This is a genomic window from Telluria sp. AC161, from assembly GCF_979258535.1.
Genome location: NZ_OZ409861.1, coordinates 2,793,951 through 3,021,286 on the forward strand (window position 1 = coordinate 2,793,951; position 227,336 = coordinate 3,021,286).

Consider the following 227,336-nt stretch of genomic DNA (forward strand, 5'->3'; position numbering starts at 1 on the left):
GCGCTGAACGTGACCGAAGGCGCCTTCCTTGGCACGGCGGGCAGCACGGTCAGCGGTGTTCTCGGCATGGACACAGGGCTCATCGACTTCGTGTACGGCAGCCTGCTCGGCCCGACCCCGGGCGCCTCGGGCAGCGGCCTCTTGGCCAGCATCACCTTCGAAGCGATCGGTGCGGGCACGTCCGCGCTGTCGTTCGCTGACGTGATCTTCCTCGATTCGGTTGGCGATGACATTGCCGGCTTGACTGCGCTGTCGGGTCAGGGCGTCGTGCTCGCGGACCCGGGTGGACCGGTTGACGTGCCGGAACCGGCCAGCGTCCTGCTGTTTGGCGCCGGCCTGGCGGGCGCTGCCGCACTGCGTCGCCGCCGCACAGGCGCCCGCGCATAATCAGCAACGAGCAACGAGCAACGAGCAACGGCCACAAGCAAACAGGCCTGCACCGCGGTTACGCGGTGCAGGCCTGTTTTCAATGATGCGACTGTTATTACGCCAGTGCTTCCTTGGCCGCCTCTTCAGGCGTGAGCGAATCGTAGAACTGGTCGGTGAACCATTCGATTTCTTCCTCGATATGGTCTTGCGCCTGCCGTACGGTCGCGCCGCCCGCGACTAAAAACCCCTCGACCTCGATACACCAGTTGACGAACGCCAGCGTTTCTTCATCGAGTTCTTCTTCCTTCTTGGCCATGGCAAATCCCCGTATCACGTTACCGCCGGTCGGCGCGACCGGCGTTGGCGTGATTCTACCGTAGCCGGTCAGCGCTCGGTGGCCACTTCCGGCATCAGGCGATTCATGACGCTGTAGTTAATCGCCGTCCACCACTCCGAGCCTTCGCCGGTCAGCGCCGCTTCGGATTGCGCGATCGCCTCATGGTCGCTGCTGACCAGGTAATCCTCGACATCGTTCAGTGACGCGAACGACAGGATCGAGACCGCATCGATCTTGCTGCCTTCGGGGTCCTTCTGGGTCGAGCCGATATTGAGCAGCACCGCGTAGCGCTTCACGAACTCGGTCGTTGCCGACTGGCCCATGACCAGCGGCGCGTGCTCGTCCAACAGGCGGCGCTGGAATTCTTCGCGCGACAGGTCCGGGTTGCGCATGTGGATCTTGACCAGGCTGATCGGATCGCGGTGACGCGCGCTCGGGATCAGGATGTATTCGCGCGTGATTTCACGCGTGACCATGCGAAACGCCACTTGCTCATCGGCGATGATCCGCTCGGCAAATTTCTCCTGGCCCAGCACGCGCTCGATATCGTCCTGTTCGGCATACGTGATGTAGGCCAGGCCATCCCAGCGCGGGCGGCCATACGGCGGCACGCATTTTTCTGGCTCGGCCGGCAGCTTGCCATCGTCGCCGATCATCGCGCGGTACGGTGGCGGGAAGAACGACGACGGGCCCGAGGCAATACGGTGTACCTGATCGTAGCGCAGCACGCGCTCGGACGAACTGCCCGGCTCATCCCACGCGAATTTCGGGCCGTGGACCTTGCGCCAGTATTCGTCCCAGTGCTCGAACGCCAGGTTTTCATTGCCTTCCAGCGCCAGCGCGCCGGGACGCCAGTTCGGCAGATGCACCTCATTGCCGTGCTTGCTTTTGGCTGAGCCGGCATCTTGCGGACGCTCACTGCGCGGCGTGCTGTCAACGCGGCTGACGAAGGTCGCCGTGACGATCAGTGGATGCGTAATCGGATCGCGGGTCTGGCCCATCGGTGGGCGTTGCAGGTTGTCGCTACGGTCGAAATCAATGGTCATGACATTCCTTTTTCTTGATCGTGCGTTAAAAGACAATGGTAAAAAATCAGTCGGCGTTAAACAGTGGCAGCACGTGCTCTGCCAGTTCGGCCAGCGCATCGTGCGCCGGCCGGCGCAGCGGCTTCAGGTTCAGCGCCACGTGGCTCACGCCTTGTTCCTGCTGATGGTAAAACAGCTCGACCAATGCATGGCGGCCGCTACGAATGCCATTGCGCACGAAGCGCATCGGCTCATCCGGGTCTTCCGCCAGATCGAACATCGTGCCGTAGCCGTACGGGCGCACCCACTGCCCCGGCTCGTGGCTGGCGCGCCATGCCTCGATCAGTTGCGGCAGGCGGGTAAAGTCGCTCAGATGCCAGATCCAGCCATCGCTGTGCCGGGCAATCCACGCCATGTCCTGGCGCGCCCGGCCAACAACGATCATCGGCAGGCGCGGCGCCGCCGGCTTGGGCACCAGGTCGATGCCGCCATCGAGGTTGCCGTAGTGCGCCGTGCGCGCATGTGGAAAGTCCTGTTCGGTGACCGTTTTGATCAGGCCGAACGCTTCGCGAAAACGCTCGCCGCGGTTATCGAAGTCCAGGCCAAACGCCGGATACTCGACGGGCCGGTCGCCGGTCGACAAGCCCAGCACCAGGCGCCCGCCCAGCAACTGGTCGACCGACACGGCCTGCTTGGCCACGATCAATGGCTCGCGCAGCGTCGCCACGATGCCGGCCGTACCCAGCGCGATGCGGCTCGTGTGCGCTGCCAGAAAGCCCATGTACACCATCGGGTCGAGCACCTGGCCGGTATCGCCGAAGTTGGGATCGTAGAACGGCACGTCGCGTAGCCACAGGGTCGAGAAACCGGCCTCATCGGCCATGCGCGCCATCGTCTGGTGATTGGCCAGTGTCGGAAACGGCGAATCCGGATAGCCTTCGAGCGGCATGATGAAGCCGAAGGTCAGCTTGCCCGGCTTGAAGATACGCTGGTAGCCGGCATGGCTTGCCAGTTCGGCCGGCAACGGTCCAATGGGTGCGAGTGCCATGATGTTATGCCTTGGTAGGTGGATTCATGCGTGCCACCAGGCTGGTCGCGAGCGCAGCCAGCACGGCGATGCCCGCAGCCACGTAACCGACATTGCCCGCACCCCAGTTGGCCACTGCAAGGCCGCCGATCACGGCGCCCAGCGCGATGCCGCCGTTGGCCGCCGAGACATTGATTGTGCCGGCCAGCGCCTGGGCGCCGGTTGCCGCCTTCATCACGCGGATCTGGCAAATCGGATACAGCGCGGTATTGGCAATACCCCACACACCCAGCGCGATGGCAAAGCCAATGCTCAGACCGGCGAACAGCATCGACGCAGCCATGCCGGCTGCCAGCACGAGGCTGAAGATGGCGGTGGTGGCCAGCGGTTTCTGGTCAACCCAGAGGCCACCCAGCCAGTTACCGATCAGGCCCACTGCACCAAAGCCCATCAGCCACCAGCCAACCTGCGCCGGCGCCACGCCGGCCGATTTCTCCAGCATCTCGGCCAGGTAGGTGTAACCCGTAAACATGGCGGTGAACACCAAGATCGACAGCGCCACGTTGGCCATGAAGAACGGGCTTTTCAGGATCTTTGCCTGTTCGCGCATGGCAACCGGCTGCGATGCGCGCACCGTCGGCATGCTGAAGAACATCAGCACGGCCACCAGCAGCGACAGCGCGGCCAGCAGGCCGAACGCGCCACGCCAGCCGATGGCGTCTGCCGCCAGCGTGCCGAGCGGAATACCAAACAGCATCGCGGCCGAAATGCCGAGATACACGGTCGACACGGCGCGACCGGCTTTTTCAGGACCGGCAATCTGGGCTGCGGTGTCGCTGGCGGTGCCCCAGAACACGGGCAGCGCCAGTGCCGGCAGCAGGCGCGCCAGCGCCAGCACCCAGATGTTTTGCGCGACGGCGGCCAGCGCATTGGTTGCTGCAAACAGCACCAGCACGGCGACGAACAGCTTCTTGCGGTCGACGTTGGCTAGCCACGCCGTCAGGAATGGGCCGCACACCATGACGACCACGGCAAACAGCGTCACGAGCTGGCCCGCCGTGGCCACCGTGATGGACAGGTCACGCGCCAGTGCCGGCAGCAAGCCGACGATCAGGAATTCGGTGGTGACGATGACAAACGCGGCGATGGCCAGAATCGTGATGGAGAGTGTGCCGCCAGTCGCCTGAGGCTTGTCCGCCATCGTATCGACGGTGGTGGTAGATGAATTGGGCATTGCGAAAACTCCTGTAATTATCTGACTGTCATGATATAAGAGATAAAAATTCCGGTGTTGGATAAGAATTCCCGCATCATGTGGAATAAATTTCTAGGAGCAAGCCAATGACACCCGCAGAACGCCTGAAAGGCCTTGAGACCTTCGTTGCCGTGGCCGATGCCGGCAGTTTCACAGCGGCTGCCGACCGGCTGAATCTGACCAACTCTGCCGTCGGCAAGGCCATTGCCCGGCTCGAAGGGCGATTGAAACGGCCGCTGTTCGACCGCACCACGCGCAAGCTCGAGATGACGGATGCCGGCAACGTCTTCTACAAGGTCTGCGTGCGCGTGCTGGACGAACTTGAAGCGGCCGAGCGGCTGCTGGCGCACGACCATATCGCCCCGTCGGGCCGGCTGCGCGTGGACATGCCGGCCACCTTCGGGCGCATGCACGCCGTGCGGTCGCTGCTGGCGTTTGCCGAGCAGTATCCGCAGGTCCAACCGCACGTGTCGTTCACCGATCGCTTCGTCGATCCGGTCGAGGATGGCCTGGACGTGGTGGTGCGCATCGGCGGCTCGGACACCTGGCCGGCGGCGCTGTGCTATCAGCATCTTGGTGACGAAGAGCTCGTCTTCTGCGCCTCGCCCGCCTACGTGGCGCGGCACGGCGCGCCAAAGACGCTGGAAGCGTTACTGGGCCACGACGCGATTCTGTACGGCCGCGCCGACGGCAGCACGAGTCCGTGGCTGATCAAGGATGGCGCCCTGCCGCTGGCGCGCCAGCACGTGAACGGGCGCATCATATTGGGACAGGCCGAGGCCGAGGTCACGGCCGTGGAGATGGGACTGGGCATCGCGCAGCTGGCAACCTGGCTCGTCGAGCAGCAGCTGCGCGATGGCAGCCTGGTGAGAATCCTGCCCGAGCTGGCCACGTCCGGCCTGCCGCTGTATCTGGTGTGGCAGCGCAGCCGCCAGCACGCGCCCAAGGTAACGGCGCTGATCGCGCACTTTGCGCAGACGCTGACGATCCGGCCTGCGGCGACCGACGTAGCTGATAACGCAGCAGGCGCGCTAGCGCCGCAGCCTGTCGCGCCAGCCTGACGGGGTGACGCCGACACAGCCCTTGAAGCGCCGCGTCAGGTGGCTCTGGTCCGCAAAGCCGCATTCGGGCGCCACCGCCGCGAGCGGCATGCCGCCCCGGATCAGCGTGCAGGCATGGGCGACGCGCACCGAATTGAGGTACACGTGCGGCGGCGTGTGATACGCGGCGCTGAACGCGCGCGTGAGATGTGCGCGCGACACGCTGGCCACGGCGGCCAGGTCGGCCACCGTGATATCGCGCTGGAAGTACATGCGGATATAGTCCCTGACCTGCGCCATGCGCGCATCGGCGGCGAATGCGCCGGCCCGGACAACCGGTGCGCCGGGACGCTCGCCATGGCGCGCCAGCATCGTGCCAAGGAACGCACGCAGCAGCGTTTCCGCCCGCAGCGACTCGGCAGGCGTTGCCAGCAAATTGCTGGACAGCTGCGCAAACGTCGCCGCCATCTGGTGGTCAGTTACGCATGGCCGCGTGAAATACCGTCCATCGGCGCGCTCGCCCTCGGGCGCGATGCAGCTTGCCACGAACGCATCCGGCACATACCAGATCGCATAGCGGAACCCGTCGGCGGTGCCGGCGCTGCCATCATGGTCTTCATCCGGATTGAACAGGACCAGGTCGCCCACCTGGCTGTCGTACTGCGCGCCCTTGCAGCGAAACCGCTGCACCCCGGCGGTGGTCACGCCAATCGCAAAACCATCGTGGCTGTGGCGCTCGAATGCGTGATCGGTGAAGCTTGCCTGCATGAGCGTAATGCCGCTGGCCAGTGCCGAAAAGGTGGTGTCGTTCACTGGCCGGGCGGGTGCGGGGTGCATGCGACAATTGTACAAGACCCCTGCCCGCCCGCAGGCGCACCATGGCGTTTTCACTTTTTCACTGAAGGAGAACGCATGAGCGCTGCAATCGACCTGGCCGGCAAACTGACCACATTCACCGAAGCCTGGCAACCGCGCACGGTCAGCCTGTTCAACGGTCACGACGTCATGGTCGCCAAATTGCGTGGCGACTACCACTGGCATGTGCACGACGATTCGGACGATTTTTTCCTGGTGCTCGCCGGTAGTCTGGAGATCGATCTCGACGACGGCACGACCGTGACGCTGGGGCCGGGCCAGCTGTACGTCGTCCCGCAAGGCGTGCGGCACCGGCCCCGCGCGCCCCATGAAGCGCAGATCATGCTGATCGAGCGCACTGGTACACCCAACAGCGGCGACCTGGCTACAGCGGCCCCGCGCCGGATGATCTAGCGTCATTACAGAACAGGCTGTTTTTCGATTTTGTGTTAAAAACAAGGCAACTGAATCAATTTTGCATTCAGTTGAACAATGTATCGAACAACACAACTTGCCTAGGAATTACCATGAAATCTACCAGCCTGCTTTCTTCCGCCCTGATTGGCGCCGTCGCCAGCGCCCGCTCGATGACCCCGATGGCCACGCTTGCCGCCGCACGCCTTGCCGGCCGCAACACGTCGGGTAACCTCATGCTGCTGGATCGCCCGCTGTTCAAGTACGGCGCACTGGCCATGGGCGCCGGCGAACTGTACGGCGACAAGATGAAGTCGGCGCCGGACCGCACCGTGTTCCTTGGCCTGCTGGCACGCATTGCCAGCGCCGGCATCGCCGGTGCGGCGCTGGCGCCAGAAGGTCGTGAAAAGGCAGGCGCTGCGGTTGCCGTCGCAACTGCCGTGCCACTCGCGTATGCCACGCTGGCCGCCCGCAAGCAGGCGATTGCCAAGATCGGTCAGACCCGCAGCGGCCTGATCGAAGATGCGCTGATCGTCACGGCAGGCATTGCCGTGGTGGCGCTGGCAACGCGCGCCACACGCGACTACTGATGTACCTGGGCCGGCGTCAGCCGCCGGCCCGCTTTGCCCGATGCCCGAGTTTGGCGAGTGCCTGCAGAACGGTGTCGCAATGGTCACCCTGCACTTCGATCACGCCGTCCTTGACGGTCCCGCCGGCGCCGCAGGCAGTACGTAACTGCTTGCCAAGCATAGCCAGGGCCATCGGATCGAGCGCCACGCCCTTGACGAGAGTGACGCTCTTGCCGCCCCGCCCCTTACTTTGCAACGACACACGCACATTGCCGTCGCCGACTGGCGCAGCACTTGCAGCTGTCTTGCACGTGCACTGCGCCACAGGCTGGCGACAGGCCGGGCACATGCGGCCCGTTTCCGTGGAATAGACGAGACCGCCGTTCGAACTGCGCATGGCGATTAGTCCAGCCGCTTGAGGCGCTGCCCCATGATGCCCCAACGGCAATCGACGCCGTCGACCCGCCCCACCAGCGCCCAGCCGGTACCGATCTTTTCGACGGTGACGCGGCTCTCGATTTCCTTCGCAAGCTTCTCGGCCCAGCCAGTGGCGGCGCCCTGCCCCTTGAAGAGTTCCTTGCCGTCGTAAATCACGGTTGCATCGAAGACGGACATGGCGAATATGGTCATTGCTTCCTCTGGACTTCTGAACGAAAGCAGCATCCTACCACCAGCGCCAGGTCGGCCGACACCGGTGCTACGTGCGGCGGCGGGCGGCCATGAGCCCGGCCATGCCAAGACCAAGGAGGAGCATCGTGGCCGGTTCCGGCACATCGGTTACGTTGGCAAGTGTTGCAGTCCCGCCGTTCAGGCCCGTGATGACCGTACTGTAGCTGCCAGCGCTGGCGTTGCTGAATCCTGTTTCGACCAGAAAGTAATCGATCCCGGCGGACAAGGCAATCGTGAATCCAGCCTGGCCGAAGCTGCCGGTGGTGAGATCGTCATTCAGCGCGATCAGGTTCGCCAAGGGTGAGGAAGCAGCGAATGCATTGGCGTACAGCACGAGATAGTTGTCCCAGCCGGCTGGCACCAGGCTTTGACTGAAGAACGTGTAGTTGCCGGTCTGGTCGACCCGGATGCGGTTGACATCGTAGGCGACATTGGTGCCTACCCCACTGAGCGTGGTGGTACTCAGCGGACGGTTCCATGTCGGGCCACCGACCGTCGTGTCGGTGAAGGTGAGCGGGCCGGCTTGCGCCAGCGTCGCGCCGAAAAGGCCGATCGCCAGCATGGCGGCGTTGGTTGCCTGGCGCACCAGAGTAGAACGGTAAGACATAGTCATGGCAGGTCCTGTAAAAAGCTTGCGTTGTGTCAAAGGGAAACTTGATCGAGCACACGCTACAGAGCAATTACCGTGCCGTTATTCCAGGCGCTTGATTTCTATCGTATTTACATTTTCATAAATACTGACTGTAAAGAATCCCGATGGATTCCCGGTTGCTGCAAGTCTGGAACAGGCTGGTTCCGGTTGATCGCTGCACGTCAGCGCAGCACGGCCAGCCTGACTTTCTTGCCCTTGCGGAAGGTATAGATCGTCATCGCGGCGTCACGCAAATCGCCCTTCCGATCGAAGGCGATGCTGCCGGTAACGCCCTCGTGCCTGACGGCGGCCAGCGCCGGCAGGAACTTGGCTGGATCGCTCGAATTTGCGCTCTGCATCGCTTTCGCGAAGACCATCACCGCATCGTAGGCATACGGCGCATATGACTGTACCGGGAGCTTGTAGCGCTGCTGGTAACGCTGTGTGAACGCATTCAGGCCCGCTTCCTGTGCGGCACCAACCCCGCCCGCCACGACGCAGTAGACCTTGTCGTCGACCAGCGCGTCGCCGGCCAGCAGCGGCATTTTTTCCGAGCAGACGCCATCGCCCGAAATAAGCTTGGCGCGCAGTCCGAGCGCCTTCATCTGTTTGAGCATCGGCCCGGCCACCGCGTCCATGCCGCCATAAAAAATCACGTCCGGATCGCGCGCGCGGATCTGGGTCAGGATGGCGCTGAAATCGGTGGCCTTGTCGCTGGTGAACTGGCGGCTGACCACGCTTGTGCCCGCCCCCGCCTTCTTGACGCCCTTGACGAATTCGTCCGCCAGTCCCTGGCCGAAGGCCGTGCGGTCATCGATCACGGCAATCTTTTTTGCTTTCAGCGTGCTGAGCGTATACGTGGCCAGCGTGCGGCCGATCAGGTTGTCATTGGCAACAACGCGAAACGCCGTCCTGAACCCCTGGCTGGTGTAGACGGGCGTCGTGGCCGCCGGTGAAATCTGCGGGATGCCGGCATTGGCGTAGATTTTCGAGGCCGGCACGGTCGTGCCTGAATTAAGGTGCCCCACGACGGCCGCCACCTTCGCATCGACCAGCTTTTGCGCGACCGTTGTGCCAGTGCGGGGATCGGCGCCGTCGTCCTCGGGCTGCAAGACCCATTGGACCTTGCTGCCACCAAGCACAATACCTTTCGCGTTGAGGTCATCGATCGCCATGCGGGCGCCGTTTTCGATGTCCTTGCCCGCATGGGCGCTGGGGCCGGACAGGGGCGACACCGTACCGATTTTGACTTGCACAACCTTGCCTGCAGGCTGGGCCTGGGCAAGCGGTACAACGGCAAGGACAAGCGAGGATGCAGCGGCGAAGACAGGGAAATGCATGACGGGCCTTATGAAGATGCGCTTAGCGCTGTGGCGCCATCAGGTCGAGCAGGATCGCCGTCTCGGCCTTGATGGTATTGGTGAGCGTTGGCTTCAGATCCGGCGCCCATTGCGGCGAGTGGGTGCCCGGCAAGGGCTTGCCAGCCTTTTTCGCTGCCTCGAGACGGCCGGCATCGACCGCGCCCACGTGCAGCAGCAGCGCCTTGACACCGGGCTGCTGGCCATACATGGCGAAGTCTTCGGACGTCATCTTGGCCGGCATTTCTTTCACAAAGTCCGGGCCAACGGCCTGCTCGACCGCCTTGACGGCGCGCGCCACCAGTTGCGGATCGTTGACCACCGAATCGGTGCCGGTCTTGACTTCCACCAGCGGCTCCTTCGGCGCGCCGGCGGCGAGCGCTTCGCCCTTGGCTTCGCGGGCGATGCTGGCCAGCACGCGCTGGCGCACTTCGGGCCGGAAGGTGCGCACCGTCAGCGCCAGCTTGACCTGGTCCGGCACGATATTGGCCTGCGTGCCGCCCTGGATGCTGCCGACCGTGATCACGACCGGGTCGAGCGGATTGTTTTCGCGCGAGATCAGGGTCTGCAGCGCCATCACCAGCCGCGCTGCCATCACCACCGGGTCGCGCGTCTCGTGCGGCACGGCGCCATGGCCACCCTGCCCGAACATCGTGATGGTGACGGTATCGGCCGACGCGCGGAATGGCCCGGCGTGCCACATGACCGTACCCGATGCCATCGACGCGTCGTCATGCATCGACAGCGCGTAATCCGGTTTCGGGAAGCGCGTGAAGAGACCGTCCTTGAGCATGGCGGCGGCGCCGGTCAACGCTTCTTCGGACGGCTGGCCGATCAGCATCAGCGTGCCGCTCCACGCCTTGCGGTTCTCCGCCATCAATTTTGCCGTGCCATACCAGGCAGCCATGTGCAGGTCATGGCCGCAGGCGTGCGCCACCGGCACGGTGTCGCCGGCGGCATTTTTCGTCGTGACCTTGCTGGCAAACGGCAGGCCGGTCTTTTCCAGCACCGGCAGCGCATCCATCTCGGTGCGCAGCATCACGGTCGGCCCCGGACCATTCTTGAGGATTGCCACGACGCCGGTGCCACCGACGCCTGTAGTTACCTCGAAGCCGAGCGCCTTGGCCCGTTCGGCCAGCTTGGCCGCGGTCTTGTGTTCCGCAAAGCCGAGTTCGGGATTGGCGTGCAGGTCACGGTAGAAGGCTTCGAGCTTGGGAAAGTCGGCCGCCAGCTGGGTGTCGAACGGCGCCGGAAGCGACGCGGCGTGCGCGCCAACCTGGGACAGGCCAGCGAGCAGGCTGGCGGCGAGGATAGTGCGGCGGAAGGTGCGTGAAAATGACATCGTGACTCGCTTCGAAAGTTGGGAAGAGGCAGTTCCGATTCATTCTACCTGCATGCTGCCGCGCACGATTACCTGGCAAATCGGGGGTGATTCGACACCGAGCGGTGTGAAAACTTATGCCTGCTCCTGCTGGAACTGGTCGCGCTGCATCGCGATTTCCTGCATATAGCCCTCGAACTCGGCTGACGTTTCCACGCGCCGCACGACCTGGTCATTGCTGTCTTCGACCGTGAAGGTGCCGCCGCTTTCCAGCACGCCGAGAATGGCGGCCCGCACGTTCTCCAGCGATGCATCACTGCCTGTCGTCGCCAATGCGGTCCAGGTGTCCTGGTCGATCGCGACGTTATTCTCAAGAAATTTAAGATTGAACATCATGGTGTTTGTACTCCGGAAGGAAATGGGAACCCAACATAGCATGGACATGGCAACCGCACGCTTGCAGACGGCCGTACCGAATCGGGAGCGCATCGACAAGCTTGGAGCGGCTGCTGGCTGGCTCAATCAAACGATTTGGTGGTACCGACGTCGTTATCTGCCCGGACCACAAAACGCAAGCTGTAATTGTCCAGCGTCCCCGGCAAGCGCGCCGGGTCCAGCCGCCCTTGCTGCGACGGCGTCAGCCCGTGGATCCCGTCATCCTCGCCAATCAGCGCGCCCAGCATCACGCTGGTCAGCATCAGCACCAGATTGCGCGCCGGGCACATCACCGGCCCGCTACTGAACGGCACCAGTGGCCAGTCGCGGTCCTGCACATCGCGTACCTTGTCATCCTTCAGCCACAACGCCGGCGCAAACCGGTCGGCGCAGTCCATGCGCCCGTCGTCGCGGTGGAAGAACGGCGTAAACAGCAGGATGCCGGTGCCCTCGGGCATCGTGCCCCCTTCCCACTGCGTCGCGCGCGTGCTCTGGCGCAGGATCGCCGGCGTCGTCGGCCACAGGCGCAGCGATTCGAGAACAGTCGAGCGCAGAAATGGCAGGTACTGGCGTTCGATGCCCGGATGGCTACGCAACTCGGCGCGGGCGCGCGCCGCTTGTTCCGGATGCGCCGCCAGCAGCGCCAGCGCGCGGAAGGTGGCCATGCCGGCAGCGTCGAACGCGAACAGCCACTGCGGCACCTGATGGTTGGCCATCGTGTCGCCGCTCTGGGGCACGCTGGCCGCGACGGCCGCCAGGCTGCCCGGCTCGGCACGGTCGAGATAACCCTGGATGCGCGCCAGGAAGCGTGATCGCAGACCGGTCTTCTTTGGATGCATGAAGGCCCAGTTGGCCGCCTTGCGCAACTCGATGATCATGTCGCTGATGGTCTGGTCGCCGGCAGCAGCGTCGCCGAACACAACGCGCCGCACCATGCGCGTCCAGCCGGCGTTGAACGTGTCCCAGTCGAGCTCGCCCTGGGTACGGGCCTTGGCCAGCAAGCGCCCTGCTTCGTCGTCGACCACCGGCAGGAATTTATCGACCATGTGGTGCACCGCGCGTTCATGCTCGAGCACGTCTTCGTTGAAGCGGCGCCGTGCAGTCCGCTCGGGACATTGCGAGATCAGCGAACCGTGCGGTTCAAAGTGCGACAACGCCGCACGCTTCTCGCTGCTGGCGGCAGAAAACGGTTCGGGCGACTCGTCCAGCACACGCCGCGCATGTTCGGGCGTCAGGATGACCGCCTGCTTGCGGATCGGCAGCGGCAGCATCAGCGGGCCGCTGCCATATTTGTTGCGCAGCTTTTGCATGCGCCCGATCGCGCGCCGGTCGAGCTCCAGCCGTTCGGCCAGCGCCAACACGGCCGGGCGGCGGATGATCACGCCCTTGGCAAACGTCGGGGCCAGCACGTCCACGGCCAGGGCCAGCGTGTCGAGCACACCGGCGGTCGGCAGCTCGCCCTCGCGGGTGCCTGGGGCGCCGCGCGCGCGCGTCATCAATCTGGTGGCGACCAGGCCGCCAGCCAGGCCAAGGGCACCTGCGAGCAGCAAGTTGCGATGGTGTTTGTTCATCTCAGCATCTCTTTCAAAACAGCGTGTTAAGCGGCGCTCTCCGGCTCCGGTCCGCGCGTCTTGCCCGCCGGCGGCTTGAGCTTGACCACCCGGCCGCTACGCGCCGATTCGTAGATCGCATCCATGATGCGCTGGTCCTGCAGCCCCTCCTCACCCGGCGTGTGCACGTCCTTGTTTTGCTGGATGCAGCTGGCGAAGTGGTCGATCATCAGCGTGAACTGGTTGGTTTTGCCGGCCGGGATCTCGGTGGTCTGGTCCTTGCCATCGACCACGCGCGTGATCCGCAGCTTGTTGCCGTGATAGGCGTAAGCAGGATCCATGTCGGCCCACGCCTCAAACCCGTTCAGGCGGAACATCTGCGACTTGTGCGCCGAATAGTTGGTGCTGCAGGTGGCCGAAAAGCCGCTTGGAAAGCGCAGGACGAACTGGCACGATTCCTCGACTTCGCGAAAGCGCGCATCGCCTGGCGTCGACCAGATGCTGCCGAATACCTCGGTCGGTTCTTCGCCGCTGAGAAAGCGCGCGGCATTGATGCAATAGATGCCGATGTCCGGCAGCGCGCCACCGCCCGCCATCGCCTTCTTGAGACGCCAGTGCTGCGGGTCGCCCATATTCTGCGAGTTGACCGAGTTGAATTCCTTCAGCGCGCCCAGCTTTTTGTCGCGGACCATTTTGATCAGCGTGCGATCGAGCGCTTCGTACTGGCTGCGGTAGGCAATCATCAACTGGCGCCCGGCCTTGCGGCAAGCATCGATCATCTGGCGGCACTCGGCGCCGCTGTTGGCCATCGGCTTTTCGCACAGCACGTGTTTGCCGGCACGCGCCGCGCGCACGGTGTACTCCAGATGCAGATGATTGGGCAGCGCGATGTAGACGCTTTTCACGTCCGGCATCTGGGCCAGCTTGTCGTAGTCCTTGTAATCGAGCACTGCGCTCTCGGGAATGTTGTACTGGCGGGCGACCTTCAGCCCCTTGTCACGGTCCCCTGTGACCAGCGCCACGACTTTCGCATGCTTGCTTCGCTGGAAGGCGGGCAGCATCTCGTCGATGGCGATGCGGCCCAGGCCCACCACGGCAACGCCCACCCGCTCATCCCACGAGTCACCCGGCGGCTCGGTCTTCTCGGGCTTTTCGGACTTGTCGAAGATGGGCGGAAAGCTGACCCGGTTCTGTTCGCTGGCTGCGGCCTGCAGCGCTGGCGTGGACAGGGCGGCCATGGTACCGACATAGCGCAGAAAATCGCGGCGCGGCGGCTGATCGTGCTTCATGAGGATTCCTTTCGCGTAGAGGGAATGGATCCTCGCACGCGATTCGGAACAGCAGCGCTCGCTTGCCGGGAAGAAAACCGATCGCGGCTGGATGAGCCTTGTCAGCGCACACCGGTGTCAGTTATCGGGTGACGCGCCCACGATGAATATCTTTTGCAATGTCGCTTCCAGTGACAGCAGTGAAAATGGTTTTTGAATGAACGCGTCGATTGGCGGCGCAGAATATTCGGGCAGCTCGACTGCGGCGGCCATGATCACTTTCAAATGAGGCTGGATCTTTTTTGCGTCGATCGCATAGCTCGGCTCGCCAAGCAATGTGGCGCCCGGGCTGATCATCATGGCGTCAAACACCATCACCTCAAGCATTTTGAGGCCTCGAACGGGTGACGATGCGCCCAGACCCGAGTGGCCCAGTGCCGTCAGCAGATCGAGAATGGTTTCGCGCATGAGAAGGTCTCGTTCGACGATCAAGACATAGCATCGCATGGATCGGCTTTCTTGATGAGTAGTAGTCGAGCTTACTCTCATGGCGCGCACAAAACGGCCGATCTCAGAATATCAGCAAGTTTTTCTTTCTGGCCGCATCATGCGGCCGGCAATAACCCGCGTCGTGTGCGATACCCGCTGCACGCCCGTCGGCCTCGATGGTCACGGTCACCGTGAACTGATCACCCCATTGCAGCTTGTAATAGCTGGCCCTGGGCCAGGGTGGCGGTGCAAAATCAAGCGCGATGCGTGCGACGGTGATGTCCGCGAACGGGATACGCGAGCGCTCCGCCAGCGTCGCAAGGAGCCGGCAATAGCGCTCGAACACATCTGAACATTGCGCAGACGAAGGCTGCGTGGATGACGTCAGCAAGTTCAGTACGACTGTGGTCTGGCCATGCTGATCGGCCAGTGAACGCAGTTTGCCAATCGCCCAATGGCCATCCAGGTCATTGTTCCGGCTAATGAATGAACCGCACAGGCCATTGGCGATATTCGTCAGGCGTTTCTTTGCTGGCATCCGTGCACCCTTTCAGTTGGATCGAAGGGGCGTCAGCCCCTGATCAGTTGTGAATGTACTTGGTGTACACGTCGCTGAAATCACGCTTGGTGTAGGTATCGAGCATCGCGGTATTCAACGCCGTCAGCAATTCATCGAACTGGCTGACGAGGCCGCCGGCACCCGGTGCGATATTGAGCTTGTGCACCGATGCGGTGGCGTCCAGCGTACGCAGCGCGTTGTTGCGGCATACCGCATCGCGTTGCTGCTGCTTGCCGATCGAGATCAAGGCTTTATAGATGTCCTTGAGCTGTTCGATGAACGCTTTCTTGACGTCGATGGAGAACGCCGTGTCGTCCAGATTGAATTTGAGCTCGATATCCATATCGAGCGTGCCGGCTGTTTCGATGGTCACGTCGGTAATTGGGTGCGACGCGTAATCGTAGCGCTTGATCGCGCGCTTCGACGACATGGCCGAGTCGCCATCCACATGAATCAGGCCAAGATTGGTAAAGCAGTATTCGTCTTTCTTGCTTTTGATGAGAAAGAAGATCTGCTCGCCGTCTTCGGTGAACAGGTAGTCATCCGCATCGACATTGCCGTAGTCGGCCGGGCCGACAATAACGCCGATATCGCTGATGCCGAGTGCTTCTGCCGCCATACGCTTGAACATGATCGCCTTCCTGTGTGGTGAGAAAAAAGATACATTACCACCGTTTATTCGGGCACCCCGAGAATCACGCTCGACGCCTTGAACAAGGCGGTTGCAGCCAGCCCTTCGGCCAGCGCCAGCGTATCCACACTCTCGTTCGTCACGGTGGCGGCGACCGTGGCGCCACCGCCAAGCGCAATTACGACCTCGGCATTGACGGCGCCGCGCGTCAGGCGCGCAACAGTACCGGCCAGCTGGTTGCGCGCCGACAGCCGCACGCCTTCGCCCGCCGTCATGACGATCACCGACGACGATTTGATCAGTGCAAACACCTGCCGGCCCGGCACCAATGCCAGGTTGTCGGTGCTTTCGCGCGTGACGATGGCGACGATCTTCTGCCCGCCGGCGATGGCAAGTTCGATCTCGTCATTGACCGCGCCTGGCACCACGCGCGTCACGGTGCCGAAGAACTGATTGCGCGCGCTTGTTCGCATCCTGAACCTCGAAAATAGTGAAACATCGTCGGCCACGCCCTCTGCCTGCCGATTGAGTCGTTCCAGAAAATCATGGTGCAGTTGCTCGACCATGGTGAAGTTCTCGACCAGTTGCGCGCCGCGCGCCGTCAGCCGCGTGCCGCCGCCGCCCTTGCCGCCCGTCGAGCGCTGCACGAGCGGTTCGCCGGCCAGGTTGTTCATCGTGTCGATCGCTTCCCACGCCGCCTTGTAGCTCAGGCCGACCTGTTTTGCGGCCGCCGTGATCGAACCGCATTGCGCAAGCGCCGCCAGCAAACCGACCCGGTTCGTGCCGCCGAGCTGCTCGCCACCCACCGTCATCCAGACGGTGCCCTCGAGAGCGATGTGCCTGTCATCCATATGCGCTCCAGAATCCGTTATATACTTTCGACTATAGCGCTTTTTACGACTCGAGGACGACATGAAATTCTTTGCCGGTGTGCTTGCCGTGATGACCTGCCTGGGAACGGTCCATGCTGGCGAAGTCCAGGTGGCGGTGGCCGCCAATTTCGCGGGCCCGATGGAAAAGCTGGCCGCGCAATTTCAGAAAGACACGGGCCACAAGGCCGTCGTCGCCAGTGGCGCCACCGGCAAGTTCTATGCGCAGATCCGCAACGGCGCGCCGTTCGAAGTGCTGCTGTCGGCCGATGATGAAACGCCGGCGCGGCTGGAAGCCGAAGGCCAGGTCGTCCCCAAAAGCCGCTTTACCTACGCAGTTGGCCGCCTCGTGCTGTGGTCGGCCAAGGCCAACTACGTTGACGCAACCGGCGCCGTGCTCAAGACGGGCGACTTCACGCACCTGGCCATCGCCAATCCGAAGACGGCCCCGTACGGCGCGGCGGCAGTCGCGGTCATCGACAAGCTGGGCTTGACCGCGCGCCTCCAACCACGCCTGGTCCAGGGCGAAAACATCGCGCAATCCTTCCAGTTCGCCAGCACGGGCAACGCCGAACTGGGCTTCGTGGCGCAGGCGCAGGTCTGGCGCGATGGCAAATTCACGGCCGGCTCGGGTTGGATCGTCCCCGCGACGATGCACGCGCCGATCCGCCAGGATGCCGCGCTGCTGACCCGCGGCGCGAAGAACCCGGCCGCGCAGGCGCTGCTGGACTATCTGCGCACCGACAAGGCCAAAGCGCTGATCCGCGCCTACGGCTACGAAGTCTAGGCACATGCTGGACGCGTCCGACTTCGCCGCGATCTGGCTGACGCTCAAGCTCGCGACCCTCGTCACGCTGCTGTTGCTGCTGTTTGGCACGCCGCTGGCATGGTGGCTGGCGCGCACCCGCTCGCGCGCCAAGCGCGTCGTCGGCGCGCTCGTCGCCCTGCCCCTCGTGCTGCCGCCGACCGTGATCGGCTTTTACCTGCTGCTGGCGATGGGGCCGAACGGCCCGCTCGGGCAGCTGACCGGCGCGCTGGGCCTGGGCACGCTTGCCTTCACCTTCACGGGCCTCGTGATCGCGTCGGTGTTCTATTCGCTGCCGTTCGTCGTGCAGCCCTTGCAGAACGCCTTCGAAGCCATCGGTGAACGCCCGCTCGAAGTGGCCGCCACGCTGCGCGCCGGGCCATGGGACACCTTCTGGTCGGTAGTCGTGCCGCTGGCGCGCCCCGGCTTTGTCACCGGCGCGATCCTGGGCTTTGCGCACACGATCGGCGAATTCGGCGTCGTGCTCATGATCGGCGGGAACATCCCCGACAAGACGCGCGTCGTTTCCACCCAAATCTACGATCACGTCGAAGCGATGGAATATGCGCAGGCCCACTGGCTGGCCGGCGGCATGCTGGTGTTCAGCTTTGTCGTGCTGCTCACCTTGTACACGCTGTATCCGCAATCGATGCGGGGGACGCAGCGATGACGCGCATCTCGCTCGCATGCCGGATCGACCGCGGCGCGTTCAATCTCGATGTCGACCTGGCCCTGCCCGGGCGCGGCGTGACCGCGCTGTTCGGGCACTCTGGCTCCGGCAAGACCACGCTGCTGCGCGTGCTGGCGGGCCTGGAGCGCGTGGCCGGCGCCCGCGTCGCGCTGGGCGACGAAGTGTGGCAGGACGACGCCCGCAAGGTGTTCGTGCCGACCCACGAACGCGGCATCGGCTACGTGTTCCAGGAAGCGAGCCTGTTCGCGCACCTGTCCGTGCGCGCCAATCTCGAGTTCGGACGCAAGCGCCTCAAGCCCGCCGAGCGCCGCTTCGACCTGCTGGCGGTGGCCGAACTGCTCGGCATCGAACGCCTGCTCGATGCCAGTCCCGCCACGCTGTCCGGCGGCGAGCGCCAGCGCGCGGCGATTGCGCGCACGCTGCTTGCCTCGCCCCGCCTGCTGCTGATGGACGAGCCGCTCGCCGCGCTCGACATGCGGCGCAAACTCGAGATCCTGCCCTACCTCGAACGCCTGCACGACGAACTGGCGTTGCCGGTCGTGTACGTCAGCCACGCGGCCGACGAAGTGGCGCGGCTGGCCGATCATCTGGTGGTGCTGGAAGAAGGCCGGGTGCTGGCCAGCGGCCCGTTGGCCGCGACGCTCGCGCGGCTGGACCTGGCGGCAAATTTTCAGGACGACGCCGGCGTGATGATCGAGACCACGCTGCAAGCGCACGATGCCGATGGCCTGTCGCACCTGGCATTTGGCGGCGGCGTGCTGCTGGTGGGCCAGCGTAACGCCGCCGTCGGCACCCGCGTGCGCTGCCGCATCCATGCGCGCGATGTGAGCCTGGCGCTGGAGCGGCCACGCGGCAGCAGCATCACGAATATCCTGCCGGCGCGGGTGGATGCGGTCGGCCCGAGCAGCACGCCCGGCCAGGTACTGGTGCGCCTGCTGGTCGGTGAGACAGCGCTGCTGGCGCGGATCACCGAGCGTTCGCGGCGCGAACTGGCAATCGCGCCGGGGTGCGCGGTGTGGGCGCAAGTCAAGGCCGTGGCCTTGCTGGCCTGAACCTGAACCAAGTTAGCCCCGCAGCGCCGCTTCCAGGTCCGACAACTCGGCCGGCTTGACCAGGTGCGCATCGAACCCGGCCTCGTGCGCGCGGCGGCGGTCTTCTGGCGAGCCGTAGCCGGTATGCGCCACCAGCCGGATATGCGCCAGTTGCGGATTGCTCTTGATGCGGCGCGCGACCTGATAACCATCCACGCCCGGCAAGCCGATATCGAGCACGATCACGTGCGGCTCGTGGCGCGCGGCCAACTCTTCGATCTCGTTGGCGTCGGCCGTGGTGTGCGCCTCGTAGCCCATCTCGGCCAGCAGGAAGCCCATCATCTCCATCGCATCGACGTTGTCGTCCACCAGCAGCACGCGCATGCCGCCGCTGTCCGTCCCGGTGGTCGCCTGCGTCACCGCCGCATCGCTCTCACCAGCGCCGACATGCAGCAGTGGCAGGTCGACGGTGAACGTGCTGCCAAGGCCGATGCCTTCGCTGGTGGCCGACAGGTGGCCGCCGTGCAGTTCGAGCAGGTGCGACACCAGCGACAGGCCGATGCCCAGGCCTTCCGGCGCGCGGTCAGGCGGCACCTCGACCTGGGTGAACATGCCGAAGATGCGCGGCAGGTTGTCCTTGGCGATGCCGATGCCGTTGTCGCGCACCGAAATGCACACGCGCGCACTGTCGGTAATGCGCACGGCCAGGTGGATCTCGCCACCGGTCGGCGTGAACTTGGCCGCGTTGTGCAGCAGGTTGCCCACCGACTGGGCCAGGCGTACCGGGTCGCCCGAGACCCAGATCTGGTGGTCCGGCTGCTCGACGCTCAGGTGGTGCCCGCGCGCGTTGATCAGGGGCGCCGCCGTCTCGATGGCCTGGGCGATCACGCCGTTGATGTCGACTTCTTCATTGCGCAGCACGATTTTTCCTTCGGAGATGCGGGCCACGTCCAGCAGGTCGTCGACCAGGTGCGCCAGGTGGTCCACCTGACGCGTGATCACGTCGCGTGCATGCGCCTGGCGCTCGGCGGCCCCTTCGCCGATGGCGCCCAGCAGCGCGGCCGCGTTGCGGATCGGGCTCAGGGGGTTGCGCAGCTCGTGCGCCAGCGTCGCCAGGAACTGGTTCTTGTTGCTGTCGGCTGCGCGCAGCAGCGCCTCCATTTCGCGCCGGCCCGTGATGTCGCTGGTGACGCGCGCCACCCGTACCACCTGGCCGCGCGCATCGCGCACCGGGAACACGCGGTCGCGTACCCAGCGCACCTGGCCGTCGGCGCCAGCAATGCGGAACTCGTCATCGTAATGGGCTTCAAATGCCACGCGCTCCCAGCGCGCCGCCATGCGCGCGCGGTCGTCCTGGTGCACGGCGGCGAGCCAGTCGTCAGGCTGCTGGCCCAGCGCCTCGGCGCTGCGGCCCCACACGGTGGCATACGCCGGGCTGACATACACGACCTCGCGCGCCGGCACCGAGAACATCCAGAACACGTCGTCGATGTTGTCGGTCAGCTGGCGGAAGCGTTCCTCGCTGTCACGCAGGTCGACCTGGATCTGGCGCATGCGCAGCAGCGCGTTGACGTTGGCGATCAGTTCATCGGCCTCGATCGGCGCGGCCAGGTAGTTGTCGGCGCCGCCTTCCAGGCCGCGGATCTTGTCGGCGCGGCCCGTCAGCGCGGCCGACGTCTGCAGCACCAGCACCGTGCTGCTGTCCGATTCGGCCTTGATGCGGCGGCACACTTCGATGCCGTTGATGTCGGGCAGCTTCACGTCGAGCAGCACCAGCGCCGGCAACGTGTTGCGCACGATTTCCAGCGCGTCGGTGCCATTGGCCGCTTCCAGCACCTCGAAGCCGGCGCTTTGCAGGATGCGGGTCTTGGCGTAGCGCGCGCCGTCGTTGTCGTCAACGTTGAGAATCTGGGTCGGATGGGAGTTCATGATCCTGTGGTATCAAATGCTGATGGCGTCGGCGCCAGGCTGCGCGGCAGGGTCAAGGTGAAGGTCGAACCGACACCGACGGTGCTGGCCACGTCGACCCGACCGCCAAGCAGCTCGGCCAGCTTGCGGCACAGGGGCAGACCGAGACCGGTGCCCTTGCTGCGCCGTTGCAGCGGATGCTCGATCTGGCTGAATTCTTCAAAAATGAGTTGGAGGTTGTCGTGGCTGATGCCGATGCCGGTATCGGCCACGGCAAATGCGATCGTGTCTGCCTCGGGATCATGCGCGGCAAACACCAGTACCGAGCCCTGCTCGGTGAATTTCAGCGCGTTCGAAATGAAGTTGCGCAGGATCTGCGAAATCTTGCCTTCGTCCGAATACAGGGGCTCGTTCACGCCGGACGGCTCGAACACCAGTTCGACGCGCGCCTCGTCCACCAGCGGGCGCAGCATGCCCTTGAGCGCGCGGAACAGGTTCTCGACCACCACCGGCTCGACCTGCACCTGCACCCGCCCCGCTTCGATCTTGGCCAGATCGAGCAAGTCATTCACCAGCTCGGACAAATCGTTGGCCGCGGTGGCGATGAAGCTGACCTGGCGTTCCTGCTCTTCGGTCAGGTCGCCATCCATCCGGTTGAGCAGCAACTGGGCCAGCGCGCGGATCGATGACAGTGGCGTGCGCAGCTCGTGGCTCGTGTTGGATAGGAAGCGCGACTTCATTTCGTCGGCGCGGCGCAGGCGCTCGGCCTTGTCCTCGATCTCGGCGTACAGCGCCACGATGCCGCGGTTGGTGTCCTCCAGCTCGCGCGTGAGCGACATCAGGTCTTCCTGGCGTTCGCGCAGCTCGGCCAGCGTCGAGAGCAGCTCCTGGTTCTGCATCTGCAGCTCGTGCAGGGGGCTGGCGTCCGGGCTGTCGGCCAGGCGCGCGCCGATTTCAGCCAGCCGCGCCGGCGTGATGCGCTCGTGCGCCGGCAGCGCCTTGCGCACCGTGACGTTGGCTGCGCCGGTTTCGCCAGGGTCGACCTCGCACGCGTCCATCAGGCGATGCGCGGTAACGATCGCCAGTTCGCGCAGCGACTCGGGGCCCACTTCGCCGAACGTGGCGTCGCCCGCACGGCCGTTGCGCGGCCGCCCGGCGCTGACCAGCACTTCGAGATGCTGGCGCCCGTCGCGTTCGCACAGCTGGAACACGGCGCGCCCGCCGGGACCCTGATAACTCGCGCCGCGCGCCACTTCGGACACCGCCGTGCCGACCCGCACCTGGTCCTGCTGCGACAAGCCCAGCATGGCCGAGATCTGGCGCGCACGCTGGCGCACCAGCACCACATCCTGCTCGCTGTCCAGGCCAACGCTGAGGATGCGCAGGGATGTCATGCGAGGCCTGCTACCCGGCGCACGACGACGACCAAGGCGTCGTCGCGGCCGCGAATGAAGTCACGCATCAGCACCGCGGCGATCAGCGCCGGCGCGCGCCCGTGCAGGCCCGGATACTTGTGCAGATCCCACTGGGTCTGGATGCCATCCGAGCACAGGATGCACAGCGCCCCGGCGGGAAACGGCACCGAAAACTCCTGCACCTTGCGCATATTGGCGCCGACGATGCCGTTGTGCGACACCAGCGCGCGCCGGTCGTCGTCGATCACGACGCCAGCGATATTGCCCACGCCGGCGAAACTCAGTTCATCCTTGTAGAAGTCGACGCGCGCCGCCGCCAGCGCGGCGCCGCGTGTGCCGCGCAATGCTTCGTGCGCCACGTGCACCATCTCGCCGGCGCCGACCGGGCCGCGCTCGGCCAGCGCATCGATCGCCGCATTCGTGGCTGCCGCTGCATTCGGGCCGTGGCCCAGGCCATCGCACGCCAGGATGGTGGCGCCATCGTCGCCGCACGAGACGGCCCAGCCGTCGCCGCATTCGTCTTCGCCGGCGATGGGTGCCCACAGTGCGCCCACTTCCACGCCGCTCGGATGCGGGGCCGGCTCGTCGCGCCACAGGCGCATGAAGAACGCCGTGCCCTCGCCGCGCCGCGTGTACACATCGAACTCATCGGACAGGCGCAGCAGCGCGCCCAGGCCGGTGCCGGCGGTGCCGGCGCTCGAGACGCCATCGAGCAGGCAGTTGTCGATGTCGGCGATGCCGGGGCCCTTGTCGAGCGCCAGCACGTCCACGCCAATGCCGGCCGGCGACTGCGCCGGCCCGACGTGCATCGCGCCTTCGCCGGCGTGCTTGAGGATGTTGGTGGCCGCTTCGGTGATGATCAGGGCCAGCTGGCCGGCCTTGACTTCATTGAAGCCCAGCGAGTCGGCCACCTTCTGGCCGGCGCGGCGCACGGCCGCGACATCGCTGGCATGGGTGAGGTTGAAGACGAAGTGCGACGACTGAGAACTGATCAGCGTTTCCATTTGATAATCAGCACCGCGGTGCCCTCCTTCGGACGGCTGTCGATGTCGAACTCGTCGACCAGCCGCTTGGAGCCGCCCAGGCCGAGGCCCAGGCCGCCGCCGGTGGTGAAACCGTCACGCAGTGCGCTCTCGATGTTCGGGATACCCTGGCCGGCGTCGACGAACAACAGCCCGATGCCAAGGCGCGCGCCGTCGTCGAAGGCATCGAGATGCACCTCGCCGCCGCCGCCGTATTTGATGGTATTGCGTGCGAGTTCACTGGCCGCCGTCACCAGCTTGGTCTGGTCGATCAGCGAGAGACCGATCGCCACTGCGCGTTCGCGCACCTGCTTTCGCACGCCCACCACGTCTTCATCCGAGCGCAGGCGCAAGGTCACGCGGCCGGTGCGCTGTGCGCGGCGATGCTCCAGCAGCGGCGTCTCGAACAGCACCGTCTGGGTTTGCGCGTCGACCATTATCGATAGCTCTTTCCGAGCAGGGCCATGCCCTTCTCGACATTGAGCGCCGTTTGAACGCCATGCAGAGTCAATCCGAGTTCGACGAGCGTGATCGCCACCGCCGGTTGCATGCCCACCACCACGGTGCGTGCGTCGAGCACGCGCGCCATGGCGGCGGTATTGCTGATCATGCGGCCGATAAAGGAGTCGACCAGGTCGAGCGCCGAGATGTCGATCAGGACGCCCTTGGCGCTGTCGCTGACGATGCGCTGGGTCAGGTCGTCCTGCAGTTGCATCGCCAGGCGGTCATGCATGTCGACCTGGATCGTCACCAGCAACAGGTCGCCCATGCGCAGGATCGGGATACGTTCCATAGCAATCGCCTCAGGCTGCGTTCTTGATCATGATCGACGCGCCGGTGCGCTCGAGCGCGACCAGGAACGCATCGGCCAGCGTGGCCTTGGTGATCACGTCTTCCAGGTTCACGCCCAGGTGCACGATGGTTTGCGCGATCTGTGGCCGGATGCCGCTGATGATGCAGTCGGCGCCCATCAGGCGCGCGGCCGCGATGGTCTTCATCAGGTGCTGGGCGACGAGCGTGTCGACGGTCGGCACACCGGTGATGTCGATGATCGCGATGATGGCGCCGGTGTCGACGATCTTTTGCAGGATGTTTTCCATCACCACCTGGGTGCGGGCCGAATCGAGGGTGCCGATCAGCGGCAGCGCCAGGATGCCGTTCCACAGCTTGACCACGGGCGTGGACAGCTCGAGCAGCTCCTGCTGCTGGCGCACGATGATCTGGTCCTTCGTTTTCTGGAACACTTCGATCGTGTACAGGCCCAGCTTGTCGATCAGCGTGTTGACGGTCCAGGACGCGACGGCCAGGCCATCGGCATCGGTCTCGAACACGTCGCGCAGGCGCGCGAACAGCGGCTGCTTGAGCGAGAACACGAGCGTTGCCGTTTCGGCCGGGGTGGAGCCGGCCTTGGCGCGGGTGGCCGAGATTTCGCTGAGCAGGTCGCGCACTTCGTCCCACGAACGGTGCTCGATGTTCTCGAGTTCACCGCTGCGGGTCGCGACAGCGAACGCTTTGAGCAGCTGCTGGCAATGGGCGCGCAACTGCTCGCGCGCCGCGCCGCTGCTGCGCACCGTGATCGACTCCAGCTGGGCGAGCCATTCTGCGCCAATGCCCGATTCTTCTGCAAGAATCGCCTGGCTGATCCGGTCCGCATAATCGTTCATGCTCATCTGTCGTGTCCTCAAATAGTAGGTGGCGCCGCACAAAATCCCGCTGGTCCCGGGCTGCTGTGGCAGAGTGCTGGTAAAAATCCAACTATACCATTTCCGATGTAGACAATCCGCCTTGTTCTATTGGCTAGAGGATATTTTTACGCCCTCTGCGCAGGCCTGCGCGATGGGCCCATTCATACAGCACGGGTAGCAATAACAGGGTCAGCACGGTCGACGACAACACCCCGCCGATGACCACCGTGGCCAGCGGGCGCTGGACCTCGGCGCCGGTGCCCGTCGCCAGCGCCATCGGCACGAAGCCCAGCGACGCTACCAGCGCCGTCATCAGCACCGGCCGCAGGCGCGCCAGGGCGCCATCGCGCACTGCCTCGGGTAGCTTCACCCCCTCCTCGCGCAGGCTGCGGATGAACGCGATCAGCACCAGGCCATTGAGCACCGCCACACCGGAGAGCGCAATGAAGCCCACCGCCGCCGACATCGACAGCGGGATGCCGCGCGCCCACAGCGCGGCCACGCCGCCGGCCAGCGCGAACGGAATCCCGGTGAACACCAGGAGGCCATCGCGCAGGTTGTTGAAGACCAGGTACAGCAGCACGAATACCAGCAGCAGCGAGGCCGGCACGATCAGGCGCAGGCGCTCGGCGGCGGCCGTCAGGTGCTCGAACTGGCCGCCCCAGGCCGTCCAGTAGCCGGGGGCAATCCGTACGTCTTCGGCGATGCGCGCCTGCGCTGCCGCGACGAACGAGCCGATGTCGCGCCCGCGCACGTTGGCGGTGATGACCACGCGGCGCTTGCCTTCTTCGCGACTGAGCTGGTTCGGGCCGGGCGCGACGTCGAAGGTGGCGATTTCGCCCAGCGTGATAAAGCTATGCCCTCCCTCCTTCGTGCCAGGCAAGGCCACCGGCAGCCGGCGCAGCGCGTCGATGTCGGAGCGCCTGTCTTCCGGCAGGCGCACGACGATGTCGAAGCGGCGGTCGCCTTCGAACAGGGTGCCGGCCACGCGCCCGGCGGTGGCGGTCGCGATCATTTCCTGCACGTCGCCGATGTTCAGGCCCATGCGCGCGGCGCGTTCGCGGTCGACCCGGATCTGCAGGATCGGCAGGCCGGACGTCGCCTCGACCTGCACCTCGGCCGCGCCAGGCACTGCGCGCAGGCTCGCCGCGATCTGGCTGGCGGTCGCTTCCAGCACCGCCAGGTCGTCGCCGAACAGCTTGACGGCAACGTCGCTGCGCACGCCCGAAATCAGCTCGTTCACGCGCAGCTGGATCGGCTGGCTGAATTCGTAGCTGTTGCCCGGCAGGCGTTCGAGCGCCGTGCGGATCGCCTCTTGCACGGCGGCGCGGGAACGCCTTGGCTTGGGCCACGCCGACTCGGGCTTGAAGATGATGAAGCTGTCGGCCACGCTCGGCGGCATCGGATCGGACGCGATTTCGGCCGTGCCGATGCGGGCGAACACGCGCGCGATCTCGGGCACCTCGCGCATCAGCGTCGTCTCGATCTGCTGCTGCATCTTCACCGACTGGGTCAGGCTCGTGCCCGGCACGCGCACCGTCAGCACCGCCATGTCGCCCTCGTCGAGATTGGGCGCAAATTCGGTGCCCAGGCGCGTGGCCATGAGCACCGCCAGAGCGATCACCAGGCCGGCAAACACCAGCACCACGGCGCGGTTGGCCAGCGCGTAGTCGAGCGCCGGCGCGTACCAGCGGCGCGCGGCCAGCATGACGCGGCTGTCCTTTTCGTCGACCTTGCTGCCGATGAACAGCGCCACGGCGGCCGGCACGAACGTCACCGACAGGATCATCGCGCCCAGCAGCGCGAACACCACCGTAAACGCCATCGGATGGAACATCTTGCCCTCGATGCCGGTGAGCGCAAAGATCGGCAGGTACACGATCATGATGATCAGCTGCCCGTAGATCAGGGGCCGCCTGGCTTCGCGCGCGGCCGCGAAGACTTCAGCAAAGCGCTCTTCGCGGCTCAAGAGGCGTCCGAGCCGGTGCTGGGCGCCGGCCAGCCGGCGCACGCAGTTTTCGACGATGACGACGGCGCCGTCGACGATGATGCCAAAGTCCAGCGCGCCCAGGCTGAGCAGGTTGGCGCTGACGCCGCCGGCCACCATGCCCGAGAACGTAAACAGCATCGCCAGTGGAATCACCAGCGCGGTGAGCAGCGCCGCGCGCAAATTCCCCAGAAAGAAAAACAGCACGGCGATGACGAGGATTGCACCCTCGATGAGGTTCTTGCGCACCGTGGCAATCGCCTTCTCGACCAGCACCGTGCGGTCGTACACGGTGACCGCCTTGACGCCCTTGGGCAGGCTGCGGTTGATCTCGAGCATGCGCGCATCGACCGCTTGCGCGACCTTGCGGCTGTTCTCGCCGATCAGCATGACGACGGTGCCCAGCACCACCTCGACGCCGTTCTCCGTGGCCGCGCCGGTACGCAGCTCGCGCCCGATGCCCACTTCGGCGACGTCGCGCACGCGCACCGGGATGCCATTGACGCTGGTGACGACGATATTGCCGATGTCGTCGATCGACGCAGCCTGCCCCGGCGCGCGCACCAGGTACTGCTCGCCCTCGCGCTCGATATAGCCGGCGCCGACATTGCTGTTGTTGCGCTCGAGGGCGTGCACGATGTCGATCAGTTCCAGCCCGTACGACGACAGCGTGGCTGTGTTCGGGGCCACCAGGTATTCCTTGTCGAAGCCGCCGATGGAATTGATATCGGTCACGCCCGGCACGGTGCGCAGCTGCGGCTTGATGATCCAGTCCTGGATCTCGCGCAGGTCGGTCGGCGTGTAAGGCGTGCCATCGGGCTTCTTCGCCCCCGGCTCGCTCTCGACGGTCCACTGGTAGATTTCGCTCAGGCCCGTGGCGATCGGGCCCAGCGCTGGCACCACGCCGGCCGGCAGATTCTCGCGCGCATCCTGCAGACGCTGGCTCACGAGCTGGCGCGCAAAATGGATGTCGGTGCCCTCGTCGAATACCACTGTCACCTGCGACAGGCCGTAGCGCGACAGTGAGCGGTAGGTTTCCAGGTGCGGCAGGCCGGCCAGCACCGCCTCCACCGGATAGGTGATGCGCTGCTCGACCTCGAGCGGCGAGTAGCCTGGCACCGCCGTGTTGATCTGCACCTGGACGTTGGTCACGTCGGGCACGGCGTCGATCGGCAGGCGGCCATAGTTGTAGATGCCGATGGCCGCCATCGCCAGCACGGCCAGCAGCACCAGCCAGCGCCGCTCGATACTGAGCGTAATGAGGCGGTCGAACCAGGTGGAAGCTTGCAGGTCAGTGTTCATGGCTGGCCTCACCCTTGCCCTGTTCGGCCTTGATCGTGAAGCTGCCGCTGGCGGCGTAGGTGTCGCCCGGATTCAGGCCGGCCGTGATCTCGATGAAGCGGCCGTCAGCGCGCCCGGTGCTGACTGGCTGCGCAATGAAGCCTTCCTTGACGCGCTTGTAGACCACCTGCCGGGTATCGACGGTCTGGATCGCTTCGCGTGCGACGGCCACCGGCACGTCGCTCGAACCGGTCACGATGTCGACGTTTACGGCCAGGCCTGGCCGCCACGCAGCGCCCGGATTGGCCAGCACCACGCGCGCCTTGGCCGAGCGCGACGCCTCGCCCACCAGCGAACTGACAAAGCTCACCTTGCCGGGCGCCGTCGTGTCCGAGGCAATCGACCGGATCACGGCGGTCGTGCCGACGCGCACGATGTCCAGGTCGCGCGCCGGCACCACCACGTCGGCCCACACGGTCGACAGGTCGGTCAGCGTGAACACGCGCGTATCGGCGCCCACCACTTCGCCCAGCGTGATGTGCTTTTCGACGATGATGCCGTCGAACGGGGCGCGGATGGCGAGCAGGTTCGAGCCGCCACTACCACTACCACCGGCGGCACCGAGTGCCTGCAGTTGCTGGCGCACGGTGTCGCGTGCGACTTCGGCCTCGATCAGTTCCTGTTCGGCTTTCAGCAGATCCTGGCGCGCCGTGATCTTTTCTTCCCACAGCGTGCGCTCGGTCGCAACAATCCTGCGCGCATAGTCGACGCGCTTTTGCGCCGCCGTCAGCGCGCCGCGCTGGCCGGCGATGTCGACGCTGGCGATGCTGGCCAGTACCTGGTCCTTGCGCACCTGCTGGCCCAGGTCGGCGCTGACGTCGCGCACCGAGCCGGCCGCGCGCGGCGTCACGTGGGCGGTGCGGTCTTCGTTCAGTGCGATCTGGCCCGGCATGCGGATGAAGGTGTCCAGGTGCTTGGGGCCAGCCGTGGCAACCGTGATGCCGGCCACGGTGATCTGGCCCGGCGTGAAGTGGATGACGCCGTCGTCGGCGTGCGCGGCTTCTTTTTCTTCGGCGTGTTCGCCCTGTTCGGCGTGTTCGTCATGCTCATCGCCTGCCGGCTGCGCGCGGTCGCGCAGCAAGACAAAGGCGCTAAGGGCCAGCGCGATAGCCAGCATGATGACGATGATGCGGGTTTGCTGCTTGTTCATGGATTCTCCTGCACGGCTGCTTGTCCCAGCAGGCGTGCGATATCGGCCTGCGCGCGATGGCTCTCGGCGACGGCATTGAGGTATTGGTAGGTAGATTGCGCCAGCACGCGCTGGGCGTCGAGCACGTCGATCAGGCCGAACTTGCCAAGCTCGAAGCCGCGGCTGGCAGCGCGCTGCGCGTCCTGCGCGCCCGGCAGGATGTCACTCGCGATCAGGGCGCATTCGGCCAGCGCTGTAGCAAGGCGCGCATGCGCCTGACCCAGTTCGGCGCGCAGGCGCGCGGCTTGTGCATCCTGTTCGTCCTGCGCCTTGTCGACGCGGCGCAGCGCATCGAGGACGGCGCCGTCGTTGCGATTGAACAGCGGCAGCGGCACCGACAGGCCCAGCACGGTGCGGTTGCGGGCATCCGGCCCTTCGCGCTGGGCCCCGACGATCACGTTCACGTCCGGCGTGCGGCGCGCCTGTTCGAGCCGGGCCAGCGCCTGGCGGTGCTTGACGTGTGCGCCGGCCTGGCGCATGCCGGGTGCGGCGTCCAGTTGTGCCAGCAAGCGGTCGAGCGGCGGCAGCACGGGCAGCGTGACGGCGTCAGGTTCGACGACCACAAGCCCGCGCGCGTCACCCGCCCATAGCGCTGCGAGCTGGATCCGCGCGGCTTCCAGCACGCGCGCTGCCTGCAGCGCCTCGATGCGCGCTCCCCCCTGCGCCACGCGGGCGCGGGTCTGCTCGACGGGCGACAAGGTGCCCGCATCGACCCGCTTGCCGGCAGCGTCCAGCGCGCGGCCCGCGAGATGCACCAGTTCCTGCGCCATGCGTTCGCGCGCCAGCGCGGCCACGACGTCGTGGAATGCGGCAATCACGTCGGCGCGCACGCGCGCCTGCTCGGCGTTCAGCGCCAGCGCCGCCAGCTGGCCTTCCTGGCGCGCCGCATCGATGCGCGCGGCGCGCTTGCCGCCCAGCTCCACCGGAATGGTCAACAGCGCCGTGGTCGTGCGACTGTCGCTGCGCGAGCCCTCGCGCAGCAGCTCGAGTTCGGGATTGGGGCGCGCCCCGGCTTGGGCTAGTGAGCCCTGTTGCGCGGCGACCTCCTGGCCGGCCGCGCGCAGCGTCGGGTTCAAACGCAGTGCCAGCGCGATGGCGGCGTCGAGCGTCAAGGGCTGCAGCGGGGTAGCCACGGCGGCGGCCATGGGCGCAGCCTGGACTGCGGGCGGCAGGCCAATGGAGGCCAGCGCGCACGCCATGGCGAACGCCGCCAGCGGCGGTGTCAAACGGTGTTTCATGATGGTGCTCCGAACGGGTGAATGTCCGGCGAAGGCAATCGGGCGGCCGCGCGTGGCGGGCCGGCGATGGAGGTTCGCCGCGCTAGATGCGCAGCAGGCGGTCGGGTGGCGGAATCAGATCGGGCACGTGCGAGACGTAGCGCCGTGTTTCGCCGCGCAAGTGCGGCGCCCCCTTGGGCAGGGGCAGATTGGGTTGCGACGACAGGACTGCGCTGGCCGACAGGTGGTGGCAGGCGTCGCAGTCGTTGCAGGGGTCGGCCGGGCTGGCGTCGTCCTGGCTTGCAGCCGCGGACGCGCTCGCGGTTGAGGATGAATGCTTGTGGGTGTGGTGGCCCGGGTGCATGGTCTTTTCATTGTGCGTGCAATAGGCAGCACCCGCCGCCCAGGCGGCCTGGAAGGGCATGGCGAACAGCAGCAGGATGAGGAAAAGACGGCGCATCGGATCGGTCGTGGTCGAATGGCGCGCGACCGGATGATCGCGCGCCAGATGCCATTAAATACCCTGTAGCGGCTGGAGGGTCAAGGATTATCGTCGCGACGCGCCATACGCGTTGCAGGCAGGCCCCGACTAATCCACCAGCACGCTCGCAAGCGGCTGCGGTACAGGCTGCGTTTCCTGTGCACCGCTGCGTGCAGGCACCGGCACATCGAACTGATAATCGGCCGCGGCATGCACTTCCCAGCCGCCGTCGCCCGTCAGCCACAGCACGTGCGTATGGTGGCGCAGCACGCCGGCGCGGTGCGCGACGCTGACCAGCGTCGTGCCCTTGTCGCGCAGGCGCTTGTACAGCGACGACTCGTTGGCAGAGTCTAATGCGCTGGTCGCTTCGTCCAGGATCACGATGGCTGGCTCGTGCACCAGCACGCGGCCGAACGCCAGGCGCTGCTGCTCACCGATCGACAGCAGCTTTTCCCAGTCGAGCGTGGCGTCCAGGCCCCCGACGCGCTCGGCCAGATACGGCAGGTGCACCTGCTCGAGGATGGCGGTCAACTGCGCGTCGCTCAGCGAGGTGCGGGTGCTTGGATAGATGAGCTGGCTGCGCAGCGTGCCCGGCTGCAGATACGGCTGCTGCGGCAGGAAGAAGAAATCCTCGCGCGGCGGATGATGAATCACCCCACTGCCCTTGTTCCAGAGCCCGGCAATGGCGCGCAGCAGCGAGCTCTTGCCGCAGCCGCTGTCGCCGTTGATCAGCAGCGCGTCGCCGGGCTTCAGCGACAGCGTCAGGTCCTTGATCAGCACGCGGTCGGACTGTGGCGGGCACAAGGTCAGCGACTCGAGTGCCAGACGGTCGCCAGGGGTACGCGTGATGCGAGCCTGCACGTCGCACGGATTGCCGGCCGGCGGCTCGGGCATCACATGCATGGACAAGGTCTGCAGGCGGCCAATGCCGGCGACGAAGCGGCTCAGGCTTTCGAAGTTGTCGACGATGACGCCGACCGCTGTCAGCACCGCCGTGAAGGCGCCGGCCGCCTGTACCGCGCGCCCCACTTCGAGCTCGCCCGACAGGACGGCATCGGCCAGGATCACGAACGGCAGCACCAGCGTGAGCTGACTGAAGGTACGCTGGAACAGGTTGAGCGCGCGCTGCTTCTTGATCAGGCGCGAAAAATTATGGATGACCTTGTTGAATTTGCTGTCGATGTGCGCGCGCTCCTGCGCTTCGCCGCCATAGAAGGCGATCGACTCGGCATTCTCGCGCAGGCGAATCAGGCTGAAACGGAAATCGGCTTCGCGTCGCAACTGCCAGAAATTCAGGTGAATCAGCGGATTGCCGAAGACGAGCAGCGCGATCATCGTACCCAGCACGGCATAGGCTACCAGCACGGCCACCAGCACGTGCGAGATCGACCACAGCACGGCGCTGAACGCCACCAGCTGCATCAGCGACCCCAGGAAAATCAGCATGAAGTGGACCGAGCGGCCGGTGAACGTGTTCACGTCCTCGCAGATGCGCTGGTCGGGATTGTCGATCTCCTGGTTCGAACCCAGCTCATAGTATTTGCGGCCGCCGACGTAACCATCGAGGAAGCGCCGCGTCAGCCAGCGCCGCCACTTGTTCGCGAACAGGTCGCGCATATAGTAGTAGAACGCGTAGATCGGCACGGCGAACGCCAACACAATCAGGCAGGCCTGGACCGCGCCCCAGAAGCGGTTGCGGTCCTTGCCGGCCAGCGCCGAGGTCAGCTCGCCAGCTTGGTCGTTCAGCATCACAGCGAGCTTGGTTTCCACCAGCATCAGCACGATCAACAGTGCGAGCAGCAGCCATGCCCGCTTGCGCTCATCGCCCAGCCAGTACGGCTTGGCGACACTGACGAACTGTTTCCATGCCGCCACCGACAAGGGCGGGCCTCTGCGCTTTTTCTTCGTGTTGCCAGGAATGCCGCGTGGCGTTCCCTCGTCAAGCGTCTGTGTATGGTCCGTCATGATTCTGCAATGCCTGTTCCCGGCGCGTCCGACCACGAAAACGCGTCCGGTGGTACGTTGATTCGTGCTGGCATCGGCAGCGATGATCGCCGATGTCTGCAAACCTGCGAACTGTATTTACCCAGTTCACGTACGCAGCATACGGTCGTGTCAGCAAATAATCCGTGCGGAAACAGACATAGCAACACTATCTTGAGGGAATCCTTACAGGAAGCACGATCAAAGGCGGCGAGCCGATCGACGGGCGTGCCGTCAGTGCGCTTCCAGCAGGGTCAGGTCAGGAAACTGCCTCACCCGGTAGCGGATCGGGTAGGTGTCCGGTTCTGGCGTCATGAGGTGCCCCGCGAACGCGCTCACCGTATCCCAGTCATACATACCGGCACGCTGCGCCTCCCCCTGGTCATTGAAGCGTACCAGGGCGATCCTGTCTGACTTGGGCAGGAGCGCATCGACCCCCTCGGACCAGGTGCAGAGGCTGAATTCATGGCGCGCATGCTTGTCTTGTGCCAGCATGAAGCTGGCGACAAACAAGTCGATGTCGTGTTTTTCATGCAGATCGTCGAGAAGTGTTTTCTGGTCCGCATAGTCTTCGGCCAGATAGCGCTGGCGCAATTGGGCCAGGCCGCGTGCAACCTCCTCGTCTTCAGGCATATAGGTTTGTGCGCTGCCGTTCCGAAAATGGTACATCGCCGCCGATACCGTGCGGCCCTGCTCTTGACTGGCAGTACTGGCCAGGGCAAGCATGGCTAGTAACGCACGGCGATCTCCAGCCGGGGCCAGCAATATGCTGTCGCGCGTGGGAATCATCGCGACCGGGTCGCTGATGCCGGCGCGGTGGATCACGTCCGACAGCAGAAGGCGGGACGAGTCGTAGGCATCGTTCCAGTCGCCGACCATCACGCCATCGGGGCTGCGTACGAACCCGCCACCCGGGATGGTACGCAGATTATCGAGCGCCACATCCAATGCCGCCTCAAACGACACACCCCATGTATCGAGCTGCGCTGCAGTCACGATGCTCATCGAATCGGCGTCATCGACGGCAATCACGGTCACGACATCCTCGCCAAGTGGCGCCGTAGACGTACCAAGCAATGCCGTTCCCGCAAAACGTGCCGACAGACGTAGCGACTCGGCGTACGAGCGCGCCCGAACGGCCGGCAGCAGGTTGGCCCTGACATCCTCGAAGCGCTGCGGAAGCGAGGTGTCGCGCAAGATGGCCATGCACATCTTGAGAAAGCGCGGGCGATCGGCGCGCGCAGCATCACAATATTGTTTATGCAGGTTGGTGAGATTGACGATCCGGTCGCCGTTTGTACCGGTGAGGATGCGGGCCCGGTCCGCGTCAAAGTGCATCGGATGGGCAAAGCTGCTGCGCTGCGCATGCGCCATCAGCGCCTGTGCGAACTTTTTCAGGGATGGCTTGAATTGTAATAGTGTCAGCATGGCGCGCCTTGATCGTGGTGATCCACGAATGTAGCGTACCGGATTACCGGCGTCGAATCGCCTTGCATAACGCATCGATCCGGCGCGTCAAGCTGGCAGCGCCGTCCGATTTTCTCCCGCACACCGGCGTAAAAAAACCGCCAGGCTCACGCACTGGCGGTTTTTTCATATTGCAGGGTGATTAGACCGCTGCGCCTTCGACCGGATCGGCAGCCTTCATCGACAGCTTCAGACGGCCGCGCTCGTCGGTCTCGAGAACCTTGACGCGCACTTGCTGGCCTTCTTTCAGGTAGTCGGCAACAGCGTTGACACGCTCGTTGGCGATCTGCGAGATGTGCAGCAGGCCATCCTTGCCTGGCATGACCTGGACGATCGCGCCGAAGTCCAGCAGTTTCAGCACGGTGCCGTCGTAGGTCTTGCCCACTTCGACCGATGCGGTCAGCTCTTCGATGCGGCGCTTGGCTTCCTGGCCGGCGGCAGCGTCGACCGACGCGATCGTGACCACGCCTTCGTCGCTGATGTCGATCTGGGTGCCGGTCTCTTCGGTCAGCGCGCGGATGACGGCGCCGCCCTTGCCGATGACGTCACGGATCTTCTCTGGGTTGATGCGGATGGTGATCAGGCGTGGCGCGAAGTCCGACAGTTCGGTCTTCACGGTTGGCATGGCCTTCTGCATTTCGCCCAGGATGTGGTGACGGCCTTCTTTGGCTTGCGCCAGTGCCACCTGCATGATTTCCTTGGTGATGCCCTGGATCTTGATGTCCATCTGCAGCGCGGTGATGCCTGCTGCGGTACCGGCCACCTTGAAGTCCATGTCGCCCAGGTGATCTTCATCGCCCAGGATGTCCGACAGCACGGCGAACTTGCCGCCTTCCTTGATCAGGCCCATGGCGATACCGGCCACGTGCGATTTCATCGGCACGCCGGCGTCCATCAGTGCCAGGCAGCCGCCGCAGACCGAGGCCATCGACGACGAACCGTTCGATTCGGTGATTTCCGAAACCAGGCGCACCGAGTAGCTGAAGTCTTCCGGATCCGGCAGCGCAGCGATCAGCGCGCGCTTGGCCAGACGGCCGTGGCCGACTTCGCGGCGCTTCGGCGTACCGACGCGGCCGGTTTCGCCGGTGGCGAACGGAGGCATGTTGTAGTGCATCATGAACGAGTCGGTGTACTCGCCCATCAGCGCGTCGATCTTCTGGCTGTCGCGTGCAGTGCCCAGCGTGGCAACGACCAGCGCCTGCGTTTCACCGCGCGTGAACAGGGCCGAACCGTGGGTACGTGGCAGCACGCTCGAACGGATCGAGATCGGACGCACGGTGCGGGTGTCGCGACCGTCGATGCGTGGCTCGCCTTCCAGGATCTGCGAACGCACGACCTTGGCTTCCATGTCGAACAGGATGTTGCCGACGTCGCCAGCATCTGCCGTCACGCCAGCGGCGCTCAGGTCAGCCATCACTTCGGACGACAGCGACTTCAGCTTTTGCTGGCGCGCCGATTTCTCGCGGGTCTGGTACGCATCGCGCACTTTCGCGCCGGCCAGTTCGCCGATACGGGCGATCAGTTCTTCGTTCTTTGGCGCTGGCGCCCATTCGACTTCCGGCTTGCCGCCTTCGGCGACCAGGTCGTGGATCGCATCGATCACGACTTTCATCTGGTCATGACCGAACACGACGGCGCCCAGCATGATTTCTTCGGACAGTTGCTTGGCTTCGGATTCCACCATCAGGACGGCGGTTTCGGTACCGGCCACGACCAGGTCCATCTGCGAAGTCTTCAGCTCGGTGGTGGTCGGGTTCAGGATGTACTGGCCATTCGCGTAGCCGACGCGCGCGGCGCCGATCGGGCCACTGAACGGGATGCCGGCGATGCACAGGGCGGCCGACGCGCCGATCATCGCAGGGATGTCCGGATCGATTTCAGGGTTGACCGACAGCACGTGGATGATGACCTGGACTTCGTTCAGGTAGCCTTCCGGGAACAGCGGACGGATTGGACGGTCGATCAGGCGCGAGGTGAGCGTTTCTTTTTCGGAAGGACGGCCTTCGCGCTTGAAGAAACCGCCCGGGATTTTACCCGCAGCATACGTTTTCTCGAGGTAGTCGACGGTCAGCGGGAAGAAGTCCTGGCCCGGCTTGGCATCCTTGCGTGCGACCACGGTTGCCAGCACGACGGTATCTTCGACCGACACCACGACGGCGCCGCTTGCCTGGCGCGCGATTTCGCCCGTCTCCAGGGTGACAGTGTGTTGACCGTACTGGAAGGTTTTCGTAACTTTGTTAAACATGGGGTATCCCTTTCATTTTGCCGACAGATTTTCAGGTGCTGTCGTTCACCTCTCACCACGGGCCGTTCACGAACAGAACAGCCTTGCAACAACAAACAAACCGCTCGAAAACGAAAAATGCCCGCGACAGAGAACTGGCGCAGGCATCTTCAGACTTAAACCGTCTGGCGCAAACGAATTACTTACGCAGGCCCAGTTTGGCGATCAGGTCGCGGTAACGGTTCAGATCCTTGTTCTTCAGGTACGACAGCAGGCTCTTGCGACGGTTGACCATCATGATCAGACCACGACGCGAGTGGTGATCTTTCTGGTGGGCCTTGAAGTGGCCGTTCAGGTCGTTGATGCGTGCGGTCAGCAGTGCAACTTGCACTTCTGGCGAACCGGTGTCTTTTTCGCCGCGTGCGTTGTCCGCGATAATCGCGGCTTTGTTCAGAGTTTCTACGGTCATGATGTTACCTTTCACATGCGGTGCAAGAGTCGCAACCCAGCGCACCGTGATTGATTAAAATGCCTGCCCGGATTCGGACAGACCGGCAAGTATAGTGCAAAACGCGGGTACCGACCAGCGTTTGCCCGCCCTGCCGCCAAGTAAAGGACAAAATAATGCAACCAATGATGAAAATAACAACGCTGGCTGCCACGCTGTTGCTGGCAGCGTGCGCCACGCGCCCTGCCCCGCTGCCGGGCGAAACAGCCGATGTGGTCCAGGCCAAGCTCGGCAAGCCGACATCCATCTATGTCGAACCCGATGGCGCGGCGCGCTCGCTCGAATACGCGACGGGGCCGATGGGCCAGTACACGTGGATGGCACGCCTTGGCCCCGATGGCCGCTTGACGGCCTACGAGCAGGTGCTGACCGGTGAGAAATTTGCCACGATCAAGATCGACCAGGCGACCAAGGAGCAGGTGTTGCGCACAATCGGACGCCCTGCCGAACGCTCGCGCGTGGCGATGCAGAACTACGAGGTCTGGTCGTACCGCTACAAGGAGGCTGGCGTCTGGAACTCGCTGATGCACGTGCACTTCGACGAGGGAGGCGTCGTGCGCCAGATGATGAACGGGCCGGATCCGATGTACGAGCCGAGGGACCGCAGCTCCTGGTAGGGGCTGCGGTATAGCGTCGCTTAGCGCGCGGGCGGCAGCTTGCGCCCGCCGTCGCTGTGCACGAAGTCTTCGATCGCGTCGAGCGACGGCGCCAGGCGGCGCAGCGAGCTCGATAGCGTGGCGAGCAGCGTGACGTGGTTCACGCCGGTAAAACTCACCTCGCGCACCGGCACACCTGTCGCGCGCATGCGGTCCGCCAGCGCGCCCGTGTTGCGCTCGGGATCGACCGTCGAATCGTTGCGCGCCGCGATCAACAGCGCGGGCGGCGCATTGACCGTCACGTGGTTGATCGGCTGCGAATCCCGCGGCGTATTCGGGTACAGGAACACGGGGCGCGTCGTTTCATTTTCGACAGGCAGGAAGTTGTACGGGCCGGCCATGCCGATCCAGCCGCGCAGGATGCTCGGGGCCGTGCCCTGCGCCCGCAGCCAGCGCGGATCGAGCGCCAGCATTGCCGCGTTGTAGGCGCCGGCACTGTGGCCCATCGCATAGATGCGTTTCGGATCGCCGCCATACGCCTTGATCCGGCGCGACGTCCAGGCCAGTGCTTCGGCGCTGTCGGTCAGGAAGTCCGGGTAGCGCACCTGCGGATACAGGCGGTAGTCGGGAATGACCACCACGAAACCACGCGCCGCCAGCGCGCGGCCGACGAAAGCATAGTCGCCGCGCTCGCCGTTGACCCAGTTGCCACCGTAGTAGAACACGATGACGGGCGCCGGGCCGGTCCAGTTTTCAGGGCGGTAGATATCCAGCACGTGACGTGGATTGGTGCCGTAGGCGGCCGAGGCCACCGTGCGCGTGGCACCGCTCGGTGAGACCGCATTGACCAGCGACAGCGGCGAGCAGGCCGCGAGCAGCCCCGACAGCAGCAGGACGGTGGCGGCGCAGGCCGCGAAGTAAGGAGCTCTCATGGTTCGGGCAGCCTGTGATCAGCGGTGGAGGTCGTCGTCGGCGTCGTCGAGCGGAATGATGCTGACCCGCTTGCCTTTTGCACGCTGCCACACATACACGGCGTAACCCGACAGGCCGTAGATCACGAAGATCGGCCACAGCACCTTGGGCGGATCGATCGCCAGCAGCGCCAGCACCAGCGCAATCAGGAACACGGCGATGAACGGCACCGACTTGCGGAAATTGATGTCCTTGAAGCTGTAGAACGGCACGTTCGACACCATCGTCAGGCCGGCGAAGACCGTGATGCACCACGACACCCACTCGACCTTGCGCGGGATGACGCTGATGTCGGGATCGATCATCATCATGATAAAGCCGATCACGAGCGCCGCAGCAGCCGGGCTGGGCAAGCCCTGGAAGAAGCGCTTGTCGACCACCTCGATATTGGTATTGAAGCGCGCCAGGCGCAAGGCGGCGCAGGCGCAGTAGATGAAGGCGGCGACCCAGCCGACCTTGCCAAGGCCGTTGAGCGACCATTCGTACATCACGAGCGCCGGCGCGGCGCCGAACGAGACCATGTCGGCCAGGCTGTCGTACTGGGCGCCGAATTCACTTTGGGTATTGGTCAGGCGGGCGATGCGCCCGTCCAGGCCGTCGAGGATCATCGCGATGAACACGGCCCAGCACGCCTGGTCGAACCGCTGGTTCATCGCCATGACGATGGCGTAGAAGCCACAGAACAGCGCGGCCGTGGTGAAGGCATTGGGCAGCAGGTAGATGCCGCGGCTGCGCTCACCTGCCGCCCGTGCTTGCGTACGGGGCGCAAAACGCTTTTTCAGGCGGGAGAATCGTGGACCTTTGGGCGGGGTCCCTGGCTTTCTTCTTCGTGGAAAAGTTGGCATAAGCAATCGTATTCAAGTGAGCCGCCGAGCGACTGTTCCCAACCATTATAGAGGCGGGACCCGTGTTAGCGAAACACTACGCTAACCCGGCTGGCAATTGCATGTCGCCTACTTGAAGGCGCAGTCAACATTAAATAGAGCTGAGCCATGAACTGATGAGCAGTTTCATGGTCCAACGCCTGTCCCCAGCGTCAGGAGTCGCGCATGAAAGCGCCCCGTTTCAAGAACTGGTTTGCCAGGTTGTCAGCGCTGAATCCGCCACAGCGCCGGCAAGTGCTCGACGCCCTGCATCCCGCAGCTGGCCTCGACCAGGTGGTCGCACTGATCGCGCAAGCCAGAGCACCAGCGCGCTGCTGCCCCAGTTGTGGCAACCAACGCTGCAATCGGCACGGGTTCGCCAACGACCTGCAGCGTTTTCGCTGCTGCGCCTGTGGCCGCACGTTCAACGACCTGAGCGGCACGCCGCTGGCGCGGCTCAGGCACAAGGCCAAATGGCTCGCGTATTCGCAGGTGCTGCTCGATTCATTGTCCGTGCGCAAAGGCGCAGACCAGGTCGGCGTGCACCGCAACACGGCATTCCGCTGGCGCCACCGCTTTCTCGAATGGGTCAAGCTCGACCGGCCTGTATCGCTCAACGGCATCGTGGAGGCCGATGAGACATTCCTGCTCGAATCGCAAAAAGGATCACGCACGCTCGACCGCCCGCCACGCCGACGGGGTGGGCGCGCGCCCACGCGGGGCATTTCCCGCCATCTCGATTGCATCCTGGTAGCACGCGACCGGAATGGCCGCACCATCGATGCCGTCACTGGCCGTGGCGCACTGACGGCCGCGCAACTCGAACGCGATTTGCTGCCCAGACTTGACCCGCAGGCGCTGTTGGTCAGCGACAGCCACGCCGCGTACCGGGCCTTTGCACGCAAGCACAGGATTGCGCACGAGACGGTCAATTTGCGCGCCGGTGTGCGCATCAGGCATTCGGGTAGCCGCGCCATCCACGTACAGAACGTGAACGCGTATCACGGGCGCTTCAAGGCCTGGCTACTGGGCTTTCGCGGGGTGGCATCGCGCTACCTGCCCAACTACCTGGGGTGGCGCTGGGCACTGGACGGCGGGCGGGTCAATTCAGCAGAACAATTGTTTTGCATCGCAATCGGCGTCATCAACAGACAACGCTGACTGCGCCTACTTGAACACGACTGTGCCGGATGGCGCCTTATTTGAACTTGACCTTGCCCACCAGGCGCATCTGCAGCGTGGTTTCGCCTGGCTCGAAGCTCGGTTCAGCCATCTGGTCGCCCATGTCGGCCTTCATCATCATGGCGCGGCTGCCACTGACTTCAACCCGCTGTGCCTGTGCGTAATTGCCCGAGCCTTCAAAGTCGACCGTATCAAGCACCGCGTCGCCCGGCTGGCGGCCCATCGCCTTGGCGATCGAGACAATGCGCTCGTTCAGGTTCTGGTACGTGGCGGCGATGCGCTGGTCGTCGAGGCGCTTTTCGGTCGCCGGGGTCAGGCCGAAGTTGATGTTATTAATCTGCAGGACCTTCTGCGCGGCGGCGGCCGTTTTCGGCAACGCGGCCAGATTCGTGGTCTTGACTTCCAGGTACTGGCCGACGCGCCAGGCGATCGGCACCGGCTTGACGGGCGCGACCACGCGACCGACCGGCTGTGGCTGCACTTCCGGGTACACCGGGTACGTGTAATAGCCCTGGGTTTTCAGTTCGGCTTTCGGATCGGCGCGGCGCACGATCTCGGTGCCCTCTTTCATCTTGCGGTTGACGCGGTCGGCGGCGGCGTTCTTGTCCTTGTCGTGCTCTTCGACGGCGAAGGTGATCGTCGCTTCGTCATTGACGTGCTTGACTTCGCCAAAGGCCGGGACAATGACCATGGTGCCGGTGGTCGCGGTCGACGGCGCGGTCTGCGCCTGGGCAGCGCTGAAGGCCAGCACGAGGGCGGCGGCGACGAGGGATTTGGTGAATGCCATTGTTGTTCTCCTGTGAGTTGCGACGTATGTCCGGCGTAGTTATACGATACCGTGCACAGGGAAAACATCGGTAATTTGTAATGGACAGTTGCAAATGAGTAGCTTTTGAAACGTGTTCGCAATCGTCAGATGAACGCGTGGACGGCGAGCCGTCCACCCTACGAGGTGTGCGCGACCGATTTTTCCACCGCACACATGTTCGTAGGGTGGACGGCCCTGCCGTCCACGCGTCGATCGCTAACGCCACACCACCGCACGCGATGGTCTGGCCACGAACTTAGTTCTTCGACTGATCCACCAGCTTGTTCTTCGCAATCCACGGCATCATCGCGCGCAGCTTCGCGCCGACTTCTTCGATCGGATGCTCGGCCGTCAGGCGACGACGCGAGATCAGGGTCGGTGCGCCGGCCTTGTTTTCCAGGATGAAGCTCTTGGCGTATTCGCCGGTCTGGATGTCCTTCAGGCACTGGCGCATCGCGTTCTTGGTGTCTTCGGTCACGACGCGCGGGCCGGTGACGTATTCGCCATATTCCGCGTTGTTCGAGATCGAGTAGTTCATGTTGGCGATGCCGCCTTCATAGATCAGGTCGACGATCAGCTTGAGTTCGTGCAGGCACTCGAAGTACGCCATCTCCGGCGCGTAACCGGCTTCGGTCAGCGTCTCGAAGCCCGCCTTGATCAGTTCGACCGCGCCGCCGCACAGCACGGCCTGCTCGCCGAACAGGTCGGTCTCGGTTTCTTCGCGGAAGTTGGTTTCGATGATGCCGGCGCGGCCACCGCCGTTGGCCATTGCGTACGACATGGCGATATCACGGGCGGCGCCCGATTTGTCCTGGTACACGGCGATCAGGTGCGGCACGCCGCCACCTTGCGTGTAGGTGCCGCGCACCGTGTGGCCTGGCGCTTTCGGCGCGACCATGATCACGTCGAGGTCGGCGCGTGGAACGACCTGGCCATAGTGCACGTTGAAGCCGTGGGCGAATGCCAGTACCGCGCCCTGCTTGGCGTTCGGCTCGATGTTCTGCTTGTAGACTTCGGCGATGTTTTCGTCCGGCAGCAGGATCATGATGACGTCGGCGTTCTTCACTGCCTCATCGACTTCCGCCACTTTCAGGCCGGCTTGCTCGACCTTACCCCACGAGGCGCCGCCGCGGCGCAGGCCGACGGTGACATTGACGCCCGATTCGCTCAGGTTCTGTGCGTGCGCATGGCCTTGCGAGCCGTAACCGATGATGGCAACGTTCTTGCCCTTGATGAGGGAGAGGTCGCAGTCCTTGTCGTAGAAAACGTTCATTTTTTTATCCTGTTATTTAATTTGAATTGTGTGATGTTGAGCGTTGCTCAAACTTTCAGAATGCGTTCGCCGCGGCCGATGCCCGAGCCACCGGTACGCACCGTCTCGAGGATCGAGGCGCGGTCGATGGCGTCAATAAAGGCATCCAGCTTCGATTTGGCGCCGGTCAGCTCGATCGTGTAGGTCTTTTCGGTGACGTCGATGACGCGGCCACGGAAGATATCGGCGGTGCGCTTCATTTCTTCGCGCTCCTTGCCGACCGCGCGCACCTTGATCAGCATGAGCTCGCGCTCGATGTGCTGGCCTTCGGTCAGGTCGACTACCTTGACGACCTCGATCAGGCGGTTCAGGTGCTTCGTGATCTGCTCGATGATGTCGTCCGACCCGGACGTCACGATCGTCATGCGCGACAGCGTCGCGTCTTCGGTCGGCGCCACGGTCAGCGTTTCGATGTTGTAGCCGCGCGCCGAGAACAGGCCGACCACGCGCGAGAGCGCGCCGGCTTCGTTCTCCAGCAGGACAGAAATAATATGGCGCATTTACAGGTCCTCCGAGCCAAGCAGCATTTCGTTCAGGCCGCGGCCCGCCTTGACCATCGGCCACACGTTTTCACTCTGGTCGGTGATGAAGTTCATGAACACCAGGCGGTCTTTCATGGCGAATGCGTCGCGCAGCGCGCCGTCGACATCGCCCGGTTTTTCGATGCGCATGCCCACGTGGCCATAGGCCTCGGCCAGCTTTTCGAAGTCCGGCAGCGAATCCATGTACGACTCGGAATAACGCGAGCCGTAGTCGATCTGCTGCCACTGGCGGACCATGCCCAAAAAGCGGTTATTGAGCAGGATGATCTTCGGCGTCAGGTGGTATTGCTTGCAGGTGGCAAGCTCCTGGATGCACATCTGGATCGAGCCTTCGCCAGTGACACAGGCCACGGTGGCATCCGGATTGGCCATCTGCACGCCCATCGCGAATGGCAGGCCCACGCCCATCGTGCCCAGGCCACCGGAATTGATCCAGCGGCGCGGCTTGTCGAACGGGTAGTACTGCGCGGCCCACATCTGGTGCTGGCCGACGTCGGACGTGATGAACGCGTCGCCATCGGTGACCTTGTGCAGCTGCTGGATCACGGACTGCGGCTTGATCAGCGTGTCGGAGCTCGCATACGCCAGGCAATCGCGGCCACGCCATTCGGCGATCTGCTTCCACCACGATTGCAGCGCAGGCGCATTCGCGTGGCCATTGCCGGCCTCGAGCTGCGTGAGCAGTTCGATCAGCACGTCCTTGACGTTGCCGACGATCGGGATATCCACTTTCACCCGCTTGGAAATCGACGACGGGTCGATGTCGATATGGATGATCTTGCGCGGATGCGAGGCAAAGTGCTTCGGGTTGCCGATCACGCGGTCGTCGAAACGGGCACCGATGGCAATCAACACGTCGCAATGCTGCATCGCCATGTTCGCTTCATAGGTGCCGTGCATGCCTGGCATGCCGACGAAATGCGGATCGGACGAACGCGACGCGCCCAGGCCCATCAGCGTATTCGTGATCGGAAAGCCCGTGGTCTCGACCATGCGGTTGAGCTCATTGGAGGCATTGGCCAGGATGACGCCGCCGCCCGCATAGATCATCGGCCGCTCGGCGTTCTGCAGCAGCGCGACCGCTTTGCGGATCTGGCCGGCGTGGCCCTTGTCGACCGGACGGTACGAGCGCATGTCGACTTCGCGCGGGTACTCGAACAGGCATTTGTTGACCGTGATGTCCTTCGGGATATCGACCAGCACGGGACCGGGCCGGCCGGTGCGGGCGATGAAGAAGGCTTTCTTGATGGTCGAGGCCAGGTCGCGCACGTCCTTGACCAGGAAGTTGTGCTTGACCACGGGGCGGGTGATGCCGACCGTGTCGCATTCCTGGAACGCATCCTGGCCGATCGCGTGACTTGGCACCTGGCCCGAAATCACGACCATCGGGATCGAGTCCATATAGGCGGTCGACAAGCCGGTGACGGCATTGGTGACACCCGGACCGGACGTGACGAGAGCGACGCCCACGGTGTTCGAGCTGCGCGAATACGCATCGGCAGCATGCACCGCGGCTTGTTCGTGGCGAACGAGAACGTGCTGGAATTTATCTTGCTGGAAGATCGCGTCGTAGATATACAGAACCGCGCCGCCCGGATAACCGAAAACGTGCTTGACGCCCTCTTCTGCCAGACAACGGACAACGATTTCAGCGCCCGTGATGGGGACTGTTGGATCGAAACTCATAACCATTCCTTTCAAAACCCATAGGGTTGATTGATCGGATGCTCGTTCCTGGCGATATGCGTGCTGCGCTTACAACCCTCAGGCTCCACTTCTTTCTGCGTGCACGTCGATGGTTCGGGTCGCCGTAGGGACCGTACGCATTGACGCTGGGCGCAACTCGTTAGGCTTGAGTGTTTGTAGCGGTTGGACGCATCTCTCGCGCTTGTGGCACGGGTCGGAGCAAACTGCCTACAAATGAAAGCGTGCCATGGCGGACGGGGCGTTGTGGGCGACTCCCGCATGACGTTGATGCTTTGAGGGTGCAAAGCGTGAGGAACACCATACCGCGCCGCACCATTCTGGTCAAGCTTTGTCTTTCGACAAGACGCGACCTTTGTTGGCGCATCTAGCTGGCAGGGTGCGCCTGCCAGGTAGGCGCTGGGGACAACGCACCGCACTGCGTCGTAGCGCGCACGCTCTGACCCGCTCGATTTTGGTGCACGTACAGTGCGTGTGTTGTAAATCCGGCGCACCGCAGTAAAATCCAGTTTATTGCCACACGGAAATCGACCTTCAAAGAAAAAACGCTTAAGATTATTTCTTCGAAGATTCGGTTTTTTGCTCACCCTCTGTTCCGGATTCAGCTATGCAAGCGCCCCAAGACAATCTCCAGGAAATGGCCATGGCCGCCATGACGGCCATCGACCGCGCACAGGCGGTGATCGAGTTCGATCTCGAAGGCCGCATCCTGCATGCCAACCGCAATTTCCTGCTCACCCTCGGTTACGAGCAGGATCAGGTCATCGGGCGCCAGCATGCGATGTTCTGTGAACCCGCCTACCAGCGCTCGCCCGAATACAAGATGTTCTGGCACAGCCTGGCCAAGGGCGAGTTCCACACCGGCGAATTCAAGCGCATCCGCAGCGACGGCGCACCGGTCTGGATCCAGGCCACCTACAGCCCGATCTTCGACGCCGACGGCAAGCCGGTCAAGGTGGTCAAGTTCGCCACCGACATCACCGAGCAGAAGCTGCTGGCCGCCGAATCGCGCGGCAAGCTCGACGCGATCGGACGCTCGCAGGCAGTCATCGAATTCGATATGCGCGGCAATGTCTTGTCCGCTAACGAAAACTTCTTGCGCACCATGGGCTATACCGAAGACGAGATCGTCGGCTCTCACCACACACTGTTCTGCGACCCGGAACTGGCCAAAAGCGCTGAATACCGCCACTTCTGGGCCGACCTGGGCCAGGGCCGGTTCCAGGCCGGACGCTTCCAGCGTCGTGGCAAGCACGACGCCGACATCTGGATCCAGGCCACCTACAATCCGATCCTCGATGCCACCGGCAAACCGTACAAGGTCGTCAAGTTCGCGATGGACGTGACGGACCAGGTGCGGCGCGAAGAACTGGTGAGCGCCAAGATTGACGCCATCGGTACGGCACTCGACGGCCTGGGCCGCTCGATCACCACGATCGCCGACGGCGCGCGTGAGTCGGCCGCGATGGCGGCGCGCACCCAGGACGGTGCGGCCAGCGGCAGCCGCCTGCTGGAACGCTCCAAGGGCGCCATGCAAGCCATCCAGACCTCGTCCGGCGACGTGCGCGAAATCATCGACACCATTACCAGCATCGCCGGCCAGACCCATTTACTGGCCTTCAATGCTGCGATCGAGGCGGCGCGCGCGGGCGAGCATGGGCGCGGCTTTTCGGTGGTGGCCAACGAGGTGCGCAAGCTGGCCGAGAAATCGGCCCTTGCAGCGCGCGAGATTTCCAAGCTGATCAACGAGACGGTCAGCCGCGTCGACGAAGGCACCCGCCTGGCCGGCGATGTGGAAGATGCGTTCGAGCGCATCCTCGAGTCGGTCGCCGCCACCAGCAGTTCGATCGCCGGCATCGGCAGCGCAACCCACCATCAGGCCGACTCCACCCGCGACGCTTCGCGCCTGCTGGCCGAGCTCGAGGCAGTGGCGCGAGCGCGCTAGGCCATGCCGGCCACTTCCAGCGCGCGGCTGACGCTGGCGCGCATCCGGATCGGTGAAGTCGGGATCGGCATACGGATCGAAGCCGTGCTCCAGGCGCTGCCGTTGCCAGAGACCTTCGGTCGCCTGCCCCTGCGCACCCACGCTCTGCTCGGCATGGTCGAGCACGACGGCATGGCCGTGCCGGTGGTCGACCTGGCGCGCTGGCTCGACGTCGGCGCAGCGCCGGCGGGCGCCGTCCCGCAACTGCTGTTACTGCGCGACGGTGACCGTACCGTCGGCCTGCGTGTCGATGCGCTCGAGGAGCTGGTCGAGGTCGAGGCAGCAGCGCTGCAGCGCCTGCATCACGGCGACGATCCGGATGACGTGTTCCACAGCGCTGTGCCGGCCGGGAACGGCGTGCTTCTGAGCCTGCTGGAAGTGACCCGGCTGGCCGATCTGGCACAGTGCTGGAGCACGGCGCCGACGGCCGCCACGGCCGCTGCGCCCGCTGAGTCCACTGCCCCGCCCCTGGCCGAGACCCTGCAACGTACCTGCTACGCGCTCCTCGACACCGGCCACGGCCTGATCGGTGTCCCACCAGCCGCGCTGGCCGAAGTGCTTGCCTTGCCGGCGCTGACGCATATCGGCAGCAGCGCCTGGTGCCGCTGGCACGACAGCCAGCTCGCGCTGATTGCCAGCACAGCGCTGTTCCAGGCGCCTGGCGTCGATACGCGCGTCGCTGCGGCGCCCCTGCTCGCCGTGTTGCAGCACGCCGACCTGGCGCTGGGTGTGCCGGTGCAGGCCGTGCTGCGGCTCGAGGAATTCGGTCCCGGCGTGCCCAGCACGGATGGCGTTGGCGAGAACGTCATTGACGCCAGCGGCGCCACGGTGCTGCTGGTCGACGTCACGCGTCTGCTGGCACGGCATCCCGAAGCGGCGCTGGCGCGCGGCGACGGCGTCATGGCCGCCGCCAGCACCAGCACAAGCGCCGGCGCCGGCAATGCCGAAGCCTATATCGTGTTCGATGCCGCCGGCCTGCAGGCGCTGCCACTCGCCGCAATCGAACAGATCGTGCCGCTGGACGTACCGCAGGGCCCCACCATGGCCTGGCAGGGCGCGGCGATCCCGCTGATCGACCTGCGTGGGGAGGCACCAGGCACGGATGGCGCGGATGGCGCGGATGGCACGGTACTGGTGGCGCAGGGCGCGCACGGGCTGGCCGGCCACATTGTGCGCCGCGTGCAGTCGCTGATTCCTGCTGGGGCCGGGCGCATGTTCAACATGGGCGCCAACGGCACTGAGTTCATCACGACCGACGATGGCGGACAGGAAGCCACTTATCGGATTACGACACTGGGCGCACCGCAGGCGGCGAACTGAGCCAGGCAGCCTTGCGTTTCAGCGCTGCATGCCCCAGCGCCGCACCGTCACGCGCTCCAGCGTCTGGAACACGCAGCGCTCGATCGCCAGGCCAATCAGGATCACCGTGGCCAGGCCCGCGAACACTTTATCGGTGAACAGCTCGTTGCGGTTCTGGAAGATGTACCAGCCCAGACCGCCCTGCCCCGACGTGCTGCCAAAGACCAGCTCCGCCGCGATCAGCGTGCGCCAGGCAAAGGCCCAGCCGATCTTCAGGCCCGACAGGATCGACGGCAGTGCCGCCGGCACCAGGATCTGCAGCACCATGCGCAAGCCGCCCAGGCCATAGTTACGCCCGGCCATGCGCAGTGTCTCGGGCACGGCACGAAAGCCGGCACTGGCATTGAGCGTCAGCGGCCACACGACCGAATGGACCAGCACCATCAGCAGGCTGCCCTTGCCCAGGCCGAACCACAGCAGCGCCAGCGGCAGCAGCGCAATGGCCGGCAGCGGGTTGAACATCGACGTCAGCGTGTCGATCAGCTCGCGTCCGAAGCGGTTCGACACGGCCAGCCAGGTCAGCAGGAACGCGATCGCCACGCCCAACAGGAATCCCTGCACGAGGATGGCCAGCGACACCGTTACATAGCCGATCAATTCGCCCGACGCGATGCCATCGATGAATGCGCGAGCCGTCTGCAGCGCGCCTGGCAGCAGTAAATCGTTGTCGACCCAGCGCGCCAGCAACTCCCACAGGATGACCAGCGCCAGCAGAATCGCGGGCTTGCTCAACCAGCCCCAGCGGTTGACCGGCCCGGTGCTGACCAGGGCCGGGTCGGGCGCTGCACGTTGCAGCGCGATGTACTCGGGCCGGACCGGCGGTTCGTGCACGGCGTTCATGGTTGCACCAGCGCGGGTTGTGGTTGGACAGCGGGCGCATCGGCGTCAGCACCGAACAGCAGCGCGTGGATGCGCTGTGTGGCAGCCTGAAACTCGTGGCTGCCCGCACTGGCCAGGCTGAACTGGTGACTATTGAGTTCGGCGCGCACGCGGCCCGGGTGCGGCGAGAGCAGCAGGATGCGGTTGCCCACCACCAGCGCCTCTTCGATCGAGTGCGTCACGAACAGCATCGTGAAGCCGATCTCGTCCCATAGCGCCTGCAGCTCTTCCTGCATGCTGCGCCGGGTCAGCGCATCGAGCGCGGCAAACGGCTCGTCCATCAGCAGCACAGCCGGCTGCATCGCCAGCGCGCGGGCAATCGCCACCCGTGCCTTCATGCCTCCCGACAGCGTGTGCGGATAGGCATCGGCAAACCGCGCCAGTCCGACCTTGCCGAGCCAGTGGCGGGCGCGCACCTCGGCCTCGGCCCGCGCAACGCCACCGGCCAGCATCGGAAACAGGACGTTCTGCTTGACCGTCTTCCACGGCGGCAGCTGGTCGAATTCCTGGAACACGACGATGCGGTCCGGGCCCGGCCCCGTGACGGGCGTGCCGCCCAGGTGCAGACTGCCCGCGCGCGGCGCGATGAAGCCGCCGATGGCTTTGAGCAGCGTCGACTTGCCGCAGCCCGACGGCCCCAGCAGCACGAAGCGGTCGCCCCGGTAGACGTCGAAGCTCACATCGTCGGTCGCGCGCACGACGCCGCGCTCGCTGGCGTATTCCAGCGTCACATGTTGGGCGCGCAGCAGCGGTTCCGGCGGCACCAGGTTGAAGGGGGCAATGGCGCGCATATCAGCTTCCGTTGGCGATGGCCGGATGCGCGAAGAAGTAATCGCGCCACGATGCCGGCTTGTTCTTGATGGCGCCGACCTGGTGCAGGAACTGCGCCAGTCCCAGCGTGTTTTGCGGCGCCACGCTGAACTGCGTCTTCGGGTCCTTGATGACCTTGAGCAGCAGCGCCCGGTCGACGCTCCCCTTGTTCACGCGCAGATAGGCATCGGCCGCGCCTTCCGGATTGGCGGCAATATATTGCGCAGCTTCAGCCAGCGCATCGATGAAGGCGCGGTAGGTCTTCGGATTGTCCTTCACGTACTTCTCGGTGGCATACAGCACCGTGGCCGACGACGGCCCTCCCAGCACCTGGTACGAGTCGAGCACGACGTGCGCATTGGGGTTGCCCGCCAGCTCGAGTTGCTGGAACGGCGGCGCGGCGAAATGCCCGTTGAGCTCAGTCTTGCCGGCGATGAGGGCAGCGGCCGCATCCGGATGCGGCACCGTCTGCGTGAGCGGATCGAGCTTCTTGAACTCGGCCAGGCCCCACTGTTTTGCCGCTGCCATCTGCAGGATGCGCGCCTGCACCGACACCGTCACGGCCGGTAACGCAATCCGGTCTTTCGCGCTGAAGTCGGCAATCGTCTTCACGGCCGGATTGGTGCTGACGAGGTAATACGGAAAGCTCCCCAGTGACGCGATGCCGCGCACGTTCTGGCGGCCCTTCGTGCGATCCCAGATCGTCATCAACGGGCCGACGCCGGCGCCGGCCACGTCGATGGAGCCAGAGAGCAGCGCATCGTTGACGACCGCGCCACCCGACAGCTTGACCCAGTCCACGTCGACATCGATCCCCTGCTTCTTGCCATGCTTTTCGATGAGCTTCTGGTCTTGCGCCACATTCAGCAGCAGATAGACCACGCCAAACTGCTCGGCCACGCGGATCTTGCCTTCGGCCTGCGCCGTTGACGGCAGCGCCAACGTCAGCGCGGCGGCCAGTGCCAACAATTTTGTAGTGAGATTCATGGGTGTCCTGGAATGAGGTCAGAAAGGCACGTCGCCTTCGATCGTCGTGCGGTACAGCTTGCGGCGCAGGTGGTCCGGGCAACCTGCCGCCAGGTGCATCAGCGAGCGGTTGTCCCAGAACACCATGTCGTGTGGCTGCCATTGATGGCGGTAGACATACTCGGCGCGCGTGCCGTAATCGAACAGTAAATCGAGCAGTTCGCGGCTGCGCTGTTCGGACACGCCCAGGATGCGGGTCGTGAAATGCTCGCTGACGAACAGCGCGCGGCGGCCCGTCTCGGGATGCGTGCGCACGACCGGGTGGCTGACCGGCCTGACTTCGTCGATCTGCGTCTGGGTCAGCTGCGGCCGGTACGGGTTGCGCTGGCGCAGTTCGTCATAGCGCGCCAGATACCAGTGCTCGGCCTGCAATCCTTCGACCTCGCGCTTGAGGTCATCGGGCAAGGCGTCCCACGCCGCGTGCTGGTTGGCGAACAGCGTGTCGCCGCCCTCGGCCGGCAGCTCCTGCGCATGGAGCATCGAGCCCAGACTCGGCGTCTCTTTATAGGACAGGTCGGAATGCCAGAAGTGGCCGGCGTCGCCCAGCCCGACCGGCTTGCCGTCCTGCTGGATATTAGAGATGACGAGCACCTCGGGTTGCTCGGGCAGCTGAAAGTTGCGCAGCACGTGGATCTGCAGGGCGCCGAAGTGGCGGCTGAAGTCCACCTGCTGCGCGGGCGTGATGTGCTGGTCGCGAAACACGAGCACGTGGTAATCGAGGTGCGCGCGGTGCAGCCGCGCAAGATCGGCCGTGGCCAGCGGCAGCGACAGGTCGAGGCCGATGACTTCGGCACCCAGTGGCGCGCCGGGAAACGGATGGATGGCAAAGGACTGGCGGGCAGAATCGAGTGGCATGGCGATGGCGTGGCTGAATGATCGTGTTGTTACGATAGCCATGCCCACCGGCCCCAACAACGAATGATTTCAGCTATCGTCATGCGGTTTTCGCGCCCCATGCACCGGGCATGGCGGGAGCCCTCCCTGAGCGATTCCGATGCAGGCCGGATGGTTTTTTGCTAGGATGCGACAGTTTTCCCTAAAGCACGACCCACTTGCGCGCCTCCCCCTGAACCTGCATGGCCACAGACAAAGAACTTAACGACTTTCTGCAGAATGTCGAACGGCGCGCGTTCAAGCAGGCGGTCTATGCGGTTCGCAAGGACGAATCGGCGCTGGACATCGTGCAGGACGCGATGATCAAGCTCGCCGAAAAATACGGCGACAAGCCGGCGGCCGAGCTGCCGATGCTGTTCCAGCGCATCCTGCAGACGACGATCCTCGATTACTTCCGCCGCGAAAAAGTGCGCAATACCTGGGTCAGCCTGTTTTCGGGCTTCGGGCGGGGCGACGGCAACGACGACGATGACTTTGATATACTCGCCTCACTCGAGGCCGAGCAGGGTTCGGCGGCCGCAGAGTCGAGCGCAGACCAGGTCGAGCGTACCCAGACCTTGCGCCTGATCGATGACGAAGTACAAAAACTCCCGACGCGTCAACGGGAAGCCTTCCTCATGCGTTACTGGCAAGATATGGACGTCGCCGAGACGGCGGCAGCAATGGGATGTTCCGAGGGCAGCGTCAAAACGCATTGCTCGCGCGCCACCCACGCCCTCGCGGCAGCGCTCCAGGCCAAGGGAATCACACTATGAACACCGACGACATCAATCTGGCGTACAAGATACGCCACGCGCTGGATGAACAGCTCGACCACCTGCCGGCTTCCACCGTCGACCGGCTGGCCGCTGCACGCGCTGCCGCCATGGCGCGCAAGAAACCCGACGCCGCCCGCTTCGGCTTTGCTTCTGGCGCCGGCTGGCGCGGCATTGGCGCATTCCTGGCCGGGCCGACCGTGTCGCGCCTGGCCATCGCCGTGCCGCTCATGGCGCTGGTGATTGGCATGGGTGGCTTCTACCAGCACGAACAACAGCAGCAACTGGCTGCACTGGCTGACATCGACGCCGCCGTACTGGCCGACGAATTGCCGCTGACGGCCTATCTCGACCCGGGTTTCAACGCCTATCTGGAGTCGCAGCAGCGCCAGCAATGACCAAGAAGAACGTCTCGCGATCGCGTTTCCCCGTGCTGAAGACCGTCATCGGCGTCGTGGCCGCTGCTGCGCTGGCCTGGGCGATCGTCGATCGCCTCGAGACGCCGTCCATCCTGCCGGCAGCCACCGAAACGATCGCGAGCGTGCGCCCGCTGCGCAAGGCCCCCGACAAGCCGCTGTGGCGCGACCTGAGCAGTGCGCAACAGGTGGCGCTTGCGCCGCTCGCGCCGGAATGGGACCGCATGGAAGGCGCGCGCAAGCGCCGCTGGATCGAGGTCTCGGCCCGCTTTGCCTCGATGGGCCCGGCCGAGCAGCAACGCGTGCAGGAACGCATGCGCCAGTGGATGAAGCTCACGCCCCAGCAGCGTGAACTGGCGCGCGAAAACTTCAGCAAGACCAACAAGCTGGCGCAGGGCGACAAGGCCGCCAACTGGGAAAACTACAAGCAGCTGTCGGCCGAGGAAAAGCGCAAGCTGGCCAGCAAGCCGGCCACGCTGCAAAAGAGCGCGCCGATCGCGCTGCCGGATGCGCCGCAACTGGTCGTGCCGATGCCGTGCGCGGCGAACACGACGCGCCGGGGCGCCGAGTGCGTGCTGATCGGCACGCCCGATACGCCGCCGTCGGCGATTGCCGTCGTACCGGCGCCCGCTGCGTCCACGCCCACGCCCACGCCGACCACCGCGCCGCCGTTCGCGCCGGCCCCGGCAGCGCCCGCAAATGGCGGCGCTGTCGCCACGTCGGGTGCCCAGCCCGGCGCGTCTCAGCCCGCCAACCAAGCCGCCAATGCCAGCAACTGAGCCGCCGGTCGTGCTGCCCGAGGCTGCGCTGGCGCTGCCGGGCACGCCCACGATCAAGCGGCGCCTGGCGGTGATGGTGTATGAATTTTTTCTGCTGTTCGCGGTCGAGATGCTGGCCGTCCTGCTGTATCTGCTCGTCACCGGCAACCGCCAGGATCCCCTCTTCCAGCACGGCCTGAAGGTCTACCTGTTCGTGATCACGGGCCTGTACTTCACCTGGTGCTGGCGCGACAGCGGGCACACGCTGGCGATGAAGACCTGGCGCATCAAGCTCGTCACGCCGGGCCATGCCCGCCTGCCCTGGCGCGTCGCCGTCGTGCGCTACCTGGCAGCCTGGGGCTGGTTCGCGCCCGCGCTGATCGTCTGCGCGGTCTTCGGGCTGCATGCGAAAGCCGACATCGCGATTGCGCTCGCACTCGGCGTTGCCGCCTGGGCAGCGACGGCCTGGCTCGACCGCGACCGGCAGTTCCTGCATGACCGCCTGGCCGGCACGCGCCAGATCGGCCTGCCCAAACCGGTACGGCGCGACGGCAAGCAGTGAAGCCGGCTTACCAGCGCCGTCCGGCATCATGCATCCAGCATGACCGGCGTGGCATCCACGCACCAACGCAATGATCGTCGCAACAAGGTGGCCAGGCTGTGACATCATGCGGGTCGCGAAATACCAATCAGCGCGAGTTTGCTTTGTCTTCCACCGCGCACCTCACGTTTTTAGAATCAGAATCAGCAAGCATGCCCGACACCCGTTTCCAGGCGTTATTCGAACAGGCGCCAATCAGCATCCAGATCCTCGCACCATCGGGGCGCACCACGCGTGTCAACAAGGCATGGGAAAACCTGTGGCAGATCCACGAAGGCACGCCGCTGATGGCGTACGTGCTGGGCGACTACAACGTGCTGCACGACCCGCAACTGGCCGACAACGGCATCGCCGCGCTGCTGGCGCGGGCGCTGCAGGGGGAGCCGGTTGAATTGCCGGCGGCGCTGTACGACGTCAGCACGCTCGATGGTCACGGTCCGAAGCGCTGGGTCACCGCGAAGGCGCGGCCGATCAAGGACAAGGACGGCAATACGCTCGAAGTGATGCTGATGCACGAGGACATCACCGAGCGCATGGCGGCCGACAGCGCGCTGCGCCTGCGCGAGCAGCGCTTCCGCTCGCTCGTGATGGCCACGTCGCAGATCGTCTGGTCAAACACGCCGGACGGCCGCGTGCTGGAAGACTCGCCGTCCTGGCGCGCCTATACCGGCCAGACCTACGACGAGTGGAAGGATTTCGGCTGGGTCGATGCCTTGCACCCCGATGACCGCGCACCGGCCCAGTCTCTGTGGCTGGCCTGCGTTGCCGCGCGTTCGGTGTTCGAAACAAAGTACCGGCTGCGCTGCGCCGACGGCAGCTACCGCTGGACCGCGGTCAAGGGCATCCCGATCCTGGCCGACGACGGCTCGATCCGCGAGTGGATCGGCGCCAACACCGACATCCACGACATGATCGCGGCCGAGCTCGAACTGGCCCAGCGGCTCGACCGCGAAAAACGCAACAGCGCCCTGCTGGCCAAGGTCGCGCAGGCGGCCCGCACCCTGCACACGGTGCTGGCGGCCGAAGACATCGCGCAGGCGCTGGTGACGGCCGTGCGCGACATCCTGCAGACCCACCAGGCAGTTGTTTCGCTGACCGAAGCGGGCGGCTGGACGCAGGCCATCAACGCCGTCTCGCTGTCGGACAAGTACGCCGCTTACCGTGGTTACGATGCCAGGACGGACGGCTCCGGGATCTACGCGCAGGTATGCCGCGACAACCGCGTCATGCGCCTCACACAAGCGCAGCTCGAGGCGCATCCCGCCTGGCGCGGCTTTGGCGAGCATGCCGGCGAGCATCCGGTGCTGCGCGGCTGGCTGGCCGTGCCGCTGATCGACCGCATGGGCAAGAACATCGGCCTGATCCAGGCATCCGACCGGTTCGAGGGCGACTTCACCGACGAGGACGAAGCCATCCTCGTGCAACTGGCATCAATTGCCGCCACCGGTTTCGAGAATGCGCGGCTGTACGGTTCGCTGCAGGATCAGGACCGTCGCAAGGACGAGTTCCTGGCCATGCTGGCGCACGAATTGCGCAACCCTCTGGCGCCGATCGCCGCAGCGGCGGAGATGCTCAAGTTCGGCACCGCCAACGAAGAACGGGTCCGGCGCTCGAGCGAAGTGATCAGCCGCCAGGTACGCCACATGACGTCGCTGGTTGATGATTTGCTCGACGTGTCGCGCGTCACCCGCGGCCTGATCAAGCTGGACCGGGCGCTGCTCGACCCGATGCAGCTCGTGGCCAATGCCGTCGAGCAGTCGCAGCCGTTGATCATTGCGCGCGGCCATACCCTGAGCGTAACGGGCGACGCCGCCGGTGCCCACATCGCCGGCGACGCGCACCGCCTGGTCCAGGTGCTGGCCAACCTGCTCAACAACGCAGCGAAGTACACATCCCATGGCGGACGCATCGAGGTAACGGCGACGCGCGAACCGGGCACGGTGGCCATCACCGTGCGCGACAACGGCGTCGGCATCGATGCGTCGCTGTTGCCGCGCATGTTCGATCTGTTCACCCAGGCCGAACGCTCGCCGGACCGGGCCCAGGGCGGCCTGGGCATCGGGCTGGCGCTGGTCAGAAGCATCATCGACCTGCATGGCGGCGACGTCATCGCCGCCAGTGATGGTATCGGCCGCGGCAGCACGTTCACGGTCCGTCTTGCCATTGCCGACACCGTCACCGGCGCCGTCGATGCCACGGATGCGCTGCGCTTGCAACAGCGTTAACTTGTCACGCGGAATTCGAAATACGCCATCGCGGGAATACCCCAATAATTGAACGGTCTACGAACTCGTCAATCATTGAATAAGGGTATTCCATGAAGCAATCACATCTTCGCGTCGTCATCATGGGCGGCTCCAGCGGCATCGGCGCCGCTACTGCCATCGCCTTCGCCCGCCAGGGCGCCCATCTCGTGCTCGGCGCCCGTGGCAAGGAAGGCCTCGACGATGTCGCCCGGCGCTGCCGCCAGGCCGGCGGCCATGCCGACGTGCTGGTCGTCGACGCCACCGATGCCGACGCCGTTGCCGCATTCGCACAGGATGCACGCGACCTTCTCGGCCAGATCGACCTCTGGTTCAGCAATGTGGGCAGTGGCGTGGTCGGCAAGTTCGCCGATGTACCGATCGCGCACCACCGCCAGGTCATCGAGACCAACCTGATCAGCCACATGAACGACGCGCACGCCGTGATCCCGATTTTCCTGGAACAGGATTACGGCATCTGGGTGAACATGATTTCGTCGGGCGGCTTTGTCGCCACGCCGTACGCGGCGGCCTACGGCGCCAGCAAATTCGGGCTGCGCGGCTTCAGCGAGGCGCTGCGCGCCGAACTGGGCAAGAAGCGCGACATCCACGTGTGCGACATCTACCCGTCCTTCGTCGATACGCCGGGCTTCAAGCACGCCGCCAACTACACGGGTGCCAAGCTGTCGTATCCGCCGGGCGTGCTGGCCCCTGAAAAAGTGGCCAACGCCGTTGTCGCTCTGGTGCGCAAGCCGCGCTCAGTCACCCTGTTGGGCGCGCCCGACGTGACCAAGAAGCTCACGCAACTGGCGCCGGACCTGCTGGCATCCGGCATGAACCGCTTCATGGAAACCTGGGCCAAACGTGCTGACCCCACCGAAGACACCGTGGGCGCGCTGTACGAGCCCCAGCAGGGCGCCAGTGGCGTGCACAGCGGCATGGTGAAGCGCCCTGCCCCTGCCCGTGCCCCTGCTAGAGCACGGCGCGACGTGCAGCCTCGCGTGCCATCGAATGACAACACGCTTGCCGTGGGCGCCGTGCTGATCGCGGCCGCCGTCGGCCTCTCCTTGCTGGGCAAACGCTCTGACAATTAATACGTCAGATGGACCTGCATGACGGCAGTCGTTCCGCTGACCTCGTTACCGACGATCAGCAACGGCTTGCCGTTGGGTGACTTGTGCGCCGGGATGAAGGTCAAGCCTTCCGGTCCCAGGTCGCCCTTGTCGCCATCACGCGTGTTCAGATAGGTCACGAACGACGCTGACGCCGGTTTCGTGATGTCGTAGACCATCACGCCGCCGATGCGCTCCAGGCCGACGAACGCATACTGCTTGTCGCCGAACTTGCCGACCACGACGCCTTCCGGCTCCGGGCCTTTCGAGCCGCTGCGGTCTTCCAGATTGTTGTTGTCGTTGCTGGCGTTGAAGCGCGCGTTCGGCAGCGCGCTGGTGCGGCGCTCGAACTCGTCACCCGAATCGTAGACGCGCTTGATGTCCGAGTCCCAGATCGAGAATGAACGGCCGCCAAACGTGTACAGCTCGGTGCACTGGCCGGCTGCGTTCTTGCCGGTCATGCCACCGCCGTTGGGCGTCGTGGTCACGCGCAGCCGGCCCAGGTTCGAATCGAACGTTGCGTTGCCGGCGTTGGGGAACACGCTCGGGTCCAGCCCTGCCGTGCAATGGGCACGGATGCGCGTCTCTTCATTGAAGCCCGGCCAGTCGGCGCGGGCATCGCCTTCGTTTGCGGTCAGCAGGTAATGCTTGCCGTCGACCGTGTAGCCGGCAATCGCGTCCGGCAGGTACATGCCCTTCACCGGCTGCGGGCCGATCTTCGTGGCCGGCGTGCCGCTGTTGGTATTGGTGCCGCCATCTTCGTCCGACGCGTCCAGACCGAAACCAGCAACGTTGTGGTCCTTGAAGCCGAGCGGCTTGATCGACGTGACCTTCGTACTGGCCACATCGACGATGGCAATGGCATTGTTTTCCTGCAGCGTGACCCAGGCCGTCTTGCCGTCTTCGCTGACGGTGATGTATTCCGGCTCGAAGTCCTGCGCCGCCGTGGCGTTGGGGCCAAAGATGCGGATGCCCTGCGCGCGCAGCGCCGTTTCCTGGCCATTGAAGCTGCGGAAGTCGGCGGTGGCGACGCTTGGCGCGCCGCCGCGGTTCACGGTGATGATGCTGACCGCGCCTTCCGGATCGCTGGTGCCGGCCACGCCGTAGCCGCTTGGCTCGCCTTCGTTCGCGACCAGTACCTTGCTGCCGTCCGGCGTGAACACCAGCATGTCGGGCAGCGCGCCGACTTTGACGCTGTTGATCAGCTTGAGGTCGGCCGCGTTGTAGAACGCCACGGTGCCGGGGTCGGTCTTGACCGCCGCTTCGATGGCCAGCGCCACCAGGCCGTCGTGCACGGCGACGCTGTTGACGGCCTTGCCGAGGCCCGCGACGCTGATCGTGCCCAGCAGCTTGGGCGCAGCCGGCGCGCTCAGATCCAGCACGTCGACCGTGCCATTCGCGCCATTGACGACGAACAGGCGCTTGCTGGCCGCATCGTAGGCAGTGATCTCGGCCGCGCCGACGGCGCCGCCGTTGTAGCTGCCGATTTTTTCCAGCGTCAGCGTGGTGGGCGTCGGTTCGTCGTCATGGTCGCCGCCGCAGGCAGCAAGCGTGCAGGCCAGCGCAATCGTGGCAATCATCGGAAGGTAGCGGGTGGTAGCACGGGAGCGGCGCAGCATGATGGTCGGTTTTCCAGGGATGAAAAACCGCCAGCATAGGACGCGTCGATGACAGCAGCATGACATGTCATCAACACGTTCCCCGTCACCGGATCAGAACTGGTCGGTGTCGCGCAGGAAGCGCCAGCCGCCGGCCGGCATCGGGCCCATCGAGATGCGGCCGATGCGCAGGCGGCGCAATGCCGTCACACGCAGGCCCACGTCGCCGCACAGGCGCTCGATCTGGCCGCGCTGGATGTTCTTGCCGGCGATGCGCAGGCGCTGCTCGCTTTGCCAGCTGGCCTTGAACATGCGCCCGAGTTTGGCCATGCCATTGTCGGCGATCTGGCCGTCGACCTCGACGACGTACTCGGACTCGTTGCGCGATGCATCGTCGACCAGCTTGCGGATCACGCGGAAATCCTGGCTGAACACAATCAGGCCCGAGGCCATGGTCTCGAGCGGCGTGGCAGCCGTGGTCTTGAACAGGTGACGGCGCAGGAACGGCTTGCCGCGTCCGTGTTCCAGCACCTGGTTCTCGGCGGTGATGCTGGCGAGCGCCGCTTCGATTTCCATGCCGGCCGGCTTGTGCATCAGGATCGTCACCGGGTCCGGTTCGACCGGCGTCGCGCCGGGCAGCAGCTCGACTTTTTGCTCTGGCGTGACGCGGGTGGCGGGATCTTCGGCTACGGCGCCGTCGACGCTGACCCAGCCGCCGGCGATATAACGCTCGGCATCGGCGCGCGAGCACCCTGCCACGTCGGCCACGCGCTTGGCCAGGCGGATTGCTTCTTCAGTTGTCATGCACGCCAATCAGTAAAAAATGCGGTGAAGACGTCGACCGTGCGCTGGACATCGCGCGCGGAGACATCGAGGTGCGTCACGAGACGCATTCTGGGGCCGACCGTGGCGCGGATCTGCGCCCGTTCGAGCGCCGCGCGCAGCGGTGCGCAGGCAGCAGCCGGCACGTCGATCCAGAAGATATTCGTTTGCGGGGTGCTGACGGTGAGCGCCGGGATCAGGGCCAGGCCGCGCGCCAGTTCGGCGGCGTTGTCATGGTCCTGCGCCAGCAGCGCGACATTGTGCTCGAGCGCGTAATGCGCGGCAGCAGCGATCACGCCGGCCTGGCGCATGCCGCCGCCCAGCATCTTGCGCCAGCGCTTGCCCTGCTCGATGAAGGCCTTCGGGCCCAGCAGCACCGAACCGACCGGCGCGCCCAGACCCTTGGACAGGCACACCGAGACCGTGTCGAAGCCCTTGACGGCGTCCGCCAGGCTGATGCCCTGCTTGACGGCGGCATTGCAGATGCGCGCGCCGTCCAGGTGCGTGGCCAGGCCCTTCTCGTGCGCGAGCGTCGTGGCTGCAGCCACGTACTCCTGGCTCAGCACCCGGCCGCCAATCGTGTTTTCCAGCGCCAGCAGGCGGGTACGCGCGAAGTGCATGTCGTCGGGCTTGATGTAGGCCTCGATGTCGGCCAGCAGGATCGAGCCATCCGGCTGATTGATGATCGGCTGCGGCTGGATGCTGCCCAGCACCGCAGCGCCGCCGCCTTCGTACTTGTAGGTGTGCGCTTCCTGGCCGACCAGGTATTCGTCGCCGCGACCGCAGTGGGTCATCAGGGCGATCAGATTGGTCTGCGTGCCGCTCGGGGCGAACATGCCGGCCTCGTAACCGAACAGCTCCGCCGCGTAATCCTGCAGGCGGTTGACGGTGGGGTCGTCGCCATACACATCGTCGCCGACGTGGGCAGCCACCATCGTGGCGCGCATCGCGGCGCCTGGCTGCGTCACCGTATCGCTGCGCAGGTCGATCCAGCCTTGCGTGTTGTCGCTCATGCTTGTTGTCACTCCGTGGTGGCGGCTTGTGGGGCGTAGAAACGTTCGGTCATCTCTGCCAGGCCCAGTTCACCCAGCACCTCGTGCAGGCGTTCGGTCGGGCGGCGGCGCGGCAGGTTCTTGTAGGTGGCGATGATCAATTCATTCTTCATCGAGTGCTCCCAGCCCACCAGCTCGGTCACGGTGACCTGGTAGCCATGCGCCTCGAGCTGCAGGCAGCGCAGCACGTTGGTGATCTGGCTGCCGAATTCGCGCGTGTGGATCGGGTGGCGCCAGATTTCGGTCAGCGCGCTGCGTTTGACGTCCTTGCCCTTGTTCTTGCGCAGGACGGTGGCGACTTCGGCCTGACAGCACGGCACCAGTACCATGTGCTTCGCATTCTTCTTGAGCGCGAAATCGATGGCGTCATCGGTGGCGGTATTGCAGGCGTGCAGCGCGGTGACGATGTCGATCGATTCCGGGAGCGCGCTCGAGGTGGTCGATTCGGCCACCGACAGCGGCAGGAACGACATGCCTTTAAACCCCAGGCGCGCAGCCAGCTCGGTCGATTTGGTGACCAGCTCTTCGCGCGTCTCGATACCGTAGATGTGCGAGCCTTCGCCTTGGGCTTTGACGAACAGGTCGTACAGGATGAAGCCGAGGTACGATTTGCCGGCGCCATGGTCGACCAGCGACACGCTGCCCTTCGCCCCCTGCACATCGCGCAGCAACGGCTCGATGAAGTTGTACAGGTGGTAGACCTGCTTGAGCTTGCGGCGGCTGTCCTGATTCAACTTGCCGTCACGGGTCAGGATGTGCAGCTCTTTGAGCAGCTCGATCGACTGGCCCGGGCGAACCTCGGGTGGCAGCTCCGGAGCAGCCGGGGCTTTCTTGACGTTCTCGACACGCTTCATGAAGATCAGTGGTTCTTTTCGGCGGCGTGGTTGATCGTGTACTTCGGGATCTCGACGACGAGGTCTTCGTCGGCGACGATCGCCTGGCACGACAGGCGCGAATTGGGCTCCAGGCCCCAGGCCTTGTCGAGCATGTCTTCTTCCTGCTCCTGCTGTTCGTTCAGCGAGTTGAAGCCTTCGCGCACGATCACGTGGCAGGTGGTGCAGGCGCAGACGCGGTCGCAGGCGTGTTCGATGTCGATGTCGTTCTCGAGCAGGACGTCGCAGACCGATTTGCCGCTAGGCGCGTCAAGCACGGCGCCTTCTGGGCACAGCACTGGGTGGGGGAGGATGACGATTTGTGGCACTTGGGTTACCTCGTTTGATTGTTATATTTGTGCGCTTTCAAGACCGTCGTTCCCGCGAAGGCGGGAACCCAAGCCAGTTTGCTGCGTGCCGACGTTTGATGGTCATGGCAACGCTGGCAAACTTGGGTTCCCGCCTCCGCGGGAACGACGTTTCCGGGTTGCGTCTTAAATTTCGTCCAGCGACTTGCCCGACAATGCCTTGCGCACGCTCTTGTCCATGCGGCGCGCCGCGAATTCTTCGGTGCCATGCGCCAGCGCCTGGACTGCATCGTGCACCACGTTCTGGCGCAGGCCCGGTTCGAGCGTCGTGTCGTTCGACATCGCGACCGCGTCGCGCACCATTTGCAATTGCGCGGCAATGGTGGCCTGCTCGTCGGGCGAGAGCAGATCGGTATCGCTGTCCAGCGCCGACTGCGTCGCCAGCAGGATGCGCTCGGCCTCGACCTGCTCTTCGCGCAGTGCGCGCATCTGCATGTCGCTCGAAGCCGACGTGTACGAATCCTGCAGCATGCGCGCCACCTGGTCGTCCGCCAGACCGTACGACGGCTTGACCGTGATCGATGCCTCGACGCCCGAGCGCATTTCGCGCGCGGCTACTGCCAGCAAGCCATCGGCGTCGACCTGGTAGGTCACGCGGATGCGCGCTGCGCCAGCCGCCATTGGCGGGATGCCGCGCAGCTCGAAGCGCGCCAGCGAGCGGCAGTCCGACACCAGCTCGCGCTCGCCCTGCACCACGTGCACCGCCAGTGCCGTCTGGCCATCCTTGAAGGTCGTGAATTCCTGCGCGCGCGCGACCGGAATCGTCGAGTTGCGCGGAATGATCTTCTCAACCAGGCCGCCCATCGTCTCGATGCCCAGCGACAGCGGGGTCACGTCCAGCAGCAGCCAGTCTTCGCCATCGGCGCGGTTGCCGGCCAGCAGATTGGCCTGGATCGCCGCGCCCAGCGCCACCACGCGGTCCGGGTCGATGTTGGCGTGCGGGATGGTCTGGAAGAATTCCGACACTGCCCGGCGCACGTGCGGCATGCGCGTCGCGCCGCCGACCATCACCACGCCGTCGACGTCCTCGACGCTCGTGTCGGCGTCGCGCATCGCCTTGCGGATCGCGTTCATCGTCTTGCCGACCAGATGCTTCGTGATCTCGACAAATTCGGTGGCCGTGATCGTCACCTGCACCAGCTCGCCCGACTTCAGGATTGCCTCGATCGTCGTTTCTTCGTTCGTCGACAAGAGTTCCTTGGCCTGGCGGGCCTTGACCATCAACGTTGCGGTGTCCTGGTCCGACAGCGGCGCCAGGCGCGCCTTTTCCATGATCCAGCAGAACAGGCGATGGTCGAAGTCGTCGCCGCCCAGGGCCGAATCGCCGCCGGTCGACAGCACTTCGAACACGCCCTTGGACAGCTTGAGGATCGAGATGTCGAACGTGCCGCCGCCCAGGTCGTAGACGGCGTACACGCCTTCCTTGCCCTGGTCGAGGCCATAGGCGATGGCGGCGGCGGTCGGCTCGGACAGCAGACGCAGGACATTCAGGCCCGCCAGCTGGGCCGCATCCTTGGTTGCCTGGCGCTGTGCATCGTCGAAGTACGCCGGCACCGTGATCACGGCGCCAACCAGGTCGTCGCCTAGCGAATCTTCAGCGCGCTGGCGCAGCGTGGCCAGGATCTGGGCCGAGATTTCGACGGGGCTTTTCACGCCGGCGACTGTATTCAACTGGACCATGCCCTCGCCATCGACGAAGTCGTACGGCAGGTTCTCCGCATGCGTGATGTCTTTGAGGCCACGGCCCATGAAGCGCTTGACCGAGACGATCGTGTTTTTCGGGTCGGTGGTCTGGTGCGCGCGCGCCTTGTGGCCGATGTGAGCGTGGCCGTTGTCCAGGTAGCGCACGATCGACGGCAGCAGCGAGCGGCCCTCCTCGTCGCTGAGCACTTCAGGGCTGCCGCTGCGAACGGTGGCAACGAGCGAATTGGTGGTGCCCAGGTCGATGCCCACGGCCAGGCGGTGCTGGTGCGGGGCGGTGGACATGCCGGGTTCGGCGATTTGGAGGAGTGCCATAGTCGTGATACCAGTGTTATTTTTGCGTGCAGGGACGGTGCGGACGCTATTTTACGCGTCCGACCGGCATAGCGGGGCGTGGACGACACCGCTGTCCACGATGAAGTGCAGGAAGGTTATGCCTCGATCGCTTCGAAGGCGTACTGCACTTCGTCGCCGAACTTGTCGAGGAACATCAGCGAGCGCACACCCTGCGCGGCAGCGGCGTAGTCGCCCGCATCGAGCTGCTGGCCAACGGTAACCAGCATCTGCTTGCGTTCGGCGCGCACCTGCGCATCGAGTGCGTCGAGCGCGCTAGCATCCTTGCCAGCGCGCGCATCGCCAAGTTCTTCGCGCCATTCCATCTGCTGCATCAGGAACGCAGTGGGCATCGCGGTATTCGATTCGGTCTGCAGATCGACGCCGTTCAGCTCGCACAGATACTGCGCGCGCTTTTGCGGATTGCGCAGGGTCTGGTAGGCGTCATTGGCCCGCGTGGCCCATTGCATGGCCACGCGTTTTTCGCCGTCGCTGCTGCCGACGAACCGGTCAGGATGGACGCGGCCCTGGATCTCGCGGTAGGCGGCATCCAGGGCGTTCTGGTCGACCTCGAAACGGGCCGGCAGTTGAAACAGTTCGAAGTGATTCTGCATGTGCGATCAGATGCGGAAGCTCTCGCCGCAGCCGCAATTGTCCTTGACGTTCGGATTATTGAAGCGGAAGCCCTCATTGAGGCCTTCGCGGGCGAAATCGAGCTCGGTGCCGTCGATGTACGGCAGGCTTTTCGGATCAACGAATACCTGCACGCCATGCGATTCGAAGACGCTGTCTTCGTTTGCGCTTTCATCGACGTACTCGAGCTTGTAGGCCAGGCCGGAGCAGCCGGTGGTGCGCACACCGAAACGCAAGCCAATGCCCTTGCCCCGGCGTTCGAGGTAACGGTTGACGTGCTTTGCAGCTTTTTCGGTCAGGGTGATTGCCATGTTGTGCTTCTCCAGCTCAGTTCTATTACCAGGAATTACGCCGCTGCGACTGCTGCAACTGCTTTATCGGCGTGCTTTGCCTTGTAATCGGCGACAGCGGCCTTGATCGCGTCTTCTGCCAGGATCGAGCAGTGGATCTTGACTGGCGGCAGCGCCAGCTCTTCGGCGATCTGCGTGTTCTTGATGGCCAGTGCTTCGTCCAGGCTCTTGCCCTTGACCCATTCAGTGATCAGCGAGCTCGATGCGATGGCCGAACCGCAGCCATACGTCTTGAACTTTGCGTCCTCGATCAGGCCCTGGTCGTTGACCTTGATCTGCAGCTTCATGACGTCGCCGCAGGCCGGCGCGCCGACCATGCCGGTGCCGATGTCATCGTCGCCCTTGTCGAAGGCGCCGACGTTGCGTGGGTTTTCGTAGTGGTCCAGTACTTTGTCCGAATATGCCATGGTGATGCTCCAGTATGTTTAGAAAATGCGCGCTCGGTATGAGCAGATCAGTGTGCAGCCCACTGGATCGAGCTGATGTCGATCCCGTCCTTGAACATGTCCCACAGCGGCGACAGTTCACGCAGCTTGCCAACTTTGCTCTTGAGCAGGTTGACGGCAAAATCAATTTCTTCTTCGGTCGTGAAGCGGCCAATCGAGAAGCGGATCGAGCTGTGCGCCAGCTCGTCGCTGCGGCCCAGGGCGCGCAGCACGTACGATGGTTCCAGGCTGGCCGAGGTGCAGGCCGAACCGGACGACACGGCCAGGTCTTTGATCGCCATGATCAGCGACTCGCCTTCGACATAGTTGAACGAGACGTTCAGGTTATGCGGCACGCGGTGGTCCATGTCGCCGTTGATATAGACTTCTTCGATCTCCATGAGGCCACGGGCCAGGCGATCGCGCAGTGCGCGCACGCGCGCCAGCTCGCTGTCCATCTCGACCTTGGCCAGGCGGAATGCTTCGCCCATGCCGACGATCTGGTGCGTCGGCAGCGTGCCCGAACGCATGCCGCGCTCGTGACCGCCACCGTGCATCTGCGCTTCGAGGCGCACGCGCGGCTTGCGACGCACGTACAGCGCGCCGATGCCTTTCGGGCCATAGGCCTTGTGCGCGGTAAAGGTCATCAGGTCGACCTTCAGCACTTCAAGGTTGATCTCGACCTTGCCAACGGCCTGGGCCGCGTCGCAGTGGAAGATGATGCCCTTCGAGCGCAGCAGTTCGCCGATTTCGGCGATTGGTTGCACGACGCCGATTTCGTTGTTCACGAACATGACCGAGACGAGGATCGTGTCAGGGCGGATCGCCGCTGCCAGCTGCTCGACGGTGATCAGGCCGTTGGCTTGCGGCTCGAGGTAGGTCGCTTCGAAGCCGACGCGTTCGAGTTCGCGCACGGTGTCCAGCACAGCCTTGTGCTCGGTCTTGACCGTGATGATGTGCTTGCCCTTGGTCTTGTAGAACTGGGCCGCGCCCTTGATCGCCAGGTTGTTGCTTTCGGTCGCGCCGGAGGTCCAGACGATTTCGCGCGGGTCGGCGCCGATGATCGCGGCAACGTGGCCGCGTGCTTCTTCGACGGCCGCTTCGGCATTCCAGCCGTAGGCGTGGCTGCGCGACGCAGGATTACCGAACTGCTCGCGCAGGAACGGGATCATCTTGTCGGCGACGCGTGGATCGACCGGCGTCGTGGCCGAGTAATCCATGTAGATCGGGAAATGTGGAGCTGGCGCGAAGCTTTGCTCGGTGGTCTTGTCCATTGGCGCGTTCATCTGATTTACTCCGGTAACTTTAGTTTTGTCCGACTGCGGCGGGGGCGCCGCGGTGCACGTGCACGACGTTCTGTTCTTTCTGGCGCTGCTGGTCGACCAGGTCTTGCAACGAGACCGAATCGAGGTAGTCGACCATTTTTTCGTTCAGCGTGGTCCACAGTTCGTGGGTCATGCACCGGGCGCCGTCGGTATGGGCGCCATGGCAGTTCTCTTTACCGCCGCACTGGGTTGCATCGAGCGGCTCGTCGACGGCGATGATGATGTCCGCCACCGTCACCTTGCCCGCCGCGCGCGCCAGGCTGTAGCCGCCGCCCGGACCACGGATCGATTCGACGATCTCGTGGCGGCGCAGCTTGCCAAACAGCTGCTCGAGGTACGACAGCGAAATGGCCTGGCGCTGGCTGATGCCCGACAGCGTGACCGGACCATTGCCTTGACGCATGGCAAGGTCGATCATCGCAGTGACAGCAAAACGGCCTTTGGTGGTCAGACGCATTTCAACCCCGGTGAATGATAAAATATTTCTCTTGCCCAAGTACCAAGTCGGCGCCGCAGTCTGCAGCACGTTTCCCTCTGAGAGCGGGGAAAGACCTGATTAGTTGAACGATTTAGTCAAGTATAGCAAATCGCAATGATCTTGTCTTGGACCACCCCAAAAACGGCGGGTCATGTTCATGACGAATACGCGGTCGTCAAGCCCCCTCAACGGGCGCGCAACAATGCCATCGGCCCGAACAGCGCCTGCATGCCCGGATGCCCGATGAAGCTCAGGTTGTAGGGATGTTCGGCCACCTCCTGCGGGAAGGCAGCCGTCTCTGGCAACTTCTGCAATTGCTCGGCGATCTTGCCCCACAGGACCAGCGTCGGCACCTGCGGCTGGGCGGCCAGCGCCGCCAGCACGGTCTGCAAAAACGGCAACCAGGCGCGCGCATCGATGACCGGCTTGACATGCTTGCGAAACACCAGCGCAGCGTTCAGCAGCAAGAAGCCCTCGTGCACCAGATTGTCCTGCAACTGCGCCAAGGTCTGGATGGAGCCGTCAGCGCGCGCGGCCTGGGCGATCGGCGCCAGCGCCTCCCCGCTCGTCGCATCGGGCTGCAACTGGCCGCTTGCCACCAGCAGCATTTTCATGAAGTTGCGCAGTGACGTCGCCCGGTTCACGGGCTTGGACAGTCCGTTATCGCTCCACAAGTCGCCAACAGCGCCATCCATGAAGCTCACACCCGTGGCGCTCGCGGCGCGCGGGTACGGCCCCTCCCCGACCAGCACGTAGCGCACCTTGTCCAGCGGCTGGGCGAAGGCGGCGAACATGCGGTGCTCCGTGGGGACGTAATCGTCCTGCGCCAGCGCGGGCAAATAATCAGGATTGGCACGGGCCACCGCCTGCAACCCCGCTTCGAGGATCGGGCGCCACGAGGCGTCGGCCAGGTCGAGGGCCTGCAGGATCGGTGCAGGGATGGCGATGGGTCTGGAGGCAGGCGCGGCGGTGGCGGTCATGGCGAAATGGCAATGGAAGGAGGCGGCGATTGTAGCGCGCCGCCGCCCTTCGCATCCACCCGCGCGCTATTCGGAATCGGGCTGGCGCGACGGGTGCGCCGCCTGGAACGCCGGCAACGCGATGCACAGCGCATTGATGCGCTCGATATTCGGGTACGCCGACACATCGATATTGAAACGCTGCGCATTGAATACCTGCGGCGCCAGGTAGCAGTCGGCGATGGTCGGATGGTCGCCGTGGCAGAACGGCCCCGCGCCCGGATCGCGCGCCAAGTGCGCTTCGAGCGATTGCAGCCCCTCGATCACCCAGTGACGGTACCACTCGCTCTTTGCCTGGTCGGGCACACCGATCTCGCGCGCCAGGTAATTGAGCACGCGCAGATTGGTGATCGGGTGAATATCGCAGCCGATGATCTGGGCCAGCTCGCGCACGCGCGCCCGGCCCGGTGCATCTTTCGGCAGCAGCGGCACGTCCGGATACACTTCTTCGAGATACTCGATGATCGCCAGCGACTGCGACAGCGTGATGCGGTCATCCTGAAACGCCGGCACCAGGCCGCTCGGGTTGATCTGGCGATAGTCGTCCTGCAGGTGCTGCCCGCCATCCTTGAGCAGGTGCACCGGCACGGCATCGTAGGCCAGCCCTTTCAGGTTCAGGGCAATGCGCACTCGATACGCGGCCGAGCTGCGAAAGTAGGTATACAGTTTCATGGTTGTCTCTCGTGGTAACGGACGACTTCCTGATCGATGGCGCCAAAGATGCTGGCCCCGCTCGCATCCAGCATCTCGATGCGCACCGTGTCGCCGAATGACAGGTACGGCGTTTTGGGGGCGCCGCCTTCGATGGTTTCGTACATGCGCACTTCGGCCAGGCAGCAATAGCCCACACCGCCATGCTCGACACTCGAGCCATACAGCCCGCCCTGCTTGTTCGACACGGTGCCCGAGCCGATGATGCTGCCGGCGCACAGTTCGCGCGTGGTTGCTGCATGCGCGATCAGCTGGGCGAAGCTGAAGGTCATGTCTTCGCCGGCGTTGGGTTTGCCGAACGCGGCGCCATTGAGCGTGACCAGGATCGGCAGATGCAGCTTGTTGCCCTGCCAAGCGTCGCCCAGCTCGTCCGGCGTGACCGCCACCGGCGAGAACGCACTGGCCGGCTTGGACTGGTAAAAGCCGAAGCCCTTGGCCAGCTCGTTGGGGATCAGGTTACGCAGCGACACGTCGTTGACCAGCATGACGAGGCGGATGGCGCTGGCCGCCTCGGCTGCGTCGGCGCCCATCGGCACGTCGCCCGTGACCACCGCCACCTCGGCTTCGAGATCGATGCCCCAGTCTTCGGTCAGGGCCGCGATCGGGTCCATCGGACCTACGAACGAGTCGCCACCGCCCTGGTACATCAGCGGATCGGTATAGAACGACGCCGGCACCTCGGCGCCGCGCGCCTTGCGCACCAGCTCGACGTGGTTGATGTAGGCCGAGCCGTCGGCCCACTGATAGGCGCGCGGCAGCGGCGAATGACAATCTGCTTCGATGAACGATTCTGCCCCCTCGGCGTTGCCGTCATTGAGCTGGGCATAGACGTCTTCGAGCTGCGGCTTGCACGCATCCCAGTTGTCGAGCGCGGCCTGCAGCGTGCGCGCGATGGTCGGAACTTGCTGGCAGGTGACCAGATCGCGGCTGACGACGACCAGGGTGCCGTCGCGGCCGCCGGCTTTGAGGGTGGCGAGTTTCATGGACTGTCCTTTTGTTATTGCTGAGTAGCCGCCATTACAAGGTAAAACGCACTATCATACAAACGATATTTTCAGCGTGATATATCAGCTTATCTAATCAATCCATCCGATGAATCCAACGTTACGACAAATGCGCGCCTTCGTTGCGCTGGCCCGCACCGGCAATTTCACGCTGGCCGCGCAGACGCTGCACGTGACGCAATCGGCACTGTCGGGCCTGATCAAGGAGCTCGAACAGACGCTGGACGCCCGGGTCGTCGACCGCAGCACGCGCCGGATCGGCCTGACCGACATCGGCCGCGAATTGCTGCCCTTATTTAGCCAGATCATCGATGACCTGGACGGTGCGCTGGCTAACGTGGCCGACCATACGCGCCTGAAGAAAGGCGTCGTGCGCATCGCGGCGCCACAGCTGATGGCGTGCACCCTGCTGCCGCCCAGCATTGCCGCCTACCGCGCGCAGCACCCGGAGATTGTCGTGCGCCTGGCCGATACCGAAGTCGAGGGCGTCATTACGCGCGTGCTGTCGGGCGAGGCCGATGTGGGCATCGGTCCGGAACGCACGCCCGCGCCACCGCTGCTGGCACGCGAACTGTTCACCATGCCATTCGCGCTGGTATTTCCGCACCAGCATCCGCTGGCCGCGCTCGAGCGCGTGACGTGGCAGGATGCGGCGGCCTACCCGTTCATCTCGCTGCAGGGCCAGTTCACCGAATTGCTGCTCGACGCGGTGCAGCCGTCGCGCACGGGCGTTGCACTCACGCCGGCGCACGAGGTCACGTTCATGACGACGGCGCTGGCCATGGTCAGTGCGGGCCTGGGCGTCACGGTATGCCTGCCCTACGCGGCGCCGCTGGCCACGCTGTATGGATTGACGATGCGCCCGCTCGATGCGCCGACGCTGCAGCGGCGCTTTTTCGTCTACACGCGGCCTGGCCGGTCGCTGTCGCCGGCCGCCGAGAGTTATGTGGAATTCCTCTTTGGATATGTAAAACGGGCGCAAGCGGAAGGCTGATTCTCACAAAAAGGCACGCTACAATGGGCCGTGTCTTTTTTAATCGGACCCACGATGTCCCACGATACCATCGCTATCAACCGCCAGATGAACAAGTTCGATGGCCATGCCAGCGTCTGGCTGTTTGGCTACGGCTCCCTGATCTTCAAACCCGATTTCCCGTTTCTTCAGCAGCGCGCGGCGTCCATCCGCGGCTGGACGCGCCGCTTCTGGCAAGGCTCGCACGATCACCGCGGCACCGAGACGGCGCCGGGGCGTGTGGTAACGCTGGTGCCGGATCCCGATGCGGTCTGCCACGGCATGGCGTTTCTCGTCACGCCCGAAGAATTCGCGCACCTCGACCATCGCGAAAAGAACGGCTACCTGCGCCTAGCGACGCAGATGCAATTTGACGACGGCAGCAGCGACGAAGGCATCGTGTATATCGCCACGCACGACAACGCGGCGTATTTGGGCCCGGCCGATGAACACGCCATCGCGCGCCAGATCGCCACGGCGCGTGGCCCGAGCGGCCCGAACAGCGACTACCTGCTGGGCCTGGCCCAATCGCTGCGCGCGCTGGGCAAACCCGATCCGCACGTGTTCGAAATCGAGCGGCATCTGGCGGCCATGGGGGTTACGCAGCAGTACGCGTAATTGAGTTCCCCTGCGGCGCGATGGCTGCAAGCGTGGCCAGCACGCGCGCAGCACGCTGTTCGAGCGAACCCGTCAGGATCGTATAGCCGATGCCGCGCCCATCCAGATCGTCCAGCACCAGTTGCTGGATCTGCGTGCGCCACGCCGCGTTTTCGCGCACGCCTGGCTCTTCTTCGTACGGGATGTCGTCGGCGCACACGAAATGGTGCAGGTAGCGCGTGCGGCATTCCAGTGCGTAGCGCAGCAAGGCCGGTGGCACCGGCTCGGTGACCTGGCCGAAGCGCAGGCCGAGCAGCAGCGTGGTCAGTGCATTGGTGTCGACGAAGACGTACTCGCCCCCCGCCCTGGCAACGGCGGCGTCTTCGGCAGCGCGGTGCCGCTCGGCGATGTCGACATAATCGGCGGCCACCAGCTGGCCCTGCTTTTCTTCCCAGATAAAACGGCCGATTTCGGGCACGAACTGCGCGCCCTGCTCGCGCGCCAGCATGCTGGCCAAAGTCGATTTCCCCGTCGACTCGGCGCCGACAAACACCACCAGCCGACTGCCCGCCTCTTGCTCACCCATGCCTGCATCCCGTAACGATCGATGCGACATCCTAGCCGAGCCGCCGTGACAACTCAACGGTTCAGTCGAGCGCGCGCTGGCGCGACTCGGTGTCCACGCACAGGATGGCGATCGCGCCCATGAGCAGGAAGCCGGAGAGCATGATCAGCGCCAGCGTGAAGTGCGTCGCCATCACCGGTGCAATGATCGCCGGCGCGAACAGGCCGCCGAAGCGGGCAACTGCCCCCGCCATGCCCATCCCGCTGGCGCGCAGGCGGGTCGGATAGACCTCGGGCGTGAACGCATACAGCGCGCCCCACGTACCCAGCAGCGCAAAGCTCATCAACAGCGTCGAACCGACGACCAGCACGGTCGAGCTGCCCAGGCTGTAACCAAGGCATCCGACACTGCTCAACAGCAGAAAACCGACCAGCGTCGGCTTGCGGCCCCAGCGTTCGACGCCGTACGCGGCCAGCGCGAAGCCGGGCAACTGGACCAGCGCCAGCACGATCAGGAACTCCTGGCCGCGCATGAAGCCGAAGCCTTCCGCGCTCAGCCGGATCGGCAGGTAGACGAACACGCCGTAGTAGGCAATCGAAATCAGGCCCCAGGCCACGAACAGCGCGATGCTGCGCCGGCGCAGTCCGCCCGAGAACAGCGATAGCAGTGTCGTTTTGACTTGCGGCTCGGGCAGCAACGGCGGCATCGTCAGCGTGCGGCCATTGGTCCTGGCCACGCGTTCCAGCACGGCGCGCGCCTCGTCCGGTTTGCCGCTGCGGTGCAGGTACATGGGCGACTCGGGGATATACCAGCGCAGCACGATGCCGATGAGCGCCGGGATCCCGGTGACCAAGAAGATCACGCGCCACGCATCGTCGCCCCAACCGACCGCCCACAGGGCCAGCACGGCCAGGGCAATCGTGCCGAGCGCCCAGAACGATTCGAGCAGCACCAGCCAGCGGCCGCGCCGGTCGCTGGGCAGGAATTCGGCCATCATCGTGTAGTCGACGGGCAGCGTTGCGCCCACGCCGATGCCCGTCATCAGGCGCAGCACGAGCAGCCACGTGAAATCGGGCGCGAACGCCGAGGCCACGCCGAAGCAGGCATCGATCACCACCGCCATCAGCAGCACGGGCCGGCGGCCGATGCGATCCGCCAGGCGCCCGAAGACGAACGCGCCGATCAGCATGCCGACAAAGAACACGGTCCCCGTCTGCAAGGCCTGCGGCATCGAGAGCCCGAAGGTCTTCGCGATCGATGGGGCAGAAAAGCCGATCGACAGCACCTGCATTGCATCGGCTAGCCAGACCAGGCCGAAGATCAGGAAGATCCGGTATTGGAACTTGCCGACCCCGGCGGCCTGCAAGCCCTGCTCCATCGTCACGGCGGCAACGCCGGCCTCGTTCGGGCCGTTGCCGGAAAGGCCGGCCTGCCCTGGTGTCACTGGTGTGGTCATGGATTCTTATCGAGGCGACTGGACGGCGCGCGGAGCGGCGCGCCTGTCAATGCCGCATCTTAGAATAAAACGAGCTCATCAGTGACGTTTTACCCATTGCCGGTGCGTGATCAGCCGCCGAAGTTCAGCGAGGCGCCGCCCGGCCCACCCGGTCCTGAACCGGCGCCAGGGCCGCGCCCGTTGCTAGGCCCGCCGCGCCGGTTCTGCTCGTCACGTGGTCCGCCCGGAGCGGCCCCACGCCCGCCGCCTTCGGGCACCACACGCATTAGCTGCTCGCCCAGCCGACCGGCGACCTGGCGGCGTTGCTGATCATCCAGCCCATCATTCACGTCGAGCCACAGCGCGCGCAGTTGCCGGTCCTCGGCGTTTGCCGTCGCGCTTTCGGCGTCGGTGGCTGCGTCCAGCTTGCGCAGGTCGGCGTCCTGGCTGGCCAGCAAGGTCCTGGCCCATTCCTGGAATGCCGCGCGGCGCCGGGCGCGATCGCGCAGGATCGTGCGCGACGCCGCTTCGGCCTTGCTCCACAGGGTTTGCTGGTTGGGACTCAGGCCAAGTGACTGTTTCAGGTCGCCCGCCATCGGCAGCAGGTCTTCGGCGCGCAGATCGGTCAGTGGTACCGCATGCGCCGTGCCCGCGCCGGCCATGGCCAGTGACAGCAGGCAGATGCGCAGCCAGCAAGGCAAGCGTAAGAACGTGTTTGGAAATGGCATACGATACCCATGGTCAGAAAGGACGATCACGAATATAAGCGCAAGGCAGATGGCTGTCGTGCTGCTTTACCGAAACTTAACCGGCGCGTCACCATCGTTTCAGCGCTGCGCCAAGTTGTTTCAGGCTTGGGGACAGTGCGCCCAGCACGTTGCCGATACGGGAAGTCTGCCCCGGCCCGAGCAAGCTGACGGCGGCCGCCAGTGCCTTGTCGTCGCGCGTGCCGAACATGCGCGTGCTTTCCACCCCGGTGCGTGTTGGGGGCGACGTGTCATCCGGTGCAGGCAGGATCGCGGCGAGATGCTGCGCCAGATCTTCTTCGCGCAACGCCAGTCCCAACGTATCGTTACGAGCGGGATCCTGTGCCACGATCACGTCCGGCGTGATCCCGCGCGCCTGGATTTCGTGGCCATTGGGCGTGAAGTAGCGCGCCACCGTGATCTTGACGGCACTGTCGCTGGTCAGCGAAAAGATGCTCTGGATCGAGCCCTTGCCGAACGTGCGTGAGCCAAGCACGGTGGCGCGGCGGTGGTCCTGCAATGCGCCGGCCAGCAATTCGGCGGACGACGCCGACGCGCCGTTGACCAGCACGACCAGCGGCACGGTTCGCGCCCATGTCGGCAGGTCGGCCAGTACGTCCGGCTCGTCTGGCCGCTGGTAGAACCGCGGATTGACCGTGACGGTGGCTTCGGCAGCGGCAGCGGCAGCGGCAGCGGCAGCGGCAGCGGCAGCGGCTTCGGCTTCGGCTTCGGCTTCGGCAGCAGGATCAGCAGCGGTGGCACGCCCGCGCGCCGAAAATAATGGCGTCCCCGCCGGCAGGAATGCCCCGGCCACGCCGACCGCGGCCGATACCAGGCCGCCCGGATCATTGCGCACGTCGAGCACAATGCCGCGCGGCGCCCCGCTTGCATCGAGCGTTTTCAAGGCCGCAACCAGGTCGTGCGCGGTGCGCCCTTCGAATGCCGACACCTGGATCCACGCGACGCCGTTTGGCATCGCACGTGTCGTGACGGTCTGCGCCAGCAACGCGGCCCGGTGCAGCCTGGCGGTACGAACGGCGCCGCTGCCGCCCCGCCGGTACCCGATGTCCAGCGCGCTGCCGGGCACGCCGCGCATGCGGCGCGCAATCTCAGGCAAGCGCATGCCAGAGAGCGTCGCACCGTCGATCGAGGCGATCGTATCGCCCGGCTCGATGCCGGCCAGGTACGCCGGTGAGCCTGCGGTGACCGCCGTTACCGCCATGTCCGCGGCGGCGAAGTCGACACTGATGCCGATGCCGGTGTACTCGCCAGCCTCGTCCTTGCGGACGGCATCGAGTTCGTCCTTGTCCAGAAAACCCGAGTGCGGGTCGAGCGAGGCGAGCATGCCGGCGATCGCCCCTTCGAGCAGCTTCTTGTCGTCCGGCGCTTCGACGTACCGGGTTTTTACCAGGGCATAGGCCGAGAGCAAGGCCTGGAATTCGGCAGCGGGAACCACGACCGGTTCGCCTGCCCGGCAAGTGCTTGCGGCGACAAGGGGAAAGAGAAGGCAAAGAATGGTGGCGTGAAGTCGTTTCATGCGTCGGTGTCCTTGATGATCGACCGATTCTCTGCTGACCAGGTGTTGTGTGCGGTTAAGCGCTTGTAAGCAGGTGTAAGCAGGCGCTGTGCAGATCTGCGTTCAGCGCTGGCGCATCAGCGGCATTCTCAGAACAGGTCCAGCTGCCCTGCCCCCTGAGCAGCGCCACGGCGTGTCGTCGCGGGCACGACCACCGGTCGCCGGAATTGCGAGCGATCGAGCCGCCCGAAGCGCCCGCGCAAGGATTTGAAGCCAAGGCGCTCGACTGCTTTTTCAAAGCGCTGACGGATCAGGTCGGCCCACACGCCGTCACCATGCATGCGCTGTGTAAAATCGGCATCGTAATCCTTGCCGCCTCGCATTTCGCGAATGCGGTTCATCACCCGCTGCGCGCGGTCCGGAAAATGCGCCTGCAGCCACTCCTGGAACAGCGGATTGACTTCGTGTGGCAGCCGCAACACCGTGTAGTGGGCGCCGACCGCGCCGGCGTCGCGCGCCGCTTCAAGGATGCGTTCGATCTCGGGCTCGGTCACGAACGGGATAATCGGCGCAACACTCACACTGACGGGAATGCCGGCATCGGTCAGCGTGCGGATCGTGCGCAGACGGCGCATTGGCGCGGCCGCGCGCGGCTCGAGCGTGCGCGAAATCTGCGCGTCGAGTGTCGTGAGCGTCACCGCCGCGCAGGCCAGGTTGTTGGCCGCCATCGGCGCGAGCAGGTCGATGTCGCGCTCGATCAGCGACGCCTTGGTGATCAGGCCAAGCGGGTGGCGGCATTCGGACAATACCTCCAATACCTGGCGCGTGATCTGACGCTCACGCTCACAAGGCTGGTAGGCGTCGGTGTTCACGCCAATGGCGATGTGTTCGGGGACGTAGCCGGGCTTGGCGAGTTCGCGCCGCAGCAGTTCGGGAGCATTCACCTTGGCGAAGAGCCGGGATTCAAAATCAAGGCCCGGCGACAGGCCGAGATAGCTGTGCGTGGGCCGCGCGAAGCAATAAATGCAGCCGTGCTCGCAACCCCGGTAGGGATTGAGCGACACGCTGAACGGAATATCGGGCGACGTGTTGCGCGACAGGATCGTCTTGGCGAACTCGTCGGTGACCACCGTCTTGAACGCAGCCGATTCACCGGTCGACCCGGCAGCCGATTCAGAATCGGCATCAGACCAGCCGTCGTCAAAGCGCTCGCGGCCGTTCACCTCATAGCGCCCCTGCAGGTTCGACACCGCACCACGCCCCTTGCGTGCAACGCGCGGCGGCACCAGCATGACGTGTTCTTCTATCCGCTCGCGGCGGATGGGCTCATCGGTGTCGATCATGGCCGCTGCTCCATACTGTATGTTTATACAGTATATTACGCCGCTGCCTCACCAAATTCAAGCCGCTAGTTGTGCGGACGGGCGAAGGTCGCCAGATAGTTCACGCTCGTATCGCTGCACCATGAGGCCCGATGCAACACCGGCAGGTAACGCATGCCGCGCAAGTCGACCCGCTGCAGCCCGGCCCCGGTGGCGGCAGCCAGCATCTCGGCGGGTTTGACGAAGCGGTGCCACTGGTGTGTACCGCGCGGCAGCACGCGCAACACGTACTCCGCTGCCACGATGGCCAACAGATAGCTCTTCCAGGTACGGTCGATCGTCGACGCCAGCAGCAGACCACCGGGCGCCACGCGCCGAGCCACCTCTTCGATAAAGGCGTCGGGGTCGGCCACATGCTCGGCCACTTCGAGCGCCAATACGACGTCGAAGCGTTCATCGGGCTGCAGGACAGTCTCCAGTTCGCCCAGGCGATATTCGACTACTGCGCCGCTGGCGTCGGCGTGGCGTTGCGCCGCCGCCAGGTTGCCGGGAGAGGCATCGATGCCAACCACCTGCGCGCCACGCAGCGCCAGCGGTTCGGACAGCAGCCCGCCGCCGCAGCCGACGTCGAGGATGCGCAGGCCCGCCAGCGACATATCGGCGCGACCGAAATGCGAGGCCATGCGCGCCAGCAGATAAGCCTGGCGCAGCGCATTCGTGACATGCAACGGCCGCATCGGTCCGTTCGGGTCCCACCATGTAGCGCCGAGTCGGTCGAAGCGGGCGATTTCGTCTGCAAGCGCGCTCATGTCCGGTCCCCTTTCGCAGCAGCGGTCACCAGCGCGGCCAACGCGCGGCCTGAGCGCCAGGCGCCTTCCACACCGCCGCCGGCAAGGGCATCGCCGCACACGCCAAGCCCCATTTCCGCGTCCCACCAGGCACCAGCGGCCTGCCCGTCACCGGGCGCCGCTGCCAGCGTTGCATACAGCCAGCGATGCACGGCCGCGAAGCGCCAGGCCAGGGCTCCACCGACACAATCGGCAAGCGCCGCCTGCAGCATCGCCTGCACCTGGTCGGGCGGCGTGTCCAGATGCGCGCCGGTCCAGTCGGGCGTTGCGTGCACCACCCACTGGGCCTGCCCCGCCAGCACTGTGCGCGCCGGCTTGGCATCGTTGCGCACCACCAGCGCCAACGGGCCGGATGCGGGCAGCGCCAGGTCCCAGTCACAGCCCGTTGCGGGCGCATCGGTTGTGCCCATCAAGACCCAGACGGGCAACATCGGCACGGCCTGCGCGCTCGCGGCCCAATCCGGGCGATGCACGCCCAGCAGCGCGGCCGCCTGTTGCGGCGGGATGGCCAACGCCACGGCATCGAAGCCATCGGCCAAGGTCACACCGGCACTCTCCAGAGACCACGTTGCGCCGCTGCGCCGCACGCCATCCACCGTGCACAGGGTATGCAACGGCAGGTCCTTCAACAACGCGCGGCACAGGGCCGGCATGTCGGGCGTGGCAACCCAGAACGCGCCGCCAGGCAGGGCTGCGGCATGCGCCAGCCGCGGCGTCCAGCGCGCCAGCAGACCGGCGCGCTGCCCCTGCTCGACGAAACCCAGGAAGTCGGCGCCCGTGGCAGCAAAGCACGGCGTCCCGTGATCCAGACCCAGCATGGCGTCGGCGCCAGCGACCGACGTTACACGCCTGGTCGACATGCGCCCGCCAACGCCGCGCGACTTGTCGAACACCTGCACCGCATGCCCGGCATCGGCCAGCGCGCGCGCACAGGCGGCCCCGGCAATGCCGGCTCCGACCACCGCCACCCGTAGGCTCGTACCACTCATCGCTTGCTGCCGCGGCCGCGCCACAGCGGCCTCATGGCCAGGAACAGGCGATAGGCCGGCTCCAGCAACGCCAATGCGAGCCTGGACCCCAGCAGGCGCCCAAGCCAGGCCCAGCGCGGCAGGGAACGCCACAGCAGGGTGAATGCCTCCGCACCGCTGGCCAGGGTGCCATCGGGACGGCGCATGTGCAGGCGCGCCATAGCGGCCTCGCGGTTCAGTCCCGGGCCAAGCGCCTCGGGTGTGCAGTGGGCGACGTCGACCCAGCACACCTGGTCGGCTCCGTCCTGACGCTGATAGAGGGCGATCTCGCGGGTGCATACCGGGCAGCCGCCGTCGTAGTACACCGTGGGGGAGGTTGAGGATTGTTCTTGCATGATTTGATCATACAGGAAACAGGTCAAAATGCGGTTCACCGTCACGGGTGTTTCGGTTTAATGCCCCGCTAAACGGTTCACGTCCTGTTCATTAGATCTGCTTGCATTGCATGCGCGTGATCCTGTGGCTCAAGCACGCACGTAGGCCGCCTGTTGTGCGACAAACCCGTCGAAGGCGTCGAGCAGCGGGCTGAAGCGCCCGGGCGCGCCTTCCAGCTGACCCAGCGCCTGCGCAGCCGCTTCCAGGCTCGACAGCTGATGCGGCGCGTGCGCCTTGCGGATGCGGTAGTTCGACGGCGCCACGTCCGTCAGGCCCAGCCGCGGCAGCCGTTGCAGCGCCGGGTTCAGGTACAGCATCTTGCGGCTCTTGCGCCAGGTGGCGTCGAGCAGCACCAGCCGCAGGGCCTCGGCAGGCAGTGCCGGCATCGGCGGCGGCATCGGCAAGCCCGCGTCGCCCGGCGTGGCCGGATACAGCAACACAGGCGTGCGCCCATCCGCATGCAGCAGGCTGTCGAGCACCCCGGCATCGAACGCTTCGCCGGTCGCCATCACGCTGCCGGTGACGCACAGGTGCAGCAAGCGCGCGCTGTTCTTGGCGTTGCCCACTTCCAGCGGATGCTGCAGAATCAGCAAGTGCGCCTGCGCCTGCACCGGTGTGATCCAGCGACAAATGCAGGCCGACTGCGCCCGCAAGCACCTCTCACAGACAGCGCGCTTCAAGCCAGCCACATCTGTCACGGTGCCGGCGTCCAGCCACCGCCCAGCGCCCGGTACAGATCGACATGCGCAGCCAGCAAACTCGTGCGCAGTTGCAGCGCGGCGAGATCGGCACTGAACGCCGTACGCTGCGCGTCGAGCTCTTCCAGATACGACGCGTAGCCGTTCGTGTAGCGGTTGTGGGCCACGCGCAGCACTTCGCCGGCCGCCGCGCGGCGCGCCTCGGCTTCCACCAGTTGCCGCTGCAAGCCATCGATCGACGCCAGGGCATTCTCGGTCTCGGCAAACGCGGTGCGCACCACGGATTCATAGCCATAGATGGCGCGGTCGCGCACCGTGCCGGCGATCTCGGCCTGGGCACGCAGGCGGCCCGCGTCGAACAAGGGCGCAAGCACGCTGCCGCCGATGCTCCACAATTCCGTCGGCGAGCGCAGCAATTGCGAGATACCGCCCGCCCCTGCCCCGAGCGATGCCGTCAGCCGGATCGACGGCAGCAGCGCATCGCGCGCGACCGCCAGGCTGGCATCGGCCGCCGCAACGGCCTGCTCGGCCTGGGCGATGTCGGGCCGGCGCCGCAGCAGTTCGGATGGCAGGCCGGCGCCCGGGGTCGGTTCACGCAGCGACAGCAGATCGGTACCGCGGACGATCGCGCCCGGGCTCGCGCCCAGCAGCAGATTCAATGCCTGCTCCTGCTGCGCTACCTGCCGCTCCAGCTGCGGCACGGTGCCGGCCGTCGCGTGCAATTCGGCCTCGGCCTGCGACATTTCCAGGCGCGAGCTGTAGCCCACCTCGAACTGGTGACGCGCCAAGTTGTACGAGCGCTCGCGCGAGGCCAGCGTGGCCTTGGCCAGCGCCAGCTGGGCGTCCAGGCCCAGCAAGTTCAGGTAGCCCGACGCCGTATTGGCCGCCACCGCCAGCGCCGCTGCTTCCAGCGCCGCCTCCTGCGACAGCGCTTCGAACCGCGCCGCCTCGACGGTGTTCGCTACACGGCCAAACAGGTCCAGCTCGTAGCTGGCCTGCACGGCGCCCACGAGCGACGTCGATTCGACCGGCGTGCCCTGCGGGCCGATGGCGCGCGCCCGGGTCGGCGCCAGCGACAGGTTCAGTGCCGGCAGACGCGCGCTGTCGGCCACGCGAATGCGCGCCTGGTATTCCTGCAGCCGCGCGCGGGCGACCTTGAGGTCGCCATTGTTCGCCTGCGCCTGTTGCACCAGGGTGTCCAGCGCCGGATCGCCGAATGCGCGCCACCAGTCGCGCTCGACGCTGGCATTCGCGCCGGGCAAGGTCGTGCGCCACGCCATCGGCACCGTCACCGAGGACGGCGGCGCCGGCTGCGGCGCCATTGCGCAGGCGGCCAACAGGAGTGGCGCCGCCAGAACCACCAAGCGCCGCTTCACCGCTGCCCCGCGTTCGCCGTGGTGGCAGCAGCCGTATCGATCGTCGTCACCACCGACATCCCGGGCCGCAGGCGGTTGGCCAGCGGCTGGTTCGGGTCGATGCTGATGCGCACCGGAATCCGCTGGGCGATCTTGACATAGTTACCGGTGGCGTTGTCCGGTGCGATCACCGAAAACTCCGAGCCGGTGGCCGGCGCGATGCGCTCGACGTGACCGCGCAGCTTGGCGCCGCCCAGTGCATCGACACTAAAACTGACCGGCTGGCCAACGGCCACGCCCGCCATCTGCGTTTCCTTCAGGTTGGCGATGATCCACATCTGGTTCGGCACCAGTGCAGTCAGCTGCGCACCCGCATTGACGAAGGCACCCTGGCGCACGGTCACCTGCCCCAACTGGCCGTCGCGCGGCGCGGTGATGTTGGTGTTGGCCAGGTCGATCTCGGCCAGCTTGACGGCCGCTTCGGCGCTGGCGACCGCCGCTTCAAGGGCAGCGCGGTTGACGCCGACCGACGCCAGGTTCTGGCGGGCGATCTCGACCGAGGCACGCGCCTGGTCGCGGCTGGCCGCTGACTGGGCGCGGGTAGCGCGCGCAGCGTCGAGTTCGCGCGCCGACAGCGAACCGTCGGCCGCCAGCTCTTCCACGCGGCGCAGGTCGGCGCTGCTGCGCCGGGCCTGGGCTTCGTTCGAGGCCAGCAGCGCCTGGTTCTGCGCGATGGTGGCGCGGGCACTGGCGTTCGTCTGCGCGAAGTTGGCCAGCGCCGCCTTGCGGTTGGCCAATTCGGCCCGTGCCTGCGCCAGGCGCTGGATCGGAATCCGGTCATCGATGCGCAGCAGCAGCTCGCCCTTCTTGACGGTCTGGAAATCCTGCACGCGGACCTCGGTCACGTAGCCGCTCAGTTGGGGACTGATGATCGTCACCTGGCCGCGTACCAGCGCGTTCTCGGTCGCCTGCAACGTGCTGCGAAACGGCGGCAGGTTCCAGGCGTACAGCACGATCAGGATGCCGGCGAGCGCGATGGCGGCAAAGGCCAGCGCACTGAGGATGATCTTGCGCGTCGGGCGCGCGGGGGTAGGAACAGGTTCTGACATATCAATCGGTCACAGTGATGGGTGCGGGAATGTTATTGACAGGTGCGGCGGGTGTGGGTGCAGCAGCCGGCGCGGTAGCCGGAGGGTTGTAATGCATCCAGACAGCGTGCAGGAAGATCCAGGTCGCGCTCACGGCGGCGATCAGGGCGATCATCAGGAACACGTCGTTGTAGGCCAGGATGTTGGCTTCGCGCGTGGCGCTGGCAGCCAGCGACGCCAGGCTCTGGCGCGTGCGCGCCGCCGGGTCGGCCAGCAATTGCCCGGCCGCCGCCGCGCCGGACTGGATGCGCCCGGCCACCAGCGGATCGAGCAAGCTCAAGCCCTCGACGATCGACGACGAGTGGAATTTCTCGCGCATGATCTGGAACGTGCCGACCAGCGCCGAGCCGATCAGGCCGCCCAGATTCTGGGTCAGGCCGAACAGCACCGAGAAACTGATCAGGGCGCCGGGATTGCCGATCACGGTGACGATCATCGAAATCAGCGACGGCCCGATGAACAGCGTGCCGCCAAATGCCAGCAGACTCTGGCTCAGGTACATCTGCTCGACGCGTGTCTGGTTATTGGCATGCGCATCCATCCAGGCGCCCAGCGCCATCAGCACCAGCGCAATCACCTGCGGCGCCATCAGGTGCTTCACGTTGACGGTCAGGGCCGACACCACGATGCCGGCGACCGTGGCCGCCAGCACGCACAGGAACAGCGACTGCATCTGGTTATTGTCCAGTCCCACGGCGCGCAGGAAACCCACTGCGCCCACGCTCTGCTCGGACAGCACGATGCGCACCAGCAGCAGCGACAGCGCCACGCGCAGGATGCTGCGGTTGGTCAGCCAGCGCAGATTCAGCAGCGGGTTGGCCCGGTTGTGCTCGACGCACATCGCGGCCGCGAGCAGGAAGATCGACACCGCCAGCGCCACGCCGATCCACGCCTGCTCGGTCCACCAGAAGATGCGCCCGAACGTGAGCACCATGCACAGCAGCGCCATGCCCGGCGCAAACAACGCGAACGTGACGAAGTCGGTGGGGCGGAACGCCTTGATCCGGTCGCCCGGTGGCAACTTGAGCAGCAGCACGGCGCCCAGCGACACCAGCGCCAGGCCCAGCTCGAACATGTACAGGCCGCGCCACTCCGCAATGCGCAGCAGGTCACCCGAGAAAATATAGGCCAGCGGCAGCGCCAGCTGAGCGGTGCCAAGCGAGATCGCGATGCCTTTCAGGCGCCACTCCTTCTTAAACCCCTGCAACGTGTAATACAGGCCAAGCGGACTGACGGCGGCGGCCAGCATGCCGTGGGCGGCGCGCACGGCGATGGCCGAGCCGAGATCGTTGACGAACAGGTGGGCCAGCGTGACCAGCGCGTACAGCACCAGGAAGCACTCGGTGAACAGGCGCAGGCCGAACTGTTGCCGGAATTTCACCAGCAGCAGGTTCATCGACGCATTGGCCATCACGTAGGCGGCTGGCAGCCAGGCCGTTTCGGTCTGGTAGGCGCCCAGCACGCCCTGCAGATTGATCAGGTTGACGGCGACCAGCGCGTTGCCCAGGCCGCCCGTGATCGTGACGAGGATGCCGACCGCCAGATAGGCCAATCGCAGCTTTGTCGTGTGCGCTGGCGTGGACGGAGAGCCGGGCAGCATCGGCTTTTCGTCGGGTGCCCATTCGCGTGGCGCGTACTTGCTCATCCTGCTGTTTCACCGTAATTGTCAGGCTCGCTATCTTACGCCTTTGCTCGACTTCACGTCGGATGACGCTTTCGCCACACCCGCAACATTTAATGCAAAAGTTGGCCAATCGGATATTGCCCTACGGATTTATTGGCCCTAGACTCAGATTGTGCCGTACGGAAATAGTTTCGTAAGGCAGCATTTCCAGAGTCAGCCATGTCGAACATCCACGCCATTCGCACCCTGATCTCCGCTTCGCTTGCCGCGCTGGCCATGCTGCCGTCACTCGGCTTCTCGCAGGCACTGCCGGCACCTAAGCCCGTCACCAGCATGCTCGACTACCGGATGAACGAGCGCGTCATCCAGGTGCCGGCCGGGCCAGATGACGTGCTGCTCGAAACCACCGTTTTTCAGCCCGATGGCGCCGGACCCTTCCCGCTGATCGTCATCAACCACGGCAAGGACCCGGGCCGCCCGAGCCTGCAGTCGCGCGACCGCTTCTATCATATGGCGTCCGTGTTCGTGAAGCGCGGCTACGCGGTGATGGTGCCGATGCGCCAGGGCTTTTCCAAGTCGGGCGGACGCTACCGCGATCGCGGCTGCGACATGACGGCCAATGGCTACACCCAGGCCGAAGACATCCGCGCCACCCTCGCCTATGCCCGCCAGCAACCGTGGATCGACGGCGGGCGCATGATCGTGGCCGGCCAGTCGTACGGCGGGCTGGCCGCCATCGCATTGGGCACCGAGGCGCTGCCGGGCGTGCGCGGCCTGATCAATTTTGCGGGCGGCTTGCGCGACGACAGCAACCGCTGCGCGTGGCGTTCGCAACTGGTGGCGGCCTTTGCCGACTACGGCGCCAAAGCAAAAGTCCCGAGCCTGTGGATGTACGGCCAGAACGATTCGCTGTTCGGCCCGGAGCTGGCCAGCCGCATGCACGCCGCCTATGCCGCGGCCGGTGGCCGTGGGCGCCTGGTTGAATTCCCCGCCTTCAAGCGCGACGCGCACGGCATGCTGGCCAGCCGCGACGGCGAAAAAGTCTGGCTGCAAGATACTGAACAGTTCCTGCGCGAGATCGGGATGCCGACCGCCGTCGTGGTCGACATCCCTGCCCCGCCCAGCCCGGCGCGCACCGATTACGCACGGGTCGACGATATCGCCGCCGTACCGTTCCTGTCCGAAACCGGCCGCCGCGCCTACCGCGATTACCTGACCAAGATGACGCCGCGCGCGTTTGCCGTGTCGAGCAGCGGCGGCTGGACCTGGGCCGAAGAAGGCGAAGATCCGGACGGACGCGCACTGGCGACCTGCTCGGCCAAGAGCAAGGAGCCGTGCCGGCTGTACTCGGTCGACGACTATGTGGTCTGGCATGACGAGCGCATCGACCGGGCCGAGAAAGCGGCAGCCACGGCGGCGCTGATGCCGGCGCCGAACCCGATGGCCGACTCCGATCCGACGACGTCGGTGGGCAGTACGACCGCGCGCTGATCGCAGGCTTGTCAAGCGGCCTGCGCAGTTCTTCCTGCATGAGTTCGCTTTACTGTGCGTCGGGTCGATCCAGCGCAAACCGCTGCTTGGTGATGCATCAGACAATGCGGCTGTCGCATTGTCCGGAGCATCTCCATGGTTCGTCTCGTCCACGCCTGCGCTGCCGCACTCCTCGTATTCGTCTTCGGCCTGCTGGCTGCCCCCGCCGCCACAGCCGCGAACAACGATCCTGTCGTGCTGGTACACGGCTTTCTGGGCTTCGGCCCCGACGAATTCCAGAAGAGCGGCTTCAACTACTGGGGCGGCTACGGCGACATCGCGGCGCACATGCAGGTCTACCGCGGCCCGCACACGGTCGTTGCCGCCGCCGTCAGCCCCATCGCGTCGAACTGGGACCGCGCCGCCGAGCTGTATGCCCAGATCAAGGGCGGCTGCGTCGACTACGGCAAGGCGCACGTTGCCGCACAGGGCGTGCCCGGTCAGGTGCAAAAGCCGCCCGGCAAATGCTGGGCGGCCGACCCACGCGACAATCCGCACGCGTATCCGCCGGCGCTGTACCCGCAATGGGGCCGTGACCATCCGATCCACATGATCGGCCACAGCCAGGGCGGCACAACCATCCGCGCCCTGATCCAGCTGCTGGAGCACGGCGCAATGACGGACGAAGGCGATGGCGCACTGTTCAAGGGCGGCAAGACGGGCTGGATCCGCAGCGCGACGAGCATCTCGGCGCCGCACAATGGCACCACGCTCAGTGACGCGGTCTTCAATATCCTGCCCAATGTGCCCATCGTGCTGCGCGACATCCTGCGCAACCGGGCTGCCAGCTGGGAGCTCGCGCCGGACGGCGCCCGCGAATTCAACCGGTGGGCGCTCACTTCGCCCAGCGTCTACTATTTTTCAGTTGCTACCCTCGCCACCGCCAGCGGCAGCTGGTGCTGCAACGGCACCGACCGCGCGATCGCACCGATCCAGACGACGGCGTTCCAGTACGCGCGCACCGACATGATGCCCTACTTCAAATCGTTCGCCGGCGAGTGGATCGTGCCCTCGCCCGCCCAGCGCGGCATGGGCAGCTACACCGTCAATGTGCCAAACCGGGTGCGCATCGACAGCGACTGGTTCCCGAGCGATGGCGTCGTCAACACGGTCAGCATGCGCGCACCTGGCGGGCATCCGGTGCGCGACTACAACGGCACGGCGCTGCGCGGAGCGTGGAACTTTCTCGGCAACTACCCGGGATACGACCACTTCGACATCCTGAACTGGCCCAATCAAGGGCCATCGGCTGATCCCCTGTACGACCGGATCAGCGACATTATCTTTGCGCTGTAGCTCAGGATGACAATACCTCCGCGGCTAGTTGTCCTGTGTAGGGTGGGCGGGTTTCCCGCCCACGCGTTCAACCTGCCATCGCAGACTGCTACGCGAGTCACGGTGAAAGCACCTCGTCAGGCCGGTGGATGCGCACGATCTGCAAGCCGTCGGGCTGGTCCACCAGCATGCACAGCTTGCCGGTGCGCTTGCAATGGTCCTGCACGCGCCAGTAGTCGCCGTGGCTCATGCAGCCGGTCTGGCAGATCACCAGATCGGCGGCCTGCAAGCTCGCTTCCAGGTCCGCCGCGACGCCAGCTGGCGTATGCCCCGGATGGCTCGCGCTGCCCTTCCGCACGGCAAGCTCACGGCGCTGCAGCGTGCGCATCAGGTCATGCACGCGCGCCTGCAGCGCAGCCACCTGGCGGCCCAGCGCGACGCGCCGGCCGAGACCCGGCAGCGCCGCATCAAGGGCGGCGCGGTCTTCGCGTTCCCAGGCAAGCGCCGTCGCAGCGCGGATCGTCGCGCCCCGCGCGCGGATCAGCTGCGCTTCCATGGCGGCGATGCGCGCGGCCTGCGCCTGCAGCAGCACACTGCAGCGCGCCTGCGCGTCTGCATGTGCCCGCAGCAACGTCACGTGTTCGCCAGCCAAGCCGTCGGCTTCCCGGTATGCAGCCATCTGCGCCTCCTGTTCCTGAACCAGGACCCATCTTAAATGAGAACAATTCTCATTTCAAGCGCGCGTCGACGCGGGGACAAATCGTGACATCGCGATTTGACAACACACTTTCACGTTACAATATGGCCCTGCTCACCTGTGCATTACCCCAAAGGCCCATGACCCAGGCATCCCCCGACCAACTCGACATTTCCAGCTGCGCCAGCGAACCGATCCGCACGCCCGGAAGTATCCAGCCACACGGCTTCATGCTGACGCTGTCGCCTGCACTCGACGTGTTGCAGGCGAGCGCGAACCTGCTCCCGCTGGCGGGTCTGGCACCGGAAGCAGCGCTTGGCCTGCCGGTGGCGGCCGTCATCGGCAAGGCCTGTGGCGAGCGCATGGCACGCGAACTGGCCAGCGACACACTCGGCCAGCGCCCGATGTATCTCGGTACCGTTACGCTCGACAATGGCCGCCATTTCGATGTGCTCGGCCACGTCTGGGATGGCCTGGTGATCGCCGAATTCGAAACCGTCGAGCGCGCCGAGCCGGCCGACTTTCGCCACCTGTACCCGCTCATTACCGACTTTCTCGCCAGGGTCGGCGAACACGCCTCCATCACCGCGCTGACCGATCTGGCCGCACGCCACGTGCGCTCGGTCACGGGCTACGGCCGCGTGATGGTGTACCGGTTCGACCCGAGCGGCCACGGCCGCGTGGTGGCCGAAGCCAAAGCACCCGACTACAAGTCATACCTGGGCCAGGCATTCCCGGCCAGTGACATCCCGTCGCAAGCGCGCGAGCTGTACACGCTTTCGCCGATCCGCGTGATCCAGGACGCCAATTACGAGGCCGAGGCACTCGTCCCGGCCGAGAATCCGGCCAGCGGCGCGCGCAACGACCTGTCGTTCGCCGCGCTGCGCAGCGTCTCGCCCGTGCACCTGCAGTACATGCGCAATATGGGCACACTGGCCTCGATGTCGGTCTCGCTGATCGTACGGGGCAAGCTGTGGGGCCTGATCGCATGCCACAACGCCACGCCGTGCCCGGTGTCCGTTGAAAAACGCACGGCCTGCGAGCAGCTGGGCCAGATCCTGGCCCTGTGCATCGAAAGCCGCGAAGACAGCGCCGAGCTGCAGTTCCGGCTCGACGTGCGCCGCATCATGGTCGAGGTGCTCGGTCGTCTCACCAAAGGCACCGACTTCGTCGACAACCTGAGCGGCGTGTTCGGCGAGCTGCTGCGCTTTGCGCGTGCCGGTGGCGTGGCCGTCGTCGTCGACGACCGCATCCTGACCTACGGCGACACGCCCGATGAAGCAGCCATCCGCGACCTGTCGACGTGGCTCGCCGTGCATGGCCACACCGAAGTCTTTCATACCGACGAACTGGCCGCCGTGTACCCGCCGGCCAAGGCATTCATCCAGAATGCCAGCGGTTTGCTGGCGCTGCCGATCTCGCGCATCCACCAGCATTACCTGCTGTGGTTCCGGCCCGAGCTGGTGCAGACCGTCGAATGGGCCGGCAATCCGCACGAGAAGGAAGCCAGCGCCGGCACGCCAGGACAACTGACGCCGCGCCAGAGCTTTGCCACCTGGCGCGAAACCATCCACGGCCACAGCCTGCCGTGGCACGCCGCCGAAATCGAGATGACCACCGAGTTCCGCACGGCGCTGCTGGGCATCGCGCTCGAGCGCGCCGAGCAGATGGCCGAACTGGCTGAAGAACTGGGCCGCGCCAACAAGGAACTCGAAGCGTTTTCGTATTCGGTCTCGCACGACCTGCGCGCGCCGCTGCGCCACATCGCCGGCTTTTCCGACCTGCTGCTCGAATCGGCCGGCAGCGAAGACGTGGCGCTGCGCCAGCGCTTTTTAAAGAACATCAAGGAATCGGCGCGCCTGGCCGGCAAGCTGGTCGACGATCTGCTGTCGTTCTCGCAGATGGGCCGCGCCGCGCTGCGCCCCACCAGCATCGACATGACCGACCTGGTGTCGGGTTGCATCGACAAGCTGGGCCTCGAGATCGGCCAGCGTCGCGTCGACTGGCACATCGACCGCCTGCCGGTCGTGCAGGGCGACCCGAGCTTCCTGCACCTGGCGATGTTCAACCTGCTGTCCAATGCCGTCAAGTTCACCAACGGGCGCGACCCGGCCGTGATCCGGATCTGGGCCGAGGATGCCGGCGACGACATCGCGTTCCATGTGGCGGACAACGGCGCCGGCTTCAACCGCGACTACGTGCACAAGCTGTTCGGCGTGTTCCAGCGCCTGCACCGGATGGAAGATTTCCAGGGCACCGGTATCGGCCTGGCCAATGTGCGCCGTATTATCGAACGCCACAACGGCCGCGTCTGGGCCGACTCGATCCTGGGTGAAGGTGCAACGTTCTCCTTCACCCTCCCCAAACAAGCCATCACAGAACAAGGCACCCATGCTTAAGCCCATCCTCCTGGTAGAAGACAATCCCCACGACCTGGAGCTCACCCTCATCGCCCTGTCGAAGAGCCAGTTGGCCAACGAAGTCGTGGTCGCGCGCGACGGCGCCGAGGCGCTCGACTATCTGCACCGGCGCGGCGAATTCGACGGTCGCCAGCTCGGCAATCCGGCCGTGATCCTGCTCGACCTGAAATTGCCGAAGGTCGATGGACTCGAAGTGCTCAAGGAAATCCGCACCACGGCCGAGCTACGGTCGGTGCCGGTGGTGATGCTGACGTCGTCCAAGGAAGAACAGGACGTGATCCGCAGCTACGAGCTGGGTGTGAATGCGTATGTGGTCAAGCCGGTCGATTTTAATGAATTCGTGCGCGCGATTGCCGACCTGGGGATCTTCTGGGCGGTGCTCAACGAGCCGCCGCCAGGCTCGCACCGTTACATCAAGCCGAAGTGACTGGCCGTTTGCGGCTTGCCTGAGGCGCGCCGCGAGCGACGTAGCAAATGACGGATGCGCGCACTGAGCGCGTCCGGATGGTAAGGTTTCTGCAGCAGGTGGACTGACGCGTCCAGCTTGCCTTCGTGGGTCAGCACGCCTTCGGCGTAGCCTGACGTGTACAACACTTCGCACTCCGGCAGATGACGGCGCACGATCTCGCCCAGTTGCAGGCTCGACAGCGGTCCCGGCATGATCACGTCGGTAAACACCAGGTCGATATGCCGGCCTTCTTCCACCAGCGCCGCCGCGCTGGCCGCATCGCGCGCTTCCAAGACGTCGTAGCCCAGCGCCGACAGGATGCCGCAGGTCGATGAGCGCACGTCGTCTTCGTCCTCGACCACCAGAATGGTTTCCAGGCCGCCCGTCAGCGACGGGTGCACGGCTGTCTCTGCTTGCTCGGCCGGGATCGCGGTACTACGTGGCAGATAGATGCGCACGCTGCTGCCCTTGCCCGGCTCGCTGCGCAGCACGATTTCGCCGCCCGACTGCTTGACGAAACCATACGCCATCGACAGCCCCAGACCCGTGCCCTGGCCCGTCGGCTTGGTGGTGAAGAACGGTTCGAACGCCCGGCGCAGCACGTCGGGCGGCATGCCCTTGCCCGTATCGGCGATCTCGAGCATCACGTAATCGTTGTGCGGCACGTCGGGCGGCAAATCGTCGTCGGCGGCAGCATTGACGGCGCGGATGGTCAGCGTGCCGCCATCGGGCATTGCGTCGCGCGCATTGATGACCAGGTTCAGCAGCACGTTGTTGAGCTGGTTGGGATCGACCATGGTGCTGCCCAGCTCGGGTGCGACCTCGGTTTCGACCCGGGTGCCGGCGCCAAGAACACGGCGCGCCATGTCGTCGAGCTCACGCACCAGATGGGTGGGATCGATGACGACTGACTGCAGCGGCTGGCGCCGTGCAAAGGCCAGCAGGTGCGCGGCCAGCTTGGCGCCGCGCTCGACGCCCGACAGCGCCATCTCGACGCGCGTGCGCGCGGCGTCATTCAGGTTGCCAACCATCTTCAGCAATTGCAGATTGCCGCCGATGATTTGCAGGACGTTGTTGAAATCGTGGGCCACGCCGCCGGTGAGCTGGCCGATCGCTTCCATTTTTTGCGCCTGGTGCAGCGCCAGCTGGCTCGCCGCCAGTTGCTCCTGGCTCAAGCGCAGCGATGCGAAGGCTTCGTCGCGCTCGCGCCGCGCAACGCAGGCGCCGCTGTGATACCGCACACGCGCCACGAGCTCGCGCGGATCGGGCCACTTGACCATGTAGTCGTTGGCGCCGATGGCAAAGGCCTTGGCCTTGGTATCGGGGTCGTCTTCGGAAGAGAGCAGGATGACCGGCACGTCATGCGTGTCCGGATGCGCGCGCAGCATGGCAATCACATCAAAGCCATCCAGACCGCCAGGCATGCGCAAATCGACGATCACCACCGTCGCGGCGACATCGCGCGCAACCTCGACGGCACGCGCCGGGCTGGACTCATATCGGAGCTGATGACCAACACAGCTTTTGAGGCCATGGGCGATGATGTCCTGAGCAAACGACTCATCGTCGATCAACAGCACGGAACAAACGGTGGAGTTGTCTTCGATCATTACAAACTGCGTCGCTTTCAGGGCTGGAGGGGTAACGTGCTGCGCGAGAATTCGGGGTTAATTCTACACTAATACCATTTAACAAGGGTTCGTCCCGCTTGGTATCATTCTGGCAAACACGGGTCAAGACTTGTGCGGTAAAAAATCGCCCTGCATATAGCGCGCATGCCACATCACCAAGCCACGACCACGCCCGATGATCCCTGCCCGTTGTGCGGACGGCCGCTGGGAACGGAGCACGTCGACCGCCATCACCTGATCCCGAAGACGTTCAAGGGGCGCGACCAGTACCCGATCCACAAGATTTGCCACCGCAAGATCCACTCGGCATTCACCGAGCGCGAACTGCTGCAGACCTATCACACGTGGGAATCGCTGCGCGGGCATGCGGATATCGCGGCGTTCATCGCGTGGGTAGCGAAGAAGCCGGCGGGGTTTTATACGCGCACGTACACCGCGAACAAGAAGAAGGGGCGCTGACGGAATAACCGGCGCCGGAAATGCAAAAAGGGCCGCATTCGCATGCGGCCCTTCTCTTGTTCTGGCTCCCCGACCTGGACTCGAACCAGGGACCTGCGGATTAACAGTCCGTCGCTCTACCAACTGAGCTATCAGGGAATTGAGGCAATATTATAGCCGGGCATTTGCGGTTTGACCAGAGCCGTGTGTGAATCGGCTGGCCAGCCACTGCCAAAGGGCGCTTTTGCTATAGTCGCAGCTTCCCACCACCTCCTTGATCCCCGAACGACCATGACCATTTCACGCACCCTCGGCACCCCACTCTCCCCTTCCGCAACCCGCGTCATGCTGCTCGGCTCGGGCGAACTGGGCAAGGAAGTGATCATCTCGCTGCAACGACTGGGCGTCGAAGTGATCGCGGTCGACCGCTACCCGAACGCCCCGGGCCACCAGGTCGCGCACCGCGCGCACGTGATCGACATGACCGATGGCGCGGCGCTCGAAGCGCTGATCGCGCAGGAGCGCCCTCACCTCGTGGTGCCGGAAATCGAAGCGATCGCCACCGACAAGCTGGCCGAACTGGAAGCGGCCGGCGTCATCACCTGCATCCCGACCGCACGCGCGGCGCAACTGACGATGAACCGCGAAGGCATCCGCCGCCTGGCTGCCGAAGAACTGGGCCTGGCCACGTCGCCCTACCAGTTTGCCAGCAGCCTGGACGAGCTGCAGGCTGCCTGCGCTGCCGTGGGCTTTCCGTGCGTGGTCAAGCCGGTGATGTCGTCATCGGGCAAGGGCCAGTCGAAGCTCGATAGCGCGGATGATGTGGCCGCTGCCTGGGCTTACGCTGCCAGCGGCGGGCGTGTCGACGCCGGGCGCGTGATTGCCGAAGGCTTCATCGACTTCGATTACGAGATCACGCTGCTGACGGTGCGCTCGCTGGGCGCAGATGGCCAGGTCGTAACGAGCTTCTGCGATCCGATCGGGCACAAGCAGGTCCAGGGCGACTACGTCGAATCGTGGCAGCCGCATCCGATGCAGCCGCTGGCACTGGAGCGCTCGCGCGAGATCGCCGCCAAGGTCACCGGCAATCTGGGCGGACTGGGCGTGTTCGGCGTCGAGTTGTTCGTCAAGGGCGACATGGTGTGGTTCTCGGAAGTGAGCCCGCGCCCGCACGACACGGGCATGGTGACGATGGCCAGCCAGGTGCAGAGCGAGTTCGAACTGCATGCGAAGGCAATTCTCGGCTTGCCAGTAAACGTGGCCCTGCACGCGCCAGGCGCGTCGGCCGTGATCTACGGCCAGCTCGATGAAACGGGGATTGCGTTCGAGGGCGTGGCAGAGGCGCTGCAAGTGCCGGGCGCCGATGTGCGCCTGTTTGGCAAGCCAGAGTCGTTTGCACGGCGGCGCATGGGCGTGGCATTGGCCACGGCGGACGATATCACCACGGCGCGTGAACGTGCGTTGGCGGCAGCGGCGAAGGTTAAGCCGGTATCAGGCAAGTAAGCATCTACAGGCCCCAATACAAAAAGGGCCGCATTTGCATGCGGCCCTTCGTATTCTGGCTCCCCGACCTGGACTCGAACCAGGGACCTGCGGATTAACAGTCCGTCGCTCTACCAACTGAGCTATCAGGGAATTGAGGCCGCATTATACCTGCTGGTGTCGATTTCGCAAAATTTTCGAAAAGAAAAATCTAGCGAGGGATTCGCGCCAGCAAGCGTTTGAGCGTATCGATCACCAGTTCCGGCTCGGACAACTGCGGAAAATGCGCACTGCGCTCGGCCACGACCCGCTCACCCAACGGCGACAGGGCTGCCAGCGCCAGCTGCGAACGTTCGCGTTCACGCACCAGCGCCGTCGGCACCAGCCAGCGCGGCAAGCGTTTCGTCCCCGACAGCACCGTCACCGGCACGGGCGGAAATGCCGGCGCCTCGAGGATATCCCTGACGGTCTCGCGCTCGTTGCGCAGCTCGTCGAACGCATCGCGCGGCGACACGCGGTCGAGCAGCTTAACGAAGCCCCGCTGCAGCGCCGACTGGTATTGCTTGAGATTGTCAACGTCCTGCGGCGCCGTCGCCTCGATGAACAGCACGCCCGCCACCTCGTCGGCAAACTCGCGCGCGAACAGGTTGGCGTGCAGGCCGCCAAACGAATGCGCCACCAGCACGAACGGCGGCGGCACCTTGGCGAACTGCAGCAACAGACGCAGCTGCGCGACGACGGTCTCGCCGTACTGCGCTTCGGTCGGCTTCGGACTGCCGCCCGTACCGGGCCGGTCGTAGCTGAACACGGTACCCAGTGCCTCGATCTCGGGATACAGCTTGAACCAACCGTCGAGCGGGCCGCCGGCGCCGCCGATCAGCACGATCGAGGGGCTCCCCTGCCCAGCTCGTGCGAAGCGGAACATCTGTCCTTCGATCAGGGTGGCGTGGCTCTTGAGTGGTTGCTTCACGCGAACTCTCCAAAAAGACGACGTAACGCCGCATAACGAAAAAGGCCGCATCCTTCGATGCGGCCTTCTTGTATTCTGGCTCCCCGACCTGGACTCGAACCAGGGACCTGCGGATTAACAGTCCGTCGCTCTACCAACTGAGCTATCAGGGAATTGAAGCTGGCATTATATGGTTCATGAAACGTTTCTGTCAAATCAGAACAGGCGTTTCGTTTTCCATCTGCTGCTGCTCTCTTGCGCGCTTGCAGCGATCAAGAGAGCCAGGATTTTAGAGAACTTTGGCGATGGCGTCAACGACGCAATCGATGTTCGTCGAATTCAGTGCCGCCACGCAGATGCGGCCCGTGTCCACGGCGTAGATCGATTCGTCGCGCAGCTTGCCCACTTGCTCCTTGCTCAGGCCCGAGTACGAGAACATGCCGACCTGCTCGCGCACGAATTCGAAGTCGTGGCCCGGCGCCTTGGCCTTGAGCTTTTCGACCATCGCGCCGCGCATCTCGCGAATGCGCACGCGCATGCCGGCCAGTTCTTCTTCCCACAGCTTGCGCAGCTCAGGCGTTGCCAGCACAGTGGCGACAACCTTGCCGCCATGGGTTGGCGGGTTCGAGTAGTTGGTGCGCACGACGCGCTTGAGTTGCGACAGCACGCGCGTGGCTTCTTCGCTCGTGGTGGCCACGATCGACAGCGCGCCGACGCGCTCGCCGTAGAGCGAGAACGATTTGGAGAACGAGTTCGACACCAGCATCGCCATGCCGGTGGCGGCGAAGCGACGCACGACGGCGCCGTCTTCATCGATGCCGTTGGCAAAGCCCTGATAGGCCATGTCGAGGAATGGCACGAGATTGCCTTCCTGGACGGCAGCAATCACCTGATCCCACTGGTCTTGCGTCAGGTCGGCGCCGGTCGGGTTGTGGCAGCACGCGTGCAGGACGACGATGGAACCTGCCGGCATCGCCTTCAGGGCGGCCAGCATGCCGTCGAAATTCACGCCGCGGGTGGCCGCGTCGTAATAGGCGTAGTTATGGACGGTGAAACCGGCGCTCTCGAACAGCGCGCGGTGGTTTTCCCAGCTCGGGTCGCTGATGTACACGTCGGACGCTGGCAGGAAGCGCTTGAGGAAGTCGGCGCCGATCTTGAGTGCGCCGGTGCCGCCGATGGCTTGCACGGTCAGCGCGCGTTTCTCTTGAATTACCGGGCTGTCGGCACCAAATACCAGCTCTTGCACCGCTTTGTCGTACGCTGCCAGACCTTCGATCGGCAGGTAGGTCCGCGGCGTTGGCTGCTCCATCAGTTTCGCTTCCGCTTTCTGCACGCACTCGAGCAGCGGCACTTTGCCCTTGTCGTCATAATAGACACCCACGCCGAGGTTGATTTTCGCGGTGTTCGTGTCGGCGTTGAAGGCTTCGGTGATGCCCAGGATCGGGTCGCGTGGGGCCATTTCAATGGCACTGAACAGGCTGGCGGAGGCAGTGGAAGTCATCTGATAAACTCGGTTTTGTTGGCTGGATTGACAGCGGCGGGGTTTGCAATTGTATAGACAGCGGCCCCTGAACCTGCAGGGCCGCGAGCGGATTCTCATTCTAACAAAGGTCTGTAAGCATGGCTGAATTATCCATCGCAACTTCTCCCGAACCGACCGTCATCACGTTCCCGGATTCGCCGTTCAAACTGCACCAGCCGTTCGAGCCGGCGGGCGACCAGCCCACCGCGATCAAGGGGCTGATGGAAGGCATCGACGACGGCCTGATGTACCAGACGCTGCTGGGCGTCACGGGCTCCGGCAAGACCTACACGATGGCCAATGTGATCGCGCAGGCCGGCCGGCCCGCGATCATTTTTGCGCCGAATAAAACGCTGGCGGCCCAGTTGTATTCGGAGTTCCGCGAATTCTTCCCGCAAAACGCGGTCGAGTATTTCGTCTCGTACTACGATTACTACCAGCCTGAAGCCTACGTGCCGCAGCGCGACCTGTTCATCGAAAAGGACTCGTCGATCAACGAGCACATCGAGCAGATGCGCCTGTCGTGCACCAAATCGCTGATGGAGCGGCGCGACGTCGTCATCGTGGCCACCGTCTCGGCGATCTACGGTATCGGTAATCCGAACGAATACCACAAGATGATTCTGACGCTGCGCCACAAGGACAAAGTGGCCCAGCGCGACATCATCGCGCGCCTGATCCAGATGCAGTACACGCGCAACGAGATGGATTTCTCACGCGGCTCGTTCCGCGTGCGCGGCGACACGATCGATATCTTCCCGGCCGAGCACGCCGAGCTGGCAATCCGCGTCGAGATGTTCGACGACGAGATCGAATCGCTGCAGTTGTTTGATCCCCTGACGGGCCGCGTGCGCCAGAAGATCCCGCGCTTTACCGTGTATCCGGGTTCGCACTACGTTACGCCACGCTCGACGGTGCTGCGTGCGGTCGAGTCGATCAAGGCCGAGCTGCGCGACCGTCTCGAAGAGTTCCGCCAGCAAAACAAGCTGATCGAAGAGCAGCGTCTCGAGCAGCGCACCCGCTTCGACCTCGAGATGATGGCCGAGATTGGCTTTACGAAGGGCATCGAGAACTACTCGCGCCACCTGTCCGGCGCGATGCCGGGCGAGCCGCCGCCGACGCTGATCGACTACCTGCCGAAAGACGCGCTGATGTTCATGGACGAGTCGCACGTGATGATCGGCCAGCTCAACGCGATGTACAACGGCGACCGTTCGCGCAAGGAAAACCTGGTCGAGTACGGCTTCCGCCTGCCATCGGCACTGGATAACCGGCCGCTCAAATTCGTCGAGTTCGAAGGCAAGATGCGCCAGACGATTTTCGTCTCGGCCACGCCGGCCGAGTACGAACAGGGCCGCGCCGACAATGTCGTCGAGCAGGTGGTGCGCCCGACGGGCCTGGTCGATCCGATGATCATCGTGCGCCCTGCCCTGTCGCAGGTGGACGACCTGATGGGCGAGATCAACGACCGCATCGCCAAGGATGAGCGTGTGCTGGTGACAACGCTCACCAAGCGCATGTCCGAGCAGCTCACCGAATACCTGGGCGACCACGGCATCAAGGTGCGCTACCTGCACAGCGATATCGACACGGTCGAGCGCGTGGAAATCCTGCGCGACCTGCGCCTGGGCACCTTTGACGTGCTGGTGGGCATCAACCTGCTGCGCGAGGGGCTCGATTTGCCGGAAGTGTCGCTGGTAGCCGTGCTCGACGCCGACAAGGAAGGTTTCCTGCGTTCCGAGCGTTCGCTGATCCAGACGATCGGCCGCGCGGCGCGTAACCTGAACGGCGTGGCGATCCTGTACGCGGACCGCGTCACCGATTCGATGCGGCGCGCCATCGACGAGACCGAACGCCGGCGTGCCAAGCAGATTGCGTTCAACCTCGAGAACAACATCATTCCAAAAGGCGTGCACAAGAAGATCAAGGAAATGATCGACGGCGTGTACAACCCGAATACGGAGCGCGAGGTGCAGCAAGACGCCAAGGAAACGGCGAAGATCGAGTCGATGAGCGAGAAGCAGATCAGCAAGGAGATCAAGCGCCTCGAAAAACTCATGGTCGATCACGCCAAGAACCTGGAGTTCGAGAAAGCCGCGCAGGTACGCGACCAGCTGCATGTGCTCAAGCAGCAGGCGTTCGGCGCGCCGGGCGCCGACAATGTCGTCTCGATGCTGGGCAAGTAAGGCCAGCAGTGCGTTGCCGGCTTAGCGTTCTACGCTGGCCAGCAACGTCAGCAACCGGTCCAGATCGGCCGGCTTGACCATGTGATGATCGAAGCCGGCTTGCTGCGCGCGCTGTTGATCTTCGGCCTGCCCGTACCCGGTCAGCGCCACCAGCACGGCCTCCGCCGTCGCAGGCTGTGCGCGCAGGCGACGGGCCAGTTCGTGGCCGTCCATATCGGGCAAGCCGATATCGAGCAGCGCCACTGCGGGCGGCTCGCGCAATGCCGTGGCCAGCGCGCTAGCGCCATCGAATTCGACCCGGACTTCGTACCCATTCATCTCCAGCAGCGTGGCCAGCATTTCGGCGGCATCGACGTTGTCGTCGACCACCAGCACGCGCAAACCTGATGCGTCAGGCACGGATGTCGCCGGCGCCGGACCTGGCGACTCCATGACCGGTTCCTGCAACGGCAGGTAGACGACAAATTCACTGCCCTCGCCCAGCCCGTCGCTGAGCGCATCGACGCGGCCGCCATGCAGCAGCACCAGGCTCTTGACGAGCGCCAGTCCGAGACCCAGCCCGCCCTGCGAGCGGTCCGGCGTGCGCTCGGCCTGTGTGAACAGGTCGAAGATATACGGCAGCACGGGCAGATCGATGCCCTGGCCGTTGTCGCGCACGGCAAGGCGCACGTCGCCGCCGTCCGTGCGCACGCTCAGCACGATGCGGCCCCTGGCCGGCGTGTATTTGGCGGCGTTGTTCAGGATGTTGGACAGCACCTGGATGAGGCGCGTGCGGTCGCCCAGCACGTACAGGCCCGGCTCGATGTCGAGGAACAGCTCATGGTGGCAGCTGTCGAGCATCGGCCGCACCTGCTCGACCGCTTCCTGCACGAGCGGCTCGACCGCCACGGTTTCCTGCGCCATCGTGACTTGCCCGCGCGTGACGCGCGAGACGTCCAGCAAATCGTTCACGAGCGCCGTCATGTGCTCGGCCTGGCGCGCGATGATCGCACTGGCCCGCGCGATGCCGGGCGCGTCCATCTGGCCGCGCTGCAGCAGTTGCGCGGCGGTGGTGATGGGCGCGAGCGGATTACGCAGTTCGTGCGCAAGCATCGCCAGGAAATCATCCTTCTGGCGGTTGGCTTCGCGCAGCTCGTCCTCGATGCGCTTGCGCACCGTGACGTCGCTGCCTTCCAGGAAAATGCCCGTCACCTTGCCGAACTGGTCACGGATCGGCTGGTAGACAAAATCGAGATAGCATTCTTCGAGCGGGCCGCCCGGTTCGCGTTGCACGCGCAGCGGCACGGCATGGCCGACGAATGGCTGGCCGCTGGTATAGACCTCGTCCAGCAGCTCGAAATAGCCCTGCCCCTGCACCTCGGGCAACGCCTCGCGTACCGGCTTGCCGATCAGATCGCGATGGCCGACCAGCGTCAGGTAGGAGCGGTTGGTCAGTTCAAATACATGGTCGGGGCCGCGCAACACGGCGATGATGCCGGGCGCTTCCTCGAACAGGTTCACCAGGCGCGTGTTTTCTTCGTCGCGATAACGCTGCGCCAGGACTTCGTTGGTAATTTCAACGCAGGCGCAAAACATGCCGGCGACCATGCCGTCATTGCCTCGCACAGGCGAGTACGAAAAACGGAACCAGGTTGCCTCATCATATCCATGGCGACGCATGGTCAGTGGAAAGCGCTCGAGGTAAATGGACTCGCCGCCCATCGTACGCTCGACCAGCGGTGCGATGTCGTCCCAGATGTCCGACCACACGTCGCGAAAGCGCTGGGCGAGCGAGGCCGGGTGCTTGGCGCCCAGGATCACGCTGTAGGCGTCGTTGTACAGGAAGCCAAGCTCGTCGCCCCAGGCGACGAACATCGGGAACTTGGAGTCGAGCATCAGTGCAACCGTCGTACACAAGGCCTGCGGCCAGTCGCGCGGATGACCGAGTGGCGAGGTAGTCCAGTCGTGTTCGCGCATCAGCGCACGCACCGTGCCGTCGCCGAGGAATAATGACGGTTCCTGCCGCACGTCCGTCGGCGCTCCCACTACCTGATTCATACCCATGATGCTTCGTGTTGACCCGCGCACATCGCGCAAGCGAAGTGTGCCAGATTTGCAGCGCCGCTCACGCACGCCAGCGTAAAACGAGCGTGACGCGAGCGTTACAGCGTGCGCACAAACTCGCGGATACCGCCCAGCAGCATCTCGACCGCCATTGCCGTCAGGATCAGGCCCATCAGGCGCTCGAAGGCCGTCATGACCTGTGGACCGAGCTTTTGCTGCAGCTTCTCGGCGCTGAGAAACACGGCCAGCCAGACGATGCCGACCGCCGCCAGTGCGGCCACGTGCACCATTGTTTCAGTAAAGCTGGTGGCCGAGAGCAGCAGCACGGTGGCCAGCGCCGACGGGCCGGCCAGCGCAGGAATTGCCAGTGGCACGATGAACGGCTCGCCACCCTCGCTCTTGCCCAGCACGCCATCCGGGTGCGGGAAAATCATGCGGATCGCGATCATCAACAGGATCACGGCGCCGCCGATGCGCAGCGCGATCGGGCTCAGGTGCAGTGCTTCCAGGAAGTGCTTGCCGAAGAACATGAACACCAGCAGCAGCACGAAGGCAATCGCGCACTCGCGGATCACGATGCGGTTGCGGCGCTCGATTGGCGTGTCTTTCAGGGCGGCTGCGAACAGCGGGACGTTACCGAACGGGTCGGTCACGAGGATGAGCAGAATGAAGGTGGAGAAAAAGCTTTGGGTCATGGCTTATTATTCTTGGACGACGCGACGACAGTAAAGGCGTAATCTTACCAGAGTGCATCAAGGTGCCGGACGATCTGGCACCAAGTCCGATCACCTCTACATCGAAAGCAGACATGGGATCACAACAAGGCACGGTCGACTTCATCCTCGACCAGATGAGCGCTGCCGGGGCGGTCAGCGCCAAGAAGATGTTCGGCGAATACGGCGTCTATCTCGATGAGAAGATGGTCGCACTGGTGTGCGACGATGTCCTGTTCATCAAGCCAACGGAGGGCGGCCGATCCCATATCGGCACCCCTGTCGAAGCGCCGCCCTACCCCGGTGCGAAACCCTGTTTCCAGATTGACGGCGACCTGTGCGAAGACCGGGAATGGCTGAGCCAGCTGGTGCGCATCACCGCGCAGGAGCTGCCGCTGCCCAGGAAGAAAAAGAAGGCGCTGTGACCGTTATCTGTTGGTGAGCTCGGTTGCCCTGTGGGTGCGCCAATAAAAAAGCGGGGAAAGGCATCCGCCCTTCCCCGCTCATCGCCCGTTTAACCGGATGAATTACTTCTCGAACTTCTTCAGCCAGGCCGACAGCTGGTGCGGACGCAGGCCGTCGTATTCCTCGAACGGCTGATGAATCCATGGATTGTGCGGCAGGTCGTCCAGGAAATAATCCGGACGAATCGACGACGTGCCCTTGACCCAGATGACCGCCGATTTGACTTCGGTGACCTGCGGGTAGTTTTCGGTCAGGTGCTGGCTGACTTTACGCAGCGTCACGCCCGAGTCGGCCAGATCGTCGACCAGCAGCACGCGGCCGGCCAGTGGGCCCTTGGTCATCGTCATGTACTTCGAGATGTCCAGGTCGCCTTGCTTGGTGCCCGCTTCTTCGCGGTACGAGCTGGTCGACAGGATCGCCAGTGGCACGTCGAAGATGCGCGAGAACACGTCGCCCGGACGCACACCGCCGCGCGCCAGGCACAGCACCTGGTCGAACTTCCAGCCCGATTCATACACTTGCAGCGCCAGGCGCTCGATCAGGCGGTGGTATTCGTCCCACGAGACCCACAGGTCTTTTTCCGTCGATACAGGGGAATTCATCTTTTTTGACTCCAGATTTTGTCGTTAGGCCGCGAACGGGTGGCGCAGCACGATCGTTTCTTCGCGGTCAGGACCGGTCGAGACCATGTCGATCGGCACGCCGACCAGTTCTTCGATGCGCTGGATGTAGGCGCGGGCGTTGGCCGGCAGCTCTTCCATCGACTTGGCGCCGACGGTGCTTTCGGTCCAGCCTGGCATCTCTTCGTACACTGGCTCGCAGCGCGCTGCGTCTTCAGCGCCGACCGGGAAGATGTCGACCGCACGGCCGTCGATCTTGTAGCCGGTGCACAGCTTGAGCGACTCGATGCCGTCCAACACGTCGAGCTTGGTCAGGCACATGCCCGACACGCCGTTGATCTGGACCGAGCGGCGCAGCAGCGCAGCGTCGAACCAGCCACAGCGACGGGCGCGGCCCGTGACGGTGCCGAACTCGTGGCCCACGCGCGACAGGTGCTCGCCGACGCCAGCGTCGGTTGGCAGTTCGGCCGGGAACGGGCCCGAACCGACGCGGGTGGTGTAGGCCTTGGTGATGCCCAGGATGTAGTGCAGCATGTTCGGACCGACGCCGGCGCCGGCGGCGGCATTGCCGGCCACGCAGTTCGACGAGGTGACGAACGGATAGGTGCCGTGGTCGACGTCCAGCAGCGAGCCCTGTGCGCCTTCGAACAGCAGCTTGCCGCCGGCTTTGTGCGCCGCGTACAGCGCGGACGAGACGTCGCCGACCATTGGACGCAGGCGTGGCACGAGGGCCATCGCGTCGTCGAAGGTGGTCTGGAAATCGATCGCTTCGGCGCCCAGGTAGTTCACCAGCACGTGGTTGTGGTAGTCGAGGTTCTCTTTGAGCTTCTCGGCAAAGCGCTCTGCGTTGAGCAGGTCGGCAATGCGGATGGCGCGGCGGGCGACCTTGTCTTCGTAGGCCGGGCCGATGCCCTTGCCCGTGGTACCGATCTTGTTCTCGCCACGCTTGAGTTCGCGTGCCTTGTCGATGGCGACGTGGTACGGCAGGATGATTGGGCAGGCTTCCGAGATCATCAGGCGCGAGACGACTTCGACGCCGGCCGCGGCCAGCTTGTCGATTTCGCGCATGACGTCCGGCACCGAAACCACGACACCGTTGCCGATGTAGCAGGCGACGCCTTCGCGCATGATGCCCGACGGGATCAGCTGCAGCGCGGTTTTCTGGCCCTTGATCACCAGGGTGTGACCGGCGTTATGGCCGCCCTGGAAACGCACCACGCCAGCGGCGTGGTCGGTGAGCCAGTCGACGATCTTGCCCTTGCCTTCATCGCCCCACTGGGTGCCGATGACAACGACGTTCTTTGCCACGTTAGTATTTGACATCACTTAACCTAAGTTTTTGAGAATCCAATTTCCACTTTCGAGGACGAGTACGCGGTCGCACTCGAACTCGTCCTGAACATTGTCGTGACCCGGCATGCTCTGGATCACGACTTCGCCTGCCTTGCGCAGGTCAGCGATTTTTTCCTTCAGCTCGGGGGCGTTGCCCCACGGCGCGCGAATGGAGTGCTTGCGCTCGGCCATCGGCAGCAGCCGGGCCAGTTCGCGCAGGTCGAGCGAGAAGCCCGTTGCGGGCCGCGCACGGCCGAACGCTTCGCCCACATGGTCGTAGCGCCCGCCACGCGCAACCGCATTCGGCAAGCCCGTCACATACAGCGCGAACATGGCGCCACTTTCATACTGATAGCCACGCAGGTCGGCCAGATCGATCGCGATCTCGGCGCGGCCCAGCGCGCCGGCGGCCAGCGCCGCCAGTTCGGCCAGCGCGCGCTGCACGCCCGGCAGCGCCGGCAGTGCGTCGCGGGCTTCGGCCAGCACGTCGATATTGCCGTACAGGCGCGGTAAGGCCAACAGCGCCTTGCGCGTCTGCGGGTAGTAATTCTGCGAGATGGCGTCCAGGCCCGGCGCATCCTTGGCGCGCAGCAGGCTGTAGAGCTGGTTCTCGTCGCGCTTGGCGGCCGGGTCGTCGTCGAGCAGTGCGCGCAGCACGCCCACGTGGGCCAGATCCAGGCGCACATTCGTGAAACCGGCCAGGGCCAGCGAACCCAGCGCCAGTTCCTGGATCTCGGCATCGGCTTCGAGGCCCGCGTGGCCATAGATCTCGGCGCCGATCTGCATCGGCTCACGCGTGGCATGCAGGCCCGACGGGCGGGTATGCAGCACGCTGCCGGCGTAGCACAGGCGCGTGATCGAGTCGCGGTTGAGCAGATGCGCGTCGATGCGTGCGACCTGCGTGGTCATGTCGGCGCGCAGGCCCAGCAGGCGGCCGGACAGCGGATCGATGACCTTGAAGGTTTTCAGGTCGGTGTCTTCACCGGCGCCGGCCAGCAGCGAGTCGAGATACTCGAGCAGCGGCGGCATGACCAGTTCGTAACCGTAGAGCCGGAAGTTGTCGAGCATCAGTCGGCGCAACTCTTCGATCTTGCGCGCCTCGGACGGCAAGACATCGGCGATATTTTCAGGCAATAGCCAATTCGGCATGGGCAACGACGTTATGGGTTTGGGGTAGTCAATGGCAAGCGTCGTACGACAGGCGTGCCAGCGCACGACGCGAACGCCGAATCGGTGATTTTAACCGAAAACCACCAGATTGAGGCAGCGAAAGCGGGACTGGCGGGGGTCAAGGTTGATAATCTGCCACGATGCCGGACAGTACGGGCAATGCCTGCCGCAGACGACACTAGGGGAGCAAGGCCGATGGCAGTGCTCCCCCAGTTTGTTCAACTACCCCCGCAGCGAGGCGGGAACAGGGTTATTTGCCGCCGCCTGCAGGCGCCTTGAAGTACTTGAAGAACTCCGAGTTCGGATCGACGACGAGGACGTCGCTGCGATCCTTAAAGCTCGCACGGTAGGCTTCGAGCGAACGGTAGTAGCGCGCGAATTCCGGGTTCTTGCCGAAGGCGTCGGCGTAGATGGCCGATGCTTTGGCATCGCCGTCACCCTTGACTTTTTCGGCATCGCGGAATGCTTCGGCAATGATCACGGTGCGCTGGCGATCGGCGTCGGCGCGGATCTGCTCGGATTCGGCAGCACCGGTCGAACGCGATTCGTTGGCGACGCGAACACGCTCGGCGCGCATGCGTTCGTATACCGAATTGATGTTCTGCTCGGTGTACTCGACACGCTTGAGGCGTACGTCGACGATGCCGATGCCGACTTCGGCAGCCTCAGCAATGAGCTTGGCCTGCACTGCTGCCATCACGGCTGCGCGCTGGCCCGAAATCACTTCACGCACGGTGCGCTTGGTGATCTCATCGCTCAGCGCCGCCTTGATGACCTGCGACAACCGGTTCTGCGCGCGCGTTTCATCGCCCGCGAAACTGACGTAGTACAGACGCGGATCGCTGATGCGCCACTTGATGAACGAGTCAACCAGCACATTGCTCTTCTCGGACGTGATGAAGCGGTTCACGTCAGGCGTGTCAAGCGTCAGGATGCGCTTGTCCATATAGACCACGTTCTGGAACGGTGGCGGCAATTTGAAATGCAGGCCCGGCTTGTCGATCACTTCCTTGACCTGGCCAAGCGCGAACACGATCGCGAAGCGGCGCTGGTCGACAACGAAAATGGTGGACGACAGCAGCATCAGTGCGATGAAGCCGGCCACGAAGATGGTAACGAGGCGGTTCATTAACGGGTCTCCCGATCACGTGAGGAATCACGGCTGCGCTCATCACGCTGGCGCACCGCTTCCAGGGCCTGGGTCACTTCGGCCGGCTGGCCGGTGCCTGGCACTTGCACCGGACCCGACTTGCTGCCGACCTGGGCATCGTTGGCTGCAACCTGTTGCATCAGCTTGTCGAGCGGCAGGTACAGCATATTGTTGTTGGCACGCGAGTCGATCATCACCTTGGTGGTGCTGGAGAAGATCTGCTGCATCGTGTCGACATACATGCGGTCACGGGTCACGCCCGGGGCCTTGGCGTAGGCAGCGACGACCTGATCGAAGCGCGATGCGTTACCGGTCGCGTTTTCAACCACCATCGAGCGATATGCTTCGGCGTCCTGCTGCAGGCGGAACGCCTGGCCGCGCGCAGCCGGAATCACCTGGTTGGCATACGCTTCACCTTCGTTGCGGGCGCGGGCACGATCCTGGCTGGCGCGGACCGCGTCATCGAACGCGCTCTGGACCTGCTCCGGCGGTTGCACGCCCTGCATCGTCACGTTGCTGATCAGGGCGCCCAACTTGTAGCGATCGGTGATCGTCTGGATCAGCGTCTGCACATCGGCTGCGACTTTTTCGCGGCCTTCGTACAGGACGAAGTCCATCTTGCTGCGACCGACCACTTCGCGGATCGCCGTTTCGGCTGCCTGACGCACGGTGTCGTCCTGATCGCGGTTGTTGAACACCCATGCGACCGGGTCTTTCAACGTGTATTGCACGGCAAACTGAATGTCGACGATGTTTTCGTCGTCGGTCAGCATCAGCGATTCCAGCGGCTGCTTGTTGCTTGCCGTGCCACGGTAGCCGATCTCGGCCGTACGAATGGTCGAGACATCGACGATCTCGTGTGCCTGGATCGGATACGGCCAGCGCCAGTTGAAACCAGGCGTCGTCGTATGGCTTAACTGGCCGAACGTCGTTACGACAGCGGTCCTGCCCTCTTGCACGATGAACGCGCCGGAGGCCAGCCAGATGAAGCCGACGATGATGGCAATCACGCCCGCACCGATGCCGGCGCCGCGCATTTCGCGGTTCGGACCGCCACTGTCGCCGCCACCGTTGTTGTTGCCACGGTTGCCGAACATCTTGTTGAGACGCGCATTGAAATCGCGCCACATCTGGTCGAGGTCGGGCGGACCGTCGCCCGGACGGCGACCGTCCTGGGCTTTGCGGTCATCTTCTGGGTTGCGGCCCCAGCGTGGGTCGTTCAGCGACAGTTTGACGCCGAATCTTTTTAGTATGGAAACAAACATAGGCTTAGCGTGGCCCGACAAGGGTGGAAGTTGGCAGATGATCGGCAGGACCTTCGGGTAGCGCGTCAGGCAGCGCGTCCACCGACGCATCGACCTCGGCGAGCTCGAAAGCGTCGTCCTGTTCTTCGTTTTCCGGGGTGGCTCGATAGCTTTGACCAGGTCCGAACTTGGCAGTTTCGGCGATCGCCGAACGCAGCAGATCCAGGCCGGCGCCGCTATGGGCACTGATGAAAACCCGGTTGATCTTATCATACTCATCACGCTCGACTCCGGGCTCCAGGCCCGCAGCATCGATCTTGTTCCAGACCAGAATTTGGGGAACATGATCGGCGCCGATCTCGCGCAATACCTCGTTGACTTGCTCCACCTGCTCCATGCGCGTGGGTGACGCGCTGTCGACCACGTGCAGCAGCAGGTCGGCGTGGATCGTCTCTTCGAGCGTGGCACGGAATGCCGCCACCAGCTGGTGCGGCAAGTCGCGCACGAAGCCGACGGTATCGGAAATGACGACACTGCCGACATCGTCGCCCAGGTACATGCGGCGGCTGGTTGTGTCCAGCGTGGCGAACAGCTGGTTTGCCACATACACGCCGGCCTTGGTCAGCGAGTTGAACAGCGTCGACTTGCCGGCATTGGTGTAGCCAACCAGCGAGACGGAGAACGTGTTGTTGCGGCCGCGCTGACGGCGCTGGGTCTCGTGCTGCTTGCGCAGCTTGGCCAGCCGCGCGCGCAGCGCCTTGACGCGTTCGCCAATGAGCCGGCGGTCGGTCTCGAGCTGGGTTTCACCCGGACCGCGCAGGCCGATACCGCCCTTTTGCCGTTCAAGGTGAGTCCAGCCGCGGATCAGGCGTGTGGCCAGGTGCTGCAACTGGGCCAGCTCGACCTGCAGCTTGCCCTCGTGGCTCTTGGCGCGCTGCGCGAAGATATCGAGGATCAGGCTGGTACGGTCGACGACGCGCAGCTCGAGACGACGCTCGAGATTACGCTGCTGGGCAGGCGAGAGTGCGTGATTGAAGATAACGATATCGACGCCGAGTGCCTTGGCGTCGAGGGCGATTTCATCGGCCTTGCCGCTGCCGATGAAGAGTGCGGGATCGGGACTCGAGCGCTTGGCCGTGATCGTGGTGATCGGTTCGGCGCCAGCGGACTTCGCAAGCAGGGACAACTCTTCGAGACTGGCGTTGAAGTCGCCAGTCCCGAAGTCGATGCCGACCAGGGCTGCGCGCATGAGCGGCGTGCCGGGGGCGTCAGCCATCGGCCTTACTCGGCTTCGCTGGAGTCAAGATTGAGGTTGACGGCGCGGGCCGGCACGACGGTAGAGATGGCGTGTTTATAGACCATCTGGGTCACGGTGTTGCGAAGCAGGACGACGTATTGGTCGAAGGATTCGATATGACCCTGCAGCTTGATACCGTTGACCAGGTAGATCGAGACAGGGACGTGTTCCTTGCGCAAGGCGTTGAGGAATGGGTCTTGTAACAGTTGCCCTTTGTTGCTCATAACAGCTCCGTGATGTTGTTGTAGTTAAAAGTTTGAGGCGATTTGCCGATTTTCAAGTAGTCATGCCACATGGGTGAGGCCATATTCTGCCAAAGCGAATGCGGCCCTGAACTACTGTAACCTGTTTCGCCACTTTTTGTCGTACTGCTACGGCTTCGCGAACGGGTTCTTGCCACTGCGCAGCTCGATCCGCAGCGGGGTGCCAACCAGGCTGAACGTCTCGCGGAAATGCTTCTCGAGATAGCGCTTGTAAGGCTCGCTGATCCCGTCCAGGGCATTGCCGTGGATGACGATGATCGGCGGGTTCTGGCCACCCTGGTGGGCGTAGCGCATCTTTGGACGACCCGAGCCCTTGCGTTTCGGCTCCTGCTTCTCCACGGCCTCTTGCAGCGCGCGCGTCAGGCGCGGCGTCGACAGGTTGGCGGTGGCGGCGGCGTAAGCAGCCTCGACCGATTTCATCAGTTGCGTGATGCCGGTGCCGCGCAGTGCCGAGACAAAGTGCGTGTTGGCAAAGCTCAGGAAATCGAGTTTGCGGTCGAGATCGATTTTGACTTCGTCGCGCTCGTCGGTTTTCAGGCCATCCCATTTGTTGACGGCCACGACCAGCGCCCTGCCCGACTCCAGGATGAAGCCGGCGATGTGCGCGTCTTGCTCCGAGATGTCCTGCTGGGCGTCGAGCAGCAGCACGACGACGTTGGCGTCGGCGATCGACTGCATCGTCTTGACGACCGAGAACTTCTCGATGGCTTCAAAGATCTTGCCGCGACGGCGGATACCCGCGGTGTCGATCAGCGTGAACTTCTTGCCGTCGCGCTCGAACGGCACTTCGATCGAGTCGCGGGTGGTGCCCGGCATGTCGAACGCGATCACGCGCTGTTCGCCGACCAGCGTGTTGATCAGGGTCGACTTGCCCACGTTCGGGCGGCCGACGATGGCGATCTTGATGCCATGGTCGACGTGCTCGAGTTCGGCCGGCTCGTCCGGGCGGGCGGCGAACGCAGCGTCGAGCGCCTCGACCACGAGGTCGGTCACGCCGTCGCCGTGGGCGGCGGAGATGACGTATGGGTCGCCCATGCCGAGCTCATAGAAGTCGGCGGTGACGGCCGTGTACTTCATGCCTTCGGACTTGTTCACGACGAGCATGACCTTGCGACCGCTCTTGCGCAGGAAATCGGTGATGGTCTTGTCGTGCGGGGTCAGGCCCTGGCGGCCGTCGACGATGAACACGACCACGTCGGCTTCGGCGACGGCCTGGCGCGTTTGCAGCGCCATTTCGTGCATGATGCCTTCTTTGGCGACCGGCTCGAAACCGCCCGTGTCAATGACCAGGAATGGTCGTTCGCCAATGCGGCCTTCGCCGTAGTGGCGGTCGCGCGTCAGGCCTGGCATGTCGGCCACCAACGCGTCGCGCGAACGGGTCATGCGGTTAAATAAGGTCGATTTCCCGACGTTGGGTCGACCTACGAGTGCGATTACCGGCTTCATGTTTTCTTATTCGACCGCGATGGCGGTCACAGTTCCGTTTTGTGTTTGAAAAATCAGGTTTGCGCCGGCCACCAGCGGCGTGCCCACGATCGGGCTCCCGTCGGTTGCAGCGCGCGCCAGGAAAGAGCCATCTTCGCGCGACAGGAAGTGCACATAGCCTTCGTAGTCGCCAACCGCGACGGCGCGGCCATACGACAGCGGGGTCGACAGGCGGCGGAACGACAGTTTGTCGTTCTTCCAGCTGCTGGCGCCCGTGTCGCGGGTGAATGCATTGAGTGCTCCCTTGTCGTCCGGTGCGAACACGAACAATTGGTCGACGGCCACGCCGACGCTGGAGGACAGGTCGCGCGTCCAGCGCGCCGAACCGGTTACCAGGTCAAAGCAGCCTACGCGCCCTTGGTAAGAAGCGGCGCACACCTCGTTCTCGAACAGCACCGGGGCGCCGCCGATATCGGTGACGCGCTCCAGTTCGGTCGCGCCGCGCGAGATGCCGACCTCGACGTCCCAGCGCGGTGCGCCGGTAGCGATGATCAGTGCGGACAGCTTGCCGCCCGGCTGCGCGACGATGACGTCGGTGCCGGCCACGATCATGCCCGGCGCGTTGCGCAGCGTCAGCGGCGGCGCGACCTTCTGCACAGTCCATTTCTTGCTGCCATCCGTGGCGTCGACACCGACGATGCGGTTGTCGATCGAACGGGCGACGACGATACCTTGCGACACGACCGGCGCCGACAGGATCTCGCTCGACAGCTGCGTTTTCCAGAGCAGCTTGCCGTCCATGTCGTAGCCCATCAGGATGCCCTTCTCGGCGCCGACGACGATCAGGTTGCCATCCGTGCCCACGCCCGCCGACAGCTCGCTGTCGGCCTTGACGCGCCACAGCTGCTTGCCGGTGGCGGCGTCGACGCGCGCAATGGCGCCATCGGCCGCGGCCACGACAAGCGTGTTGCCGCTCAGCGCAGGCGAGAACTGGTAGCCCTTGGCCTTGCCGATGTCGAGTTTCCATGCGGTGCGCACGGCCATGCTGCCCTTGAGTTCGACGAGCTTGGCGGGTTGATCGCCCTTCTTGTCGGATGCAAATGGATTGAGCGAATTGAGGGTCGAGCAACCCGTCATCAGGGCCAGTACGCCGACGCCAACAAGCTTGCTGCTAATACGCATTATGTTCTACCTTGTTCCTGGACTATAAAGGACGCAAAGCCCGCGGCCGCTCGAAGGCGGACGCGGGCCATCTCATGCGAAAAATTTACGCAGCCGCTTTCTGGTCTGCGGCTGGCGCTTGGCCGTTCTTGTCTGCCGGCACCGTGCCGCCGATGGCTTCGAGCTTGACCTGCACCAGTTGACGGGCCGGGCTGGCGGCATCCATCGCAGCCAGTGCAGCGACATACGCAGCGCGCGCTTCGTTCAGCTTGTTCTGGCCGACCAGCACATCGCCCTTGCGGTCGTTCACTTGGGCGGTGAACTGCGGCAGGAACGTGCCATTCAAGACTTTCAGTGCTTCGTCGAAGGCTTTTTCATCGAGCAGCACACCAGCCAGACGCAGCTTGGCGATCGACTTGTATTCGTCGTTGCCGTTGTCGGCCGCCCATTGCAGCTGGGCTTTAGCAGTCTTGAGGTCGTTCGCTTCGAACGCCGTCTTGGCGGCGGCCAGGGCTGCCATCTGCGTGTACGGCGAGCTTTCGTACTTGGCGCGGATGTCGCCGGCGATACGCTGCACCTTGGCATTGTCATTCGCCAGCAACGACGTTTGCAGTTCGTCGTAGAGCGCGGAGGCTTCGATCGACTTGTTGGCCTGGTGGGTCTTCCAGAAATTCCAGCCGGCGAACGAGCCGAGCGCCAGGATCAGGACCCAGACGATGATGTTGCCGTATTTCGACCAGAACGCCTTGAAGGAATCAAGCTGTTCCTGCTCTTGGTGATCGTATGCCATGTGCGTGTTCTTGTAGTGAGTGGATGGAATGCGTCGTGCGACGGGTGTTAATGCTTGTGGATGTGATCGTGATCGTGACCGCAGTGTTCGTCATGCACGTGCGCGCCGGTGATCTGGTCGACCAGGTAATCGACCACTTCCAGGAATGGCACGGTGCTCTGCTGCTGCTCGCCGATCTCGCCGCGCATCGTCTTCACGGCCGCGGTTTCATTGGCAACTTCGTCGTCGCCAATGATCACGGCGAACGCTGCGCCGGACCCGTCGGCCTTCTTCATCTGGCTCTTGAAGCTGCCGGCGCCCGCTGGCGTTGCGCAATGTAACACAACATCCAGCCCGGCATCCCGAATGCGCTCGGCCAGGATGAAGGCTTGCAACTGCGCCTTCTCGCCCTGATGGACCATGTAGACGTCGCATTGGTTCGGCTCGGCCGGCTCGCCCATCGCCTTCATCAGCTCGATGATGCGCTCCATGCCCATCGCGAAACCAACGGCCGGCGTGGCCTTGCCGCCAAAGGTTTCCACCAGCGGATCGTAGCGCCCGCCAGCGCAGATCGTGCCTTGCGAGCCCAGTGCATCGGTGACCCACTCGAACACGGTGCGGTTGTAATAGTCCAGGCCACGCACGAGGCGCGGGTTTACGGTGTACTGCACCGCGTTCTGGTCCAGCAGGAATTTGACGCCATTAAAGTGCGCCAGCGATTCTTCGCCCAGGTAATCAAGCAGGCGCGGGGCCGCGTTGACCATTTCCTGCATGGCCGGGTTCTTGGTGTCGAGGATACGCAGCGGATTGCTGTGCAGGCGGCGCTTGGCTTCGGCGTCCAGAATGCTTTCGTGCTGCTCGAGGTAGGCGATCAGATCGGCGCGGTGGCGCTGGCGCTCTTCGGCGTTGCCGATCGAATTCAGTTCGAGACGCACGTTCTCGATGCCCAGGTCATCCCACAGGCGGCGGCACATCATGATCAGCTCGGCATCGATGTCCGGGCCCGAAAAACCGATGGCTTCGGCGCCGAACTGGAAGAACTGGCGATAGCGGCCGCGCTGCGGACGCTCGTGGCGGAACATCGGGCCCTTGTACCACAGGCGGCGCGGGCCGTCATAGACCAGATTGTGTTCGAGCACGGCGCGCACGACGCTGGCGGTGCCTTCCGGGCGCAGCGTCAGCTGGTCACCGTTCATCGAATCTTCGAACGAGTACATTTCTTTTTCGACGATGTCGGTCACGGCGCCAATGGCGCGCGAGAACAGGCTCGTCTGCTCGACGATCGGCGTGACGATCTTCTGGTAGCCGTAGCTTTTCAGGATTGTTTCGGTGGTGTTCTCGAACAATTCCCACAGCGGTGCATCGCTGGGCAGGATGTCGTTCATGCCTTTGATGGCGACGATTTTTTCTGGTTTGGACATAAGTGTTATCTGTTGATTCGACGTCGTTCCCGCGCAGGCGGGAACCTCATTTCGTGGCGTCATCGGCCGTCTCATGCGACGACATGGCGCAAACAACCTTGGGTTCCCGCCTTCGCGGGAACGACGTGCTGGGGCCGATGGCCGAATTTTACGACGCCGCGGTCTCGCGGCTGTAATTCTTCTTCACGTAATCGAGCACGATCGCCTGGAATTCTTCGACGATGCGCTCGCCGCGCAGCGTGGCAAACTTCTGGCCATCGACAAACACCGGCGCCGCCGTCGATTCGCCCGTACCCGGCAAGCTGATGCCGATGTTCGCGTGCTTCGATTCGCCCGGACCGTTGACGATGCAACCCATCACGGCCACGTTCATGCCTTCCACGCCCGGATAGGTCTTTTTCCATTCCGGCATCTGGTCGCGCAGGAAGGTCTGGATATTGTCTGCCAGCTCCTGGAACACGGTCGACGTCGTGCGGCCGCAACCCGGGCACGCAATGACCATCGGCGTGAACTTGCGCAGGCCCATCGTCTGCAGGATTTCCTGGCCGACGATGACTTCACGGGTGCGATCGCCGCCCGGCTCCGGCGTCAGCGAAATGCGGATCGTGTCGCCGATGCCTTCTTGCAGCAGCACCGACAGCGCCGCGGTCGAGGCGACGATGCCCTTGCTGCCCATGCCCGCTTCGGTCAGGCCCAGGTGCAGCGGGTAATCGCAGCGGCGGGCCAGTTCGCGGTACACGGCGATCAGGTCCTGTACGCCCGAGACCTTGCACGACAGGATGATCTTGTCGCGCGCCAGGCCCACTTCTTCGGCGCGGATGGCGTTTTCGATGGCCGACGTGATCAACGCTTCATACATGACGGCCTGGGCCGACCATGGATTGGCGCGCAATGCGTTCTCGTCCATGATGCGCGCCAGCAGCGACTGGTCCAGGCTGCCCCAGTTCACGCCGATGCGCACCGGCTTGTCGTACTTGGCGGCGATCTCGATCATCTGGGCGAACTGGGTGTCGCGCTTGGCGCCCTGCCCCACATTGCCCGGATTGATGCGGTATTTCGACAGCGCCTGTGCGCACTCGGGATAGTCGCGCAGCAGCAGATGGCCGTTGTAGTGGAAGTCGCCGACCAGCGGCACATCGACTTCCATGCGGTCGAGCTGGGCGCGGATCGCCGGCACGGCCGCTGCTGCTTCCGGCGTGTTCACGGTGATGCGCACGATCTCGGAACCGGCACGCGCCAGCTCCTTGATCTGGATCGCGGTGCCGATCGCATCGGCGGTATCGGTATTGGTCATCGACTGGATGACGACGGGCGCATCGCCGCCGACCCACACCTGGCGCGCGCCGTTCGCGACCAGGACCTTGCGGCTGGCGCGGCGGGCCATCGGGCCCGACGGAATGGCGGCGGCCGATGCGAACTCGGGGATTGGGGCTTCGTTCAAGGAATTCATGTTGGTTCCAGCGAGTGATCAGCTTATTTCAGGGCCACGCGTGCGATGGTCTTGCCCGGCTGCTGTGGCAGCGGGACATTGGCGCCGCGCAGCGTCGCGGTCACGGCGCCCGGCACGCCGACGGTCAGGTTGACGGGGCCGGCGACCTCGACCGACTCGGTGCTGCCAGCCTTGACCAGGCGCGAAATCAGCGGACGACCGCCGCCGCTCGGGCGCACTTCGATCCACGAATCGGCGCGCACGTTCAGCACCAGCGTGTTGGCGCCGGCGGCAGCCGGCGCTGCGGCAGCCGGCGCCGCCGCGACTGGCGCCGGCGTGGCCGTCGCCGGTGCAGTGACCGGCGCAGCGGCAGGCGCGGCAGCCGGTGCGGTCGGCGTCGTTGGCGCCGTCGTTGGCGCGCCCGCCGGGGCCGTACCCTGGCTCGATGGCGACGGCACCGAAATGAGCGGCACCGACGGATTGATCAGGCCCTGCTGGACCGGCGCAGCGGTACCCGGTGCCACGACACCCGCAGCCGGATTCTCGAGCACCATCGTATCGCCCGATTCGACATCGCGGTTCAGACTTGGTATCAGGTTGAACTGCCAGGCCGCAACGGCGGCGCCGGCCACGACGACCACGGCGGCGATCCAGCCCAGCGGCAGGCTGCGGCGCTTGCCATTGATCGGAAACCGGGTTTCCGAGAACGCCGCCGGTTTTTGTTCGCGGCGGGCAGCTGCCATCGCCGACTGGGCGCCAGCGCGGGCTTCCGGCGGCATGTTCAGTTCGATCATCGACACCAGGGGCGCCGCGTCGATGCGCAGCAGCTTGGCGTAGGCGCGCACGAAGCCGCGCGTGACGGCCGGGCTGGGCAGCGAGGCGTAATCGCCCGCTTCCAGCGCCAGCACCTGGCGCGGCGCCAGCTTGAGCTGGTCGGCAACCTGCTCGACGCTCCAGCCCATGGTTTCGCGCTGGGATTGCAGGGTCTTGCCAGGGATGCCGGACGCGTTGCCCGGTGCGGCTGGCTGGTCTGCTTGCTCGTTCATTGTCCTTGTCCTTGTCCTTGTTCTTCTTTACTCACCAAACGCCCCGCGCTCGTACGCTGCGTACTCGGGCGAACCGGGGAAGCGGCGCCGCAGCTGGGCTGCGAGCGACGCTTCATGGGTCCGGTCACCCGCCTTGCGGCCGATGCGCATGGCAAGCCACAGCGCATCAGCCGGCAGCGTCTCGAGCTTGGCTGTCTCGAGCAGACGGTTGATGAAAAAACCGGCGCGCTCAAGGTCGCGCCGCTCGTAGTACACCCGCGCCAATCCGGTATTGACCGTCGGCAGACCGGGGTTCAGACGCAAGGCTTCGAGCAGATAGCGCTCGGCCGCATCGTTGTTCCGGTTCTTGATGCTGCACACGCCCGCATTCACCAGCGCGCTGAGCGGCGTCTGGTACGTGGGGTTCTTCAGTGCGGCATCGAAATAACGCATTGCCTCGGCCGGACGGTTGACCGACTGGCACAAAAACGAACCGAAGTTGTTTGAAAACTCGGGGTCGTTCGGGCGCAGGCGCAGCGCCTGCTGGTAATTCTCTTCGGCCAGCGGATACTGGCCCATCGACGTGTAGACCAGCGCGCGCAAGCCGTAGGCATCGGCGTAGGCCGCATCGGCCGCCAGCGCCTTCTTGATTTCGTCGAGCGCGATCTCGTACTTGCCCTGCTGGTAATAACCGACCGCCAGTTGAATGCGGATCGAGGCACGCTTCTCGCCCGCCGTCTGGTCCGACGCCGTCTTGAGCTCGCCGGTGCTACTCGACCCGCCACCCGCGTTGCTGGCGCATCCGGCCAGCAGGGTCAGGGTCGAGGCGAGTGCAAGCGCGGCGGCGGCAAGCTTCATCAGGTCGGGATCTCCACGATGCGCCCGAAGTCGGCGCCGAACTTTTTCTGGTACTCGGCCATTTTTTCCATGCGCTCGGCCACCCGGGTACGGTCCTTGACCTCACCGGCCAGCTGGCCGCAGGCGGCGTCGATATCGTCGCCGCGCGTCTTGCGCACGGTGGTGACGATGCCGGCATCCATCAGCACCTGGGCAAACGCCTTGATGCGGGGATTCTTGGAGCGGAACAGGCCGGACTCGGGGAACGGATTGAACGGAATCAGGTTGAACTTGCAGTTCACGCCGACCACGGGGTCGTTGACCAGTGCGATCAGTTCGCGTGCGTGCTCGTCGCTGTCGTTGAAGCCGTCGAGCATGCAGTATTCGAAGGTAATAAAGTCGCGCGGCGCAAACTCAAGATAGCGCTTGCAGGCGGCCATCAGTTCGCGCAGCGGGTACTTCTTGTTCAGCGGCACCAGGATATCGCGCAGCGCATCGTTCGACGCGTGCAGCGACACCGCCATGGCCACCGGCACGTCCTGCGACAGCTTGTCGATGTTCGGCACCACGCCCGAGGTCGACAAGGTCACGCGGCGGCGCGACAGGCCGTAGGCGTTATCGTCGAGCATCAGCTTGAGCGCGGTAACGGTGGGTTCGTAGTTCAGCAGCGGCTCGCCCATGCCCATCATCACCACATTGGTGATCTGGCGTTCGCCTTTTGGGCCTGGCTCGATGCCTTTGGTGCGACGCAGCTCGAACTCGGCCATCCACAGCTGGCCAATGATTTCGGCGACTGTGAGGTTGCGGTTGAAGCCCTGCTTGCCCGTCGAGCAGAAGCGGCAGTTGACGGCGCAGCCGGCTTGTGTGGAGATGCACAGCGTGCCGCGGTTTTCTTCCGGGATGAACACGGTTTCGACCGCATTGCCATTGCCGACATCGACCAGCCACTTGCGCGTGCCGTCGGTGGACGTGTTGTCGCTGACGATGGCTGGTGCGCGCACTTCGGCGCGCGTGCTCAGCTTTTCACGCAGCGATTTGGCCAGGTCGGTCATGCTGTCGAAGTCCGCGGCGCCAAACTGGTGAATCCAGCGTTGGAGTTGCTTGGCGCGGAACGGCTTCTCACCCAAGTCGGCGCAATAAGCGACGAGTTGCGCGGGATCGAGGTCCAGCAGGTTGGTGAGCGTCGTCATGGCAAAAATTCCTCAGTTTCAGCACCCGCTCGCATCGGCCCTTGGCCGCAGGCGAGCGGGTTACTCATTGCATTAGTCCGGGGAGAATGCTCCGGGGCGCGCCCGGACTGCGCTCCCCCTTACTAATTAACGCGAGTAGACGTTCAGTGCCGGGAAGTAGTAAGCGATTTCCACAGCAGCGGTTTCGGCAGCGTCCGAACCGTGAACAGCGTTGGCATCGATCGAATCAGCGAAGTCAGCGCGAATGGTGCCGGCGTCAGCTTTCTTCGGATCGGTTGCACCCATCAGGTCGCGGTTTTTCAGGATCGCGCCTTCGCCTTCGAGGGCGGTGACCATGACTGGGCCCGAGATCATGAACTCGACCAGGTCCTTGAAGAATGGACGTGCAGCGTGCACAGCGTAGAAGCCTTCGGCTTCAGCGCGCGACAGTTGCACCATGCGTGCAGCGACGATCTTCAGGCCAGCTTCTTCGAAACGGCTGTAGATTTTGCCGATCACGTTTTTTGCGACTGCGTCAGGCTTGATGATGGACAGGGTGCGTTCGATTGCCATGAGAAAACTCCAATAAAATGAAAGGTTTAGAACTGAGCGATGTAAACAAACTTTGGGACTCAATTAACCTTCAATTTTACCACATCCGACCCGAAAAGCTCATATTGCGGTGGCGGTCGGCAAGGTGGTACAGTGGCGGCAAACTTACGTCCAGCTTCTTGATCAAACTTCATGCTCGTTTAAGTCACGTGTTATAGGATGATAGGTAGTTGCTGTACAGTACCTGCAGTTATTCATTTCTCCGGAGGCACTATGTATCCTAGTACCCAAAGTACCATCGACCTGACCAAAGGTGGCCAGGCCTCGCGTAACAAAGTGCTACGCAATACTTACTGGTTGCTGGCGCTGTCGATGATCCCGACCGTGGCAGGCGCCTTCCTTGGCGTGTCCATGGGTGTCGCGCTGTTCAGCGGTATCCTCGGCTTCGTGATCTTCATGGCCGTCGCATTCGGCTTCATGTGGGCGATTGAAAAGAACAAGGACTCGGGCCTGGGCGTTGCCCTGCTGCTGGGCTTCACGTTCTTCATGGGCCTGATGCTGGCCCCGCTGCTGACGCACACGCTGAACTATTCGAACGGCGGCAGCTTGATCATGACCGCCTTCGGCGGTACCGCGATCGTGTTCGCCGTGATGGCCAGCATCGCCACCACGACCAAGCGCGACTTCTCGGGCATGGGCAGCTGGCTGATGGCCGGCGTCGTCGTACTGCTGCTGGCCGTCGTCGCCAACATCTTCCTGCAGATGTCGGTGCTGTCGATCGTGATCTCGATCCTGGCGATCGGTATCTTCTCGGCCTTCATCCTGTATGACGTGCAGCGCATCGTCAACGGCGGCGAAACCAACTACGTCACCGCCACGCTGTCGATCTACCTGAACGTCTTCAACATCTTCTCCAGCCTGCTGCGCCTGCTGGGCATCGTGGGCGGCGACGACTGATCGTCCCCTGCCCCAATAAAAAAACCGGCCACTGGCCGGTTTTTTTTCGTTCATTATTTCCTCACCCACAGCGGGGGTCAGGTCTGACATTTAGACACGACCTCAGCGTTAGCCACTTCCAACGGTGTCTAGCCGATCATCAGCATGGCCCGATGCCAGCCAGCTTCAACTGCCCGACTGTTGAGATCGTGTCCGAATGTCAGACCTGACCCCGGCTTTTGTCGAGGTCGTGTCCGAATGTCAGACCTGACCCCCGCTTTTCAGGTCCACTCTTCTGCCGGTGCTGGCTTGTCGCCCAGCTCGAACACGCCGATCGATTCCACGTGCGAGGTGTGCGGGAACATGTTGACGACGCCTGCCTTCGTCATCACGTAGCCGGCTTCGTGTACGAGGATGCCGGCGTCGCGCGCCAGCGTCGACGGGCTGCACGATACGTAGACGATCCGCTGCGGCATCAGGTGCTCGTGGGTGGTGCGCAGCTCGGCCAGCGCCTGCGCCAGCGCCATGGCGCCGTCGCGGGGCGGATCGATCAGCATGCGGTCGAACCGGCCCAGCGCCACCAGGTCTTCTTTCGTCACGTCGAACAGGTTGCGGGTCGAGAATGACGTCTTGGCGGCCAGGCCATTGGCGCGGGCATTCTCCAGTGCGCGTTCGGTCAGCGCGGTGCTGCCCTCGATGCCGACGACCTCGCGCGCCTGGGTTGCCAGTGGCAGCGTGAAGTTGCCCAGGCCGCAGAACAGGTCGGCCACGCGGTCGGTTGGCTGCACGTCCAGCAGGCGCAGCGCCTTCGAGACCAGCACGCGGTTGATCTGGTGGTTGACCTGGGTAAAGTCGGTGGGCTTGAACGGCATGCGGATGCCGAATTCGGGCAGCGTGTAGTACAGATCGGTGCCCAGCGGATAGTACGGGTGCGCCGAATCGGGGCCATTCGGCTGCAGCCACCAGTGGATCTTCCATGTGTCGGCGAATGCCTTGAGCAGCGTTTCGTCCTTGCGGCTCAGTGGCGCCATGATACGCAGCACCAGCACGGTCGATTCTTCGCCGATTGCCAGTTCGATCTGCGGCACGTGGTCGATGACCGACAGTGCGGCGATCAATTCGCGCAGCGGCACGATCAGGCGCGCGACATGGTCGGGCAGGATTTCGCAGGTGACGATGTCGGCCACCAGCGCCGAGGCTTTCTCGTGAAAGCCCACCATCACCGTGTTTTTCTTCGGCACGTTACGCACCGACAGGCGCGCGCGGTAGCGGTAATCCCAGGTCGGGCCGTACATCGGCCGCAGGATGGTCTCGGCCTTCACCTTGGCGATGTGCTTGAGGTTATCTTCGAGCACGCGCTGCTTCATCGCGACCTGCGCGCCCGGCTCCAGGTGCTGCATCGAGCAGCCGCCGCAGTAACCGAAGTGGATGCATTTGGGCTCGACCCGCATGGACGATGCGCGCTGCAGCGTGACCATGCGGCCCGCTTCCCAGTTCTTCTTTTTCTTGAGGGTCTCGTAGCTGACGCGCTCGCCCGGCAGCGCGCCTTCGACGAAGACCACTTTACCGGGCGAGCCGTCGGCGTTCTCGAGGTGGCCAACGCCGCGCCCGTCCATGTCGAGGGATTTGATGTCGATGAAAATGTCGTGCATGGGCGATCAGAAAGGAGTGAGCGTCGAGGAGAGGATGCGCTGGCGGCGCGGCCGCACAGGCGGCGCATGATAGCAAGGAAACCGATGAGGCGCTACAACCTGCCCCGATGGTTCATAACAGCGCGTCGCGGACCACGCCACGGGCGGCCATCGCCCGCTTGAGTTTCACCAGCGCTTCCTGCTGGATCTGACGCACCCGCTCGCGCGTGACGCCCAGCTCGTCGGCCAGTGTCTCGAGCGTGGCCGGCTCGTCGTTGTCCAGGCCGAAGCGGCGCGTAACGACCAGGCGCTGCTTGTCCGGCAGGCGCGCCAGCCAGTCGCGCACCAAGAGCGCGGCCTCATGCTGTTCGGCGTGGGCGTCTGGGCTGCTCTCGCCGTCGTCGGGCAGCACGTCCATCAGGCTCGATTGCGGGTCGTTGTCGAGCGGCGCGTCGAGCGAAGTAGGATGTTCGGACAGCATCAGGATGTCCTGCACCTCTTCGACCGGACGGCCGACCAGACTGGCGATGTCTTCGCTCGAGGCTTCCTTGCCGTCGTGGGTTTGCGCTTCGAGGTGGTATTTGGCGCGCAGCACGCCGTTGAGTTCGCGCACCATGTGCACCGGCAGGCGCACCGTGCGCGCCTGGTTCATGATCGCGCGCTCGATGCTCTGGCGGATCCACCAGGTGGCGTAGGTCGAAAAGCGAAAGCCGCGCTCGGGCTCGAATTTGTCGATCGCGCGCATCAGGCCGATATTGCCTTCCTCGATCAGGTCGAGCAGCACCACGCCGCGGTTGATGTAATGCTTGGCGATCGAGACAACCAGGCGCAGATTGTGCTCGATCATCGTCTGGCGCGCGCCGAAATCACCGGCCTTGGCCAGCGTGGAGAAATGGACTTCCTCGGCGTGCGTGAGCAGCGCGCGGGTGCCGATCTGGTTCAGGTAATGCTGGGTGGTGTCGGTCGCGAGCTCGGCCTGCAAGACCTTGCGCAGCTCGTCGACCGTATCGACGACGGCGGCAACCGCCAGCGGCTCGCCATCACCCGCAGCAGCCACCGGCCCGCTTTCCGGGTCATCCGGAAACTCGTCGGTGTCCTGCGGGTCGAGCGAGTGCGGCGGCTGTGTCATACCATCCTATCGAACGGGCAGGAACCTCGTCGGGTCGACCGGCTTGCCCTGCTGGCGGATTTCGAAGTGCAGCTTGACCAGATCGGCGTCGGAATCGCCCATTTCGGCGATCAACTGGCCCTTGGCCACATTGTCGCCTTCCTTCACGACGATCTTGCGATTGTGCGCGTAGGCCGACAACAGGCTGTTGCTATGCTTGACGATGACGAGGTTACCATAACCGCGAATCCCGCTGCCAGCGTACATGACCTTGCCGGAACCGGCGGCCACCACGGGCTGGCCGGCCTTACCGGCGATGTCCAGGCCCTTGTTGCGGCCGTCGTCGAAGGTGGCGATGACGCGCCCTTCCGATGGCCACATCCAGCTCAGGCGCGCTTCGTCGCTGGCCCCGGCAGCCGGGGCCGCCGGCGCTGCCGGCACGACCGGCGTGACGGCCGGAACGCTCGGGCGCGTATCGGCCACCGTGGTCTCGGTGGCCGGCTTCTTGTCGACGCGCGGCTCGGTCTTGCGCGGCGCGCTGGCGGCCGGCGGCATCGGAATCGGCTGGGTCTGCACATTGGCCGTGCGCTCACCGCCCGGCGGGCTCACGCGCAGCACCTGGCCGACCTTGATGTCATCCGGATTGGCCAGCTTGTTCCAGTCGACCAGGTCGCGGTAGTTCTGGCCGAAGTCGAAGGCGATGCGCAGCAGCGTGTCGCCCTTGCGCACGGTGTACATGCCGCGCTCGTCGTGCTTGGGGGTCTCGTCGACGCGCACTGGCGCCGGGCGGGTCTGTGCGGGCGGGGTACCGCGTTCGACGACGGGCGCCTGGCGGGTCGTGGTGGAACAGCCGGCAACGAGGCCGATAAGGATCGTCAGGAGGGCGAAACGCGGTGCTTGTGTCATTGGCATTCTTTAGTCTTGTCGGCGTACTGCGGGCCTGGCGGCCCAGATTGAAATTAGATGGTGCCCGGGCGCAGGGGCACAAAGTGGCACGCTTCCAGCGTCTCGCTGGTCCACTCGGCCTTGCCGGTGCGGGTTATGCGGTGCAGGTGCTGCACCTCGGCGCCAACGGGCGCGACCAGATGCGCACCGATGGCCAGCTGCTCGAGCAGCGCGCGCGGCACATCGAGGCCGGCGGCCGCGAGAATGATACCGTCGAACGGCGCCACCTGCGGCAAGCCTAACATACCATCGCCATACTGCAAACGCAGGTTCGATATGCGCATCGGGCGCAGATTGGTTTTGGCAAGCTCGTGCAGGGCCTTGATGCGCTCGATCGAGTACACATCCTTGGCGACGAACGACAGCACCGCGGCCTGGTAGCCGCAGCCCGTGCCGATCTCGAGCACGCGCTCGAGCTTGCGGCCGGCGCACATCATGTCGATCATGCGCGCCACGATATACGGCTGCGACATCGTCTGCTGATGGCCGATCGGCAGCGACGCATCGACATATGCCTGGCCCGACATCGCCGGTTCCAGAAACAAGTGGCGCGGCACGATTTCCATGGCGCGCAGCACTTGCGGATCGTTCACGCCCTGGCGCGCGATGCGGGTCACCATCGCGCGGCGCACCGCTTCGGTGGCGGCCAGGTCCGAGCGCTGGGCGGTCGGCGCGCCGGTCGCGGCCGGCACATAGCCGGGCGCGCGTGCAGCCGGCCCGGCTTCAAGCGGCGCCTTGCTGCCGCTGGCGGCGTTGCGGGTCGCGGTCTGCGGCGTGAACACCGGCGCCGGCGTGCCAGGCTTGCGCGCGCCGCCCGTCGTCGACGACAGCGGCAATGGGAAGTTCGGCCGCGCGTCCTTCATGGCAAGGCTCCCGCCAGCAGATCGAGCTGGGTCTTGTGGGTCAGATCGATCTGCAGCGGCGTGATCGACACGCGGCCCTGCGCCGTGGCGTGGAAATCGGTGCCCTCGCCCGCATCGAGGCAGGCACCGGGCGCGCCGATCCAGAAGATTTCGCGCCCGCGCGGATCCTGCGCGCGGATGACGGGCTCGGCCTGGTGACGGCGGCCAAGGCGGGCCGGCGTCAGCGGTCCGATCTGCTCGTACGGCAGGTTCGGGATGTTCACGTTGAGCAGGAACGGCGACGGCAAGGCGGCAAAACCGCCCGCCGCGAAACGTTCCACGATGTCGCGCGCCACGCGGGCCGCATCGTCCACATGGGCCCAGCCGCTGTTGACCTGCGAGAACGCGATGGCCGGCACGCCGAACAGATACGCTTCCGTGGCAGCGGCCACGGTGCCGGAATACAGCGTGTCGTCGCCCATGTTCTGGCCATTGTTGATGCCGGAAACCACGAGGTCGGGCAGCGCATCGGACATCCCGGTCAGCGCGATGTGCACGCAGTCGGTCGGCGTGCCATTGGCGAAGTAAAAGCCGTTGGCCGCCTTGTGGACCGACAAGGGACGGTCGAGTGTGAGGGAGTTGGATGCGCCCGAGCGGTTGCTGTCGGGCGCGACGACGACGATCTCGGCAATGGGCGCGAGCGCATCCGCCAGCGCCTGGATGCCGGGCGCGAGATAGCCATCGTCGTTGCTAATCAGTATCCGCATGGAGGCGATTTTACCTGAAGCAACGCTTGTATCGACACCTGGTGGCGGAAAAATGCGCCCGGATTTCATGATCCGGGACGCTGGATGCCGCTTTGACACGCCGCTACGATCAATAACTTAGCTGATTGACAAGCAGCGTGGCAAGAGCGGCAACGGCCGAACAACCACGCTCACGATCTGGCGCTCAAGCGTCCGTGCCGGCGTCGCTGTCATCGCCCTCTGCCGCCGCCGGATCGAAGAAGCGCAGCACGTCTTCCTGTACCCGCGTGCGCTTGAACGATGGCAAGCTTTGCCAGATGCGGCGGCCGTACGGCTTGGTGATGAGGCGCGGATCGCAGATCATCAACACGCCCCGGTCGTCGACGTCGCGGATCAGGCGCCCTGCCCCCTGCTTGAGCGTGATGATCGCCTCGGGCAACTGGTGGTGCATGAAGCCGTTAAGGCCCTGCTTTTCCATGACCTCGATGCGCGCGGCCAGCACCGGGTCGTCCGGCGGCGCAAATGGCAGCTTGTCGATGATCACGAGCGACAGCGCATCACCGCGCACGTCGACACCTTCCCAGAAGCTCTGGCTGCCCACCAGCACGGCATTGCCGGCCGTGCGGAACGAATCGAGCAATTCGGTGCGGCCCCGCTCGCCCTGGACGAACAGCGGGAAATCCCAGCCGCGCTCGGCAAACTCGACCCGCAGGCGCTCCGCCACCTTGTTCACGGCGCGAATCGTCGTGCACAGGAAGAACGTGCGCCCGCCAGCGGCCTTGATTACCGGCAGCGCGGCATCGACGACGGCATCGGTGTAGACGGCCGCCTGCGGTTCCGGCAAGCCGGTCGGCACGTACAGCAAGCCCTGGTTCACGTAGTCGAACGGGCTCGGCCAGGTCTTGGCCGGCTCGCCCGTCAACCCAAGCTGATCGGAGAAATGCTTGAAGTCGTTTTTGACGGCCAGCGTTGCCGACGTGAAGATCCAGCTGCGCGGCGTGCCTTCGCGCTGGTTGGAAAAGATCGGCGCGATCGACAGCGGCGTCTTGTGCAACTGCAGCGACGACGCAAAGGCTTCGGCCCACAGCACCGCCTGCTCGGCAGCTGGCGCCTTGGCGTCGGGCTTCCAGCCATCGATGGCGGCGGCCAGGTCGTGCGCGCGCACACGGCAGGCTTCGATCGTTTCGGCGCGCGCGGCGTTTTCTTCGAGCACGGTGATCATCCCCGCCAGCTCGGCCTTGAGCTTGTCGAGCGCCGGGAAGAACTGCGACGTCGGCATGATCTGCGGCAGCGACAGGCGCAGATTGCCTTCGCCGAACGCCAGGCGCAGGTCGCGCGCCGCTTTCTCGACAACGGTGACGACCTTGGCCCAGTCCGGGCCGCCCCGTGCATGCGCCAGGCCTTCGGCCAGGACGTCGCGGCACAGTTCGAGCACTTGCGAGGTCGACACCGACTGACCGAAGAACAGCGTCGCCGTGTCGGGCAGCTGGTGCGCCTCGTCGAAGATGATGGTGTTGGCCGACGGCAGCAGCTCGGCCACGCCGGTGTCCTTGAGGGCCACGTCGGCAAAGAACAGGTGGTGGTTGACGACGACGATGTCGGCCTGCTGCGCTTCGCGCCGGGCTTTCATGACGAAACAGTCCTGGTAATACTGGCACTCGGCGCCCATGCAGGTATCGCGCGTGGAGGTGACGAGGTTCCAGACCGTGGCGGTTTCCGGCACCTTGGCCAGCTCGGCCTTGTCGCCCGAGTTGGTCATTTTGATGAAGCGCGAGATTTCGCGCAGGTGGCCGACGTCGTCGCGCGACGTCAGGCGGCCGTTCTGCAGCGTGCGCTCGAGATGGAAATGGCAGACATAGTTCGAGCGGCCCTTGAGCAGCGCCACCGAGACCGGCGCGCGCAAGGCGGCGCGGATGGTCGGGATGTCGCGCATGAACAACTGGTCCTGCAGGTTCTTGGTGCCGGTCGAGACGATCGTCTTGCCGCCCCACAGCAGCGCCGGGACCAGGTAGGCGAAGGTCTTGCCGGTGCCCGTACCGGCCTCGGCCATCAGCACTTGCTGGTTGTCGATGGCGTGGGCGACGGCCTTGGCCATCTCGGTCTGGGCCTGGCGTGGCTTGAAGGTGCCGACGGCGGGCGCGAGCGGGCCGCCCGCACCGAACAGGCGGTCGAGGTCAGCATCGTACTTGCCGGCAGGGATGGCGGAGTCGGTCGACGCGGCGGAATGTGCTTCCACGGCGCCAGTGGCCGACCCAGCCGTCCCGACCGGCTCTGCGGCAGGGCCGGGAACAGGGAGATGGTCGGTCAATGTATGTGTCGTAACTTATCTTGAAGAAACGTGGCTTGCAGTAATGGCTCAGGCCGGGATATCGGGGACCAGCTGCATCTTCAGCAGCGTAATATGATCTTTGAGCTGCAGTTTACGCTTTTTGAGGCGGCGCAGTTGTAACCCGTCGGCGTGGCCGTCCGCCGTCAACATGGAGATGACGGCATCGAGGTCGCGGTGTTCCACATCGAGTTCAATAATACGGCGCTGGATGTCCTGGACATCGATCATGATGGTCTGTTCCAAACAGTGTTTACAGATGGGATTGCGGGAATGGGAGCCGGTCGGCGCTGGCGCAGCGGGCCTTCCAGTATTGCCGTAAGCAAATCTTCTTGCTTGTTGGTTGGTTCTCGGTGCATAGTTTAATCCACGCGGTCATTGCCGCCAACAAAGATTGGCGTTAGGCCTAAGAAAACAAGCATTTATGACTTCCTACAGGATCGAAGCGGGTACCGCGCAACACATCGGTAACCGCCCTCAACAAAACGATCGCGCCGCCCTGTTTACAGGTGCGCGCGCGCCCGGCTATGTGCTTGCGGTGCTGTCTGACGGCATCGCCAGCCCGGCCGGGGCCGAACAGGTGCTGCACACGGCACGCCAGGTATTCGACGAATTCAAGCCGGGCGACCATCCGGACATCGAGCGCCTCGCCCAGCTGCTGCACGAGATCATCAGCGAAACCCACACGGTGATCAAGATGAACGCCATCGCCGGCAAGACCGAACTCCACGCCAGCTTCGTCGGCCTGGTGATCAGTCCCCATGGCGAGGCGGTCTGGGCCCACGTGGGCGACTCGCGCCTGTATCGCTTCGAGCACGACAAGTGCGCGATGCGCACGAGCGACGTCGCCTATGTCGAGCACCTGATCTCGAGCGACCGCCTGCCAGCCGATGCGGCGCGCAACCACCGCCGCTCCAAGCTGCTGCTCAATGTACTGGGAAACAGCCGCAAGGAGCCGTTCGTTACGACGGGCAGCCACACGGGCCTGGTTGCTGGCGACAGCTTTTTGCTCGGCTCCGATGGCCTGTGGCACTTCTTCACCGACGCCGAACTGGCCGCCGTGACCGCCAAGTCCACGCCGCGACAGGCTGCCGAAAAACTCATCAGCAAGGCCGGCGAACGCTCTCAGGGCAAAGGTGGCAATTGCACCATGGCCATCGTCAAGCTGGTCAAACCCGCCGGCGCCTAGTTGCTCTTTGCCGGCGGTTGGCCTGCTTTTTTCGCCGCATCGTCAGCGGCGCGCTTGGCGGCTTTTGCTTCGCGCTCGGCGACGCGGCGCGCGACCTGCTTCTGACGCTCGATCGATTCCACACGCCGCGCTTCGGCCGCCGCCACATTCTGGGCTGCCCTCGCCTGGGCATTCTGGGTGCGGGCCGCATTCTCCTGCACGCGTTTGGTACGGGCTGCACGCGATTCCGCCGGCGTCGTGCGCGGCGCTGGCAAGGCAGCGCTCGGTGGCGCCTTGACAGCCGGTGGATTGGCCGCCAGTTCGGCTTCTTCTTTCTGGAAAGCGGCCTCGGACACGGCCAGCGCGCGGTCGCGCTCATCGACCTTGGCCTGGCGCAGGTAGCGCGACGCTTCGATCTCGATGGCGCGCTGCTCGAGCAGGGCCACGCGCTGCTGCTCGCTTGCCTCGTCCAGGCAACGGGTGACGAAGAATTTGTCGTAGCAGACCACTTCGCGTTCGGCGTAGCGGGTTTCGATGGCGCGGCGCTCGGCGGCTACGGCTGCCAGCCGCTCCTGGGCCTGCGCGGTCGAGGTCGATGCGGGAGGTGGCACCTCCGGCGCGGCCGGCTGTGTCGTCGAGCAGGCCGCCAGCAGGCTTGCCAGGGCCAGCAGCGCGCCTGCGCGCAGCGTGGTAATGCGTGTCATGTGGATCCTTGTTGTCGTGCCTGGCCGGTTCAGGCGATCTTGTCGGCCGCGCCGCGCCGCTCGGAGAGCATGTATTCGCGCGACTGCATCTCGATGATACGCGATACGGTCCGGTGGAATTCATTGGCCAGCTGGCCCTGCGTGTAGAGCTCTTCGGGCTCGACGGCCGCGGACATGATCAGCTTGACCTTGTGATCGTAGAACACGTCGATCAGCCAGGTGAAGCGGCGCGCTTCGGACGACTGCCCCGCCGACATCGCCGGGATACCGGACAACACCACCGTGTGGAACTGGCTGGCCAGTTCCAGGTAATCGTTTTGCGAGCGCGGGCCGCCGCACAGCGTGGCGAAGTCGAACCAGATCACGCCCCCGGCACGGCGCAGCGCGCGGATTTCGCGGTTCTCGATGTGCACGATCGGCGCTTCGTCGGCGATGTCGGCCACCTTGGCATAGGCGTCGCGCAGGGCGCGGTCGGACGCGGCATTGAGTGGCGTGTAATACGCCTCGACCTGCTCGAGCGCGCGCTTGCGGTAATCGTTGCCGGCATCGACGTTCAGCACGTCCAGCTTGTCCTGCAGCAGCGCGATCGTCGGCAGCATGCGGTCGCGGTGCAGGCCGTCCGGGTAGAGCGTCGACGGTTCGTAGTTCGACGTCATCACGAAGCTCACGCCATTGTCGAACAGCGCCTTGAGCAGGTTGTACAGGATCATCGCATCGGCGATGTCCGAAACGTGAAATTCATCGAAGCAGATCAGCCGGTACTTTTTGGCGATACGCTTGGCTACTTCGTCGAGCGGATCGGCCACGCCTTTCAGTTCATCCAGTTGCCCGTGGACGGCGCGCATGAATTCGTGGAAGTGCAGGCGCGTCTTGCGCACCACCGGCACGACCGAATAGAACGAGTCCATCAGGAACGATTTGCCGCGCCCTACCCCGCCCCACATATACACGCCCTTGGGCACCGTGGGGCGGTTGATCAGGCGCTTGAAAGCGGACGACCGCTGGGCCTTGTAGGCGACCCAGTCGTCGTACGCCTGCTGCAGGCGGTCCACCGCCATTTGCTGCGCGGGGTCGGACGTGAAACCACGCGCGTTAAGCTCGTGTACATAATATTCTTGAACGTTCATGGGATACCGATAAAAACATGGGGTGGACGGCGACGCCGTCCACCCCATGGAATTCACGCGCCGGCAAGCATGCCGGCGAAGTTTCTGCTGCTTAGAAGTTCAGCGAACGCTTGTCCACCGCCAGAGCGGCTTCCTTGGTGGCTTCCGACAGCGACGGGTGCGCGTGGCAGATGCGGGCAATGTCTTCGCTTGATGCCTTGAATTCCATCGCGACGACGGCTTCCGAAATCAGCTCGGACGCCATTGGGCCCACGATGTGCACGCCCAGGATTTCGTCGGTCGTGGCATCGGCCAGGAACTTGACCATGCCCGACGTGTCGCCCAGTGCGCGCGCACGGCCGTTGGCCATGAACGGGAACGTACCGGCCTTGTAGGCGATGCCTTCGGCCTTGAGCTGCTGCTCGGTCTTGCCGACCCACGAGATCTCTGGCGACGTGTAGATGACCCAAGGAATCGTGTTGAAGTTGACGTGACCATGCTGGCCGGCGATACGCTCGGCCACGGCAACGCCTTCTTCTTCGGCCTTGTGCGCCAGCATCGGGCCGCGCACGACGTCGCCCACTGCCCACACGCCCGGCAGATTGGTGCGGCACTCGTCGTCGACCACGACAAAACCGCGCTCGTCGAGCTGCACGCCCACGGCTTCGGCGTTCAGGCCGATCGTGTTCGGCACGCGACCGATCGAGATGATGAGGCGGTCGAACGTGGTGCTCTGTTCGGCGCCAGTGCTGTCGGCATACGCCACGGTGACGTTGTTCTCGCCCTTGGTGATCGCGCCGATCTTGCAACCGAGGTTGATTTTGAGGCCCTGCTTGACGAACAGCTTGTGCGCTTCTTTGGCGATCTGCTCATCGACTGCGCCCAAGAAGGTCGGCAGACCTTCGAGCACGGTGACGTCAGCGCCGACACGGCGCCAGACGCTGCCCATTTCCAGGCCGATGACGCCGGCGCCGATCACGCCCAGCTTGCCCGGGACTGCGTCGATGGCCAGTGCACCGGCGTTCGACAGGATCAGTTTCTCGTCGAATTCGGCGCCTGGCAGCTGGCGTGCGTTCGAACCGGTCGCGATGACCACGTTCTTGGCGGTCAGCGTGTCGGTGGTCGGGCCGCTGACATTGATGGTGTAACCGCCTTCGGCAGTACCGGCGAACGCGCCGCGGCCGTGGAAGAAGCTGACCTTGTTTTTCTTGAACAGGAACAGGATGCCGTCGTTGTTCTGCTTGACGATCGTGTCCTTGCGACCCAGCATCTTGCCCAGGTCGAGTTCGAGGCCCGAGACATTGATGCCGTGGTCGGCAAACGCGTGACCGGCGTGCTCGAAGTGCTCGGACGACTGCAGCAGTGCTTTCGACGGGATGCAACCAACGTTGGTGCAGGTGCCGCCCGGGGCAGGCTTGCCGGCGGCGTTGCTCCATTCGTCGATACAGGCAACCTTGAAGCCCAGCTGGGCTGCGCGGATGGCAGCAATGTAACCGCCAGGACCGCCGCCGATGACGACGACGTCAAATTGTTTATCGCTCATTACATGATTCCTTTTTTATTCTTCCGGAACAAATACCCACAGCAGCAGGTAGATCAGGATGCCGAAGCCGAACGTCAGGACGAACAGCACGAAGATCAGGCGCCAGACCCATGACTCGAGGCCATAGGTGCGCGCCAGGCCGCCACACACGCCGCCGAGCCAGCGATCGAGCCGCGTGCGGCGCAGGCCGCTGAGCAGATCATCGCGGTGCGTGTCGAACGACGAGCCGCTCTTGAACACGCTCTCCTTCGTCAGGCTGACGGTGGACGCGCCAGAGAGAATGCGCGCCTTGGCCTGCTCGAATTCGGCGTCGGTCAGCGCGCCGGCCTGGTGCAGCTCGTGCAGCCGCTTGATTTCGTCTGACAGCATGTCGTTCTCCGGCAAACTATGACCGACGCCACGGGGCGCCGGCCAGGTTGAGACTTACAGGTCCAGCAGCAGGCGGGCCGGATCTTCCAGCGCATCCTTCATCGCGACCAGGCCCAGGACGGCTTCGCGGCCGTCGATGATGCGGTGGTCGTACGACATGGCCAGGTAGTTCATCGGACGGATCACGATCTGACCGTTTTCGACGACCGCGCGGTCCTTGGTCGCGTGCACGCCCAGGATGGCCGACTGTGGTGGGTTGATGATCGGGGTCGACATCATCGAGCCGAACACGCCGCCGTTCGAGATCGAGAACGTACCGCCGTTCAGATCGTCCAGGGTCAGCTTGCCTTCCTTGGCTTTCTGGCCGAATTCACCGATTTTCTTTTCGATATCGGCGATCGACATCTGGTCGGCGTTGCGCAGGATCGGCACCACCAGGCCACGTGGCGAACCGACAGCGATACCGATGTCGAAGTAGCCGTGGTAGACGATGTCGTTGCCGTCGACCGACGCGTTCAGCACTGGATACTTCTTCAGTGCGGCAACAGCGGCCTTGACGAAGAACGACATGAAGCCCAGCTTGACGCCGTGTTCTTTCTCGAACTTGTCCTTGTACTTGTTACGCAGGTCCATGACTGGCGCCATGTTCACTTCGTTGAACGTGGTCAGGATGGCGTTGGTCGACTGCGATTGCAGCAGGCGCTCGGCGATACGGGCGCGCAGGCGGCTCATCGGCACGCGCTCTTCCGGACGGTCGCCCAGGTTGGCAGGTGCGGCGGCAGCGACTTGCTGCAGCGGCGCCTTGGCAGGTGCAGGTGCTGCAGCTGGTGCAGCGGCTGGCTTGTTGGCGACAGCGGCCAGGGCGTCGCCCTTGGTCACGCGACCGTCACGGCCCGAACCATCGACGCCGGCGGCGTTCATGTTGTTGTCAGCCAGGATCTTGGCAGCGGCAGGCATCGCGACGCCAGCCTTCGACTGGTTCGAGGCAGCTTCCGGGGCTGCTTGCGATGGCGCGGCAGCGATCGGTGCGTTTGGCGCGGCCGACGGGATGGCTTTCACTGGCAGCGGGCTGGTCTGCGCCGATGCTTCGGTGTCGATGACGGCAATGACTTCACCGGCGACGACGGTTGCGCCGTCGGCCTTGAGCAGTTGCACGATCACGCCAGCGCTTGGCGCTGGCAGTTCCAGGACCACCTTGTCGGTCTCGATGTCGATCATGTTCTCGTCGCGCTCGACGGACTCGCCGACTTTCTTGTGCCAGGACAGCAGGGTTGCTTCAGCAACCGATTCCGACAATACAGGGACCTTGACTTCGATTTGTGCCATTTAAAACTCCAGTAATTATTCTTTGCAAGAAACCCCGACGCGCTGCGCCGGGGTCGTGGTCTTACTTATTGGTGATCACTTCGTCAGAATGAAGCCCTTGAGCTTCGAGAACGCCGTCTCCAGCAGTTCTTTCTGCTGCGCGATGTGCTTGTCGGCATAACCGACCGCAGGCGACGCCGAGGCGGGACGACCGGCGTATGCCAGGCGCTGGCCATCTTCCATGCCTTCGAAGATGTTGTGCTGGATCTGGAACCAAGGACCCTGATTTTGCGGCTCGTCCTGCACCCACACCACTTCGCCAGCGTTCGGGAACTTTTTCAGTTCGGCGCCGAACGACTTGTGCGGGAACGGGTACATCTGTTCCATGCGGATGATCGCAGTGTCGGTCACGGCGCGCGCCTTGCGTGCATTGACCAGGTCGAAGTAGACCTTGCCCGAGCAGACCAGCACGCGCTTGACCTTCGATGCGTCGATCTTCTCGTCGCATTCGCCGATCACGGTCTGGAAACCGCCCTTGGCCAGGTCGGTCAGCGGTGAACCGGCATCCTTGTTACGCAGCAGCGACTTCGGCGTGAAGATGACCAGAGGCTTGCGGAACTGACGCACCATCTGGCGACGCAGCAGGTGGAAGATCTGAGCGGCGGTCGTTGGCTGGACCACTTGCATATTGTTGTCTGCGCACAGTTGCAGGAAACGCTCGATACGTGCCGACGAGTGCTCCGGACCCTGGCCTTCGTAGCCGTGTGGCAGCATCATGACCAGGCCCGACGCGCGGCCCCACTTCACTTCGCCCGAGGCGATGAACTGGTCGATGACGACTTGCGCGCCGTTGACGAAGTCGCCGAACTGGGCTTCCCAGATCGTCAGCGTGTTCGGTTCGGCGGTCGAGAAACCATACTCGAAGGCGAGCACGGCTTCTTCGGACAGCACCGAGTCGATCACGGTGAAGTTGGCCTGGTTCTCGGACACATTGGCCAGTGGCAGGTAGATGCCCTGGTCCCAACGCTCACGGTTCTGGTCGTGCAGCACGGCGTGACGGTGCACGAACGTGCCGCGGCCGGCATCCTGGCCCGACAGGCGGATGGCGTAACCCGACGACAACAGCGACGCGTATGCCAGGTGTTCGCCCATGCCCCAGTCGAGGTTGACTTCGCCGCGGCCCATATTGGCGCGGTCGGCCAGCACCTTGTCGACCAGCGAGTGCGGCTTGAAGTTTTCTGGCGTGGTGGTGATGCGTTGCGCCAGGCGCTTCAGTTCGGTCAGCGGTACGGCAGTATCGGCCGCATCGGTCCACTTCTTGTTCAGGAACGGCGCCCAGTCGACGGCGTACTTGTTCTTGAAGTTGGTCAGCACCGGATCGACCGTGTGCTTGCCGGCATCCATCGCATCGCGGAACGCAGCGACAAGCTTGTCGCCACCGTCGGCTTCGATGGTGCCCTGCGCTGCCAGCTTTTCGGCGTACAGCTTGCGGGTGCCCGGGTGCTTGGCGATCTTCTTGTACATCAGCGGCTGGGTCAGCGCTGGCGTATCCTGCTCGTTGTGGCCCAGCTTGCGGTAGCAGATGATGTCGACGACGACGTCCTTGCCGAATTCGGCGCGGTAGTCGAGTGCGATCTGGCTGGCCAGCACGACGGCTTCAGGATCGTCGGCGTTCACGTGCAGCACCGGTGCTTCGATCATCTTGACGACGTCCGAGCAGTACAGCGTCGAGCGCGCATCGCGCGGATCCGACGTCGTGAAACCGATCTGGTTGTTGATGACGATGTGGACCGTACCGCCCGTACCGTAGCCGCGGGTCTGCGCCAGGTTCAGGGTTTCCATGACCACGCCCTGGCCGGCGAAAGCTGCATCGCCGTGCACCAGGATCGGCAGCACTTCCTTGCCCTTGCGGTCGCCACGGCGTTCCATACGCGCCTTGACCGAACCTTCGACGACCGGGTTGACGATCTCGAGGTGCGATGGATTGAACGCGAGTGACAGGTGGACAGGGCCGCCCGGCGTGGTGATGTCGCTCGAGAAGCCCTGGTGGTACTTGACGTCACCGGCTGGCAGGTCGTCGGCGTGCTTGCCTTCGAATTCTTCGAACAGGTCGGCCGGGCTCTTGCCCAGGGTGTTGACCAGGACGTTCAGGCGGCCGCGGTGGGCCATACCGATAACGATTTCCTGGACGCCCTTTTCACCAGCGCGCTGGATGACTTCGTCCATCGACGCGATGAACGATTCGCCACCTTCGAGCGAGAAGCGCTTGGCGCCGACGTACTTGGTGTGCAGGTAGCGCTCGAGGCCTTCGGCCGCGGTCAGGCGCTCGAGGATGTGTTTTTTCTTTTCAGCCGAGAAGGTCGGGGTCGAACGGATCGATTCCAGACGTTCTTGCAGCCAGCGCTTTTCGGTCGGGTCGCTGATGTACATGAACTCGGCACCGATCGAGCGGGTGTACGTGTCACGCAGCATGTTCAGGATATCGCGCAGTGGCGCGGTTTCTTGACCGAAATACGTATTGGTGATGTTGAAGACCGTGTCCATGTCGGACTCGGTGAAGCCGTAGAACGCAGGATCGAGTTCTGGCAGCAGTGGACGTTCCTGGCGCTGCAGCGGATCCAGGTTGGCCCAACGCGAACCGAGGTAACGGTAGGCGGCGGTGATCTGGGTCACGGCGACGCGCTTGCGGCCCAGTTCGGAGTCAGCCGAGGCGACCACGGTGCGGATCGGACCCTGCTTGGCGCGTTCGGCGAACGACGCAATGACCGATGAATGGACGACGTCAGGACGGTTCGAGCCATCGACGGCCGGCACGTGCTGCATCTGGTCGAAGTAGGCGCGCCAGTTTTCTGGCACCGACGTCGGATTGTCCAGATAGGCCTCGTACAACTCTTCCACGTACGGGGCATTGCCGCCGAACAGGTATGAGTTGGCGTTTTGTTGTTGCATCATTCTTGCTCACCTTTCTTTTCGCGCTTCGCGAGGGTTGGGCGGGTTATTTAACCTTCCGCGACACGGCCTGACCGTTTAGCGGATTGCACTTCAAGACATCAAGTTGTGGGGGAAGGACTGTTTCAGTACCGATACATGTGCAAAATCCTGCCTGTTTGCGCTCATGATTGTAACGCATGATCCCATGCGGGGCAGATTACATTCCTAGAATAATTTATTACCAAATGTGTTTTTGAACACTCACACCACACCGGCAAATGTGCGGTTGTCGTCAATACCACGTTGACCTTGTAAATGATAATCGTTATCATTTAACGCATGTCCACCTCCGCCCCGTCCCCTGATGTCGTCCAGCCGGTGTTACCTGCATCGGCCAAAGCAACCAGCACGCCCGCCCCCGCTCCCGCGACTGGCGGCATGCCCCAGCGCCTCCCTGGTGCGGGCCGCGCCATGTTCCTCAAGCAGTTGCACCAATGGCACTGGATCAGTTCGGCGATCTGCCTGATGGCGATGCTGCTGTTCAGCTTTACGGGGCTGACGCTGAACAACGCGGCGCTGATCAAGGCCACGCCCGAGGTCACGCGCCTGAAAGCCACGTTACCGGCGCCACTGGTTCCCGAATTCAAGCAGTGGGCCGAAGAACACGCTGACGCCAAGGTGCCGCTGCCCAGCAGCATCGCCGACTGGACCAACAGCGCGTTTCCTGTCGATGTGCGCGGCCAGCGCGCCGAATGGACCGAAGAAGACGCCTACATCGCCCTGCCCCGCCCCGGCGGCGACGCCTGGCTGCGCATCGCCGTCGACGGCAGCGCCGAATTCGAGCGCACCGACCGCGGCTGGATTTCGTGGCTCAACGACATGCACAAGGGCCGCAACACGGGCGCCGTCTGGAGCTGGTTCATCGATATTTTTTCGGTCGCCTGCATCGTGTTCTGCATCACGGGCTTTTTGATCATGAAATACCACGCGGCCAACCGGCCGTCGACCTGGCCGGTGATCGGCTTCGGCATCGTGCTGCCCGCCGTGCTGGCGTTGTTGTTTGTCCACTGAAGTTTGCCAACTGAGCGTTCTAACTATTTCCAACCTGAGAGAAGACCAAGAATGAAACTGTCCCACTCGCTCGTCCTGACCCTGCCGCTCGTTTCCGGCTGGGCCGTGGCCGCCGACCTGTCCGTCAAGTTCGACCTGCCGCAACTGAACGTGGCCGAATACCACAAGCCGTATGTAGCGATCTGGCTTGAGCGCGCCGACCAGAGCGTCGCGGCCAATCTCGCCGTGCTGTACGACCTGAAAAAGGACGCCGCCGGCGACAAATGGGTCAAGGACCTGCGCACGTGGTGGCGCAAGGCCGGGCGTGACGCCAAATTTCCGCTCGATGGCGTCAGCGGCGCCACACGTCCTGCCGGCAGCCAGACGATGAAATTCGACGGCGCCAAGCACGGCCTCGACAAACTGCCGGCCGGCGACTACAAGCTGGTCGTGGAAGCATCGCGCGAAGCGGGCGGGCGTGAACTGGTGAAAGTGCCGTTCACGTGGACCGGCAAGGGCAAGGTCGCGGCGAATGCGGCCGGCAAGGAAGAATTGGGCGCCGTCGCCCTCGAGCTCCAATAACAACAATCAAGAGAGAATCCCATGCACAACCGTATCCTCAAGGGCGCCCTGCTCGGCCTGGCCCTGGCCGGCATGTCGATGAGCGCGCAGGCGCACCGCGGCTGGCTGCTGCCCAGCACGGCCATGGTCGAAGCAAAGGAACCGTGGGTCACGCTCGACGGCGCGATCTCGGAAGGCCTGTTCGAATTCCACCACGTGCCGCTGCGCCTGGACAACCTGACGATCACGGGCCCGGATGGCGTGACGACCAAGGCCGAAGGCGCCGTGCTCGGCAAGTTTCGCAGCACGATCGACATCCGCCTGCCGAAGGACGGCACCTACCGCCTGGCCATCGTCAGCAACAACGTGATGGGCAGCTACAAGCTCGGCGGCGAGGTCAAGCGCTTCCGCGGCGTCGAAGGCACACCGGGCGCGCAAGTGCCGGCCGGCGCCACCGACGTGACCACCAGCACCACGCACACGCGTCTGGAAACCTTCGTCTCGGCCAATGACATGAACGACACGGCGCTCAAGCCGAGCGGCGTCGGCCTCGAAATGGTCCCGGTCACCAACCCTTCTGACCTGCGCGCGGGCGAGCCGATCACCTTCCGCTTCCAGCTCGACGGCAAGCCGCTGCCGAACTTCCCGTTCAGCATGGTGCCGGGCGCCGTCAAGTACCGCGGCACACTGGGCGAGCTGCGCTTTACCACCGATGCCAACGGCGAGGTCAAGTTCACGGTGCCGGACGCGAATATGTACTGGCTCTCAGCCAAGTTCCCGCTCGAGACGCAAAAAGGTCCGCCAGCGCCGGGCGCCAAGCGCTATAGCTACACGGCCACGCTCGACGTCCTGCCGCAGTAAGGGCGCACAGGCTCGATGCGCACCATTCTTGTTCCCCTGAGCGTCGACGCGGCCATGCCGCCCGGCGGCAGCACGCTGTTCACCACATCCGGCACGTCGATGGGCACGACCTGGTCGGCGCGGCTGATGCTGCCGCCGGGCGCCGATGGCGCCGTAGTCACCCGCGCGCTGCAAGGCGAGCTGGACGAGATCGTTGCGCAAATGAGCCATTGGGACGAAGGCTCCCTGCTGTCGCGCTACAACCGTGCGCCGGCCGGCAGCTGGCACGCGCTGCCGCCGCAGTTTTTTGCGGTCGCCGAGTATGCGCTGCAGGTGGCGGCCGACAGCGGCGGCGCCTACGATCCGGCTGCTGGCGCGCTCGTCGATCTGTGGGGCTTCGGCGCCCGCGGGCGTTACGACCAGCCGGGGTTCCAGGCGCCGCAGGCTGAGCTGGTTGCCGATGTCATCGCGCGCCGGGTTGAACGCCAGCCGGTGCTCGACCATGCCGGGCGGCGCCTGCTGCAACCGGGCGGCGCGATCCTGGATTTTTCATCGGTCGCCAAGGGGTATGCGGTCGATCGCATGGCCGCCTGCCTCGAGGATCGGAGCGTGCGCCACTTCGTCGTCGAAGCGGGTGGCGAATTGCGCGGCGCCGGGGTCAAGCCGGATGGCCAGCCGTGGTGGGTCGAGGTCGAGGGCGTGCCGGATTACGAGGGTGTCGGGCAGACGATCGTTGCCCTGCACGGGCTGGCAATTGCCACCTCGGGCGACTACCGGCGCAGCTTTCAATATGGCATGCGGCGCATGGCGCACACGCTCGACCCGCGCAGCGGCTATCCGGTCGATCATGACCTGGCCTCGGTCACCGTGCTGGCGCCGACCTGCATGGCGGCTGACGCGCTGTCCACTGCCCTGACCGTGCTCGGGCCTGATGATGGGCTGGCGTTTGCGGAACAACGCGGGATTGCGGCGCGCTTTCTCGTGCGCGCCGGATCCGGTTTGAAAGAAACCACGACGGGCGCCTGGGGCCTCATGCTCCAATAATGCTTCAATGATGATGCAATGATGTTGACAATCGAACCGCTGCGCTGGGGGAGCGCATTGGCGCTGTCCGGCGCCTATCTTGCGATGTGCCTGGGCCTGTGGCGCATGCATCTGGCCAAGGCGCGGCCCAGCGGCGTGGCAGCCGACTGGCTCGTGGTCTACGCGAGCCAGACTGGCAGCGCAGAATTTCTGGCCGAGCGGACGGCTGCCACGCTGGCGCTCGGGGGGCTGGACGCGCGCGCGGCCTGCATCTCGACGCTCGATCTGGCCACGTTGTCCAGCACCAGCCGCATCCTGTTCGTCTGCAGCACCTATGGTGAAGGCGACGCACCCGATCCCGCCGCACGCTTTGCCACACAGACGATGGACGCGGCGCCGGACCTGTCGCAGTTGCACTTCGGCATGCTGGCCCTGGGCGACATCACGTACACCAACTACTGCGGCTTTGGCCGCGCGCTCGATGCCTGGCTGCGTGAGCGCGGCGCAACGAGCCTGTTCGAGCGGATCGACGTCGACCGCGGCGCGCCAGAAGCGCTGGCCGCATGGCAGCACCACCTGAGCCACTTGGCCGGTACGAGCGATGCACCGGACTGGGAAGCGCCCGCCTACGGCGCGTGGCGCATCGCCGAACGCACGCTGCTCAATCCCGGCAGCGCCGGTGCGCCGCTGTACCGCCTCGCGTTGGTGCCGCAGGATGGCGCGCTGCCGGCGTGGGAAGCGGGCGACCTGGCGCAAGTGAGCGCGCCTGCTGACCCGGCGCATCCGCGCGAGTACTCGATTGCCTCGGTACCCGCAGAAGGCCAGCTCACGTTGCTGGTGCGATTGCAGCAGCGCGCCGACGGGACACCGGGCGCAGCGTCCGGCTGGCTCTGCACGGATGCGCTTTCGACAGACACGATCCGGCTGCGGGTGCGCGCGCATGCACGCTTCCGGCTGGGCGAGAATGCGCTGCGGCCCCTGATCGCGATCGGCAACGGCAGCGGGCTGGCCGGCCTGCGCGCACTGCTGAAAGCGCGCATCGACGCCGGCACCCACGACAACTGGCTGCTGTTCGGCGAACGCAATGCGGCCCACGATTTCCTGTGCCGGGGCGAGCTCGAAGAATGGCGCGACAGCGGCGCCCTCGCCCGCCTCGACCTGGCATTTTCGCGTGACGGCAGCACAGCGCGTTATGTCCAGCACCTGGTTGCCGCGCAAGCTGACCTCTTGCGCCAGTGGGTGCAGGATGGCGCGGCGATTTACGTTTGCGGCAGCCTGCAGGGAATGGCTGGCGGCGTGCATGATGCACTGATCGACGTGCTGGGCGCGGCCACGGTTGAGGCCATGATGGCCAATGGCCGCTACCGGCGCGACGTGTACTGATGCCCGATCAAGTTCGATTTTCTCGTCAGGTGGCTTCTGTTCAGTTAGCACGCACTGAGCATGCGGTGACTGAGCATAAGTGCGGACGAACGATAAGGTCAGAAACGAAACAGTAATGTTTGACACAAGAGGCTGAGGCATACATGCTCGCGGGAACTTCCGCCTTCGGCCAACAGCGGATTTTGCCATTGACCGCCAAACATCGAAAGCAAGCCATATGACGCCATTGAATGAGCAGCTTGAGGGGGTTACTGATGAAGCAACGTTTCTCGCCTTTGTTCAGGCGTTGATCGTGGATCGTAGAGGTAATGCTGAACACTGGGAAAATGAATCCATCGAAGACTTTCTGGAAGGGGCTAGTGCATGGGCAGAAGATTCAGGGTTCGGCTCTCAACAAGGCCTTTTACTTGCATCCCCCTGGCGAAAGTTCGCAACTTTCCTCTTCTCGGGAAAGATCTACGAATAGCGAGCATCGTTTGGTCCGCTCTGGGTCGAGTCCGGCCTGACCGCCACTGGTCGATATTGACCAGTGGCGGTTATCAATTCTCAATTAAGGCTATCAGCTTATGTTGCCATCGATTGCCCTTGCACTAGGAATTGAAGAGCTCAGGGATGGCGGATCTCTGTGTGCAGCGTTTCAAGGTGCGAACGGCTCGATATACTGGCTTGTCCTTCCAGTAATTTTAGATGGAGACAAAATCATGGGGTACTCACGGCCAGTCGTGGTGGAAAGACCTTATGCCCCACAAGAACTACACATCTCGTGGCCGCACGCGAAGATACTGCTACAGCAGGTAGATTATTTGATTTCCGAACGTGCAAATCGAAAGTATATCGGACGGATGTACGCAGCGATTCAGAGTCAGGGAAATATCGATTGACAACTACCTTGGCTGACATAGAGAGTCCGCTTCAGTTTGATTTCGGCCTGTTGCGGCACCCTGAATTTTCTCCTGGCAACCCGCTATGCCGGCCTTAACGGCCGGGTCGGCCAACAGCGTAGCCAGTAGCCAGGGCCAGGGTCAGGTCTGACATTTGGACACGAACTCTTCCTTAGCACCTTCACCAAAGCATCCATAAACACTCTTTTTGTTAAGCTCGTTTCTGAATGTCAGACCTGACCATGCTCTTGCAGGAGTCGCACACGCACTTTTGGTGCCGGGGATGCTACTCCCAACATTGTTATGGTTCGCATCGCTGTCTATAACGGCGACGATTCATGTCGAAAGCTCGTCGGAGTTTTTTCGGCTTTATCGACGTGATCGCTCTCATAATAGAAATAGCCCACGCCACCCCAGCCACGGATCGCTTGAAGAAGCTTTACTATCAGCTGAGATTCAAACATCGGAAATTACGCTCAGCATTACAAGTCGCGCAACGAGCGGACGCACTATCAAGATGCAAATGAAGGCTGCCGGCATTGCAACGCGGTAGGCGGACATCACGTTCCTCAAATAGTTGCTGTCGTATCCGAATTCCGTGAATGTAATTACCATGGACATCAGAAATGACATCACTATTGCCATATATAGTGCAAATACATAGGGCGCAAGAAATTTTGGCAACCTGCGTTGTGCAATCCACCGATTTGAATGATTCATTGGTATTGACCTATCTAAGATGCAAGTGATAATTCAGGTTATCATTCAGCACTGGCCAAAAGAAGAGGCCGGTAGCTTAAGTCTTCACCAAGAAAAATTTATGAATGCTTTTAGGGAATGCCGTGAACATTGTGGGCGCAATCACCAACTTCACTTGTGTCGTCGAATCCGGAACTCTTGCCTCAGCCGCCCGTTCTCTAGGCGTCAGCGCGGCATCCGTGAGCCAAAACATCGCACGCCTTGAAGAGCATCTCGGTGTCCGTTTACTGGCGCGTACCACTCGGCAGATGGCACTGACCGAAGCCGGTCGCGTCTATTACGACAAGGTTCGTCATATTCCGCGCGAACTCGATCTGGCAAAACAGGCTGTAGACAAAGGGCTGGACTTGCAGGAGCATCTCACTATCGCAACCCTGTCCTCAGTTGGCCGCCATCTCCTTGCGCCCTTGCTACCGGCATTCGGCCGCCGCTATCCACGCCTGGCAATCGAGCTGGTAAGCGCCAATCACCGTGCCGACCATCTACGGGAAAAAATCGACGTCAGTATACGTATTGCTGCGCAACTCGACGACCGACTTGTGGCTCGGGTTATTGCGTCGCGCCCGTTTCTAATCTGTGCTTCACCTGAATATCTGAAAGATGCCGGAACACCGACCTCGCCTGAAGAGCTGCGATCTCACTCATGCCTTGTACTGCGCTACGCTACCAATGGCCGCTTCCTCCCGTGGGAATTCGTACGCGATGGAGTGCACTTTGATGCGCCAGTTAATCCATCCATGATCAGTGACGATATCGATATGCTGGCGCAGATGGCGGTCAATGGGGGAGGCATCACGCGCTTGGCAGACTTTGTCGCGCAACCACTGATAGAACGCGGCCTGCTTGTAACATTATTTGACCAGCTCCACCAAACCGCCGGACAAGCCATGCCCGAGCCAATGCAGATATTTGCCTGTGTAACCGACCATACGTCGCTCACGCCCAAGGTACGAGCCTTGATTGATTATCTCAAGGAGGCTCTGAACCAGTGCTAAGCCAGCTTACCGCACCTACATATTGGCCGTTCTGGAACAAACGCGATGCTCATGGAAAGGCGTGCGCGTGTTTATCAATCCTGGTGGGAGTTTGGAGCGGACGACTGGGAAGCACAGTTTGCATGCCCGTAGTTCAATACGCAGCTGTGCTGGGCGCCGATCGCGTTCATAAACGTAAATGCACGTGGAGCGGAGCAGACGAAGGAGCGAACTCGGCGTCTGCGAACTTTGCTGAAATGGTGCAGGTCGCTGAAATAAAAGCGAGCGCAGACAAGGCGCGCTGCTTCCGGCCAGAAGCGGTTCTTGACAGAAATGCCTTGTCTGCGACAAACTCCATTCTCGAACAATGCGAAAAACGATGGCTTAACTTTGCGTGACTCCATGGTCACGCAGCCAGCCAATCGCCGACACGCCGCTTTGCACTTCTGCAAGGCAGGCCAGCGTTTCCTCCGACTTTGTCGGAAATTTTCGAGCTTGCGCGCTTTCGTCGCGTCGTCTCAGATCGGAACGCATCCAAATGGCCTACTCTGCACGTCCCCTTCATCCAGCCTCCCCGCGTATCGCTATTGTCGGGGCCGGCTTGGCCGGTTTAACGCTTGCGCGTGTTATGCACGTCAACGGCATACGGGCCACCATTTACGAGGGCGAAGCGTCACCCACAGCGCGGACCCAAGGTGGCTTACTCGATATTCACGAGCACAACGGCCAGTTAGGGCTGAAAGCGGCAGGCCTTTACGAGGCATTTCTCGCCCTTGCACTCCCTGGCGAAGATGCGAAGCGTATCGTTGACAAACACGGCGCCCTATTATTTGACAGGCCGAGCTCGGGCTCTGGTGCACGGCCCGAGGTAGAGCGAGGTGCCTTGCGAGACCTTTTAGTCGCTTCCTTGCCCGCCTGCGCCATAAAATGGGGAAGAAAGCTGACCCAGGCTATTCCACTTGCCAATGGGCGGTATCAACTCGTGTTTGCAGACCGCACTACGGTTGAGGCGGACCTGCTCGTTGGGGCAGATGGCGCATGGTCGAGAGTGCGTCCCCTGGTCTCCTCCGCCACGCCACAATATACCGGCACGTTCTTCGTCGAGAACCGCCTGTTTGATGGCCCGGTCCGGCATCCCGAAAACACGGCGGCCATTGGCTCGGGTACGTTGATGGCAGTGGCACCAGGCAGGGCAATCCTGGCGCATCACCATGCGAACGGCATGCTGCACACCTATATTGCTTTGAATAAGCCTGGATCATGGATCCATGCCATCGATTTTAGTCGGAGAACAGAGGCTCTCAACCAAATCGCCATGGAGTTTGCTGGCTGGGATGCGCAGCTTCTCGCGCTGGTAACTGCGAGCGATACCGCGCCAGTCGTATGGCCCATCCATGCGTTGCCGGTAGACCATCAATGGAAACGGATCCGTGGCATCACGCTGATTGGTGATGCTGCACATCTAATGTCGCCATTTGCAGGCGAAGGCGCAAACCTCGCACTCCTTGACGGTGCTGAACTCGCGCATGCGCTTTGCAATCATCCCGATGACATTGAGGCCGCATTGGCAACGTACGAACTAGCGCTCTTCTCACGCAGCGCCGCTGTTGCTACGGAAAGTGCGCAGAATCACCTACGCTTTTTTGGTAACGAAGCGCCTCACAGTGTGGTGGCGATGTTCACGGGGCGTTAACGGATATCCTCAGCACGTGCCGGTGTCACACGTGCCGGTGTCAGGTCTGACACCGCCAATGAATGCTTGATGAATTTCCCGATGCGAGAATCTGCTCATCTGACGTGAACGACCGGGTTTGGCCTTGGACTCACCAGTCACTCGTGACAATCTGAGGAATTCTCCACCCAGGAAGCTGCTATCGTGCTTCGAGAAGCCGGATTCGGCCAAGAGCTCTGGCTGATGAGCGGTGTTCGGTACGATTACTGCTGCCGGATTTAGTCAATGTGGGCTTTGATGCACAGGACGACAGGACTGCGTGAAAATCGAATTCAAACATATCGCTTTATTGTCGGCATCTATCTGCATTGCACTTGCGTTCATCTGGCTGCTCACGCCAAAACTTTTACTGTCTCTATGGGCCGTGGAGTTTTCTGAGCCAGTTGGGCTCGTCAGCAGACGCGCTTCGCCCCTGTTCGCTGGCATGGGCCTGATGTTATTCAAGTTGAGGCACGTCGGACCATGCCCCGCGCGCACAGCCGTATCGTCGGGCCTCATGGTCACTTGTCTCATGCTTGCCCTGTTGGGCATCATTGAACTCGTTATTGGCCATGCTGGTCCGGGCATTCTGCTGGCAGTGACCGTTGAGATTGCTCTTGCTCTTGGGTTCTATTTGGCAAACTGAACGCCAAGTTTCGCGATGGATCGACAGCTGCCGGTCGGACAGGTCCAGGCAAACTGGGAGGCGGTGTCCAACTTTATTGGATTGCCAAAGTGCGCTACGCACCTCTGGCTTAATTGCTACGGCCAGACATCAAGTTTGCATTGATCCACGATGCCACGTCGGTCACCGGAATAGCGCGCTGGGCATTGAAACTGTCACTTTTATCCCAAGCAACACCCCTTCCCTGCGCAAAGGCGGCGCGATACTTGCGCATCATGTTATGTGGGTCGCGGGCCAACTCGCCCAGCAAGTATTCCTCGCTCCATGCCGAATGGCTGAAGGGTTGGCCTAGCGCCGCTTGCAGCTTGTCGGCCACTTCTCCATACGTCACAGTGTCGCCAGCCAAATAAACGATGTCGTTGCGGATACGGGGTTGCGTGAAAACGACCTCGGCAGTCAGAACGCCAATGTCATCTGGCGTGGTCAGTGTGACAGCAGTGTCGAGGCTGCCAAGAGCATGCACCGCATGTTTTTCAAGATCGACGACGCCGAACTCTGGCTCAAACAGGTAGCTCATGAACATACCGGTCGAGATGATGACCCACTCGGTCTGGTGCTGACCCCGCAGCAATTCGCGCACGTCCAGCTGTGCGTCGAAGATGTCCTGCGGACTGCCGCGACCGATGACGTCAAAATCGACGCCGAACTGCCATGGGAAATACCTGGGAATTTGCGCTTGCAGGGCAGCCCGCGCCAATTTCATTGGCGTGTCGATGCCTGCTGCATAGCCAGCACATCCTATGACTTTGTCATATTGGCCGAACACCACGGCCAGCTCGTCGTTCGAGCTTTTTACAAGATCGCCGATGGTAATGTCGATCCCAAGGCCTCGGATTTCGGCCACATCACGCTGCTTGTCTGGCACATTGGACACGGCGGCGCTTGCGCGCAGCAACACGCTGATGGTCACACCATCGACGTCCTTCGCGCGTTGCGCAAGACTGCGCAGTACCGGCATCCCGAGTTCCCCGGCACCGAGTACAAGAATCTTTTTAGACATTGCATCAGGGTCTGCCTGGTTCATCGTTAGCGGTACCGATAATTGGCGGGCTTGGTTGGACATGTTGATTTCTCCTCTAGCGTTGATACCTGCACTATAGGGGGAGCAACGATGCGGAAAAAGTGGTCCTGGAGGTTTTCACCGTGCAGAAAATGCGAACAATGGTGGGTTATAGTGCCGTTTTCTGTATAGCTATCAGGACAACATATGGATCGCGTACAAGCCATGCAGGTGTTTGTCCGGGTCGTCGAAGGCAAGAGCTTTGTACGCGCAGCGCAGACGCTCGGCTTACCGCCATCATCCGTCACCGGCATCATCAAAAGGCTTGAAAAACATTTGCAAATTCGGTTGCTCAACCGTTCAACGAGAAACCTCAGCTTGACACCGGAAGGCGAGCAGTACTTCTACCGTTGCCGCGAGATACTCGACCTGATTGACGACACGGAAGCGAGCCTGAACGGCTCTGCCGAGCGCCCGCATGGGCGGCTGCGGGTGGATATGCCGGGGGGCATTGCGCATGCCTTGATCCTGCCGCGTTTGGCGCAATTCGAGCAGCGCTACCCCGATATCTATCTCATGATCGGTATAAATGATCGCCAGGTGGACCTGATCCAGGATGGCGTCGATTGTGTGATCCGTACCGGCAACCTCAATGACTCGACGCTGGTCTCGCGTCGTTTGGGGGCGTTGCGCTGGGTCACTTGCGCGGCACCGTCCTATGTGGAAGAAAAGGGGACTCCCAAAACGCTGCTGGATCTGCAAGCACACCAGGCTGTCCACTACTTTTCCAGCACGACGCGGCGCGGAAGTGAGCTGCATTTTGTCGAAGACGGGCATTGCGTCGCCATTCCGGTGTCCGGCAAGGTAGCAGTCAACGAGACTGGGCTTTACATCAAGCTTGGCATCGACGGACGCGGCCTGATTCAGTTGGCAGAGATGCTGGTGGCGGAACAATTGCGGAACGGAGAGTTAGTCGAGGTGCTGGCCGACTGGCGACCAGCACCTGTTCCTGTATCACTACTTTACCCCCACCGCCGCTTTCTCTCTCCGGCGATGCGCGCGTTTGCCGATTGGACAGCCGAACTGTTTACCGACGTCTGCTAAGGGTCGATAGTTGCCTGTCAAAACAACGAATGAATCGCGTCAGGACTGCACATCCACACCCTTCCAGAACGCGATGTGGCCAGTAATATTTGACGCGGCCGATTTTGGTGTGGCATACACCCACGCCGCATCCTTGTTGACCTTGCCGTTCACCTCGACATTGTAGTAGCTCGCGGTTCCCTTCCAGGGACAGTTGGTTGTCGTACTCGAGTCGCTGAAAAACTGGCGGTTCAAAGAGGCGGGGGGAAATAGTGGTTCCCTTCGACGACGACCGTATCGTTCGACTGCGCCAGCACTTCACCATTCCATATTGCTTTCATATGCACTCCGGTAGCGCTTCGGATCTGAAGCGCGGACCAGTCTACACCGGTTGCGTGAGAAAGTTGATGGGGATGTTTGTGCGACGAGTGCGCGCAGGAAGGCGTTGGGCCAGGTAGTCGCAAAACCTCGTGCGCACTCAACATGCCGCCTCGCGATGCTGATGGCTTACCATGCACTGTCACCACTTCCTTGCCCGCCCGTGAAAATCGCCATCGGCCACCGCCTCTTTGCTTCCGTGCTCCTTGCCATGCTGACGGTGGCTGCCGCCGCCGTGCTGCTGCTGCGCCAGAATGTGCTGGGCAGTTTCGGCGACTATGCGGTGGCGATTGAACTGGATCGCCTCGATGAACTCTCCGGCGCCGTCGCGCGCCAGTACAGCCAGCATGGCGACTGGACGTTCCTGCCGTCCGGTGACGACCGGCGCGACTGGATCGGCGACGAATTAACGCGCCTGCAGTCCGTGCGCGGGAAGCCGGTGCCGCCGGTTGGGCCGGTCAGACCAGTGCCGCCAGTGGACCCCGCAGCGCCTGCGGCACCCGCCGCTCCCCTGCACACGCGAGCCGGCCCGCCCATGCCGCCGCTCCCACCGCCCCCACCCGCCCCACCCGGCGTCATCGCGGATCTGCACACACGCATCACCCTGCTCGATGCGAATGGTGCGTATCTCGCCGGCCGCCCGCCGGGCAACCTGCCCCTGGCACGGCGCGCGATCACCGTCGATGACCGCACGATCGGCTATCTCGGCGTCGCGCGCAGCGCGCGGCCCAGCGACGCGATGGCGTTTGCCTTTCTCGACCAGCTACAGCGCAGCCTGTGGCTGATCGGCGGGCTGGCCCTGGTGCTCAGCGCTTTGGCGGCAATCGGTTTGGCACGCCACTTCCGGCGCCCGATCGACCGTCTCGCGCGCGGCGCGGGCGCGCTGGCTGCGGGCGACTACACCGTGCGCCTGCCGGTCCAGCGCAGCGATGAACTGGGCGACCTCGCACGCCACTTCAATGCGCTGGCAGAGCGGCTCGATCAGGCCGAAGCGGCGCGTCGTCAATGGGTGGCCGATACGTCGCACGAACTGCGAACGCCGCTGGCCGTGCTGCGCGCACAGCTCGAAGCGATCCAGGATGGCGTGCGCCAGGCCACACCAGCCACGGTCGATGCGATGGTGTTACAGGTACACGCGCTGACGAAGCTGATCGACGAACTGTATGCGCTGGCGCGGGCCGACGTCGGCGAACTGGCGTGCCAGCGCGTGCCGCTCGATCTGTGGCAACTGGCGACCGCCGAAGCGCAGGCCTTCAGCGCGCGCTACCAGGCGGCCAACCTGACCTTCGAAACTGGTCAGACGCCAGCACAATCACAGGTGCTGGGCGACCCGGACCGCCTGCGCCAGGTACTGGCCAACCTGTTCGAGAACAGCCTGCGCTATACGGCGCCCGGCGGCGCGGTGCGGCTAAGCGCGCAGGTGCACGACGGCCAGTTGCACCTGACGCTCGACGACAGCGCGCCCGGCGTGCCGGATGCGGCATTATCGCGCCTGGCCGAGCGCTTCTACCGCGTCGATGCATCGCGCAGCCGCGCGCATGGCGGCGCCGGCCTGGGTCTGGCCTTGAGCCGGCGCCTGCTTGCCGCGCAAGGCGGCGCACTGGCGTTTGCCCACTCGCCACTGGGTGGCCTGCGCGTGACCGTGTCGCTGCCGCTGCCGCTGCTTAAACAGGAAATGCCATGAACAGCACAATCATGATCGTCGAGGACGAACCGGAACTGGCCGCCGTGATCGCCGACTACGCACGCGCGGCCGGTTATCTCCCAACCGTGCATGGCGACGGCGCAGAGGCCCTGGCCGCGATCCGCGCGGCGCCACCGGATCTGATCGTGCTCGACCTGATGCTGCCTGGCCTGGATGGCCTGGCGCTATGCCGCGCGGTGCGCGCGTTTTCGGAGGTGCCGATCGTGATGGTGACGGCGCGGGTCGAAGAAATCGACCGCTTGCTGGGACTGGAACTGGGCGCCGACGACTACCTGTGCAAGCCGTTCAGCCCGCGCGAACTGATGGCGCGCATCAAGGCGATCCTGCGCCGCGCCGGGAGTGCCGGGGCAACGCCAGAGGCATTGCTGCTGGACGAGGCCGCCCGCAGCGCCAGGATCCACGGCCGCGCGCTCGACCTGACGCCAAGCGAATACGCGATCCTGGCCGCGCTTGCGCGCCGGCCGGGCCAGGTGCTGTCACGCGCCCAGCTGCTCGACGCGGCCCGCGCCGACAATCTCGACGCCACCGACCGCGCGATCGACAGCCATGTCAAGAACCTGCGGCGCAAGATCGACGGTGCGGCGCCGGGGCTGGAGCCGATCCGCTCGATCTACGGCCTGGGTTACCGCTACGACATGTGAAGCTTACTTCGGCGCGTACATCGACGCGTAACGGGCGCCGAAGTACAGGATGAACGCATAGCAGGCGGCCGGCAGCAGGAACGAGATCTGCACGCCCAGCGAATCGGCCAGCGCGCCCTGCGCGAACGGCACCAGTGCGCCGCCGACGATGGCCATGCACAGGATGCCGGAACCCTGGCCCGTGTGCTTGCCCAGGCCGTGCAGCGCCATGCTGAAGATCGTCGGGAACATGATCGAGTTGCACAGGCCAACCGCCAGGATCGCCCACATCGCGATGTCACCCTGCGCGAACGTGCCAACCAGTACCAGCACGATTGCCGCCACCGAGTTGAACGCCAGCGTCTTGCCAGGGCTGACCACACGCATCACGGCAAAGCCGATGAAGCGCCCCACCATGGCGCCGCCCCAGTAGATGCTGACGTAATGGGCGGCGTCGGCGTGTGCCAGACCGGCGATCTGCGGCTCGCCGATGAAGTTGATCAGGAAGCTGCCGATGCTCACTTCAGCGCCCACGTACAGGAAGATACCGATCGCACCCAGCACCAGGTGGCGATGCGCCAGCACCGAGCCGGCGGCACCCGCCACCGGCGTGCCATCGTCATCGGCCGCGACAATCTTTGGCAGCTTCGCCATCAGGAACAGTACGGCCAGCACCACCAGCAGGCCAGCCAGCATCAGGTACGGCCCGCGCACGCTGGCCGCTTCGGCGGCCGGATCGGCACCCGCTACGGCCGCGGCGCCTGCTGCCGACAGGATCAGCACCCCACCGACGGCCGGACCGATCGTCGTGCCAAGCGAATTGAACGCCTGCGTCAGCGTCAACCGGCTCGACGCCGTGCGCGCCGGCCCCAGTACCGCGACATACGGATTGGCCGCAACCTGCAGCACCGTGATGCCCGAGGCCAGCACGAACAGCGCCAGCAGGAACATGCCGTAGCCACCGGAAGCGGCCGGATAGAACAGCGTGCAGCCGCCTGCGGCCACCAGCAGGCCCGTCACGGCGCCTTTCTGGTAACCGATGCGGCGAATCAGCGCGCCGGCCGGCAGCGACACGATCGCATACGCGCCGAAGAAGCAGAACTGCACCAGCATCGCCTGCACATACGTCAGCGTGTAGACCGCCTTCAGGTGCGGAATGAGCACGTCGTTGAGCGACGTGATCAGGCCCCACATGAAGAACAGGATGGTGACGATGACGAGCGCCCCCGTGTTACTGCCTTGTTGCGTCCCGGGGGGACCGTCCTGCCGCGCGACTGGTGCCGCGCCCGTTGCCATATTGGCCATGCTGTCTCCTGATGATTGTTATTGTGGTCGGGTGCTTAGCGGGCCATGCCTGCGGGCGGACGTGGCAGGTCGCGGGCACGTGTGCCCCAGCCCTGCGCATCCGGCTGTGGCGCCAGCTGATACTTCAGCGCGCCGCCCGACTGCAGTTGCTCCCAGTCGAGCCAGACGCGTTCCACCGCGCGGCCGCCGTAGTTGACCGACTTGACGAAGCCGCGCTGACCCGGCTTGGCGCCCGCGGCGTCGATGCGCAGCGTGCGGCCCTGGGCCAGGTCGATCTCGGCGCCGGCAAAGCGCGGCGCGTGCAGCAGGAAGCGGCCGCTGCCCGGCATGTCCGGATAGATGCCCAGTGCGCTGAACAGGTACCAGGCCGACATCGTGCCCAGGTCATCGTTGCCCGTCACGCCGCCCGGACCATTCGTGAACAGCGTCTCGGCAGCGCGCAGCACGGTCGTCGTCTTCCACGGCTGGCCCATCAGCGTGTACATCCACGGTGCGTGCAGGTCCGGCTCGTTGTTCGGGTTGTAGCGGAACTGGGCGTAGTAGCTGTACGGCCCCACCACCCACGACTTGCGCACGGCGTTGGGGTCGGCCAGCACGGCGTCGTAATCGAAGAACTGGTCGAGGCGGCCGAGGGCCGGCGCGTGGCCGCCCATCGCTGCCGCCAGGCCCGGCACGTCCTGCGGCGCCAGCCACTGGTACTGCCACGCCGTGCCTTCATGGAAGCCATGGTCGCCACGCGGGTCGAACCCGCTGCCAACGTCGGCAAACCAGCTGCCGTCGATCAGGCGTGGGCGCGGGAAGCCGCGCTGGCCGGTCGGTTCATCAACAGCATTGGCGTCCCAGATGGTTTTCCAGTTCAGCGCGCGCTGCGCCAGCACACGGGCATCGTCCTCGTGGCCAAGCGCCTTGGCCATCTCGGCCAGCGCGCCATCGGCCAGCGCGTATTCGAGCGTCGCCGAGGCGCCGTGGTGCGGGTCGGTGTCCATCCCTTTCGACACAAAACTGCGGTCGTACTGCACGAAGCCCTGCTTCATGTAATTCGGATTGCCCGAACGGCCTTGCGGACGAATGCCGTGGGCCGGCACGCCGAATGCGTTCTCGCGCAGTGCGGTGTAGGCCTGGGCTTCACGGCCCTTCAGCGCGCCGAAGCGCCACAGGTCAACGAGGAACGGCGTGACCGGGTCACCCGTCATGATATTGGTTTCGAAGTTGGCGTAGCCCCAGCGTGGCAGCCAGCCGCCCTGGTCGCGGATTGCCAGCACCGAAGTCGCGATATCGCGCGCGCGCTCGGGGCGGATCAGCGCCAGCAACTGGTTCTGCGCGCGGTAGGTGTCCCACAGCGAGAAGAATTCGTAGTAGGTCCAGTCCTTCGCGGTATGGATCGCATCGTCGTAGCCGCGATAGCGGCCGTCGGCGTCGTTGCCCGTCAGCGGCTGCAGCAGCGCGTGATACAGCGCCGTGTAGAACACGGTGCGGTCATCCTTGCTGCCGCCCTTGATGCGCACGCTCTTGAGTTCACGCTGCCAGGTGGCCTGCGCTTTCGTCTTCATGGCATCAAAAGTCAGGGCCTTGTCGCCGGCCTTGCCATCGGCCGCGAGGTTGATGCGCGCGCCTTCGGCGTCGACGTGCGAGATCGCGCTGACGGCGGTCACGGCCTGGCCGTTCTTCAGGTCAAAGGTCAGCCACACGCCATGCGGCTTGGCTTCGCCCTGCTGGCTTGGACCGGCAGCGCCAGGCCAGCCGCCGCGGTCGTCCCAGACGCCCTTGGCGGCGATCGGCTGGTCGAACTCCATGCGGAACCAGGTCGTGTACTTGGCGCCGCCGCAGAAGCTGCGGGTGACGATCTTGCCTTCGACGGCGCGCTCGCCAACGACCTGCACTTCGCTGCCGATGACGCCATGGCGCTCGTTGGCCTGGGCCACGTTGAGCAGCACGTGGCCGGTCTTGGTGCCGGGCGCGTAGGTGTAACGTTCGGCGGCGGCGCGGGTCAGCGCGGTCGCTTCGGCCGTGATGCCGCCGTAGCTGGTCAGCTTGACCTTGTAGTAGCCGGCCTGGCCCACTTCGCCGTCATGCGTGTAGTCGGCGGCGTAGCGCTTGTGGTCAAACGTGCCTTTCTTGGCGGTGTCGAAATCCCCGCCCGGGCCGATGGTGCCGGTGACCGGCAGCACCGACAGCTGCCCGCCCTGCTCCCAGCAGCCGGCACCGGACAGGAACGAGTGGCCAAAACCCCGGATTCGCTTGTCGCTGTAGCGGTAGCCGGCGTAGTGGTCGGCAATCGGGCTGACCTGGATCATGCCGAACGGCGCGGAGGCGCCGGGGAAGGTATTGCCTTCATCCTGGGTGCCGATGAAGGTGTTGACCGGCATGCTGTCGGCGGCCAGCGCGACTGGAGCGCCCAGGGGCAGCAGGCAGGCCAGCACCAGCGTGGGGACACTGAAACGGGTACGGAAATGCGGCATCACGATGCTTCTCCTTCGAGCAGTTCGAACAGTTGGTGCATGGCCGCCGGTGGCGGTGGGGTGGCGCCGGCCTGCAGGCAGGCGGCGGAGCCAGCCGCCAGTGCGGCGTGCAGGTGCGCCTGCAAGGTGCGCTGCGGATGGCGTGCAAGGCTGTGCAGGAGGCCAGCGGCGCTGGCATCGCCCGCGCCCACCGTATCCACGACCGCCACTTTCGGCGCCAGCGCGTGGCAGCGCTCGTCGCCATGGAACAGGCTCGCGCCCTGGCCGCCGCGCGTGAGCAGGCAGTAGGCGGCCGGGTTGAATGCGCGCAGGCGCGCCAGGGCGTCGTCCAGACCCAGGCCGGGGAACAGGCCGCGCAGGTCGTCGTCCGACACCTTGATCAGGTCGGCCAGCGAAGCCATCGCTTCGAGCGTCGGCGTGTAGCGCGCATCCATCAGGTTGCGGTAGTTCGGATCGAAGCTGATCGACACGCCGCGCTCTTTCAGCGTGCGCGCCAGCGCCACCAGCGTGGCAGCCAGCGGCTCGCGCGCCAGGCTGATGCCGCCGAAGTGCGCCCAGCGCAGGCCGTCGAAGGCGCCCGCCGGCAGCGCGGCCGGATCGAAATGCAGGTCGGCGCTGTCGTCGCCGATGAAGAAGTAGCGCGGCGGCTCGCCGCCCTCGACCACGGCCAGCAGCGGCGCGCGGTCCACGCGCTGCAGCAGGCGCAGGTCCAGGCCGGCCGCTTCGCTGGCGGCCCACAGCGCGTCGCCAAAACGGTCGCGGCTGATCGCGCCGGCAAATGCCGTCGGCTCGCCCAGCACCGCCAGCGCACGCGCCACGTTCCAGGTCGAGCCGCCCACGCGGCTGACCCAGCGTTCGTCGCCCTGGTGGATCATGTCGGTCAGCGCCTCGCCGGCGCACAGCATGAACGGCGCATCAACCATGACGGTTTCCTTTCATCGCGGCGACGATGTCGTAGACGGCGCCCATCGTGTGGTAATCGACCTTGCCGGCCGGGCTTTTCTCGTCACTGAGCTTGCGGTTCTCGCGGTCCAGGATGCGGTACCAGGCGCCGTGCTCGTGGTCGACGAAGTGGCTCCAGCTGTATTGCCAGAGCCGTTCGTACCAGGTCCAGTAGGCGTCGTTGCCGGTGCGCGTGCCCAAGAGCGCCGCTGCGGCGGCGCTTTCGGCCTGCACCCAGAAGTACTTGTGGCTGTCGCAGACGGTCAGGTCGGGCGCGAGCGAATACGCCACGCCGCCGAACTCGTTGTCCCAGCCCTTCTCCACCGCCACCTTGAACAGGCGCTCGGCGGTCGGCAGCAGCCAGCTCAGGTCATCCGTCAGAACGCCCGGGGCGCGCGCTTCGAGCTGCACCAGCAGCTTGGCCCATTCGGTGAAGTGGCCTGGCTGGTAGCCCCACGGGCGAAACAGGTTTTCCGGGTCGTCGATGTTGAACTTCCAGTCCGGCTGCCACTGTTCGTCGTAGTGTTCCCAGATCAGGCCACCGCAGCGCGCGGCCTGGCGCTGCGTGATGTTGCTGGCCACCAGATAGGCGCGCTCGAGGTAGCGTGCTTCGCCAGTCGCTTGATGCGCCGCCAGCAGCGCCTCGACCGCGTGCATGTTGGCGTTCTGGCCGCGGTAGGTCGACAGCGTGCGCCAGTCGTGGCTTGCTTCGTCAGCGTACAGGCCATCGGCCGCGTTCCAGAAGCGCGCTTCCATCAGGTCGAACGTCTCGCCGATCCAGGGGCGCGTCTCTTCCAGCCCTGCCATCGTCGCATGCGAATACGCCAGCAGCACGAAGGCCTGGCCATAGGCATGCTGGGTGCCGTCTTCGACGTCGCAGCCGTCCAGCATCCAGGCGTAGCCGCTGCCGTCCGGTGCGCGGTGCGCGTCACGCAGGAAGCGCACCGCGTGCTGCAGGCCGTCCAGGTAGGCCGGATCGCCAAACTGGCGGTATGCCATCGCGTAGGTGAACACGAAGCGCGTGCTGCTCACCAGGTGCCGGTGGCGCGGGTCGTAGACGGCGCCGTCGTCCTTGAAATAGTGGAACATGCCTCCGGCGGGATCGATCGCGCGCGGGTGGTAGAAACGCATCGTGTGGCGTGCGTGGTCGAGCAGCTGGTCCGGGCTGCGAAAGTTCGGGAACGTGGTCATGGTGGGGGCTGGTGGTTGTTCGCTAGTCGTCGTAGCTGCTCTCGCGCACGATCATCTCGACTGGCAGGGTTATCTGGGTGGCGTCCACGTCGCTCTGCTGGAGGCCGGACTGTTGAGAGTTGGTCTGTTGGAGCTCGGGCTTGGCGAGCAGCGCATCGACGCCGGCGCGACCCAGCGCTTCCTTGTCCACGCGCACGGTGCTCAGTGGCGGGATGGCGGCAGCGGCGGCGGCGATGTCGTCGAAGCCGACGATGGCGAGGTCGTAGGGAATCTTGAGGCCCTCGCCCAGGCAGTACTTCATCGCGACCAGCGCCGTGCTGTCGTTGTAGCAGAACAGCGCGTCCGGCCGCTTGGGCAGCGCCAGCAGGCTGCGCATCGCCTCGATCACGCCGTCGTCGCCCTCGCCCATGGTGGGCACGCTCACTTCGAGGCTCGGATCGGCATGCATCTTGGCGTCGAACAGCGCCTGGCGAAAGCCGCGGTTGCGCTGCCCGATGCTGTAGTGGGCCAGGGACCCCGACAGCATCGCGATGCGCTTGCGCCCGACGCGCAGCAGGTGCTGCGTGGCGAGGTAGCCGCCGCTGATATTGTCCGGATTGATCGACGTGAAACCGCGCCGGTGCATGTCGACCAGCACCATCGGCTTGCCGGTCTGCTGCAGGGCGGTGAGGATTTCCGGCTCAAAAAAGCCGGCGCACAGGATCGCGTCAGGCTGGTGCAGGCGGATCTGCTCCAGCACCGGTTCGGCCGGTCCGACAACGATCAGCGACAGCGCAATGCCCTCGCGCCGGCACGCTTCTTCGGCCCCGTGCAGCACGGGCGTGAAGAAGGGGCTGGACGTGAGGGTGTTGTGCTGGCTGTGGAGCAGGAAGGCGATGCGGCGGATCCGGCCTTTCTTGAGCAGCGAAAAGTCGTAACCCAGCCGCAGCGCCGCGTCGCGCACGGCCGTGCGCGTGGCCTCCGTCATGCCGCCCTGGTTCTTCAGCGCGCGCGAGACGGTGCCAATGGACAGCCCGGTGGCACTAGCGATGTGGCGCAGCGTGACCTGGCTCACAGGTGCGCCTCCGGCATGCCGGGCATCGTGATCATGGACATGATCGGTCTCCAATCGTTGGTTTAATAAACGCCTCTGCGGGCGTTTTTTGCGTCGTCCGGATGGCATCCGGCGCGCCTTGTTCCAGTGCGTTTTATAACAGCCGCGCCTTTGGAGCGTCAACGCGGGCAGACTAAACTGCCCGTGTTTTAGCGCGTTTTAGTAAACAAGGGGCACCCCAGAGTGCGGTGTGTTTACCGCGCTTCGAGCAGCTCCACTTCGGCCAGCTCGAACGCGGCGCCTTGTGCAAAGCGCAAACGGTACGCCTTGTACACGCCTGGCTTGGGGATACCGAATGGCCGCAGCTGACGCTCCCAGGCAAAGACTTCGTTCTCGCGCGTGTCGAGCGCCACCCAGCCGCCCTTGGCGTCCCGGCCCTCCAGCGTCCACGACACCTTGCCCAGCGGCGCCTTGCCGCCGGTAAGCGTGTAGTGGGTGATGCGCGCGCTCTTGGTCAGGTTGACACCGATGTTCGCTGCCGCCGGCACTTCCACGGCGGTGGCCGCGTCGTCGTCGGTCAGCGGCGCGGGGGCGCGCTTGCCGTCCAGCGTGAGTGTGGCGCCCTTGCTGCGGTCGGCCAGGCCTGCAGGGCGTTTGCCAACAGGCGTCAGCGATGCCGGCAAGTCACCTGCCCCGGTGCCCCAGGTCGATGGCGTGCTGCCCATCGTGAATTCCAGCGTCGCGCCCCCAGCGATGTCGTCGTGGCGGATCCATGGTTTGGTCCATGGCTTGCCATTGACGGTGAGCGACTGCACGTAGACGTTCTCCGGGCTGTTGCCATGCGCGATCACGGACAGCGTGCGGCCGTTTTCCAGGCGCACGTCGGTGCGCGCGAAGGCCGGCGAGCCGATCACGTATTCGGGAGAGCCCATCCGCAGCGGATACAGGCCCATCATCGCGAACGTGTACCAGGCCGACATCTCGCCATTGTCTTCGTCGCCCGCATAGCCTTGCCCGATCTCGCTGCCCAGGTACAGGCGCGCCAGGATGTCGCGCGTGATCTTCTGCGTCTTGGCCGGCTGGCCGGAGGCCGCGTACATCCATGGAATGTGGTGCGACGGCTGGTTGCTGTGCGCGTACATCCCCATGCGCACGTCGCGCGCTTCCGTCATTTCGTGAATCACCTGGCGGTAGCTGCCCGAGAACGCTGCCTGCGCCGTTTCGGGCGTGGCGAAGAAGGTGTCGAGGCGCTTGCCCAGCGCCGCGCGCCCGCCCATCAGGCTGGCCAGTCCTTCGGCGTCGTGCGGCACGGTGAACGCGAAGTTCCAGGCATTGGCTTCCGTGTAGTCGCCACCCCAGCGGCGCGGGTCGAACGCCTTGGCCGGCTCGCGCCACGCGCCCTTGGCGTCGCGGCCGCGGAAGAACCCCGTGGCCGGATCGTACAGGTGGACGTAATCGGTGGCGCGCGCGCCGAAGTAGGCGGCTTCTTCGCGGTAGCGGCGGCCACGCGCGGTGTCACCTTCCCCGCCGGCCAGCGCGGTGGCCATCTGCGCCAGCCCGAAGTCGTTCAGTGCGCCTTCGAGCGTCCACGACATGCCTTCATGAACCGACGCATCGGCATAGCCGCGGTACATCGACTTGCCCAGGCCCTTGCGCCCGACGTTCGACACGGGCGGTACCACGGTCGCGTTCTTCAGCGCCGCCTCATAGGCCTGGTGCGCATCGAAGCCACGCACGCCCTTGAGCCAGGCATCGGCGAAGGCGACGTCGGAACTGGTGCCGACCATCAGGTCGGCGTAGCCCGGCGACGACCAGCGCGCCACCCAGCCGCCATCGCGGTACTGCTGCAGGAAGCCATCGACCATTTCGCCGGCGCGGGTTGGCGCCAGCAGCGCGTAAGCGGGCCAGGTGGTGCGGAAGGTGTCCCAGAAGCCGTTATTGACATACACCTTGCCAGCGACGACGGGCGCCGAGGTGGTGTCGTCGTCGCCACCGGTCTTGGCCTGCGACCAGCCGCTCTGGTCGGCGTGGCGCCAGTCGGGCTGCTGCGCGCTGCCGACGTTTTCGTGGCCGACGTTCGGGTACAGGAACAGGCGGTACAGGTTCGAGTAGACCGTGGTCAGCTGGTCGTCGCTGGCGCCGTCCACTTTCACCCGGCCCAGTTCCTTGTCCCATGCCGCCTGCGCGCGCTCACGCACGGTGTCGAAGCCGGCGTCGCCGATTTCCAGCGCGAGGTTTTTCTGCGCCTGCTCGACCGAAATCAGCGACGTGGCGATGCGCATGCGCACTTCGCCGCCGTCGGCCCTGAACTTGATGTAGCCGGTCGGGCGGCCCGTCTCCAGGGGGCCGCTGGCCTGCCAGCGCTGGTCGAAACGGGCGAACACGAACATGCGCGTCGCGCCGTTGGACAGGCCGCTGCGCGTGTCGGTGTAGCCGCGCAGCGTCTGCGTGGCCGCGTCCAGGCGCAGACCGCCGCGCGCGTCGACGTTATCGAACAGCAGGTTGGCGTCACCTCCTTGCGGGAAGCGGAAACGGAAGATCGCCGCCCGCTCGCTTGGTGCAATCTCGGCGCGGATGCCGTTGTCGAAGTCCACGCGATACGTATGCGCGCGCGCTACTTCGTTATCGTGCGAGAACGACAGCGCGCGGCGCTTGCGGTCGGGATCGGGCTGACCGCTCGCGTTCGACGGCATGATCTGGAAGGTCTGGCGGTCGCCCATCCAGGGACTCGGCTGGTGGCTCAGCGACAGCGCCTGCAGGCGTGGCCGGTTGTTCTCGTCGTTCTGTTCGTTCCAGCGATACAGCCAGCTCAGGGTGCTGGCGTCGGTGGCGGGCGTCCAGAAATTGAAACCGTGCGGCATCGCCGTGGCCGGGATATTGTTCCCGCGCGAGAAGGTGCCGTTGGCTTGCGTGCCGCGCGTCGTCAGCACGTGATCCGTCGGACGCTTGGCTTCGGCGCGAGCCTGTTCGCCGATGACGATGTCATCGAGCCAACCGCTGGCGCCAGCGGCCGCGGTGGGTTGCAGCGCCAGCTCGATCGACTTGATGCGGCGCCCCGCCAGGCTGCCCAAGCGCACCGACTTGTGCGCCCACTGCTGCGGATACAGCGTGTTCGACTTGGCCTGCGCCGCCGCGTCGATGCGCACGCCGTGGTTGTCACGCAGGTCGAGGCTCGAGATGCGGCGGCCGTCGTCCAGCACCAGGTCCAGCGCCACGCCGGTGGAGGTGGCGATGTCGCCATCGACGATCTCGGGCAGCACGTTCCACGACAGGACCGTGTCGGCCTTGATCGCCAGATCGACCGCGAACAGCGGCAAGCGTCCGCCCTTGCCGTCCGCGCGATATTGCAGCGCGCGCAGGCCCGTGTAGCCGGCCTTCGCCTTGGCGGCATACGGTTTATCGGGACCGCTGCCCGGCGTGACACGGATGCCCTCGCCCGCGGCGGTGGCAGGAAGGGGTTCGTTCGCTTCGAACGAGCTGGCAAAACCGTTCGCAGTGCGGGGTTCGGCAGCATTGGCCATGCTGGCCAGCAGCATGGCCACGGCGGCGCCGATGGTGTGGGTCTTGTTCATGGGGTGATCTTCCAGGAAGTTGGGTTGGTCGCGCGCATGGCGTCACGCAGCGAACGGACATGGAGGGCGGCGCGCAGCACGCTGTCGCTGGCGGTGGAGGTCACGTGCACGGTGACGGGTTCGCCCGGCAGCACGGTCAAAGCATTGTCGTGGAACTGCGCGTCGACGTCGCCGGCATCGAGCCAGACGCCGCGCGCCAGTGTCGCTGCCGTGATCTCGATGCGGTAGCCGTCACTGTCCCGGTGCACGGTCGTGTGCAGGCCGGGATCGCGCCAGGCGACGTCCTTCGGCGGCACGAAATAGACGACGCCGGTCGATGCCGGTTCATCGGCCACCTGCAGCGTGAACACGGCGACGGTCGATGCCGGATCGGCGCCCGCGAGCAAGTCGGCGTCAGCATACGCGCCCACATCGCGCGCCGACAGCGGCGCGATGGTGACGGCCTCGCGCGCATCGCGCAGCACGGCGCCATCGAGTGACATCACGCGCGTGCGCAAGGTCCCCTGCACGGCGTGTGTGCGGTCGTTGAGGAGGCTGACGCGCGTGGCGCCGCGGGCATCGCGCAATGCCGCCACGGCGACCGGTGCAAAGAAGCGGCGCGCATGAAATTGCAGCGCTTTTGGGCGACCGAACCAGTCGATGCTCGACCACGATGCGCCCGGCCACACATCGTTGAGCTGCCAGTACAGCGAGCCCATTGTGTGAGGCCGGCTGCGGCGATGGTGCAGCGCGGCCAGCTCGATGCCGTCGGCCTGCATCACCTGGCTCAGGTAGGCAAACGCCGGAAAATCGACCGGCTCGCCAAACTGCTCCTGCACGTACTTCGTCAAGCGCTCGTTGCCCTTGCCGGCCATGAATTTCTGGTGCGCTTCGATAACCGGCGTGGCCACGCCCTGCTCGGTGCGCGTCGCAAACGCGTCGATCGTGCGCTGCACCGGCCACGCTTGCAGCCCGTATTCGGACATGAAACGCGGCGTGATGTCGAGGTAGTTGGACACCGGATGCGCCGGGTTGCCCCACACTTCCCAGTAGTGCATGTCACCGCTGCCAGGCGTGTTGGCCGCTTCCTGCAAATCGTTGCCGGGCGAACTCGACCAGTAGCCGATGCCGCCACCCTCTTCGGCCACCACGCGGCGCAGGTCGACGCCGAACAGCGCGACATACCCGTCCCAGACCTGGCTGGCAAAGACCGGATCGGCGCGCTCGAGCGTCTTGCGGTGGCCCCAGTTTTTCCAGGCGATCTCCTGCTCGTTATTGCCGCACCAGAGCACGACGCTCGGGCGGTTGCGCAGGCGCCGCACCTGGTCGCGCGCCTCGTGGACGACATTGGCGCGAAACGCCGGATCGTACGCCGGCTGCATCCCGCCGCCGAACATGAAATCCTGCCAGACCATCAGGCCCAGTTCATCGGCGAGGTCGTAGAAATCCTCGTCCTCGTAATAGCCGCCGCCCCAGCTCCTCAGCAAGTTCATGTTGGCGTCGGCGGCCGATTGCAGCACGCGCCGTAGCTGCTCACGGCGCACGCGCGGCTGGAACATGTCGAACGGGATCGTGTTGGCGCCCTTGGCAAACACGGGAATGCCATTGATGACAAAGTAGAAGCCCTGGCCAGCAGCGTCGTGGTCGCGCCGCAGTTCGACGCTGCGCAGGCCCGTGCGCGTAGCGTGCGTGGCAAGCGTGTTGTTGCCATGGCTTACCTCGAGCTGGTAGCGATACAGCGGCTGCTTGCCGTAGCCGTTCGGGAACCAGCGCTGCGGGTCGTCGATCCGCACCGGCATTTCAATGCGGTTGGCACCTGCGCGCAGGTCGATCTGCTTCGTTGCGGCGAGCGTGCGCTGGCCGCCGGGTGCCGTTTGCCACAGGCGCAGCGTGAAGCGCCCGGCGCGCACCACATCGAGCGAGGCGATGGCGGCGACGTCGGCGCGCATGGCGTCGACGCGGTCCTGGCGCAGCTGCAGGTCGTCGATGCGCACGGCATCCCAGCTGTGCAGCACGACGGGTTTGCCAATGCCGGCCGTGACGTAGCGCGGGCCCCAGTCCCAGCCATAGTGGTAGCCGGGTTTGCGCACGAAGTTCGCGCTCAGGACATCCTTGGGTTCATCGCCATATGGCGACGCGTAGTTGCCGGCGATCTTGTGCGGCATCGCAGCGACCTGCGGCAGCATCGTGTTGATCGGTGAGCGAAATACGATGCGCAGGATGTTGCCGTGTTCGCGCAGGCGGCCTGCCACCGGCACGCGCCAGGTGCGAAACGCATTGTTCGCATCGAGCAGCTTGACGCCGTTGAGCCAGACTTCGGCAAAGGTGTCGATCCCGGCGAATACCAGTTCGCTGCGCGCGCGCTGCAGCACCGCGCGCGGCACGTCGAAGGCGGTGCGGTATTCCCAGTCGGCCAGGCCGATCCACTGCAGGCCCGCTTCGGGCGCGCCGACATACGGATCGGGGATCAGGCCGTGGGCCAGCAGGTCGGTGTGCACGGTGCCCGGCACCGTGGCGGCGCGCCATGGCATGAGGTCGGGATGCGCCGCTTCGCGCGCGTCGCCCGGCAACAGGTGGAAGCGCCAGCCCCCGTCGATGACGAGCTTGTCGGATGGGTTGGCCAGGGCAAGGCCTGCGCAAAAGAAAAGAAGCAGGCCGGCGCACAGCGCGCGCCAGCCGCCGCCGGCCGTCGAGATCGTGTTGATCCGGTCGTTCATGGCGTGATCCTGGAAAAGAGACACTGTCCTGCGTTCAAACCAACCTGATTGTGTGGCGAACCCGGGGTTCGTTGGACGCGTGGACGGGGAACCCGTCCACCCTACGTGTGTGGCAAATCCCGGGTTCGTTGGACGCGTGCGGCAAACCCCGGGGTCGTTGGACGCGTGTGACAAACCCGGGATTCGTTCGACGCGTGTCCCGCGGGCGGTAGGGTGGACGGCTACGCCGTCCACGCGTTCAACCCAACGTGATTGTGTGGCAAACCCGGGGTTCGTTGAACGCGTGACCCCGGCGAGCATCGATACGGACTAGAACTTGTAGTTCAGGCCCATATACGCCACACGACCGGCGTAGTTGTTGCTGTAGAAGCGCGACTTGGTGTCGTTGCCCAGGTACGAGTGCGACTCTTCCTCGGTGGCGTTCAGGACCGATGCGGTCAGGCTCAGCTGCGGCGTGAAGTTGTACGACGCGTTCAGGTCGACCTGGCTGTACGGCGCCTCATACACGTTCAAGCCGTTCATCAGGCCGTTGACCACCAGGCCGCGGCGGTTGTACGACGCGCGCAGCATGAGCCGGTCGGTCGAATAGAACACCGTCACGTTGGCCTGGTTCTTGGCGCTGCCCACGAGCGGCGAGGTGCCGATCTCGGTGCCGTCGGCCAGCGTGATCGCGGCCTGGTTGGTCTTGTTGTACGTGTAGTTGACCTGGAAGCCGATCCCGTTGTCGAACGTGTGCTGGGCATACAACTCGATGCCTTTCGACACTGCGTCGCGCCCGCCGGCACTGGTCGCGTAGTTCTGCACCGCGATCGCCTCGCCACCGAGGTTCAGGTTGACGTCACGCACGACCGGCACCGCGAAGTTCTGGACGTTCTTGCGGAAGATGCCGGCGCCGAGCACCGAGCCGCGGTGGAAGTACCACTCCAGGCCCAGGTCGTACTGCGTGGCCTGGTACGGCTCGAGATCCTTGTTGCTGCCCGAGCCGAACCAGCCCTGGCGGTCGCCCCCGCCGATCAGGCGGCGATCGTTGACGTATTCCTGGCTGTAGTTGCTCAGGGCGCCCGGCGCGCCGATATCGTTGTAGCTCGGACGTGCCACGACCTTCGAGGCGGCGCCGCGCAGCAGCAGCGTGTCGGTCAGGTCATACGCAACGTTCAGGCTTGGCAGCACGTCGGTGTAGGTGCGGTCGAGTGAGCTGACGACATAGGTCGACACATGGCCGGTGGCCGGATTGGTTTCGCTGTCCGGCACGACCGTGAAGCCACTCGTGCAACCCGAGCCGGCAGGTGCGCCAGCGGCCGGCAGGCCACCGGCCAGGCATGGCGCCGGCGTGCCGTCGGGACCGTCGAAGAAGTAGTCGTTGTAGTAGTCGACCTTGTCGGTCGAATCGGCATGCTGGCGGGTGCGCACGACGCGCACGCCCAGGTTGCCGCGCAGGCGGTCGGTCTTGAAATTGCCCTGCAAGTACATCGACGTGATCTTTTCATCCACGTTGTAGATGAAGTTTTCTTCGTTGCGGGTCTGCATCTCGCCATACGTCTGGTTCAGGTACGAGATATACGCCGGGTAATTAATGCCCGGGAAAGCGCTGGCTTTCAGGCCGCCCGTCAGGTTGCCCAGCGATTCGTCGTACAGGAATTCTGGACGGAACTGGTTGGCCGATGCGTCGCAGCCGTTCTGGTAGCGGCTGTCGTAGTCGGCCGGATTGGCGCCCTTGCAGACCCAGTAGTTGTTGCCGGTGCTGCGACTGGTGCCACCATCGCGGTACTTGGCGCCGAACTGGACCGAGTCGAGCCAGTTGCTGTCGGCGTGCAAGGTCAGGTCGGCCTGCGCGTAGTTCTGTTCGGTGCTGTTGCGGGTCCAGGACGACGAGGTCGAACCCAGGTCGATCTCACCAATGCCATTGCGCAGGTTCTGCATCAGCTCCGGTGCGAACGTCATCGTTGGCTTGCCGCTCACGTCCCACGAGGTGGCCGTATTACCCAGCGACCAGCTGCCGTCGGCATTCTGCCGGCGTGGCTTGATCGGCATGCCGAATTGCAGTTCCGGACCACCCTTGGCCCAGGTGCGGCCAGCCTTGAAGGTGGCGTCGACGGACTCGCCCTTCCATTCGACTTCGAAGTCGGCCGTCTGCGACAGCGCCTTCTCGCGGCTGTAGCCGCCGGCGATCTGCGGGGTCGGGATCGTGCAGTCGTCCGGACCGAAGCCGCCGGTGTTGGTGAGGCCGGCAGCGCCAGCCTGCGCGCTGTTGCAGTAGTACGCCTTGCCCGGGCGCGCGCTGTACTGCGCGCCGGTGACGACGGTGCCGCTCGGGTCGAACGTGAGGCCGTCGAGCAGGCGCCCGCCCGGCCAGTTGCCGTCGCCGTCGTAACGCGCGATATTCCATTCCGGGACCTTCAGCTGGTTCAGCTGGGAATTCTGCTGCAGGTCGAAGCGGAAGTAGTTGGCCGTCATGTTCAGGTTACGCAGCGGCTTGAACTGCAGCGGGACCTGCCCGCCCTTGCGCTCGCGCTCGGTGGTGCGCACGTCCAGCGCGACGGCGGTCGGCATCGCGAACTTGGTGTAGTACTTGCCCGACTGGTCGTAGAAGCCCGACTGGCCCCACCAGAACGAATTGAGTTTCGATGGCTGGCCATCGGCGCCCACCGGCGGCTGCGCCTTGTAGTCGTCGGCATACCATTGCCAGTTTTCGGTGCTCGCGCCCATCGTGCGTGTGGTGCGCTTTTGCTGGGTGTAGCCGACCAGCACGCCGAAGCGGTTGCTCTCGTCGTGCCACGCGTACTGGCCGGAGAACTGCGGGTCGGTCTTCTTGGTGGTATCGGCCCAGGTGCCTTCGGCGTTGACGAAGCCCGTGCCCGACTTGACGTCGAGCGGCCGGCGCGTGCGCAGGATCACCGTGCCGCCGATGCCGCCTTCGTCGAAGCGCGCTTCGGACGTCTTGTACAGCTCGGCGCTGGCCAGCATGTTCGACGGCATCAGCATGTAGTTGAACGAGCGCGACGGATCGCCATTCGATTCGGCGGTGGCGACGTAGTTGCCGTTCAGCTGGGTCAGGGTCAGGTCGGACGACAGGCCGCGCACGCTGACGTTCTTGCCTTCGCCGCCACTGCGGGTGACGACCACGCCCGGCACGCGCTGCAGTGCATCGGCCACGTTCTTGTCCGGGAATTTGCCCACGTCTTCGGCGGTCACCACCTCGACAATGGAATTGGCTTCGCGCTTCTGGTCGAGGCTTTTCTCGATGGAGTAGCGGAAGCCCGTCACCACCACCGTCGACGGGCTGGCAGCGGCTGGCTGGTCGGCAGACGGCGCCTCGGTGCCAGCAGTTGCAACTGCGGTTGCGGCCGGGGCCGTCTGCACTGCGCCTGGCTGGGCTGCCGGCGGCTGGACCGGCTGGTCGGCCGGCATGGTCTGGGCGTGCACGGTGGACAGCGACAGCAGCGCGAGGCTGACGGCCATGGCGATGGGCGTGACGCTGCAGCGCTGCCGTGAAGCGCGGTGGGTGTGTGAATGCATGTGTGTCTCCTGGTCGTGCCCTGTATGGGCTATCTTTTATGGCGGCAGCTGGTCCGGGCGGCCGTCAACCGGCAGCCTTTGCGCACCGCAACGTGAAGCGTCCGATGTCATCGCCAGCGCGACACCTTCTCAGGGTGTCGCCTGCCGGCCTGTCGCAGATTTACTAAACGGCGGGCATCTCTTCTGCATGTCGCAGGGGTCGTGCAAACCGGTACCGCAAATTTATACAAGTAGTGTGTGAAGCCTCAACAAACTTTGGCGGTTTGCGTGAAGTTTAGTGCCGTTTAGTAAACGACGAGTGCACAATTTGCCTCCAGGAATTTTTCATGGTGTGTACACGCCCTCTGGCATCTCCATGATTTCTCCACATTGTGGGCGCAGGATGTGTTTCATGCCCACCAAGGAGAACACCATGAACCGCATCATCCGATCCAGCCTGGCCGTCGGCCTTGCCATCACCCTGCCACTGTCAGCCAGCCTGGCGCACGCCGCCGAACAACCCGACTGCCGTGGTACCAGCAGCAAATGCGCGCCGCCACCACCGCCGCCTGCGCCACCGGCACCGCCAGTGGGCGCAATGGCACCGGCGGCGCCGCCGGCACCGCCGGTTGGCGCCCCGCCGCTACCTCCACCACGGGGTGGTCACGCACTGAAAGACAGGCCAGCGCCGCCGGTACCTCCAGCACCACCGGCGCCACCGGCGAACGGCAAGCGGACCGCTCCACCGCCGCCACCGCCACCGCCAAGCGCAGGGATGCCTGACGCGCCAGCGCCCGCACCGGCTGATGGACCAGTCCCCAAACCGGTAGCAAGGTAACCGGACGCACCGCAGCATGCGACTTGACTGATGTTATGTTGCGGTGCAAAATAGCTGGCTATGACCGTATCGTCCCTCCCCGCCACCCAGCTCCGCCGCGCCCAACGTGCTCACAGCACGCGTCGCGCCGTACTGCGGCTGGCTGCGGCATCCTTCCCGGGATGCGGACTGCCACGCGGTTATTTCTGCTCAGTAACACCCCCGTAATACACCTTCCCCCATTGCACGTCCATGCACCGCCGTCATCACGATGCCGGTGCGTTGTCGTTCGTCTTGCTGCGCCCTGCTTCGTGCACGGCGCTCCCATTTCTTGCACTCGGCTGTTACAGCCCGGGAAGGTATCCTCATGGTATTTCAACACATCCGCCAGGACTGGTTCTCCAACGTCCGTGGCGACCTGCTTGCAGGTATCGTCGTCGCTCTGGCCCTCATCCCCGAGGCCATTACGTTTTCCATCATTGCCGGCGTCGACCCGAAGGTCGGCCTGTACGCGTCGTTCTCGATCGCGACACTGATCGCCTTTTTCGGCGGGCGCCCGGGCATGATTTCCGCTGCCACCGGCGCCATGGCGCTGATCATGGTCTCGCTCGTCAAGGAGCACGGCCTCGATTACCTGCTCGCCGCCACCATCCTGACCGGCGTGCTGCAGATCGTCGCCGGCTGGATCAAGCTCGGCCGGCTGATGCGCTTCGTCTCGCGCTCGGTGATCACGGGCTTCGTCAACGCCCTGGCGATCCTGATTTTCCTCGCGCAGTTGCCTGAACTGACGAACGTCACGTGGCACGTGTACGCCGTCACCGCGGCCGCGCTGGCCATCATCTACGGCTTGCCGTACCTGACGCGCGCCGTGCCGTCGCCGCTGGTCGCGATTGTCGTCATGACGGGCGCGTCGATCGCGCTGGGCCTGGACATCCGCACCGTCGGCGACATGGGCCAGCTGCCGGACAGCCTGCCATCGTTCCTGATCCCGAACGTGCCGTTCAGTCTCGAGACGCTGCAGATCATCTTGCCGTACTCGGCCACGCTGATGCTCGTGGGCCTGCTGGAATCCCTGATGACCGCCACGATCGTCGACGACCTGACCGATACCCGCAGCAACAAGAACCGTGAATGCATCGGCCAGGGCATCGCCAACGTCGCCACCGGCTTCATCGGCGGCATGGCCGGCTGCGCGATGATCGGCCAATCGGTGATCAACATCAAATCCGGCGGCCGCACACGCCTGTCGTCGCTGGCAGCCGGTGTCGTCCTGCTGCTCATGGTCGTGTTCCTGGGCGACTGGGTGCGCCAGATCCCGATGGCGGCGCTGGTTGCGGTGATGATCATGGTGGCCATCGGCACGTTCAGCTGGGGCTCGATCAGCAACTTGCGCGCGCATCCGACCAGTTCCAGCATCGTCATGCTCGCCACCGTCATCGTCACCGTGGCCACGCACGACCTGGCCAAGGGTGTGCTGGCGGGCGTGCTGCTGTCAGGCGTGTTCTTTGCGCAGAAAGTCAGCCGGATGCTCGGCGTCACCTCGCGCGTCGAGGCTGACCAGAACGGCGGCGAAGTCCGCCACTATCTGGTCAGTGGCCATGTGTTCTTCGTGTCGTCCGACCAGCTCGTCCATGCGTTCGACTACAGCCCGACGCGCGCGACCGTGCACATCGACCTGAGCGATGCGCATTTCTGGGACATCACTGCCATCGGCGCGCTCGACAAGGTCGTGCTGAAACTGCGCCGCGCCGGTGCGCAGGTGGTCGTGCATGGCCTGAACGAAGCCAGCGCCACCTTGATGACCCGGTTTGCCATCCACGACAAGGACGGCGCCGAAGGCATGCTGGCCGGGCACTAATCAGATCGTGGCGCAGACGGGCGTCATGATGTTGGCAGATTGATTACAATCAGCGCCTATTTCATGCCCCTGGAGGCGCCATGTTCGACTTCGATCTACCCTGGTGGGAGCTGATCGCGCGCGGCGCGATCGTCTACTGCGCGCTGCTCGCCATGATGCGCATTGCAGGCCGCCGTACGGTCGGGCAATTCACGCCGTTCGACCTGCTGGTGGTGATGCTGTTGTCCGAATCCGTGTCCAATTCGATGACGGGTGGCGACGAATCACTGCTCGGCGGGCTGGTCATCGCCGCGACGCTGGTGGCGCTGACCGTGCTGATCGCCTTTCTCACATCGCGCAGCCGCAAGTTCGAGAAATTCGTCGAAGGCAGTCCCGTATTGATCGGCCGCGATGGCGTGTTCTTCGAAGAGGTGTTGAAACGCTGCCGGCTGTCGCAGGACGATGTTGAAGAAGCGCTGCGCGGTGCCGACTGTCCGCGCCCGAAGATGAAGTGCGCGTTCCTTGAAGCAAACGGCTCCATCAGCATCATGCAGAATCCACAGTAGATCAGCTTGCGGCGCGCTCCGCCAGCAGCCGCCCCCAAGCGGGAATCGCGGCGCGCCAGAATGCCTCAATGGAATCTGGCGCTGGCCCGTCGAGCGCAAGCCCCAGAAACGCTGCAGTCTCCATCAGCACGCCGATTGCGGCAGGCGCATCGCCTGCCGTGACGGCGAGCGCGCCCGTCTGCTTCGACAATTTTTCTCCGTTGCTGTTGCGTACTACCGGCACGTGCAGGTAGCGCGGCGTCGGTGCTTTCATGAGCCGCTGCAGATGGATCTGGCGCGGTGTCGAATCGAGCAGATCTGCGCCGCGCACGATGTCGGTCACGCCCTGATCGATATCGTCCACCACGACGGCCAGTTGATAGGCCCAGAACCCGTCCGCGCGCTTCAGCACGAAGTCGCCGGCATCACGCGCCAGATGCTGCGTGACGGGTCCGGCGAAACGGTCAACAAAGGTGATGGCATCCTCGCCCGCCGCCGGGACGCGTACGCGCAAGCTGCGCATGGTGCGGCCCGGGCCGAGGCCATGGCGGCAGGTACCGGGATAGATGGCACTGCCGTCGGGCGCCACGCCGATCCGCGAATCGGCAATTTCGCGCCGGTTGCAGCCGCACGGATAGGTGGCACCCTCGATGCGGGCGGCAGCGGCCGCATATAAATGCTTGCGTCGGCTTTGCCAGACGATGTCGCCGTCATGCTGCATGCCCAGCGCGGCCAGCAATTGCAGGATGCCTTCGGCCACGCCGGGCACGCTGCGGCCTTCGTCGATGTCTTCGATGCGGATCAGCCAGGTGCCGCCATGCCAGCGGGCATCGAGGTAGCTGGCCATGGCCGCGACCAGCGAACCGGCATGCAGCGGCCCGGAAGGCGATGGCGCAAAGCGGCCGATGTAAGGATTGCTCACTGCCGGCTGCTTATTTCTTCGGTTGCTTTTCGTGGGCGGCGATGATGCCGGCGACCTGGCCATTGACGGCATTGGGCACTGCCATCGAGAGCTGGTAGTGGACGATCTCGAAGCCTGACTTCGTCTTGCGCAGCACGCCACTGGCCATCGCCGGCCCCATGTTCTTCGTATCGAGCAGCTCGTCGAACCAGATCAGCGATTTGTCGGCCGACGCATAGACATTGCGGCGCGTGGCCTTGAAGGTCCAGGCCGACTTGGCATCAAAATATTTCTTGGCCCACGCCTTGAAGGCGTCGCGCGTCCACAGCTCGGTGCGGTCGGTGCCGATATACACGCCATCCCTGGCGATCTTGTCGAAGTACGCCGTGCGTGCGTTGGCGGCATCATCATGCCAGCCGTCGACGAAGGCATTGACGTCGCGCGTGAGGGTCGCATCGGTGGCGGCGTGCGCAGCACCGCCCAAGCCCAGCGACAAGGAAAGGCACAGGAAACAGGCGGCGAAAAAGCGTTGCATGGTGGTTTCCTCGATGACGGTCATGAGCGAAACATTCTACACATGCACGCGACACGCCGTGGCACTACCGCTTCGCCGGTTCGGGTTGATGCTCGATGCCGAGCACCGTGGCCTCATGCGGGCCGTCAGGCTGCTGCCACGACATCCGCCCGCCGACACGTACGCCCAGGAGCGCCATACCGGCCGGTGTGAGCACCGATAACCGCTCGGCGGTGTCCTGCATATCGTTCGGGTAACTCAACGTCATCGTTTCTTCTTCGCTGGCGCCGGCCACGCGAAAGCGCACGCGCGAATTCATGGTCACGACGTCGGGCGGCATCTCCCACGGCTCGACCAGTTGCGCATGTTCGAGTTCACCCAGCAGCGCGTCGCGCGCCCTGGCCTGCGCTGGCGAAAGCCGGTCGAGTACACGCTCGAGGCGCTCGAGGTCCAGCCATGAAACAACCATTGAATCACTCATTTCAGTCTCCACGATCAACTTTGAAAGAGCCGGCTTGCCGCTACGGTGGCGGCGCCTGGCTACGGCGCTACGAACTGATGCCGTAAGCCGCTCGGCCATGGGCTGCGCGGAGTAATCCCAGCCGCGCCAGCGTGCGTGCACCAAGGGGTTCGCCTGATCGGGAAGACATGGAATGTTTCATCGTGGCAATTTATACTGATGAGCTCAGTATAGACCTCTTCAGCGGCAATGCCAGGGGTCGGCCAACGAAATATTTTCGCTGCATGCGCCCATGAAAAAAGCGGGCCGCAGCCCGCTTTTTAGCGATCGAACGGGCGGATTAACGCTTGTCGATTTCCGGCACGTCACGCGCCGGCGAGCCGACGAACAGCTGACGTGGACGGCCGATCTTCTGCTCTGGATCGGCGATCATCTCGTTCCACTGCGCGATCCAGCCGATGGTACGGGCCATCGCGAAGATGCCGGTGAACATGGTGACCGGGATACCCAGCGCCGATTGCACGATACCCGAGTAGAAGTCGACGTTCGGGTAGAGTTTACGCGACACGAAGTATTCGTCTTCGAGGGCGATGCGTTCCAGTTCCATTGCCAGCTTGAACAGCGGGTCGTCCTGCAGGCCCAGCTCTTCCAGCACTTCGTGGCAGGTTTCGCGCATCAGCTTGGCACGCGGGTCGAAGTTCTTGTACACGCGGTGACCGAAGCCCATCAGCTTGACGCCCGAGTTCTTGTCCTTGACCTTCTCGATGAAGGCCGGGATGTTCTCGACGCTGCCGATTTCCTTCAGCATGTTCAGGGCGGCTTCGTTCGCGCCGCCGTGGGCAGGGCCCCACAGGCAGGCGATGCCGGCTGCGATACAGGCGAACGGGTTGGCGCCCGACGAACCGGCCAGACGGACGGTCGAAGTCGATGCGTTCTGCTCGTGGTCTGCGTGCAGGATCAGGATGCGGTCCAGAGCGCGCACCAGCACGTCGTTGACCTTGTACTCTTCGCACGGGTTGGCGAACATCATGTACATGAAGTTGGCGCTGTACGACAGGTCGTTGCGTGGGTACACGAACGGCTGGCCGACGTTGTACTTGTAGGCCATTGCGACCAGGGTCGGCAGCTTGGCGATCAGGCGGATTGCCGAGATTTCGCGCTGCTTGGCATCGTTGATGTCCAGCGAGTCGTGGTAGAACGACGCCAGCGCGCCGACCGTACCGACCAGCACCGACATCGGGTGCGCGTCACGGCGGAAGCCACGGAAGAAGAAGTTCATCTGCTCGTGGATCATCGTGTGCTTGGTCACGGTGTCGGTGAACAGGTCTTTTTGCTCTGCGTTCGGCAGTTCGCCGTTCAGCAGCAGATAGCAGGTTTCCAGGAAGTCGCAGTTGACGGCCAGTTGCTCGATCGGGTAACCGCGGTACAGCAACTCGCCCTTGTCACCGTCGATGTAGGTGATGCTCGAGTTACAGGCGGCGGTCGACATGAAGCCAGGATCGTACGTGAACTTGCCGGTCGCGCCGTACAGCTTGCGGATGTCGACGACGTCCGGGCCGATGGTGCCTTTGTAGATCGGCATGTCAATCGACGGGCTGCCGTCCGAGAACGACAGGGTGGCTTTGGTATCAGAGATGTTCATGGCACTTCCTTCTTGTGGGAGTGGGTCTACAAAATAAAACGAAACCGGGGGGCGTCGCGACGTGCCGCGTAGGCGAATCGGGTGCCCATAGTTCGCTTACGCTAGCCGCAGCTTCGCCAGCAAGGCGTGCACGTGCGGCAGGTCGAGCTCGCCGGAGGGCTCATTGCGCCCCAGCAGCAGGTCCAGCAACGGGTTGTCAGCCAGATCAAGCAGGCGCGTCAGCGCATCGACCTCGTCGTCGGTCAGTTCCTGTTCGTGCGCGTCGAGAAAGCGCGTCAGGATCAGATCGTTCTCGAGCAGGCCACGACGTGCACGCCAGCGCAGGCGCGAACGGTTGGCAGGATCGGCTTGATGTGTAATCACATTAAAATCCGTTGTTGGTTCGACATCATACTCCGGCTGCCATGATTCGGCAGTACGGTACTTTTACGGTAGTGCGCCGGTGTTGTTCGCCGGAGCGGGTATGCACACGTGCGTTGAACGCGTGGACGGCATAGCCGTCCACCCTACCCGATCAACGCACGTCTGAATACCGGATAACACGTGCGACGCTAATTGCTGCGCCGCACGCATACATCGCTTAAATCGCGCGACGCACCAGCAGTTCCTTGATCTTGCCAATCGCCTTGTTCGGATTGAGGCCCTTCGGGCACACGTCCGTACAGTTCATGATCGAGTGGCAGCGGAACAGGCGGTACGGATCTTCCAGGTTGTCCAGGCGATCATTGGTCGCTTCGTCGCGCGAGTCGGCGATGAAGCGGTACGCTTGCAGCAGGCCGGCCGGACCGACGAACTTGTCCGGGTTCCACCAGAACGACGGGCACGAGGTCGAGCAGCAGGCGCACAGGATGCACTCGTACAGACCGTCGAGCTCTTCGCGCTCTTCAGGCGATTGCAGACGCTCTTTTTCAGGGCGGATCGACTCGTTGATCAGGTACGGCTTGACCGAGTGATACTGCTTGAAGAAGTTGGTCATGTCGACGATCAGGTCGCGCACCACCGGCAGGCCTGGCAGAGGACGCAGCACGATCGGCTGGGTCAGCTCATTCAGGTTGGTCGTGCAGGCCAGACCGTTCTTGCCGTTGATGTTCATTGCGTCCGAACCGCACACGCCTTCGCGGCACGAGCGGCGCAGCGCCAGCGAGTCATCGACATCGGCCTTGATGCGCTGCAGGACGTCCAGCAGCATCTTGTCGGTGTCTTGCAGCTCGACCGAAACGTCTTGCATGTAAGGCTTCGAATCCTTGTCCGGATCGTAGCGGTAAATCTTCAGTTGGACAGTGCGTGCCATGTTTTTACCTATCTCATCACGGCCGCCGGGCGACAATCGCCCGGTAGCCACAAAATATTTAGAAAGTGCGTGCTTTCGGCTTGAAGGTCTCGACCGTCAGCGGCTTTTGCACAACGCCCTTGTACTCGAGGCGGTTGCCTTCGGAGAAGAACAGCGTGTGCTTCATCCAGTTCGCGTCGTCACGGGTTTCGTAATCGCTGTGGGCGTGGGCGCCGCGCGATTCCTTGCGGGCCTGGGCCGACACGATGGTCGCTTTCGCGGTCTCGATCAGGTTGTCCAGCTCGAGCGCTTCGACGCGGGCCGTGTTGAACACCTTCGACTTGTCCTTGAACGACACGTTCTTGCGACGCTCGTCGAGCACCATGATTTCCTTGACGCCCTGCGTGAGCAGCTGGTCGGTGCGGAACACGCCGCAGTACTTCTGCATCGTGGCGCGGATATCGTTGGCGACGTGCTGCACTTTTTCGGTGCCGGTCGACGTTTCGAGGCGGTTCAGACGGTCCAGCGCGAAGTCGGCAGCATCAGCCGGCATCGGCTTGGCGACTTTCTTCTTCAGGTCGGACGCAACGACGTGGTTGCCGGCCGCGCGGCCGAACACGATCAGGTCCAGCAGCGAATTCGTGCCCAGGCGGTTCGCGCCGTGGACCGAGACGCAGGCGCATTCGCCGATCGCGTACAAACCACCCACGATCTTCTGGCCGCCCGTACCGTCCGGTGCCACGACCTGACCATGGATATTGGTCGGGATGCCGCCCATCTGGTAGTGAATCGTCGGCACGACAGGAATCGGTTCCTTGGTCGCATCGACGTTGGCGAACTTGTGGCCAATTTCGAGGATCGAAGGCAGACGCTTCTTGATCGTGTCGGCGCCAATGTGACGCAGGTCCAGCAGCACGTGGTCCTTGTTCGGACCGCAGCCGCGGCCTTCCTTGATCTCCTGGTCCATCGAGCGCGACACGAAGTCGCGTGGCGCCAGATCCTTCAGCGTCGGCGCATAGCGCTCCATGAAGCGTTCGCCGTTACTGTTGATCAGGATACCGCCCTCGCCGCGCACGCCTTCGGTGATCAGGACGCCCGCACCCGCCACACCGGTGGGGTGGAACTGCCAGAACTCCATGTCCTGCAGCGGCAGGCCGGCACGCGCCGCCATGCCCATGCCGTCACCGGTGTTGATGAAGGCATTGGTCGATGCGGCGAAGATACGGCCTGCGCCGCCGGTGGCGAAGATGGTGGTCTTCGCTTCCAGGATCATCACGTCGCCGGTTTCCATTTCCAGGGCCATCACGCCGACCACGTCGCCTTCGGCGTCGCGGATCACGTCCAGCGCCATCCATTCGACGAAGAAGTGGGTGCGGGCACGGACGTTACGCTGATACAGCGTGTGCAGCAGCGCGTGACCGGTACGGTCTGCCGCTGCGCAGGCGCGCTGGACCGGCTTTTCGCCGAAGTTGGCCGTATGGCCGCCGAACGGACGCTGATAAATCGTGCCGTCAGGGTTACGGTCGAACGGCATGCCGAAGTGTTCCAGCTCGTAGACGACCTTCGGTGCTTCGCGGCACATGAATTCGATCGCATCCTGGTCGCCCAGGTAGTCGCCACCCTTGACGGTGTCGAACATGTGCCAGTACCAGTCATCCTCGCTCATATTGCCGAGCGACGCGCCGATGCCGCCCTGCGCTGCCACGGTGTGCGAGCGGGTCGGGAAGACTTTCGACAGGACAGCAACGTTCAGGCCGGCTTCGGCCAGTTGCAGGGATGCGCGCATGCCGGAACCGCCGGCGCCCACGATGACCGCGTCAAAACGACGGGTAGGAATTGCAGTTTTGATAGCTGCCACGATTACACACTCCAGAGAATTTGCACGGTCCAGGCGGCGCAAGCGAGCAGCCAGAAGATCGTTGCCAGCATCAGGAACAGACGCAGGCCTGCCGATTTAACATAGTCCATCCAGATATCGCGGATGCCGACCCAGGCGTGGTAGTACAACGCGAGGAAGGTCACCAGCGAGAACAGCTTGAACCATTGGCGGGAGAACAAGCCTGCCCAGCCTTCGTACGTGAAATTCTGCCCGGTCAGGAAAGCGACCAGCAGGATGACCGTGTAGACCGCCATGACGATGGCGGTGACGCGCTGCGCCAGCCAGTCCTTGACGCCGTAGTGTGCGCCAACGACAAGGCGGCGCGGGCCGATATTATTCTTGGTTGCCATGATTTAGAACACTCCGAACAGTTTCAGGCCGACCAACGCGGTCAGCACCAGGCTGATGACCAGGACCCAACGGGCGGTCGACTGGGCTGCATCCTTGTCCAGGGCCAGGTGATTGTCCATGAACAGGTGACGGATGCCGGCGGTAAAGTGGTGCAGGTAAGCCCACGACAGGCCCAACAGGATCAGCTTGGCGAGCGGGTGCGAAACGATGCCGGCAAAGTAGCCGAACGACGATTCCGACAACAGGCTTTGCTGGAACAGGTACAACAGGAAAGGCAAGGCCAGGAACATGCCGGCGCCGCTGACGCGGTGCAGGATCGACACGATCGCCGATGGCGGCATGCGATATTTGCTGGTGATATCGGTGATGCCGATATTGCGGAACTCCGGCCGCCCCTTCTGCTTTGCTTCTCTCACGGCTTCGGACATGATGGTACACCTCCCTTATGACAACAATTTTTATGTGAGCCCTATGGATTTTCGCTGATTTCCCTGTCCTGGTCCGTTCACGCGACGCCAGGTGGGCGGGACAGCGGGCGTAGGACCGGGTCATGTCCGCCGCACACCCAAAACCAAACTATTTTAGTCGCTCTTGCCGACTTTCGCTGCGGCCGATATTTACCGCCGCAAAGTATTTCTATACTGCTGAGTTAGTTATCAGGACAGCTCGTTCTGATAGTGATGTTGTTCCGTCAAGTACATCCCGCGGCGCAGCTCGACCGCCTTGTCGCCGTAGGTGAACGAGACCCGCTCACCACACAGCAGCGGCGTGCCCTCGGGTACCTTCAGATAATCCGCCGTGGCGGCATCGGCCGCGACCGCGCGGATCTTTTCCGTCGCGCGGATCATGCGGGTGCCAAATTCTGTTTCGAACAGGCCGTACATCGGGCCCTTGTACTCCACCAGGCGCTCGGCACTCAGGCCCTTGAACAACTGGCCCGGCAGCCACAGCTCTTCGAGAATGGTCGGCTTGCCCTCGAACGACTGCACCCGCTTGATGTAGACGACGGCGTCGCCCGCTTTCAGGTCGAGCAGGCGCGCCACCTCGGCCGGGGCCCGGATGCGCTTGACTTCGAGGAAGCGGTTTTCGGGATGGTGCGGCAGGCCTTCGTCGGGCCGCAGACGCAGGAAGCGAAAATGCGCGCGCTCTTCGGCGTGGCTGGCAACAAACGTGCCCTTGCCCTGCCGGCGCACGACGAGGTTCTCGGCCGCCAGCTCATCAATGGCCTTGCGCACCGTGCCCTGGCTGACCTTGAAACGACCGGCCAGCTCGACTTCGCTCGGCATCATCTCGCCCGGTTTCCACTCGCCGGCCTGCAGGCTTTTGGTGATCAGGGCCTTGATCTGCTGGTACAGCGGCCGGAAGGACGGCGAGCCGCTGGCGGCAGGGTCGGCAGCCGGATTGGACGAGGTGGAATTCATAGACCGGGATTTCACCACAAAAGTGACATACCGTCCAGCTTTTGAGGCATTCAGATATCTGTCTTATATAAGACATAAGATATGAATTGACAGCGTTCATGGGGCAGGCATACACTCATGCCCGACCGGGAGTCGGTGGCACTCTTGCCAGAGTACGCGCGCGACACCCGCGATTGACTTTTGAATAGCCCGGCCGACGCTTTTTGTTATCATTGCAGTCTGATTAAAGTCTGATTGCAGCTGAGCCCTACAAGCGTATGCTCGGCGTCGACCTCGGTGCAAACCGTTTTCATTCCCACTTTTGGAGATTCATCATGGCTAAAACCCCAATGCGCGTCGCTGTGACCGGCGCTGCCGGCCAGATCGGCTATTCCCTGCTGTTCCGCATCGCCAACGGCGACATGCTCGGCAAGGACCAGCCGGTCATCCTTCAGCTGCTCGAAATCGACAACGAAAAAGCACAGAAGGCGCTCAAGGGCGTCATGATGGAAATCGACGACTGCGCATTCCCGCTGCTCGAAGGCATGACCGCGCACTCCGATCCAATGACCGCGTTCAAGGATGTCGACGTCGCCCTGCTGGTCGGCGCCCGTCCACGTGGTCCAGGCATGGAACGCAAGGACCTGCTCGAAGCCAATGCCCAGATCTTCACCGTGCAGGGCAAGGCACTCGACGCCGTCGCGTCGCGCAACGTCAAGGTGCTGGTGGTTGGCAATCCAGCCAACACCAACGCCTACATCGCGATGAAATCGGCACCGAACCTGCCAGCGAAAAACTTCACCGCAATGCTGCGTCTGGACCACAACCGCGCGCTGTCGCAAGTGGCGGCCAAGACCGGCAAAGCGGTCAAGGACATCGAAAAAATGGTCGTCTGGGGCAACCACTCGCCAACGATGTACGCCGACTACCGCTTCGCCACCGCTGGCAGCGAGCAGGTCAAGGACCTGATCAACGACCAGGAATGGAACGCCAACACCTTCCTGCCAACCGTCGGCAAGCGCGGCGCTGCGATCATCGAAGCGCGCGGCCTGTCGTCGGCAGCCTCGGCCGCCAACGCAGCCATCGACCACGTCCGTGACTGGGTCCTGGGCACCAACGGCAAGTGGACCACGATGGGTATCCCGTCGGACGGTTCGTACGGCATCCCTGAAGGCACCATGTTCGGCTTCCCGGTCACGACCGAGAATGGCGAATACACGATCGTGCAAGGTCTGGACATCGATTCGTTCTCGCAAGAGCGTATCAACCTGACCCTGAAAGAGCTGGAAGAAGAAAAAGCCGGCGTCGCACACCTGCTGGGCTGATCAGTACAAGGCGCGTGGCGATTGCCATGCGCCAACCACGCCGTGCCGCTCAACCGGCACGGCGGTGTTTTATGCAACCAAGCGTTGAAAGCTATGCATCCTTCCGAGGTTTTATTCCAGGGCAAACGCCAACCGCTGCTTCTCCCTGCCTGCGATCACTACGCCGGCTCAGAGAAACTGATGCGCAAATCGATGACCCTGCAACAAGAGCTTGGCCCCTTGTTTGACATCACCTTCGACTGCGAAGACGGCGCCCAGGCCGGCGTCGAGCACGAGCACGCGGTCCTGGTCGCGGGCTTGCTGAACAGCGAAGAGAACCGCTTCAACCGTGTTGGCGCGCGTCTGCACGAGCCGGCCAGCATCCACTTTGCCAACGACGTCGCCCTCATTGTCGGCGGCGCCGCGGCGCGCCTGGCGTATGTCGTGCTGCCAAAAGTCGACGGCGTCGACGAAGTGCGCGGCGCCATTGAGCTGATCAATAAATATGCGCTCGCTGCCGGCCGCGCCGCCCTGCCCGTCCACGTGCTGATCGAAACGCACGGCGCGCTGCGCGACGCCTACGCGATCGCGGCGCTGCCGCAGGTCGAGTGCCTGTCGTTCGGCATCATGGATTTTGTCTCGGCCCACTACGGTGCGATTCCAGCGAGCGCGATGCGCACGCCGGGCCAGTTCACGCATCCGCTGGTGGTGCGCGCGAAGCTCGAGATGGTGGCGGCCTGCCATGCCCATGGCAAGGTGGCGTCGCACAATGTAACGACCGACATCAAGGACAGTGCGACGGTGGCGAACGACGCCCAGCGCGCCGGCGCCGAGTTCGGCTTTACCCGCATGTGGAGCATCCACCCGGACCAGATCAAGCCGATCCTCAAGGCGTTCACGCCGCGTTTGTCTGAAGTCAATGAAGCAACGAATATCCTGACCGAAGCCATGGCGGCGGGTTGGGGACCGATTGCGCAACACGGCCGCTTGCATGACCGTGCGAGCTACCGATACTATTGGTCGGTGTTGCAGCGGGCCAAGCTGGCCGGCCTCGCACTGCCCGAGGCAGCTGCAGCCATCGTCAACCTCTCCGACTCCCGATAATCCCGACCATGGCCACCCTCCTCTCTCCAATCGTTGCTGCCTGCGCACTTGCCCTTGCCACCGCCGCCGCCTGTGCGCCGGCCAATGCCGCCACACCGGTAGCGCATCCGAAAGCCTCCGCCGTGCTCGCTGCCGAAGCGGCGAAAAAGCCGGCGAAGGCTGCGTCCAAAAAATCGAGCAAGAAGGCGAAAGCCGCTGCGGCTGGCACGGCCGCTGCCGTCACGGCCGTCGCGGTGGCCGCCGACCCGCTCGAGGTCAACGAGCCGGACATCACCGACACCAAGACCACCGAGTACGATTGCGAACTGGGCAACAAGATCACGATCTACACGAACGACAACGATGCGGCCCACATCGCGCTGCGCTGGAAGACCCGGCTGCACCGCCTGGCCCGCATCGGCACCACCACCGGCGCTTTGCGCTTCGAAAATCCGCACTATGGCCTGATCTGGATCGGCATTCCGTCCAAGGGCATCCTGCTCGACTCGAAGCTCAACCGCCAGCTGGCCAATGAATGCAAGAACGCCACCCAGTCCGCGATCGTGGCGACCGCGGCGCCGGAGGCGAGCAAGACTTGAGCCGCGGCCTGGGTTTCCCGGATCCAGACCGTCCTGTCGCCTGATGTTATTTAATGCCGTTGAAATAACACCGTTGTTGATAACAATATTCCACTGAAGGAGAGATTATGTCTCGCAACACCCTGAATACACTGAAGGAATTCCCGATCGGCGCAGGCCAGAGCGGCCAGTTTCACTCGCTGCCAGCGCTGGCGGAATCCCTCGGCGTGAACCTGTCGCGCCTGCCGGTGTCGATTCGTATCGTCCTGGAATCCGTGCTGCGTAACTGCGACGGCAAGAAGGTCACCGAAGAGCACGTCAAGCAGGTCGCCGGCTGGAAAGCCAACGCCGAGCGCACCGACGAGATCCCGTTCGTCGTGGCCCGCGTCGTGCTGCAAGATTTTACCGGCGTGCCGCTGCTGGCCGACCTGGCCGCCATGCGCAACGTCGCCGCCAAGATGGGCGCCGATCCGAAGAAGATCGAGCCACTGGTGCCGGTCGACCTGGTCGTCGACCACTCGGTCACGATCGACCACTTCCGCGAGCCAAACGCACTCGACCTGAACATGAAGCTGGAATTCTCGCGCAACAACGAGCGCTACCAGTTCATGAAATGGGGCATGCAAGCCTTCGACACCTTCGGCGTCGTGCCACCCGGCTTCGGCATCGTCCACCAGGTTAACCTGGAATACCTGGCGCGCGGCGTCATGAAGCAGGGCGACGTGTACTACCCTGACACGCTGGTCGGCACCGACTCGCACACTACCATGATCAACGGCGTTGGCGTCGTCGGCTGGGGCGTGGGCGGCATCGAAGCCGAAGCGGGCATGCTGGGCCAGCCAGTGTACTTCCTGACCCCGGACGTCATCGGTGTCAACCTGAAAGGCAAGCTGCGCGAAGGCTGCACCGCAACCGACCTGGTGCTGACCGTCACCGAACTGCTGCGCAAAGAAAAAGTCGTCGGCAAGTTCGTCGAGTTCTTCGGCGCCGGCACCCGCTCGCTGTCGACCACCGACCGCGCAACCATCGGCAATATGGCGCCTGAATACGGCGCGACCATGGGCTTCTTCCCTGTTGACGAAGCCACTGTCGACTACTTCCGCGGCACCGGCCGTACCGAAGAAGAGCTGGCTGCGTTCGAAGGCTACTACCGCGCCCAGGGCATGTTCGGCATCCCGCAAGAAGGCGAAATCGACTTCACGCGCGTCGTCGAGCTGGATCTGTCGACCGTCACGCCATCGCTGGCAGGCCCGAAGCGTCCGCAGGATCGTATCGAACTGGGCAACGTGAAGAACAACTTCACCGAACTGTTCAGCAAGCCAACGACCCAGAACGGCTTCAACAAGAACCCGGACGACCTGAACAAGCAATACACCACGACCAACGGCGTGAACGTGAAGAACGGCGACATCCTGATCGCCGCCATCACGTCGTGCACCAATACGTCGAACCCGAGCGTGCTGCTGGCCGCGGGCCTGCTGGCCAAGAAAGCCGTCGAGCGCGGCCTGACCGTGGCGCCGCACATCAAGTCGTCGCTGGCCCCTGGCTCGCGCGTGGTCACCAATTACCTGACCGCTGCCGGCCTGCTGCCATACCTGGAAAAGCTGGGCTTCGGCGTGACCGCCTACGGTTGCACGACCTGCATCGGCAATGCCGGTGACCTGACCCCGGAACTGAACGCCGCGATCACCCAGAACGACATCGTCGCCTCGGCCATCCTGTCGGGCAACCGTAACTTCGAAGCGCGGATCCACCCGAACATCCGTTCGAACTTCCTGGCCTCGCCACCGCTGGTCGTCGCTTACGCGATCGCCGGCAACATGACGCGCGACCTGATGACCGAGCCAGTTGGCCAGGACAGCAACGGCGTGGACGTGTACCTGGGCGACATCTGGCCGACCTCGCAAGAAATCGGTGAGCTGATGCGCTTTGCGATGAATTCGGAAGTGTTCAAGTCGAACTACGCCGACGTCAAGGGCAACCCGGGCGAACTATGGGAACGCGTCACGACGACCGAAGGTCAAGTGTACAACTGGCCTGAGTCGACCTACATCGCCGAGCCACCGTTCTTCGCTGACTTCGAGATGACCCCGAAAGCGGTCGCTACCGGCATCACCGGCGCACGCGCACTGGGCGTGTTCGGCGACTCGATCACCACCGACCACATCTCCCCGGCCGGTTCGATCAAGGAAGACGGCCCAGCGGGCAAGTGGCTCAAGGAACACAACGTCCTGAAAGCCGACTTCAACTCGTACGGCTCGCGTCGCGGTAACCACGAAATCATGATGCGCGGCACCTTCGCCAACGTGCGGATCAAGAACCGCATGATCCCGGTCGGTCCGGACGGTTCGGCAATCGAAGGCGGCATCACGCAGTTCCAGCCAACCGGCGAACAGATGTCGATCTATGACGCCGCCATGAAGTACGTGGCCGACGGCACCCCGACCATGATCTTCGGCGGCGAAGAGTACGGCACCGGCTCGTCGCGCGACTGGGCGGCCAAGGGCACCCAGCTGCTGGGCGTGAAGGCCGTGATCGTGCGCTCGTTCGAACGTATCCACCGCTCGAACCTGGTGGGCATGGGCGTGCTGCCACTGCAATTCATCGGCAACGACAGCGTCGACAGCCTGGGCATCACCGGTAAAGAGACGTACGACCTGAAGGGCCTGGAAGGCGAGATCAAGCCGCAACAGCTGGCCACGCTCGTGATCCACCGTGAAAACGGCGAGTCGCAGGAAGTGCGCGTTCTGCTGCGTATCGATACGCCGATCGAAGTCGACTACTACAAGCATGGCGGTATCCTGCCGTTCGTGCTGCGTCAGCTGCTGGCGTAAGCGGTTTGGCCAGGCCCGCGCAAGCGGGCTGCATCCAACGAAAAGGGCTGGAATCCTCGCGGGTTCCAGCCCTTTTTGTTGTTCGTCGCGGTTTCTGCGGCGCGATTACACCTCGGCCCACATCCTGAGCAGATTGTGATAATGCGCCGTCAGCCCAACCGTCGTGGCTGAATCGCCATGTTCGCCCCGCAGCGCCTGGATATGCGTGTCCAGGTCAAACAGCATCGCCCGCTTGCCGTCATCCCTGACCATGCTCTGCGTCCACAGGAACGATGCCACCCGCTCGCCACGCGTCACGGGTCGCACCTGGTGCACGCTGCCGGACGGGTACACGATCGCATCACCCGCTGCCAGCTTGACCTCGTGCGTGCCATACAGGTCCACCACTTCCAGCTCGCCGCCGTCGTATTCGTCGGGTTCGCTCAGGAACACGGTCGTCGATACATCGGCCCGCACCGCCGGCAAGCCACCGCGTTGGGCCCGGATGGCGCCGTCCACGTGCAGCCCGTAATGCTCGCCACCTGCGTACGCATTGAAGTACGGCGCCAGCACCCGCAGCGGCAGCACGGCCGCGAAGAACAGCGGGTTGGCCATCAACGCGCCGCTGACGATCTGACCCAGCTCGAGCGCCAGCGGCGTGCCCTCGCCCAACTGGCGGTTGCGCTTGACCTGCGCGCCCTGCGCGCCGACGCTCTCGCGCCCGTCGATCCACTCCGGCGCCTGGTCGAGCCGGGCGCGGAGTGCCGAGACCTGTTCTGGCGTCAGCACGCCGGGGATATGCAGCATCATGATGAGATCGTGGTTGGTGCAACGAACAAAAAAATCCCCCCTGGCAGAGCCAGGAGGGGCGAATCCGGTCTCCCGGCGGGGGTGGTACTCCGTGAAGAGCATCTGCCAGCGCTTTCCCGGTCGCCGGCAGGGTCCAACATTCCTTCCGTCTTCTCACTGATGTTTGAATGAGAATTGTTCTCATTATGGTTGGTGTAGGCGGACTTGGCAAGCGTCTTGGTGCAATCGGTGCATACCGGGCGCGCCAGGCCCCCATTGTTCATGGCATATGGCCGAATCAACTACAATACCGGGGATAAGGGATTATCATCATTATCCGGCTCCGGCCCGCTCCACTGACATTCGATTCACTAACTGACAAGAGACTCACTCGCCCCATGCGTCGTCCTTCCAAAGATTCAACACCCAAACTTTCCGCAGAAAGCCAGCGCCTCGTCAGCCTCTCGCAAGCCCTCATGCAAGCTGCCAGCCGTGCCGAAGAACGGGCGTGGGAACGCCAGCTCGACACGCAACTGCAAAAACTGCTCAAGACCAATCACCAGGACAGCATCGACAGCGCCCTGAACGCCCTGTTCAGGGACGATCTGGCCTCGTATGACGTGCTGATGGACACTGTAGAAGCGGTCAGCGAATCGGCCATGATGGTCGAGCAGAAAGACGGCGTCGACGTCACCTGGCAGGCGCTCCTGATCGCTGCGCCGATCCTGGCCTGGACCCGGTTCTCGATCGCCACCGGCACGATTCCGGCCGACCTGCTGGCCACGCTCGGCGCGCACTTCTCGGCGCACCTGCTCGCAGGTGGCACGAAGATGGCCATCGCCCCGACCCTGTACTCGATCGACCAGCTGCCGCGCACCCACGCCGAAACCTACGCGCTGACGCACAAGCTGGCCGCTGCCGCGCACAAGGGCGGCACGATCAAGCCGGCGCCGCAGTTAGAGGAAACCGCACCATTCCTGGCGGATACGCGCTACATGCTGATCACGATCGTCGCGCCGGCAGGCGACCCGCTGTTCCGCTGGCAAGAGCCGCAACACCAGCTGCACGTCGTGCAAGAGCGCGAACGCAGCCTGGAGCAGTGGCGCACGCAAGCCACCGCCAACGTCGCGCGCCTGATGCCCGGCTGCGGCATCGAGCTGCTGCTGCCGGAAGCGTATTACGTGGCCTGCCGCGAAGCCGACAAGCTGATCCGTCCAATCTCGATCCGCGCCGCCGTGCACTACCTGACGAACACGCTGGGCGTGGAACCGTCCGACCTGCGCGCCGTCGTCGCCGGCTTTGGCGAAGAAGCACCGGACATCCAGATCGACGAATACCGCGTGGCCTTCACGATGCGCCAGAGCGCCGATGTCGTGTATGGCATCGTCTGGCCGCTGTACGGGCAGGAAGACGAGTCCGGCACGCCGGTGGAGGGCCCGCTGGCCATCACGCACGATGCGCTCAGCCCGCTGAACGAAATTGTCGCGCACCTGAACGAAGCCGGCATCGCCCATATCAAGCGCATCAACGAACGCTACGCCGCCGAGTACTGCGACGACTGCGGCTCCCCGCTGTTCGCCGACCCAACCGGCGAACTGGTGCATGCCGAAATGCCGGACGACACGCCGACAGGCAGCGAGCACTTCCACTGAACATCCACAGCCGGGGTCAGGTCTGACATTCGGACACGACCTCAGCCCTAGCCACTTCCACAGCCGGGGTCAGGTCTGACATTCGGACACGACCTCAGGCTTATCCACCGCCAATGGTGCCGTGCTCAGTATTAGCATGCCTGCTTCCAACTACCCAACTGTCGAGATCGTGTCCGAATGTCAGACCTGACCCTCGCTTTTTGGTTGAGATCGTGTCCGAATGTCAGACCTGACCCCCGCTTTTTTCACGATGGTGGGATGTTCACGGGCGCATTAATGTGAAAGGCCGGCCACGTTGATCGTGGCCGGCCTTTTTTACGACTGCACTAGCGGATTACGCCATTGGGTCGATGGTGAATGCTGGCATACGCGCGTTGGTGCGGGCGCTTTCCAGGAACTTGTCGGACGTGGCCAGTGCTTCGGCGATCGTGACGTCCATGTCCAGGTAGCGGTAAGTGCCGAGGCGGCCGACGAACGTGACGTTCGGTTCGTTCTGCGCCTTGTTCACGTACAGCTCGAGCATGGCCTTTTCGCGGTTCTGGCGGATTGGATAGTACGGGATATCCTTTTCTTCGCACTGACGGCTGTACTCGGCGTAGCAGATCGTCTTTTCGTGCTTTTCCCACGGCGAGAAGTGCTTGTGCTCGGTGATGCGGGTGTATTTCTTTTCGTTGTCGCAGTAATTGATGACAGCGTTGCCCTGGAAGTCGCCGTCGGCGCGGAAGACTTCGAAGTCCAGCGTGCGGTAAGGCAGGCGGCCTTCGGTGTGCTTGAACCAGGCGTCGATTGGACCGCTGTAGAACACGTGCTCGTACTCGCCCTTGGTGGCCGGATCAAACGTGGTGTTCAGGTGCACCGTCACGCCCGGCGTGTCGATGATGTTCTGCACCAGCTGCGTGTAGCCTTCAGCCGGCATGCCCTGGTATTTGTGGTTGAAGTAGTTGTCGTCGTAGTTGAAACGCACTGGCAGGCGCTTGAGGATGCTCGCCGGCAGTTCGCTCGGCTCCAGGCCCCACTGCTTGATCGTGTACGTCTTGAAGAACGCTTCGTACAGGTCGCGGCCCACGAAGCGCAGTGCCTGCTCTTCGAAGGTAGTCGGGTTCTCGATCGTCTTGTCGCCCAGGTTCGCGAGGAATTCCTGCGCTTCGGCCGGGCCCATCGTCTTGTTGAAGAACTGGTTGATGGTCAACAGGTTGATTGGCAAGGTGAAGACTTTGCCGTCGGTGATGGCCTTGACGCGATTGACGTATGGCTTGAATTCGGCGAAGCGGTTGACGAATTCCCACGCGCGCTCATTGTCGGTGTGGAAAATGTGCGGGCCGTAGACGTGCACCATGACGCCGGTCTCGGCATCACGCTCGGAATAGCAATTGCCGGCCACGTGCGGGCGCGACTCGAAGACGTCGACGGTGTAGCCGGCCTGTGCCAGCTGGTTGGCGATCACTGCCCCGGAGAAGCCTGCGCCAACGATGGCGATGTTCTTTTTCATTCCTGTGTCCTGGTGATATTGGCAATGCCGGGGGGAGGCTTGAGCTTGACTGGAACGGAAGATGACATCATCGCCTTCACATCACAGCCGGTACACGCGTCGCCGCATCGCGATTGTAATTAGTGGCAAAAGAATATCACTCAAACCCCCTTTTGCCCCGCACAATTGGACAACGGTGTTTGTACGAAAAGAGGGATGCAGCGATGCGGCTAAAGGACCTTCGCATGGCTGCAGGGTTACTGCTGGATTACTGCTGATTCATTACAAACTTTGTGCTCATTTGCTGCTGGCCAGCACCCGGCCAAACGTCTATTTGCGGATCGCCCCCACCACGCGCGTGGCGAATTCGGCGGCATTGCCCGCATGCCAGCGCCAGACGATGACCAGATCGTGCTCGGGCGAGACGACAATGTCGTTACTGCCCGCGCCCAGCGCGGCAAACGTCGTGGCCGGCATGCCCGGCAAGTTCTTGCCCTTGGTATTGAGCCACCACAGGTAGCCATAATCTGGCCCATTCGCGCTCGGCGTGAGCGCCGCCGTGACGTAGGCAGGCGGCAGGATCTGCTTGCCGGCCCAGTTACCCTGGCGCAGCCACAGGTAACCGAAGCGCGCCATGTCCCAGCTGTCGATCCACATGCCGCCACCCCAGCGCGTGCCGCCGCTGACCGAGGCCACCTGCTTGCCGTTCAGTTCGACGTAGCTATTGTGGTACGGGACCCATTTCCAGGTCGACGAGGCGCCGATCGGGTCCATGACCTGCTGCTGGAACACGTCCGGCACCGACTGCCCAAACACGCGCAGCAGCGACAGCGCCAGGCGGTTCACGCGCGTGTCGTTGTATTCGTAGAAGGTGCCCGGCGTCTTGATGGCGCGCGGCTTCTTTTCACCCTTGCCGAAGGCGGCCTTGCCGATGAAGTTGCTGTGCTTGCCCCACAGCTCGCCTTCCCATTCGGATTCTTGCTGCAGATGCTGTTTCCACGTCACGGCCGCGTTGTGCGGCGTCGCGTAGCCGCCGTCGGTGACGCGCTGCGCCACCGGCTCATCGACCTGCAGGCGCCCTTCCCGCACGGCCACGCCCGCCACGGTGGCCAGCATGCTCTTGGCCACCGAGTAGGTCGGATCGACAAAGCGCGTGTCGCCGAACTCGGCCACGACATAGCCCTTGTAGATCACCACGCCGTTGGTTGCAGCGCGCCTGGTCGGCATTGAGCCCAGGCGCGTGCCAAAGATGGCTTCCTGGTCGGACAGGTCGAGCGGCCGCTCGGTCTCGCGCGATTGTGCGAACGCGATGGCGGCGGCGAGCGCCACCGGATCCATTCCCAGCGCTGCCGGGTCCTTGCGCGCCCACTCCCCGGCCGGCGGGAAGTAAGCGGCGTCGGCTGCCAGCGCCAGCGTGGCCGGCAGCGAAAGGCTCAATGCGGTGACAATGGAGAGTGCGAGAACGCTGCGGCGCGCGCGATGGGTCATGTCGGGGTATCGGTCCAGGTGGAATATGGCGCCTTGATCAGGCTCGAGTTGTAATAGCGTTTTTCGCCAGTGACTTCCTGGCCGATCCAGTCGGGCTTGTCGAACATGGCGTCTTCTGACGGCAGTTCGATTTCGGCCACGACCAGGCCCGCGTTCTCGCCCAGGAATTCATCGACTTCCCAGGTGAAACCGGCGTGCTCGATGCGGCGCCGGGTCTTTTCGACCAGCGGGCGCTCGCACAGGCGCTCGAGCAGTTCGGCGGCCTCGCTTAGTGGGATCGGATACTCCCACTCGCCGCGCGAGGCGCCTTCGCTCTTGCTCTTGATGGTCAGGACGCCCTGCTCGCCCTCGATACGCACGCGTACCGTGCGCGTCGGGTCGGCGCACAGATAGCCCTGGCGCAGCAGCGTGGCCGTGCCCAGCGTGCGCCAGCCGTCGCCCGCCAGCAAAAACTTGCGTTCGATCTCGATACCCATCGCGTCAGCCCAACGCTTGCAGGATCGGCTGCAGCATGGCGGCGCCCAGTCCCGCGCTGCGCGCGCCGTTCCAGCCGGTGTGCGCGTCGGGCAGGTTGGCATTGTCCTTGAACGGCATTTCCAGCGTCAGGGACAGGCATTTGTAGTGGTGGCCGACATACTTCGACGCCAGCGTAAGCAGTTCGTCGTTGTACTTGCTGGCGGCGTAGCCGAACTCTTTCTGGAAGTCCGGGCTGCAGGCGATGTAGCGGTCGATGAAGGCGGTTTGCTCCATTGCCCGCTCGGCCGTAAAATCGGCCAGCATTTCGCAGCCGGCCACGAAGTTGTACGGCAGCGCTTCGTCGCCGTGAATATCGAAGAACATGTCGATGCCGACTTCTTCGATCTTCTGCTTCACGCACAGGACCTCGGGGCTGCGCTCGAGCGACGGGTGCATCCACTCGCGATTCAGGTTGGCGCCGGCGGCATTCGTGCGCAGGTTGCCGCGCACCGAGCCGTCCGGGTTCATGTTCGGCACGATGTAGAACACGGCGCGCTGCAGCAGCGTGCGCGCTACCGGGTTGGCGCTGTCGAGCAGCGCATCCATCATGCCTTCGACAAACCACTCGGCCATCGATTCGCCCGGGTGCTGGCGCGCGATGACCCAGATTTTCTTTTCCGCTTGCGGATTGCCGATCACGACCAGGTTCATGTCACGCCCTTCGACCGTGCTGCCGAGGTCGACCACGCGCGCGATCGGGTTTTCGGCCACTTCGCCCAGCAGGCGCAGGTGGCGCTCCCAGCTGTATGGCTCGAAGTAGGCGTAGTAGATACTGTCCGTTTCCGGCGTGTGCTCGATCGTCATCACCTGGCCATCGAACGTGGTCGGCACGCGGAACCAGTTGTCGAGATCGTAGCTGGCCACCGCCTGGTAATCCTCGAACCCCTTCGGATACGTGGCCTGGCCGGCATTCAAAAAGCGCATCGTCACCGCCTGGTCGCGCGCGCCCTGCAGGCGAAAATGGAACCACTGGTGGATGTCGGCGTGCGAGTCGGCGCGCAGGTTCAGGTCGATCCGGGACGGATGCTCGGCATTGACGACATCGATCGATCCGGCGTCGAACATCGTGCTGATCTTGATGGACATGGTGATCCTTTCATGGCCCGCCGTGGAAGGCGGCGCTGGGTGACGGAGCGCCGGGCACCAGCCCGGCAAGCCCCCCGGACAGATGGTTGATTACTGCGCGTCGAGGTCGATCAGGTCCTTCGTGTACATCGCCATGATCTGACGCATCAGCTCGACATTGCCGCGATCGAGCACGACAGTCAGGTCCGGCTTGGTCTCGAGGGCAAAGGTCATGCGGATCATGCCTGGCAGCTCTTTGCAATTGACGTACTGGACGCGCGGCGTGTTCGGGTTTTGCCAGTCGGCCTCACCGATCACCGGGCCGGCCGGCGGCGCCTTGAGTTGCGGATCCTGGTTGACCGGCAGGTGTTTGAGCAGCCAGAACACGACGTTGGCCGGAATGTGGACGGCGACATCGCTCGCACCGATGGTGGAGAACTTGGTCAGCAACAGGTTACCAACCCGGTCGCAGGACATGGACAGGCTCTTGACTTGACGAATGACCGCTGGTTTCACGACGTTGATCCTTGGGGGAAGGTTGAAAAAGGCGCTGCGATTCTACCGCATCCCCCCGGCCTTTTGGGCAGTTTGCGCCACCGGACAGCAAAACGGGGAGCATGAGGCTCCCCGTCGATGACTGCGCCGGCGCGCGGCCGGCAACCTGCCGATTATTCCTTAGCGCCGCCGCTGCGGCTGCCGCTCCCGGCGCTCTGGCGGTTGTCGCTTCGCGCCGCGCTGCGCACCATGTCGCTGGCATTGGCCGACTGGCGGTTGCCATGGCTCAGGCTGCCTGCGCGGCGGGCTTCTTCGGACGTGAATTCGTGCGCCGTCCCTTTGGCATGGGCAGCTTTGCCGCCCTGGCTGGCGATTTCGCGCTGCCGTGCCGGATCCATCGATGCGAAGCCACGGTTGCGCGTACCACCGGCGCTCTGACTATTGCCGGCCGCGCCCGATTGCTTGTTCCCTTGATTGCTTGAGGCCATGATGAGGTTGCTCCCATACTTACACGGTTGGAAACCGCCGCGTCCTGCGGCAGGCTGAGGCCTACCGACACCAGAGTGGCGACGACGATGAGCCCAAATCCCATATTAGGCACGCAATCTGACAACCGCTATAGGAGTAGTCCAGATGACTTTGTAGGACAACACGTGAGAATTAGTGCAGTTACGAAATTAAAGTTTCGGTAGTAAATTTCACGGTCAGCAGCAGTCCTACACGCACCCCCTACGTCTTCCTATTCTATGCGGCGTTCGATGCGCGCATGATGGACCCATGTGGCAGGCATCGACCTGCCAGTTCACCAATGCACAGGAGACGACCATGGATGCGAACCAGCGTAGCGAAGTGAATAACCAGACCAATAACGGCGCCAACGAAAAATGGAATCCGGACGCCAAAGGCAACACGCGCGACGGTGCCAGCGAACAGCGCGCCCCATCGGGCACCGGCATGGCGCAGCCTGACCTGCCGAGCGCATCGCAAGGCCAGCTCGCCAGCACCGGCGCACAGCAGGGTACGACCGACAGCCACCAGCGCGCGATGGAAGCGCATTCCGGCGAGTGGGGTCAGTTGAACGAACCCGTGGGCAATCGCCAGGGCGAGACACGCACTGCCGATAACGTGAATGCGCCTGCTTCGGTTCAGCCAGCGCATGCTGGCGGCACCACCATTGGCACGGGCGTGGACACCGGCATCCTCGCCGGCACCGCCACCGAAGATCGTCATGCACGCGGCACCGAAGCCGGCGTGCCGGGCGTGCAGCATGGCGACATCTATGGCAACCGCCAGAGCGTGGACAATGCCAACGGCGAAAACCGCGCCGATACCCAGGACGCCAGCTCGAGCAAGATCCAGGAAAGCACCGACCGCCAGGGCTCGCAAACGGGCGAGACCCGTCGCGAGGTGCCGGCTGATGAGTTCCACCAGTCCAACGATCTGGCCGGCGGCCTGCCGCGCAGCGGCGGCAACAGCGGCCCGCGCACCGAGGACGAGGGGTATCAAACCGGTGGCAGCATGAACGCCGAACCGAATCCGGTGCATGAATCGAACGATGCGGAAGGCGGCTATCCCCGCAGCCCGGGCGGCGCCAACAAGCTGGCTGGCGACCGGAAGATGGATGACGACACGGGCTTTTCGCGCCAGTGATCGCGCCAGTAAGCGTTTGAAAGCAGGTCAGTAACACCCAGCGGGGCGTCAATGGCGCCCCGTTCTGCATCGCGCTTGATGCAGCTCCAAGCCACCCTCCCCGGCTGGAACCGGCCATCCAAACGGTAGTCGAACCGCTCGCCATCGCCGCCCTTGCGCGGTGGCGCACCACCAGCGGAGACCTGTCATGTCAGCGATGCACGACGATTCCTGCCTGCCGCCGTGCCACGCTTTGGCGCGCGCATGACGCTGCATCCCTTTGACAATCACACGGGCCGTGACCTCGCGCGGCGCCAGTTGGCCATCCGTGACACATGCTTTGTTGTGCTCGCCCTTACGCTGGATGCGCGGCGCCTCACGCCATGCGTCGGCATTGACACCGTGATCCGGGGCGTTGCCAGGCTGCGCCAGCGGCATGGTGTCGATGCGATGCTGCTCGTCGCCGCAGGCGCTGTGGCCGATGGCGATGGCGATGTCGATGCAGTAGCTGAGGCCGAACTGGCGCGGCTGCACGAGCTGGTGCGCGTGCTGGCCATGACACCCCACGTGCGCTTCCTGACTGCCGCGTCGATGAACATCCTGCACGACTGCCATGCGGCGGCCAATGTGCTGGTCAGCACGCCGTGGCGCGCGGCAGATGCCGGCAGCGCCGTCGGCAACGGGTGCCAGGCGGTATACAGCGGCCGCACCGGCGCCAGCCTCCCACCACATGATGCCGAGACGCTGGCGGCGTGCCTGGCCCGGCTCCAGCGTCTTTCGGGCCAGGCACTGGCAACGGCCGACGCCGCTTGCATGCACCTTGCCGACCTGCCGGCAACACACAAGCCGGCCTTCCAATGACCATCACCGCACCGTGAAAGGCGCCCGCATGAAAGCCATCTTCCTCGACAACGACGGCACGCTGGTCGACGACATGCCCTTTGCTGCAGAGCCTCGCCGTATTCGCCTGGTCAATGGCGCCGGGCCTGCGCTGCGCTTGCTGTCCGGCCTGGACTACCGATTATTCGTGGTCGCCAACCAGTCCGGCATCGCGCACGGCTGCTTTGGCGAAGACGCGATGACGCCGATGTCCGACCGCCTGCGCGACCTGCTGTTTCGCGAGCAGCTCACGCTCGACGGCTTTTATTATTGCCCGCATCATCCACTGGGCACCGTCAGCAACTATGCCCATGCCTGCACCTGTCGCAAGCCGTCGCCGGGCATGCTGCTGCGCGCTGCGCACGAGCATGACATCGACCTGCGCGCATCCTGGATGATCGGCGACATCCTGCACGATGTCGAAGCCGGCAACCGTGCTGGCTGCCGCACACTGCTGATCGACAATGGCAACGAAACCGAGTGGCGCCTGGGCCCGCGCCGGCTGCCCACGCGCATCGCGCCCGACCTGTACCACGCGGCCATGCTGATCGCCGGCCATGGCGACCTGCGCTAACGGGCGGGTATGCCGGCGCCAGCGTCCGCACCCTGGCGCAACTCGCCCCGCGCCTGCACCATGATGTCGCGCGCCGCATGCAGGCCCAGCAGCGCCATGATCGACGCCACTGCGATGTCGGGCCAGCCAGCCCCGGTGCCGAACACACCAAGCGCTGCGAGCATGACGGCCACGTTGCCGATCATGTCGTTGCGTGTGCACAGCCACACCGAGCGCATGTTCGCGTCGCCGTTGCGGAACGCATACAGCAACGCCGCCACCACGCCATTGGCCGCGAATGCCAGCACGCTGACCACGCCCATGGTCTGGGCATGTGGCACTTGTTCACCCGTGCCAAGCCACAATGCCCGGCCCAGCACCAGAAGGCCAAATGCGCCCATCACGAGGCCCTTGGCGTACGCCGCGCGCGAGCGCCACACGACCGCCAGGCCCAGCACGAACAGCGAGACGCCGTAGTTGGCGGCATCGCCCAGAAAATCGACCGAGTCCGCCAGCAGCGACACAGAACCGGCCGCCAGGCTGCTGACAATCTCGACGCCGAACATGATGAAGTTGATGACAAGGGCCGCCCACAGCACCTTGCGGTAGCGCCCGTCGGGCGGCGGGGCAGCAGAACTGCACGATCCTGAACAACATGACGACATACGCACCTCCAAAGACAATGGATGCATTAGAATCCCTGTAGTAACTACAAGGTCAATGCAAACGTCGAGGTGGATGAAGATGCGAATTGGTGAACTGGCGAAGCTGACGGGGTGTCAGTCCGAAACGGTGCGGTTCTATGAACTGAAGGGTCTGTTGCCGCCACCGGTGCGTTCGCAGGCGAACTACCGGGTCTACGATGCGAGCCACGCCGACCGGCTGCATTTCATCCGGCGCTGCCGGGCGCTGGGCATGTCTCTGGCGGAAATCGCCACGCTGCTGGGTTACCAGGATCAGCCGGAGCGCTCATGCAGCGGCGTCAATGCGCTGGTCGACCATCAGCTGTCTGAAATCGATCGCCAGATCACCGAGCTGCAGCAGCTGCGCACTGCCCTGTCGACCGTGCGCGCGCGCTGCGACTCGGTGCAGACCGCTGGCCAGTGCGCGATCCTGCGCGAACTGACCGACCCCGCCTGAGAGGGCGCCGGCGGTCGCCACCGTCCATCGTCCATCGTCAATTACATGCGTGGATCCTCGATCACGAGCTGGTCGTCCATGCGCACGTGCTCGCCCATCAGCACGCGGTGGATCACGGCGCCATGCACGCCATGCTGCTTGAGAAATTCGACGGCACTGAGGGTGCCCAGGCTGGCCTGGATCTGCATACCCTGGCGCACGATGTGGGTGGCGTCCGCGTACGGGTTCGACTGCATGTACGGCAGGCCTGCGTAGCGGCGATCAATCTGTGAAGCTTGCATCTGATTTCTTTCGTTGGGCACCAGCACAAAAAACTCCGTCGACACCGACGCCGACGGAACAACGCAAAATCCTTCGGGATCACGCGAGAGAGAGACACAGCGCCGATCTTAGCGACCCTGTATTTCAGCTTGATGACATCGCAACATCGCGCCGGCATGGCGCCGGATGTTGCACATGGCGCACGCCGATGGCTCTACAATTGCCCATCGTTGATTCAACCTGGACAGCAGATGGCAGTATCCGGCGCGGCATCTGGCTTCAATTACGGCTCCGACAAGTCGGGCCTGGTGTGGGGATTCCTGATCGACCCGGGCGCAACCGCCGCGCCTGGCGCTGTGCCCACTGCTACCCCCATCGGCGCAGCCGACGCCCTGCGCTGGATGGCCGCGCCACAGCCGGGCCAGTTCATCTGGCTGCACTTCAACCTGTCGAACACGGCCAGCGAGCGTTGGTTGCACCAGCACGCCGGCCTGGCCGAGGAGTTCTACGCCACGCTGCACCAGGGCTCGCGCTCGACCCGCATCGAAATTGCCGATAACGCGCTGATCGCCGTCGTCAACGATGTGCTGCATGGCTTTTCGCTCGACAGCGCCGAGATCTCGACCCTGTGGGCCCACGTCACGCCGCACGCCGTCATCAGCGCGCGCCGCAAGCCGCTGGCATCGATCGAGCGCCTGCGTCAGGATGTCTTGCAGGGCGCGCCGCTGCGCTCGTCGAGCGAGCTGCTGGTGCACCTGCTGCGCGACCAGGCTGACGTGCTGGTCAACATCGTGCGCGACGCGGTGGCACGCGTCGACACCATCGAAGACCGCCTGCTGGCCGGACGCCTGACCCGCCAGCGGGAAGACCTGGGCGCCTTGCGGCGCGTGCTGGTACGGCTGCAGCGTCTGCTGGCGCCGGAACCGGCCGCGCTGTTTCGCCTGCTGCAGCGCCCGCCCGTCTGGGTCGACGGCGAAGACCGCCAGGACCTGCGCCAGGCTACCGAAGAATTCACCGTGGTGCTGAGCGACCTGGCCGCGCTGCAGGAACGCATCAAGCTGCTGCAGGAAGAAATCGCCGCGCGTGTCAACGAAGACAATGCGCGCAGCCTGTACCTGCTCACGATCGTGACGGTAATGGCGCTGCCGATCAACCTGATCGCGGGCCTGCTCGGCATGAACGTGGGCGGCGTGCCGCTGGCTGAAAACGGCCACGGTTTCTGGATCGTGTGCGGCCTGATTGCGACCTTCACCACGGTGGCGGCCTGGTTGCTGCTGCGCCTGCAACGAACCACATGATTGGGCGCAGTCAACGTTAAATAGAGGGAAGCTTTGAACTGATGAGCAGCCCGATGGTCCAACCCCTGTCCCCAAGGCCAGGAGTCGATCATGAAAGCGCCACGTTTCAAGAGCTGGTTCGCCAGGCTGCCATCGCTGAATCAGCCGCAGCGCCGGCAAGTGCTCGATGCCTTGCATCCTGCGGCCGGCCTCGATCAGGTGGTGGCGCTGATCGCTCAGGCCAGAGCGCCTGGCCGCTGCTGTCCCAGTTGCGGCAACGGGCGCTGCCACCGGCATGGCTTTGCCAACGATCTGCAGCGCTTTCGCTGCTGCGCCTGCGGGCGCACATTCAACGACCTGAGCGGCACACCGCTGGCACGGCTCAGGCTCAAGGCCAAGTGGCTCGCGTATTCCCAGGTGCTGCTCGACTCACTGTCGGTGCGCAAGGGTGCAGACCGGGTTGGCGTGCACCGCAATACCGCCTTCCGGTGGCGCCACCGCTTTCTTGATTGGGTCAAGTTCGACCGGCCTGCGTCCCTGAATGGCATCGTCGAGGCTGACGAAACGTTCCTGCTCGAATCACAAAAAGGATCGCGCACGCTCGATCGCCCTCCACGCCGGCGCGGCGGCCACGCCACCCAGCGTGGCATTTCAACGCAGCTCGACTGCATCCTGGTGGCGCGCGACCGCAACGGGCGCACGGTCGATGCCGTCACCGGGCGCGGCGCACTGACCGCGGCCCAACTCGAGCGCGATCTGCTGCCCAGGCTCGATCCCCAAGCGCTGCTGGTCAGCGACGGCCATGCCGCCTATCGCGCCTTTGCACGCAAGCACGGGATTGCGCACGAGGCCGTCAACCTGCGCGCCGGCGTCAGGGCCCGCCATTCGGGCAGCCGCGCCATCCACGTACAGAACGTGAATGCCTATCGCCAGCGCTTCAAGGACTGGCTATCGGGCTTTCGGGGTGTTGCGTCACGCTATCTGCCCAATTATCTGGGTTGGCGCTGGGCATTGGACGGCGGACGGGTTAGTTCCCCAGAACAGTTCCTATGTATTGCAATCAGCGTCATCAACAGATAACGGTGAATGCGCCTTGATTGCCGCACGACATTGGTCTTGCGCATGGCGCAGCCAGCCCGTATCTTGTCTGTTCGTACATACCAGCATCGAACCCCTTGACTTCACCTTTCAGCTTCCTGGCCGGCGGCGGCGAGATGGGCGCCCTCATGCGCGCCCACGACTGGCAAGCCACACCGCTGGGGTCGCCCGACACCTGGCCCATGACGCTCAGGACCATGGTCCGGGTCGTGTTGTCGAGCAATCACCCGATGCTCATCTGGTGGGGCGACGAGCTGATCCAGCTCTACAACGACAGCTACCGTCAGACCCTCGGTCATGAACGCCATCCGTCCGCGCTGGGCCAACCCGGCCGGGTCTGCTGGGCGGAAGCCTGGGACCTGATCGGTACCGAGATCGAGCACATCATGGCCGGCGGCCCCGGCGCCTGGCATGACGACCGGCTGATCCCCCTCACCCGCCACGGCCGGCGCGAAGACCTCTGGTGGAACTATGGCTGCAGCCCGATCGAGGACGAGGAAGGCGTGCGCGGCGTGCTTGTCATCGTCAATGACGTTACGCACAACCATTTGCTGCGCCAGCGCCTCGAGCAAACTCACCACGTGCTGTTTGACACGATGGACGAAGGCTTCGGCATGATCGAGATGATCGACGATGCCAACGGCAAGGCAGTTGATTATCTGTTCGTGGAAGCCAACCCCGCCTTTGCCCGCCACACGGGCCTGGTCGACAGTGTCGGCAAGACGGCGCGCGAGCTGGTGCCCGGCATCGAACAGAGCTGGATCGACATCTATGACGATATCGCGCGCAGCGGCGTGGCGCGCCGCTTCGAGCAAGGCTCCGAAGCGATGGGACGCTGGTTCAGCGTCTACGCCAGCCACATCGCGCACCCGACCCGGCGCCGCGTGGCACTGCTATTTACCGACATCAGCAACCAGAAGAACGCCGAGCGCGCCCTGCAGGCGAGCGAAGCGGCCGCGCGCGCCGCCCTCGCCCAGGCCGAGGCCGATCGCCGGCGCCTTGATGCGCTGCTCAGTTCGGCACCCGTGGGCATCGTCTACGCCGACGCCCAGGGCGCCCTCTCGTCGGCCAACCCGATGATGCACGTGCTGTGGGGCGAGCACCCGATGACCACCAGTCCGGAAGGCTATGGCGACTGGCGCGGCTGGTGGGCCGATGGTTCGCAGCACCACGGCCAGCCGGTCCAGGCCCGCGACTGGTCGCTGGTACGCGCGCTGCGCGGCGAGCAGGTCGACGCCGACTTTGTCGAAATCGAGCCGTTCGGCCGGCCGCATGAGCGGCACTTCCTGCTCACCCGGGCCGCGCCGATTCGCGACGACGCCGGCAACATCACCGGCGCCGTGGCCGCGTCGATGGACCTGACGGCCCAGGTGCAGGTGCAGCGCGCGCTGCGCGAGAGTGAAAACAAGTTCCGCACGATGACCGAAGCAATGCCGCAGATGGTGTGGTCGGGCCTGCCCGATGGCACCAACGATTACGCGAACCGGCGCTGGTGCGACTTCACGGGGATGACGAGCCAGGCGCTGGCCGGCAGCGGCTGGACCCGCGCCATCCATCCCGACGACTTGTCGGCGCTGCGGACGCAGTGGATGGCCAGCCTGGCCAGCGGCGCGCTGTTCGAGATCGAGCACCGGCTGCGCCACCACAACGGCGACTACCGCTGGGTACTCAACCGCGCGCTGCCAGTGCGCGACGAGGCCGGCGCCATCATCCGCTGGATGGGCACGGTCACCGACATGCACGACCACCGGCTGGCCGCCGAAGAGCTCAAGGCGGCCAAAGCCCGCAAGGACGAGTTCCTGGCGATGCTGGCGCATGAGCTGCGCAATCCGCTGGCCCCGATCAGCACCGCTGCCCAGATGCTCAAGCTCTCGAGCCTCGATCCGAAGCGCACGGCGCATGCGGCCGACGTGATCGGCCGCCAGGTCCGGCACATGGTCGAGCTGGTGGACGATCTGCTCGACGTCTCGCGCGTCACGCGCGGCCTCGTCGAACTCGAGCGCCTGCCAGTCGATCTCAAGACTGTCATCCACAGCGCCATCGAGCAGGCGCGCCCGCTCATCGAAAAAAAGGGCCACACGCTCGCCACGCGCCTAGGCGCGGCCAATGTCACTGTCACGGGCGACCGCAAGCGGCTGGTGCAGGTGATGACCAACCTGCTGGGCAACGCGGCCAAGTACACGCCGGATGGCGGCGAGATCACGGTGTTTGCCGAAGCCGACACTGCTACCGGCTGCGTGACCCTGTCGGTCAGGGACAACGGGATCGGCATCGAGGCCGGCCTGCTGCCCGACATCTTCGAGCTGTTCACGCAGGCCCGGCGCACACCGGACCGGGCACAGGGCGGGCTGGGCCTGGGGCTGGCTCTGGTGCGCAGCATGGTGACGCTGCACGGCGGCAGGGTCGAGGCGCACAGCGACGGCCCCGGCCGCGGCAGCTGCTTCGCCGTCACCTTGCCGCTGGGCCCGGGCGGAGCCGGTCCCGCTGCCGCCACGCACGATGACAGCGCGCTGGCTTCGCACACGGCGCTGCGCATCATGATTGTCGACGACAACCGCGACGCCGCCGAGTCGCTGGGCATGGTGCTCGCCGCCGTGGGCCATGCGGTGCAGGTCGAGGAATCGCCCCATGGCGCGCTGCTGCGGGCCGAATCCGAGGCGTTCGATGTCTGCCTGCTCGATATCGGCCTGCCCGATATGGACGGCTACCAGCTTGCGCGCCGGCTGCGCGCCGCGCCACGCCTGGCAGGCGCGGTCATGGTGGCGCTCAGCGGCTATGGACAACCGCAGGACGTGGCCGCGTCGCAGGCTGCCGGGTTTGCGCGGCATCTGGTCAAGCCAGTCGATATTCCTTACCTGCTGGCGCTGCTCGACACACTGGCGCCGGACCCGGAAGCCATGCCGGCTTGACCACAATCGTACGGCGTGCGTCCGTGCCCCGGCGTAAGATGGCCGGACGTCAAGACACACGCCACCATCGAAGGGACAGCATCCAGTGAGTTTCGCCACCGACCAGCAAGCCGGTTCCGACCACCTGTCGGCCAATGCACAGCGGATGCTGGGCCTGCGCGGGGCCGTTTTCGCGACATGGGAAGCACGCGTGCGCGAACGCGTCGCACAGGCGCGCAATGTGCAGCATCCGATCCTGATCGATACGCTGCCGGTGTTCTACGACAACATCGTCCAGAGCATCAGCCCCGACTATCCGCGCACGTCCGCCGTCGACGGCACCACGGTCGCGGCCGAGCATGGCGGCGAGCGCGCGCGCATCACGTCGTACGATCACAATGCGCTGATCGAGGAATACCAGATCTTCCGCTGGGCGATCTTCGATGTGGTTCACCGCGAACAGGTCATGCTCGATCACCGCGAAGTCCACACGATCCATTCATCGATCGATTCGGGCATCCAGGAAGCCGTCGAAGCGTTCTCGCTGGTGCACAGCGGCTTTCGCGAACGCTTCGCTGCAGCGCTGACGCACGATATGCGCGGCCCGCTGGGCGCCACGGTCACTGCGCTTGAACTCATCCTGCGCAGCAACGACCTGGACCAGATCAAGAAGGTGGCCGGCAAGGCGCTGGCCAATACCCGGCGCATGAGCAGCATGGTCGACGAATTGCTCGATACGATGGCGTTTCACAGTGGCGAGAGCATTCCGCTGACCATCACGACCTTTCCGATGGACGAACTCGTGGCCGAAGTGCTGGCCGACGCTCGCACCGCACACGGGTCCCGTTTCGAGCTGCACGCGCATCCTGTCGATGGCTGGTGGGATCGCCAGGTGTTCAAGCGGGCGATCGAGAATCTGGTGTCCAACGCCGTGAAATACGGGGCGCCTGCCACGCCGATCAGCGTCAAGGTAGACCAGCTCCACGAACGCCTGCTCGTGTCGGTGCACAACGACGGCCCGCCGATTCCGCCACACGAGCAGGAATGCATCTTCCAGATGTACCGCCGCGCCGAGCTGGCCCAGCGCGGCGATCCGCAAGGCTGGGGGATCGGCCTGCCCTATGTGCGCGCCGTGGCCGAAAGCCATGGCGGCAGTATCGGCCTCGACAGCAACAGCGACCGAGGGACGACGTTCTTCATCAATATCCCGATTGATGGGCGTCCCCATGCCGGGTCACGTACACTGGTTGCCGGACAGGCGCCGGAAGCGACGAAAGCCGACTGAATCACTGCCGGACCTGGCCGGCACGTCACAACCATCTCCAGGAGAACCCTCATGCCCCATGACATCACGCTGCGCACCCTTTCGCATGCCGACGCCCGCGCCTGCAGCGAGCAACTGGCCGATGTCCTGATCGATTGCGTCGAAGGCGGCGCATCGGTCAGTTTCATGCTGCCAATGTCGCGCACGACGGCGCTGGATTACTGGCACGACATCGCAGGCGGCGTGGAGCGCGGCGAGCGGACGCTGATCGTGGCGCAGGACAGGGCTGGCATTCTCGGCACCGTCCAGCTGATTACCGCCATGCCGGACAACCAGCAGCATCGGGCTGATGTGGCCAAGCTGCTGGTGCGGCGCCAGGCACGCGGCGTGGGCATCGGCCGACGGTTAATGGAGGCAGTCGAAGAAGCCGCGCGTACGCAAGGGCGCAGCGTGCTGGTACTCGACACGGCTGACAGCACGGCCGAACGCCTGTATGCACGGTCGGGCTGGCAGCGCGTCGCAGCGTCCCTGACTTCGCCTGTTTACCCGACGGCCCGCTGTGTGCAACGACCTTCTTCTACAAGCACTGCGCGCCTGTCAGCGCGCGCGGGCGCTGATGGGTCGTGCGCCGGTACGATACAATACAAGCAATTAAAACGAATTCAATGAATTCTCATTGAGTCAATGGATAGTGCGGGAGCGGTTCAGGTGGCAACTAAGCAAAGTGCGGTAACGTCCGACGAGGTATGCACCACGCAGGTGGCGGCGCAGATGCTCGGCATCTCGGTGTCGCTGGTGCAGCAGCTGGTGGAAACAGGCGTGCTGGATGCCTGGAAGACCCAGGGCGGGCACCGCCGGATTCCGCTCAAGGCCGTACTCGACTACAAAAACAAGCTGGCCGGAAGCATGGGGCGCGAGGCCGGCGGGCGCGCGACCATTCTCGTGATCGAGGACAACGCCATTCAGCGCGCCCTGTACCAGCGCCAGTTTGCGGCCTGGGACTTGCCAGCGGACTTCATCTTTTGCGAAAACGGCTACCAGGCGCTCCTGCAGATCGCCCGCCGTCCGCCCGACATCTTGCTGGCCGACATCGTCATGGAAGGTATCGACGGCTTCGAAGTGGTGCGCACCGTCATGACCGACCCGGAACTGGCCGACGTCAGCATTGCCATCCTGTCGGGGCTGCCTGCCGACGAGCTGGCAGCCCGTGGCGGCGTGCCGGCAGGCGTCGTGTTCTTCCCCAAACCGATCAACTACGACGAGCTGCGCGGCTATCTGCGCGCGAACGTCGCGCAGCGTGTGCGCAAACCGGCGCCGGTGTAGCGCTCATCTGCCCGTCCGACAATCCCCACATTCGTTACTTTAAACTCAAATAAATTAGATTAACGAATTTAAAGGTTTTGATGTAGACTCATTGTCTGCCAGGAGAGGCGGCACGAGCGCGTCATCCGCCGTTTCCATGCCATGCGCCGGATTCCTCGCAGGTTGCCGACCAATTCCGACGGAGGGTGTGGGTGAGCGCGGATACATCGATAAATAACGTGCCACGGTGGCAGCGCCTGCAGCGTCTCGATACACGCACCGTCAGCGCCCTGATCTGCGCTGGCCTCGTGCTGCTGCTCACACTGGCGCTGGCCAGTTCGGCCTGGGTGCTGCGCTTTCGCGAGATCGACGACTGGGCCAGCGATCTCGATAACCTGACGCTGGCGCTGGCCGAGAGCACGGCGCAATCGATGGCCTCGTCCAGCCTGGCGCTCGACAGCATCCTTGTCGCGCTCCCGGCCGGCGACGGCAATCCGGTGCTGGGGAGCGAGGCGCTCTATCGCACCATGAGCGACAAGATCAGCGGCCTGCCCCAGGTGGCCGTGGCCAGCATCATCGGTGCCGACGGCGCGCTGCTCAGTTCCACACGCGCCTGGCCAACGCCGGTCATCAACCTGGCCGAGCGCGATTATTTCGTTTATCACCGCGCGCACCGCGACCCCGCTCCCTACGTCAGCCGTCCGGTACGCAACAAGATCAACGGGGCCTGGACGTTTTACCTGAGCCGCCGTCGCGAAACGCCCGATGGCCACTTCGCAGGCGTGGCGGTGGTGGGCATCTCGTGCGCGTCGTTCACCGACTTCTTTCGTTCCGTCAGCCCCGGGCAGCAGGCGGCGATCTCGCTGTTGTCGAGCGACCAGGTTCTGCTGGCCTCGTGGCCGCAGCGTGACGCCTCCATTGGCCGGCCGCCAGCCGCCGCTGCCACGAACGACGAGGCGCGCATGGTCGCGCAGCGTCCGGTACGCAACTACCCGCTGGTGATCGAAGCATCCGTGCCTGAAGCGCTGTTGACGAGCAATTGGTGGCGCAATCTGCGGCCTCTGGGCGCCATTGCGATGACCGGCATGCTGGGCGTCGCGCTGGCCTTTGCCACGGTGCTGCGCATCGTCCGCCAGCGCGAGCGCGATGCGGCCGAGGCACTTGCGCTCAAGGCCCAGGCCGATGCGGCCAACCAGGCCAAGTCGCGTTTCCTGGCGATGATGAGCCACGAGATCCGTACCCCGATGAACGGGATTGTCGGCATGTCCGAACTGCTGTTCGGCGCCGGATTGCCGGCGCCGCTGGACACGTATGCGCGCACCGTGCACCAGAGCGTGCTCGAGCTGCTGCGCACCATCAACGACATCCTCGACTTCTCGAAGGTCGAGTCCGGCAACTTGGAACTGCTGCCGCAGGCGTTCGACCCGGTGCGCCACGCCGCGCAGCGGGTCGACTCGTACCGCATGAGCGCAGAGCGCAAGCGCCTGGCGATCGTGCTGCGACCGGGCGTGCTGCCATCGGCCGTCATGGCCGACCCCGATCGCATCGGCCAGGTACTGGGCAATTTGCTCAGCAACGCGATCAAGTTCACCCCTGCTGGCGGCGGCCCGATCGAACTGACCGTGGTGGCCCGGCGCGATCCCGACACGAGCGGCGGGTGGCTGCTGCTGTACCAGGTGAGCGATCACGGCATCGGCATCGAGCCGGCTGCGCAGGCGCGCCTGTTCCAGCCATTCAGCCAGGCCGACAACACCATCAGCCGCGTGTACGGCGGCACCGGCCTGGGGCTGGCCATCTGCCGCCGCCTGGCCGACCTGATGGGTGGCAGTATCGACCTCGTCCCGCGCACCGGGCCCGGCGCGTGCTTCCGCCTGGTCGTGCCGTGCAGCCTGGCACCAGCGCCGGCGCCCGACACCGTCAGCGCAGCCGGACTGCGGGCCACCGTGGGGACACCGCGCGTGCTCGTCGTCGAAGACACCGAGATCAACCGCGAACTGCTGCGCATCCTGCTTGAGAAACTCGGCTGCAGGGTCGACGAAGCAGTCAATGGCGCGGTCGCGCTGGCAGCGCTGGAAACCAGTGCCTACGACCTGGTGCTGATGGACTGCATGATGCCGGTACTCGACGGCTACGAAGCCTGCCGCCAGCTGCGCCAGCGCGAACACGCCACCGGCGCCCCGCGCATGGCCGTGGTGGCGCTGACCGCCAGCGCCATCGACGGCGACCGTGAACGCTGCCTCGCAGCCGGGATGGACGATTACCTGAGCAAGCCCTTCACGGCAGAGCAGCTGGGCGACCTCGTGCGGCGCTGGACGCAGCCGGTGCGCTGACGGGGCGCGGTCAGACGCTTCCCGCCCTGCCCGGCTTGTCGACGGCCAGCAGCCTGGCGATTACGCGGTTGCCGGCACGGACGCCATCAACAGGCGCACGGCGGCCTCGGCGGCGCGGAAATCGAAGCGCCGCAGTGGGTTCCACACACGGTCGAGTGTCACCGCCGGCAGCAGCGGCGCCAGTGTGGCCAGGCAGGCTTCGGCCTGTTCCAGCGCCTCGGCGTCAAGCGCTTCGAGCAGACTCGTCAGGTGTGCGTGCAGCACCGCCGGCGACGCTGCCACGGGCGAGGCTGCCGGCGCCGGCGCCGGTCCAAGGTACTGCCCGATCGCACGCCGCGCCTGCGCCAGCACCTGCGTCAATGGCGCCAGGTCGACCCCGACGCCTTCGGCGCCAGGATCGCGCATGGCGGCGTACAGCATCCGCTCGGCCTCGTGCGCGGCAACGCGCGTGGCTGGCAGGGCCAGGCTGGCGGCCACCCCGGCCAGTTTGTGGGCGAGCGCGGCGGCTTCGCCGGGCCGCCCGGCAGCCAGGCTGGCGCCGATCAGCGCCGCGCTGTCGCCATGCAGTTCGAGGAACTGGGCCAGATACTGGCGGTAGGCCGCGCCGTCCAGCCACAGGGCGAGTCCGGCAGTCACGTCGAGCGCGTCGTCGTCGACCTGTGCCGGCGGCGGGCCGGTCAGGGCGTCCGCACCGCCGCCCTCGCCGTCACTGCCACTTCCGCTTCCGCTTCCGCTTCCGCTTCCGCTTCCGCTTCCGCTTCCGCACAAGCGTCCAATCAGCGCGAGCATCGCCGGCACATCGAATGGCTTGCTCAGCACGTGGCACATGCCGGCCTCGAGCGCCGCCTCCTGCTGTTCCTTGAACGCCCCGGCAGTCAGTGCAATGACCGGCAGGCCGTCGAACTGCGGCATGCGGCGCAGCTGCCGGGTTGCCTCGATGCCGTCCATGACCGGCATCTGCACGTCCATCAACACGACGTCGGCCTGTTCCGGATGCGCCAGCAACCAGTCCAGTGCCTGCCTGCCATCGCCGACGCAGACGGTCTCGGCGCCCTGGTCGCGCAAGATGCGCTGGACCACCTCGCGGTTGATATCGCTGTCGTCGACAACCAGCACGCAGACGTCGCGCAGAGTCTGGCCCGAGGGCGTGGCAGCCGCGCAGACGGCGGTAGCACTGGCTTCAGTGGACGCCTGCAGCGGCAGGCTGAAACTGAACACGCTGCCGCGTCCGGGCACGCTGTCCACGACCAGCGCACCGCCCATCAGTGCAACCAGTTGACGGCAGATGGTCAGCCCCAGGCCCGTGCCACCGAAGCGCCGTGTGGTGGAACTGTCGGCCTGGGTGAATGGCGAAAAGATCGACTCCTGGGCGGCAGGGTCGATGCCGATGCCGGTGTCATGCACGCTGAACTGGAGCACCAGCTCGTCGCCGTCGCGCCGCAGCAAGCTGCAGTGCAGCGCCACCTGGCCATTGGGTGTGAACTTGACCGCATTGCCGGTGAGATTGAGCAGGACCTGCTCGAGCCGCAGTGCGTCCCCGAGCAGGATGCCGACGCCGGGCGGCGGCGTGTCGACGATCAGTTGCAGGTCCTTGCCCGCGGCACTGATGCGCATGCTGGTGGCGATTTTTTCCAGCAACTCGCCCAGGCAGAACGGCGCGGTCTCGATCAGCATGTGCCCGGCCTCGATCTTCGACACGTCGAGGATGTCATTGACGATGGCCAGCAGCGACTGGCCGGACACGCGGATATTGCGCACCATGCTGCGGGCGTCGGCGTCGATCGCGCGCTGCTCGAGCAGATAGGCGAAACCCAGCACGGCGTTGAGCGGCGAACGGATCTCGTGGCTCATATTGGCCAGGAACTCAGCCTTGCTGCGGCTGGCCGCCTCGGCCGCATCGCGGGCCAGCAGCATCTCGGCCTCGGCGCTCTTTTGCGCCGAGATATCCTGCGCGAAGACGAGGGTCGCCGGGCCATCCGCCAGCTTTACCTGCGCGGTAGTCTTGTAGACCGGTACGGAGGAGCCCCATTTGCCCAGGCCGATTGCCTCGAAGTGCTGTTCGGCCGGGGTATCGGCCTCGATCAATGCCTCGTGCTGCGCCAGCCCGGCCAGCGACGGCGCAGCGATCATGGCGCGCCAGCGCAGCCCGGTCAGGTCGTCCGTCGCGCCATAGCCGTGCAAGGCCCGGTAACGCGGGTTGGAATAGATGAAGCGCCCGTGCCGCAGGATGGCGACGGCCAGCGGCGCATCCTCGATCAGCGTTCGAAACCGCGCTTCGCTGTCATACACGCCCTGCATGGCGGCGCGCGCACGCGCCTGCTCGGCATCCTGGCGCGCCCACTGCGCACGCCTGCGCTGCACCACCGCCAGCGCCCCGCAGGCGCCAACTGCCAGCACGCCGAACAGCACGGCCAGCGTCATCGCCTGGCGCCGCAGCGGCGCGGCAACGGCGGCGGCGTCGCGGCTCAGGCCAATCACGAGCGGATAGTCCATCGCCAGCGCCGCTGGCGCGATCGTGGCCATGGCCATCACGCGCTCTTCGCCGGTGGTGTAGACCCGGCCTTCGAGTACACCCGCCACCCGGCCGCTGCTGCGGTGGCGCTGGTAGAACGTACCCGGGCGCGCCAGGTTGATGCCGTCGATCTTTCCTTTCGGCGGGTAGTTCAGCAATTGCCGGCCGCCGCCGTGGACCACCACGGCCCAGACGTCGGGCGCATACATGACGGTACGGAACTGGCCGGTAAAATATTCAGGGTCGAGCGTGGCAAGCACCAGGCCCGCGAAGCGCCCGGCGGCGTCCGGCACCATGCGCGCGACCGTCACCACCTGATCGCCGCGGATCGAGCGGAACGGCTCGGCCACGTACAGGGTGCGGCTGCTGGGCGCACGGCGCACTGCCGTCACATAGTCGCGCCGGGAAAAATCATGCCCATACAAATCGTGTTGGCTGGCAGCGCGCACCCGCCCGTCGCGGTCGAACACCATCATCGTGCGCAGGCCCGGTATCGCGCCGACCAGCGCCGACAGACGACCGGCCAGCTCTGCATCGGCAACGGTGCCATCCGGGGCGCTCAGGTAATCGCGCACCACGCCCTCGAGCGCCACATTGGTGGCCACGAGATCGGTCTGGATATTGCTGGCCAATAGCGTGGTCAGCGACAGCAACCGGGCCCGCTCGCTGCTCTCGAGGCGCCCCACCTCGGTCAGTTGCAGATAAGCGAGACTGGCGCCGAGGAAGACCAGCGCTGTTGCCAGCATGGCGAACTCGACATATCGACGCCGCATGGTGGTTCCGGTGGGTAGGCGGATCATTTTTCTCATGCTACACCTGGCTGGCAAAAGTACAACAACGACGTGTGCGGATTGCAGCAAAAAAGGCCTGCCTCTCGATCATCCCTCCATGTTGCATCACGGAAGGCATCCAGCGACATGCGTCGTGACAAATCACAACACTGCGGTAAAAATAAATCGATTTATTCGTTTTATTTGAGTTATTCGTTTTCCGATGACATAAAATTGTTGCTGGTATGAATTAAACAGGTGGCGCGCCATGCCCGCCACGCCTTCAGCAGGAGTCTGTCATGCGCAATAATTTTCCGGTCACCGATGTCGAAATCGAACTGAGCGACACCGAAACGATCGTCTCGACCACGGATTTGCAAGGCAACATCACCTATGCAAATACGTACTTCATTGCCATCAGCGGCTACACCGAGGAAGAGCTGATCGGGGCGCCCCAGAACATCCTGCGCCATCCCGATATGCCGGTCGAGGCGTTTGCCGATATGTGGGCCACGATCCGCTCGGGCCGGTCCTGGACAGGCATGGTCAAGAACCGTTGCAAGAACGGCGACGCCTATTGGGTGATGGCCAACGCCACCCCGGTCATGGAAAACGGCAAGGCCGTTGGCTACATGTCGGTGCGCACGAAGCCGACGCGCGCCCAGATCACGGCGGCTGCCGAACTGTATCGCAACCTCAAGGCGGGTACCGCCGGTAATATCCGTCTTCAGCAAGGCATGGTGCGCGCGACCGGACTACGCGGCTGGCTCGCGGCCGCAACCCATATGACGCTGCGCCGCCGCATCGCACTGAACCTGACGGGCCAGTGCGCGATGCTGCTGCTGCTGATGGGCTTTCACCTGCTCGACGGCGCAGTCCGGTTCCCCCACCTGGAAACCCCGCTCGGCATCTTGACCGGGGCCGCTGGCGTGTCGTTGCTGTACTTCTGGTACGCGTTACATGCAACCCTGCTGCGGCCGATGGAAGTGGCGCGCCAGGCTTGCCAGACCATGGCGGGCGGCGACCTGAGCGTGAATTTCAGCAGCAACCGGCAAGATGAAATGGGTCAGCTGATGCGGGCGATGCACCAGCTACGCGTCAACCTGCAATCCATCGTGGGCGACGTGCGCACCAACTTCCAGCAAATCAGCGTGGCTACTGCGGAGATCGCGACCGGCAATATGGATCTGTCGGGACGCACCGAGTCCCAGGCCTCGGCGCTCGAAGAGACCGCGTCGAGCATGGAAGAGCTGGCCTCGACCGTGCAGCAGAACAGCGCCAGCGTCGGCCAGGCCAGCACCATGGCCGAAGCGGCCGATGGCACCGCCGTCAGCGGTGGCCTCATCGTCGGCGAAGTGATTGCCACGATGGACGAAATCTCCGAGGCGTCGCGCAAGATCGGCGACATCATCGGCATCATCGAAAGCATCGCTTTCCAGACCAATATTCTGGCCCTGAACGCCGCCGTCGAAGCGGCCCGTGCCGGCGAAGAGGGGCGCGGGTTCGCCGTCGTCGCCAGCGAAGTGCGCAACCTGGCCCAGCGCAGCAACACCTCGGCGCAGGAGATCAAGCGGCTGATCGCCGCCTCGATCAGCAAGGTCGAGGCCGGCGCCGCCCTGGCCGTGCGCGCCGGGGAAACCACCCAGCAGGTGCAGGCCGCGGTGCGCAAGGTCAGCGGCCTGATGAACGAGATCGCCTCCGCCTCGCGCGAACAGGTGGCGGGCATTAGCCAGGTCAATGACGCCGTCACGCAAATGGATGGCGTGACGCAGCAGAATGCCGCGCTGGTGGAGCAATCTGCCGCCGCTGCCGCCGCCCTGCAGGAACAGACGCTCAAGGTCGTCCAGGCGCTGGCCGTGTTCAAGCTGGCCCGCAGTGCAGCGCCAGCGTCCATGCCAGCGATGCCGCCCCGCCGTTCTGCGGGCGTCAACCGCGCCGCTGCGCTGCAGCTGGCCCTGCCATGATCGGGAGCGGTCGGCAAGCCCCGCCGGTCGCGCGTCCCGGGCTGAAAAAAGTCGCCGTCAAGCAGTTACGGCCAGGAATGTATGTAGAACAACTGTGCTGCTCGTGGATCGACACACCATTCTGGCAATCGTCCTTCCTGATCGAATCGGCGGCGCAACTCGAGCGCATCGCGACCAGTCGCGCCGCCGAAGCCTGGATCGACACCGAGCGCGGACTCGATGTCGATTCCGCGCCAGAGGCGAGCGCCGCGGCGCCGGCCGCAGCGCGCGCTCCAGACGACACGGTGTTTCGCTTCCGCCCCGCCCCGCGCGCCACGATGGACGACGAACTCGGCCGCGCCGCCGTGCTGCTCGACCAGTCGAAGCGCGCCCTGTTCGACATGTTCAACGAGGCGCGCATGGGCTGCGCGGTCGAGGTGCGCGACGCGATGCCGATGGTCGAATCCATCGCCGCCTCGGTGCTGCGCAACCCGGGCGCGCTGATTGGCCTGGCGCGCCTGAAGACCGCCGACAACTATACCTACATGCATTCGGTGGCGGTCTGCGCATTGATGATCGCGCTCGCGCGCCAGCTGGGACTCGACGACCATCTCGCCCGCGAACTGGGCCTGGCCGGACTGCTGCATGACGTCGGCAAGATGGCCGTCCCGGCCGAAGTGCTCAACAAACCGGGCAGCCTGACGGAAGACGAATTTTGCGTCGTGCGCAGCCACCCGGCGCAGGGCCACGCCATGCTGCTGGCCTCGCCCGGTGTCGGTCCGGTTGCGCTGGAAGTGTGCCTGCACCACCACGAGCGCCCGGATGGCCGGGGCTACCCACATCGGCTGTCGGGTGACGAGCTGGGCCTGTATGCGCGCATGGGCGCGGTCTGCGATGTGTATGACGCCATCACGTCGAACCGCCCCTACAAGGCGGGCTGGTGCCCGGCCGATTCGCTGCGGCGCATGGCCGAATGGGCCCGCGCCGGGCAGTTCGACGAGGCCGTGTTTGCCGCCTTCGTCAAATGCCTCGGTATCTATCCTGTGGGCACGCTGGTGCGCCTGCAATCGGGCCGTCTCGGCGTCGTCGTGGAACAGCCCTGCGGCAAATCGCTGCTGCTACCCAAGATCAAGGTGTTTTTCTCGACTCGCGCGCGGGCATATATCCGGCCGGAGTTGATCGACCTGGGAGCGCCAGGCGCACGTGATGCCATTGTCGGATGCGAGAACGCTGCCGAGTGGGGTTTGCGGGACATTGACCGGTACTGGCTTGGGGATGGCGTCGTGAAGGCGCCGTGAATGGCGCCAAACCCTATCAATCGCTATACAAACTGAAACGATATTCCCGGCTGATGTAATTCGATAGATTCTCAGAAGTCACCGTTAGTTATAATTTAACTAATACGAATAATGATTCTGGGGACGCAATGAATGATTGGCAATGTGATTTGGCTCGGTACGGCATGCGGCGACCATTTCTGAAGGAACAGTCGATTTGGGCGGTCTGGCTGTATCGTCAAGGACGCCGCATTGACCTCCGCTCTGCAGGGCTCGGCAAAAAGATTCAGACGACGCTGTACTGGCTGGCCTTTCGTGTCGTCGAAACGATGACGGGTGTCAGCCTGCCGAAATCTGCCACCATTGGTCCCGGCCTGCGGATCTGGCACTTCGGCAGTATCTTTATTCATCCCGATACGAAGATCGGCGCAAATTGTACGCTGCGCCAAGGGGTCACGATCGGTAACCGTCATGTCGATGGTCCCGTGCCCGTTCTTGGTGATGACGTGGAGATCGGCGCGTACGCGCAAATATTGGGTGGCGTCAAAATTGGCAACAACTGCCGCATCGGTGCCATGTCAGTCGTCCTGACGGATATGCCGGATGGCAGTACGGCAGTGGGCGCACCCGCGCGCCTGGTTTTCCAGCCTCAGGTGGACGTCCCGGCACAGCAAGCCATTGCGGCTTGATCGCGTGGGGTCAGGTCCATGCATTTTTCCTGAAGTCCAGCCGGCAATCGTCACATGTAGCGGGCGTAAAAAAAACAGCACCGGGATCAGATAAAGATCTGATCCCGGTGCTGTTGTTCTCTCCGGCTTTCGCCGTAACTACTTGAATTTATTGGTCGGGGCGAGAGGATTCGAACCTCCGACCCCGTGCACCCCATGCACGTACGCTACCAGGCTGCGCTACGCCCCGACTAGTCAATAATTATATCAGAGCCACAAAAAAAATCTTGCGATTTTGCCATACCCAGCGCGGCGGTATGGCCCGGCGCTGACTTCCGCTTACTTCCACTCTCCGCGCAACGTCATGACCTGCTGCTGCAGATATTCCGGCGTCGCCAGCTCCGGTGCCACCGGTGTGCCCACTGCCAGCGACAGTTGCGAGCGCATGCCGCGCGCGATGCGCCGGCCGAACAGATTGCCCTGGTCACGCGTGAACCAGCTGCCCCACAGGCCACGCAGCGCCATCGGAATCACCGGCACCTTGTTGCGCTCGACGATCTTGGTGATGCCGCTTCTGAACTCGCTCATCTCGCCCGTCTTGGTCAGGCGCCCTTCCGGGAAGATGCAGACCAGCTCGCCGTCATGCAGCGCGTGGGCAATGTCGACGAAGGCTTTTTCCATCGTCCACGGGTCTTCCTTGGCTGGCGCGATCGGGATCGCATTGACCGCGCGGAAAATCCAGCGCAGGAACGGCGTCTTGAAGATGCGGTGGTCCATCACGAAGCGGATCGGGCGCGGGCTGGCCGCGTTGATGACGATCGCGTCGACATAGCTCACGTGGTTGCAGACCAGCACCGCCGGGCCATCGGCCGGAATGTGCGAGGTGTCGATCATGCGCACCCGGTACACGGTGTGGATCAGAATCCAGGCCAAAAAGCGCATCAGGAATTCCGGCACCAGCGAGAAGATGTAGATTGCGACGACCACATTGAGCAGCGCCGTGGTCAGGAACAGTTCCGGAATCGAAAAGCCCTGCCCCAGCAGCAGGATCGCCACACCGGCCGAGGCCACCATGAAGATCGCATTGAGAATGTTCATGCCGGCAATCGTGCGCGAGACGTGTTTCTGGTCGCAACGCGTCTGGATCAGCGCGAACAGCGGCACGATGAACAGGCCCCCGAACACGCCGATCATCACTAGGTCGAACAGGATGCGCAAAGCGCCCGGCTGGCCCAGCAGCACCAGCCAGTCGACGATCGCCGTGCCCGCCGTGAAGCCCGAGCTGGCGAAATACAGGTCGATGCCAAACACCGACAGGCCGATCGAGCCGAATGGCACCAGGCCGATCTCGACCTTGTGGCCCGACAGGCGTTCGCACAGCAGCGAGCCGGCGCCGATGCCAAGCGAAAACACGGTCAGCAGCAGCACGAACACACTGTGGTCGCCGTGCAGGTAATCCTTGGAAAATACGGGGAACTGGGCCAGCAGCAGCGCGCCATAGAACCAGAACCACGAGTTGCCGAGCATCGACAGGAACACGGTGCGGTTCTTGCGCGAGAACGCCAGGTTGCGCCACGATTCGGCAATGATGTTGCGGCTGATGCGCAGCTCGGGCACCGGGGCCGGCGATGGCGGGATGCGCCAGCTGGCCAGCAGGCCCAGCACGGCGAAGAACAGCGTCGCACCGGCCACCAGCATGATGCCGTTCGGCCTGCCAACCAGCACTGCGCCGGCCACTTCGCCCAGCAGGATGCCGACAAATGTCCCCATCTCGACAACGCCATTGCCGCCGACCAGTTCATCGGGCTTCAGGTTTTGCGGCAGATAGGCATATTTGACAGGACCGAACAGCGTCGAATGCATGCCCATGCCGATCACGGCTGCAATCAGGAGCCACAGATTGTGTGTCATCCAGCCGATACCGGCCACCAGCATGATCGCAATCTCGGCGATCTTGACGATGCGCGCGAGCCTGGCCTTGTCGAACTTGTCGGCCAGCTGGCCGGCCGTGGCGGAGAACACCACGTACGGCAGGATGAACAGGCCGGGGATCAGGTTGTTGATGAGCGAGGGGTCGAGCGTGGTCCAGTTCAGCGCGTCGTAGGTCATCACGACCAAGAGTGCCGTCTTGAACAGATTGTCGTTGAACGCGCCCAGGAACTGGGTCCAGAAAAAGGGGGCGAAACGGCGCTGGGTCAGCAGGGAGAATTGGCTCGGTTGGCGCATGCTGGAGGGCTCGGGTGACTAGGATGCCGTAATGTACAACGGCAAGCTCGACCGAACAAAGCATGTTTCTCATATTCATGCTTGCGTATTCGCATCTGATACCGGAGGTCGTGGCCAGCGATACGAAACAGCATTGAAGAATCAAGCGGCACGAATCACGCGGCACTACCCGGCCCGCATGATGCGGGTGACCGCCCTGCGGCCACCCTGTGCTTAGCCCAGCGACTCCAGGCGAATCCGCGTGACCTTGCCAATCACGGCCGGCATCGCCTCGATCCTGGCGATGGCCGCATCGATGCTCTTCTCCTGCGTCTGGTGCGTGAGCATGATGATGTCGATATCGGTCTGGTTGCCCGGCTCTTTCTGCAGCACGGCGTCGATCGAGATGTTGCCGTCGGCCAGGATGCGGGTCAGGTCGGCCATCACGCCCAGCTGGTCCTGCACGTGCACGCGCAGGTAATAGCTGGTGGTGATCTCGGCCATCGGCATGATCGCCACGTCGCTCATCTGGTTTGGCTGGAACGCCAGGTGCGGCACGCGGCCGGACGGGTCCACGGTGGCCAGGCGCGTCACGTCGACCAGGTCGGCGATCACGGCCGATGCGGTCGGCTCTGCGCCCGCGCCCTTGCCGTAGTACAGCGTGACGCCCAGGGCATCGGCATGCACCAGCACGGCGTTCATCGCGCCCTCGACATTGGCGATCAGGCGCGCGGCCGGAATCAGCGTCGGGTGCACGCGCAGCTCGATGCCTTCGCCGGCGGCAGTCGTCGTGCGGCGGGTGATGCCCAGCAGCTTGATGCGGTAGCCCAGCTGTTCGGCGTAGCGGATGTCCACTGCCTGCAACTGGCTGATGCCTTCCACGTAGGCCTTGTCGAACTGCACCGGGATGCCGAAGGCAATCGCCGACATGATGGTCAGCTTGTGCGCGGCATCCACGCCCTCGATGTCGAAGGTCGGATCGGCCTCGGCGTAGCCCAGCGCCTGCGCCTGCGCCAGCACGGTGGCGAAGTCCAGGCCCTTGTCGCGCATCTCGGACAGAATGAAGTTGGTGGTGCCGTTGATGATGCCGGCCACCGATTCGATGCGGTTGGCGGTCAGGCCTTCGCGCAGTGCCTTGATGATCGGGATGCCGCCGGCCACGGCCGCCTCGAACGCGACGATCACGCCCTTCTCTTGCGCGGCGGCGAAAATCTCGTTGCCGTGCAGCGCCACCAGCGCCTTGTTGGCGGTGACGACATGCTTGCCGTTGGCAATGGCTTGCAGCACCAGTTCGCGCGACAGTTCGTAGCCACCGATCAGCTCGACGACGATGTCGATGTCGGGATGGTTCACCACGGCAAACGGGTCGTTGACGACTTGCACGCCCTCGCCGGTGACTGTGCGTGCGCGCTCGGTATTGCGCGCGGCGACCATCGTCACCTCGATGCCGCGGCCGGCGCGGCGGCGGATGTCTTCCTGATTGCGCTTGAGTACATTAAAGGTACCGGCACCAACGGTGCCGATGCCCAGCAGGCCAACTTGAATCGGTTTCATAAAATCTGTTTCTCGTGAGGTCTGGGCGCGACGCGCTGGATCAGGCGTGGCGCCGTCGGTAACCGTCGAGGAAGCGCGCAATGCGTCCGCAAGCGTCGGTCAGGTCGTCGGAATTAGGCAGGAACACCAGCCGGAAATGGTCCGGGGCGATCCAGTTGAAGCCGGTGCCTTGCACCAGCAGCACTTTTTCCTCGGTCAGCAGTTCGCAAATGAACTGCTGGTCGTCCGTGATCGGGTACATCTTCGGATCGAGGCGCGGGAACATGTAAAGCGCAGCTTTTGGCTTCACGCAGGACACGCCCGGTATATCGGTAAGCAATTTGTAGGCAAGATCGCGCTGCCGGAGCAGACGCCCGCCCGGGCCCACCAGATCGTTGATGCTCTGGTGGCCGCCCAGCGCGGTCTGGATCGCGAACTGGCCCGGCGCGTTGGCGCACAGGCGCATCGACGCCAGCATGTTCAGGCCATCGATATAGCCCTTGGCATGGCGCTTCTCGCCCGAGACCACCATCCAGCCGGCGCGGTAGCCGCACGAGCGGTAGTTCTTCGACAAGCCGTTCAGCGTCACGAACAGCACATCGTCGGCCAGCGAGGCCATCGAGACGTGCTCGGCCATGTCGTACAGCGTCTTGTCGTAGATTTCGTCGGCGTAGATGATCAGCTGGTGCTGACGCGCCAGCTCGATGATCTCGAGCAGCACTTCTCGCGGATACAGCGCGCCGGTGGGATTGTTCGGGTTGATGACGACGATGGCGCGCGTGTTTGGCGTGATCTTGCTGCGCATGTCGGCGATGTCGGGCATCCAGCCGGCGCCTTCGTCGCAGATGTAGTGGCGCGGCGCCCCACCGGCCAGGCTCACGGCGGCGGTCCACAGCGGATAGTCGGGTGCCGGCACCAGCACTTCGTCGCCATTGTTGAGCAAACCCTGCATCGACATGACGATCAGTTCCGACGCCCCGTTGCCCAGGTAGATGTCGTCGATCGTCACCCCGGTGATGTTTTTCTCTTGCGTGTAGTGCATGACCGCCTTGCGCGGCGCGAACATGCCTTTGCTGTCCGTATAGCCGGCCGCGCCATGCATATTGCGGATCATGTCGCTGACGATCTCGTCCGGCGCATCGAAGCCGAACACGGCGAGGTTGCCGATATTGAGCTTGATGATCTTCTGGCCGTCTTCTTCCATCTGGCGCGCCTGCTCCAGGGCCGGTCCGCGGATCTCGTAGCAGACGTCGTCGAGCTTGTTCGATTTGGCAATCGGTCGCACAGTATCCCCTGGAAAATCGCCTGCACTGTTGCAGTGCGCAAAAATACCATTCTGCCCAAAGCGCACGGTTTAGGCAACCTTGCCGATCCGGTTACAATGGGCATCCGCACAGTCACCGCTAACCAGCGTCCACTTCGCCTATCGCCATGAAGCTCCATTCCGACAATACCCAGCAATACCAGACCGTTACCGGCGTCGATGCCAGCGGCGTCGAGATCAATGCCCAGCGTTACGATTACAGCCTGACGCTGCTGCCGGAGGTTCCGCCGCGTCCCTGGAACGTGACCGATTTCGACCAGCTCACCGCCGCCCACTTCGATGAACTGGCGCAGGACGCGCCGGACGTCGTGATCCTCGGCACCGGCCCGCGCCAGCGCTTCGTACATCCGCGCCTGGTCACCAGCCTGTCGAGCCGGCACATCGGCGTGGAAAGCATGGACAACGGCGCCGCCTGCCGCACGTACAACGTACTGATGGGCGAAGGTCGCAAGGTCACGCTGGCCCTGATCCTCGAACGCACCGCCTGAATCGCTACAAGGGCGGTTCAACAGGGCTGCAAACGTTTCAATCGGGGTAAATATTGCGATTCTGCCCACAAGAGTACTAGCGGCGGATAGCACCGACGGATTATCATGAGGTGCCGCTCCCCGCCATGGCGCGCCGGGAGGGTCACCCTGCAGCTGCGCTGCGACCGTCAGGAGAAACCCGTGGCCGAGAGCCAACTTGCAACCTTTGCCCCCTTCACCGCCCCGATGACGGGCGAGAAACCGTTCGAACTGCTCGGCCGTCCCGCCAAGTACACGGTGCTGTACTTTTATCCCAAGGACAATACCCCTGGCTGCACCACCGAGAGCATCGCCTTTCGTGAAGCCTATCCCGAGTTCCAGGCACTGGGCGCCGACATCTATGGCTTGTCCCGCGATTCACTGCGCTCGCACGAAAACTTCAAATCCAAGCTCGGCCTGCCGTTCGAGCTGATCTCGGACGCCGATGAAGCCGTGTGCACGCAGTTCGACGTCATGAAGATGAAAAACATGTATGGCAAGAAAGTACGGGGGGTCGAGCGCAGTACGTTTGTCATTGACGCTCAAGGCCGATTGGTGAAAGAATGGCGTGGCGTGAAGGTCAGTGACCATGTGACTGAAGTGCTGGAATTTCTGAAGAGCCAGCCGTGACAATGGATGGCTCCAGTTTGTTCAACCTGCTGGATCGCTGCCACTTATTTTGAGTCGACCTGTAATTCAACCTGTCCTGCACCTGCACTATCCCCACCCGGTTGCCCGCCGGGCCGGCGCATTTCCCGGCTCGGCCGCGTTGCAACAGTTCAACCGCAATTCCCCTTATCCCTGTTTAGTCGCGTCATCTCGTGCGCCAGCGCCATGTGGCCCGCGCGCGCACGGTCTTCCAGACTTTTTTTAGATTGAGAACCTGATGCCACTGCCAAAAATACCGAATGAACCAGCAACCATGCTGCTGGTCAAAGATTATCCCAAGGCCGAACCCGGTCGTTCGCCGGTGCGTTCGATCTTGGCCAAGCCAGATCCTGAAGTCGATGACCTGATCAGCGGCCAAGCCGTGCCAACGCCGAAGTCGCGCGCACGCCGCAAAGCGCAAGACACCCTCGCCGCCGCGCAAACACCCGTGCGTGCTGCGCCGGTTGCCGAAGTCAAGCCGCAGGCTGCTCCCGAAGCTGCACCAAAAGCTGCACCTCAGGCACCGAACGTTGCCCCGATCTCGGCCAAGCTGCGCGAGCAGGATGCCGAGCAACTGCATTCCACCAAGCAGAAACCCGTGGAAGCGCCAGTCAAGTCGTCCACCAGCCGCAAGGCCGACCGTTCGGGCCTGACCAAGGTGTTCGTGCTCGATACCAATGTGCTGATGCATGACCCAAGCTCGCTGTTCCGTTTCGAAGAACACGACGTCTATCTCCCGATGATGACGCTCGAGGAACTCGACAACCACAAGAAGGGCATGTCCGAAGTGGCGCGCAATGCACGCCAGGTGTCGCGCACGCTTGACGCCTTGATCGCCAACGTCGACGACGACGCGATCGAGTCCGGCATTCCGCTGTCCAAGCTGGGCAACAAGGATGCCAAGGGACGCCTCTTGTTCCAGACCCGTCTGACGAGCGCGCCGCTGCCGGAAGGCCTGCCGGAAGGCAAAGCCGACAACCAGATCCTGGGCGTCGTGCGCGCACTCGAGCAGCAGCAGGCGGGCCGCGCGATCGTGCTGGTGTCGAAAGACATCAATATGCGCATCAAGGCGCGCGCGATCGGCTTGCCGGCTGAAGACTACTTCAACGACCACGTGCTGGAAGACAGCGACCTGCTGTACTCGGGCATCGTCCAGCTGCCGGACAACTTCTGGGACACGCACGGCAAGGATGTCGAATCGTGGCAGGAAAACAAGAACGGCAACTCGGCGACCTATTACCGCGTCACCGGTCCGCTGATTCCGACGCTCCTGGCGAACCAGTTCGTCTATATGGAGCCGAAGGATGGCCAGTCGCCGCTGTACGCCCAGGTCAAGCAGATCGACGGCAAGACCGCCGTGCTGCAAACCCTGCGCGACTATAGCCACAACAAGAACAATGTGTGGGGCATCACGGCGCGCAACCGCGAGCAGAACTTCGCACTGAACCTGTTGATGAATCCGGAGTGCGACTTCGTCACGCTGCTGGGTCAGGCCGGTACCGGCAAGACCCTGCTGGCCCTGGCCGCCGGCCTGGCGCAAGTGCTCGAAACCAAGCTCTACAACGAGATCATCGTCACCCGCGTGACAGTGCCGGTCGGTGAAGACATCGGTTTCCTGCCAGGTACCGAGGAAGAGAAAATGTCGCCATGGATGGGTGCATTCGACGACAACCTCGAAGTGCTGATGAAGTCCGACGGCGATGCCGGCGACTGGGGCCGCGCGGCAACGCAGGACCTGATCCGCTCGCGCATCAAGATCAAGTCGCTCAACTTCATGCGCGGCCGCACCTTCGTCAACAAGTTCCTCATCATCGACGAAGCGCAGAACCTGACGCCCAAGCAGATGAAGACGCTGGTCACGCGCGCCGGTCCTGGCACCAAGATCCTGTGCCTGGGTAATATCGCGCAGATCGACACGCCGTATCTCACCGAAGGCTCGAGCGGCCTGACCTATGTGGTCGACCGTTTCAAGGGCTGGAACCACGGTGGCCACGTCACGCTGGCACGCGGCGAACGCTCGCGCCTGGCCGACCACGCCAGCGACGTGCTGTAACAAGTTTTGCCGCCTGCCTCGTGCAGGCGCAGTGTCCGAACGCCCGCCCTCACCGGCGGGCGTTTTTTTTGAAGCAGCATTTCGGGGTCATCAGTGCGCCAAGGATGACAAACCCGCTATGATCGAAGCTATATAGAATTGTCCCGAGATCACTGGCAGGAAACGCATCATGAAATTTCGTTTTTGGGGAGTCCGCGGGTCGATTCCGTCCCCGGGGCCGCGCACGGCGCGCTATGGCGGCAACACGACCTGCATCGAAGTGCGCACCGATGACGACACGCTGATCGTGCTCGATGGCGGCACCGGCCTGTTCCCGCTGGCACAGCACCTGCTGGCCCGCCCGCCCGTTCATGCCAATATCTTCATCACGCACAGCCACTGGGATCACATCCATGGCCTGCCCTTTTTCACGCCACTGTTCGTCAAGGGCAGCCGCGTGCGCCTGCACGGTGCGCATGATCCGGTAACGGGCCGCGGCATCGAGCACGTGATGGGCGTGCAGCTGCAAAACAGCTATTTCCCGGTCGGCGAAACGGACATGAGCGCCACCATCGAGTACTGCACGCTGACGATCGATGCGCCACTCGCGCTCGGCGATGCGCTGGTCGCGAACGTGGTGACGAACCACCCGGTCACCAACCTCGGCTACCGCATCGACTGCAACGGCAAGTCGCTGTTTTTCACGGGGGACCACGAACCCTGGTACAACCCGCATCCGGCCGGGCATCCCCAGCACGCGGTCGCCGAAACGCAGATGCGCGAAGCCGAACGCCGCATGGACGCCGTGATGGCGGGCGTGGACGCGCTGATCGTCGATTGCTCGTACACGCGCGACGAATACCCCTCCAAGCGGGGCTGGGGTCATGGCACCTTCGACGGCGCCATCGCGATGGCGCTGCGGGTTGGCGCGCGCACGCTGTACTGCACTCACCACGAACCGACCCGCAGCGACGATGAACTCGAGGCGGCGTTTGCCGACGTGATGGCGCGCCACGCCGGCTGCCTGGGCGAGCTGAAGGTACTGCTGGCTTACGAAGGCCTCGCCGTCGATCTCGGCTAGCCGACGTCACGCGCACGCTCACCTGTCAATTCTGTCAGGATAGCGGGCGCTCGTTCGGGCGTAGAATGATGTGCGGCTGTCAATACCGAACAGCCACTCTTCCGAGCCTGCTACCATGCCCTTCCCGCTGACATCACTCCTCACCTCGTGCGCTGCCGCCCTGTTGCTGGCCGCTTGCACCAGCACTGCCCCTACCAGCCCCACCCCTGACGGCGCGAAGACGGCGAGCGTGCGCGAAGAACGCACCACTCCGATTGGCACCTACCTGCCGCGCAAGAAAGGCCAGACGGCCAACAACGCCGGCACCGTCAGCGAGGTCGAGCGCGAGAACATGAAAAATTCCAGCGTCGGCACGGGCGCGATGACGCAGCACTAAAAAGAAAACGGCGCCAATGGCGCCGTTTCCAATCGCGATCAAGCCACGATTACATGATCTTGGTGCCGATCCACCAGGCCACCGCCGCCATGAAGGCCGACGCGGGAATCGTGAAGATCCATGCCCACACGATATTGCCGGCCACGCCCCAGCGCACGGCCGAAGTCTTGCGCGCAGCGCCCACGCCGACGATGGCGCCGGTGATCGTGTGCGTCGTCGACACCGGAATGCCGAACGCGCTCGACAGCAGCAGCGTGACCGCACCACCGGTCTCGGCGCAGAAACCGCCGACCGGCTTGAGCTTGGTGATCTTCTGGCCCATGGTCTTGACGATGCGCCAGCCGCCGAACAGCGTGCCGAACGCGATCGCCGCGTAGCACGAGATGATCACCCAGGCCGGTGGATACTCGGCCGTCGCGCTGGTATAACCGGCGGCGATCAGGAGCATCCAGATGATGCCCATCGTCTTTTGCGCGTCGTTGCCGCCGTGGCCCAGCGAATACGCCGCGGCCGACACCAGTTGCAGCTTGCGGAACAGGTTATCGACCTTTCTGGGCGTGGACTTCACGAAGATCCAGGCCACCATCAGCATGATGATCGAGCCCAGTACAAAGCCCAGCAGTGGTGCGACGACGATGAACGCCACGGTCTTGATGAGGCCACCCGAGATCAGCGAGCCGGTGCCCGCTTTCGCCACGGCCGCGCCCACCAGGCCGCCGATCAGCGCGTGTGACGACGACGAGGGAATGCCGTAGTACCAGGTGATGACGTTCCACGAGATCGCCCCGACCAGGGCGCCGAAGATCACGTAATGGTCGACCACGTGCGGGTCGATCGTGCCCTTGCCGATGGTTTGGGCGACCTTCATGTTGACCACGAAGATCGCGATGAAGTTGAAGAATGCCGCCATTGCGACGGCGTGCTGGGGTTTCAGGACCCCGGTCGAGACCACGGTGGCAATCGAGTTTGCCGAATCGTGAAAACCGTTCATGAAGTCGAATACCAGTGCCAGGAGCACGAGCATTCCCAGCACGTAGATGCTGATGTTGAGATTATCCATGGTTATGCAGGCCGCGACGCTTACGCGTTCTCGACGATGATGCCTTCGATGATGTTGGCCACGTCTTCGCAGCGATCGGTGACGGTCTCGAGAATCTCGTAGATGGCCTTCATCTTGATCAGGTTGCGCACGTCCGGCTCGTCGCGGAACAGCTTGGACATCGCCGCGCGCATCACGTGGTCGGCATCCGATTCCAGGCGGTCGATCTCTTCGCACAGCGCGACCATCTTGGCGGCATTGTCCATATTGTGCAGCAGCGAGACGGCTTCCTGCACCTTCAGGCAGCAGGCCAGGCACAGCTCGGCCAGGCGTTTGGCTTCCGGCGTCACGGCCTGCAGGTCGTACAGCGAAATCGTCTGGGCCGCGTCTTCCATCATGTCCAGGATGTCGTCCATGCGCGTGATCAGCTTGTGGATGTCGTCGCGGTCGATCGGCGTGATGAAACTCTTGTGCAGCAGGTCCACCGTGGCATAGGTGATCTTGTCAGCCTGCTTTTCGATCGTCTCGATCGCATGGGTGCGGGTTTCGAGGTCGTCGAAATTGGTCATCAGGCTGACCATTTCCTGCGCCCCTTTGACGCACAAGGCGGCGTGCTGATTGAAAAGATCGAAAAACTTGCCCTCGGTGGGCATGAAACGTCCAAACATAGATTCTCCGTATTGACTCTCTGGGATTACGCGGTCGCGCCGACAATGCGGCCACGCGTAAAGGCGGCCATTAAAACATCAATGGCCGCCTTGGTGTTACTACAAATGGTTATTTAGTCACCCTGATACACAGACAGGTTACCGCTGTAATTGCCGAACTTGGTGTACTGACCGATCCAGGTCAGACGGATGGCGC

At 64.0% G+C, this 227,336-nt stretch carries 205 protein-coding genes, 4 tRNA genes and 2 pseudogenes (2 of these 211 cut by a window edge); 68 read left to right on the top strand and 143 right to left on the bottom strand.

What is annotated here, in order from left to right; translation table 11 throughout:
• Nucleotides 1-387: the 3' portion of a cohesin domain-containing protein gene (locus tag ACZ0AJ_RS12495; RefSeq protein WP_499454819.1), read on the top strand. 198 nt of this gene lie to the left of the window's left edge; the window shows 387 of its 585 coding nt (coding positions 199-585); the start codon falls outside the window, past its left edge; it ends in the stop codon at nt 385-387.
• A gap of 97 nt (nt 388-484) precedes the next feature.
• On the opposite strand, the gene ACZ0AJ_RS12500 is transcribed toward ACZ0AJ_RS12495, so the two are convergent.
• From ACZ0AJ_RS12500 to ACZ0AJ_RS12515, 4 genes are all read right to left on the bottom strand, one after another.
• Nucleotides 485-685, bottom strand: coding sequence for a globin family protein (locus ACZ0AJ_RS12500; RefSeq protein WP_183557631.1), 201 nt, complete (start codon nt 683-685; stop codon nt 485-487).
• A 68-nt stretch (nt 686-753) separates the two neighbouring features.
• Entirely contained in the window at nt 754-1,752 is a 999-nt protein-coding gene (locus ACZ0AJ_RS12505; RefSeq protein WP_258834903.1) for an EthD domain-containing protein, read from the bottom strand.
• 46 nt (nt 1,753-1,798) lie between these two features.
• Nucleotides 1,799-2,779, bottom strand: coding sequence for an LLM class oxidoreductase (locus ACZ0AJ_RS12510; RefSeq protein ID WP_499454821.1), 981 nt, complete (start codon nt 2,777-2,779; stop codon nt 1,799-1,801).
• 4 nt (nt 2,780-2,783) lie between these two features.
• Nucleotides 2,784-3,959: an MFS transporter gene (locus ACZ0AJ_RS12515; protein ID WP_221290818.1), complete on the bottom strand. Its 1,176-nt coding sequence runs from the start codon at nt 3,957-3,959 to the stop codon at nt 2,784-2,786.
• A 140-nt stretch (nt 3,960-4,099) separates the two neighbouring features.
• On the opposite strand from ACZ0AJ_RS12515, the gene ACZ0AJ_RS12520 reads away from it, so the two are divergent.
• On the top strand, nt 4,100-5,074 hold the full coding sequence (locus ACZ0AJ_RS12520) for a LysR family transcriptional regulator (protein ID WP_499454822.1): 975 nt from the start codon (nt 4,100-4,102) through the stop codon (nt 5,072-5,074).
• Here ACZ0AJ_RS12520 and ACZ0AJ_RS12525 read toward each other — a convergent pair.
• Entirely contained in the window at nt 5,045-5,890 is an 846-nt protein-coding gene (locus ACZ0AJ_RS12525; RefSeq protein ID WP_499454984.1) for an AraC family ligand binding domain-containing protein, read from the bottom strand. The genes ACZ0AJ_RS12520 and ACZ0AJ_RS12525 overlap by 30 nt on opposite strands.
• 75 nt (nt 5,891-5,965) lie before the next feature.
• Between ACZ0AJ_RS12525 and ACZ0AJ_RS12530 the strand changes: the two genes are divergently transcribed.
• On the top strand, nt 5,966-6,322 hold the full coding sequence (locus ACZ0AJ_RS12530; RefSeq protein ID WP_499454826.1) for a cupin domain-containing protein: 357 nt from the start codon (nt 5,966-5,968) through the stop codon (nt 6,320-6,322).
• Nucleotides 6,323-6,435: 113 nt separating this feature from the next.
• The gene (locus ACZ0AJ_RS12535) at nt 6,436-6,912 is read left to right on the top strand and encodes a hypothetical protein (RefSeq protein WP_499454827.1); all 477 of its coding nucleotides are present in this window, start codon (nt 6,436-6,438) and stop codon (nt 6,910-6,912) included.
• A gap of 16 nt (nt 6,913-6,928) precedes the next feature.
• Here the strand turns inward: ACZ0AJ_RS12535 and ACZ0AJ_RS12540 are convergent, their stop codons facing one another.
• From ACZ0AJ_RS12540 to ACZ0AJ_RS12595, 12 genes are all read right to left on the bottom strand, one after another.
• Entirely contained in the window at nt 6,929-7,288 is a 360-nt protein-coding gene (locus ACZ0AJ_RS12540; protein ID WP_499454828.1) for a translation initiation factor Sui1, read from the bottom strand.
• A gap of 5 nt (nt 7,289-7,293) precedes the next feature.
• Complete coding sequence (locus ACZ0AJ_RS12545) at nt 7,294-7,521, bottom strand: hypothetical protein (protein WP_183557602.1); 228 nt, start codon at nt 7,519-7,521, stop codon at nt 7,294-7,296.
• A 67-nt stretch (nt 7,522-7,588) separates the two neighbouring features.
• Entirely contained in the window at nt 7,589-8,173 is a 585-nt protein-coding gene (locus ACZ0AJ_RS12550; RefSeq protein WP_499454987.1) for a PEP-CTERM sorting domain-containing protein, read from the bottom strand.
• Nucleotides 8,174-8,373: 200 nt separating this feature from the next.
• A complete protein-coding gene (locus ACZ0AJ_RS12555; protein WP_499454989.1) occupies nt 8,374-9,531 on the bottom strand; it encodes a branched-chain amino acid ABC transporter substrate-binding protein in 1,158 nt (385 codons plus the stop codon).
• A gap of 22 nt (nt 9,532-9,553) precedes the next feature.
• A complete protein-coding gene (locus ACZ0AJ_RS12560) occupies nt 9,554-10,891 on the bottom strand; it encodes an amidohydrolase (protein ID WP_499454991.1) in 1,338 nt (445 codons plus the stop codon).
• A gap of 114 nt (nt 10,892-11,005) precedes the next feature.
• Nucleotides 11,006-11,266: a hypothetical protein gene (locus ACZ0AJ_RS12565; RefSeq protein WP_499454833.1), complete on the bottom strand. Its 261-nt coding sequence runs from the start codon at nt 11,264-11,266 to the stop codon at nt 11,006-11,008.
• Nucleotides 11,267-11,388: 122 nt separating this feature from the next.
• Complete coding sequence (locus ACZ0AJ_RS12570) at nt 11,389-12,876, bottom strand: cytochrome P450 (RefSeq protein WP_499454835.1); 1,488 nt, start codon at nt 12,874-12,876, stop codon at nt 11,389-11,391.
• A gap of 26 nt (nt 12,877-12,902) precedes the next feature.
• Nucleotides 12,903-14,144: a Gfo/Idh/MocA family protein gene (locus ACZ0AJ_RS12575; protein WP_499454993.1), complete on the bottom strand. Its 1,242-nt coding sequence runs from the start codon at nt 14,142-14,144 to the stop codon at nt 12,903-12,905.
• A gap of 117 nt (nt 14,145-14,261) precedes the next feature.
• Nucleotides 14,262-14,591, bottom strand: coding sequence for a hypothetical protein (locus tag ACZ0AJ_RS12580; protein WP_499454839.1), 330 nt, complete (start codon nt 14,589-14,591; stop codon nt 14,262-14,264).
• A gap of 103 nt (nt 14,592-14,694) precedes the next feature.
• Nucleotides 14,695-15,150 (bottom strand): hypothetical protein, encoded by a 456-nt coding sequence (locus ACZ0AJ_RS12585; RefSeq protein WP_499454995.1) that lies wholly within the window; start codon nt 15,148-15,150, stop codon nt 14,695-14,697.
• Nucleotides 15,151-15,193: 43 nt separating this feature from the next.
• Nucleotides 15,194-15,802: a PH domain-containing protein gene (locus ACZ0AJ_RS12590; protein ID WP_499454843.1), complete on the bottom strand. Its 609-nt coding sequence runs from the start codon at nt 15,800-15,802 to the stop codon at nt 15,194-15,196.
• A gap of 44 nt (nt 15,803-15,846) precedes the next feature.
• Nucleotides 15,847-16,653 (bottom strand): TOBE domain-containing protein, encoded by an 807-nt coding sequence (locus tag ACZ0AJ_RS12595; RefSeq protein ID WP_499454845.1) that lies wholly within the window; start codon nt 16,651-16,653, stop codon nt 15,847-15,849.
• 61 nt (nt 16,654-16,714) lie between these two features.
• On the opposite strand from ACZ0AJ_RS12595, the gene modA reads away from it, so the two are divergent.
• Genes modA through modC form a run of 3 tightly spaced genes read left to right on the top strand, consistent with a single transcriptional unit; the run spans nt 16,715 to nt 19,219 of the window.
• Nucleotides 16,715-17,458, top strand: coding sequence for a molybdate ABC transporter substrate-binding protein (modA, locus tag ACZ0AJ_RS12600; protein ID WP_499454847.1), 744 nt, complete (start codon nt 16,715-16,717; stop codon nt 17,456-17,458).
• Between the two features lie 4 nt (nt 17,459-17,462).
• Nucleotides 17,463-18,146, top strand: coding sequence for a molybdate ABC transporter permease subunit (gene modB, locus ACZ0AJ_RS12605; RefSeq protein WP_258834921.1), 684 nt, complete (start codon nt 17,463-17,465; stop codon nt 18,144-18,146).
• The gene (modC, locus tag ACZ0AJ_RS12610; RefSeq protein WP_499454848.1) at nt 18,143-19,219 is read left to right on the top strand and encodes a molybdenum ABC transporter ATP-binding protein; all 1,077 of its coding nucleotides are present in this window, start codon (nt 18,143-18,145) and stop codon (nt 19,217-19,219) included. The genes modB and modC overlap by 4 nt, the downstream gene beginning before the upstream one ends.
• 12 nt (nt 19,220-19,231) lie before the next feature.
• Here modC and ACZ0AJ_RS12615 read toward each other — a convergent pair whose 3' ends face one another.
• From ACZ0AJ_RS12615 to rpsO, 14 genes are all read right to left on the bottom strand, one after another.
• Entirely contained in the window at nt 19,232-21,127 is a 1,896-nt protein-coding gene (locus ACZ0AJ_RS12615; RefSeq protein ID WP_499454998.1) for an ATP-binding response regulator, read from the bottom strand.
• Entirely contained in the window at nt 21,124-22,500 is a 1,377-nt protein-coding gene (locus tag ACZ0AJ_RS12620) for an ATP-binding protein (RefSeq protein ID WP_499454852.1), read from the bottom strand. Before ACZ0AJ_RS12620 ends, ACZ0AJ_RS12615 begins: the two co-directional genes overlap by 4 nt.
• On the bottom strand, nt 22,497-23,525 hold the full coding sequence (locus ACZ0AJ_RS12625; protein WP_499455000.1) for an ATP-binding SpoIIE family protein phosphatase: 1,029 nt from the start codon (nt 23,523-23,525) through the stop codon (nt 22,497-22,499). The genes ACZ0AJ_RS12620 and ACZ0AJ_RS12625 overlap by 4 nt, the downstream gene beginning before the upstream one ends.
• Nucleotides 23,513-23,980 carry an anti-sigma regulatory factor gene (locus ACZ0AJ_RS12630; RefSeq protein ID WP_499454856.1) on the bottom strand — a complete coding sequence of 156 codons (468 nt, stop codon included), beginning with the start codon at nt 23,978-23,980 and terminating at the stop codon, nt 23,513-23,515. Before ACZ0AJ_RS12630 ends, ACZ0AJ_RS12625 begins: the two co-directional genes overlap by 13 nt.
• Entirely contained in the window at nt 23,980-24,336 is a 357-nt protein-coding gene (locus ACZ0AJ_RS12635; protein ID WP_183555342.1) for an STAS domain-containing protein, read from the bottom strand. Before ACZ0AJ_RS12635 ends, ACZ0AJ_RS12630 begins: the two co-directional genes overlap by 1 nt.
• A 10-nt stretch (nt 24,337-24,346) precedes the next feature.
• Nucleotides 24,347-25,213, bottom strand: coding sequence for an STAS domain-containing protein (locus ACZ0AJ_RS12640; protein ID WP_499454858.1), 867 nt, complete (start codon nt 25,211-25,213; stop codon nt 24,347-24,349).
• Nucleotides 25,214-25,340: 127 nt separating this feature from the next.
• A complete protein-coding gene (locus ACZ0AJ_RS12645) occupies nt 25,341-28,517 on the bottom strand; it encodes an efflux RND transporter permease subunit (RefSeq protein ID WP_499455003.1) in 3,177 nt (1,058 codons plus the stop codon).
• Nucleotides 28,507-29,706, bottom strand: a complete 1,200-nt coding sequence (locus ACZ0AJ_RS12650; protein WP_499454859.1) for an efflux RND transporter periplasmic adaptor subunit — start codon at nt 29,704-29,706, stop codon at nt 28,507-28,509. The genes ACZ0AJ_RS12645 and ACZ0AJ_RS12650 overlap by 11 nt, the downstream gene beginning before the upstream one ends.
• A complete protein-coding gene (locus ACZ0AJ_RS12655; RefSeq protein ID WP_499455006.1) occupies nt 29,703-30,983 on the bottom strand; it encodes a TolC family protein in 1,281 nt (426 codons plus the stop codon). The genes ACZ0AJ_RS12650 and ACZ0AJ_RS12655 overlap by 4 nt, the downstream gene beginning before the upstream one ends.
• A gap of 82 nt (nt 30,984-31,065) precedes the next feature.
• A complete protein-coding gene (locus ACZ0AJ_RS12660; protein ID WP_499455008.1) occupies nt 31,066-31,422 on the bottom strand; it encodes a hypothetical protein in 357 nt (118 codons plus the stop codon).
• 129 nt (nt 31,423-31,551) lie between these two features.
• Entirely contained in the window at nt 31,552-33,408 is a 1,857-nt protein-coding gene (locus ACZ0AJ_RS12665; RefSeq protein ID WP_499455010.1) for an ABC transporter ATP-binding protein/permease, read from the bottom strand.
• 252 nt (nt 33,409-33,660) lie between these two features.
• Nucleotides 33,661-34,854 (bottom strand): DUF1444 domain-containing protein, encoded by a 1,194-nt coding sequence (locus ACZ0AJ_RS12670; protein ID WP_499455012.1) that lies wholly within the window; start codon nt 34,852-34,854, stop codon nt 33,661-33,663.
• 181 nt (nt 34,855-35,035) lie between these two features.
• A complete protein-coding gene (gene pnp, locus ACZ0AJ_RS12675) occupies nt 35,036-37,138 on the bottom strand; it encodes a polyribonucleotide nucleotidyltransferase (RefSeq protein WP_258834934.1) in 2,103 nt (700 codons plus the stop codon).
• A 178-nt stretch (nt 37,139-37,316) separates the two neighbouring features.
• Nucleotides 37,317-37,586 carry a 30S ribosomal protein S15 gene (gene rpsO / locus ACZ0AJ_RS12680; RefSeq protein ID WP_183555352.1) on the bottom strand — a complete coding sequence of 90 codons (270 nt, stop codon included), beginning with the start codon at nt 37,584-37,586 and terminating at the stop codon, nt 37,317-37,319.
• A gap of 164 nt (nt 37,587-37,750) precedes the next feature.
• Between rpsO and ACZ0AJ_RS12685 the strand changes: the two genes are divergently transcribed.
• Nucleotides 37,751-38,242: a hypothetical protein gene (locus ACZ0AJ_RS12685; RefSeq protein WP_499455014.1), complete on the top strand. Its 492-nt coding sequence runs from the start codon at nt 37,751-37,753 to the stop codon at nt 38,240-38,242.
• A gap of 20 nt (nt 38,243-38,262) precedes the next feature.
• On the opposite strand, the gene ACZ0AJ_RS12690 is transcribed toward ACZ0AJ_RS12685, so the two are convergent.
• Both ACZ0AJ_RS12690 and pssA read right to left on the bottom strand, forming a co-directional pair.
• Nucleotides 38,263-39,153, bottom strand: coding sequence for an alpha/beta hydrolase (locus tag ACZ0AJ_RS12690; protein ID WP_499454866.1), 891 nt, complete (start codon nt 39,151-39,153; stop codon nt 38,263-38,265).
• Between the two features lie 18 nt (nt 39,154-39,171).
• Nucleotides 39,172-40,038: a CDP-diacylglycerol--serine O-phosphatidyltransferase gene (pssA, locus tag ACZ0AJ_RS12695; protein ID WP_183555354.1), complete on the bottom strand. Its 867-nt coding sequence runs from the start codon at nt 40,036-40,038 to the stop codon at nt 39,172-39,174.
• A 204-nt stretch (nt 40,039-40,242) separates the two neighbouring features.
• Between pssA and ACZ0AJ_RS12700 the strand changes: the two genes are divergently transcribed.
• On the top strand, nt 40,243-41,217 hold the full coding sequence (locus ACZ0AJ_RS12700; RefSeq protein WP_499454868.1) for an IS1595 family transposase: 975 nt from the start codon (nt 40,243-40,245) through the stop codon (nt 41,215-41,217).
• A 37-nt stretch (nt 41,218-41,254) separates the two neighbouring features.
• Here ACZ0AJ_RS12700 and ACZ0AJ_RS12705 read toward each other — a convergent pair whose 3' ends face one another.
• The 4 genes from ACZ0AJ_RS12705 to ACZ0AJ_RS12720 all read right to left on the bottom strand — a co-directional run bounded on the left by ACZ0AJ_RS12705 (nt 41,255) and on the right by ACZ0AJ_RS12720 (nt 45,586).
• On the bottom strand, nt 41,255-42,025 hold the full coding sequence (locus ACZ0AJ_RS12705) for an SIMPL domain-containing protein (protein ID WP_499454870.1): 771 nt from the start codon (nt 42,023-42,025) through the stop codon (nt 41,255-41,257).
• A 277-nt stretch (nt 42,026-42,302) separates the two neighbouring features.
• A complete protein-coding gene (gene ilvC, locus ACZ0AJ_RS12710) occupies nt 42,303-43,319 on the bottom strand; it encodes a ketol-acid reductoisomerase (protein ID WP_183555357.1) in 1,017 nt (338 codons plus the stop codon).
• A 47-nt stretch (nt 43,320-43,366) separates the two neighbouring features.
• Nucleotides 43,367-43,858 (bottom strand): acetolactate synthase small subunit, encoded by a 492-nt coding sequence (gene ilvN, locus ACZ0AJ_RS12715; RefSeq protein ID WP_183555358.1) that lies wholly within the window; start codon nt 43,856-43,858, stop codon nt 43,367-43,369.
• The gene (locus tag ACZ0AJ_RS12720) at nt 43,859-45,586 is read right to left on the bottom strand and encodes an acetolactate synthase 3 catalytic subunit (RefSeq protein WP_499454872.1); all 1,728 of its coding nucleotides are present in this window, start codon (nt 45,584-45,586) and stop codon (nt 43,859-43,861) included. It abuts the gene before it with no gap.
• A 625-nt stretch (nt 45,587-46,211) separates the two neighbouring features.
• Here ACZ0AJ_RS12720 and ACZ0AJ_RS12725 point away from each other — a divergent pair.
• Both ACZ0AJ_RS12725 and ACZ0AJ_RS12730 read left to right on the top strand, forming a co-directional pair.
• Entirely contained in the window at nt 46,212-47,549 is a 1,338-nt protein-coding gene (locus ACZ0AJ_RS12725; RefSeq protein ID WP_499455018.1) for a methyl-accepting chemotaxis protein, read from the top strand.
• 3 nt (nt 47,550-47,552) lie between these two features.
• Nucleotides 47,553-48,908, top strand: coding sequence for a chemotaxis protein CheW (locus ACZ0AJ_RS12730; RefSeq protein WP_499454875.1), 1,356 nt, complete (start codon nt 47,553-47,555; stop codon nt 48,906-48,908).
• Between the two features lie 18 nt (nt 48,909-48,926).
• On the opposite strand, the gene ACZ0AJ_RS12735 is transcribed toward ACZ0AJ_RS12730, so the two are convergent.
• The 4 genes from ACZ0AJ_RS12735 to ACZ0AJ_RS12750 are packed head-to-tail and all read right to left on the bottom strand — an operon-like array spanning nt 48,927 to nt 52,517.
• Nucleotides 48,927-49,787: an ABC transporter permease gene (locus ACZ0AJ_RS12735; RefSeq protein ID WP_499454876.1), complete on the bottom strand. Its 861-nt coding sequence runs from the start codon at nt 49,785-49,787 to the stop codon at nt 48,927-48,929.
• Nucleotides 49,784-50,617 (bottom strand): ABC transporter ATP-binding protein, encoded by an 834-nt coding sequence (locus tag ACZ0AJ_RS12740; RefSeq protein WP_499454878.1) that lies wholly within the window; start codon nt 50,615-50,617, stop codon nt 49,784-49,786. The genes ACZ0AJ_RS12735 and ACZ0AJ_RS12740 overlap by 4 nt, the downstream gene beginning before the upstream one ends.
• 1 nt (nt 50,618) lies before the next feature.
• The gene (locus ACZ0AJ_RS12745) at nt 50,619-51,623 is read right to left on the bottom strand and encodes an ABC transporter substrate-binding protein (protein WP_499454879.1); all 1,005 of its coding nucleotides are present in this window, start codon (nt 51,621-51,623) and stop codon (nt 50,619-50,621) included.
• A gap of 18 nt (nt 51,624-51,641) precedes the next feature.
• Entirely contained in the window at nt 51,642-52,517 is an 876-nt protein-coding gene (locus ACZ0AJ_RS12750) for a TauD/TfdA dioxygenase family protein (protein ID WP_499454880.1), read from the bottom strand.
• Between the two features lie 221 nt (nt 52,518-52,738).
• Here ACZ0AJ_RS12750 and ACZ0AJ_RS12755 point away from each other — a divergent pair, with 221 nt between their 5' ends.
• The 6 genes from ACZ0AJ_RS12755 to ACZ0AJ_RS12780 all read left to right on the top strand — a co-directional run bounded on the left by ACZ0AJ_RS12755 (nt 52,739) and on the right by ACZ0AJ_RS12780 (nt 58,423).
• Nucleotides 52,739-53,311, top strand: a complete 573-nt coding sequence (locus ACZ0AJ_RS12755) for an RNA polymerase sigma factor (protein WP_183555366.1) — start codon at nt 52,739-52,741, stop codon at nt 53,309-53,311.
• On the top strand, nt 53,308-53,709 hold the full coding sequence (locus ACZ0AJ_RS12760) for a DUF3619 family protein (protein ID WP_499454881.1): 402 nt from the start codon (nt 53,308-53,310) through the stop codon (nt 53,707-53,709). Before ACZ0AJ_RS12755 ends, ACZ0AJ_RS12760 begins: the two co-directional genes overlap by 4 nt.
• Entirely contained in the window at nt 53,706-54,506 is an 801-nt protein-coding gene (locus tag ACZ0AJ_RS12765; RefSeq protein ID WP_499455022.1) for a DUF3106 domain-containing protein, read from the top strand. The genes ACZ0AJ_RS12760 and ACZ0AJ_RS12765 overlap by 4 nt, the downstream gene beginning before the upstream one ends.
• Entirely contained in the window at nt 54,493-55,047 is a 555-nt protein-coding gene (locus tag ACZ0AJ_RS12770; RefSeq protein ID WP_499454882.1) for an RDD family protein, read from the top strand. The genes ACZ0AJ_RS12765 and ACZ0AJ_RS12770 overlap by 14 nt, the downstream gene beginning before the upstream one ends.
• A gap of 191 nt (nt 55,048-55,238) precedes the next feature.
• Nucleotides 55,239-57,311: a PAS domain-containing sensor histidine kinase gene (locus ACZ0AJ_RS12775; protein ID WP_499454883.1), complete on the top strand. Its 2,073-nt coding sequence runs from the start codon at nt 55,239-55,241 to the stop codon at nt 57,309-57,311.
• A 92-nt stretch (nt 57,312-57,403) separates the two neighbouring features.
• Nucleotides 57,404-58,423, top strand: a complete 1,020-nt coding sequence (locus tag ACZ0AJ_RS12780) for an SDR family oxidoreductase (RefSeq protein ID WP_499454885.1) — start codon at nt 57,404-57,406, stop codon at nt 58,421-58,423.
• On the opposite strand, the gene ACZ0AJ_RS12785 is transcribed toward ACZ0AJ_RS12780, so the two are convergent.
• From ACZ0AJ_RS12785 to ACZ0AJ_RS12850, 14 genes are all read right to left on the bottom strand, one after another.
• Complete coding sequence (locus tag ACZ0AJ_RS12785) at nt 58,420-60,060, bottom strand: choice-of-anchor I family protein (RefSeq protein WP_499454886.1); 1,641 nt, start codon at nt 60,058-60,060, stop codon at nt 58,420-58,422. The two genes, ACZ0AJ_RS12780 and ACZ0AJ_RS12785, sit on opposite strands and share 4 nt — an antisense overlap.
• A 93-nt stretch (nt 60,061-60,153) precedes the next feature.
• Nucleotides 60,154-60,843: an RNA pseudouridine synthase gene (locus tag ACZ0AJ_RS12790; RefSeq protein ID WP_499455025.1), complete on the bottom strand. Its 690-nt coding sequence runs from the start codon at nt 60,841-60,843 to the stop codon at nt 60,154-60,156.
• Nucleotides 60,840-61,874 carry a low-specificity L-threonine aldolase gene (ltaE, locus tag ACZ0AJ_RS12795; RefSeq protein WP_499455027.1) on the bottom strand — a complete coding sequence of 345 codons (1,035 nt, stop codon included), beginning with the start codon at nt 61,872-61,874 and terminating at the stop codon, nt 60,840-60,842. Before ltaE ends, ACZ0AJ_RS12790 begins: the two co-directional genes overlap by 4 nt.
• Before the next feature lie 8 nt (nt 61,875-61,882).
• Nucleotides 61,883-62,767: a class I SAM-dependent methyltransferase gene (locus tag ACZ0AJ_RS12800; RefSeq protein WP_499454890.1), complete on the bottom strand. Its 885-nt coding sequence runs from the start codon at nt 62,765-62,767 to the stop codon at nt 61,883-61,885.
• Between the two features lie 5 nt (nt 62,768-62,772).
• Nucleotides 62,773-63,114 (bottom strand): ISC system 2Fe-2S type ferredoxin, encoded by a 342-nt coding sequence (fdx, locus tag ACZ0AJ_RS12805; protein WP_183555376.1) that lies wholly within the window; start codon nt 63,112-63,114, stop codon nt 62,773-62,775.
• A gap of 165 nt (nt 63,115-63,279) precedes the next feature.
• The gene (gene hscA, locus ACZ0AJ_RS12810) at nt 63,280-65,169 is read right to left on the bottom strand and encodes a Fe-S protein assembly chaperone HscA (RefSeq protein WP_183555377.1); all 1,890 of its coding nucleotides are present in this window, start codon (nt 65,167-65,169) and stop codon (nt 63,280-63,282) included.
• A 116-nt stretch (nt 65,170-65,285) separates the two neighbouring features.
• The gene (gene hscB / locus ACZ0AJ_RS12815) at nt 65,286-65,801 is read right to left on the bottom strand and encodes a Fe-S protein assembly co-chaperone HscB (protein WP_499454892.1); all 516 of its coding nucleotides are present in this window, start codon (nt 65,799-65,801) and stop codon (nt 65,286-65,288) included.
• A gap of 6 nt (nt 65,802-65,807) precedes the next feature.
• Nucleotides 65,808-66,131 carry an iron-sulfur cluster assembly protein IscA gene (gene iscA, locus ACZ0AJ_RS12820; RefSeq protein WP_183555379.1) on the bottom strand — a complete coding sequence of 108 codons (324 nt, stop codon included), beginning with the start codon at nt 66,129-66,131 and terminating at the stop codon, nt 65,808-65,810.
• Nucleotides 66,132-66,166: 35 nt separating this feature from the next.
• Nucleotides 66,167-66,577 carry a Fe-S cluster assembly scaffold IscU gene (gene iscU / locus ACZ0AJ_RS12825; RefSeq protein WP_183555380.1) on the bottom strand — a complete coding sequence of 137 codons (411 nt, stop codon included), beginning with the start codon at nt 66,575-66,577 and terminating at the stop codon, nt 66,167-66,169.
• A gap of 47 nt (nt 66,578-66,624) precedes the next feature.
• Nucleotides 66,625-67,881, bottom strand: a complete 1,257-nt coding sequence (locus ACZ0AJ_RS12830) for an IscS subfamily cysteine desulfurase (protein ID WP_183555381.1) — start codon at nt 67,879-67,881, stop codon at nt 66,625-66,627.
• A gap of 19 nt (nt 67,882-67,900) precedes the next feature.
• Nucleotides 67,901-68,377: a Fe-S cluster assembly transcriptional regulator IscR gene (iscR, locus tag ACZ0AJ_RS12835; RefSeq protein WP_183555382.1), complete on the bottom strand. Its 477-nt coding sequence runs from the start codon at nt 68,375-68,377 to the stop codon at nt 67,901-67,903.
• Between the two features lie 206 nt (nt 68,378-68,583).
• Nucleotides 68,584-69,378 carry a uracil-DNA glycosylase family protein gene (locus ACZ0AJ_RS12840; protein WP_499454894.1) on the bottom strand — a complete coding sequence of 265 codons (795 nt, stop codon included), beginning with the start codon at nt 69,376-69,378 and terminating at the stop codon, nt 68,584-68,586.
• Between the two features lie 66 nt (nt 69,379-69,444).
• Complete coding sequence (gene maiA / locus ACZ0AJ_RS12845; RefSeq protein WP_499454895.1) at nt 69,445-70,089, bottom strand: maleylacetoacetate isomerase; 645 nt, start codon at nt 70,087-70,089, stop codon at nt 69,445-69,447.
• Nucleotides 70,086-71,111, bottom strand: coding sequence for a fumarylacetoacetate hydrolase family protein (locus ACZ0AJ_RS12850; protein ID WP_499454898.1), 1,026 nt, complete (start codon nt 71,109-71,111; stop codon nt 70,086-70,088). The genes maiA and ACZ0AJ_RS12850 overlap by 4 nt, the downstream gene beginning before the upstream one ends.
• Before the next feature lie 109 nt (nt 71,112-71,220).
• On the opposite strand from ACZ0AJ_RS12850, the gene ACZ0AJ_RS12855 reads away from it, so the two are divergent.
• Both ACZ0AJ_RS12855 and ACZ0AJ_RS12860 read left to right on the top strand, forming a co-directional pair.
• Nucleotides 71,221-72,126, top strand: coding sequence for a LysR family transcriptional regulator (locus ACZ0AJ_RS12855; RefSeq protein ID WP_499454899.1), 906 nt, complete (start codon nt 71,221-71,223; stop codon nt 72,124-72,126).
• Nucleotides 72,127-72,180: 54 nt separating this feature from the next.
• Nucleotides 72,181-72,762, top strand: coding sequence for a gamma-glutamylcyclotransferase (locus tag ACZ0AJ_RS12860; RefSeq protein ID WP_183555387.1), 582 nt, complete (start codon nt 72,181-72,183; stop codon nt 72,760-72,762).
• Here ACZ0AJ_RS12860 and ACZ0AJ_RS12865 read toward each other — a convergent pair.
• From ACZ0AJ_RS12865 to ACZ0AJ_RS12920, 12 genes are all read right to left on the bottom strand, one after another.
• Nucleotides 72,743-73,327 carry an AAA family ATPase gene (locus ACZ0AJ_RS12865; RefSeq protein ID WP_499454901.1) on the bottom strand — a complete coding sequence of 195 codons (585 nt, stop codon included), beginning with the start codon at nt 73,325-73,327 and terminating at the stop codon, nt 72,743-72,745. The genes ACZ0AJ_RS12860 and ACZ0AJ_RS12865 overlap by 20 nt on opposite strands.
• A 61-nt stretch (nt 73,328-73,388) precedes the next feature.
• Nucleotides 73,389-74,684, bottom strand: coding sequence for an MFS transporter (locus ACZ0AJ_RS12870; RefSeq protein WP_499456783.1), 1,296 nt, complete (start codon nt 74,682-74,684; stop codon nt 73,389-73,391).
• A 188-nt stretch (nt 74,685-74,872) separates the two neighbouring features.
• Nucleotides 74,873-75,469 (bottom strand): hypothetical protein, encoded by a 597-nt coding sequence (locus ACZ0AJ_RS12875; RefSeq protein WP_499454902.1) that lies wholly within the window; start codon nt 75,467-75,469, stop codon nt 74,873-74,875.
• A gap of 88 nt (nt 75,470-75,557) precedes the next feature.
• The gene (locus tag ACZ0AJ_RS12880) at nt 75,558-76,943 is read right to left on the bottom strand and encodes a S41 family peptidase (RefSeq protein WP_499454903.1); all 1,386 of its coding nucleotides are present in this window, start codon (nt 76,941-76,943) and stop codon (nt 75,558-75,560) included.
• A 209-nt stretch (nt 76,944-77,152) separates the two neighbouring features.
• Nucleotides 77,153-78,346: a PA0069 family radical SAM protein gene (locus tag ACZ0AJ_RS12885; protein ID WP_499454904.1), complete on the bottom strand. Its 1,194-nt coding sequence runs from the start codon at nt 78,344-78,346 to the stop codon at nt 77,153-77,155.
• 65 nt (nt 78,347-78,411) lie between these two features.
• Nucleotides 78,412-79,134 carry a bifunctional 2-polyprenyl-6-hydroxyphenol methylase/3-demethylubiquinol 3-O-methyltransferase UbiG gene (gene ubiG, locus ACZ0AJ_RS12890; RefSeq protein ID WP_499454905.1) on the bottom strand — a complete coding sequence of 241 codons (723 nt, stop codon included), beginning with the start codon at nt 79,132-79,134 and terminating at the stop codon, nt 78,412-78,414.
• Complete coding sequence (locus tag ACZ0AJ_RS12895) at nt 79,131-80,162, bottom strand: NAD(P)/FAD-dependent oxidoreductase (protein ID WP_499454906.1); 1,032 nt, start codon at nt 80,160-80,162, stop codon at nt 79,131-79,133. Before ACZ0AJ_RS12895 ends, ubiG begins: the two co-directional genes overlap by 4 nt.
• On the bottom strand, nt 80,159-80,581 hold the full coding sequence (locus ACZ0AJ_RS12900; RefSeq protein ID WP_499454907.1) for a thiol-disulfide oxidoreductase DCC family protein: 423 nt from the start codon (nt 80,579-80,581) through the stop codon (nt 80,159-80,161). Before ACZ0AJ_RS12900 ends, ACZ0AJ_RS12895 begins: the two co-directional genes overlap by 4 nt.
• Nucleotides 80,582-80,665: 84 nt before the next feature.
• Complete coding sequence (locus ACZ0AJ_RS12905; RefSeq protein ID WP_499456784.1) at nt 80,666-81,289, bottom strand: tRNA-uridine aminocarboxypropyltransferase; 624 nt, start codon at nt 81,287-81,289, stop codon at nt 80,666-80,668.
• Complete coding sequence (locus ACZ0AJ_RS12910; protein ID WP_499455032.1) at nt 81,271-82,650, bottom strand: efflux transporter outer membrane subunit; 1,380 nt, start codon at nt 82,648-82,650, stop codon at nt 81,271-81,273. The genes ACZ0AJ_RS12905 and ACZ0AJ_RS12910 overlap by 19 nt, the downstream gene beginning before the upstream one ends.
• Nucleotides 82,647-83,738 carry an HlyD family secretion protein gene (locus ACZ0AJ_RS12915; protein WP_499455033.1) on the bottom strand — a complete coding sequence of 364 codons (1,092 nt, stop codon included), beginning with the start codon at nt 83,736-83,738 and terminating at the stop codon, nt 82,647-82,649. Before ACZ0AJ_RS12915 ends, ACZ0AJ_RS12910 begins: the two co-directional genes overlap by 4 nt.
• Nucleotide 83,739: 1 nt before the next feature.
• Entirely contained in the window at nt 83,740-85,422 is a 1,683-nt protein-coding gene (locus tag ACZ0AJ_RS12920) for an MFS transporter (protein ID WP_499454909.1), read from the bottom strand.
• A 198-nt stretch (nt 85,423-85,620) separates the two neighbouring features.
• On the opposite strand from ACZ0AJ_RS12920, the gene ACZ0AJ_RS12925 reads away from it, so the two are divergent.
• On the top strand, nt 85,621-86,892 hold the full coding sequence (locus ACZ0AJ_RS12925) for a dienelactone hydrolase family protein (RefSeq protein WP_499454911.1): 1,272 nt from the start codon (nt 85,621-85,623) through the stop codon (nt 86,890-86,892).
• A 135-nt stretch (nt 86,893-87,027) separates the two neighbouring features.
• On the top strand, nt 87,028-88,227 hold the full coding sequence (locus tag ACZ0AJ_RS12930; RefSeq protein ID WP_499454912.1) for an esterase/lipase family protein: 1,200 nt from the start codon (nt 87,028-87,030) through the stop codon (nt 88,225-88,227).
• 97 nt (nt 88,228-88,324) lie between these two features.
• On the opposite strand, the gene ACZ0AJ_RS12935 is transcribed toward ACZ0AJ_RS12930, so the two are convergent.
• The gene (locus ACZ0AJ_RS12935) at nt 88,325-88,885 is read right to left on the bottom strand and encodes a DUF2325 domain-containing protein (RefSeq protein ID WP_499454913.1); all 561 of its coding nucleotides are present in this window, start codon (nt 88,883-88,885) and stop codon (nt 88,325-88,327) included.
• 158 nt (nt 88,886-89,043) lie between these two features.
• On the opposite strand from ACZ0AJ_RS12935, the gene ACZ0AJ_RS12940 reads away from it, so the two are divergent.
• Both ACZ0AJ_RS12940 and ACZ0AJ_RS12945 read left to right on the top strand, forming a co-directional pair.
• Nucleotides 89,044-91,302 (top strand): ATP-binding protein, encoded by a 2,259-nt coding sequence (locus ACZ0AJ_RS12940; RefSeq protein WP_499454915.1) that lies wholly within the window; start codon nt 89,044-89,046, stop codon nt 91,300-91,302.
• Nucleotides 91,295-91,750: a response regulator gene (locus ACZ0AJ_RS12945; RefSeq protein WP_258835020.1), complete on the top strand. Its 456-nt coding sequence runs from the start codon at nt 91,295-91,297 to the stop codon at nt 91,748-91,750. The genes ACZ0AJ_RS12940 and ACZ0AJ_RS12945 overlap by 8 nt, the downstream gene beginning before the upstream one ends.
• Here the strand turns inward: ACZ0AJ_RS12945 and ACZ0AJ_RS12950 are convergent.
• Nucleotides 91,732-93,381 (bottom strand): response regulator, encoded by a 1,650-nt coding sequence (locus tag ACZ0AJ_RS12950; RefSeq protein WP_499454917.1) that lies wholly within the window; start codon nt 93,379-93,381, stop codon nt 91,732-91,734. The two genes, ACZ0AJ_RS12945 and ACZ0AJ_RS12950, sit on opposite strands and share 19 nt — an antisense overlap.
• A 165-nt stretch (nt 93,382-93,546) precedes the next feature.
• On the opposite strand from ACZ0AJ_RS12950, the gene ACZ0AJ_RS12955 reads away from it, so the two are divergent.
• Nucleotides 93,547-93,861: an HNH endonuclease signature motif containing protein gene (locus ACZ0AJ_RS12955; protein WP_332530953.1), complete on the top strand. Its 315-nt coding sequence runs from the start codon at nt 93,547-93,549 to the stop codon at nt 93,859-93,861.
• A gap of 62 nt (nt 93,862-93,923) precedes the next feature.
• Here the strand turns inward: ACZ0AJ_RS12955 and ACZ0AJ_RS12960 are convergent.
• Nucleotides 93,924-93,999 (bottom strand) — tRNA-Asn (locus ACZ0AJ_RS12960).
• Nucleotides 94,000-94,131: 132 nt separating this feature from the next.
• Between ACZ0AJ_RS12960 and purT the strand changes: the two genes are divergently transcribed.
• Nucleotides 94,132-95,343, top strand: a complete 1,212-nt coding sequence (purT, locus tag ACZ0AJ_RS12965) for a formate-dependent phosphoribosylglycinamide formyltransferase (RefSeq protein WP_499454919.1) — start codon at nt 94,132-94,134, stop codon at nt 95,341-95,343.
• Between the two features lie 56 nt (nt 95,344-95,399).
• On the opposite strand, the gene ACZ0AJ_RS12970 is transcribed toward purT, so the two are convergent.
• From ACZ0AJ_RS12970 to ACZ0AJ_RS12985, 4 genes are all read right to left on the bottom strand, one after another.
• A tRNA-Asn gene (locus tag ACZ0AJ_RS12970) sits at nt 95,400-95,475 on the bottom strand.
• 58 nt (nt 95,476-95,533) lie between these two features.
• Nucleotides 95,534-96,292 carry an alpha/beta fold hydrolase gene (locus ACZ0AJ_RS12975; protein ID WP_499454920.1) on the bottom strand — a complete coding sequence of 253 codons (759 nt, stop codon included), beginning with the start codon at nt 96,290-96,292 and terminating at the stop codon, nt 95,534-95,536.
• A 76-nt stretch (nt 96,293-96,368) separates the two neighbouring features.
• A tRNA-Asn gene (locus ACZ0AJ_RS12980) sits at nt 96,369-96,444 on the bottom strand.
• 116 nt (nt 96,445-96,560) lie between these two features.
• Entirely contained in the window at nt 96,561-97,772 is a 1,212-nt protein-coding gene (locus ACZ0AJ_RS12985) for an amino acid aminotransferase (RefSeq protein WP_499454922.1), read from the bottom strand.
• Nucleotides 97,773-97,891: 119 nt separating this feature from the next.
• On the opposite strand from ACZ0AJ_RS12985, the gene uvrB reads away from it, so the two are divergent.
• Nucleotides 97,892-99,979 carry an excinuclease ABC subunit UvrB gene (uvrB, locus tag ACZ0AJ_RS12990; protein WP_221290607.1) on the top strand — a complete coding sequence of 696 codons (2,088 nt, stop codon included), beginning with the start codon at nt 97,892-97,894 and terminating at the stop codon, nt 99,977-99,979.
• 21 nt (nt 99,980-100,000) lie between these two features.
• Here the strand turns inward: uvrB and ACZ0AJ_RS12995 are convergent, their stop codons facing one another.
• Both ACZ0AJ_RS12995 and ACZ0AJ_RS13000 read right to left on the bottom strand, forming a co-directional pair.
• Nucleotides 100,001-102,022 (bottom strand): hybrid sensor histidine kinase/response regulator, encoded by a 2,022-nt coding sequence (locus ACZ0AJ_RS12995; protein WP_499454923.1) that lies wholly within the window; start codon nt 102,020-102,022, stop codon nt 100,001-100,003.
• 98 nt (nt 102,023-102,120) lie between these two features.
• On the bottom strand, nt 102,121-102,717 hold the full coding sequence (locus ACZ0AJ_RS13000; protein ID WP_482899555.1) for a MarC family protein: 597 nt from the start codon (nt 102,715-102,717) through the stop codon (nt 102,121-102,123).
• 113 nt (nt 102,718-102,830) lie between these two features.
• Here ACZ0AJ_RS13000 and ACZ0AJ_RS13005 point away from each other — a divergent pair, with 113 nt between their 5' ends.
• Complete coding sequence (locus ACZ0AJ_RS13005; RefSeq protein ID WP_499454924.1) at nt 102,831-103,160, top strand: TfoX/Sxy family protein; 330 nt, start codon at nt 102,831-102,833, stop codon at nt 103,158-103,160.
• A 102-nt stretch (nt 103,161-103,262) separates the two neighbouring features.
• Here the strand turns inward: ACZ0AJ_RS13005 and ACZ0AJ_RS13010 are convergent, their stop codons facing one another.
• The 16 genes from ACZ0AJ_RS13010 to ndk form a co-directional block, all read right to left on the bottom strand.
• The gene (locus ACZ0AJ_RS13010; protein WP_183555411.1) at nt 103,263-103,802 is read right to left on the bottom strand and encodes a phosphoribosyltransferase; all 540 of its coding nucleotides are present in this window, start codon (nt 103,800-103,802) and stop codon (nt 103,263-103,265) included.
• 24 nt (nt 103,803-103,826) lie between these two features.
• Complete coding sequence (locus ACZ0AJ_RS13015) at nt 103,827-105,143, bottom strand: adenylosuccinate synthase (protein ID WP_183555412.1); 1,317 nt, start codon at nt 105,141-105,143, stop codon at nt 103,827-103,829.
• A 3-nt stretch (nt 105,144-105,146) separates the two neighbouring features.
• Entirely contained in the window at nt 105,147-106,301 is a 1,155-nt protein-coding gene (locus tag ACZ0AJ_RS13020) for an ATP phosphoribosyltransferase regulatory subunit (protein WP_499454925.1), read from the bottom strand.
• A gap of 271 nt (nt 106,302-106,572) precedes the next feature.
• Nucleotides 106,573-107,451 carry a protease modulator HflC gene (gene hflC, locus ACZ0AJ_RS13025; protein ID WP_258835029.1) on the bottom strand — a complete coding sequence of 293 codons (879 nt, stop codon included), beginning with the start codon at nt 107,449-107,451 and terminating at the stop codon, nt 106,573-106,575.
• Entirely contained in the window at nt 107,451-108,737 is a 1,287-nt protein-coding gene (hflK, locus tag ACZ0AJ_RS13030) for an FtsH protease activity modulator HflK (RefSeq protein WP_183555415.1), read from the bottom strand. The genes hflC and hflK overlap by 1 nt, the downstream gene beginning before the upstream one ends.
• A 4-nt stretch (nt 108,738-108,741) precedes the next feature.
• Nucleotides 108,742-109,965 (bottom strand): GTPase HflX, encoded by a 1,224-nt coding sequence (gene hflX, locus ACZ0AJ_RS13035; protein ID WP_499456786.1) that lies wholly within the window; start codon nt 109,963-109,965, stop codon nt 108,742-108,744.
• Between the two features lie 32 nt (nt 109,966-109,997).
• A complete protein-coding gene (gene hfq / locus ACZ0AJ_RS13040; protein ID WP_183555416.1) occupies nt 109,998-110,237 on the bottom strand; it encodes an RNA chaperone Hfq in 240 nt (79 codons plus the stop codon).
• A 147-nt stretch (nt 110,238-110,384) separates the two neighbouring features.
• On the bottom strand, nt 110,385-111,722 hold the full coding sequence (gene der, locus ACZ0AJ_RS13045) for a ribosome biogenesis GTPase Der (protein WP_183555417.1): 1,338 nt from the start codon (nt 111,720-111,722) through the stop codon (nt 110,385-110,387).
• Between the two features lie 6 nt (nt 111,723-111,728).
• Nucleotides 111,729-112,883 (bottom strand): outer membrane protein assembly factor BamB, encoded by a 1,155-nt coding sequence (bamB, locus tag ACZ0AJ_RS13050; RefSeq protein WP_499454927.1) that lies wholly within the window; start codon nt 112,881-112,883, stop codon nt 111,729-111,731.
• A gap of 85 nt (nt 112,884-112,968) precedes the next feature.
• On the bottom strand, nt 112,969-113,652 hold the full coding sequence (locus ACZ0AJ_RS13055; protein ID WP_499454928.1) for a YfgM family protein: 684 nt from the start codon (nt 113,650-113,652) through the stop codon (nt 112,969-112,971).
• A 47-nt stretch (nt 113,653-113,699) separates the two neighbouring features.
• Nucleotides 113,700-115,052 (bottom strand): histidine--tRNA ligase, encoded by a 1,353-nt coding sequence (hisS, locus tag ACZ0AJ_RS13060; RefSeq protein WP_499454929.1) that lies wholly within the window; start codon nt 115,050-115,052, stop codon nt 113,700-113,702.
• A 148-nt stretch (nt 115,053-115,200) separates the two neighbouring features.
• On the bottom strand, nt 115,201-116,502 hold the full coding sequence (ispG, locus tag ACZ0AJ_RS13065; protein WP_499454931.1) for a flavodoxin-dependent (E)-4-hydroxy-3-methylbut-2-enyl-diphosphate synthase: 1,302 nt from the start codon (nt 116,500-116,502) through the stop codon (nt 115,201-115,203).
• A 23-nt stretch (nt 116,503-116,525) separates the two neighbouring features.
• The gene (locus ACZ0AJ_RS13070; RefSeq protein WP_499454933.1) at nt 116,526-117,527 is read right to left on the bottom strand and encodes a RodZ domain-containing protein; all 1,002 of its coding nucleotides are present in this window, start codon (nt 117,525-117,527) and stop codon (nt 116,526-116,528) included.
• A gap of 27 nt (nt 117,528-117,554) precedes the next feature.
• A complete protein-coding gene (pilW, locus tag ACZ0AJ_RS13075) occupies nt 117,555-118,364 on the bottom strand; it encodes a type IV pilus biogenesis/stability protein PilW (RefSeq protein ID WP_499454935.1) in 810 nt (269 codons plus the stop codon).
• Entirely contained in the window at nt 118,364-119,533 is a 1,170-nt protein-coding gene (gene rlmN, locus ACZ0AJ_RS13080) for a dual-specificity RNA methyltransferase RlmN (RefSeq protein WP_183555424.1), read from the bottom strand. The genes pilW and rlmN overlap by 1 nt, the downstream gene beginning before the upstream one ends.
• Nucleotides 119,534-119,659: 126 nt before the next feature.
• The gene (gene ndk, locus ACZ0AJ_RS13085) at nt 119,660-120,085 is read right to left on the bottom strand and encodes a nucleoside-diphosphate kinase (RefSeq protein WP_183555425.1); all 426 of its coding nucleotides are present in this window, start codon (nt 120,083-120,085) and stop codon (nt 119,660-119,662) included.
• Between the two features lie 252 nt (nt 120,086-120,337).
• Between ndk and ACZ0AJ_RS13090 the strand changes: the two genes are divergently transcribed.
• The gene (locus ACZ0AJ_RS13090; protein ID WP_183555426.1) at nt 120,338-121,021 is read left to right on the top strand and encodes a Bax inhibitor-1/YccA family protein; all 684 of its coding nucleotides are present in this window, start codon (nt 120,338-120,340) and stop codon (nt 121,019-121,021) included.
• A gap of 260 nt (nt 121,022-121,281) precedes the next feature.
• Here ACZ0AJ_RS13090 and rlmD read toward each other — a convergent pair whose 3' ends face one another.
• The 7 genes from rlmD to ACZ0AJ_RS13125 all read right to left on the bottom strand — a co-directional run bounded on the left by rlmD (nt 121,282) and on the right by ACZ0AJ_RS13125 (nt 128,829).
• A complete protein-coding gene (rlmD, locus tag ACZ0AJ_RS13095; protein WP_499454936.1) occupies nt 121,282-122,652 on the bottom strand; it encodes a 23S rRNA (uracil(1939)-C(5))-methyltransferase RlmD in 1,371 nt (456 codons plus the stop codon).
• Between the two features lie 112 nt (nt 122,653-122,764).
• Nucleotides 122,765-123,760, bottom strand: coding sequence for an RNA polymerase sigma factor RpoS (rpoS, locus tag ACZ0AJ_RS13100; RefSeq protein ID WP_499454938.1), 996 nt, complete (start codon nt 123,758-123,760; stop codon nt 122,765-122,767).
• 6 nt (nt 123,761-123,766) lie between these two features.
• Nucleotides 123,767-124,645: a peptidoglycan DD-metalloendopeptidase family protein gene (locus ACZ0AJ_RS13105; protein ID WP_499454940.1), complete on the bottom strand. Its 879-nt coding sequence runs from the start codon at nt 124,643-124,645 to the stop codon at nt 123,767-123,769.
• A 53-nt stretch (nt 124,646-124,698) separates the two neighbouring features.
• Nucleotides 124,699-125,547 carry a protein-L-isoaspartate(D-aspartate) O-methyltransferase gene (locus ACZ0AJ_RS13110; protein WP_499454941.1) on the bottom strand — a complete coding sequence of 283 codons (849 nt, stop codon included), beginning with the start codon at nt 125,545-125,547 and terminating at the stop codon, nt 124,699-124,701.
• Nucleotides 125,544-126,293, bottom strand: a complete 750-nt coding sequence (gene surE / locus ACZ0AJ_RS13115) for a 5'/3'-nucleotidase SurE (protein WP_258835041.1) — start codon at nt 126,291-126,293, stop codon at nt 125,544-125,546. Before surE ends, ACZ0AJ_RS13110 begins: the two co-directional genes overlap by 4 nt.
• 184 nt (nt 126,294-126,477) lie before the next feature.
• Nucleotides 126,478-128,508 (bottom strand): DNA repair helicase YoaA, encoded by a 2,031-nt coding sequence (yoaA, locus tag ACZ0AJ_RS13120; RefSeq protein WP_499454942.1) that lies wholly within the window; start codon nt 128,506-128,508, stop codon nt 126,478-126,480.
• A 120-nt stretch (nt 128,509-128,628) separates the two neighbouring features.
• Nucleotides 128,629-128,829: a YdcH family protein gene (locus ACZ0AJ_RS13125; RefSeq protein ID WP_183555433.1), complete on the bottom strand. Its 201-nt coding sequence runs from the start codon at nt 128,827-128,829 to the stop codon at nt 128,629-128,631.
• Nucleotides 128,830-129,022: 193 nt separating this feature from the next.
• Between ACZ0AJ_RS13125 and ACZ0AJ_RS13130 the strand changes: the two genes are divergently transcribed.
• Nucleotides 129,023-129,787: a PP2C family protein-serine/threonine phosphatase gene (locus ACZ0AJ_RS13130; RefSeq protein ID WP_499455046.1), complete on the top strand. Its 765-nt coding sequence runs from the start codon at nt 129,023-129,025 to the stop codon at nt 129,785-129,787.
• On the opposite strand, the gene ACZ0AJ_RS13135 is transcribed toward ACZ0AJ_RS13130, so the two are convergent.
• The 6 genes from ACZ0AJ_RS13135 to ACZ0AJ_RS13160 all read right to left on the bottom strand — a co-directional run bounded on the left by ACZ0AJ_RS13135 (nt 129,784) and on the right by ACZ0AJ_RS13160 (nt 137,745).
• Complete coding sequence (locus ACZ0AJ_RS13135; RefSeq protein ID WP_499455048.1) at nt 129,784-130,470, bottom strand: hypothetical protein; 687 nt, start codon at nt 130,468-130,470, stop codon at nt 129,784-129,786. The two genes, ACZ0AJ_RS13130 and ACZ0AJ_RS13135, sit on opposite strands and share 4 nt — an antisense overlap.
• 29 nt (nt 130,471-130,499) lie before the next feature.
• Nucleotides 130,500-131,597 carry a cell division protein ZapE gene (gene zapE, locus ACZ0AJ_RS13140; RefSeq protein WP_183555436.1) on the bottom strand — a complete coding sequence of 366 codons (1,098 nt, stop codon included), beginning with the start codon at nt 131,595-131,597 and terminating at the stop codon, nt 130,500-130,502.
• A gap of 91 nt (nt 131,598-131,688) precedes the next feature.
• The gene (gene lpdA, locus ACZ0AJ_RS13145; RefSeq protein WP_499455050.1) at nt 131,689-133,119 is read right to left on the bottom strand and encodes a dihydrolipoyl dehydrogenase; all 1,431 of its coding nucleotides are present in this window, start codon (nt 133,117-133,119) and stop codon (nt 131,689-131,691) included.
• Between the two features lie 15 nt (nt 133,120-133,134).
• Nucleotides 133,135-133,488 carry a PspC domain-containing protein gene (locus ACZ0AJ_RS13150; protein ID WP_183555438.1) on the bottom strand — a complete coding sequence of 118 codons (354 nt, stop codon included), beginning with the start codon at nt 133,486-133,488 and terminating at the stop codon, nt 133,135-133,137.
• A 54-nt stretch (nt 133,489-133,542) separates the two neighbouring features.
• Nucleotides 133,543-134,814, bottom strand: a complete 1,272-nt coding sequence (odhB, locus tag ACZ0AJ_RS13155) for a 2-oxoglutarate dehydrogenase complex dihydrolipoyllysine-residue succinyltransferase (protein WP_499454946.1) — start codon at nt 134,812-134,814, stop codon at nt 133,543-133,545.
• Nucleotides 134,815-134,889: 75 nt separating this feature from the next.
• Nucleotides 134,890-137,745, bottom strand: a complete 2,856-nt coding sequence (locus ACZ0AJ_RS13160) for a 2-oxoglutarate dehydrogenase E1 component (RefSeq protein ID WP_258835047.1) — start codon at nt 137,743-137,745, stop codon at nt 134,890-134,892.
• A 417-nt stretch (nt 137,746-138,162) separates the two neighbouring features.
• On the opposite strand from ACZ0AJ_RS13160, the gene ACZ0AJ_RS13165 reads away from it, so the two are divergent.
• From ACZ0AJ_RS13165 to ACZ0AJ_RS13190, 6 genes are all read left to right on the top strand, one after another.
• Nucleotides 138,163-138,795, top strand: a complete 633-nt coding sequence (locus ACZ0AJ_RS13165) for a PepSY-associated TM helix domain-containing protein (RefSeq protein WP_499454949.1) — start codon at nt 138,163-138,165, stop codon at nt 138,793-138,795.
• Between the two features lie 51 nt (nt 138,796-138,846).
• Nucleotides 138,847-139,356, top strand: a complete 510-nt coding sequence (locus ACZ0AJ_RS13170) for a DUF2271 domain-containing protein (protein WP_332533593.1) — start codon at nt 138,847-138,849, stop codon at nt 139,354-139,356.
• Between the two features lie 21 nt (nt 139,357-139,377).
• Nucleotides 139,378-140,196, top strand: coding sequence for a DUF4198 domain-containing protein (locus ACZ0AJ_RS13175; protein WP_499455054.1), 819 nt, complete (start codon nt 139,378-139,380; stop codon nt 140,194-140,196).
• A 15-nt stretch (nt 140,197-140,211) separates the two neighbouring features.
• Entirely contained in the window at nt 140,212-141,219 is a 1,008-nt protein-coding gene (locus ACZ0AJ_RS13180; protein ID WP_499454954.1) for an FAD:protein FMN transferase, read from the top strand.
• Nucleotides 141,220-141,237: 18 nt separating this feature from the next.
• The gene (locus ACZ0AJ_RS13185) at nt 141,238-142,581 is read left to right on the top strand and encodes a sulfite reductase subunit alpha (RefSeq protein WP_499454956.1); all 1,344 of its coding nucleotides are present in this window, start codon (nt 141,238-141,240) and stop codon (nt 142,579-142,581) included.
• Between the two features lie 217 nt (nt 142,582-142,798).
• Entirely contained in the window at nt 142,799-143,047 is a 249-nt protein-coding gene (locus tag ACZ0AJ_RS13190; RefSeq protein WP_499454958.1) for a DUF7660 family protein, read from the top strand.
• 871 nt (nt 143,048-143,918) lie between these two features.
• Here the strand turns inward: ACZ0AJ_RS13190 and ACZ0AJ_RS13195 are convergent.
• Nucleotides 143,919-144,182 (bottom strand): DUF2798 domain-containing protein, encoded by a 264-nt coding sequence (locus ACZ0AJ_RS13195; protein WP_499454960.1) that lies wholly within the window; start codon nt 144,180-144,182, stop codon nt 143,919-143,921.
• Between the two features lie 104 nt (nt 144,183-144,286).
• Between ACZ0AJ_RS13195 and ACZ0AJ_RS13200 the strand changes: the two genes are divergently transcribed.
• The 3 genes from ACZ0AJ_RS13200 to ACZ0AJ_RS13210 all read left to right on the top strand — a co-directional run bounded on the left by ACZ0AJ_RS13200 (nt 144,287) and on the right by ACZ0AJ_RS13210 (nt 147,552).
• A complete protein-coding gene (locus tag ACZ0AJ_RS13200; RefSeq protein WP_499455056.1) occupies nt 144,287-145,216 on the top strand; it encodes a LysR family transcriptional regulator in 930 nt (309 codons plus the stop codon).
• A 517-nt stretch (nt 145,217-145,733) separates the two neighbouring features.
• Entirely contained in the window at nt 145,734-146,888 is a 1,155-nt protein-coding gene (locus ACZ0AJ_RS13205) for an FAD-dependent oxidoreductase (protein WP_499454963.1), read from the top strand.
• Between the two features lie 298 nt (nt 146,889-147,186).
• Complete coding sequence (locus tag ACZ0AJ_RS13210) at nt 147,187-147,552, top strand: hypothetical protein (RefSeq protein ID WP_499454964.1); 366 nt, start codon at nt 147,187-147,189, stop codon at nt 147,550-147,552.
• Nucleotides 147,553-147,661: 109 nt separating this feature from the next.
• Here the strand turns inward: ACZ0AJ_RS13210 and ACZ0AJ_RS13215 are convergent, their stop codons facing one another.
• Nucleotides 147,662-148,615: an aromatic alcohol reductase gene (locus ACZ0AJ_RS13215; RefSeq protein WP_499456787.1), complete on the bottom strand. Its 954-nt coding sequence runs from the start codon at nt 148,613-148,615 to the stop codon at nt 147,662-147,664.
• Nucleotides 148,616-148,798: 183 nt separating this feature from the next.
• Here ACZ0AJ_RS13215 and ACZ0AJ_RS13220 point away from each other — a divergent pair, with 183 nt between their 5' ends.
• Nucleotides 148,799-149,695 carry a LysR family transcriptional regulator gene (locus tag ACZ0AJ_RS13220; protein WP_499454965.1) on the top strand — a complete coding sequence of 299 codons (897 nt, stop codon included), beginning with the start codon at nt 148,799-148,801 and terminating at the stop codon, nt 149,693-149,695.
• Nucleotides 149,696-149,734: 39 nt separating this feature from the next.
• Here the strand turns inward: ACZ0AJ_RS13220 and ACZ0AJ_RS13225 are convergent.
• Nucleotides 149,735-150,015 (bottom strand): annotated as a pseudogene (locus tag ACZ0AJ_RS13225) (DUF427 domain-containing protein).
• 200 nt (nt 150,016-150,215) lie between these two features.
• Between ACZ0AJ_RS13225 and ACZ0AJ_RS13230 the strand changes: the two are divergent.
• Nucleotides 150,216-151,736: an ATP-binding protein gene (locus tag ACZ0AJ_RS13230; RefSeq protein ID WP_499454966.1), complete on the top strand. Its 1,521-nt coding sequence runs from the start codon at nt 150,216-150,218 to the stop codon at nt 151,734-151,736.
• Nucleotides 151,733-152,398, top strand: coding sequence for a response regulator (locus ACZ0AJ_RS13235; protein ID WP_499454968.1), 666 nt, complete (start codon nt 151,733-151,735; stop codon nt 152,396-152,398). Before ACZ0AJ_RS13230 ends, ACZ0AJ_RS13235 begins: the two co-directional genes overlap by 4 nt.
• Nucleotides 152,399-152,401: 3 nt before the next feature.
• Here the strand turns inward: ACZ0AJ_RS13235 and ACZ0AJ_RS13240 are convergent, their stop codons facing one another.
• The 8 genes from ACZ0AJ_RS13240 to ACZ0AJ_RS13275 form a co-directional block, all read right to left on the bottom strand.
• Nucleotides 152,402-153,682 (bottom strand): sugar MFS transporter, encoded by a 1,281-nt coding sequence (locus ACZ0AJ_RS13240; protein ID WP_499454970.1) that lies wholly within the window; start codon nt 153,680-153,682, stop codon nt 152,402-152,404.
• Between the two features lie 35 nt (nt 153,683-153,717).
• Nucleotides 153,718-156,141, bottom strand: coding sequence for a GH92 family glycosyl hydrolase (locus ACZ0AJ_RS13245; protein WP_499456789.1), 2,424 nt, complete (start codon nt 156,139-156,141; stop codon nt 153,718-153,720).
• Nucleotides 156,141-157,064, bottom strand: coding sequence for a carbohydrate kinase family protein (locus ACZ0AJ_RS13250; RefSeq protein WP_499455060.1), 924 nt, complete (start codon nt 157,062-157,064; stop codon nt 156,141-156,143). The genes ACZ0AJ_RS13245 and ACZ0AJ_RS13250 overlap by 1 nt, the downstream gene beginning before the upstream one ends.
• Nucleotides 157,057-158,274, bottom strand: coding sequence for an AGE family epimerase/isomerase (locus tag ACZ0AJ_RS13255; protein WP_499455062.1), 1,218 nt, complete (start codon nt 158,272-158,274; stop codon nt 157,057-157,059). Before ACZ0AJ_RS13255 ends, ACZ0AJ_RS13250 begins: the two co-directional genes overlap by 8 nt.
• A 22-nt stretch (nt 158,275-158,296) precedes the next feature.
• Nucleotides 158,297-159,328, bottom strand: coding sequence for a LacI family DNA-binding transcriptional regulator (locus ACZ0AJ_RS13260; RefSeq protein ID WP_499454972.1), 1,032 nt, complete (start codon nt 159,326-159,328; stop codon nt 158,297-158,299).
• Between the two features lie 233 nt (nt 159,329-159,561).
• Nucleotides 159,562-162,879, bottom strand: a complete 3,318-nt coding sequence (locus tag ACZ0AJ_RS13265; protein ID WP_499454973.1) for a GH92 family glycosyl hydrolase — start codon at nt 162,877-162,879, stop codon at nt 159,562-159,564.
• A complete protein-coding gene (locus ACZ0AJ_RS13270) occupies nt 162,876-165,575 on the bottom strand; it encodes a beta-mannosidase (RefSeq protein ID WP_499455064.1) in 2,700 nt (899 codons plus the stop codon). Before ACZ0AJ_RS13270 ends, ACZ0AJ_RS13265 begins: the two co-directional genes overlap by 4 nt.
• A 309-nt stretch (nt 165,576-165,884) precedes the next feature.
• Nucleotides 165,885-169,091, bottom strand: a complete 3,207-nt coding sequence (locus ACZ0AJ_RS13275; RefSeq protein WP_499455066.1) for a TonB-dependent receptor — start codon at nt 169,089-169,091, stop codon at nt 165,885-165,887.
• Nucleotides 169,092-169,475: 384 nt separating this feature from the next.
• Here ACZ0AJ_RS13275 and ACZ0AJ_RS13280 point away from each other — a divergent pair, with 384 nt between their 5' ends.
• The 3 genes from ACZ0AJ_RS13280 to ACZ0AJ_RS13290 all read left to right on the top strand — a co-directional run bounded on the left by ACZ0AJ_RS13280 (nt 169,476) and on the right by ACZ0AJ_RS13290 (nt 172,290).
• Nucleotides 169,476-169,853 carry a hypothetical protein gene (locus ACZ0AJ_RS13280; protein ID WP_499454977.1) on the top strand — a complete coding sequence of 126 codons (378 nt, stop codon included), beginning with the start codon at nt 169,476-169,478 and terminating at the stop codon, nt 169,851-169,853.
• 401 nt (nt 169,854-170,254) lie between these two features.
• Nucleotides 170,255-171,745 (top strand): SulP family inorganic anion transporter, encoded by a 1,491-nt coding sequence (locus tag ACZ0AJ_RS13285; RefSeq protein ID WP_499454978.1) that lies wholly within the window; start codon nt 170,255-170,257, stop codon nt 171,743-171,745.
• An 80-nt stretch (nt 171,746-171,825) separates the two neighbouring features.
• The gene (locus ACZ0AJ_RS13290) at nt 171,826-172,290 is read left to right on the top strand and encodes a DUF421 domain-containing protein (RefSeq protein ID WP_499454979.1); all 465 of its coding nucleotides are present in this window, start codon (nt 171,826-171,828) and stop codon (nt 172,288-172,290) included.
• Nucleotide 172,291: 1 nt separating this feature from the next.
• Here the strand turns inward: ACZ0AJ_RS13290 and gluQRS are convergent, their stop codons facing one another.
• The 10 genes from gluQRS to ACZ0AJ_RS13340 form a co-directional block, all read right to left on the bottom strand.
• Nucleotides 172,292-173,191 carry a tRNA glutamyl-Q(34) synthetase GluQRS gene (gene gluQRS, locus ACZ0AJ_RS13295; protein WP_499454980.1) on the bottom strand — a complete coding sequence of 300 codons (900 nt, stop codon included), beginning with the start codon at nt 173,189-173,191 and terminating at the stop codon, nt 172,292-172,294.
• A gap of 10 nt (nt 173,192-173,201) precedes the next feature.
• Complete coding sequence (locus tag ACZ0AJ_RS13300) at nt 173,202-173,705, bottom strand: nuclear transport factor 2 family protein (protein WP_499454981.1); 504 nt, start codon at nt 173,703-173,705, stop codon at nt 173,202-173,204.
• 64 nt (nt 173,706-173,769) lie between these two features.
• A complete protein-coding gene (gene rnk, locus ACZ0AJ_RS13305; protein ID WP_183555467.1) occupies nt 173,770-174,165 on the bottom strand; it encodes a nucleoside diphosphate kinase regulator in 396 nt (131 codons plus the stop codon).
• A 319-nt stretch (nt 174,166-174,484) separates the two neighbouring features.
• Nucleotides 174,485-175,786, bottom strand: coding sequence for a citrate synthase (gltA, locus tag ACZ0AJ_RS13310; RefSeq protein WP_183555468.1), 1,302 nt, complete (start codon nt 175,784-175,786; stop codon nt 174,485-174,487).
• A gap of 96 nt (nt 175,787-175,882) precedes the next feature.
• Nucleotides 175,883-176,149 carry an FAD assembly factor SdhE gene (locus ACZ0AJ_RS13315; protein WP_183555469.1) on the bottom strand — a complete coding sequence of 89 codons (267 nt, stop codon included), beginning with the start codon at nt 176,147-176,149 and terminating at the stop codon, nt 175,883-175,885.
• 217 nt (nt 176,150-176,366) lie between these two features.
• Entirely contained in the window at nt 176,367-177,077 is a 711-nt protein-coding gene (locus ACZ0AJ_RS13320) for a succinate dehydrogenase iron-sulfur subunit (RefSeq protein ID WP_183555470.1), read from the bottom strand.
• Between the two features lie 58 nt (nt 177,078-177,135).
• Nucleotides 177,136-178,914, bottom strand: a complete 1,779-nt coding sequence (sdhA, locus tag ACZ0AJ_RS13325) for a succinate dehydrogenase flavoprotein subunit (protein ID WP_499455071.1) — start codon at nt 178,912-178,914, stop codon at nt 177,136-177,138.
• 2 nt (nt 178,915-178,916) lie between these two features.
• Nucleotides 178,917-179,285 carry a succinate dehydrogenase, hydrophobic membrane anchor protein gene (gene sdhD / locus ACZ0AJ_RS13330; protein WP_258835073.1) on the bottom strand — a complete coding sequence of 123 codons (369 nt, stop codon included), beginning with the start codon at nt 179,283-179,285 and terminating at the stop codon, nt 178,917-178,919.
• Nucleotides 179,286-179,288: 3 nt separating this feature from the next.
• The gene (gene sdhC, locus ACZ0AJ_RS13335) at nt 179,289-179,714 is read right to left on the bottom strand and encodes a succinate dehydrogenase, cytochrome b556 subunit (protein WP_499454983.1); all 426 of its coding nucleotides are present in this window, start codon (nt 179,712-179,714) and stop codon (nt 179,289-179,291) included.
• A 228-nt stretch (nt 179,715-179,942) separates the two neighbouring features.
• Nucleotides 179,943-180,707 carry a GntR family transcriptional regulator gene (locus ACZ0AJ_RS13340; protein WP_183555474.1) on the bottom strand — a complete coding sequence of 255 codons (765 nt, stop codon included), beginning with the start codon at nt 180,705-180,707 and terminating at the stop codon, nt 179,943-179,945.
• A gap of 314 nt (nt 180,708-181,021) precedes the next feature.
• Here ACZ0AJ_RS13340 and ACZ0AJ_RS13345 point away from each other — a divergent pair, with 314 nt between their 5' ends.
• From ACZ0AJ_RS13345 to acnA, 4 genes are all read left to right on the top strand, one after another.
• Nucleotides 181,022-182,011, top strand: a complete 990-nt coding sequence (locus ACZ0AJ_RS13345; RefSeq protein ID WP_183555475.1) for a malate dehydrogenase — start codon at nt 181,022-181,024, stop codon at nt 182,009-182,011.
• Nucleotides 182,012-182,104: 93 nt separating this feature from the next.
• On the top strand, nt 182,105-183,094 hold the full coding sequence (locus ACZ0AJ_RS13350) for an HpcH/HpaI aldolase/citrate lyase family protein (RefSeq protein ID WP_499454986.1): 990 nt from the start codon (nt 182,105-182,107) through the stop codon (nt 183,092-183,094).
• Between the two features lie 8 nt (nt 183,095-183,102).
• Nucleotides 183,103-183,672: a hypothetical protein gene (locus ACZ0AJ_RS13355; RefSeq protein ID WP_499454988.1), complete on the top strand. Its 570-nt coding sequence runs from the start codon at nt 183,103-183,105 to the stop codon at nt 183,670-183,672.
• A 107-nt stretch (nt 183,673-183,779) separates the two neighbouring features.
• Nucleotides 183,780-186,485 (top strand): aconitate hydratase AcnA, encoded by a 2,706-nt coding sequence (acnA, locus tag ACZ0AJ_RS13360; RefSeq protein ID WP_499455074.1) that lies wholly within the window; start codon nt 183,780-183,782, stop codon nt 186,483-186,485.
• Nucleotides 186,486-186,590: 105 nt separating this feature from the next.
• Here acnA and ACZ0AJ_RS13365 read toward each other — a convergent pair whose 3' ends face one another.
• Complete coding sequence (locus ACZ0AJ_RS13365) at nt 186,591-187,274, bottom strand: Fe2+-dependent dioxygenase (RefSeq protein ID WP_499454990.1); 684 nt, start codon at nt 187,272-187,274, stop codon at nt 186,591-186,593.
• Between the two features lie 377 nt (nt 187,275-187,651).
• On the opposite strand from ACZ0AJ_RS13365, the gene ACZ0AJ_RS13370 reads away from it, so the two are divergent.
• Nucleotides 187,652-188,905 carry a DUF2863 family protein gene (locus ACZ0AJ_RS13370; RefSeq protein WP_183555480.1) on the top strand — a complete coding sequence of 418 codons (1,254 nt, stop codon included), beginning with the start codon at nt 187,652-187,654 and terminating at the stop codon, nt 188,903-188,905.
• Nucleotides 188,906-189,239: 334 nt separating this feature from the next.
• Here the strand turns inward: ACZ0AJ_RS13370 and glf are convergent, their stop codons facing one another.
• The 6 genes from glf to ACZ0AJ_RS13400 form a co-directional block, all read right to left on the bottom strand.
• Nucleotides 189,240-190,394 carry a UDP-galactopyranose mutase gene (gene glf, locus ACZ0AJ_RS13375; RefSeq protein WP_183555481.1) on the bottom strand — a complete coding sequence of 385 codons (1,155 nt, stop codon included), beginning with the start codon at nt 190,392-190,394 and terminating at the stop codon, nt 189,240-189,242.
• Nucleotides 190,395-190,703: 309 nt separating this feature from the next.
• Nucleotides 190,704-191,861: a serine hydrolase domain-containing protein gene (locus ACZ0AJ_RS13380; protein WP_499454992.1), complete on the bottom strand. Its 1,158-nt coding sequence runs from the start codon at nt 191,859-191,861 to the stop codon at nt 190,704-190,706.
• Entirely contained in the window at nt 191,858-192,337 is a 480-nt protein-coding gene (locus tag ACZ0AJ_RS13385; protein WP_499454994.1) for a CYTH domain-containing protein, read from the bottom strand. The genes ACZ0AJ_RS13380 and ACZ0AJ_RS13385 overlap by 4 nt, the downstream gene beginning before the upstream one ends.
• A 4-nt stretch (nt 192,338-192,341) precedes the next feature.
• Nucleotides 192,342-193,463, bottom strand: a complete 1,122-nt coding sequence (locus ACZ0AJ_RS13390) for a M14 family metallopeptidase (RefSeq protein WP_499454996.1) — start codon at nt 193,461-193,463, stop codon at nt 192,342-192,344.
• Between the two features lie 90 nt (nt 193,464-193,553).
• A complete protein-coding gene (locus ACZ0AJ_RS13395; RefSeq protein WP_499455078.1) occupies nt 193,554-193,958 on the bottom strand; it encodes a hypothetical protein in 405 nt (134 codons plus the stop codon).
• 152 nt (nt 193,959-194,110) lie between these two features.
• Complete coding sequence (locus ACZ0AJ_RS13400) at nt 194,111-194,425, bottom strand: KGG domain-containing protein (RefSeq protein WP_499454999.1); 315 nt, start codon at nt 194,423-194,425, stop codon at nt 194,111-194,113.
• Between the two features lie 337 nt (nt 194,426-194,762).
• Here ACZ0AJ_RS13400 and ACZ0AJ_RS13405 point away from each other — a divergent pair, with 337 nt between their 5' ends.
• The 3 genes from ACZ0AJ_RS13405 (at nt 194,763) to ACZ0AJ_RS13415 (ending at nt 197,019) form a co-directional block, all read left to right on the top strand.
• A complete protein-coding gene (locus tag ACZ0AJ_RS13405; RefSeq protein ID WP_499455080.1) occupies nt 194,763-195,587 on the top strand; it encodes a hypothetical protein in 825 nt (274 codons plus the stop codon).
• Nucleotides 195,588-195,830: 243 nt separating this feature from the next.
• On the top strand, nt 195,831-196,427 hold the full coding sequence (locus ACZ0AJ_RS13410; RefSeq protein ID WP_499455082.1) for a glycosyltransferase family protein: 597 nt from the start codon (nt 195,831-195,833) through the stop codon (nt 196,425-196,427).
• A gap of 28 nt (nt 196,428-196,455) precedes the next feature.
• Entirely contained in the window at nt 196,456-197,019 is a 564-nt protein-coding gene (locus ACZ0AJ_RS13415) for a D-glycero-alpha-D-manno-heptose-1,7-bisphosphate 7-phosphatase (protein WP_499455004.1), read from the top strand.
• Here ACZ0AJ_RS13415 and ACZ0AJ_RS13420 read toward each other — a convergent pair.
• The gene (locus tag ACZ0AJ_RS13420; protein WP_499455005.1) at nt 197,016-197,663 is read right to left on the bottom strand and encodes a cation efflux transmembrane domain-containing protein; all 648 of its coding nucleotides are present in this window, start codon (nt 197,661-197,663) and stop codon (nt 197,016-197,018) included. The two genes, ACZ0AJ_RS13415 and ACZ0AJ_RS13420, sit on opposite strands and share 4 nt — an antisense overlap.
• Before the next feature lie 73 nt (nt 197,664-197,736).
• Between ACZ0AJ_RS13420 and cadR the strand changes: the two genes are divergently transcribed.
• The gene (gene cadR, locus ACZ0AJ_RS13425) at nt 197,737-198,138 is read left to right on the top strand and encodes a Cd(II)/Pb(II)-responsive transcriptional regulator (protein ID WP_499455007.1); all 402 of its coding nucleotides are present in this window, start codon (nt 197,737-197,739) and stop codon (nt 198,136-198,138) included.
• A 41-nt stretch (nt 198,139-198,179) separates the two neighbouring features.
• On the opposite strand, the gene ACZ0AJ_RS13430 is transcribed toward cadR, so the two are convergent.
• On the bottom strand, nt 198,180-198,419 hold the full coding sequence (locus ACZ0AJ_RS13430) for a hypothetical protein (RefSeq protein WP_499455009.1): 240 nt from the start codon (nt 198,417-198,419) through the stop codon (nt 198,180-198,182).
• Nucleotides 198,420-198,650: 231 nt separating this feature from the next.
• Between ACZ0AJ_RS13430 and ACZ0AJ_RS13435 the strand changes: the two genes are divergently transcribed.
• From ACZ0AJ_RS13435 to ACZ0AJ_RS13465, 7 genes and pseudogenes are all read left to right on the top strand, one after another.
• Nucleotides 198,651-199,697 carry a transporter gene (locus ACZ0AJ_RS13435; RefSeq protein WP_499455085.1) on the top strand — a complete coding sequence of 349 codons (1,047 nt, stop codon included), beginning with the start codon at nt 198,651-198,653 and terminating at the stop codon, nt 199,695-199,697.
• 90 nt (nt 199,698-199,787) lie between these two features.
• Nucleotides 199,788-200,756, top strand: a complete 969-nt coding sequence (locus tag ACZ0AJ_RS13440) for an IS1595 family transposase (RefSeq protein ID WP_499455087.1) — start codon at nt 199,788-199,790, stop codon at nt 200,754-200,756.
• Between the two features lie 95 nt (nt 200,757-200,851).
• Nucleotides 200,852-203,683 (top strand): hybrid sensor histidine kinase/response regulator, encoded by a 2,832-nt coding sequence (locus ACZ0AJ_RS13445; protein WP_499455013.1) that lies wholly within the window; start codon nt 200,852-200,854, stop codon nt 203,681-203,683.
• An 85-nt stretch (nt 203,684-203,768) separates the two neighbouring features.
• Complete coding sequence (locus tag ACZ0AJ_RS13450) at nt 203,769-204,947, top strand: sensor histidine kinase (RefSeq protein WP_499455015.1); 1,179 nt, start codon at nt 203,769-203,771, stop codon at nt 204,945-204,947.
• Nucleotides 204,948-204,998: 51 nt separating this feature from the next.
• Nucleotides 204,999-205,543: pseudogene (locus tag ACZ0AJ_RS13455) on the top strand (GNAT family N-acetyltransferase).
• Between the two features lie 91 nt (nt 205,544-205,634).
• Entirely contained in the window at nt 205,635-206,249 is a 615-nt protein-coding gene (locus ACZ0AJ_RS13460) for a response regulator (protein WP_499455016.1), read from the top strand.
• Nucleotides 206,250-206,467: 218 nt separating this feature from the next.
• Nucleotides 206,468-208,558 carry a hybrid sensor histidine kinase/response regulator gene (locus tag ACZ0AJ_RS13465; protein ID WP_499455089.1) on the top strand — a complete coding sequence of 697 codons (2,091 nt, stop codon included), beginning with the start codon at nt 206,468-206,470 and terminating at the stop codon, nt 208,556-208,558.
• Between the two features lie 60 nt (nt 208,559-208,618).
• On the opposite strand, the gene ACZ0AJ_RS13470 is transcribed toward ACZ0AJ_RS13465, so the two are convergent.
• Nucleotides 208,619-211,843 carry an ATP-binding protein gene (locus ACZ0AJ_RS13470; RefSeq protein ID WP_499455017.1) on the bottom strand — a complete coding sequence of 1,075 codons (3,225 nt, stop codon included), beginning with the start codon at nt 211,841-211,843 and terminating at the stop codon, nt 208,619-208,621.
• 296 nt (nt 211,844-212,139) lie between these two features.
• Between ACZ0AJ_RS13470 and ACZ0AJ_RS13475 the strand changes: the two genes are divergently transcribed.
• The 3 genes from ACZ0AJ_RS13475 to ACZ0AJ_RS13485 all read left to right on the top strand — a co-directional run bounded on the left by ACZ0AJ_RS13475 (nt 212,140) and on the right by ACZ0AJ_RS13485 (nt 215,749).
• Nucleotides 212,140-213,804: a methyl-accepting chemotaxis protein gene (locus ACZ0AJ_RS13475; RefSeq protein ID WP_499455019.1), complete on the top strand. Its 1,665-nt coding sequence runs from the start codon at nt 212,140-212,142 to the stop codon at nt 213,802-213,804.
• Nucleotides 213,801-215,081 carry an HD-GYP domain-containing protein gene (locus ACZ0AJ_RS13480; protein WP_499455020.1) on the top strand — a complete coding sequence of 427 codons (1,281 nt, stop codon included), beginning with the start codon at nt 213,801-213,803 and terminating at the stop codon, nt 215,079-215,081. Before ACZ0AJ_RS13475 ends, ACZ0AJ_RS13480 begins: the two co-directional genes overlap by 4 nt.
• Nucleotides 215,082-215,209: 128 nt before the next feature.
• Nucleotides 215,210-215,749: a serine acetyltransferase gene (locus ACZ0AJ_RS13485; protein ID WP_499455021.1), complete on the top strand. Its 540-nt coding sequence runs from the start codon at nt 215,210-215,212 to the stop codon at nt 215,747-215,749.
• A gap of 152 nt (nt 215,750-215,901) precedes the next feature.
• Here ACZ0AJ_RS13485 and ACZ0AJ_RS13490 read toward each other — a convergent pair.
• The 4 genes from ACZ0AJ_RS13490 to ACZ0AJ_RS13505 all read right to left on the bottom strand — a co-directional run bounded on the left by ACZ0AJ_RS13490 (nt 215,902) and on the right by ACZ0AJ_RS13505 (nt 220,751).
• Nucleotides 215,902-215,978 (bottom strand) — tRNA-Pro (locus tag ACZ0AJ_RS13490).
• An 89-nt stretch (nt 215,979-216,067) separates the two neighbouring features.
• The gene (locus ACZ0AJ_RS13495; RefSeq protein ID WP_499455023.1) at nt 216,068-217,954 is read right to left on the bottom strand and encodes an MFS transporter; all 1,887 of its coding nucleotides are present in this window, start codon (nt 217,952-217,954) and stop codon (nt 216,068-216,070) included.
• A gap of 213 nt (nt 217,955-218,167) precedes the next feature.
• Entirely contained in the window at nt 218,168-219,487 is a 1,320-nt protein-coding gene (locus tag ACZ0AJ_RS13500; protein ID WP_499455024.1) for a homoserine dehydrogenase, read from the bottom strand.
• Nucleotides 219,488-219,527: 40 nt separating this feature from the next.
• The gene (locus ACZ0AJ_RS13505) at nt 219,528-220,751 is read right to left on the bottom strand and encodes an aminotransferase class I/II-fold pyridoxal phosphate-dependent enzyme (RefSeq protein WP_258835142.1); all 1,224 of its coding nucleotides are present in this window, start codon (nt 220,749-220,751) and stop codon (nt 219,528-219,530) included.
• Nucleotides 220,752-220,897: 146 nt separating this feature from the next.
• Between ACZ0AJ_RS13505 and ACZ0AJ_RS13510 the strand changes: the two genes are divergently transcribed.
• From ACZ0AJ_RS13510 to ACZ0AJ_RS13530, 5 genes are all read left to right on the top strand, one after another.
• Entirely contained in the window at nt 220,898-221,278 is a 381-nt protein-coding gene (locus tag ACZ0AJ_RS13510; RefSeq protein ID WP_499455028.1) for an Mth938-like domain-containing protein, read from the top strand.
• A gap of 180 nt (nt 221,279-221,458) precedes the next feature.
• Entirely contained in the window at nt 221,459-221,926 is a 468-nt protein-coding gene (locus ACZ0AJ_RS13515; protein ID WP_258835144.1) for a redoxin domain-containing protein, read from the top strand.
• 256 nt (nt 221,927-222,182) lie between these two features.
• Nucleotides 222,183-223,997, top strand: a complete 1,815-nt coding sequence (locus tag ACZ0AJ_RS13520) for a PhoH family protein (protein WP_499455029.1) — start codon at nt 222,183-222,185, stop codon at nt 223,995-223,997.
• A gap of 169 nt (nt 223,998-224,166) precedes the next feature.
• Complete coding sequence (locus ACZ0AJ_RS13525) at nt 224,167-225,057, top strand: MBL fold metallo-hydrolase (RefSeq protein ID WP_499455030.1); 891 nt, start codon at nt 224,167-224,169, stop codon at nt 225,055-225,057.
• A gap of 115 nt (nt 225,058-225,172) precedes the next feature.
• A complete protein-coding gene (locus ACZ0AJ_RS13530; RefSeq protein ID WP_499455031.1) occupies nt 225,173-225,433 on the top strand; it encodes a hypothetical protein in 261 nt (86 codons plus the stop codon).
• A 49-nt stretch (nt 225,434-225,482) separates the two neighbouring features.
• Here the strand turns inward: ACZ0AJ_RS13530 and ACZ0AJ_RS13535 are convergent, their stop codons facing one another.
• From ACZ0AJ_RS13535 to ACZ0AJ_RS13545, 3 genes are all read right to left on the bottom strand, one after another.
• Nucleotides 225,483-226,493 (bottom strand): inorganic phosphate transporter, encoded by a 1,011-nt coding sequence (locus ACZ0AJ_RS13535; RefSeq protein WP_183555510.1) that lies wholly within the window; start codon nt 226,491-226,493, stop codon nt 225,483-225,485.
• A 20-nt stretch (nt 226,494-226,513) separates the two neighbouring features.
• Nucleotides 226,514-227,140, bottom strand: coding sequence for a DUF47 domain-containing protein (locus ACZ0AJ_RS13540; protein WP_183555511.1), 627 nt, complete (start codon nt 227,138-227,140; stop codon nt 226,514-226,516).
• 113 nt (nt 227,141-227,253) lie between these two features.
• On the bottom strand, nt 227,254-227,336 hold the end of the coding sequence (locus ACZ0AJ_RS13545) for a replicative DNA helicase (protein WP_183555512.1). Its footprint extends 1,306 nt past the window's final position; only the last 83 of its 1,389 coding nucleotides appear in the window; its start codon lies off the right edge, out of view; the stop codon is at nt 227,254-227,256.

Bases quoted from the DNA above. Each gene is read 5' to 3' on its own strand.
- ACZ0AJ_RS12500 (WP_183557631.1), bottom strand. From the start codon at position 685: ATGGCCAAGAAGGAAGAAGAACTCGATGAAGAAACGCTGGCGTTCGTC.
- ACZ0AJ_RS12505 (WP_258834903.1), bottom strand. From the start codon at position 1,752: ATGACCATTGATTTCGACCGTAGCGACAACCTGCAACGCCCACCGATG.
- ACZ0AJ_RS12510 (WP_499454821.1), bottom strand. From the start codon at position 2,779: ATGGCACTCGCACCCATTGGACCGTTGCCGGCCGAACTGGCAAGCCAT.
- ACZ0AJ_RS12515 (WP_221290818.1), bottom strand. From the start codon at position 3,959: ATGGCGGACAAGCCTCAGGCGACTGGCGGCACACTCTCCATCACGATT.
- ACZ0AJ_RS12520 (WP_499454822.1), top strand. From the start codon at position 4,100: ATGACACCCGCAGAACGCCTGAAAGGCCTTGAGACCTTCGTTGCCGTG.
- ACZ0AJ_RS12525 (WP_499454984.1), bottom strand. From the start codon at position 5,890: ATGCACCCCGCACCCGCCCGGCCAGTGAACGACACCACCTTTTCGGCA.
- ACZ0AJ_RS12530 (WP_499454826.1), top strand. From the start codon at position 5,966: ATGAGCGCTGCAATCGACCTGGCCGGCAAACTGACCACATTCACCGAA.
- ACZ0AJ_RS12535 (WP_499454827.1), top strand. From the start codon at position 6,436: ATGAAATCTACCAGCCTGCTTTCTTCCGCCCTGATTGGCGCCGTCGCC.
- ACZ0AJ_RS12540 (WP_499454828.1), bottom strand. From the start codon at position 7,288: ATGCGCAGTTCGAACGGCGGTCTCGTCTATTCCACGGAAACGGGCCGC.
- ACZ0AJ_RS12545 (WP_183557602.1), bottom strand. From the start codon at position 7,521: ATGACCATATTCGCCATGTCCGTCTTCGATGCAACCGTGATTTACGAC.
- ACZ0AJ_RS12550 (WP_499454987.1), bottom strand. From the start codon at position 8,173: ATGACTATGTCTTACCGTTCTACTCTGGTGCGCCAGGCAACCAACGCC.
- ACZ0AJ_RS12555 (WP_499454989.1), bottom strand. From the start codon at position 9,531: ATGCATTTCCCTGTCTTCGCCGCTGCATCCTCGCTTGTCCTTGCCGTT.
- ACZ0AJ_RS12560 (WP_499454991.1), bottom strand. From the start codon at position 10,891: ATGTCATTTTCACGCACCTTCCGCCGCACTATCCTCGCCGCCAGCCTG.
- ACZ0AJ_RS12565 (WP_499454833.1), bottom strand. From the start codon at position 11,266: ATGATGTTCAATCTTAAATTTCTTGAGAATAACGTCGCGATCGACCAG.
- ACZ0AJ_RS12570 (WP_499454835.1), bottom strand. From the start codon at position 12,876: ATGAACAAACACCATCGCAACTTGCTGCTCGCAGGTGCCCTTGGCCTG.
- ACZ0AJ_RS12575 (WP_499454993.1), bottom strand. From the start codon at position 14,144: ATGAAGCACGATCAGCCGCCGCGCCGCGATTTTCTGCGCTATGTCGGT.
- ACZ0AJ_RS12580 (WP_499454839.1), bottom strand. From the start codon at position 14,591: ATGCGCGAAACCATTCTCGATCTGCTGACGGCACTGGGCCACTCGGGT.
- ACZ0AJ_RS12585 (WP_499454995.1), bottom strand. From the start codon at position 15,150: ATGCCAGCAAAGAAACGCCTGACGAATATCGCCAATGGCCTGTGCGGT.
- ACZ0AJ_RS12590 (WP_499454843.1), bottom strand. From the start codon at position 15,802: ATGTTCAAGCGTATGGCGGCAGAAGCACTCGGCATCAGCGATATCGGC.
- ACZ0AJ_RS12595 (WP_499454845.1), bottom strand. From the start codon at position 16,653: ATGGATGACAGGCACATCGCTCTCGAGGGCACCGTCTGGATGACGGTG.
- modA (WP_499454847.1), top strand. From the start codon at position 16,715: ATGAAATTCTTTGCCGGTGTGCTTGCCGTGATGACCTGCCTGGGAACG.
- modB (WP_258834921.1), top strand. From the start codon at position 17,463: ATGCTGGACGCGTCCGACTTCGCCGCGATCTGGCTGACGCTCAAGCTC.
- modC (WP_499454848.1), top strand. From the start codon at position 18,143: ATGACGCGCATCTCGCTCGCATGCCGGATCGACCGCGGCGCGTTCAAT.
- ACZ0AJ_RS12615 (WP_499454998.1), bottom strand. From the start codon at position 21,127: ATGAACTCCCATCCGACCCAGATTCTCAACGTTGACGACAACGACGGC.
- ACZ0AJ_RS12620 (WP_499454852.1), bottom strand. From the start codon at position 22,500: ATGACATCCCTGCGCATCCTCAGCGTTGGCCTGGACAGCGAGCAGGAT.
- ACZ0AJ_RS12625 (WP_499455000.1), bottom strand. From the start codon at position 23,525: ATGGAAACGCTGATCAGTTCTCAGTCGTCGCACTTCGTCTTCAACCTC.
- ACZ0AJ_RS12630 (WP_499454856.1), bottom strand. From the start codon at position 23,980: ATGGTCGACGCGCAAACCCAGACGGTGCTGTTCGAGACGCCGCTGCTG.
- ACZ0AJ_RS12635 (WP_183555342.1), bottom strand. From the start codon at position 24,336: ATGGAACGTATCCCGATCCTGCGCATGGGCGACCTGTTGCTGGTGACG.
- ACZ0AJ_RS12640 (WP_499454858.1), bottom strand. From the start codon at position 25,213: ATGAGCATGAACGATTATGCGGACCGGATCAGCCAGGCGATTCTTGCA.
- ACZ0AJ_RS12645 (WP_499455003.1), bottom strand. From the start codon at position 28,517: ATGAACACTGACCTGCAAGCTTCCACCTGGTTCGACCGCCTCATTACG.
- ACZ0AJ_RS12650 (WP_499454859.1), bottom strand. From the start codon at position 29,706: ATGAACAAGCAGCAAACCCGCATCATCGTCATCATGCTGGCTATCGCG.
- ACZ0AJ_RS12655 (WP_499455006.1), bottom strand. From the start codon at position 30,983: ATGAAACACCGTTTGACACCGCCGCTGGCGGCGTTCGCCATGGCGTGC.
- ACZ0AJ_RS12660 (WP_499455008.1), bottom strand. From the start codon at position 31,422: ATGCGCCGTCTTTTCCTCATCCTGCTGCTGTTCGCCATGCCCTTCCAG.
- ACZ0AJ_RS12665 (WP_499455010.1), bottom strand. From the start codon at position 33,408: ATGACGGACCATACACAGACGCTTGACGAGGGAACGCCACGCGGCATT.
- ACZ0AJ_RS12670 (WP_499455012.1), bottom strand. From the start codon at position 34,854: ATGCTGACACTATTACAATTCAAGCCATCCCTGAAAAAGTTCGCACAG.
- pnp (WP_258834934.1), bottom strand. From the start codon at position 37,138: ATGTTTAACAAAGTTACGAAAACCTTCCAGTACGGTCAACACACTGTC.
- rpsO (WP_183555352.1), bottom strand. From the start codon at position 37,586: ATGACCGTAGAAACTCTGAACAAAGCCGCGATTATCGCGGACAACGCA.
- ACZ0AJ_RS12685 (WP_499455014.1), top strand. From the start codon at position 37,751: ATGATGAAAATAACAACGCTGGCTGCCACGCTGTTGCTGGCAGCGTGC.
- ACZ0AJ_RS12690 (WP_499454866.1), bottom strand. From the start codon at position 39,153: ATGAGAGCTCCTTACTTCGCGGCCTGCGCCGCCACCGTCCTGCTGCTG.
- pssA (WP_183555354.1), bottom strand. From the start codon at position 40,038: ATGCCAACTTTTCCACGAAGAAGAAAGCCAGGGACCCCGCCCAAAGGT.
- ACZ0AJ_RS12700 (WP_499454868.1), top strand. From the start codon at position 40,243: ATGAAAGCGCCCCGTTTCAAGAACTGGTTTGCCAGGTTGTCAGCGCTG.
- ACZ0AJ_RS12705 (WP_499454870.1), bottom strand. From the start codon at position 42,025: ATGGCATTCACCAAATCCCTCGTCGCCGCCGCCCTCGTGCTGGCCTTC.
- ilvC (WP_183555357.1), bottom strand. From the start codon at position 43,319: ATGAACGTTTTCTACGACAAGGACTGCGACCTCTCCCTCATCAAGGGC.
- ilvN (WP_183555358.1), bottom strand. From the start codon at position 43,858: ATGCGCCATATTATTTCTGTCCTGCTGGAGAACGAAGCCGGCGCGCTC.
- ACZ0AJ_RS12720 (WP_499454872.1), bottom strand. From the start codon at position 45,586: ATGAGTTTCGATCCAACAGTCCCCATCACGGGCGCTGAAATCGTTGTC.
- ACZ0AJ_RS12725 (WP_499455018.1), top strand. From the start codon at position 46,212: ATGCAAGCGCCCCAAGACAATCTCCAGGAAATGGCCATGGCCGCCATG.
- ACZ0AJ_RS12730 (WP_499454875.1), top strand. From the start codon at position 47,553: ATGCCGGCCACTTCCAGCGCGCGGCTGACGCTGGCGCGCATCCGGATC.
- ACZ0AJ_RS12735 (WP_499454876.1), bottom strand. From the start codon at position 49,787: ATGAACGCCGTGCACGAACCGCCGGTCCGGCCCGAGTACATCGCGCTG.
- ACZ0AJ_RS12740 (WP_499454878.1), bottom strand. From the start codon at position 50,617: ATGCGCGCCATTGCCCCCTTCAACCTGGTGCCGCCGGAACCGCTGCTG.
- ACZ0AJ_RS12745 (WP_499454879.1), bottom strand. From the start codon at position 51,623: ATGAATCTCACTACAAAATTGTTGGCACTGGCCGCCGCGCTGACGTTG.
- ACZ0AJ_RS12750 (WP_499454880.1), bottom strand. From the start codon at position 52,517: ATGCCACTCGATTCTGCCCGCCAGTCCTTTGCCATCCATCCGTTTCCC.
- ACZ0AJ_RS12755 (WP_183555366.1), top strand. From the start codon at position 52,739: ATGGCCACAGACAAAGAACTTAACGACTTTCTGCAGAATGTCGAACGG.
- ACZ0AJ_RS12760 (WP_499454881.1), top strand. From the start codon at position 53,308: ATGAACACCGACGACATCAATCTGGCGTACAAGATACGCCACGCGCTG.
- ACZ0AJ_RS12765 (WP_499455022.1), top strand. From the start codon at position 53,706: ATGACCAAGAAGAACGTCTCGCGATCGCGTTTCCCCGTGCTGAAGACC.
- ACZ0AJ_RS12770 (WP_499454882.1), top strand. From the start codon at position 54,493: ATGCCAGCAACTGAGCCGCCGGTCGTGCTGCCCGAGGCTGCGCTGGCG.
- ACZ0AJ_RS12775 (WP_499454883.1), top strand. From the start codon at position 55,239: ATGCCCGACACCCGTTTCCAGGCGTTATTCGAACAGGCGCCAATCAGC.
- ACZ0AJ_RS12780 (WP_499454885.1), top strand. From the start codon at position 57,404: ATGAAGCAATCACATCTTCGCGTCGTCATCATGGGCGGCTCCAGCGGC.
- ACZ0AJ_RS12785 (WP_499454886.1), bottom strand. From the start codon at position 60,060: ATGCTGCGCCGCTCCCGTGCTACCACCCGCTACCTTCCGATGATTGCC.
- ACZ0AJ_RS12790 (WP_499455025.1), bottom strand. From the start codon at position 60,843: ATGACAACTGAAGAAGCAATCCGCCTGGCCAAGCGCGTGGCCGACGTG.
- ltaE (WP_499455027.1), bottom strand. From the start codon at position 61,874: ATGAGCGACAACACGCAAGGCTGGATCGACCTGCGCAGCGATACGGTG.
- ACZ0AJ_RS12800 (WP_499454890.1), bottom strand. From the start codon at position 62,767: ATGAAGCGTGTCGAGAACGTCAAGAAAGCCCCGGCTGCTCCGGAGCTG.
- hscA (WP_183555377.1), bottom strand. From the start codon at position 65,169: ATGGCACTCCTCCAAATCGCCGAACCCGGCATGTCCACCGCCCCGCAC.
- hscB (WP_499454892.1), bottom strand. From the start codon at position 65,801: ATGCAGAATCACTTCGAACTGTTTCAACTGCCGGCCCGTTTCGAGGTC.
- iscA (WP_183555379.1), bottom strand. From the start codon at position 66,131: ATGGCAATCACCCTGACCGAAAAAGCTGCAAAGCACGTCAACCGTTAC.
- iscU (WP_183555380.1), bottom strand. From the start codon at position 66,577: ATGGCATATTCGGACAAAGTACTGGACCACTACGAAAACCCACGCAAC.
- ACZ0AJ_RS12830 (WP_183555381.1), bottom strand. From the start codon at position 67,881: ATGAACGCGCCAATGGACAAGACCACCGAGCAAAGCTTCGCGCCAGCT.
- iscR (WP_183555382.1), bottom strand. From the start codon at position 68,377: ATGCGTCTGACCACCAAAGGCCGTTTTGCTGTCACTGCGATGATCGAC.
- ACZ0AJ_RS12840 (WP_499454894.1), bottom strand. From the start codon at position 69,378: ATGACCGCCACCGCCGCGCCTGCCTCCAGACCCATCGCCATCCCTGCA.
- maiA (WP_499454895.1), bottom strand. From the start codon at position 70,089: ATGAAACTGTATACCTACTTTCGCAGCTCGGCCGCGTATCGAGTGCGC.
- ACZ0AJ_RS12850 (WP_499454898.1), bottom strand. From the start codon at position 71,111: ATGAAACTCGCCACCCTCAAAGCCGGCGGCCGCGACGGCACCCTGGTC.
- ACZ0AJ_RS12855 (WP_499454899.1), top strand. From the start codon at position 71,221: ATGAATCCAACGTTACGACAAATGCGCGCCTTCGTTGCGCTGGCCCGC.
- ACZ0AJ_RS12860 (WP_183555387.1), top strand. From the start codon at position 72,181: ATGTCCCACGATACCATCGCTATCAACCGCCAGATGAACAAGTTCGAT.
- ACZ0AJ_RS12865 (WP_499454901.1), bottom strand. From the start codon at position 73,327: ATGGGTGAGCAAGAGGCGGGCAGTCGGCTGGTGGTGTTTGTCGGCGCC.
- ACZ0AJ_RS12870 (WP_499456783.1), bottom strand. From the start codon at position 74,684: ATGGAGCAGGGCTTGCAGGCCGCCGGGGTCGGCAAGTTCCAATACCGG.
- ACZ0AJ_RS12875 (WP_499454902.1), bottom strand. From the start codon at position 75,469: ATGCCATTTCCAAACACGTTCTTACGCTTGCCTTGCTGGCTGCGCATC.
- ACZ0AJ_RS12885 (WP_499454904.1), bottom strand. From the start codon at position 78,346: ATGATCGACACCGATGAGCCCATCCGCCGCGAGCGGATAGAAGAACAC.
- ubiG (WP_499454905.1), bottom strand. From the start codon at position 79,134: ATGAGCGCGCTTGCAGACGAAATCGCCCGCTTCGACCGACTCGGCGCT.
- ACZ0AJ_RS12895 (WP_499454906.1), bottom strand. From the start codon at position 80,162: ATGAGTGGTACGAGCCTACGGGTGGCGGTGGTCGGAGCCGGCATTGCC.
- ACZ0AJ_RS12915 (WP_499455033.1), bottom strand. From the start codon at position 83,738: ATGTCAGAACCTGTTCCTACCCCCGCGCGCCCGACGCGCAAGATCATC.
- ACZ0AJ_RS12920 (WP_499454909.1), bottom strand. From the start codon at position 85,422: ATGAGCAAGTACGCGCCACGCGAATGGGCACCCGACGAAAAGCCGATG.
- ACZ0AJ_RS12925 (WP_499454911.1), top strand. From the start codon at position 85,621: ATGTCGAACATCCACGCCATTCGCACCCTGATCTCCGCTTCGCTTGCC.
- ACZ0AJ_RS12930 (WP_499454912.1), top strand. From the start codon at position 87,028: ATGGTTCGTCTCGTCCACGCCTGCGCTGCCGCACTCCTCGTATTCGTC.
- ACZ0AJ_RS12935 (WP_499454913.1), bottom strand. From the start codon at position 88,885: ATGGCTGCATACCGGGAAGCCGACGGCTTGGCTGGCGAACACGTGACG.
- ACZ0AJ_RS12940 (WP_499454915.1), top strand. From the start codon at position 89,044: ATGACCCAGGCATCCCCCGACCAACTCGACATTTCCAGCTGCGCCAGC.
- ACZ0AJ_RS12945 (WP_258835020.1), top strand. From the start codon at position 91,295: ATGCTTAAGCCCATCCTCCTGGTAGAAGACAATCCCCACGACCTGGAG.
- ACZ0AJ_RS12950 (WP_499454917.1), bottom strand. From the start codon at position 93,381: ATGATCGAAGACAACTCCACCGTTTGTTCCGTGCTGTTGATCGACGAT.
- ACZ0AJ_RS12955 (WP_332530953.1), top strand. From the start codon at position 93,547: ATGCCACATCACCAAGCCACGACCACGCCCGATGATCCCTGCCCGTTG.
- purT (WP_499454919.1), top strand. From the start codon at position 94,132: ATGACCATTTCACGCACCCTCGGCACCCCACTCTCCCCTTCCGCAACC.
- ACZ0AJ_RS12985 (WP_499454922.1), bottom strand. From the start codon at position 97,772: ATGACTTCCACTGCCTCCGCCAGCCTGTTCAGTGCCATTGAAATGGCC.
- uvrB (WP_221290607.1), top strand. From the start codon at position 97,892: ATGGCTGAATTATCCATCGCAACTTCTCCCGAACCGACCGTCATCACG.
- ACZ0AJ_RS12995 (WP_499454923.1), bottom strand. From the start codon at position 102,022: ATGGGTATGAATCAGGTAGTGGGAGCGCCGACGGACGTGCGGCAGGAA.
- ACZ0AJ_RS13000 (WP_482899555.1), bottom strand. From the start codon at position 102,717: ATGACCCAAAGCTTTTTCTCCACCTTCATTCTGCTCATCCTCGTGACC.
- ACZ0AJ_RS13005 (WP_499454924.1), top strand. From the start codon at position 102,831: ATGGGATCACAACAAGGCACGGTCGACTTCATCCTCGACCAGATGAGC.
- ACZ0AJ_RS13010 (WP_183555411.1), bottom strand. From the start codon at position 103,802: ATGAATTCCCCTGTATCGACGGAAAAAGACCTGTGGGTCTCGTGGGAC.
- ACZ0AJ_RS13015 (WP_183555412.1), bottom strand. From the start codon at position 105,143: ATGTCAAATACTAACGTGGCAAAGAACGTCGTTGTCATCGGCACCCAG.
- ACZ0AJ_RS13020 (WP_499454925.1), bottom strand. From the start codon at position 106,301: ATGCCGAATTGGCTATTGCCTGAAAATATCGCCGATGTCTTGCCGTCC.
- hflC (WP_258835029.1), bottom strand. From the start codon at position 107,451: ATGAACCGCCTCGTTACCATCTTCGTGGCCGGCTTCATCGCACTGATG.
- hflK (WP_183555415.1), bottom strand. From the start codon at position 108,737: ATGTTTGTTTCCATACTAAAAAGATTCGGCGTCAAACTGTCGCTGAAC.
- hflX (WP_499456786.1), bottom strand. From the start codon at position 109,965: ATGCGCGCAGCCCTGGTCGGCATCGACTTCGGGACTGGCGACTTCAAC.
- hfq (WP_183555416.1), bottom strand. From the start codon at position 110,237: ATGAGCAACAAAGGGCAACTGTTACAAGACCCATTCCTCAACGCCTTG.
- der (WP_183555417.1), bottom strand. From the start codon at position 111,722: ATGAAGCCGGTAATCGCACTCGTAGGTCGACCCAACGTCGGGAAATCG.
- bamB (WP_499454927.1), bottom strand. From the start codon at position 112,883: ATGCGTATTAGCAGCAAGCTTGTTGGCGTCGGCGTACTGGCCCTGATG.
- ACZ0AJ_RS13055 (WP_499454928.1), bottom strand. From the start codon at position 113,652: ATGGCATACGATCACCAAGAGCAGGAACAGCTTGATTCCTTCAAGGCG.
- hisS (WP_499454929.1), bottom strand. From the start codon at position 115,052: ATGTCCAAACCAGAAAAAATCGTCGCCATCAAAGGCATGAACGACATC.
- ispG (WP_499454931.1), bottom strand. From the start codon at position 116,502: ATGAATTCCTTGAACGAAGCCCCAATCCCCGAGTTCGCATCGGCCGCC.
- ACZ0AJ_RS13070 (WP_499454933.1), bottom strand. From the start codon at position 117,527: ATGAACGAGCAAGCAGACCAGCCAGCCGCACCGGGCAACGCGTCCGGC.
- pilW (WP_499454935.1), bottom strand. From the start codon at position 118,364: ATGAAGCTTGCCGCCGCCGCGCTTGCACTCGCCTCGACCCTGACCCTG.
- rlmN (WP_183555424.1), bottom strand. From the start codon at position 119,533: ATGACGACGCTCACCAACCTGCTGGACCTCGATCCCGCGCAACTCGTC.
- ndk (WP_183555425.1), bottom strand. From the start codon at position 120,085: ATGGCAATCGAACGCACCCTGTCCATCATCAAGCCTGACGCAGTCGCA.
- ACZ0AJ_RS13090 (WP_183555426.1), top strand. From the start codon at position 120,338: ATGTATCCTAGTACCCAAAGTACCATCGACCTGACCAAAGGTGGCCAG.
- rlmD (WP_499454936.1), bottom strand. From the start codon at position 122,652: ATGCACGACATTTTCATCGACATCAAATCCCTCGACATGGACGGGCGC.
- rpoS (WP_499454938.1), bottom strand. From the start codon at position 123,760: ATGACACAGCCGCCGCACTCGCTCGACCCGCAGGACACCGACGAGTTT.
- ACZ0AJ_RS13105 (WP_499454940.1), bottom strand. From the start codon at position 124,645: ATGACACAAGCACCGCGTTTCGCCCTCCTGACGATCCTTATCGGCCTC.
- ACZ0AJ_RS13110 (WP_499454941.1), bottom strand. From the start codon at position 125,547: ATGAAGGACGCGCGGCCGAACTTCCCATTGCCGCTGTCGTCGACGACG.
- surE (WP_258835041.1), bottom strand. From the start codon at position 126,293: ATGCGGATACTGATTAGCAACGACGATGGCTATCTCGCGCCCGGCATC.
- ACZ0AJ_RS13125 (WP_183555433.1), bottom strand. From the start codon at position 128,829: ATGATCGATGTCCAGGACATCCAGCGCCGTATTATTGAACTCGATGTG.
- ACZ0AJ_RS13130 (WP_499455046.1), top strand. From the start codon at position 129,023: ATGACTTCCTACAGGATCGAAGCGGGTACCGCGCAACACATCGGTAAC.
- ACZ0AJ_RS13135 (WP_499455048.1), bottom strand. From the start codon at position 130,470: ATGACACGCATTACCACGCTGCGCGCAGGCGCGCTGCTGGCCCTGGCA.
- zapE (WP_183555436.1), bottom strand. From the start codon at position 131,597: ATGAACGTTCAAGAATATTATGTACACGAGCTTAACGCGCGTGGTTTC.
- lpdA (WP_499455050.1), bottom strand. From the start codon at position 133,119: ATGAGCGATAAACAATTTGACGTCGTCGTCATCGGCGGCGGTCCTGGC.
- ACZ0AJ_RS13150 (WP_183555438.1), bottom strand. From the start codon at position 133,488: ATGCTGTCAGACGAAATCAAGCGGCTGCACGAGCTGCACCAGGCCGGC.
- odhB (WP_499454946.1), bottom strand. From the start codon at position 134,814: ATGGCACAAATCGAAGTCAAGGTCCCTGTATTGTCGGAATCGGTTGCT.
- ACZ0AJ_RS13160 (WP_258835047.1), bottom strand. From the start codon at position 137,745: ATGATGCAACAACAAAACGCCAACTCATACCTGTTCGGCGGCAATGCC.
- ACZ0AJ_RS13165 (WP_499454949.1), top strand. From the start codon at position 138,163: ATGCCCCAGCGCCTCCCTGGTGCGGGCCGCGCCATGTTCCTCAAGCAG.
- ACZ0AJ_RS13170 (WP_332533593.1), top strand. From the start codon at position 138,847: ATGAAACTGTCCCACTCGCTCGTCCTGACCCTGCCGCTCGTTTCCGGC.
- ACZ0AJ_RS13175 (WP_499455054.1), top strand. From the start codon at position 139,378: ATGCACAACCGTATCCTCAAGGGCGCCCTGCTCGGCCTGGCCCTGGCC.
- ACZ0AJ_RS13180 (WP_499454954.1), top strand. From the start codon at position 140,212: ATGCGCACCATTCTTGTTCCCCTGAGCGTCGACGCGGCCATGCCGCCC.
- ACZ0AJ_RS13185 (WP_499454956.1), top strand. From the start codon at position 141,238: ATGATGTTGACAATCGAACCGCTGCGCTGGGGGAGCGCATTGGCGCTG.
- ACZ0AJ_RS13190 (WP_499454958.1), top strand. From the start codon at position 142,799: ATGACGCCATTGAATGAGCAGCTTGAGGGGGTTACTGATGAAGCAACG.
- ACZ0AJ_RS13195 (WP_499454960.1), bottom strand. From the start codon at position 144,182: ATGAATCATTCAAATCGGTGGATTGCACAACGCAGGTTGCCAAAATTT.
- ACZ0AJ_RS13200 (WP_499455056.1), top strand. From the start codon at position 144,287: ATGCTTTTAGGGAATGCCGTGAACATTGTGGGCGCAATCACCAACTTC.
- ACZ0AJ_RS13205 (WP_499454963.1), top strand. From the start codon at position 145,734: ATGGCCTACTCTGCACGTCCCCTTCATCCAGCCTCCCCGCGTATCGCT.
- ACZ0AJ_RS13215 (WP_499456787.1), bottom strand. From the start codon at position 148,615: ATGAACCAGGCAGACCCTGATGCAATGTCTAAAAAGATTCTTGTACTC.
- ACZ0AJ_RS13220 (WP_499454965.1), top strand. From the start codon at position 148,799: ATGGATCGCGTACAAGCCATGCAGGTGTTTGTCCGGGTCGTCGAAGGC.
- ACZ0AJ_RS13235 (WP_499454968.1), top strand. From the start codon at position 151,733: ATGAACAGCACAATCATGATCGTCGAGGACGAACCGGAACTGGCCGCC.
- ACZ0AJ_RS13240 (WP_499454970.1), bottom strand. From the start codon at position 153,682: ATGGCCAATATGGCAACGGGCGCGGCACCAGTCGCGCGGCAGGACGGT.
- ACZ0AJ_RS13245 (WP_499456789.1), bottom strand. From the start codon at position 156,141: ATGCCGCATTTCCGTACCCGTTTCAGTGTCCCCACGCTGGTGCTGGCC.
- ACZ0AJ_RS13250 (WP_499455060.1), bottom strand. From the start codon at position 157,064: ATGGTTGATGCGCCGTTCATGCTGTGCGCCGGCGAGGCGCTGACCGAC.
- ACZ0AJ_RS13255 (WP_499455062.1), bottom strand. From the start codon at position 158,274: ATGACCACGTTCCCGAACTTTCGCAGCCCGGACCAGCTGCTCGACCAC.
- ACZ0AJ_RS13265 (WP_499454973.1), bottom strand. From the start codon at position 162,879: ATGAACAAGACCCACACCATCGGCGCCGCCGTGGCCATGCTGCTGGCC.
- ACZ0AJ_RS13270 (WP_499455064.1), bottom strand. From the start codon at position 165,575: ATGAACGACCGGATCAACACGATCTCGACGGCCGGCGGCGGCTGGCGC.
- ACZ0AJ_RS13275 (WP_499455066.1), bottom strand. From the start codon at position 169,091: ATGCATTCACACACCCACCGCGCTTCACGGCAGCGCTGCAGCGTCACG.
- ACZ0AJ_RS13285 (WP_499454978.1), top strand. From the start codon at position 170,255: ATGGTATTTCAACACATCCGCCAGGACTGGTTCTCCAACGTCCGTGGC.
- ACZ0AJ_RS13290 (WP_499454979.1), top strand. From the start codon at position 171,826: ATGTTCGACTTCGATCTACCCTGGTGGGAGCTGATCGCGCGCGGCGCG.
- ACZ0AJ_RS13300 (WP_499454981.1), bottom strand. From the start codon at position 173,705: ATGCAACGCTTTTTCGCCGCCTGTTTCCTGTGCCTTTCCTTGTCGCTG.
- rnk (WP_183555467.1), bottom strand. From the start codon at position 174,165: ATGAGTGATTCAATGGTTGTTTCATGGCTGGACCTCGAGCGCCTCGAG.
- gltA (WP_183555468.1), bottom strand. From the start codon at position 175,786: ATGAACATCTCTGATACCAAAGCCACCCTGTCGTTCTCGGACGGCAGC.
- ACZ0AJ_RS13320 (WP_183555470.1), bottom strand. From the start codon at position 177,077: ATGGCACGCACTGTCCAACTGAAGATTTACCGCTACGATCCGGACAAG.
- sdhD (WP_258835073.1), bottom strand. From the start codon at position 179,285: ATGGCAACCAAGAATAATATCGGCCCGCGCCGCCTTGTCGTTGGCGCA.
- sdhC (WP_499454983.1), bottom strand. From the start codon at position 179,714: ATGTCCGAAGCCGTGAGAGAAGCAAAGCAGAAGGGGCGGCCGGAGTTC.
- ACZ0AJ_RS13340 (WP_183555474.1), bottom strand. From the start codon at position 180,707: ATGAATTCCACCTCGTCCAATCCGGCTGCCGACCCTGCCGCCAGCGGC.
- ACZ0AJ_RS13345 (WP_183555475.1), top strand. From the start codon at position 181,022: ATGGCTAAAACCCCAATGCGCGTCGCTGTGACCGGCGCTGCCGGCCAG.
- ACZ0AJ_RS13350 (WP_499454986.1), top strand. From the start codon at position 182,105: ATGCATCCTTCCGAGGTTTTATTCCAGGGCAAACGCCAACCGCTGCTT.
- ACZ0AJ_RS13355 (WP_499454988.1), top strand. From the start codon at position 183,103: ATGGCCACCCTCCTCTCTCCAATCGTTGCTGCCTGCGCACTTGCCCTT.
- acnA (WP_499455074.1), top strand. From the start codon at position 183,780: ATGTCTCGCAACACCCTGAATACACTGAAGGAATTCCCGATCGGCGCA.
- ACZ0AJ_RS13365 (WP_499454990.1), bottom strand. From the start codon at position 187,274: ATGATGCTGCATATCCCCGGCGTGCTGACGCCAGAACAGGTCTCGGCA.
- ACZ0AJ_RS13370 (WP_183555480.1), top strand. From the start codon at position 187,652: ATGCGTCGTCCTTCCAAAGATTCAACACCCAAACTTTCCGCAGAAAGC.
- glf (WP_183555481.1), bottom strand. From the start codon at position 190,394: ATGAAAAAGAACATCGCCATCGTTGGCGCAGGCTTCTCCGGGGCAGTG.
- ACZ0AJ_RS13380 (WP_499454992.1), bottom strand. From the start codon at position 191,861: ATGACCCATCGCGCGCGCCGCAGCGTTCTCGCACTCTCCATTGTCACC.
- ACZ0AJ_RS13385 (WP_499454994.1), bottom strand. From the start codon at position 192,337: ATGGGTATCGAGATCGAACGCAAGTTTTTGCTGGCGGGCGACGGCTGG.
- ACZ0AJ_RS13390 (WP_499454996.1), bottom strand. From the start codon at position 193,463: ATGTCCATCAAGATCAGCACGATGTTCGACGCCGGATCGATCGATGTC.
- ACZ0AJ_RS13400 (WP_499454999.1), bottom strand. From the start codon at position 194,425: ATGGCCTCAAGCAATCAAGGGAACAAGCAATCGGGCGCGGCCGGCAAT.
- ACZ0AJ_RS13405 (WP_499455080.1), top strand. From the start codon at position 194,763: ATGGATGCGAACCAGCGTAGCGAAGTGAATAACCAGACCAATAACGGC.
- ACZ0AJ_RS13410 (WP_499455082.1), top strand. From the start codon at position 195,831: ATGACGCTGCATCCCTTTGACAATCACACGGGCCGTGACCTCGCGCGG.
- ACZ0AJ_RS13415 (WP_499455004.1), top strand. From the start codon at position 196,456: ATGAAAGCCATCTTCCTCGACAACGACGGCACGCTGGTCGACGACATG.
- ACZ0AJ_RS13420 (WP_499455005.1), bottom strand. From the start codon at position 197,663: ATGTCGTCATGTTGTTCAGGATCGTGCAGTTCTGCTGCCCCGCCGCCC.
- cadR (WP_499455007.1), top strand. From the start codon at position 197,737: ATGAAGATGCGAATTGGTGAACTGGCGAAGCTGACGGGGTGTCAGTCC.
- ACZ0AJ_RS13430 (WP_499455009.1), bottom strand. From the start codon at position 198,419: ATGCAAGCTTCACAGATTGATCGCCGCTACGCAGGCCTGCCGTACATG.
- ACZ0AJ_RS13435 (WP_499455085.1), top strand. From the start codon at position 198,651: ATGGCAGTATCCGGCGCGGCATCTGGCTTCAATTACGGCTCCGACAAG.
- ACZ0AJ_RS13440 (WP_499455087.1), top strand. From the start codon at position 199,788: ATGAAAGCGCCACGTTTCAAGAGCTGGTTCGCCAGGCTGCCATCGCTG.
- ACZ0AJ_RS13470 (WP_499455017.1), bottom strand. From the start codon at position 211,843: ATGCGGCGTCGATATGTCGAGTTCGCCATGCTGGCAACAGCGCTGGTC.
- ACZ0AJ_RS13475 (WP_499455019.1), top strand. From the start codon at position 212,140: ATGCGCAATAATTTTCCGGTCACCGATGTCGAAATCGAACTGAGCGAC.
- ACZ0AJ_RS13480 (WP_499455020.1), top strand. From the start codon at position 213,801: ATGATCGGGAGCGGTCGGCAAGCCCCGCCGGTCGCGCGTCCCGGGCTG.
- ACZ0AJ_RS13485 (WP_499455021.1), top strand. From the start codon at position 215,210: ATGAATGATTGGCAATGTGATTTGGCTCGGTACGGCATGCGGCGACCA.
- ACZ0AJ_RS13495 (WP_499455023.1), bottom strand. From the start codon at position 217,954: ATGCGCCAACCGAGCCAATTCTCCCTGCTGACCCAGCGCCGTTTCGCC.
- ACZ0AJ_RS13500 (WP_499455024.1), bottom strand. From the start codon at position 219,487: ATGAAACCGATTCAAGTTGGCCTGCTGGGCATCGGCACCGTTGGTGCC.
- ACZ0AJ_RS13510 (WP_499455028.1), top strand. From the start codon at position 220,898: ATGAAGCTCCATTCCGACAATACCCAGCAATACCAGACCGTTACCGGC.
- ACZ0AJ_RS13520 (WP_499455029.1), top strand. From the start codon at position 222,183: ATGCCACTGCCAAAAATACCGAATGAACCAGCAACCATGCTGCTGGTC.
- ACZ0AJ_RS13525 (WP_499455030.1), top strand. From the start codon at position 224,167: ATGAAATTTCGTTTTTGGGGAGTCCGCGGGTCGATTCCGTCCCCGGGG.
- ACZ0AJ_RS13530 (WP_499455031.1), top strand. From the start codon at position 225,173: ATGCCCTTCCCGCTGACATCACTCCTCACCTCGTGCGCTGCCGCCCTG.
- ACZ0AJ_RS13535 (WP_183555510.1), bottom strand. From the start codon at position 226,493: ATGGATAATCTCAACATCAGCATCTACGTGCTGGGAATGCTCGTGCTC.
- ACZ0AJ_RS13540 (WP_183555511.1), bottom strand. From the start codon at position 227,140: ATGTTTGGACGTTTCATGCCCACCGAGGGCAAGTTTTTCGATCTTTTC.